230 protein-coding genes, 1 tRNA gene, 7 pseudogenes and 1 riboswitch (2 of these 239 cut by a window edge) are annotated in these 230,686 nt (G+C 38.5%); of the genes and pseudogenes, 53 read left to right on the forward strand and 185 right to left on the reverse strand.

The features are described 5' to 3' along the window. The 3 genes in view from FS608_RS04465 to FS608_RS04475 are tightly spaced (at most 52 nt apart) and all read left to right on the forward strand, a layout consistent with a single transcriptional unit that may run on beyond the window. Positions 1-9: the end of an AAA family ATPase gene (locus FS608_RS04465; RefSeq protein WP_260871571.1), read on the forward strand. 2,328 nt of this gene lie to the left of the window's left edge; the window shows 9 of its 2,337 coding nt (coding positions 2,329-2,337); its start codon lies off the left edge, out of view; its stop codon occupies positions 7-9. A 28-nt stretch (positions 10-37) separates the two neighbouring features. Continuing rightward, positions 38-466 (forward strand): acyl-CoA thioesterase, encoded by a 429-nt coding sequence (locus tag FS608_RS04470; RefSeq protein ID WP_144548075.1) that lies wholly within the window; start codon positions 38-40, stop codon positions 464-466. A gap of 52 nt (positions 467-518) precedes the next feature. Then, the gene (locus FS608_RS04475) at positions 519-836 is read left to right on the forward strand and encodes a hypothetical protein (protein WP_144548076.1); all 318 of its coding nucleotides are present in this window, start codon (positions 519-521) and stop codon (positions 834-836) included. 22 nt (positions 837-858) lie between these two features. On the opposite strand, the gene FS608_RS04480 is transcribed toward FS608_RS04475, so the two are convergent. The 3 genes from FS608_RS04480 to plsY all read right to left on the reverse strand — a co-directional run bounded on the left by FS608_RS04480 (position 859) and on the right by plsY (position 3,582). Beyond that, positions 859-1,662 (reverse strand): CPBP family intramembrane glutamic endopeptidase, encoded by an 804-nt coding sequence (locus FS608_RS04480; protein WP_186328603.1) that lies wholly within the window; start codon positions 1,660-1,662, stop codon positions 859-861. A 44-nt stretch (positions 1,663-1,706) separates the two neighbouring features. Further along, positions 1,707-2,858 (reverse strand): CapA family protein, encoded by a 1,152-nt coding sequence (locus tag FS608_RS04485; RefSeq protein ID WP_144548078.1) that lies wholly within the window; start codon positions 2,856-2,858, stop codon positions 1,707-1,709. 124 nt (positions 2,859-2,982) lie between these two features. Next, complete coding sequence (gene plsY / locus FS608_RS04490; RefSeq protein ID WP_144548079.1) at positions 2,983-3,582, reverse strand: glycerol-3-phosphate 1-O-acyltransferase PlsY; 600 nt, start codon at positions 3,580-3,582, stop codon at positions 2,983-2,985. A 306-nt stretch (positions 3,583-3,888) separates the two neighbouring features. On the opposite strand from plsY, the gene FS608_RS04495 reads away from it, so the two are divergent. The 7 genes from FS608_RS04495 (at position 3,889) to FS608_RS04525 (ending at position 14,724) form a co-directional block, all read left to right on the forward strand. Further along, complete coding sequence (locus tag FS608_RS04495) at positions 3,889-4,827, forward strand: sensor domain-containing diguanylate cyclase (RefSeq protein WP_144548080.1); 939 nt, start codon at positions 3,889-3,891, stop codon at positions 4,825-4,827. 89 nt (positions 4,828-4,916) lie between these two features. Then, positions 4,917-5,333 carry a CoA-binding protein gene (locus FS608_RS04500; RefSeq protein WP_144548081.1) on the forward strand — a complete coding sequence of 139 codons (417 nt, stop codon included), beginning with the start codon at positions 4,917-4,919 and terminating at the stop codon, positions 5,331-5,333. A gap of 290 nt (positions 5,334-5,623) precedes the next feature. Continuing rightward, positions 5,624-7,603, forward strand: a complete 1,980-nt coding sequence (gene parE, locus FS608_RS04505; RefSeq protein ID WP_144548082.1) for a DNA topoisomerase IV subunit B — start codon at positions 5,624-5,626, stop codon at positions 7,601-7,603. Continuing rightward, complete coding sequence (gene parC, locus FS608_RS04510; RefSeq protein WP_144548083.1) at positions 7,600-10,038, forward strand: DNA topoisomerase IV subunit A; 2,439 nt, start codon at positions 7,600-7,602, stop codon at positions 10,036-10,038. The genes parE and parC overlap by 4 nt, the downstream gene beginning before the upstream one ends. 97 nt (positions 10,039-10,135) lie before the next feature. After that, on the forward strand, positions 10,136-10,894 hold the full coding sequence (locus FS608_RS04515; protein ID WP_144548084.1) for a hypothetical protein: 759 nt from the start codon (positions 10,136-10,138) through the stop codon (positions 10,892-10,894). A gap of 201 nt (positions 10,895-11,095) precedes the next feature. Continuing rightward, complete coding sequence (locus tag FS608_RS04520) at positions 11,096-12,823, forward strand: ABC transporter ATP-binding protein (RefSeq protein ID WP_144548085.1); 1,728 nt, start codon at positions 11,096-11,098, stop codon at positions 12,821-12,823. Further along, positions 12,820-14,724, forward strand: a complete 1,905-nt coding sequence (locus FS608_RS04525; RefSeq protein WP_144548086.1) for an ABC transporter ATP-binding protein — start codon at positions 12,820-12,822, stop codon at positions 14,722-14,724. Before FS608_RS04520 ends, FS608_RS04525 begins: the two co-directional genes overlap by 4 nt. A gap of 205 nt (positions 14,725-14,929) precedes the next feature. Here FS608_RS04525 and xerS read toward each other — a convergent pair whose 3' ends face one another. From xerS to pdxS, 3 genes are all read right to left on the reverse strand, one after another. After that, positions 14,930-16,018: a tyrosine recombinase XerS gene (gene xerS / locus FS608_RS04530; protein WP_144548087.1), complete on the reverse strand. Its 1,089-nt coding sequence runs from the start codon at positions 16,016-16,018 to the stop codon at positions 14,930-14,932. A 149-nt stretch (positions 16,019-16,167) separates the two neighbouring features. Continuing rightward, positions 16,168-16,758 carry a pyridoxal 5'-phosphate synthase glutaminase subunit PdxT gene (gene pdxT / locus FS608_RS04535; protein ID WP_144548088.1) on the reverse strand — a complete coding sequence of 197 codons (591 nt, stop codon included), beginning with the start codon at positions 16,756-16,758 and terminating at the stop codon, positions 16,168-16,170. Position 16,759: 1 nt separating this feature from the next. Next, positions 16,760-17,644: a pyridoxal 5'-phosphate synthase lyase subunit PdxS gene (gene pdxS / locus FS608_RS04540; RefSeq protein ID WP_144548089.1), complete on the reverse strand. Its 885-nt coding sequence runs from the start codon at positions 17,642-17,644 to the stop codon at positions 16,760-16,762. Positions 17,645-17,749: 105 nt separating this feature from the next. On the opposite strand from pdxS, the gene pdxR reads away from it, so the two are divergent. Both pdxR and FS608_RS04550 read left to right on the forward strand, forming a co-directional pair. Beyond that, the gene (pdxR, locus tag FS608_RS04545) at positions 17,750-19,162 is read left to right on the forward strand and encodes a MocR-like pyridoxine biosynthesis transcription factor PdxR (protein WP_144548090.1); all 1,413 of its coding nucleotides are present in this window, start codon (positions 17,750-17,752) and stop codon (positions 19,160-19,162) included. A 232-nt stretch (positions 19,163-19,394) separates the two neighbouring features. Further along, positions 19,395-20,837, forward strand: a complete 1,443-nt coding sequence (locus FS608_RS04550) for a L,D-transpeptidase family protein (RefSeq protein WP_144548091.1) — start codon at positions 19,395-19,397, stop codon at positions 20,835-20,837. 98 nt (positions 20,838-20,935) lie between these two features. Here FS608_RS04550 and FS608_RS04555 read toward each other — a convergent pair whose 3' ends face one another. From FS608_RS04555 to FS608_RS04590, 8 genes are all read right to left on the reverse strand, one after another. Then, positions 20,936-21,712, reverse strand: coding sequence for a sulfite exporter TauE/SafE family protein (locus FS608_RS04555; protein WP_144548092.1), 777 nt, complete (start codon positions 21,710-21,712; stop codon positions 20,936-20,938). A 70-nt stretch (positions 21,713-21,782) separates the two neighbouring features. Next, positions 21,783-22,910, reverse strand: a complete 1,128-nt coding sequence (locus FS608_RS04560; protein ID WP_144548093.1) for an MBL fold metallo-hydrolase — start codon at positions 22,908-22,910, stop codon at positions 21,783-21,785. Positions 22,911-22,990: 80 nt separating this feature from the next. Beyond that, entirely contained in the window at positions 22,991-23,566 is a 576-nt protein-coding gene (locus FS608_RS04565) for a sulfurtransferase TusA family protein (RefSeq protein ID WP_144548094.1), read from the reverse strand. A 49-nt stretch (positions 23,567-23,615) separates the two neighbouring features. Then, positions 23,616-23,912, reverse strand: coding sequence for a rhodanese-like domain-containing protein (locus FS608_RS04570; protein WP_144548095.1), 297 nt, complete (start codon positions 23,910-23,912; stop codon positions 23,616-23,618). A 23-nt stretch (positions 23,913-23,935) separates the two neighbouring features. Then, positions 23,936-24,298, reverse strand: coding sequence for a rhodanese-like domain-containing protein (locus FS608_RS04575; RefSeq protein WP_144548096.1), 363 nt, complete (start codon positions 24,296-24,298; stop codon positions 23,936-23,938). A gap of 41 nt (positions 24,299-24,339) precedes the next feature. Beyond that, positions 24,340-24,819, reverse strand: a complete 480-nt coding sequence (locus FS608_RS04580) for a DsrE/DsrF/DrsH-like family protein (protein ID WP_144548097.1) — start codon at positions 24,817-24,819, stop codon at positions 24,340-24,342. A 54-nt stretch (positions 24,820-24,873) separates the two neighbouring features. Beyond that, positions 24,874-25,101 carry a sulfurtransferase TusA family protein gene (locus FS608_RS04585; protein WP_144548098.1) on the reverse strand — a complete coding sequence of 76 codons (228 nt, stop codon included), beginning with the start codon at positions 25,099-25,101 and terminating at the stop codon, positions 24,874-24,876. 68 nt (positions 25,102-25,169) lie between these two features. Next, positions 25,170-25,433, reverse strand: a complete 264-nt coding sequence (locus tag FS608_RS04590; protein WP_144548099.1) for a metal-sensitive transcriptional regulator — start codon at positions 25,431-25,433, stop codon at positions 25,170-25,172. Between the two features lie 403 nt (positions 25,434-25,836). Between FS608_RS04590 and FS608_RS30075 the strand changes: the two genes are divergently transcribed. Next, positions 25,837-26,013, forward strand: a complete 177-nt coding sequence (locus tag FS608_RS30075) for a hypothetical protein (RefSeq protein ID WP_186328604.1) — start codon at positions 25,837-25,839, stop codon at positions 26,011-26,013. Between the two features lie 377 nt (positions 26,014-26,390). On the opposite strand, the pseudogene FS608_RS31890 reads toward FS608_RS30075, so the two are convergent. Beyond that, positions 26,391-26,567: pseudogene (locus tag FS608_RS31890) on the reverse strand (rhodanese-like domain-containing protein); the annotation flags it as partial. A gap of 345 nt (positions 26,568-26,912) precedes the next feature. Between FS608_RS31890 and FS608_RS04605 the strand changes: the two are divergent. Next, positions 26,913-27,224 carry a winged helix-turn-helix transcriptional regulator gene (locus tag FS608_RS04605; RefSeq protein ID WP_144548101.1) on the forward strand — a complete coding sequence of 104 codons (312 nt, stop codon included), beginning with the start codon at positions 26,913-26,915 and terminating at the stop codon, positions 27,222-27,224. Positions 27,225-27,283: 59 nt separating this feature from the next. On the opposite strand, the gene FS608_RS04610 is transcribed toward FS608_RS04605, so the two are convergent. Next, complete coding sequence (locus tag FS608_RS04610) at positions 27,284-27,937, reverse strand: carboxymuconolactone decarboxylase family protein (RefSeq protein ID WP_144548102.1); 654 nt, start codon at positions 27,935-27,937, stop codon at positions 27,284-27,286. 242 nt (positions 27,938-28,179) lie between these two features. Beyond that, positions 28,180-28,353 carry a hypothetical protein gene (locus tag FS608_RS30080; protein ID WP_186328605.1) on the reverse strand — a complete coding sequence of 58 codons (174 nt, stop codon included), beginning with the start codon at positions 28,351-28,353 and terminating at the stop codon, positions 28,180-28,182. Between the two features lie 470 nt (positions 28,354-28,823). On the opposite strand from FS608_RS30080, the gene FS608_RS04620 reads away from it, so the two are divergent. Beyond that, positions 28,824-31,037 (forward strand): glycoside hydrolase family 3 protein, encoded by a 2,214-nt coding sequence (locus FS608_RS04620; RefSeq protein WP_144548103.1) that lies wholly within the window; start codon positions 28,824-28,826, stop codon positions 31,035-31,037. A 273-nt stretch (positions 31,038-31,310) separates the two neighbouring features. On the opposite strand, the gene FS608_RS04625 is transcribed toward FS608_RS04620, so the two are convergent. The 7 genes and pseudogenes from FS608_RS04625 to cdaS all read right to left on the reverse strand — a co-directional run bounded on the left by FS608_RS04625 (position 31,311) and on the right by cdaS (position 35,506). Next, positions 31,311-31,730: a DoxX family protein gene (locus FS608_RS04625; protein ID WP_144548104.1), complete on the reverse strand. Its 420-nt coding sequence runs from the start codon at positions 31,728-31,730 to the stop codon at positions 31,311-31,313. 25 nt (positions 31,731-31,755) lie between these two features. Then, positions 31,756-32,370: an alpha/beta hydrolase gene (locus FS608_RS04630; protein ID WP_144548105.1), complete on the reverse strand. Its 615-nt coding sequence runs from the start codon at positions 32,368-32,370 to the stop codon at positions 31,756-31,758. Then, positions 32,370-33,314 carry a ring-cleaving dioxygenase gene (locus FS608_RS04635; RefSeq protein ID WP_144548106.1) on the reverse strand — a complete coding sequence of 315 codons (945 nt, stop codon included), beginning with the start codon at positions 33,312-33,314 and terminating at the stop codon, positions 32,370-32,372. Before FS608_RS04635 ends, FS608_RS04630 begins: the two co-directional genes overlap by 1 nt. 55 nt (positions 33,315-33,369) lie before the next feature. Further along, a pseudogene (locus FS608_RS31105) lies at positions 33,370-33,507 on the reverse strand (flavin reductase family protein); the annotation flags it as partial. 234 nt (positions 33,508-33,741) lie between these two features. Then, complete coding sequence (locus FS608_RS04645) at positions 33,742-34,164, reverse strand: MarR family winged helix-turn-helix transcriptional regulator (RefSeq protein WP_144548107.1); 423 nt, start codon at positions 34,162-34,164, stop codon at positions 33,742-33,744. A 95-nt stretch (positions 34,165-34,259) separates the two neighbouring features. Further along, the gene (spxA, locus tag FS608_RS04650; RefSeq protein ID WP_144548108.1) at positions 34,260-34,664 is read right to left on the reverse strand and encodes a transcriptional regulator SpxA; all 405 of its coding nucleotides are present in this window, start codon (positions 34,662-34,664) and stop codon (positions 34,260-34,262) included. Positions 34,665-34,876: 212 nt separating this feature from the next. Further along, positions 34,877-35,506: pseudogene (cdaS, locus tag FS608_RS04655) on the reverse strand (sporulation-specific diadenylate cyclase CdaS). A 236-nt stretch (positions 35,507-35,742) separates the two neighbouring features. Between cdaS and FS608_RS04660 the strand changes: the two are divergent. Next, a complete protein-coding gene (locus FS608_RS04660) occupies positions 35,743-36,237 on the forward strand; it encodes a hypothetical protein (RefSeq protein WP_144548109.1) in 495 nt (164 codons plus the stop codon). A gap of 241 nt (positions 36,238-36,478) precedes the next feature. Beyond that, on the forward strand, positions 36,479-36,685 hold the full coding sequence (locus FS608_RS30700; RefSeq protein WP_144548110.1) for a hypothetical protein: 207 nt from the start codon (positions 36,479-36,481) through the stop codon (positions 36,683-36,685). 143 nt (positions 36,686-36,828) lie between these two features. On the opposite strand, the pseudogene FS608_RS04670 reads toward FS608_RS30700, so the two are convergent. The 15 genes and pseudogenes from FS608_RS04670 to FS608_RS04740 form a co-directional block, all read right to left on the reverse strand. Then, positions 36,829-37,131 (reverse strand): annotated as a pseudogene (locus tag FS608_RS04670) (glucose-6-phosphate isomerase); the annotation flags it as partial. Between the two features lie 89 nt (positions 37,132-37,220). Continuing rightward, positions 37,221-37,880 (reverse strand): fructose-6-phosphate aldolase, encoded by a 660-nt coding sequence (fsa, locus tag FS608_RS04675; protein WP_144548111.1) that lies wholly within the window; start codon positions 37,878-37,880, stop codon positions 37,221-37,223. Between the two features lie 32 nt (positions 37,881-37,912). Next, positions 37,913-38,809, reverse strand: coding sequence for a phosphogluconate dehydrogenase (NAD(+)-dependent, decarboxylating) (gene gnd / locus FS608_RS04680; RefSeq protein ID WP_144548112.1), 897 nt, complete (start codon positions 38,807-38,809; stop codon positions 37,913-37,915). A gap of 181 nt (positions 38,810-38,990) precedes the next feature. Beyond that, on the reverse strand, positions 38,991-40,493 hold the full coding sequence (gene zwf / locus FS608_RS04685) for a glucose-6-phosphate dehydrogenase (RefSeq protein ID WP_144548113.1): 1,503 nt from the start codon (positions 40,491-40,493) through the stop codon (positions 38,991-38,993). A 41-nt stretch (positions 40,494-40,534) separates the two neighbouring features. Next, on the reverse strand, positions 40,535-41,203 hold the full coding sequence (rpiA, locus tag FS608_RS04690; RefSeq protein WP_144548602.1) for a ribose-5-phosphate isomerase RpiA: 669 nt from the start codon (positions 41,201-41,203) through the stop codon (positions 40,535-40,537). Between the two features lie 250 nt (positions 41,204-41,453). Next, positions 41,454-42,422 (reverse strand): ring-cleaving dioxygenase, encoded by a 969-nt coding sequence (locus FS608_RS04695; protein WP_144548114.1) that lies wholly within the window; start codon positions 42,420-42,422, stop codon positions 41,454-41,456. 70 nt (positions 42,423-42,492) lie between these two features. Beyond that, a complete protein-coding gene (locus FS608_RS04700; RefSeq protein WP_144548115.1) occupies positions 42,493-42,891 on the reverse strand; it encodes a DoxX family protein in 399 nt (132 codons plus the stop codon). 322 nt (positions 42,892-43,213) lie between these two features. Then, the gene (locus FS608_RS04705; RefSeq protein ID WP_144548603.1) at positions 43,214-43,822 is read right to left on the reverse strand and encodes a flavin reductase family protein; all 609 of its coding nucleotides are present in this window, start codon (positions 43,820-43,822) and stop codon (positions 43,214-43,216) included. A 23-nt stretch (positions 43,823-43,845) separates the two neighbouring features. Next, the gene (locus FS608_RS04710; protein ID WP_144548116.1) at positions 43,846-44,784 is read right to left on the reverse strand and encodes a ring-cleaving dioxygenase; all 939 of its coding nucleotides are present in this window, start codon (positions 44,782-44,784) and stop codon (positions 43,846-43,848) included. A 129-nt stretch (positions 44,785-44,913) separates the two neighbouring features. Next, on the reverse strand, positions 44,914-45,312 hold the full coding sequence (locus FS608_RS04715; protein ID WP_144548117.1) for a DoxX family protein: 399 nt from the start codon (positions 45,310-45,312) through the stop codon (positions 44,914-44,916). Positions 45,313-45,603: 291 nt separating this feature from the next. Then, positions 45,604-46,020 (reverse strand): MFS transporter, encoded by a 417-nt coding sequence (locus FS608_RS31110; protein ID WP_260871572.1) that lies wholly within the window; start codon positions 46,018-46,020, stop codon positions 45,604-45,606. 28 nt (positions 46,021-46,048) lie between these two features. After that, complete coding sequence (locus tag FS608_RS31115; RefSeq protein ID WP_260871573.1) at positions 46,049-46,825, reverse strand: MFS transporter; 777 nt, start codon at positions 46,823-46,825, stop codon at positions 46,049-46,051. A 61-nt stretch (positions 46,826-46,886) separates the two neighbouring features. Next, positions 46,887-47,188: pseudogene (locus FS608_RS31735) on the reverse strand (HAD hydrolase family protein). A gap of 8 nt (positions 47,189-47,196) precedes the next feature. Then, positions 47,197-47,742, reverse strand: a complete 546-nt coding sequence (locus FS608_RS04735; protein ID WP_186328608.1) for an HAD family hydrolase — start codon at positions 47,740-47,742, stop codon at positions 47,197-47,199. 340 nt (positions 47,743-48,082) lie between these two features. Beyond that, entirely contained in the window at positions 48,083-49,000 is a 918-nt protein-coding gene (locus FS608_RS04740) for a cation diffusion facilitator family transporter (protein WP_144548120.1), read from the reverse strand. A gap of 266 nt (positions 49,001-49,266) precedes the next feature. Here FS608_RS04740 and FS608_RS04745 point away from each other — a divergent pair, with 266 nt between their 5' ends. Beyond that, complete coding sequence (locus FS608_RS04745) at positions 49,267-49,521, forward strand: DUF2533 family protein (RefSeq protein WP_144548121.1); 255 nt, start codon at positions 49,267-49,269, stop codon at positions 49,519-49,521. 47 nt (positions 49,522-49,568) lie between these two features. Here FS608_RS04745 and FS608_RS04750 read toward each other — a convergent pair whose 3' ends face one another. The 4 genes from FS608_RS04750 to FS608_RS04765 form a co-directional block, all read right to left on the reverse strand. Continuing rightward, positions 49,569-50,063, reverse strand: coding sequence for an endolytic transglycosylase MltG (locus FS608_RS04750; protein ID WP_144548122.1), 495 nt, complete (start codon positions 50,061-50,063; stop codon positions 49,569-49,571). Next, positions 50,053-50,436, reverse strand: coding sequence for a hypothetical protein (locus FS608_RS04755; RefSeq protein WP_260871574.1), 384 nt, complete (start codon positions 50,434-50,436; stop codon positions 50,053-50,055). The genes FS608_RS04750 and FS608_RS04755 overlap by 11 nt, the downstream gene beginning before the upstream one ends. 234 nt (positions 50,437-50,670) lie before the next feature. Next, positions 50,671-51,531 carry a YbhB/YbcL family Raf kinase inhibitor-like protein gene (locus tag FS608_RS04760; protein WP_144548123.1) on the reverse strand — a complete coding sequence of 287 codons (861 nt, stop codon included), beginning with the start codon at positions 51,529-51,531 and terminating at the stop codon, positions 50,671-50,673. A gap of 68 nt (positions 51,532-51,599) precedes the next feature. Further along, positions 51,600-52,403 carry an RDD family protein gene (locus tag FS608_RS04765; RefSeq protein ID WP_144548124.1) on the reverse strand — a complete coding sequence of 268 codons (804 nt, stop codon included), beginning with the start codon at positions 52,401-52,403 and terminating at the stop codon, positions 51,600-51,602. 109 nt (positions 52,404-52,512) lie between these two features. Between FS608_RS04765 and FS608_RS04770 the strand changes: the two genes are divergently transcribed. After that, positions 52,513-53,487 (forward strand): stage II sporulation protein M, encoded by a 975-nt coding sequence (locus FS608_RS04770; protein ID WP_144548125.1) that lies wholly within the window; start codon positions 52,513-52,515, stop codon positions 53,485-53,487. Here the strand turns inward: FS608_RS04770 and FS608_RS04775 are convergent. From FS608_RS04775 to FS608_RS04795, 5 genes are read right to left on the reverse strand one after another with little or no spacing between them, the layout of a single operon-like run. After that, entirely contained in the window at positions 53,465-54,823 is a 1,359-nt protein-coding gene (locus FS608_RS04775) for a DUF58 domain-containing protein (RefSeq protein WP_260871575.1), read from the reverse strand. The two genes, FS608_RS04770 and FS608_RS04775, sit on opposite strands and share 23 nt — an antisense overlap. Next, on the reverse strand, positions 54,774-55,703 hold the full coding sequence (locus tag FS608_RS04780; protein ID WP_144548126.1) for an AAA family ATPase: 930 nt from the start codon (positions 55,701-55,703) through the stop codon (positions 54,774-54,776). Before FS608_RS04780 ends, FS608_RS04775 begins: the two co-directional genes overlap by 50 nt. Then, positions 55,700-56,821 carry a DUF4350 domain-containing protein gene (locus FS608_RS04785; protein ID WP_186328646.1) on the reverse strand — a complete coding sequence of 374 codons (1,122 nt, stop codon included), beginning with the start codon at positions 56,819-56,821 and terminating at the stop codon, positions 55,700-55,702. Before FS608_RS04785 ends, FS608_RS04780 begins: the two co-directional genes overlap by 4 nt. Beyond that, positions 56,821-57,456 carry a DUF4129 domain-containing protein gene (locus FS608_RS04790; RefSeq protein ID WP_144548128.1) on the reverse strand — a complete coding sequence of 212 codons (636 nt, stop codon included), beginning with the start codon at positions 57,454-57,456 and terminating at the stop codon, positions 56,821-56,823. Before FS608_RS04790 ends, FS608_RS04785 begins: the two co-directional genes overlap by 1 nt. 27 nt (positions 57,457-57,483) lie before the next feature. After that, positions 57,484-58,398, reverse strand: coding sequence for a hypothetical protein (locus FS608_RS04795; protein WP_144548129.1), 915 nt, complete (start codon positions 58,396-58,398; stop codon positions 57,484-57,486). A gap of 232 nt (positions 58,399-58,630) precedes the next feature. Here FS608_RS04795 and FS608_RS04800 point away from each other — a divergent pair, with 232 nt between their 5' ends. Then, positions 58,631-60,151 carry a glycosyltransferase family 2 protein gene (locus FS608_RS04800; protein ID WP_144548130.1) on the forward strand — a complete coding sequence of 507 codons (1,521 nt, stop codon included), beginning with the start codon at positions 58,631-58,633 and terminating at the stop codon, positions 60,149-60,151. A 35-nt stretch (positions 60,152-60,186) separates the two neighbouring features. On the opposite strand, the gene FS608_RS04805 is transcribed toward FS608_RS04800, so the two are convergent. The 5 genes and pseudogenes from FS608_RS04805 to trhO form a co-directional block, all read right to left on the reverse strand. After that, on the reverse strand, positions 60,187-61,389 hold the full coding sequence (locus FS608_RS04805; protein WP_144548131.1) for a CapA family protein: 1,203 nt from the start codon (positions 61,387-61,389) through the stop codon (positions 60,187-60,189). 126 nt (positions 61,390-61,515) lie between these two features. Beyond that, positions 61,516-63,303: an oligoendopeptidase F gene (gene pepF / locus FS608_RS04810; RefSeq protein WP_144548132.1), complete on the reverse strand. Its 1,788-nt coding sequence runs from the start codon at positions 63,301-63,303 to the stop codon at positions 61,516-61,518. A gap of 241 nt (positions 63,304-63,544) precedes the next feature. Next, a pseudogene (locus tag FS608_RS31120) lies at positions 63,545-63,692 on the reverse strand (helix-turn-helix domain-containing protein). Between the two features lie 17 nt (positions 63,693-63,709). Then, complete coding sequence (locus tag FS608_RS04815; protein ID WP_144548133.1) at positions 63,710-64,192, reverse strand: DUF2975 domain-containing protein; 483 nt, start codon at positions 64,190-64,192, stop codon at positions 63,710-63,712. Positions 64,193-64,733: 541 nt separating this feature from the next. Continuing rightward, positions 64,734-65,699, reverse strand: a complete 966-nt coding sequence (trhO, locus tag FS608_RS04820) for an oxygen-dependent tRNA uridine(34) hydroxylase TrhO (RefSeq protein ID WP_144548134.1) — start codon at positions 65,697-65,699, stop codon at positions 64,734-64,736. Between the two features lie 205 nt (positions 65,700-65,904). Between trhO and FS608_RS04825 the strand changes: the two genes are divergently transcribed. After that, complete coding sequence (locus tag FS608_RS04825; protein WP_144548135.1) at positions 65,905-67,077, forward strand: glycoside hydrolase family 18 protein; 1,173 nt, start codon at positions 65,905-65,907, stop codon at positions 67,075-67,077. A gap of 57 nt (positions 67,078-67,134) precedes the next feature. Here FS608_RS04825 and FS608_RS04830 read toward each other — a convergent pair whose 3' ends face one another. From FS608_RS04830 to FS608_RS04845, 4 genes are all read right to left on the reverse strand, one after another. Next, positions 67,135-67,464 (reverse strand): antibiotic biosynthesis monooxygenase family protein, encoded by a 330-nt coding sequence (locus tag FS608_RS04830; protein WP_144548136.1) that lies wholly within the window; start codon positions 67,462-67,464, stop codon positions 67,135-67,137. Positions 67,465-67,488: 24 nt separating this feature from the next. Beyond that, positions 67,489-67,851, reverse strand: a complete 363-nt coding sequence (locus FS608_RS04835) for a hypothetical protein (RefSeq protein WP_144548137.1) — start codon at positions 67,849-67,851, stop codon at positions 67,489-67,491. A gap of 231 nt (positions 67,852-68,082) precedes the next feature. Further along, positions 68,083-69,084 carry an LLM class flavin-dependent oxidoreductase gene (locus tag FS608_RS04840; protein WP_144548138.1) on the reverse strand — a complete coding sequence of 334 codons (1,002 nt, stop codon included), beginning with the start codon at positions 69,082-69,084 and terminating at the stop codon, positions 68,083-68,085. Between the two features lie 104 nt (positions 69,085-69,188). Next, positions 69,189-70,658, reverse strand: coding sequence for a TcaA 3rd/4th domain-containing protein (locus tag FS608_RS04845; protein ID WP_144548139.1), 1,470 nt, complete (start codon positions 70,656-70,658; stop codon positions 69,189-69,191). Between the two features lie 295 nt (positions 70,659-70,953). Here FS608_RS04845 and FS608_RS04850 point away from each other — a divergent pair, with 295 nt between their 5' ends. Then, positions 70,954-71,310 carry a hypothetical protein gene (locus FS608_RS04850; RefSeq protein WP_144548140.1) on the forward strand — a complete coding sequence of 119 codons (357 nt, stop codon included), beginning with the start codon at positions 70,954-70,956 and terminating at the stop codon, positions 71,308-71,310. 57 nt (positions 71,311-71,367) lie between these two features. Here FS608_RS04850 and FS608_RS04855 read toward each other — a convergent pair whose 3' ends face one another. The 6 genes from FS608_RS04855 to FS608_RS04880 all read right to left on the reverse strand — a co-directional run bounded on the left by FS608_RS04855 (position 71,368) and on the right by FS608_RS04880 (position 75,018). Continuing rightward, complete coding sequence (locus FS608_RS04855; protein ID WP_144548141.1) at positions 71,368-72,144, reverse strand: dioxygenase family protein; 777 nt, start codon at positions 72,142-72,144, stop codon at positions 71,368-71,370. A 16-nt stretch (positions 72,145-72,160) separates the two neighbouring features. Further along, positions 72,161-72,601, reverse strand: coding sequence for a DoxX family protein (locus tag FS608_RS04860; RefSeq protein WP_144548142.1), 441 nt, complete (start codon positions 72,599-72,601; stop codon positions 72,161-72,163). Positions 72,602-72,625: 24 nt separating this feature from the next. Continuing rightward, positions 72,626-73,270 carry an alpha/beta hydrolase gene (locus FS608_RS04865; protein WP_186328609.1) on the reverse strand — a complete coding sequence of 215 codons (645 nt, stop codon included), beginning with the start codon at positions 73,268-73,270 and terminating at the stop codon, positions 72,626-72,628. Positions 73,271-73,564: 294 nt separating this feature from the next. After that, positions 73,565-74,350 (reverse strand): alpha/beta fold hydrolase, encoded by a 786-nt coding sequence (locus tag FS608_RS04870; RefSeq protein WP_144548144.1) that lies wholly within the window; start codon positions 74,348-74,350, stop codon positions 73,565-73,567. 21 nt (positions 74,351-74,371) lie between these two features. Further along, complete coding sequence (locus FS608_RS04875; protein WP_144548145.1) at positions 74,372-74,620, reverse strand: hypothetical protein; 249 nt, start codon at positions 74,618-74,620, stop codon at positions 74,372-74,374. A gap of 116 nt (positions 74,621-74,736) precedes the next feature. Then, positions 74,737-75,018: a DUF1292 domain-containing protein gene (locus FS608_RS04880; protein ID WP_144548146.1), complete on the reverse strand. Its 282-nt coding sequence runs from the start codon at positions 75,016-75,018 to the stop codon at positions 74,737-74,739. Positions 75,019-75,162: 144 nt separating this feature from the next. Here FS608_RS04880 and FS608_RS04885 point away from each other — a divergent pair, with 144 nt between their 5' ends. Then, a complete protein-coding gene (locus tag FS608_RS04885) occupies positions 75,163-75,462 on the forward strand; it encodes a hypothetical protein (protein ID WP_144548147.1) in 300 nt (99 codons plus the stop codon). A gap of 162 nt (positions 75,463-75,624) precedes the next feature. On the opposite strand, the gene FS608_RS04890 is transcribed toward FS608_RS04885, so the two are convergent. Beyond that, positions 75,625-76,536: an LCP family protein gene (locus FS608_RS04890; RefSeq protein ID WP_144548148.1), complete on the reverse strand. Its 912-nt coding sequence runs from the start codon at positions 76,534-76,536 to the stop codon at positions 75,625-75,627. 203 nt (positions 76,537-76,739) lie between these two features. Between FS608_RS04890 and FS608_RS04895 the strand changes: the two genes are divergently transcribed. The 4 genes from FS608_RS04895 to FS608_RS04910 all read left to right on the forward strand — a co-directional run bounded on the left by FS608_RS04895 (position 76,740) and on the right by FS608_RS04910 (position 80,553). Next, positions 76,740-78,236, forward strand: coding sequence for a spore germination protein (locus tag FS608_RS04895; protein WP_144548149.1), 1,497 nt, complete (start codon positions 76,740-76,742; stop codon positions 78,234-78,236). A 25-nt stretch (positions 78,237-78,261) separates the two neighbouring features. Further along, on the forward strand, positions 78,262-79,341 hold the full coding sequence (locus tag FS608_RS04900) for a GerAB/ArcD/ProY family transporter (RefSeq protein WP_260871609.1): 1,080 nt from the start codon (positions 78,262-78,264) through the stop codon (positions 79,339-79,341). Beyond that, the gene (locus FS608_RS04905; RefSeq protein WP_144548151.1) at positions 79,334-80,419 is read left to right on the forward strand and encodes a Ger(x)C family spore germination protein; all 1,086 of its coding nucleotides are present in this window, start codon (positions 79,334-79,336) and stop codon (positions 80,417-80,419) included. Before FS608_RS04900 ends, FS608_RS04905 begins: the two co-directional genes overlap by 8 nt. Positions 80,420-80,467: 48 nt before the next feature. Then, positions 80,468-80,553 (forward strand) — tRNA-OTHER (locus tag FS608_RS04910). Between the two features lie 70 nt (positions 80,554-80,623). On the opposite strand, the gene FS608_RS04915 is transcribed toward FS608_RS04910, so the two are convergent. The 10 genes from FS608_RS04915 to FS608_RS04960 all read right to left on the reverse strand — a co-directional run bounded on the left by FS608_RS04915 (position 80,624) and on the right by FS608_RS04960 (position 93,295). Further along, complete coding sequence (locus FS608_RS04915) at positions 80,624-81,997, reverse strand: nucleoside recognition domain-containing protein (RefSeq protein WP_144548152.1); 1,374 nt, start codon at positions 81,995-81,997, stop codon at positions 80,624-80,626. After that, a complete protein-coding gene (locus tag FS608_RS04920; protein WP_144548153.1) occupies positions 81,972-82,691 on the reverse strand; it encodes a FeoB small GTPase domain-containing protein in 720 nt (239 codons plus the stop codon). Before FS608_RS04920 ends, FS608_RS04915 begins: the two co-directional genes overlap by 26 nt. Continuing rightward, positions 82,684-82,935 (reverse strand): FeoA family protein, encoded by a 252-nt coding sequence (locus tag FS608_RS04925; RefSeq protein WP_144548154.1) that lies wholly within the window; start codon positions 82,933-82,935, stop codon positions 82,684-82,686. The genes FS608_RS04920 and FS608_RS04925 overlap by 8 nt, the downstream gene beginning before the upstream one ends. Positions 82,936-83,183: 248 nt before the next feature. After that, entirely contained in the window at positions 83,184-85,466 is a 2,283-nt protein-coding gene (locus FS608_RS04930; RefSeq protein WP_144548155.1) for an ATP-dependent DNA helicase, read from the reverse strand. A 142-nt stretch (positions 85,467-85,608) separates the two neighbouring features. After that, on the reverse strand, positions 85,609-86,850 hold the full coding sequence (locus FS608_RS04935; protein ID WP_144548156.1) for a glutamate-5-semialdehyde dehydrogenase: 1,242 nt from the start codon (positions 86,848-86,850) through the stop codon (positions 85,609-85,611). A 6-nt stretch (positions 86,851-86,856) separates the two neighbouring features. Beyond that, positions 86,857-87,969: a glutamate 5-kinase gene (gene proB, locus FS608_RS04940; RefSeq protein WP_144548157.1), complete on the reverse strand. Its 1,113-nt coding sequence runs from the start codon at positions 87,967-87,969 to the stop codon at positions 86,857-86,859. A gap of 460 nt (positions 87,970-88,429) precedes the next feature. Further along, positions 88,430-89,038 (reverse strand): alpha/beta hydrolase, encoded by a 609-nt coding sequence (locus tag FS608_RS04945; RefSeq protein WP_144548158.1) that lies wholly within the window; start codon positions 89,036-89,038, stop codon positions 88,430-88,432. A gap of 211 nt (positions 89,039-89,249) precedes the next feature. Beyond that, entirely contained in the window at positions 89,250-90,098 is an 849-nt protein-coding gene (locus FS608_RS04950) for a DUF3307 domain-containing protein (RefSeq protein WP_144548159.1), read from the reverse strand. A gap of 28 nt (positions 90,099-90,126) precedes the next feature. After that, positions 90,127-90,924 (reverse strand): sigma-70 RNA polymerase sigma factor region 4 domain-containing protein, encoded by a 798-nt coding sequence (locus FS608_RS04955; RefSeq protein WP_144548160.1) that lies wholly within the window; start codon positions 90,922-90,924, stop codon positions 90,127-90,129. Positions 90,925-91,051: 127 nt separating this feature from the next. Continuing rightward, positions 91,052-93,295 (reverse strand): AAA domain-containing protein, encoded by a 2,244-nt coding sequence (locus FS608_RS04960; RefSeq protein ID WP_144548161.1) that lies wholly within the window; start codon positions 93,293-93,295, stop codon positions 91,052-91,054. Positions 93,296-93,583: 288 nt separating this feature from the next. Here FS608_RS04960 and FS608_RS04965 point away from each other — a divergent pair, with 288 nt between their 5' ends. Further along, positions 93,584-94,519: a hypothetical protein gene (locus FS608_RS04965; protein ID WP_144548162.1), complete on the forward strand. Its 936-nt coding sequence runs from the start codon at positions 93,584-93,586 to the stop codon at positions 94,517-94,519. A gap of 72 nt (positions 94,520-94,591) precedes the next feature. On the opposite strand, the gene FS608_RS04970 is transcribed toward FS608_RS04965, so the two are convergent. The 23 genes from FS608_RS04970 to FS608_RS05080 all read right to left on the reverse strand — a co-directional run bounded on the left by FS608_RS04970 (position 94,592) and on the right by FS608_RS05080 (position 114,410). Continuing rightward, positions 94,592-94,792, reverse strand: coding sequence for a helix-turn-helix domain-containing protein (locus FS608_RS04970; protein ID WP_186328611.1), 201 nt, complete (start codon positions 94,790-94,792; stop codon positions 94,592-94,594). A 176-nt stretch (positions 94,793-94,968) separates the two neighbouring features. Next, positions 94,969-95,616, reverse strand: a complete 648-nt coding sequence (deoC, locus tag FS608_RS04975; protein WP_260871610.1) for a deoxyribose-phosphate aldolase — start codon at positions 95,614-95,616, stop codon at positions 94,969-94,971. A 177-nt stretch (positions 95,617-95,793) separates the two neighbouring features. Then, positions 95,794-96,054, reverse strand: coding sequence for a EutN/CcmL family microcompartment protein (locus FS608_RS04980; RefSeq protein ID WP_144548164.1), 261 nt, complete (start codon positions 96,052-96,054; stop codon positions 95,794-95,796). After that, on the reverse strand, positions 96,054-96,329 hold the full coding sequence (locus FS608_RS04985; RefSeq protein ID WP_026567441.1) for a BMC domain-containing protein: 276 nt from the start codon (positions 96,327-96,329) through the stop codon (positions 96,054-96,056). Before FS608_RS04985 ends, FS608_RS04980 begins: the two co-directional genes overlap by 1 nt. Next, positions 96,329-96,616 (reverse strand): EutN/CcmL family microcompartment protein, encoded by a 288-nt coding sequence (locus FS608_RS04990; RefSeq protein WP_144548165.1) that lies wholly within the window; start codon positions 96,614-96,616, stop codon positions 96,329-96,331. The genes FS608_RS04985 and FS608_RS04990 overlap by 1 nt, the downstream gene beginning before the upstream one ends. Before the next feature lie 89 nt (positions 96,617-96,705). Next, entirely contained in the window at positions 96,706-97,164 is a 459-nt protein-coding gene (gene rpiB / locus FS608_RS04995) for a ribose 5-phosphate isomerase B (protein ID WP_144548166.1), read from the reverse strand. Then, positions 97,161-98,000 carry a triose-phosphate isomerase gene (tpiA, locus tag FS608_RS05000; protein WP_144548167.1) on the reverse strand — a complete coding sequence of 280 codons (840 nt, stop codon included), beginning with the start codon at positions 97,998-98,000 and terminating at the stop codon, positions 97,161-97,163. The genes rpiB and tpiA overlap by 4 nt, the downstream gene beginning before the upstream one ends. Positions 98,001-98,011: 11 nt before the next feature. After that, the gene (locus FS608_RS05005; RefSeq protein ID WP_144548608.1) at positions 98,012-98,290 is read right to left on the reverse strand and encodes a BMC domain-containing protein; all 279 of its coding nucleotides are present in this window, start codon (positions 98,288-98,290) and stop codon (positions 98,012-98,014) included. A gap of 113 nt (positions 98,291-98,403) precedes the next feature. Then, entirely contained in the window at positions 98,404-99,837 is a 1,434-nt protein-coding gene (locus tag FS608_RS05010; RefSeq protein ID WP_144548168.1) for an aldehyde dehydrogenase family protein, read from the reverse strand. 2 nt (positions 99,838-99,839) lie between these two features. Next, positions 99,840-100,139, reverse strand: a complete 300-nt coding sequence (locus FS608_RS05015) for a EutN/CcmL family microcompartment protein (protein WP_144548169.1) — start codon at positions 100,137-100,139, stop codon at positions 99,840-99,842. Next, positions 100,136-100,882, reverse strand: coding sequence for a hypothetical protein (locus FS608_RS05020; RefSeq protein ID WP_144548170.1), 747 nt, complete (start codon positions 100,880-100,882; stop codon positions 100,136-100,138). The genes FS608_RS05015 and FS608_RS05020 overlap by 4 nt, the downstream gene beginning before the upstream one ends. Before the next feature lie 5 nt (positions 100,883-100,887). Next, positions 100,888-101,547: a phosphate propanoyltransferase gene (pduL, locus tag FS608_RS05025; protein ID WP_144548171.1), complete on the reverse strand. Its 660-nt coding sequence runs from the start codon at positions 101,545-101,547 to the stop codon at positions 100,888-100,890. After that, on the reverse strand, positions 101,540-102,502 hold the full coding sequence (locus tag FS608_RS05030; protein WP_144548172.1) for a DNA-binding transcriptional repressor DeoR: 963 nt from the start codon (positions 102,500-102,502) through the stop codon (positions 101,540-101,542). The genes pduL and FS608_RS05030 overlap by 8 nt, the downstream gene beginning before the upstream one ends. A gap of 310 nt (positions 102,503-102,812) precedes the next feature. Continuing rightward, complete coding sequence (locus FS608_RS05035; RefSeq protein WP_144548173.1) at positions 102,813-104,168, reverse strand: aspartate aminotransferase family protein; 1,356 nt, start codon at positions 104,166-104,168, stop codon at positions 102,813-102,815. A 111-nt stretch (positions 104,169-104,279) separates the two neighbouring features. Then, positions 104,280-105,743 carry a CoA-acylating methylmalonate-semialdehyde dehydrogenase gene (locus FS608_RS05040; RefSeq protein WP_144548174.1) on the reverse strand — a complete coding sequence of 488 codons (1,464 nt, stop codon included), beginning with the start codon at positions 105,741-105,743 and terminating at the stop codon, positions 104,280-104,282. A 154-nt stretch (positions 105,744-105,897) separates the two neighbouring features. Beyond that, complete coding sequence (locus FS608_RS05045) at positions 105,898-107,529, reverse strand: PucR family transcriptional regulator (RefSeq protein ID WP_144548175.1); 1,632 nt, start codon at positions 107,527-107,529, stop codon at positions 105,898-105,900. Positions 107,530-107,606: 77 nt separating this feature from the next. Next, positions 107,607-107,840, reverse strand: coding sequence for a hypothetical protein (locus FS608_RS05050; RefSeq protein ID WP_144548176.1), 234 nt, complete (start codon positions 107,838-107,840; stop codon positions 107,607-107,609). 35 nt (positions 107,841-107,875) lie between these two features. Next, positions 107,876-108,091, reverse strand: coding sequence for a hypothetical protein (locus FS608_RS05055; protein ID WP_144548177.1), 216 nt, complete (start codon positions 108,089-108,091; stop codon positions 107,876-107,878). A 40-nt stretch (positions 108,092-108,131) separates the two neighbouring features. After that, positions 108,132-109,550 carry a dihydropyrimidinase gene (gene hydA, locus FS608_RS05060; protein WP_144548178.1) on the reverse strand — a complete coding sequence of 473 codons (1,419 nt, stop codon included), beginning with the start codon at positions 109,548-109,550 and terminating at the stop codon, positions 108,132-108,134. Positions 109,551-109,572: 22 nt separating this feature from the next. Then, positions 109,573-110,859: an NAD-dependent dihydropyrimidine dehydrogenase subunit PreA gene (gene preA, locus FS608_RS05065; protein WP_144548179.1), complete on the reverse strand. Its 1,287-nt coding sequence runs from the start codon at positions 110,857-110,859 to the stop codon at positions 109,573-109,575. A 33-nt stretch (positions 110,860-110,892) separates the two neighbouring features. Next, positions 110,893-112,248, reverse strand: a complete 1,356-nt coding sequence (locus tag FS608_RS05070) for an NAD(P)-dependent oxidoreductase (protein WP_144548609.1) — start codon at positions 112,246-112,248, stop codon at positions 110,893-110,895. A 651-nt stretch (positions 112,249-112,899) separates the two neighbouring features. Then, the gene (locus FS608_RS05075; RefSeq protein ID WP_144548180.1) at positions 112,900-113,706 is read right to left on the reverse strand and encodes a uroporphyrinogen-III synthase; all 807 of its coding nucleotides are present in this window, start codon (positions 113,704-113,706) and stop codon (positions 112,900-112,902) included. Positions 113,707-113,723: 17 nt separating this feature from the next. Next, the gene (locus FS608_RS05080; protein ID WP_144548181.1) at positions 113,724-114,410 is read right to left on the reverse strand and encodes an oxidoreductase; all 687 of its coding nucleotides are present in this window, start codon (positions 114,408-114,410) and stop codon (positions 113,724-113,726) included. Between the two features lie 218 nt (positions 114,411-114,628). On the opposite strand from FS608_RS05080, the gene FS608_RS05085 reads away from it, so the two are divergent. Next, positions 114,629-114,928 (forward strand): hypothetical protein, encoded by a 300-nt coding sequence (locus FS608_RS05085; RefSeq protein WP_144548182.1) that lies wholly within the window; start codon positions 114,629-114,631, stop codon positions 114,926-114,928. Positions 114,929-115,333: 405 nt separating this feature from the next. On the opposite strand, the gene FS608_RS05090 is transcribed toward FS608_RS05085, so the two are convergent. The 3 genes from FS608_RS05090 to FS608_RS05100 form a co-directional block, all read right to left on the reverse strand. Then, positions 115,334-116,107 (reverse strand): cobalamin-binding protein, encoded by a 774-nt coding sequence (locus FS608_RS05090; protein ID WP_144548610.1) that lies wholly within the window; start codon positions 116,105-116,107, stop codon positions 115,334-115,336. A gap of 83 nt (positions 116,108-116,190) precedes the next feature. Next, positions 116,191-116,793: a branched-chain amino acid aminotransferase gene (locus FS608_RS05095; protein ID WP_144548611.1), complete on the reverse strand. Its 603-nt coding sequence runs from the start codon at positions 116,791-116,793 to the stop codon at positions 116,191-116,193. Positions 116,794-116,903: 110 nt separating this feature from the next. After that, a complete protein-coding gene (locus FS608_RS05100; RefSeq protein WP_144548183.1) occupies positions 116,904-118,445 on the reverse strand; it encodes a DHA2 family efflux MFS transporter permease subunit in 1,542 nt (513 codons plus the stop codon). A gap of 184 nt (positions 118,446-118,629) precedes the next feature. Between FS608_RS05100 and FS608_RS05105 the strand changes: the two genes are divergently transcribed. Beyond that, complete coding sequence (locus tag FS608_RS05105; protein ID WP_144548184.1) at positions 118,630-119,550, forward strand: TetR/AcrR family transcriptional regulator; 921 nt, start codon at positions 118,630-118,632, stop codon at positions 119,548-119,550. 8 nt (positions 119,551-119,558) lie between these two features. On the opposite strand, the gene FS608_RS05110 is transcribed toward FS608_RS05105, so the two are convergent. From FS608_RS05110 to FS608_RS05125, 4 genes are all read right to left on the reverse strand, one after another. Next, complete coding sequence (locus tag FS608_RS05110) at positions 119,559-119,972, reverse strand: hypothetical protein (RefSeq protein ID WP_144548185.1); 414 nt, start codon at positions 119,970-119,972, stop codon at positions 119,559-119,561. A gap of 143 nt (positions 119,973-120,115) precedes the next feature. After that, entirely contained in the window at positions 120,116-120,808 is a 693-nt protein-coding gene (locus tag FS608_RS05115; RefSeq protein WP_144548186.1) for an LrgB family protein, read from the reverse strand. Continuing rightward, entirely contained in the window at positions 120,789-121,169 is a 381-nt protein-coding gene (locus FS608_RS05120; RefSeq protein WP_144548187.1) for a CidA/LrgA family protein, read from the reverse strand. Before FS608_RS05120 ends, FS608_RS05115 begins: the two co-directional genes overlap by 20 nt. A 252-nt stretch (positions 121,170-121,421) precedes the next feature. Continuing rightward, complete coding sequence (locus FS608_RS05125) at positions 121,422-121,901, reverse strand: PaaI family thioesterase (RefSeq protein WP_144548188.1); 480 nt, start codon at positions 121,899-121,901, stop codon at positions 121,422-121,424. A 198-nt stretch (positions 121,902-122,099) separates the two neighbouring features. Here FS608_RS05125 and pepF (FS608_RS05130) point away from each other — a divergent pair, with 198 nt between their 5' ends. Then, complete coding sequence (pepF, locus tag FS608_RS05130) at positions 122,100-123,914, forward strand: oligoendopeptidase F (RefSeq protein ID WP_144548189.1); 1,815 nt, start codon at positions 122,100-122,102, stop codon at positions 123,912-123,914. 74 nt (positions 123,915-123,988) lie between these two features. Here pepF (FS608_RS05130) and FS608_RS05135 read toward each other — a convergent pair whose 3' ends face one another. The 3 genes from FS608_RS05135 to FS608_RS05145 are packed head-to-tail and all read right to left on the reverse strand — an operon-like array spanning position 123,989 to position 127,808. Next, on the reverse strand, positions 123,989-124,441 hold the full coding sequence (locus FS608_RS05135) for a flavodoxin domain-containing protein (RefSeq protein ID WP_144548190.1): 453 nt from the start codon (positions 124,439-124,441) through the stop codon (positions 123,989-123,991). Continuing rightward, positions 124,438-125,484, reverse strand: a complete 1,047-nt coding sequence (locus FS608_RS05140; protein WP_144548191.1) for a ribonucleotide-diphosphate reductase subunit beta — start codon at positions 125,482-125,484, stop codon at positions 124,438-124,440. Before FS608_RS05140 ends, FS608_RS05135 begins: the two co-directional genes overlap by 4 nt. A gap of 35 nt (positions 125,485-125,519) precedes the next feature. Further along, entirely contained in the window at positions 125,520-127,808 is a 2,289-nt protein-coding gene (locus tag FS608_RS05145; RefSeq protein WP_144548612.1) for a ribonucleoside-diphosphate reductase subunit alpha, read from the reverse strand. Between the two features lie 139 nt (positions 127,809-127,947). After that, a riboswitch (cobalamin riboswitch) is annotated at positions 127,948-128,147 on the reverse strand. 165 nt (positions 128,148-128,312) lie between these two features. Between FS608_RS05145 and FS608_RS05150 the strand changes: the two genes are divergently transcribed. Further along, a complete protein-coding gene (locus FS608_RS05150; RefSeq protein WP_144548192.1) occupies positions 128,313-129,995 on the forward strand; it encodes a hypothetical protein in 1,683 nt (560 codons plus the stop codon). Between the two features lie 54 nt (positions 129,996-130,049). Here FS608_RS05150 and FS608_RS05155 read toward each other — a convergent pair whose 3' ends face one another. From FS608_RS05155 to FS608_RS05170, 4 genes are all read right to left on the reverse strand, one after another. After that, positions 130,050-131,807, reverse strand: coding sequence for a bifunctional metallophosphatase/5'-nucleotidase (locus FS608_RS05155; RefSeq protein ID WP_260871576.1), 1,758 nt, complete (start codon positions 131,805-131,807; stop codon positions 130,050-130,052). Positions 131,808-131,969: 162 nt separating this feature from the next. Then, on the reverse strand, positions 131,970-133,007 hold the full coding sequence (locus FS608_RS05160; protein WP_144548193.1) for an alpha/beta fold hydrolase: 1,038 nt from the start codon (positions 133,005-133,007) through the stop codon (positions 131,970-131,972). Between the two features lie 56 nt (positions 133,008-133,063). Continuing rightward, complete coding sequence (locus FS608_RS05165) at positions 133,064-134,062, reverse strand: VanW family protein (RefSeq protein WP_144548194.1); 999 nt, start codon at positions 134,060-134,062, stop codon at positions 133,064-133,066. Between the two features lie 183 nt (positions 134,063-134,245). Further along, positions 134,246-135,070, reverse strand: coding sequence for a formate/nitrite transporter family protein (locus tag FS608_RS05170; RefSeq protein ID WP_144548195.1), 825 nt, complete (start codon positions 135,068-135,070; stop codon positions 134,246-134,248). A gap of 215 nt (positions 135,071-135,285) precedes the next feature. Between FS608_RS05170 and FS608_RS05175 the strand changes: the two genes are divergently transcribed. After that, positions 135,286-135,807, forward strand: a complete 522-nt coding sequence (locus FS608_RS05175) for a methylated-DNA--[protein]-cysteine S-methyltransferase (RefSeq protein WP_144548196.1) — start codon at positions 135,286-135,288, stop codon at positions 135,805-135,807. Positions 135,808-135,871: 64 nt separating this feature from the next. On the opposite strand, the gene FS608_RS05180 is transcribed toward FS608_RS05175, so the two are convergent. Both FS608_RS05180 and FS608_RS05185 read right to left on the reverse strand, forming a co-directional pair. Further along, positions 135,872-138,121, reverse strand: coding sequence for a SpoIID/LytB domain-containing protein (locus FS608_RS05180; protein ID WP_186328613.1), 2,250 nt, complete (start codon positions 138,119-138,121; stop codon positions 135,872-135,874). 145 nt (positions 138,122-138,266) lie between these two features. Then, positions 138,267-139,427, reverse strand: coding sequence for a M15 family metallopeptidase domain-containing protein (locus FS608_RS05185; protein WP_144548198.1), 1,161 nt, complete (start codon positions 139,425-139,427; stop codon positions 138,267-138,269). Positions 139,428-139,666: 239 nt separating this feature from the next. Here FS608_RS05185 and FS608_RS05190 point away from each other — a divergent pair, with 239 nt between their 5' ends. Further along, positions 139,667-140,092, forward strand: coding sequence for a hypothetical protein (locus FS608_RS05190; RefSeq protein WP_144548199.1), 426 nt, complete (start codon positions 139,667-139,669; stop codon positions 140,090-140,092). Positions 140,093-140,249: 157 nt separating this feature from the next. On the opposite strand, the gene FS608_RS05195 is transcribed toward FS608_RS05190, so the two are convergent. The 3 genes and pseudogenes from FS608_RS05195 to FS608_RS05205 form a co-directional block, all read right to left on the reverse strand. Beyond that, positions 140,250-141,233, reverse strand: coding sequence for a proline dehydrogenase family protein (locus FS608_RS05195; protein ID WP_144548200.1), 984 nt, complete (start codon positions 141,231-141,233; stop codon positions 140,250-140,252). Positions 141,234-141,337: 104 nt separating this feature from the next. Then, positions 141,338-142,355 (reverse strand): annotated as a pseudogene (locus FS608_RS31895) (molybdopterin-dependent oxidoreductase); the annotation flags it as partial. Then, positions 142,318-142,638, reverse strand: a complete 321-nt coding sequence (locus FS608_RS05205; protein ID WP_186328614.1) for a hypothetical protein — start codon at positions 142,636-142,638, stop codon at positions 142,318-142,320. The pseudogene FS608_RS31895 and the gene FS608_RS05205, both read right to left, overlap by 38 nt. A gap of 207 nt (positions 142,639-142,845) precedes the next feature. On the opposite strand from FS608_RS05205, the gene FS608_RS05210 reads away from it, so the two are divergent. Further along, positions 142,846-143,295, forward strand: coding sequence for a S1 domain-containing RNA-binding protein (locus FS608_RS05210; RefSeq protein ID WP_026567489.1), 450 nt, complete (start codon positions 142,846-142,848; stop codon positions 143,293-143,295). A 132-nt stretch (positions 143,296-143,427) separates the two neighbouring features. Here FS608_RS05210 and cysI read toward each other — a convergent pair whose 3' ends face one another. The 15 genes from cysI to FS608_RS05280 form a co-directional block, all read right to left on the reverse strand. Further along, positions 143,428-145,146, reverse strand: a complete 1,719-nt coding sequence (gene cysI / locus FS608_RS05215; protein ID WP_144548201.1) for an assimilatory sulfite reductase (NADPH) hemoprotein subunit — start codon at positions 145,144-145,146, stop codon at positions 143,428-143,430. Positions 145,147-145,170: 24 nt separating this feature from the next. After that, positions 145,171-146,991, reverse strand: coding sequence for an assimilatory sulfite reductase (NADPH) flavoprotein subunit (locus tag FS608_RS05220; protein WP_144548202.1), 1,821 nt, complete (start codon positions 146,989-146,991; stop codon positions 145,171-145,173). A gap of 325 nt (positions 146,992-147,316) precedes the next feature. Beyond that, a complete protein-coding gene (gene ftsZ / locus FS608_RS05225) occupies positions 147,317-148,465 on the reverse strand; it encodes a cell division protein FtsZ (protein WP_144548203.1) in 1,149 nt (382 codons plus the stop codon). Positions 148,466-148,925: 460 nt separating this feature from the next. Beyond that, complete coding sequence (locus tag FS608_RS05230) at positions 148,926-149,429, reverse strand: DinB family protein (protein ID WP_144548204.1); 504 nt, start codon at positions 149,427-149,429, stop codon at positions 148,926-148,928. A 90-nt stretch (positions 149,430-149,519) separates the two neighbouring features. Further along, entirely contained in the window at positions 149,520-150,023 is a 504-nt protein-coding gene (hpt, locus tag FS608_RS05235; RefSeq protein ID WP_395947624.1) for a hypoxanthine phosphoribosyltransferase, read from the reverse strand. 39 nt (positions 150,024-150,062) lie between these two features. Beyond that, positions 150,063-150,245, reverse strand: a complete 183-nt coding sequence (locus FS608_RS30705; protein ID WP_222127322.1) for a hypothetical protein — start codon at positions 150,243-150,245, stop codon at positions 150,063-150,065. Positions 150,246-150,376: 131 nt separating this feature from the next. Continuing rightward, a complete protein-coding gene (gene adhE, locus FS608_RS05240; RefSeq protein WP_144548206.1) occupies positions 150,377-152,980 on the reverse strand; it encodes a bifunctional acetaldehyde-CoA/alcohol dehydrogenase in 2,604 nt (867 codons plus the stop codon). A 154-nt stretch (positions 152,981-153,134) separates the two neighbouring features. After that, entirely contained in the window at positions 153,135-153,362 is a 228-nt protein-coding gene (locus FS608_RS05245; RefSeq protein ID WP_144548207.1) for a hypothetical protein, read from the reverse strand. A gap of 349 nt (positions 153,363-153,711) precedes the next feature. Then, positions 153,712-154,419: a chitin disaccharide deacetylase gene (gene chbG, locus FS608_RS05250; protein ID WP_144548208.1), complete on the reverse strand. Its 708-nt coding sequence runs from the start codon at positions 154,417-154,419 to the stop codon at positions 153,712-153,714. 56 nt (positions 154,420-154,475) lie between these two features. Next, complete coding sequence (locus FS608_RS05255; protein ID WP_144548209.1) at positions 154,476-155,795, reverse strand: 6-phospho-beta-glucosidase; 1,320 nt, start codon at positions 155,793-155,795, stop codon at positions 154,476-154,478. Positions 155,796-155,814: 19 nt separating this feature from the next. Beyond that, a complete protein-coding gene (locus tag FS608_RS05260) occupies positions 155,815-156,135 on the reverse strand; it encodes a PTS sugar transporter subunit IIA (protein ID WP_144548210.1) in 321 nt (106 codons plus the stop codon). 64 nt (positions 156,136-156,199) lie between these two features. Further along, complete coding sequence (celB, locus tag FS608_RS05265; RefSeq protein ID WP_144548211.1) at positions 156,200-157,516, reverse strand: PTS cellobiose transporter subunit IIC; 1,317 nt, start codon at positions 157,514-157,516, stop codon at positions 156,200-156,202. A gap of 22 nt (positions 157,517-157,538) precedes the next feature. Continuing rightward, positions 157,539-157,844: a PTS sugar transporter subunit IIB gene (locus tag FS608_RS05270; protein WP_144548212.1), complete on the reverse strand. Its 306-nt coding sequence runs from the start codon at positions 157,842-157,844 to the stop codon at positions 157,539-157,541. 315 nt (positions 157,845-158,159) lie between these two features. Continuing rightward, complete coding sequence (locus tag FS608_RS05275; protein WP_144548213.1) at positions 158,160-159,350, reverse strand: MalY/PatB family protein; 1,191 nt, start codon at positions 159,348-159,350, stop codon at positions 158,160-158,162. Positions 159,351-159,541: 191 nt separating this feature from the next. Further along, on the reverse strand, positions 159,542-159,853 hold the full coding sequence (locus tag FS608_RS05280) for a MerR family transcriptional regulator (protein WP_026567504.1): 312 nt from the start codon (positions 159,851-159,853) through the stop codon (positions 159,542-159,544). Positions 159,854-160,093: 240 nt separating this feature from the next. Here FS608_RS05280 and FS608_RS05285 point away from each other — a divergent pair, with 240 nt between their 5' ends. Both FS608_RS05285 and FS608_RS05290 read left to right on the forward strand, forming a co-directional pair. Further along, entirely contained in the window at positions 160,094-161,092 is a 999-nt protein-coding gene (locus FS608_RS05285) for a 2-hydroxyacid dehydrogenase (RefSeq protein WP_144548214.1), read from the forward strand. After that, a complete protein-coding gene (locus FS608_RS05290) occupies positions 161,089-161,766 on the forward strand; it encodes a YdeI/OmpD-associated family protein (protein WP_144548215.1) in 678 nt (225 codons plus the stop codon). The genes FS608_RS05285 and FS608_RS05290 overlap by 4 nt, the downstream gene beginning before the upstream one ends. A 180-nt stretch (positions 161,767-161,946) precedes the next feature. On the opposite strand, the gene FS608_RS05295 is transcribed toward FS608_RS05290, so the two are convergent. The 10 genes from FS608_RS05295 to FS608_RS05340 form a co-directional block, all read right to left on the reverse strand. Then, the gene (locus FS608_RS05295) at positions 161,947-162,621 is read right to left on the reverse strand and encodes a DUF1028 domain-containing protein (protein WP_260871577.1); all 675 of its coding nucleotides are present in this window, start codon (positions 162,619-162,621) and stop codon (positions 161,947-161,949) included. Between the two features lie 59 nt (positions 162,622-162,680). Further along, positions 162,681-163,133, reverse strand: coding sequence for a RidA family protein (locus FS608_RS05300; protein ID WP_144548217.1), 453 nt, complete (start codon positions 163,131-163,133; stop codon positions 162,681-162,683). Positions 163,134-163,236: 103 nt separating this feature from the next. Next, complete coding sequence (locus FS608_RS05305) at positions 163,237-163,935, reverse strand: ABC transporter ATP-binding protein (protein ID WP_144548218.1); 699 nt, start codon at positions 163,933-163,935, stop codon at positions 163,237-163,239. Beyond that, on the reverse strand, positions 163,928-164,722 hold the full coding sequence (locus FS608_RS05310; RefSeq protein WP_144548219.1) for an ABC transporter ATP-binding protein: 795 nt from the start codon (positions 164,720-164,722) through the stop codon (positions 163,928-163,930). The genes FS608_RS05305 and FS608_RS05310 overlap by 8 nt, the downstream gene beginning before the upstream one ends. After that, the gene (locus tag FS608_RS05315) at positions 164,712-165,737 is read right to left on the reverse strand and encodes a branched-chain amino acid ABC transporter permease (RefSeq protein WP_144548220.1); all 1,026 of its coding nucleotides are present in this window, start codon (positions 165,735-165,737) and stop codon (positions 164,712-164,714) included. Before FS608_RS05315 ends, FS608_RS05310 begins: the two co-directional genes overlap by 11 nt. Before the next feature lie 13 nt (positions 165,738-165,750). After that, a complete protein-coding gene (locus FS608_RS05320; protein WP_144548221.1) occupies positions 165,751-166,617 on the reverse strand; it encodes a branched-chain amino acid ABC transporter permease in 867 nt (288 codons plus the stop codon). A gap of 11 nt (positions 166,618-166,628) precedes the next feature. Further along, positions 166,629-167,798 (reverse strand): ABC transporter substrate-binding protein, encoded by a 1,170-nt coding sequence (locus FS608_RS05325; RefSeq protein WP_260871578.1) that lies wholly within the window; start codon positions 167,796-167,798, stop codon positions 166,629-166,631. Positions 167,799-168,232: 434 nt separating this feature from the next. Next, positions 168,233-169,477: a Zn-dependent hydrolase gene (locus FS608_RS05330; protein ID WP_144548223.1), complete on the reverse strand. Its 1,245-nt coding sequence runs from the start codon at positions 169,475-169,477 to the stop codon at positions 168,233-168,235. Between the two features lie 141 nt (positions 169,478-169,618). After that, entirely contained in the window at positions 169,619-171,082 is a 1,464-nt protein-coding gene (locus tag FS608_RS05335; protein WP_144548224.1) for a 4-hydroxyphenylacetate 3-hydroxylase family protein, read from the reverse strand. 46 nt (positions 171,083-171,128) lie between these two features. Further along, a complete protein-coding gene (locus FS608_RS05340; RefSeq protein WP_144548225.1) occupies positions 171,129-171,641 on the reverse strand; it encodes a flavin reductase family protein in 513 nt (170 codons plus the stop codon). Between the two features lie 220 nt (positions 171,642-171,861). Between FS608_RS05340 and FS608_RS05345 the strand changes: the two genes are divergently transcribed. Further along, positions 171,862-173,181, forward strand: coding sequence for a helix-turn-helix domain-containing protein (locus FS608_RS05345; protein ID WP_144548226.1), 1,320 nt, complete (start codon positions 171,862-171,864; stop codon positions 173,179-173,181). Between the two features lie 205 nt (positions 173,182-173,386). Beyond that, entirely contained in the window at positions 173,387-174,523 is a 1,137-nt protein-coding gene (locus tag FS608_RS05350) for a CAP domain-containing protein (RefSeq protein WP_144548227.1), read from the forward strand. A gap of 55 nt (positions 174,524-174,578) precedes the next feature. On the opposite strand, the gene FS608_RS05355 is transcribed toward FS608_RS05350, so the two are convergent. From FS608_RS05355 to FS608_RS05405, 11 genes are all read right to left on the reverse strand, one after another. Further along, the gene (locus tag FS608_RS05355) at positions 174,579-175,217 is read right to left on the reverse strand and encodes a hypothetical protein (protein ID WP_260871579.1); all 639 of its coding nucleotides are present in this window, start codon (positions 175,215-175,217) and stop codon (positions 174,579-174,581) included. 34 nt (positions 175,218-175,251) lie between these two features. Beyond that, complete coding sequence (locus tag FS608_RS05360; RefSeq protein ID WP_144548229.1) at positions 175,252-176,025, reverse strand: NAD-dependent protein deacylase; 774 nt, start codon at positions 176,023-176,025, stop codon at positions 175,252-175,254. A gap of 385 nt (positions 176,026-176,410) precedes the next feature. Then, positions 176,411-176,758: a 2Fe-2S iron-sulfur cluster-binding protein gene (locus FS608_RS05365; protein ID WP_144548230.1), complete on the reverse strand. Its 348-nt coding sequence runs from the start codon at positions 176,756-176,758 to the stop codon at positions 176,411-176,413. A gap of 183 nt (positions 176,759-176,941) precedes the next feature. Further along, the gene (locus FS608_RS05370) at positions 176,942-177,643 is read right to left on the reverse strand and encodes a GntR family transcriptional regulator (RefSeq protein WP_144548231.1); all 702 of its coding nucleotides are present in this window, start codon (positions 177,641-177,643) and stop codon (positions 176,942-176,944) included. Between the two features lie 41 nt (positions 177,644-177,684). Further along, positions 177,685-178,215, reverse strand: a complete 531-nt coding sequence (locus FS608_RS05375) for a chromate transporter (RefSeq protein ID WP_144548232.1) — start codon at positions 178,213-178,215, stop codon at positions 177,685-177,687. Next, a complete protein-coding gene (locus FS608_RS05380; protein ID WP_260871580.1) occupies positions 178,212-178,886 on the reverse strand; it encodes a chromate transporter in 675 nt (224 codons plus the stop codon). Before FS608_RS05380 ends, FS608_RS05375 begins: the two co-directional genes overlap by 4 nt. 37 nt (positions 178,887-178,923) lie before the next feature. Further along, on the reverse strand, positions 178,924-179,403 hold the full coding sequence (locus FS608_RS05385; RefSeq protein WP_144548233.1) for a GlcG/HbpS family heme-binding protein: 480 nt from the start codon (positions 179,401-179,403) through the stop codon (positions 178,924-178,926). A 30-nt stretch (positions 179,404-179,433) separates the two neighbouring features. Then, positions 179,434-180,897 (reverse strand): aldehyde dehydrogenase family protein, encoded by a 1,464-nt coding sequence (locus tag FS608_RS05390; protein ID WP_222127303.1) that lies wholly within the window; start codon positions 180,895-180,897, stop codon positions 179,434-179,436. A gap of 133 nt (positions 180,898-181,030) precedes the next feature. Beyond that, positions 181,031-181,762 (reverse strand): iron-containing redox enzyme family protein, encoded by a 732-nt coding sequence (locus FS608_RS05395; RefSeq protein WP_026567517.1) that lies wholly within the window; start codon positions 181,760-181,762, stop codon positions 181,031-181,033. 238 nt (positions 181,763-182,000) lie between these two features. Next, positions 182,001-182,771, reverse strand: coding sequence for a creatininase family protein (locus tag FS608_RS05400; RefSeq protein ID WP_144548235.1), 771 nt, complete (start codon positions 182,769-182,771; stop codon positions 182,001-182,003). 66 nt (positions 182,772-182,837) lie between these two features. Beyond that, positions 182,838-183,167, reverse strand: a complete 330-nt coding sequence (locus FS608_RS05405; RefSeq protein WP_144548236.1) for a 2Fe-2S iron-sulfur cluster-binding protein — start codon at positions 183,165-183,167, stop codon at positions 182,838-182,840. Between the two features lie 349 nt (positions 183,168-183,516). On the opposite strand from FS608_RS05405, the gene FS608_RS05410 reads away from it, so the two are divergent. Both FS608_RS05410 and FS608_RS05415 read left to right on the forward strand, forming a co-directional pair. After that, complete coding sequence (locus FS608_RS05410) at positions 183,517-183,852, forward strand: hypothetical protein (RefSeq protein WP_144548237.1); 336 nt, start codon at positions 183,517-183,519, stop codon at positions 183,850-183,852. A 410-nt stretch (positions 183,853-184,262) separates the two neighbouring features. Beyond that, entirely contained in the window at positions 184,263-185,636 is a 1,374-nt protein-coding gene (locus tag FS608_RS05415; protein ID WP_260871581.1) for a hypothetical protein, read from the forward strand. A gap of 52 nt (positions 185,637-185,688) precedes the next feature. Here FS608_RS05415 and FS608_RS05420 read toward each other — a convergent pair whose 3' ends face one another. After that, positions 185,689-186,402: an NAD(P)-binding domain-containing protein gene (locus FS608_RS05420; RefSeq protein WP_144548239.1), complete on the reverse strand. Its 714-nt coding sequence runs from the start codon at positions 186,400-186,402 to the stop codon at positions 185,689-185,691. A gap of 188 nt (positions 186,403-186,590) precedes the next feature. Beyond that, a complete protein-coding gene (locus FS608_RS05425; protein ID WP_144548240.1) occupies positions 186,591-188,030 on the reverse strand; it encodes a hypothetical protein in 1,440 nt (479 codons plus the stop codon). A gap of 657 nt (positions 188,031-188,687) precedes the next feature. Between FS608_RS05425 and nadX the strand changes: the two genes are divergently transcribed. Then, a complete protein-coding gene (nadX, locus tag FS608_RS05430; RefSeq protein ID WP_144548241.1) occupies positions 188,688-189,494 on the forward strand; it encodes an aspartate dehydrogenase in 807 nt (268 codons plus the stop codon). A 53-nt stretch (positions 189,495-189,547) separates the two neighbouring features. On the opposite strand, the gene FS608_RS05435 is transcribed toward nadX, so the two are convergent. The 7 genes from FS608_RS05435 to FS608_RS05460 form a co-directional block, all read right to left on the reverse strand. Continuing rightward, on the reverse strand, positions 189,548-190,225 hold the full coding sequence (locus tag FS608_RS05435) for a GntR family transcriptional regulator (RefSeq protein WP_144548242.1): 678 nt from the start codon (positions 190,223-190,225) through the stop codon (positions 189,548-189,550). Between the two features lie 113 nt (positions 190,226-190,338). Next, positions 190,339-191,013 carry a spore protease YyaC gene (gene yyaC / locus FS608_RS05440; RefSeq protein ID WP_260871582.1) on the reverse strand — a complete coding sequence of 225 codons (675 nt, stop codon included), beginning with the start codon at positions 191,011-191,013 and terminating at the stop codon, positions 190,339-190,341. A gap of 168 nt (positions 191,014-191,181) precedes the next feature. After that, complete coding sequence (locus FS608_RS05445; protein ID WP_144548616.1) at positions 191,182-192,102, reverse strand: ketopantoate reductase family protein; 921 nt, start codon at positions 192,100-192,102, stop codon at positions 191,182-191,184. 198 nt (positions 192,103-192,300) lie between these two features. Then, positions 192,301-192,447, reverse strand: a complete 147-nt coding sequence (locus FS608_RS30710; protein ID WP_222127304.1) for a hypothetical protein — start codon at positions 192,445-192,447, stop codon at positions 192,301-192,303. Between the two features lie 103 nt (positions 192,448-192,550). After that, entirely contained in the window at positions 192,551-193,633 is a 1,083-nt protein-coding gene (locus FS608_RS05450) for a sulfate permease (RefSeq protein ID WP_144548243.1), read from the reverse strand. 261 nt (positions 193,634-193,894) lie between these two features. Continuing rightward, positions 193,895-195,541 carry a flavin-containing monooxygenase gene (locus FS608_RS05455; RefSeq protein WP_313958693.1) on the reverse strand — a complete coding sequence of 549 codons (1,647 nt, stop codon included), beginning with the start codon at positions 195,539-195,541 and terminating at the stop codon, positions 193,895-193,897. A 31-nt stretch (positions 195,542-195,572) separates the two neighbouring features. Continuing rightward, entirely contained in the window at positions 195,573-196,520 is a 948-nt protein-coding gene (locus tag FS608_RS05460; RefSeq protein ID WP_260871583.1) for an alpha/beta hydrolase, read from the reverse strand. Between the two features lie 145 nt (positions 196,521-196,665). Here FS608_RS05460 and FS608_RS05465 point away from each other — a divergent pair, with 145 nt between their 5' ends. Continuing rightward, complete coding sequence (locus tag FS608_RS05465; protein WP_144548245.1) at positions 196,666-197,361, forward strand: response regulator transcription factor; 696 nt, start codon at positions 196,666-196,668, stop codon at positions 197,359-197,361. A gap of 80 nt (positions 197,362-197,441) precedes the next feature. Here the strand turns inward: FS608_RS05465 and FS608_RS05470 are convergent, their stop codons facing one another. Beyond that, positions 197,442-198,566, reverse strand: coding sequence for an NAD(P)/FAD-dependent oxidoreductase (locus tag FS608_RS05470; RefSeq protein WP_144548246.1), 1,125 nt, complete (start codon positions 198,564-198,566; stop codon positions 197,442-197,444). Between the two features lie 358 nt (positions 198,567-198,924). On the opposite strand from FS608_RS05470, the gene FS608_RS05475 reads away from it, so the two are divergent. Together FS608_RS05475 and FS608_RS05480 are read left to right on the forward strand one after the other, a co-directional pair. Next, a complete protein-coding gene (locus FS608_RS05475; protein ID WP_026567533.1) occupies positions 198,925-199,119 on the forward strand; it encodes an alpha/beta-type small acid-soluble spore protein in 195 nt (64 codons plus the stop codon). A 118-nt stretch (positions 199,120-199,237) separates the two neighbouring features. After that, a complete protein-coding gene (locus FS608_RS05480; protein ID WP_144548247.1) occupies positions 199,238-200,074 on the forward strand; it encodes an SDR family oxidoreductase in 837 nt (278 codons plus the stop codon). Here FS608_RS05480 and FS608_RS05485 read toward each other — a convergent pair. The 3 genes from FS608_RS05485 to FS608_RS05495 form a co-directional block, all read right to left on the reverse strand. Beyond that, positions 200,071-200,649, reverse strand: a complete 579-nt coding sequence (locus FS608_RS05485) for a DUF2062 domain-containing protein (RefSeq protein WP_395947516.1) — start codon at positions 200,647-200,649, stop codon at positions 200,071-200,073. The genes FS608_RS05480 and FS608_RS05485 overlap by 4 nt on opposite strands. A gap of 257 nt (positions 200,650-200,906) precedes the next feature. Further along, on the reverse strand, positions 200,907-201,842 hold the full coding sequence (locus FS608_RS05490) for an aldo/keto reductase (protein WP_144548249.1): 936 nt from the start codon (positions 201,840-201,842) through the stop codon (positions 200,907-200,909). Positions 201,843-201,960: 118 nt separating this feature from the next. Continuing rightward, entirely contained in the window at positions 201,961-202,413 is a 453-nt protein-coding gene (locus tag FS608_RS05495) for a C40 family peptidase (RefSeq protein WP_144548250.1), read from the reverse strand. Positions 202,414-202,773: 360 nt separating this feature from the next. Between FS608_RS05495 and FS608_RS05500 the strand changes: the two genes are divergently transcribed. Continuing rightward, positions 202,774-204,363, forward strand: a complete 1,590-nt coding sequence (locus FS608_RS05500; RefSeq protein ID WP_144548251.1) for an acetolactate synthase large subunit — start codon at positions 202,774-202,776, stop codon at positions 204,361-204,363. Between the two features lie 169 nt (positions 204,364-204,532). Here FS608_RS05500 and FS608_RS05505 read toward each other — a convergent pair whose 3' ends face one another. The 5 genes from FS608_RS05505 to FS608_RS30090 all read right to left on the reverse strand — a co-directional run bounded on the left by FS608_RS05505 (position 204,533) and on the right by FS608_RS30090 (position 211,250). Further along, positions 204,533-205,591 (reverse strand): tartrate dehydrogenase, encoded by a 1,059-nt coding sequence (locus tag FS608_RS05505; RefSeq protein WP_144548252.1) that lies wholly within the window; start codon positions 205,589-205,591, stop codon positions 204,533-204,535. 209 nt (positions 205,592-205,800) lie between these two features. After that, a complete protein-coding gene (locus FS608_RS05510) occupies positions 205,801-207,753 on the reverse strand; it encodes an FUSC family protein (protein ID WP_144548253.1) in 1,953 nt (650 codons plus the stop codon). Positions 207,754-207,793: 40 nt separating this feature from the next. Further along, complete coding sequence (gene deoD, locus FS608_RS05515) at positions 207,794-208,516, reverse strand: purine-nucleoside phosphorylase (RefSeq protein WP_144548254.1); 723 nt, start codon at positions 208,514-208,516, stop codon at positions 207,794-207,796. A 129-nt stretch (positions 208,517-208,645) separates the two neighbouring features. Beyond that, on the reverse strand, positions 208,646-210,808 hold the full coding sequence (locus tag FS608_RS05520; protein WP_144548255.1) for a malate synthase G: 2,163 nt from the start codon (positions 210,806-210,808) through the stop codon (positions 208,646-208,648). A 268-nt stretch (positions 210,809-211,076) separates the two neighbouring features. Continuing rightward, positions 211,077-211,250 carry a hypothetical protein gene (locus FS608_RS30090; RefSeq protein ID WP_186328615.1) on the reverse strand — a complete coding sequence of 58 codons (174 nt, stop codon included), beginning with the start codon at positions 211,248-211,250 and terminating at the stop codon, positions 211,077-211,079. Positions 211,251-211,462: 212 nt separating this feature from the next. On the opposite strand from FS608_RS30090, the gene FS608_RS05525 reads away from it, so the two are divergent. Next, positions 211,463-211,951, forward strand: a complete 489-nt coding sequence (locus tag FS608_RS05525; RefSeq protein WP_144548256.1) for a DUF2243 domain-containing protein — start codon at positions 211,463-211,465, stop codon at positions 211,949-211,951. Beyond that, the gene (locus FS608_RS05530) at positions 211,938-212,747 is read left to right on the forward strand and encodes a cytochrome c oxidase assembly protein (RefSeq protein ID WP_144548257.1); all 810 of its coding nucleotides are present in this window, start codon (positions 211,938-211,940) and stop codon (positions 212,745-212,747) included. Before FS608_RS05525 ends, FS608_RS05530 begins: the two co-directional genes overlap by 14 nt. A 43-nt stretch (positions 212,748-212,790) precedes the next feature. Here FS608_RS05530 and FS608_RS05535 read toward each other — a convergent pair whose 3' ends face one another. Beyond that, positions 212,791-213,513 carry a DUF2161 domain-containing phosphodiesterase gene (locus tag FS608_RS05535; protein WP_144548258.1) on the reverse strand — a complete coding sequence of 241 codons (723 nt, stop codon included), beginning with the start codon at positions 213,511-213,513 and terminating at the stop codon, positions 212,791-212,793. Between the two features lie 144 nt (positions 213,514-213,657). On the opposite strand from FS608_RS05535, the gene FS608_RS05540 reads away from it, so the two are divergent. Beyond that, positions 213,658-214,170, forward strand: coding sequence for a CBO0543 family protein (locus tag FS608_RS05540; RefSeq protein ID WP_144548259.1), 513 nt, complete (start codon positions 213,658-213,660; stop codon positions 214,168-214,170). A 49-nt stretch (positions 214,171-214,219) separates the two neighbouring features. On the opposite strand, the gene FS608_RS05545 is transcribed toward FS608_RS05540, so the two are convergent. Continuing rightward, entirely contained in the window at positions 214,220-214,723 is a 504-nt protein-coding gene (locus FS608_RS05545; RefSeq protein WP_144548260.1) for a hypothetical protein, read from the reverse strand. Between the two features lie 175 nt (positions 214,724-214,898). Between FS608_RS05545 and FS608_RS05550 the strand changes: the two genes are divergently transcribed. Beyond that, positions 214,899-215,192, forward strand: coding sequence for a hypothetical protein (locus FS608_RS05550; protein WP_144548261.1), 294 nt, complete (start codon positions 214,899-214,901; stop codon positions 215,190-215,192). 85 nt (positions 215,193-215,277) lie between these two features. Here FS608_RS05550 and FS608_RS05555 read toward each other — a convergent pair whose 3' ends face one another. Together FS608_RS05555 and FS608_RS05560 are read right to left on the reverse strand one after the other, a co-directional pair. Continuing rightward, on the reverse strand, positions 215,278-215,871 hold the full coding sequence (locus FS608_RS05555) for a class I SAM-dependent methyltransferase (RefSeq protein WP_144548262.1): 594 nt from the start codon (positions 215,869-215,871) through the stop codon (positions 215,278-215,280). A gap of 69 nt (positions 215,872-215,940) precedes the next feature. Continuing rightward, positions 215,941-216,504, reverse strand: coding sequence for a class I SAM-dependent methyltransferase (locus tag FS608_RS05560; RefSeq protein WP_144548263.1), 564 nt, complete (start codon positions 216,502-216,504; stop codon positions 215,941-215,943). A 178-nt stretch (positions 216,505-216,682) separates the two neighbouring features. On the opposite strand from FS608_RS05560, the gene FS608_RS05565 reads away from it, so the two are divergent. Further along, the gene (locus tag FS608_RS05565) at positions 216,683-217,507 is read left to right on the forward strand and encodes a hypothetical protein (RefSeq protein ID WP_144548264.1); all 825 of its coding nucleotides are present in this window, start codon (positions 216,683-216,685) and stop codon (positions 217,505-217,507) included. Here FS608_RS05565 and FS608_RS30095 read toward each other — a convergent pair. The 7 genes from FS608_RS30095 to FS608_RS05595 all read right to left on the reverse strand — a co-directional run bounded on the left by FS608_RS30095 (position 217,504) and on the right by FS608_RS05595 (position 224,729). Next, the gene (locus FS608_RS30095) at positions 217,504-217,686 is read right to left on the reverse strand and encodes a hypothetical protein (RefSeq protein WP_186328616.1); all 183 of its coding nucleotides are present in this window, start codon (positions 217,684-217,686) and stop codon (positions 217,504-217,506) included. The two genes, FS608_RS05565 and FS608_RS30095, sit on opposite strands and share 4 nt — an antisense overlap. 55 nt (positions 217,687-217,741) lie before the next feature. Beyond that, positions 217,742-219,064: an aspartate aminotransferase family protein gene (locus tag FS608_RS05570; RefSeq protein ID WP_144548265.1), complete on the reverse strand. Its 1,323-nt coding sequence runs from the start codon at positions 219,062-219,064 to the stop codon at positions 217,742-217,744. 45 nt (positions 219,065-219,109) lie between these two features. After that, positions 219,110-219,967, reverse strand: coding sequence for an ABC transporter ATP-binding protein (locus FS608_RS05575; RefSeq protein WP_144548266.1), 858 nt, complete (start codon positions 219,965-219,967; stop codon positions 219,110-219,112). Next, a complete protein-coding gene (locus FS608_RS05580; protein ID WP_313958694.1) occupies positions 219,967-220,773 on the reverse strand; it encodes an ABC transporter permease in 807 nt (268 codons plus the stop codon). The genes FS608_RS05575 and FS608_RS05580 overlap by 1 nt, the downstream gene beginning before the upstream one ends. 111 nt (positions 220,774-220,884) lie before the next feature. Next, complete coding sequence (locus tag FS608_RS05585) at positions 220,885-221,874, reverse strand: ABC transporter substrate-binding protein (protein ID WP_144548267.1); 990 nt, start codon at positions 221,872-221,874, stop codon at positions 220,885-220,887. Positions 221,875-221,936: 62 nt separating this feature from the next. Next, a complete protein-coding gene (locus FS608_RS05590; protein WP_144548268.1) occupies positions 221,937-223,043 on the reverse strand; it encodes an iron-containing alcohol dehydrogenase family protein in 1,107 nt (368 codons plus the stop codon). 306 nt (positions 223,044-223,349) lie between these two features. Next, entirely contained in the window at positions 223,350-224,729 is a 1,380-nt protein-coding gene (locus FS608_RS05595) for a sigma-54 interaction domain-containing protein (protein ID WP_260871584.1), read from the reverse strand. Positions 224,730-225,238: 509 nt separating this feature from the next. On the opposite strand from FS608_RS05595, the gene FS608_RS05600 reads away from it, so the two are divergent. Then, a complete protein-coding gene (locus FS608_RS05600; protein WP_144548270.1) occupies positions 225,239-225,916 on the forward strand; it encodes a Dph6-related ATP pyrophosphatase in 678 nt (225 codons plus the stop codon). Between the two features lie 61 nt (positions 225,917-225,977). On the opposite strand, the gene FS608_RS05605 is transcribed toward FS608_RS05600, so the two are convergent. Continuing rightward, entirely contained in the window at positions 225,978-227,546 is a 1,569-nt protein-coding gene (locus tag FS608_RS05605) for a catalase (protein ID WP_144548271.1), read from the reverse strand. Positions 227,547-227,749: 203 nt separating this feature from the next. Here FS608_RS05605 and guaD point away from each other — a divergent pair, with 203 nt between their 5' ends. Continuing rightward, entirely contained in the window at positions 227,750-229,114 is a 1,365-nt protein-coding gene (gene guaD / locus FS608_RS05610) for a guanine deaminase (RefSeq protein ID WP_144548272.1), read from the forward strand. A 118-nt stretch (positions 229,115-229,232) separates the two neighbouring features. On the opposite strand, the gene FS608_RS05615 is transcribed toward guaD, so the two are convergent. From FS608_RS05615 to folE, 3 genes are all read right to left on the reverse strand, one after another. Continuing rightward, the gene (locus FS608_RS05615) at positions 229,233-229,655 is read right to left on the reverse strand and encodes an SRPBCC family protein (RefSeq protein WP_144548273.1); all 423 of its coding nucleotides are present in this window, start codon (positions 229,653-229,655) and stop codon (positions 229,233-229,235) included. Positions 229,656-229,848: 193 nt separating this feature from the next. Further along, positions 229,849-230,049, reverse strand: coding sequence for a CDGSH iron-sulfur domain-containing protein (locus tag FS608_RS05620; RefSeq protein ID WP_144548274.1), 201 nt, complete (start codon positions 230,047-230,049; stop codon positions 229,849-229,851). A 15-nt stretch (positions 230,050-230,064) separates the two neighbouring features. Further along, positions 230,065-230,686 carry the 3' portion of a GTP cyclohydrolase I FolE gene (gene folE, locus FS608_RS05625; protein WP_144548275.1) on the reverse strand. The gene runs 17 nt beyond the window's last position, so 622 of the gene's 639 nt are visible here — the last part of the coding sequence; its start codon lies off the right edge, out of view; its stop codon occupies positions 230,065-230,067.

A 230,686-nucleotide genomic window follows, 5' to 3' on the forward strand; every position in this document is an offset into this window, starting at 1 on the left:
AAAATGTAAAAATCGATTGTAGAAAGGGTGGGGGCCCGTGGAAAATTATTTTATTTCGACTCGAGAAATTCAACTTTATTATGCGGACACGGATATGATGGGAGTCATTTACCACGCTAATTATCTTAAATTCTTTGAACTTGGCAGAACTGGGTTTATTGAGGACCTGGGCTATAGTTATCTCGCAATGGAGGAGTCAGGTTATTTTGCACCTGTCTATGACGTCCAAGCGACCTATAAAAAACCGTTACGATATGGTGATCGAGGTTTTGTAAAAACGTGGGTTGAATTAAATGACGGCATCAAAACGGTATATGGTTATAAGGTTGTAAATGGCGATGATGAGATATGTGTGGAGGGGAAGACCACACACATTATTGTTAAAAAGGATAACTTTAGACCGACTTCTTTCAAAAAAGCCTTCCCTGAGTGGTTCCTAAAATATGAAGAAATTAAGATAAAATAATCAATTTATAACACTTGTGCGGGCAAAATTCATTACGAATGGGGTGACCTAGGTGGCTTTTGGAATCAAACGGGAGGAAGTCATCGAGTGGAAGAGAAAAATTGATAATGGAGAATTAGCTTTTTTAACCCATTATTGGTTAGATGACCGCTTTCCAGGATGTAATACAGTAACCAAGGTTGGTTGTAATAACCTTGAGCAATTGGCAGCTTGGGGACAAAAACATGGATTAAAAAAAGAGTGGATTCATGTTCGTAAGGATGGTTATTCCCATTTTGATTTACTCGGTGAGCGCCAACGAGACATTTTACATAAAGAAGGATTGTCAGAACATATTTGGAAAAAGGATCAGAGCACACTTGAAGAGTAACCATCTTTAAGTGTGCTTTTTGTTATGAACCATAATATACAGGGATGGTCATTAGCCCGTTTATTAAAAAGAGGGTGGTGACCAAAGTATGAGTAATCATCGCAGGAAATACACTTCTTGTTTTGACCGTTAAACACCCTAACACAAATCCTAGAAAAATATAAATCATACATATAATTGGTGAAAAACCAAACATGGTGGTGTTAATACCGTAAGCAATGCTCGTTACAATTATCCCAATTAGTTGATTGGTGATGCAGATCAGCTTTGGCAGGAGTATGCCCCGCCATAATACCTCTTCAAGTAATGCATTCATCGATGCGAATAACAAAATCAATGAAAATGAACGCCAATGCATCTTTTCTACTTGAAATAGAAATGTGATACCTATAGAAACCACAGCTAAAAGTCCAAAAATAAGAACAAATCTCTTAAAGGAAAAATCAATTTTAAAAGGAAGTTGAATTTCTCGTGTAAAAATTGGCCGGTGAAAGAAAGACGTTATTTCTTGTTTAAACTGCTTAACCACATAACTTATCATTAAAATGGGAATCAACAGTAATAATTGACTTAACATGATAAGCGAAAAGGGAGAGAAATGAAAACCTTCAATAAAATTATCCATGTAGCCCAGCAAGAGATTTCCAAGAAAAAATGAAATAATCATCCAACCAAAAAGGCGATTTTCTTCTTTTAAAAAAACAATTATTAAAAATAAACCAATTAATAGCACAAAAAAAGGGTTGTAAAATCCTCTAGTAAAAAGAAACATCATGAGTAAAAAATACCCAGAAAGCCAGAGCCCTTTTTGCTTTATCTGTACCATCTGATCTTCTCCTGTCATCAATCTAAGAATAAAAAGGCTCCGTTTTAACGGAGCCACTGCATCATGTGATCTTGGATTTCCATATACTTTCCCTTGGCATTACGAAGACCAAATGGTCGAGCATTTTCTAAAGGGATTACGCGGAAATTATGATTTTTTTTACTAGCGACATAGGTTGGATAAAACTTCGGGTTCGACAATTCAATCGAGTTACCATTACCTGATATACGTTTTGTAATGCCAATCGTAGCTAATCCACCAATATCTTTATAATCATTACGTTGTGATGAGATAAAATTTCCTAATGAATAGACAACCAATGCTTTTCTTCCATCCTCTGTTTTGATCCATTCCATAGGTTGAAGAACATGCGGATGGGAGCCAAAAATGATATCCACCCCTTCATTTGCCAGAAATCGAGCCAAATCCTTCTGTTCTTTGTTAGGCATACGGTGGTATTCATCTCCCCAATGGATACTCATAACAATGACATCAGCGTCCTTTTTAGCTCGATGGACCTCATCACGCATCGTTTCGCGGTTGATCAGATTGACTAGGAAATCCTTTCCGTCTGGAACCGGGATTCCGTTTGTTCCGTATGTATAGGAGAGAAATGCAATCTTTATCCCATTTTTATTTAAAATCCTCAATTTTTGGCGGTCCCTTTCATCAAGGAAGCTTCCAACATGAAGTAAACCAATACTTTCTAAATAGTCAGCCTCTGATTTAATCCCTTTTTCACCTTTATCCAAGGTATGATTATTGGCTGTGGATACAATATCTACTCCTGTGTGGACAAGAGCATCCGCCACCTCGTATGGACTATTAAACCGTGGATAACCGGCAAGACCTAATGTTTTTCCACCTATCGTACTTTCTTGATTGGCAGTTAACACGTCTGGTTTTTCTAATAAAGTTTTTACGTTCTCAAACATCGGGTCAAATTCATATGTAGCACCATTAAAGGCATCTTGATAAACATTATCGTGTATAAGGATATCTCCGATGGCTCCAATGGTTATTTTTTCGGTCATCTCTCGGTTGATCATCAATGAAGAACGGGTTTGAAGATTTTTCGTCGGAAAAACCTTTTGGTCGTCATCATTAGTATTTTGCCATTGTTGAATAAAAAGGAATGATGCTAAAGCAATACAAACAAAAATAATTATAACTGAAGGTATGGCATGCCTTTTCATAATTACTCCTTATCTTTTATCTGATAATTATACTATATTATATTGTTGTATAATTTTAAAACTATTCTTTGCTTGAAAAGGAGTTTTAACAAAAAAAAGAACCGGAAAATCGGTTCTTTTTTTGCTAAAGCCATTTAATCTTGGGCTCAGTTTTATTCATAATTCGTTTTATATTTGCTCTGTGACGATAGATGACAAACGACGCAAGGAACAGGACGACAATGAGAAGAGGGATGTCCCATTCATCCACAACCCCCGAAACAATGGCAAACATCACTGCTGTAACTCCTGCAACCATCGAAGATAAGGAAACATATTTTGATATGTATAAACTAATAAAAAAGAAAATTAATACGGTAATAAACATATACGGTGCATAAAACAATACTACACCACCTGAGGTAGCAACTGCTTTTCCTCCACGAAACCCAGCGAAGATTGGATAGGTGTGCCCGACAACTGCAAAAATACCTGCTAATAACGGACTCATATCCACTTGGAAGAGATGCGGCAAGGCGGCAGCTAAAGTCCCTTTCAAGATGTCAGCAAGTGTAACGACTAATCCCGCTTTCACACCCAATGTTCGAAAGGTATTGGTCCCTCCTAAATTTCCACTCCCGTGTTCGCGAATATCCGTTTTATAAAAAACCTTTCCGATAATTAAACCAGAGGGGATTGAACCAAGTAAATATGCCAGAATGACTACTAAAATAATTTGAACCATTAACAAATTCTCCTTCTACAAAAAGTTCCAGTCCTTCTATTTTACCATGGAATTTGGAAAAAACACTATCAATCCTTTCATATGTGTTTGCTTTTTTGAATCTGGTCAAAAGTAAGAACAAATAGAGTCAATTTTATTACAAAAATAAGGAGAATTTTCAAACCATTTGTTAATCCATTGAAAGCCATGCTGGGAGTCAATATAATTTAGATAAAATCATAGAAATACATACCAAACCGACCCAAGTATCGTAATCAATGGTCGGTTTTATCATATAATCCTGAATGAAAGAAAGAGGTGCTTAAAGTGGCGGCTACTATTCATCCATACTTAAATTACCGATACAAAGATGTGAAACAGCTTGAAAAAGAAATTTCCAAACAAAAGAAATTAACGAAAGCTTTATTAAACTTTCAAGACCACCTTATCTTTGTTACTGATCACGAGGATATTATCGAATTCAATCAAGCCTTTTGTAACTTTACTGGAATTAGTAAGGCTCAGACCCAGCTGCCTAAATTGAAATACCTTTCTAGTTTTTTTGTAGAAGATGCAAATTATTTTTATCCAATCGACAAAAGAAGATGGTTCGAAGAAATCATAGAAACGGGGAAAAACTCTGTAAACATGCACTGGATCAACATCAATAATGAAGAGATTTTCTTTAATTTCGAATATGAGTCCATACCGGGTTCGAACCAATACTTATGTGTCTGTAAGGATATTACAAATTTAGAGAATGAAAAAAGAGAGAACAGACATTTATTCCTGATGGATTCTCTAACATACAGTATAAACCAATTGGAAATGAATGCCATCTTAGAAGTGGAAATGAGACGTGCCGAACGATTAAACCAGCCTTTTTCGATGATTATCATGGATATTGATTTCTTTAAACATGTAAATGAACGGTTTGGGCAACAAGCAGGCGATAAAGTTCTCTCTACTATTTCCATCATCGTTCAGCAACGTATTCGTGAATCAGATATTTTTGCCCGTTGGGGAGGAGAGGAATTCATTTTACTCACTCCTGGAACCGACGGAAACGGGGCAAAGGAACTATCAGAATCTATCCGGTCGATTATCGGAGAATTTCATTTTGAGAATATCGATAAGATCACTTGCAGCTTTGGAATCTCCGTGTTTTCTAAAGGGAAACCGAAAGAGGATTTAATACTAGAGGCGAATCAAGCACTCTCTTATTCAAAAGACAAAGGGAGAAACTGTGTAACTCTTTACAACTAACTTGTAAGATGGCGGCACTTTAAGCTTTTTATTATGTTTTTTTTGAAAATATAGGTAAAATAAAGAAAAATACCCTAGGAGTGAGATTGATGACTATTGAAAATCCAAGTCGCAATGAAATTGGAGCGATCTTAAAAAAGGCAAAAAGAATTGCGGTAGTTGGTTTGAGTGATAATCCTGAACGAACTTCCTATCAAGTGTCTGAAGCAATGCAAAAAGCTGGCTATGACATTATTCCGGTGAATCCTACGATTGAATCGGCATTAGGGGTGAAAGCTGTTGCATCCCTTAAAGATATCGAAGGACACGTGGATATTGTTAATGTTTTTCGCAGGTCAGAACAACTGTTCGATGTCGCGAAAGAGTTTGTTGAGATCGATGCAGATATCTACTGGGCCCAGCTTGGTCTTGAAAACGAAGAAGCCTATGAATTCTTAAAAAGTAAGGGCTATACGGTGATAATGAATCGTTGCATTAAAGTAGAACATGCGATTTCTAAAGCTTAAATATTCAACCCTAAAACTGCTAATATTTAGCAGTTTTTTTATTTTTAACACGCATTAACCGATGATTTTAATATTACAAAATTATGTTGTTTAAAATTACGTATTTGCTAAATCGAAATAAATCGCTACAATAAAGCATAGACGCCGCAAGATTTATGTTAAAATAAGAAGCGGCAAACATTGGTTCTATATTAATTTTATAAAAAGATAATATAAAGAATGACTAATCAATTAGTTCATGAGCAATTAGAAGGATACTTCTTTTTGTAGGGAATGAAAGGGGTATTTTAGTGGCAAGAAATCAGCAAGTTTTTGATTATAATGATGATGCCATACAGGTACTTGAAGGTCTTGAGGCGGTTAGGAAACGTCCAGGAATGTACATTGGCAGCACTGATTCACGCGGTCTACACCATCTAGTTTATGAGATAGTCGACAATTCTGTCGATGAAGCGCTTGGTGGATTCGGTGATCAAATCATTGTAAAAATACACAAAGATAATTCTATTAGTGTTAATGACCGCGGACGCGGAATGCCTACTGGTATGCACAAAATGGGGAAACCAACACCAGAGGTTATATTAACAGTGCTTCATGCCGGCGGTAAATTCGGCCAAGGCGGTTATAAAACAAGCGGCGGTTTGCACGGTGTTGGTGCATCTGTTGTTAATGCCTTATCAGAATGGCTAACTGTCACCATTAAAAGGGACGGTTTCGTATATGAACAGCGCTTTGAAAATGGGGGAAAACCGGTAACAACCCTCGAAAAAATCGGCAAAACCAATCAAACCGGCACAACGATTCATTTCAAGCCAGATCCAACAATATTTTCAACCACCACTTTTAATTTCGAAACGTTATGTGAGAGGTTAAGAGAGTCAGCCTTTTTGTTAAAAGGTTTGAAAATCGAAATTATCGATGACCGAAACGATTTCCATGAAATCTTCCATTATGAAAATGGGATTGAAGCGTTTGTTGCTTATTTAAACGAAGAGAAGGATGTTCTCCATCCAGTGGTTAGTTTAGAAGGCTCTCAGCATGGAATTGAAGTGGATTTTGCCTTTCAATTTAATGATGGCTACTCTGAAAATGTCCTCTCCTTTGTAAATAATGTCCGCACAAGAGATGGCGGAACCCATGAGGCCGGGGCAAAAACAGCAATGACAAGGGTATTTAATGATTATGCTCGGAAGGTTTCATTCTTAAAAGACAAAGACAAAAACCTTGATGGTGCAGATATCCGTGAAGGATTATCGGCAATTATCTCCGTTCGAATCCCGGAAGAATTGCTCCAGTTTGAAGGACAAACAAAAGGGAAATTAGGAACAAGTGAAGCACGGTCAGCGGTTGATTCAGTTGTTTCTGAGCACCTCTCCTATTTTCTAGAAGAGAATCCTGATATTAGCTCCCTTCTTATCAAAAAATCGATCAAAGCCTATCAAGCTAGAGAGGCGGCCAGAAAAGCACGTGAGGATGCAAGAAGCGGTAAAAAACGCAAGCGTTCCGATGCTGTCTTGTCTGGGAAACTAACACCAGCACAATCACGTAATCCGCAAAGAAACGAACTGTACCTTGTTGAGGGTGATTCCGCGGGAGGCTCAGCGAAACAGGGACGTGACCGACGTTTTCAAGCAGTCCTTCCACTCAGAGGTAAAGTCATTAATACCGAAAAAGCTAAACTCGCTGATATTTTTAAGAATGAAGAAATCAATACGATTATTCATGCCATCGGCGGCGGAGTTGGTTCCGATTTCAGTGTGGAAGACATCAATTATGACAAAATTGTCATTATGACCGATGCCGATACAGATGGAGCACATATTCAAGTTCTACTGCTTACTTTCTTTTATCGCTATATGAAGCCGTTGTTAGAAGCAGGCAAAGTGTTCATTGCCCTGCCTCCGCTTTATAAAGTAAGCAAGGGAACAGGTAAGAAGGAAATTATTGAATATGCATGGAATGATGATGAACTTCAAGGAGCCATCAAAAAAGTGGGCAGAGGCTATATCATCCAGCGCTATAAAGGACTTGGTGAAATGAACGCCGATCAGCTCTGGGAAACAACGATGGATCCTGAAACACGGACGTTGATCCGAGTGAAAATCGATGATGCGGCAAGAGCAGAACGACGAGTTACCACCCTAATGGGAGACAAAGTTGAGCCGCGCCGTAAGTGGATTGAAACGAATGTCGCCTTTGGGTTAGAAGAAGATGACACGATCTTAGAAAATGAAAATATTACGGTCTCCGAGGAGGGTTCTGAAGGATGAGTGCAACTGAAAAATTCCGAGACTTGCCTCTAGAAGATGTCATTGGTGATCGTTTTGGCAGATATAGTAAGTATATTATCCAAGAACGTGCCCTTCCGGATGCACGTGATGGCCTAAAGCCAGTACAACGAAGAATTCTCTATGCGATGCATGTAGAAGGAAATACACACGATAAAGGCTTTCGAAAATCAGCAAAAACAGTTGGTAATGTAATTGGTAACTATCATCCACACGGTGATTCCTCTGTTTACGAGGCCATGGTGCGGATGAGTCAGGACTGGAAGGTACGAAATGTCCTCGTGCAAATGCACGGAAACAACGGCAGTGTTGATGGTGACCCGCCAGCCGCGATGCGTTATACAGAAGCAAGGCTTTCCGCCATTGCGGCTGAATTAATGCGAGATATCGAAAAAGATACAGTTGAATTTATTCCTAACTTTGATGATACTTCCAAAGAGCCAACAGTTTTGCCTGCGATGTTCCCAAACCTGCTTGTTAATGGTTCGACAGGAATTTCTGCGGGGTATGCAACAGATATTCCTCCGCATCATCTTGGTGAAGTCATTGACGGAGTTATCAAGAGAATGGACCACCCTGATTGTTCCGTAGAGGAACTTATGACGATTGTCAAAGGTCCAGATTTCCCAACGGGCGGCATCATTCAAGGAATTGATGGAATTAAAAAAGCCTATGAAACTGGTAAAGGAAAAATTATCGTTCGCAGCAAAGCTGACATTGAAGAGGTTCGCGGCGGTAAGCAGCAAATCGTTATTACGGAAATTCCCTATGAGGTGAATAAAGCCAATCTCGTCAAAAAAATGGATGAGTTCCGTCTCGACCGTAAAGTGGAAGGAATCTCAGAAATCCGCGATGAAACAGACCGGACCGGCCTCAGAATTGTCATTGAACTGAAGAAAGATGCCGATTCAGCAGGTGTTTTGAACTATTTATATAAAAATAGTGATCTTCAAGTAACCTATAATTTTAATATGGTTGCGATTCATAAGAAACGTCCCAAATTAATGGGACTTAGAGAATTATTAGATGCTTACATCGAGCACCAAAAAGAAGTTGTCACCAGAAGGTCGCAATATGATCTTAATAAAGCCAGAGAACGACAGCATATCGTTGAAGGTCTGATGAAGGCTTTATCAATCCTCGATGAAGTGATTGCTACTATCCGTGCATCCAAGGATAAACGCGACGCAAAGGACAATTTAATTGCAAAGTTTGCCTTTACGGAGCCGCAATCAGAAGCGATCGTTTCCTTACAGCTATACCGCTTAACAAACACCGATATTACTGCACTTAGACAGGAAGCGGAAGAGTTAGCAAAGAAAATCGAAGAACTTACAAGCATTTTAGCAAGTGAGAAAACTCTTTTCTCTGTGATCAAAAAAGAATTAAAAGACGTCAAAAAACGTTTTGCAGATGAACGTCGTTCAAAGATTGAAGCAGAAATTGAAGAATTGAAAATCAATCTGGAAGTAACTGTCCCAAGTGAAGATGTTATTGTAACGATTACGAAACAAGGATACGTTAAACGGACAAGTACTCGTTCCTATGCGGCCTCCAATGGTCAGGATTTAGCAATGAAGGATTCAGACCGTTTATTAGCGCAACTCGAAATGAATACGAAGGATGTACTTCTCCTCTTCACAAATAAAGGAAACTACTTATTCTGCCCTGTTCATGAGCTGCCAGATATCCGCTGGAAAGACCTTGGACAACACGTGGCTAATATTATTCCAATTGACCGTGATGAAGAAATCATCCAAGCGATTCCAGTCAAAGACTTTGAGGCTGACCTTTTCCTTGTCTTTATCACGAAAAATGGCATGGCCAAGAAAACGGAGCTAAAACAATACAAAGCACAACGATACTCGAAACCACTTGTTGGTATTAATCTAAAAGATGATGATCAAGTGATCGATGTTCATTTAACCGATGGAACCAAAGAATTATTCTTAATAACACACTTAGGTTATTCCCTATGGTTCCATGAAGAAGAAATTAGTATTGTTGGTGCTCGTGCTGCAGGTGTGAAAGGGATCAATTTAAAAGATGATGATTTCGTGATCGGCGGTAAACTCATTCTTCCTGACAGCAACGAAACGATTGTTATCGCTACACAGCGTGGAGCGGTAAAGAGAATGAAAATGAAAGAATTTGAAAAAGCTACTCGTGCCAAACGCGGCGTAGTTATTTTAAGAGAACTTAAATCAAATCCACACCGAATTGCAGGATTTGAAATTGCCAATGAGCAAGATGTGATTTTTATCCAAACGGAGAAAGGGCATCTAGAGACACTTCATACAATCGATATTCACTACAGTGACCGTTATTCAAATGGTTCATTTATTCTTGATGAAGAAGACAACGGAAAGGTAACTACTGTTTGGAAAGTATCTGCACCAGATAAACCTAGTGAATAAATTTTTACAGGACACTCTAAAAAATAGAGTGTCCTTTTTCATCTTTTTTCCAGAACTGGTCATACTAACAAGTAACAGAGTTTGGGGGGGTTGATGGATGAAAAAAGAGATACTTTTGGTCATTGTTTCATTTTTTCTCATGTCACTTACTGCCATTACAGGGGTATATGCGATTGAAGAAACGACAAAAATAATCACTATTTCAAATGAAAGTGCAGATATTACCGGTGACGGAAAAGAGGAAGAAATCATTTTAAAAGGGGTTCCTTATCAGAATGAGGATGCATTTTTAGAGAAAATCTATATTGAAATTAGTGCTTCAAACGGAAAGAAATACACCCTTCCTCTAGAAAGTGGTGCTAAGGCGGCATTAGAACTTGTCGATTTAAACAATGATGGTGTGAAGGATCTATTTGTAAGTGTGTTGAAAGGGGGGAATGAGCGAACTGTTCAGAATTACTCCTATTCTATTCGGAACTTTGAACAGAAGGAACTTAATCTGCCAGAACCTCTTGAAATGGATAGCCATTTTCTTCATGGATATAAAGCAGAGATCAAACTCGCAAAAACAGGAAAGTCTTATCTGTTTGATTTAAAGGACCGTCAGAAGTATTATAAAAAACTTGGATTATATTATCATGGCAAGCTAAATGAGCCGACAGAGCTAACTGTCAATCCATTTAGCAGTCTCCAGCCCATACCTGTAGAGAATAATCAAGTAGGGTTACTAGGGGAACAGCGAATTACCGGGATTGCCAATGCTGACGTAATTGCCTCTGTTGAATCAACGTGGGTTTATGATCATGGTCAGTGGAAATTAGTTCGGACAGTTGTTCATAAAGAACGTAATAAATAGCTGTATTTTATTAACACAGGAGCTCCTGTGTTTTTATTTTTTCAAAAATTTGACGGGATTTTTCGGACGGGAATATACTTATCTTGCCAAATTATCAAGGGAGTTGGATAAAATAACTAATTTCATATAATTGTTCATATTTAGTTCATAAAAATAGGCTAAAGTTATTCTTAATCAATTAAAAAACGGAGTTGAAGGATATTGATTAAATTAACCAAATTTCTAAAACCATTTCAATTAGCGATTTATCTGGTTTTAGGCCTCGTCCTCTTACAATCATTATCAGAATTATATTTGCCAACGTTAATGTCCGATATCGTTGATAAAGGGGTAGTTAAAGGAGATACGGACTACATATGGAAAATTGGCGGTTTTATGCTGCTTGTGGCGGCAGGGGGGATGATTTGTTCGATTGCTGCTAGTTTCTACTCAGCAAAAGCAGCATCAGGCTTTGGAAAGTTATTACGAAGCAAAATTTTCTCGCACGTTGGAAACTTTTCACTGCATGAGTTTGATCAGCTAGGAACAGCCTCGCTGATTACTAGAACAACCAACGATATAACTCAGATCCAGCAAGTTTTAGTGATGATGCTGAGAATGATGGCGATGGCACCGATGATGTGTATTGGCGGGATCATCATGGCGTATTCAAAAGATGCGAAGCTTACCTTAGTTCTTGCTGTTGCTCTGCCTGTTCTCGTGCTTGCGATCGTGATCATTGCAAGAAAAGGGATACCACTATTTAAAGCGATGCAAATAAAGTTAGATAATCTCAATCGGGTTTTACGCGAAAACTTAACTGGCATTCGTGTTATTCGCTCCTTTAATCGTGTGGAGCATGAGAAGAAGCGTTTTGATGAAGCGAACTGGGATTTAACTGAAACAGCCATTAAGGTCAATAAAATTATGGCCGCGATGATGCCGATTATGATGGTGGTTCTTAACCTTTCCTCAGTCGCGATTGTCTGGTTTGGCGGACTTCGGATTAGCAATGGTCATATGCAGGTCGGAGATATGATGGCGTTTATCCAATATGCGATGCAAATTATGTTTTCATTCATTATGCTGTCGATGATGTTTGTCATGATCCCAAGGGCATCGGTTTCTGCTGTTCGAATCAATGAAGTTCTTGAGACGGTTGCAGATATTAAAGATCCGTCATCGTCAAAAGTAGATGAAGGAAAAAAAGGCTTTGTTGAGTTTCAAGACGTAACATTCAGTTATCCAGGAGCGGAAATGCCAGCGATTTCAAATATCTCTTTTTCGACAAAACCTGGTGAAGTAACAGCCATTATTGGCGGAACCGGTTCAGGAAAATCAACACTCATTAACTTGATTCCGCGTTTTTATGATGTCGATAGCGGTAAAGTCCTTGTCGATGGAATAGATGTCAGGGATATGGCACAAGAAAAACTTCGTGAAAAGATAGGGTTTGTCCCACAGCAATCCGTACTTTTCACCGGCACAATTGCAGATAACATTCGCTATGGAAAAGAAGATGCAACAGCAGAAGAGGTTGATCATGCTGCTGAAGTGGCCCAAGCGAAAGAATTTATTTCTAACATGCCAGAAGGCTTTGATGCGGTAATCTCCCAAGGGGGAACAAATGTTTCCGGCGGACAAAAACAGCGATTGTCGATCGCACGAGCCCTTGTACGAAAGCCGGAAATCTATATATTTGATGATAGTTTCTCCGCTTTGGATTTTAAAACTGACGCCAAGTTACGTGCTGCCCTTAAAAACGAAACAGGGAATTCAACGGTACTAATTGTAGCTCAGCGTGTAAGCACCATTATAGATGCAGATCAGATTATCGTTCTCGATAACGGTGAAATATCTGGAATTGGCAAACACAAGGAATTAATGGAATCATGTGCGGTTTATCGCGAGATTGTCATGTCACAGTTATCAGAGGAGGAAATCGCATGAGTAAGGATTCCAATCAAAACCACACCCAAGAGACGGGAGCTAGAAAACCGGGCCCTGGACCAGGCGGCGGATTTGGTCCGATGGGAATGGGCATGCCTGTCCAAAAAGCAAAGAACTTTAAAGGGACCCTAAATAGACTTATAAGCTATTTGAAGCCATATAAATTACAGCTTTTAGCCGTTTTAATTACAGCCATTATCAGTACCATTTTTGCGATTGTCAGCCCTAAAATATTGGGGAAGGCGACAACTAAGTTATTTGAAGGCTTGATGATGAAGTTTAGAGGAATTCCTGGAGCTAAAATCGATTTTGATTATATCGGTCAAATTATTATTTTACTCATTGGCCTATATATTCTAAGTGCAATTTTTGCCTATATTCAACAATATATTATGGCAGGTGTCGCGCAAAAGACGGTTTACCATCTTCGTAAAGAGGTAGAGGAGAAACTGAACCGGCTTCCGCTAAAATACTTTGATTCACGTACCCATGGTGAAATTCTCAGCCGTGCGGTTAATGATGTCGATAATATTAGTACGACCTTACAGCAAAGCTTAACACAGCTGATTACCTCCGTTGTTACCATTATCGGTGTAATTATCATGATGCTGTCGATTAGTCCATTAATGACGCTGATCGTTATTTTGACACTGCCGCTTAGCGGTGTAGCAATTGCAAAGATCGCAAAAAAGTCGCAGCAGTATTTTAAAGGGCAGCAAAAGTCATTAGGCCAGTTAAATGGTCATGTTGAAGAAATGTATACCGGTCATAAAGTCGTCAAAGTTTTTGGCCACGAACAGAAATCAATTGAAACCTTCGAGGGAATCAATGAAACTCTCTACCAATCTGCATGGAGGGCACAATTTGTATCCGGGCTAATCATGCCGTTGATGGGGTTTATCAATAATATCGGCTATGTTCTCGTATCAGTCGTTGGTGGAATCTTGGTAACGAAAAAAGCGATTGAAATAGGTGATATTCAGGCCTTTATCCAGTATGCACGTCAATTTTCCCAACCGATTGCTCAAACCGCATCAATCGCAAACGTCATTCAATCAACGATTGCCAGCGCCGAACGTGTCTTTGAAATTTTAGATGAAGGGGAAGAGGTGCCAGAAGCAGTTGCTCCGCAGGTGATCACTAGTCCAAGAGGAGAAGTAACCTTTGACCATGTTAGTTTCGGTTATGAAGAAAATGAACTTTTAATCAAAGATATGGAAATTGAAGTGAAACCTGGTCAAACAGTAGCAATTGTCGGCCCAACAGGAGCGGGTAAAACCACACTAATTAATTTGCTGATGCGTTTCTATGAAATTAATTCTGGCAGCATATTAATTGATGGAGTAGATACGAGAGAGTTAAAAAGGGAGCACCTAAGGAGTTTGTTTGGAATGGTGCTGCAGGATACATGGTTATTTAATAGTACGATTTTTGATAATATTGCTTACGGAAAAGAGGGAGCAAGCAAAGAAGAAGTGATGGCAGCGGCTCGTGCAGCCAACGCTGATCACTTTATTCGAACGCTGCCAGATGGGTATGATACGATTTTGAATGAAGAAGCGTCCAATATTTCTCAGGGGCAAAAGCAGCTGTTAACGATAGCTAGGGCGATTCTAGCTAATCCGGCGATCCTTATTCTGGACGAAGCGACCAGCAGTGTTGATACGCGAACAGAGGTTCAAATTCAAAAAGCGATGAACCACTTGATGAAAGGGAGGACCAGCTTTGTAATTGCCCACAGATTGTCGACGATTCGAGACGCTGATTTAATCCTAGTTATGAATAACGGAAGTGTCATTGAAAAAGGAACACACATGGAATTACTAGACCAAGGCGGTTTTTATGCAGACCTGTATAATAGTCAGTTTACAGGGAGTAATTCAATAAAAAATGTAGGTTGAAGGGATTGCGTTTAGGGAGCTTAGAAGCTTTCTGAACGCTTTTTTTATTTTAAAACAAGTGTTAAATCATAAAAAAATTCATTCTGTCTCACTATCTTAAGTATACTTAGGAAATGAGATATTTTGCATTTTTGTTACCATAATAATATTATGTAAACTGATAAAAATTTCAAACAAAGACTGCCACGAAAATGACAGTCTTTGTTTATTCTATTTGTTCTTTCGGCATATCCATTTTATCCACAGCAATTTTTAAGTCATCATTCTTAATATGTGTGTAAATCATCGTTGTTTGGATCGATGAATGGCCTAATTGCCGTCTTAATTTCGGTACATCATTGATTTCAGCATGGTATCTAGTCGCGAATGAATGACGCAGCTTATGTACGGATAATGATGGTTTCCCAAATGCCGTAGCATATTTTTCAATTAGATTTTCAACGGCTCTAACTTTTAATCTTCGTGATTTTACTTTAGGACCCGTTGGTCCACTAACAAATAATGCCTTTTCATTTTTATCAACATTGTATTTGGCAGTTCTGACTGCTAAATATTCTTGGAGGTCAGCCATTGCTACTTGACTAAAATAAACGAATTGTTCTTTATTTCCTTTGCGGATTACTTTCACACAATACTTACTATAATCAATATCGTCTAATTCAATTCCAACTAATTCCGAAAGACGCAGCCCGGATCCTAAGATTAACGAGACAATGGCCGTATCACGTTCCTTATTTAATTGATAAAAGTTATAGAGTCTTTTGTTATCTTTATATATATCACCATAATCATTCGCAACAAATAAGCGGAATTTTTCATATTCATCGCCGAGAAGGATTTTACCTTCCATTTTAGTTGCCTTGGTTTCCATGCTGTCTTTTACTTCATTAAATTCAATTTTAGCCATGACATTACGGTTCATATAAGGCTTTAAGTCTGATGTTTCAGCAATGTTTTGTAAGTAATTAAACAGTGATTTTAACGCTGATAATTTCCTGTTAACAGTGAGTTCTTTATTATTTAATTGATAATGCAAATAGTTTAAAAAACCTTCAACCTCTAAGACCGTCAATTGCTCTAAACGTTCTATAGGAATATCTTTGATGGTGCCTGACACCAATTGCTCGCTGATCATCCAGTTAAAGAAGATTTTATAATCATGACAATAATTAAATAAGGAAGCCGTTGAAAGCTTACGTAATTTATGATTAATATATTCGTCAACATACCAAGGAAGTTCTTTAAGCAGCGTTTGTAATTTTTGAAATTGCTGCTGCTTTATCTGATTTACCATAAAATCACCCCACTTCTATATTTTACTAAATTAACTTAACTGCGTCAAATTTATATTTTACGCAGTTTATATATTTTAGAATTTCCAATCACTATATCCCAAAAAAACGCCGACTGGTCTTTAAAACCAATCGACGTCCCCTGCTGCCCCTAATGAGCTAAAACATTTGTAATCTCTCGCACCATTTCAATAAAATACTTCATAATTCTAATATCCTCTGTTAATTCCGGATGAAAGGAACATCCTAAGAATTGGCCATCCCGCGCTAAAACAATACGTTCTTCATGTTTTGCTAGAATTTCAACATTCTCACCTGCAGCCACGATATGCGGTGCTCGGATGAAAACAGCGGGAATATCCTCTCCTACTCCTCTGATGGACATCTCGACTTCAAAACTATCAACTTGGCGACCAAATGAATTCCGTTCGACCACGATGTCCATCACGCCCAGATGTGGCGTATCATAGCCAACGATTTCTTTCGCCAGTAAAATCAGGCCTGCACATGTTCCAAACATCGGAACTCCCTCAGCAGCTAAAGCACGAATGGGTTCAAGCAACTCGTATCGGTCCAGTAGTTTCCGCATTGTTGTACTTTCACCGCCAGGCAGTACAAGACCATTCAATTCTTTTAGATCTTCAGCCGATTTTACTGAAATGGCCATACAGCCAAGCTCTTCAATTTGTCTTATATGCTCTCTGACTGCACCTTGTAATGCAAGTACCCCAATTTTCAGCATATTACCAACCACGTTCCTGCATACGGTCTTTTACATCTAGCGAGGAAATTTCAATACCTTTCATCGGTGTCCCCAGCTCTTTTGAAATTTCGGCAATTAGTTTATAATCTCGGTAGTTTGTTGTTGCTTCTACAATGGCACGTGCGAATTTTTCTGGATTATCGGATTTGAAAATACCTGATCCGACAAATACACCATCAGCTCCAAGTTCCATCATTAAAGCGGCATCAGCAGGTGTCGCCACCCCGCCGGCAGCAAAATTGACAACAGGCAGCCTTCCCAATTTTTTAATTTCTAGCAATAATTCAAATGGTGCTCCTAAATTTTTTGCTTCCGTCATTAATTCGTCCGTATTCATACCGACAACGCGTCTTACTTGGGCATTCACTTTGCGAATATGACGAACCGCTTCGACAATATTTCCGGTACCAGGTTCCCCTTTTGTCCGTAACATAGATGCTCCTTCGCCAATGCGACGTGCAGCTTCCCCTAAATCGCGGCACCCGCAAACAAAAGGAACGGTATAGTCGCTTTTTAATAAATGGTATTCCTCATCCGCAGGCGTTAATACTTCACTTTCATCTATGTAATCTACCCCCATTGCTTCTAATACACGTGCTTCGACAATGTGGCCAATACGTGCTTTTGCCATTACTGGAATGGTTACAGCGTTCATTACTTCTTCCATAATCCGAGGATCTGCCATCCGGGCTACCCCACCAGCTGCCCGGATATCAGATGGTACCCGCTCCAACGCCATAACAGCAACCGCACCTGCAGCCTCAGCTATTTTTGCCTGCTCGGCATTAATGACATCCATAATAACGCCGCCTTTTTGCATTTCAGCCATTCCACGTTTTACTCTTTCAGTTCCTACTAGTTTCATAAAAAAACCTCCATTCGTTTGATAATTACTAGTATAATAGATATTGACTACATGAAAAGGTTCAGTTTTATGAAATATAACGTGGTCAGTTGGAGGGAATTGCGAATGGATATGCTAATGTTTAAGTTGGATAATGGAACAGAAAGACCATTGTATGAACAGCTTTATAATGGGATCAAAGATGCCATTATCCAAAAACAAATTGAAGTGGGAACCAAATTGCCATCGAAGAAAAAGTTAGCAGGATTTTTAAATATCAGCCAAACTACCATTGAAATTGCCTATGCCCAGCTCATGGCAGAAGGCTATGTGGCATCCAAACCCCGCATCGGTTTTTTCGTGGAAGAGATCGACGAATTACCCTATATTGAAAAAGAACTCCTAAACATGCCTGTAGGAAAGGTCGAGAAGGAAATAGTTCAATTTGACTTCCATCCCGGAAAAATTGATGCAGACTCCTTCCCTTTTTCACTTTGGCGAAAATATGCAAAAAATATATATGATAGCAGTTCAAAAGAGTTGTTGGAAATTGGAGACCCGCAAGGCGAATTCGCATTAAGAGTGGAAATTGCCAAATATCTTTATCAATCGAGGGGGATTGTCTGCAGCCCCGAACAGATTGTCATTGGTTCGGGAACGGAACAACTGCTCCCAATGATTCTAAGGTTACTTGGAGATGATTTAAAATTTGCACTTGAAAATCCTGGCTATTCGGCTATACCTAAAATACAAATGCAAAATAGAGCCATCCCTATTCCGGTGGATGAAAATGGTTTAATCGTGGATGAACTGGAAAAAACAAAGGCCAATATTGTTTACATTACCCCTTCCCACCAGTTCCCTACGGGCGCAGTCCTATCCGCAACAAGAAGAACACAACTATTAAACTGGGCAGCAAAGGATAAAAGCCGCTACATCATTGAAGACGATTATGATAGCGAGTTTCGTTATATCGGAAAACCTATTCCTGCCTTACAAGGGTTAGACCAAAACGGAAAAGTTATTTATTTGAGCACGTTTACCAAATCATTAATGCCTTCTTTACGCGTTGCTTATTTTGTCTTACCTTCAACCTTACTGCAAAAATATAAAGAGACATTCAGTTTTTACTCATCAACCGTACCGAGATTCGATCAGCATATTTTAGCTGCCTTTATGAGAGATGGCTATTTTTCCAAACACTTAAACAGGATGCGGAAAATTTATCGCAAAAAACATGAAAAATTAACCCAGATATTAGAAACGAATTATCCGGATGTCACGATCACAGGAGACCTGGCTGGAATGCACATCTTAATTTCCGTCCCCCTGTCAAAAGGGGAAGATCAGTTAAAACAAATAGCCGCTAAGGCCCATATTGCCATCTATCCTGTAAGCGATTATCTGTTAAGTCCTATTGACTATCAATATCCAACTTTTTTATTAGGCTTCGGCGGCATTCCTTTGGAGCAAATTGAAAAAGGCATACACCAATTAATGGAATGTTGGAACCACGAGATTCCGGGGGGACGGTACTAATGGCTTTTTATGCCACTAGAACCATCCCCCTCTTTTTTTACTAAATAGTCATAGAAAAATATAAATAAATTTAAGCATACACAAAAACCGACAATGTTCGACGATGACATTTGTTAGAATAGCTGTATAAATTTACATTTTGTAATCAAACTGTAATCTATGACATAAATACATAATTTAAGAAAATGAAATATTAATAACTTGCATATCATCAGGTTTAGGAGGAATCTTTATGGAAAGCACAGCAGTGACTAAAGAAAGGTTAAAAAAACGTGGAAATTCAGTAAAGCGGTTCGCTAACTGGAGGTTTATTACTGGAAGTCTCCTCTTCTTTATCATCCTCTTGATTGCAGCAGTCTGGTACTATCAAGCAAACCATTTTAATTCACAAATCAAGATTAATGGGATAAAAGTCGGTGGATTGACCGCTGAAAAGGCACTAAAGAAATTAAAAACAACTACATTGAAAAATGCCGTTTATGTCGGAGATCAACAAGTTTTCGATGGCAAAGATACTCTGATGGGTTTTTTGGAAAAAGATCTGTCTCAAGTCAAAAAAATATTAAAGGGTCAGTATACGTTTTTTCCTTCTTCAAAAGCTAATAGTTATTCCTTAATGCCCGGTAAACAGGATTATTTTCGAAGCCAGACGTTAAAAAAGCAGGTGGAAGAAAAACTGTTAGCCATGAATCACAGTTTAAAAGTGCCAAAAGATGCGGTGGTTCGTTTGGAACAAGGCAAAATTATAGTCACTAACAGCGTTAGCGGAGAGCAATATGATGTCCCCAGTCTTTTAATGGACTACGACAAACACGGATATAATAGTGAAATCCATCTCGATCCAGTATACATACAGCCCATTAAAGAAGACAGTGAGTTTGTAAAAAATCAACAAAAAAAGCTGGAAGAATTCCTTGTTCAGACCGTCAATTATAAGGTACAAGATAAGGTTTTTACTTTAAAAGCGGGAGAATTAATTAAAGATGCATCTATTTCAAAAGATTTGCAGATTAAGATTAAGGATGAGGGTAAAATTAAGACAAAGATTGCTGAAATAAACAATTCTCAATCCACACTAAACAAGGATTTCTCATTCAAGACCCATTCAGGTTCGGTCAGAACTGTTAAAGCTAAAGGTTATGGCTGGGCCATAAATGTTGATAAAGAAATACCCCGTATTATGAAAGCGTTTGAAAGTGGGAAGAAATCGGTTTCCGCCTCTAATATTTACGGAAATGGCTGGAAAGGTGAAGGCTACGGATATGACACTGTCAAGAACAATGGAATTGGAAATACGTATGCGGAAGTCTCCATAGCAGATCAGCGAATTTGGATTTACAAAAATGGGAAGTTAGTCGTCACAACGAATGTGGTTACAGGTAATCAAAGTACCCAACATGATACAACACCAGGAGTGTGGTATATCCTATATAAGCAAACACCTGCTGTCCTAACGGGCAGAGAAAACGGAAAAATTACGTATCAGACACCGGTTCAATATTGGGTCCCTTTTACGAATGACGGACAGGGACTCCACGATGCCAACTGGAGGTCAAATTGGGGTGGTAATATCTATAAAAGCAATGGATCGCATGGCTGTGTCAACACTCCGCCTAGCGTCATGAAATCGGTGTATGACAATCTCAGCACCTATGACCCCGTTGTCGTTTATTGAAGCATTGGTAGACTGTTAGGGCAGCCCTTGCACTTGAAATCCTATATTTAAAGGAGAAGGAGAAACATTCAACGTGTTTCTCCTCTATTCTTTTTAAATTAAATAATTTCCAACCATGTTTTGACTGCCGTAGCAAAAATTAGAATCCCCATAATGATTTGCAATACTTTGGTATTCACTTTTTTCCCAATATTGGCTCCTATTGGAGAAACGATTAAACTAGCCACAACCATAATAATCGAGGGTAGAATTTCCACTTGCCCTGTTGAAATTTTTCCGGTAACCGCTCCGATAGATGAAATAAGTGTAATAGCTAAGGATGAGGCAATTGTCATTCTTGTAGGTATCTTTAACACCGTAAGCATAATTGGCACCAATAGGAATGCACCTCCAGCACCAACGATACCCGCTCCAATCCCGACTATGAAAGCAAATAGCGCGGCTAGCCACTTGTTAAATTTGACTTGTTCCAAAGGGATATCATCTATTCCTCTTTTCGGAACAAATATCATAATAACAGCAATCAAGGCTAAAATACCATAAACCATATTTATTCCACTTTCCGGCATATGAGTGGAGCCAATTCCTCCAATAATGCTTCCAATCAAAATACTGATTCCCATGTAGGCAATCAGTGTTTTATTTAAGAATCCACCTTTACGGTAAACCATAACACCACCAATTGTCGAAAAGAAAACTTGGATAGCAGTAATCCCTGAAACTTCATGTGCCGTAAAATGACCTACCCCTAGTATTACTGGAATGTACAATAACATTGGAAAATTGATGATCGCACCACCAATACCTAACATCCCTGAAATAAAAGAGCCAACAAATCCAATTAGGAAGATCGTTATGATAAAGCTAATATCCATGGTGTCCTCCTTTTAAAAAAAAGGGAACCTATACTGGTTCCCTATATTTTTTACTTTTTCTATCCAAGATTTATCGAACTGCACAGCGGTTAGGTCCAATTTCCATTTCTCGTTGTTGATCAATGTCTGGATTGATTTTTCCCATATTGGTTTGACGAATTTCTTGATACGCATTTGGCTGTGGTGGTAAGTTTTCAGTTACCATTTTTCTGAATTCACTTTCGTCGTTGATATTTAGACCATGATTTTTCTCGAAAAGTGTTCCCAAATTTTCAGCCACACTGCCATCCTCATTTAACTCATCAATAATCATAAAATGTGCTGGAAGAACGATAAACTTTTCAGACAATTCTCTGTAACGTTTATAAAGAGTTTCTCTTAAATCTCCAACCCAGTCTTCTGCCATACCTGCAAGGTCCGGTCTTCCGATAGAATAAATGAATAAAATATCGCCTGATAGCAAGAACTTTTCATCAACTACAAAGGAAGTGGAACCAATCGTGTGACCTGGAGAATACAATGCATGGATATTAATAACAGTATCCCCGATTGTTACGTTATTGCCATCTTCTAATGGTTGGTAATCAAAGATTACTTCTGTTGCATCTTTAGGCGGAAGCCAATAAGTTGCACCCGTTTTTACAGCGATTGTACGTCCACCAGATATATGGTCCGCATGAAGGTGCGTATCAAATACGTTTGTAATTTTTGCACCAATGTTCGCGGCAAAATCAAGATAGATATCGGCCATACGTGTTGCATCGATCAGTGCTGCCTCACCATTTGAAACCACCATGTAAGATAAACATCCTTTACCGATTCGAACAAATTGAAAAATTTCACCGCCATCATTTAGGTCCCCCACTTTAACCGGTTCTAAATGCTCACTCCACGCTTTCATTCCGCCTTTAAGGTAAGCGACGGTTAATCCAGCTTCAGAAAGCATTTCAGCTACCATAACGGAAGAACCCTCTTTTGCACAAACCACAAGAACCTGTTTATCAGGTGGGATTTTTCCAATGATTTCTTCTACACCATCAAGCAATTCAAAATAGGGAACATTTAAATAATCAAAGTTTTCTCCTTCGATTTTCCAATCGTTAAAATCACTTTCATTTCGAACATCTAGAATAAATAATTCCTCTTTATTAAATACTTTTTTTGTTACTTCTTTTGAAGTCATTTCATTTACAGCCATTCTTTAATTACCCCCTATGGTATTAAAAATGTTAAAAAAATATGCTGATTAAAAAGTTAAGGTAACAGTATATTTCCACTTTATTTATGGATTCCTGTTGTTTTTCCAGTCCACCCGCTCATACCTGGTACAACATTAATGACGTTAGCAAACCCATTAAACGATAATTTTTGTGCAGCTAGATCGCTTCGGTTTCCTGTACGACAAACCACGATAATTTCATCTTGTTTATTTAATTCATTTATTCTCTTTTCCAATTCACCTAATGGAATGGAGAGTGCGTTCGGAATATGGTTAAAAGCATATTCTGCAGCCTCTCTAACATCGATAATGACGATATTCTCATTTGCTACAAGTTTTTTCTCAAGATCTTCATTATTGATAACATATAAATGTTTCTTTTCAGTGACATCGACGTTAGAAGATTTGCGAAGATAATGTTTCAATACGTCGCCTTCTTCGATCGTTCCTAAATATTGATGACCAGCACTTTCAGCCCATGCTTTCATGTCTGCTTTGGATCCTTTGTCTGTTGCTTGAACTTCTAACACTTGTCCTGCCTCAAGGGCATTCATTGCTTTTTTTGTTTTAACAATCGGCATCGGACATGCTAATCCTTTGGCATCTAATATCACGTTTGATTTCAAGTTTTCCAATTTATATTCCTCCTTAATACCTAAAAGGGTATTGTTTTTCTTTAAAAATTTATTCCACTTTACCTTCCCAAGCAAGCATTCCTCCATCTATGTTGATCACATTAAATCCATATCTTTCAAGAAATTGCGTGGCACGTCCACTTCTGCCTCCTGAACGGCAAACCATGAAATACTCTTTTGATTTATCTAATTCATGCATGCGAAACTCAACTAATCCTAATGGAATATTTACGGCTCCTGGGATTTTGCCAGCTGCAACTTCATCCACTTCACGTACATCTATGATATTTAATTTCTTTCCTTCGTTTAATAATGTTTCAACTTCTTTTGCTGTTGTTCTTTTCATTTTATAGTCCTCCTTCTAGTTGTTTAAAACCAATCGCTCATGCCGCCCTTGACATTTGTTACTTTTGAAAATCCCAATTTTTTAAGAATCTTACTAGCCTGCCCACTTCTCATTCCACTTTGACAAATAACAAAAACTTCCTTATCCTTTGAAAGTTCTTTTTCTGCTTTTTGAGCAATTACTTGAAGTGGGATATTTTTAAAACCTCTAATATGGTTTCCTCTAAACTCTCCAGGTGTGCGAACATCAACAAATTGTTTAGTCTTGTCATTCAATTCTGCTTTCAATTCTATTGTCGAAATATTGTTAACACCTTTAGTTGGCAAAAAGCGTTTAATCATAAAGAAAAGAATTGCAGTGATCAAAAGATAATTTACATATTCCATCTGCTAACCTCCTCGAATGTAGGGGGAACTCCCCTATTGTATTAAATAAACAGATTGACATTACCTTCCTCTGCATCTCCTAAATACGCAGCAACTCCTGCATATTCAATTGATTCTAATAACTCCTCCTGTTTAAGACCTAACAAATCCATTGTCATTGTACATGCTACTAGTTTTACATCCTGTTCCTGCGCCATTTCGATTAATTGAGGCAGTGGCATAGCGTTATGTTTTTTCATAATATCCTTAATCATTTTTGGACCGAAACCGGCAAAATTCATTTTGGAAAGCCCCATTTTATCTGCGCCTCTAGGCATCATTTTTCCAAACATTTTCTCCATAAATCCTTTTTTAACTGGGACATTTTCATTTTTACGAAGGGCATTTAATCCCCAAAACGTATGAAAAATTGTTACTTCATGATCATAAGCAGCTGCACCATTGGCAATGATATAGGCTGCCATTGCTTTATCGTAATCTCCACTAAATAATACGATCGTTGTTTTTTTCTTTTCTGTTATGCTATAACCTCCTGATGTTTTATACCCAACAGGGTATTATACTAGTCAAAAAAATTATCCTTTTTTAATCCAAAACTTTAATATATTATTTTCTTCTTCATGTTTCAACAATTCATGACCACCTGATTTAGCCCAGGCTGCAAGGTCATTCTTAGCACCTTTATCCGTTGTATGAATTTCTAAAACTTGACCTGATTCAAGTTCATTCATCGCTTTCTTTGTTTTAACAATTGGCATTGGGCAAGCTAAACCTTTTGCATCTACTACTTTTGTAATATTCATTGTTTTATCCTCCATAATTACCCCTACGGGTATATATTAGTGAAAATAAAAGAGGGTGTCAACCCTTTTTATCGACTTTTTACTAGCAATTTAACAGCTTCTTGGACTAATTCTTCCATACTTTTTTCACCTTGTTCATTTGCTTTTTGAACGCAATCCACTAAATTGGAACTAACAATAACTCCAATAGTACGGTCGATTGCACTTCTAGTTGCAGATAACTGGGTGATAACCTCTTTACAGTCCTTATTCTCTTCCATCATTTTTAAAATTCCTCGTAGCTGTCCTTCAATCCGTTTTACTCTATTTTTCATTTGATCATTGTATTCCATTGTTTTTGCCTCCTTTAGCAATTACCTTTATTTTATCCAAATCAAGGCCCTTCAAATTGATACAATGAACACCAATCACCGGGAAATATCTTTTATATAAAATAAAGGTTAAAATGATACCTGTTATTATTAAAAAATCATGTAAACCTTCTTCAATGAGACAATTGTCATTGACAAGCTCTATAATATACCCCTGCAGGTATAATGTCAATGAATTAATTTAAAAAATTACTTTTTGAAGAAAAAGACAGTATTAAAATGGCGGTCAAAGAAGGATATGAACATAAAAAACAACTCATATTATTATCTTCCTTCCGTTGAATTAATATTGATTAATAACAAATATACACTTATAATTCACAGTATATATATAGGAATTAAAGGTATTAAGGAGGAGTTAGTTATGAAATTATTCAAGCGACCGTTTATTGATACATGTCCGACCTGTAATAAGGTTTTAGATACAAATAAATCTGATTTTTTAAAAGCAATTGTCGTAAAAACTTGTCCAGATAATCACTATCGAAAAGAATTTCATCCATCTTTAGAAACCTACATCGAAAGTTACAAGGTATCTTAAAACATCATGACTGAAGAAGAGTGGGGCAGTGACGTTTTAAAATCTCCCACATTGCAATCAATCTTATTCAATGCTGCTATAACTCCCAGTTCCCAATCCAAGTAATAAGACTAGGGTAAAAGCACTTGTTAGTACACAAAGATTGTGTAGCTACTATGGAAAGAGAAACAGGTATGGATTGCATGATTAATAATTAAAATAACTAAACATTCTAAGTGCCTTAAGGTGCTTAGAATGTTAATTCTATTATAAAAAGACATGCTTCCTATAAATTGGAGAATGCCCTTTATGGATAAATTATTCAAATCAAAAAATAAATGATAACTATCATTCGAACTTTCCCTTTATTTCTTTGTTACTTTCTTCTTCTGTTCTGCTCAGGTCATTTGATTCAATTTCAACGATATGATTCCGTATACAGTGGAATAGGTTTTCCAGCCGCCATCAACATTTTTAACCTTGAACTCGTTATTACTTAAAATACGGCTAGCTAAATATCCTCTTAATCCAACTTGACAGCTGACATAAATTGTATGTTCCTTTGGAAGTTCTGCAATTCGATTCTTTCTGTATTTAATCCTGTTAGATTCACTTTAACAGAAAAGACATAGTTTCATCTTTTACTCTCATCGCTAACCCTCCACAATATATCTGTAAGAAGTTATTTTCACAATGAGTTTATTTATTCTAAAAAATTCTTTTTTCCTGGTAAAACTTTCTATTACACAGAAATCTAATTAGCTATCAAATTATATGTGTATAATTCGTGAACAAATAAGAACAAATTCTAACCATTTGGTAATTTTGTTCCAGTAAATCCTTTAATTTAACAACTGATTTTGTTATTATTAACATATAGTTATTAAAAATAACCAAGGTACTATTAGGGGTGTTGATAGATGGTTACAGAAAATAAATTATGTAATAAAGTTGAAGAGTGCTACCATATTATGGGGAAGAAATGGATTGGCCTCATTATTCATACATTAATGGAGGAACCAAAAAGATTCAGTGAAATTCATGCCTTCATTCCCGACTTAAGTAAAAGAGTTTTAAATGAACGGATGAAAGAGCTCGAGGAAAATGGAATTGTGCTAAGAAATGTCATTGCAGACCGTCCGGTACGGACTGAGTATTCGTTAACCAAAAAAGGGACAGAACTTGGACGATCGCTCAAAGCTTTAGAAGAATGGGCAGATAAATGGTTGTAAATTAAAAAAACCTCTCTAATTAATGGAGAGGTTTTTCACTGTATTTTAATAACTTTTCGTTAATCACCATAGCTTTGAATCAAATTAGCAAGATGCACATATGCTCCTCCTGCAATTATAGCTGAAGTAACCATTATTGCTTCTGCAAGCTCTTCATTTGTAGATTCAAGCTTTATTGCATTTTTCGTATGCACATCAATACAATATGGACATTGAGTAGCATGAGCAACCCCCACAGCAATGATCTCTTTAAACTTCCCACTCAATTTTCCGTCCTTCAACGCTGTTCTACTAAACGCGGAGTAGTTTCTAAATCCTTCAGGTGCAAATTTATTTAATTTTACAAGTTTTTTAAGATTAGAGCGTCGATAAAGGGAGTCATCTGCTTCTGGGTCCATCGCATTATGTAAATGTGTACTATGTGTTACAACTCCACCAGCTTCTACGCCTGCTACGACAAAGACTGCTTCCACTAACTCTTCTAGTGAAGCTCCTTCTGCTTTTGCACGACGTGTATGTGTATCAATACAATAAGGGCATTCCGTTACATGGGCGATTGCAACGGCTATAATTTCTTTTTCTTTTTTACTAAGTGTTCCTTCTTTCATTACCGCGGTATTAAATTCCGAGAAAGCTTGCAACTGTTCTGGTGCTAATTCTTTAAGTTTACTAAGATTTTTTATAATTCCTTTCTCATATAAATTGTTGGTCATTGTAGACATCCTTTCTATCTAATAAAAATAAGGAACATAATACGAGCGGGTTCCGTTTCCTATTGCAAAACGTAAATTTACAACGAAAAAAGTAGAGTGAAATGTATATTAAATAGGCATCACAATCTGCGGTGGTTTTGCTTGCAAAATAGAAGTCTGTTACATTTTATGTTTTTTTATTACACTATCACTTATTTCCAATAAAAAGCGAAGAGGCAATCTCTTCGTTCTTTTTACGCCCATTACCGAGAAGTAAAACCTGCGTCTACATGAATTGTTGTGCCTGTCACATAAGAGGATGCGTCAGACGCTGAAATGTTAATAATAGAGCCACCATTTCCTTGTTTTTGCACTTCTTCAGATTTTGAAATATCTACTTTAATGGCTACTTTTCCTTCTAAAACTGGGAAAGTCATATGAATGCCACCTTAAATCTACGATATATATTTTAAACTTTACAATATGAAGCAAAAACATCTTCAACCATCAGTATGTGTTGAAGCGTTCGATACCATTCAAATTGAATAAATATATCTTGGATATCAGTCACCAAGATATATAGTATTTCCGTCAAAAAAACACTCATGGTAGACATTTCCTGATTTGGTTTGCTACTTTAACATTGAGTTAAATTCTCGTTTACTTGGCTAAATATAAGCTTGATTTCATATGTACGTAAAGAGTCAATAGAAAAAAAACTAAGAATATTATTGAATTGCTTATCAATGTAGGACTATTCGATTATTTAATCAAAATATAAAATAAACACAATAAAACCTAAAAAAACCCTATATTCGATGGAATATTTGTAATTATACAATAATTATATGAAAGCGCTATCCTATGCGTTTTTTACACAATTTTATTAAAAAGGGGGAAGAAAAAAATGGCTTCAATATCTTCAAAAATCAGAAAAAGGTCTTCAAAACTAAGAAAAACAGTATTAACAAGTGCTATTGCTTTATCTTTGTTAGCTCCAGTCATGGTGCCACAGGCTAACGCAAACGGAAATGAAGATTTAGGGTATGTAGATCCATCTACAACTATTAATCCTGGCAACTCAGGATCAAACACAAAGACTTATCGTGTACAAGCTGATCCTGTTAATGCGCAACCGGAAATTGAAGCAGCAAAGAAAGGTGTAATTAAAATTGATGGCAAGCAGTTTAGGGATTTGGATGGGGACAGAGGCTTAGATACATACGAGGACTGGAGACTACCTGTTGATCAGCGGGTGGCCGATTTAGTGTCCAAGATGACACTTGATGAAAAAGCTGGATTGATGCTGATTAACACACACACTCCAATCGCGAATCCAGCAGATGGAAGATATGTAAAGGCTGATGATTCGATGATTGTCGGGAAAAACATGCGCTACGTTATCTTCCGTCAAACACCGACTGTAGATGTAATCGCAAAATATACAAATCAACTACAAGAACTAGGTGAAGCCTCCAGATTAGGGATCCCGGTTGTTGTTACATCGAACCCACGGAACCATGCCTCCACAGATTACACGAATATTGCTGCGAGTGAAGGACAACATTCTTTTTGGCCGGGACCATTAGGTTTTGCGGCTGCAGGTGACACAGAAGCTGTAAAGAAATTCTCTGAAATCGCTGCTAAGGAATGGAGAGCAGCCGGAATTCGTAAGGTCTATGGATATACGGCGGATATCGCAACAGACCCATTATGGGCAAGAATTGAAGATACATTCGGTGAGGATCCAAAAGTTGCCTCAGATATGATTTATAACGTTATCAAAGGATTTCAAGGTGATAAGCTTGGTAAAGACAGTGTTGCCATAACCGTAAAGCATTTCCCTGGTGGCGGAGCACGTGATAATGGTTTAGATCCTCACTTTGTGGAAGGTAAATTCAACCCATATCCTACTGAAGGAAGTCTGCTTAAGTATCACATTCCTCCTTTCAAGTCAGCTATCGCTGCAGATGTATCTTCTATCATGCCTTATTACGCCTATCCAAGTAATGATAGTGCCGATCAAGGATTACCATGGTACAATAAGGACCAGCAATTTGAAGAAGTTGGCTTTGCATTAAATAAAGCAATATTAACAGATTTCTTACGTGGACAGCTTGGTTTCAAAGGATATGTTAACTCCGATACAGGTGCTGTTGGAAATAATGCTTGGGGCGCCGAAGCTTTATCACCGGTAGAAAAAATGGCGAAAGCCATAAAAGCAGGAACAGATATTATATCTGGATCATCTGATCCTACTCTTATAACCACTGCCGTTGAACAAGGCATTCTTACAGAGGATGAAATTAACAAATCCGTTACCCTATTGCTAACAGAAATGATGAATTTAGGCCTGTTTGAAGACCCATATGTAGATCCACAAAATGCCCTTGATGTGGTAGATAATCCAGAAGTACAGCAACTAGCAGATGAAGCACATCATAAGTCAATTGTTCTTTTACGCAATGATAAAAATCTATTGCCTTTAAAAGATGCAAAGCTTAAAGACGTAAAACTTTACGTCGAAATGTTCCCTGGTGGAACTGATGGAGCGAGCACCAAGGGGCTAATCGAGACGATTAAAAAGCACGATCCTTCTATTACCATTACGAATAATCTTGAAGAGGCTACACACGCTTATGTTTATGTTAAGCCAGTTCAGTCAAACTGGGATAATAATCCTAGAATCACTGTAGGTCCTGAAACAGGAATCACAAATGTTGATAGAATTATCGATATTCAAAAAATGGTTCCGACTATCACTGCTGTAAACATGACCAATCCATGGGTACTTGACGAAATTGAACCAAATGCAGCAGCATTAATCGGCACATTTGGAACAAAGGCTGAGGCTATTGTTGATGTTATTCGGGGAGAATTTAATCCGATTGGAAAACTTCCATTCGCGCTTCCTGCTAGTATGGCAGCAGTAGACAACGAAGTCGGAGATGTTCCTAGTTTCGCACCAGAAGAAGATCCTGCCTATGCTTATGTGAATAAATCTGGTTACACATATAAGTATGGTTTTGGTCTCTCCTACAATCAAGGTAAAGCGATAGGAAAACCTGATCATGGCGGAGAAACAGGAAAACCTGATCATGCCGAAAAATCATCAAAATAATAAAAAAGGCTATATAACAAAAATACAATAACACACGGACAAGTCAAATATATGAGTGCAGGTACAGGTGTGTATCAAATAGTTTAATCAAAAAAGTCTGATGAAATAACCCATCAGACTTTTTTTCATTTAATACTCGGGTTAATCATTGAATTGGATAGACCGTTTTATGATCAGCAAGGATTAAAAAGAGTTTTTCTTTGGGTCTAAAGTCTATTTCTTCATCCGAAGAATAATACCAAGTCTCAAACCAGATATTTCTAGCCTCCAAAATTAAATTGCTTTTGAGTTCATTGAATCCCTGTGAAATTTTGCATTACTTAATGAGAGTAGCTTGCTTCCATTAATGACAAGATATACCGCAATAGCTAAGAATGCTAAGTCTAATTCATAACCAGCCATTTGACCATTTCCTAATAAACCAATTGCTAGTTTTACTTTTAATGTTGCCCCAATCATTAATAATGCAAACAATGCTGCTACTAGTCTTGTAGCCAATCCAACGATTAATAGGATTCCTCCGATAATCTCGAGTAAAGCAACTCCATATGCTGTCACTCCTGGTAAGCCAAGGCTTTCAAACCAGCCAGCCGTGTTCTCAATTCCACCTTGAAACTTTACAACTCCATGAATAAAAAATATTGCTCCTAATGTAACGCGTAAAATAAGTGCTCCAATTTCATTTTTTAACATTTTCGTATTTCCCCTTAAATTAATATTATTTAGTATTAAAATGCTTTTGATACCAAGTTGCAGCGGCCTCTACTTCATCTCTGGTTAATTGATGACCTCTATTCTCCCACTGAAGTTCTACCTTGGCATTTGCCTTTTCTAGTAAAGACTGAAGCTCGGTAGATTCCATTGGGGAACAAATGGGGTCATTTGTCCCAGCTGCAATAAATACTGATTTCCCTGTTAAATCTGGAAGATTCATTCCTTTTCGCGGCACCATAGGATGATGAAGAATCGCACCCTTTAATGCATGTTTATAGTGAAATAATAAACTCGCAGCAATATTTGCTCCATTTGAATAGCCGATTGCAAGAATATTATCGCGGTCAAACTCATACTTTTCGGCGGCTTCATCTAGAAACTCGTTTAATTCCTTTGTTCGAAAAATCAGATCTTCCTCATCAAAGACACCTTCAGCTAATCTGCGAAAAAAACGAGGCATACCATTTTCTAATACATTCCCACGAACGCTTAATACATTTGCCTCATCATCAATCATTCCTGCAAGTGGTAACAAGTCTAATTCATTGCCGCCTGTTCCATGCAGCATTAAAAAAGTTGGCTTTGATGGATTTTTTCCTTTATTGAATATATGTTTCATTATTGATCTCCCTCCAGAACTTTAACCACTACAGGTGGTAAGCTCTCTTCTAATTCATCTCTTTTTGACTCTAGCCAAGATGGTAGCATAAGTTTTTTACCAAGTTCTGCGACCGGTTCATCCACAGAAAAGCCTGGTGGGTCGGTCGCTATTTCGAAGAGGATGCCCCCTTCTTCATGAAAATACACTGCTTCAAAATAATTTCTATCTCGAATTTTTGTTGGATAGTATCCTTTGTCTTGAAGAAGTGTTCTCCATCTGATTAAATCCTCTTTATCCTTAGCTCTCCAAGCAATATGGTGAACAGTGCCTGCCCCCATTAAACCGCGGACAGATGGATTCAGCTGAATATCAATAGTGTTTCCAAGATGTCCTTCTGTCTTAAATCTTAGATAATCACCTTCTTGGCCGATACATTCTAATCCCAACACATTTTCTAATACATCAGTCGTTTTATGCGGTTGAGCAGTGTAAAGAATTGCACCTCCAAACCCTTTAATGGCTTTTTCTGCTTGAACACCTCCAAAGCTCCAAGGATTTATAGGACCTTCATCCCTTTCCACAAGTTCTAGCAGCAAGCCATCTGGGTCGTGAAATTTAAGATACTTTTCACCAAAGCGAATAGATAATGCAGTTTCAATGTTGAATTTCTTCAATCGATTCTCCCAAAATGGAAGACTACCCTTTGGGATGATGTAACTCGTTACACCTACTTGCCCTTTTCCAATTCGGCCTTTAAGCTGTTTTTCCCAAGGAAAGAAGGTAATGACCGTTCCCGGCTCGCCCATTTCATTTCCAAAATAGAGGTGATACACCTCCGGACGATCGAAGTTGATTGTCTTTTTAATGAGCCTTAATCCAAGCACTCCAGCATAAAAGTCGATATTTCTTTGAGCATCATTGACCATCGCCGTGATATGATGGATACCTGCTGTCTTCTGCATTTATTTCTCTCCCTTTCATGTGATTAAATAACACACCAAAGTGGCCACATAGAGATTAATTAGGTCGTTCGATTTCAAAAATATCACCGATTTTGGCGTAATTATTCCCAGCCAATCGACTAACTGCTGCTAACCCCCTAGGATCAATTCATCCTTTTTCAAAAATTTCACTTTCAATATGAAACTGAACTACCCATTGTTTTCTTACTCATTTTGTAAATACTCCTTTTATATTTTTAATCTCTATTAATTGTCTAAATTATTAATATATTTAAATTATGAATATCTAATTCGAGATATTTTAGAATAAAAAAGCATCCAATACATTTATCCATGTCCTATTAAAGCAGGACCAAACCAATAATTAGCTTTTATTTTCCTTCTATTTATTTATCTCGATTTCGAGATTTTAATCAAAAAATAATAATTACACTCTGTTATTAACTTTTTTTAAAAGATTTGCCATTAAGTCGTGTTCATCATCAGTTAAATCTCCAAAAGTGGAATCAATCATGTCTTGATACTTCGGCATGATGTTTTCCATCATTGCCATACCTTCAGCCGTTAAGGTTATATGAATAACCCGCCTGTCTTCTCTACAGTCATTTCTTTTTATGATACCTTTTTGTTCAAGTTTATCGATAACATAAGTCATCGAACCGCTGGAGATCAAGATTCTATTTCCAATTTGTTGAATAGTTTGTTTTCCTTGGTGGAAAAGCACCTCTAAAACAGAAAACTCGGTAATACTAAGATTTTTTTTAGACATTTCATCTCTTATTCGTTCCTGAATGGCTTTTGAGGTTTGCATTAGCAGCAAAAAAGCCTGATTTGTACATTCCCTTTCCATAATTTAGACCTCCTGTTTTAATACCCTTAATTAATATATCTTTAATTGAAGATATTATCAAACAGGTTAACTAATTATCTAATATCTTTTTTCTTCTATTTAGCTTCTTCAAAAAAGCTATAATCTTTAGCAAGTTGGAATACACGCATTTTACGCGGCAAAAAGCTCCGTATCTCTTCTTCATTAAAGCCTACTTGTAATCTTTTTTCATCAAGGATTAAAGGTTTTCTTATTAGCCCAGGATTCTCTTTAATAAGTGTATACAATTCACGAAGTGAAATAGTATCGATATTTACATTTAACTTTTGGAATATTTTTGACTTTGTAGAGATAATTTCATCGGTGCCATCTTCTGTAAAACGAAGGATATCCTTTATCTCATCAACTGAGAGCTTTTCAGAAAGAATGTTTCTTTCTTTGTAAGGAATATGATGTTCATCAAACCAAGCCTTTGCTCTTCGGCATGATGTACAACTTGGTGATAGATATAAAGTTACCATTATGTTTACTCCCCCCTATTATGTTTTGGGTCAGTTCGCATTCTTTCAATTCGCTTTCCTCTTATATCTTAGATCAACGTATCTTGAATTTTATTATCTCGAATTAAGGATAATTTTATTATATAAGAACTGCTCCAATTGTCAACAGCAAATTAATAAAAACCCCTTTATTAAATTTTCCATAATGGAGAGCAGGTTCACTACACATTAAATCATGCATTAAACAAGATAGGGTTTCTAGTGTTTATTGGATATAACTTCCCCTCTAACGCGAATGAAATTTTACCCGTTTCTTCAGAAACAACAATAGCAAGTGCATCGCTTTTTTCGGATATTCCTAGGGCTGCACGGTGACGTGTTCCAACTTTCTTATCTCCAGTTAATAAAGTTGTCAGCGGAAGTACATTTGCTGCTTAGACGACAGTATTTCCCCGTATTAAAACTGCTCCATCATGTAAAGGATTTCCAGGATAAAAAATGGCTTCCAATAATTTTGGTGTCACCATAGCTCCTATTGTTGTTCCTTTTTGGATAATGGTGTCAACAGAATCACTACGTTCAACTATAATAAGTGCACCATGATTTTGTTTCGATAGGATTTGAGCAGCGATAGATAAGTCATTATATGTATCAGTAAAGGATGATAAATAGCAATTTAAATAAAAGGAAGCCGCCATGGATTCAATTTTTAGTAGATGTTCTTTTACATCCTCTAAACTCCCTAATACACAGTGGTTTTCTTTACTTAGGACATCTAAATTGGCTTCGAGTAAATTAATTATATGTTTAATACCATCCTCCAAATTTTGCTTTAACGGTGAAAAATCACAATTACTCTCCATGTAGATATTCCACCAACTATTAGCTAAAAGCCTTTAATTCCACTTTTCTTTTGTTAACGATACTTGTTTGAAATAGTATTAGTTCGGCGATTAAAAATTATTTATGAGCATACTATCATAATCTTAAGTAAGTATAGTTGATTTATTATCTCATGTTTACTATAATGAATTAAGGTTACTAAAAGTATACATGTTACTTTTTATATATATATTTTTATAGAAGCGAGGTAAGGAAAATGACTATGTTAGAATCAAAAGTAATTCAAACTAGATTTGAAAAAGAAATCTTTATAGAAGAAAAATCAAACATTGAAATTAACATGTTTCGTACCCTTGATAAGAACAATCCTTTTTATGAATTTATGGTTGGACTTGATCTAATTCGAATTAGGGATAATGAGTTTTATGGAAATAAAACAAGTTACGTTACCATAAGAATTTCAGATGATTTACAAACTCTTTTTGTAATAGAGCCTGATGTTCAAAGCATTTTTGCCATCAAAAACAAACAAGAAAAAGAAGCAGCAATAGAATTAATGCATTATTTATTGATTGATTCACAAACTTTCAAAGAGGTTATCTCAGAAATGATACGTAACCTAAAGAGTGATAATGTTGTTAATGTATATGAAGTCAAGGAAGCAACCACCAAGCTGGCTGTGCTAGAAAGATTGTTAAACATTCGTAATGAAGATATAAAATTCATGATTAGAATGGAAAATATTGCTTAGTTTTTTTAAAAAGGAGAAAAGCCCGAATTAACAGGCTTTTCTCCTTTTTTTATAAGAAATGTTCCTTTTTCAAAAAGAAGCATACTATCGTGGTTGTTAATTTTCAGGAATATATTTCAAAAATCCGCTATCTCCAGGTCTTGTAGATTTTACTTATATAATGGGTCCGTTTTTTGTAGCAACACTTTGGATATTTAAATTTACCTATGGCAAATTTTCAAAATACTTACTAACAAATATGGTGTTAAATGTTATTAATGCTTACCCTCATGCTGAAATGTGGGAAAAAGCAGGGGTATTCAAACTAAAAAAGTTGACTCATACTCGTTGGTATTTGATATGCGTTGGTTTCGCAATCGTCATTTACGGATATCAGCACATGATAGAAAAATCGATTAGGAAAGGTTTTAATCCTATCGCTGAAAGTGGAAAAATCAATTTTAAATAATCGTCATGTATGGTAAAAACGAGGAAGCTCGTTAAAATATGAAAGACGATAATTCCTTTCCTTTCCTTGTACACCTGGAAAAGGAATCATCGTCTTTTTTTATGTTAATTTTCCTGATCACCTTCCATTTAAATGTCAGCCTATTATTTAGATATGCGTTTTTGTAATTCTTCTCTTTCTGCTTCGTATCCTAGTTTTCCTAGGAGTGCAATCATATTCTTCTTATACGCTTCTACACCTGGCTGGTCAAAAGGATTTACTCCCATGAGCAAGCCGCTGATTCCACATGCTTTTTCGAAAAAATAAACCATTTCACCGAAGGTATATTCATTTAATTAATCCAGCTCCACAGACAGGTTAGGAACTTCTCCATCCACATGAGCTAGAACCGTACCCTGTGCTGCATTCTTATTCACAAAGTCCATAGTCTTGCCAGCTAAATAATTCTCCTCTATCCTTGATTGACAATGTGTAACGGCATTACTTCCTAACCTAGCCAGTATAGGTGATAACGTCCTTCAGTTTTCAATAATCTTTAGACAGTTTTCCAGTCAGCTGCAAATTTTTCAAGACCTTGATCCGTTAAAGGATGTTTTGATAATTGCTCAATAACCTTGAATGGAATGGTTGCAATATGAGCTCCAGCCATTGCCACACGGGTTACATGGTCAGGGTGGCGGACAGATGCGGCAATGATCTGCGCATCCAAGTTTTGAACGCGAAACATCTCGGCAATTTTTGCTACCAGTTCTACACCATCTTCATTAATATCATCTAAACGTCCTAAGAACGGTGAAACATACGTAGCTCCTGCACGTGCCGCCAACAATGCCTGGTTCACACTAAAAATCAGGGTAACGTTGGTTTTAACACCTTTTTTAGTTAAATAGCGGCAAGCCTCTAGTCCATCAAGTGTCATTGGAAGTTTGATGGTAATATTCTTATCGCCGCCTTTAATTTTAATAAGCTCATCTGCTTCTGCCATCATTTGATCAGCAGATAACGCATTAGGTGTTACCTCAGCTGAAACTGACTCCACTTCTGGAACGGCATTTAAGATTTCTGCAATACGATCTTCGAATTTTACGCCTTCTTTAGCAACTAATGAAGGGTTAGTTGTAACACCTGATAACACACCAATTTTATAAGCCTTTTTGATTTCTTCTAGGTTTGCAGTATCGATAAAAAATTTCATAATCGTTTTCCTCCAATTTTTTTATAAAGTATTTATTTGTTCTTTTCGACTGTATGTCCGCCAAATTCATTTCTCAGTGCTGCTACCACTTTTCCAGTAAAGGTATCATCTTCTAAAGAGCGATAACGCATTAATAATGACATAGCAATGACCGGGGTTGCTGTTTTGAGGTCTAATGCTGCCTCTACAGTCCATTTTCCTTCACCTGAGGAATGCATAATCCCTTTAATTTCATCCAAATTTGGATATTTTGAGAAAGCATTTTCTGTTAATTCCATCAGCCATGAACGAATAACGGATCCATTATTCCAAACACGTGCGACCTTTTCGTAATCAAAATCAAATTCGCTTTTCTCAAGCACTTCAAAACCTTCTCCAATGGCAGCCATCATCGCATACTCAATTCCATTATGAACCATTTTTAAGAAGTGCCCGCTTCCAGCTTTGCCGGCATATAAGAAACCATTTTCCACAGCTGTATCCTTGAAAAGGGGTTCCACCACTTCCCATGCTTCTGGATCACCGCCAATCATATAACAAGCTCCATTTCGAGCACCTTCCATACCGCCTGAAGTACCCGCATCCATGAATCTCACGCCAATTTCCTTTAATTCGTTATAGCGTTGAATCGATTCTTTATAGTGGGAATTACCTGCTTCAACGACAATATCGCCTTTTTCCAAATAAGGTAAGATTGCACCTATAACAGAATCAACCACTGCATGAGGGACCATGATCCAGACAATTCTTGGATGTTCCAAGGACTGGAGAAGTTCTTTATAACTTGATACACCAGTTGCTCCATATTGTTTCAAATTTGCAACTGCACTTGGATTTACATCAAATGCAACCACTTCGTGATGGTGATCCATTAAATTTTGCCCTAAGTTTAATCCCATTTTCCCTAAACCAATAAGTCCTACCTTCATTATGTTCTCCTCCAATGTTGTAAAATAATTTTTTTGTTCCTATAATAATCTACCTAGGAATGTGTAAGACACTTTTCGCAATATTTACTACATCAAACTGCTTCAGGACTGCTGTTCCATTACCTGAAACACCAATTGTCTCAATTGAGTTTTGAGACATTGTTTTTCCCTCCAGATTATCTTAGATGTGTAGTACAGTGTCCTTTTTTTCTTGAAACTTTTCATCAAGCCACCATTTAAAGCCATTTTCCAATAGCAAGGAATCAGAAGCTTCAGGACCATACGAACCTGATTGATATTTATGGAGCGGTACAATATTCCCCTCAAATGCATTAAGAATTGGCTGTACCCATTCCCATGACAACTCAACTTCTTTCCAATGAGCAAAGAAGGTAGAATCCCCGTTAACAGCATCATAGATTAGTCTTTCATACGCTTCAGGTACTCCCAATCCTATTTGATCATTTGAAAAATCAATTCTAATAGGAGTAACCTTTCCATCTTTTAATGGGTTTTTGCTGTTTAATTGGAAAGAGATATTTTCATTGGGATTAATTTCAATAATTAATAAATTAGGATCGATTTGATTCTTTTTGTATGGTTGGTTTTCCTTATTTTTAAATTCAATGACAATCCGCGTTGATTTTTCCTTCATTCTTTTTCCTGTACGAATGTAAAAGGGAACTCCAGCCCATAATGGATGGTCAATCCACAAACGGGCAGCGACAAATGTATCAGTCGTGGAAAAAGGATTTACTCCAGGCTCTTCTCTATAACTTGGAACTTTTTGATTATTTACCTCACCTGAAATGTATTGGCCGCGAACAATATCGTATGGGATATCATTTACTTTTACGGGGCGAAGAGACTCCATGACCCTCCGCTTCTGAATTCTAATTTCCGCTGCGTTAATTTTTTTAGGCTTATCCATGGCTGTCATCATCAAAATTTGCAGCATATGGTTTTGAACCATATCACGGATTGCTCCTGCTTGGTCGTAATAACCCGCCCTCTTCTCAACCCCTACGGTTTCACTCGCAGTTATTTGGACATTTGCAATATGGTCATTATTCCAAACCGACTGTAGTATGGGGTTTGCAAAAGCCAAGGCTTCCAGGTTCTGAACCATTGGTTTGCCTAAGTAATGGTCGATTCGGTAAATTTCTTCTTCCTCAAATGCACGGCTGAGTTTTTTATTGAGTTCACGTGCAGATTGGAGGTCATGACCAAAAGGCTTTTCAATGATTAATCTTTTCCAGCCAGTTGTCTGACCAAGGCCGCTATTTTTTATGTTAAAGGCAATCGTGTCAAAAAATTCTGGTGCCACTGAAAGATAAAACATCCGATTTTCTTCTATATCAAGATCTTCTTCCCGCTGCTTCACTAATTGAAGTAGTTGTTGATAATCTTCTTTACGTGTTACATCTAATTTACCGTAGCGGAAGTATTCTAAAAATCCCCCCAGATTTGCTGCCTCATGTTCTAAGCGCCGTGAAAAGTCTAATATAGAGTCTTTCACTTTTTCTTGAAAATTTGAATGGGAAAGATCCCCTCTACCGAGCCCAATAATAGATATGGACTGCGGTAACTTTTGATCAACATACAAGTTGTATAAAGCTGGGAAGATCTTTCTTTTTGCTAAATCCCCAGTTGCTCCAAATAAGACAAAGGTCATTGACTCCATTATTAATCCCCCCAAGTTCGTATTCTGATTTCTCCCATTTTCTACCTTCGGACTATCGTTGCAAGCTTTTTCTCTTTAATAGTAATAACAATATCTGCCATTCCTACAAATAATCCGTTATCAACTACACCTGGTATGTGGTTCAGGTTTTTCTCTAATTCTCCTGGATGTGAAATTTCTTGAAAACTGCTGTCTATAATATAGTTACCGTTATCTGTTAGATAAGGGGTCCCCTCTTTTTGTCTCAGCTTCGGACTGCCTCCAAGTTCCCTGATATGTTTTACTGTCATTTCATAACCAAATGGAACCACTTCTATCGGCAGTGGAAAAGTTCCTAATGTATCTACATTTTTATCAGAGTCGGCAACGACAATGAAAGTTTTAGCTGCATTCGCGATAATTTTCTCTCTTAAAAGAGCACCTCCGCCGCCTTTAATGAGATTTAACTCAGGATCTACCTCATCTGCTCCGTCAATCGTGACATCAATTTGCTCAATCTCATTGAACGACACAAGTGGTATGCCAAGTTTTATCGCTAATTGTTTCGTTTGTTCAGAAGTAGGAACTCCTTTAATTGAAAATCCCTGCTTGACTAACTGTCCAAGCTTAGTGATGGAGTAAAATACAGTGGAACCTGTACCGAGACCAACTACCATGCCGTCTTTCACATATTCAAGAGCTTTTTCTCCAACTTCTTTCTTTTCATTCAAGGCTTTTTCTCCCTTCATCTAAAGTTGGGAATTCTCCATTATGATTCCCGCTCCAATTAAAATAACAAATCTCCATAATATGCTAAACGTTTATACCGGCGCCACAAAAAATAGGTAAAAAAGCCAATCGATCATTGTCGATTGGCTAAATTTGTTATCATTGATTCGCTTTTTATCTAAGACCTGCTTCATTTATACTGGCATATTAACAAATCGAGTTAGAACACTGAAAACAATCGCAACTGCCGATTTAATTTAAGTTCAATGGTCGTAATTTTTCTTCGATCTCTTCTCGTTTTGGTTCCAAAAATGGTGGAAGTGCTAGTTTTTCTCCCATGGTTTCCATTGGTTCATCTGTCGCAAATCCTGGTGTATCCGTTGATAATTCGAATAATATCCCATTGGGTTCCCTGAAATATAATGCCTTGAAATAATACCGTTCCACTTTCCCTGAATTCGGTAACCTGTTTTCTTTCAAACGCTTGGCCCATTGATTATATTCTTCTTCATTCGGAACACGGAAAGCAACATGGTGAACACCTCCACGACCTAAGCGGACTCTTGGCAATTCGGGCCTTGTTTCAATATGAACCTCCGCACCACTGCCGCCTTCACCAGTTGCATAAACCGATATATCAGGATAATCACCTTCAGGTGACGGATAGGACCCGACAAATCGAAAACCCATAACCTCTGTTAACACACCGATCGTTGGTTCTGCAATTGCGACTGTAAGGGTTACAGGTCCTAAACCAATAATGGCATGTTCTAGTGGAATGTCATTCCTTTGCCATGGAATCCCAGCTCTCACACCTTTTTCACTGTTATCGGCTACCAGGATTAAGCGAGTCCCCTCGAAATCTCTGAAAGCTAATGTATCACGATTTGCTCTATTTTGAATATCATCATGTTCAACCTCAAATTGTTTAAAACGTTCTTTCCAAAATATCAATGCATCAGAATTTCTAACCCTTAATGACACAGTAGAAATATCTGAAGTCCCCCTGTATGTTTTCCCAAGGTTAGGAATGTCAAAAAACGTAACCTCCGTTCCAGGAGTTCCTTCCGCGTCAGCATAGAAAAGATGATAGGATTCTGTATTATCTTGGTTAACAGTTTTCTTTACCAATCTCATTCCTAGAATTTTTGTATAAAATTCATAATTTTTTTCCGCTTTTCCTGTTAATATTGATACATGATGTAGTCCTAAGAGTTCCATCTCTTAATCACTCCTTCGATAATTAAGCTCGCATGTAATAGTAAAATCGTTTCAAAAAAGACCAGATATTTTAGAATATAAATGCATCTAAAGCATATTGACCGGGACCGATTAGAGCTACACCAATAGCAACTGCAAGTAAAGTTAGGTTATATTCATATCCATTGGCTGTTGACCATAATCCGTTTGGAGCATGCACTTTTACGATAGCCATTACCATAGTTCCTGCAATTATTATTCCTGCAAGTGGTGTTAATAGTCCTAAAGCAAACAAAAGTCCCCCAATAAGTTCTGCCAATCCTGCGAATAAAGCCATGGTTACCCCAGGTTTCATGCCAATGGATTCAAACCAGCCACCGGTTCCTTTCAACCCATAGCCGCCGAACCAACCAAACAATTTTTGAACTCCGTGACCCACAAATAGTAAACCAATTACCAAACGAATGATTAATAAACCGATATTTATCATCTCTAAATCCTCCCAAATGTTATTTATCTCGAATTCGAGATAATATAATAAAAAAAATGAATGTTTAAACTTTATTCCTTACTTCCTCTATTCGATCATGAATTGCTTTTGATGTTTGTTTTAAAATTAGAAAGAGCAAATTATTGCATTTCCTCTCCATTTTCCCTCCTTAAAAATCTTGGATTAAATTATCTTGAATCTGAGATAATAATATTACATATAAAGTTTTTTGTCAATAACCTTTTATTGAATTAAACTGCGTAGTGGGTGGAACAAGAATAGTGAGCTGCCGCAGCAGCTCGTTATTAAATTTTTAGAGAATTCATTTAGGTCTTTCTATTTCAAAAATCTCACCGATTTTCGCATAGTTATTACCAGCCAATCTGCTTACAGCTGCTAAGCCCCTTGGATCTATCCTTCCATTTTCATAAATATCATTTTCAATATGAAATTGAACAACTTTTCCTATAATAAAATCACAACCTGGTGTATCCGAGCCTCCCAATTCTAAGGAATGCTCTAATGAACATTCCATTCGAATTTTCGCTTCCTTAACACCAGGAACAGAAATCTTAACACTGTCTACGGGAGTTAAGTTAGCTAACTCTATCTCACTTTGATCAGGTGGAAGGCTTGCAGCTGTTTTATTAATTTTTTCAACATTATGTTCGTCAACAATATGAATGACAAATTCCTTAGACTCGATAATATTTCTCGCTGAATCCTTTAGTCTCCCCGCTGAGCGCTGAATAGATAAAGAAATCATCGGGGGATTAGCTGAGATGATATTAAAATAACTAAATGGAGCTCCATTTAAAACGCCGTCTTTTGAAATCGTTGTGACGAAAGCAATCGGCCTAGGTATAATACTACCTATTAAAAATTTATAATTTTCTCTTTCAGACATGGAAGCTGGATCAATCGGAAGCAAAGAAATCATTCCCTTTCGTAAAATCAGTCTAGTACTTTTACATCAAATGGAAGCAAGCCCTGTTCAATTTGTGCTCTATGTGCTTCATATTGTTCAGGTAACATCAACTTTTTACCCATTGTCTCTTGTGATTCATCATGTGCGAATCCTGGAGGATCAGTTGCAATTTCAAATAAAATTTCCCCATGCTCTCTGAAGTAAATAGCATTAAAATAATTTCTGTCCTTTACAGGAGTGACACCATATCCATTCGCTGAAACATGTTTTTTCCAATCCAGTTGATCTTCGTCATCAATAGCACGCCATGCAATGTGGTGGACTGTACCTACACCCATTTGTCCGCGCCCAATCGGAGTTAATTTAAGGTCAATAACGTTTCCAATATCAGCAGTGGAATGATATCGAGCGAAATCTTCTTCCTTACCCACTAATTCAAGTCCCATTACATTTTCTAACAAGTCACCGGTTTTGTTAGGTTGGGTTGATAATAGGGTAGCTCCACCAAACCCTTTGATGGCAACCTCAGGTGTTACCTCTCCAAAAGTCCATGAATTAACTTCTCCTTCTTCTCTTTCAACAATTTCCAAGTGAAGTCCATGTGGGTCATCAAATTCTAAATATTGCTCTCCAAAGCGTTCCATTTTAGTAAAAGGAATCTTGAACTTTTCTAGTCTTTGTTCCCAAAATACAAAAGCCCCTTTTGGAACAACATAGGATGTGACACCTACTTGACCGTCACCAATAATTCCTTGATGAGCTCCTGCCCATGGAAAGAAGGTAATAATTGTTCCTGGCTTCCCACCTTCATTCCCAAAATAAAGGTGATAAGTACCTGGATCATCAAAATTGACAGTTTGCTTGACTAAACGCAAACCCAACACTCCTGCATAGAAATCTACGTTCTCTTGCGGATGACCGACAATTGCAGTGATATGGTGAATACCCATAATCTTTTTGCTCATTTTTCAACTCTCCCTCTTCATATTAAATATAGTTAAATAAAGGACATTGATTCCTTATTTTGTTCTTCCTTATGATTTTAAAGTCTCATAAAATTTATTTTAATTTAAGAATCTCTATTTCGAGATATTTTAGAATAAAAATGCATCCAGTGCATATTGACCCGGACCGATTAAAGCTAAACCAATAGCAACTGCAAGTAGAGTTAGGTTATATTCATATCCATTAGCTGTTGACCATAATCCGTTTGGAGCATGCACTTTAACGATCGCCATTACCATGGTCCCTGCAATCATAATTCCTGCAAGTGGAGTAAGAAGTCCTAATGTAAACAAAATTCCTCCAATAAGCTCTGTTAAACCTGCGAAAAGAGCCATTGTAACCCCAGGTTTCATACCAATGGAATCAAACCAGCCTCCTGTACCTTTTAAACCATAACCACCAAACCAACCAAACAATTTTTGAGCACCGTGACCAATGAATAATACACCAATTACCAAACGAATGATTAATAAACCAATATTTATCATCTTAATTTCCTCCTTATTGTTTTTATCTCGAATTCGAGATATTGTTTTAAAAAAAGTTGACTGGAGGTCATCTGGACAGACTTTTCGTCTATATAACTCGTTTCACCTCCTAATAAATCTTGAAATTAAATATCTTGAATATGAGATAATTTTAATGCTTATAAATATTTTTGTCAATACCCCTTTTTTAGTGTTTTAATTATTAATAGGTATTTACATTATACAAAAATCCCCTCGAAAGGGGATTTTTTGCTTGGATTCTTTTGGCTAATATTAAATAAATGATTGCTCCTACACGGACTGAGAATGTCCTGCGGTCACTTCCATTTCCTGTTGTGTTCTTATTCTCCATAGAATTAAAAACGCGAAAATCACTAGTACCAGACATACCCAATTAACATGACGAAAACCTGCAAACTGGGCGATGATACCGCCACCCAGATTACCCACTATCCTTCCAATCGTGGATCCATTGGAATATATAGTTGCGGACATTCCCGGTGAATCAGGCAGTAAATCCGTGAAATAGCTAAGTCCATTACCCATGACAATAGCCACAAACGCTTCCTGCAGAAGTTGAGCTGCGATAATCTGCCATGAATGGGTCGACACACTTAAGATCGTGAAATAGATAACAGCAATAAAACAGCCAATCATCATCAGAGATTGGTTTGAAATTTTTCTACTCAGAGCGCCCAGATCAAGCATAATGGGAATTTCCAAACCAGCACAAATACTAAACTACCAACCAAACCTCAGTATGTGTACCATGGAGTTCATTCACAATAAATAACGGCGTGTTTATAAAGTTTATCGCATTAACTGCAAACAGAAGGATAAAAGCGAGAAAAGAATGCCTGATTAGCTTACTTTTGATTGTGGAAGTTCCTGTACTTTTCCTCTTTGCAGTATTGCTTAGAACCACTTTTCGTTTTTGCAAAAATAGGAAAACAAGTGATGCAATAATAATAAAGATGGCAGTTGTCCCTAGAAAGAGTCCATTGTATCCATAGAAACTTAAAATGAATGTCCCTCCCAATGGACCGATTAAAAATCCAAGGGATACAAGTGAACGTAATGTAGACATAGCAAACGTCTTGTCATCGGATTTACTTTCATTTGCGGATTCCTGTGCACTAGCGTAGATTTGCGGCATGGCAGCAGCCCCTAATCCATTAAAAAAAGTGACAGCAATCAACAGAAAAAAGAAGTTATCAAGCACTAAGTACGAAGCATAGCCCAAAGCAGATGAGAGCATGGCTAAAATAATAATCCATCTTCGGTCTAGCCCGTTATCCGAACGTTTAGCGATCTGCGAGTTTACCACCACGCCGCTTAAAGAACTTACTGCCATAAAAACACCGAAGGCTCCCGTACTCATCCCAAACTCTTCTGTAGAATACAAGGATAAATACGGCATTGTAATAAAAATTCCGATACCGACCAGCAGCATAAAAATGACGAATAAACTATATCCTTGGATCGCAAAAAGGTTTTTTAACCGTAAATACAACTGAAAGTCCTCCTTTGACCTCACAAATCATGCTCCTGAACAACAGATCATTTTATTCTAGTTAACTTTTAAAAATATATTTTTCAATCGCGTAAGCCACGCCATGTTCATCATTGGTTAATGTAACAATGTCACTATGTTTTTTGACTTCTTCAGCTGCATTTCCCATTGCAATAGACAAGCTGGCTGCCTTAACATCGGAATATCATTGTTTTCATCTCCAATAGCCACTGTGTCTTCTATTGGTATTTGGAAATAACGAGCCATTACTTTAAGACCGTTTCCTTTATTTCCATTAATGTGCATGACTTCAAGATTAAAGGGGGATGAGGATGTAACATAGGTTTTTTCGATAGATTCCAATACCGTCTTCAGACGTGTTTCTGTTCAGGATCCAGTCCTAATATTAAGAATTTTTGTATCGTGATTTCTTTATCATTGATTATATCTTCAAAATTTTCAAATAAGATATGTCCGTATTCCCAAGGAGGTGTCGTGAACATTTTATGGTGTTTATTCTCGAAGTATTCTTCTGGTATGCGTCCTGAAGATAAAACTTTTTCATATCGTTCGTTCCAATTTTTAAGTCCAAACGTTCCTTTATTAGTAGAGAAATTATAGGGCATAAATTCCTTCTCGATTTCAAAGACAATTTTTTTGCTTTGAGCTTGAGCCAAAGATGTTAACTCAATTAATTCCCCATCAGCAAACAAAGCTGTTCCGTTATTCCCTCCAACGGGACAGTCTAAGTCGTATTTAGCCAATTCTGCATGAATCGATTTCAGTGGTCGTCCAGATAATGCCATAACGATATGTCCTTGTTGTTGAGCTGATTTAATAGCACGGATGTTTTCTTTACTAATTTCTTTTTTTGAATTTAGTGTTGTACCGTCCAAATCAAGTGCAATTAGTTTCATGAGCAATTCCTCTCCTCTGCAAAAAATTAACATGACTATCTATACGGTAAAAAAAGAAAAACCTAAACCACTAAAATTTTAAGACGTGAAAAAGTCAAATTTTAGCGATTTAGGTTTTGCCTGAATAAACAGTAACAATCCATTTTAGGTTTTGCCTGTATACCAGTAACAATCCTGTATCATAATTCATTATTTCTATTCTACTTATAATTATATATAGAAATTAGATGCTTACAATTGTTAAATGTCCTCGATTTGTTCATTATTAAACAAATTAACGAATTTTGTTTATTATCTTTATAATTTTTGGTAGCCTTGTTAAATTTTTTGCATCACTTTATCAAATGTCTTTCGCTACAAAATGATTACAACGATTATGTTCATATTGGTCCAAATCGGCATTAACACTTTCCACTTGAATGGTTGCATGTTCCAAATTAAAAGTATCATGTAATTCTCTTAATGCATTCTTTAAAATCGAGTCATGATTATGTTCTGATATCACCAAATGACAACTAATCGAGGGGAAATTTGATGTGATGCTCCATACATGAAAATCATGCATACTTACCACACCTGGAATTTGAAGTAATGTTTCTCGCACTTTTTCAACATCTAAGTTCGCTGGTCTACCTTCCATCAGCATGTGAATGGCATCGTTGGTTATCCCAATCCCACTTTTTAAAATTAATAAGGAAACAATTAAACTAGTGATTGGATCGGCTAAGGTCCAGCCAAAATACATGATCAGTAAGGAAGCAATAATTGCACTAACAGAACCAAGTAAATCTCCAATTACATGTAAAAAGGCAGCTCTCATATTAATGTTTTCACTAGTTTCGGATTGATGCATAATCCAAGCAACAAATATGTTAACCATCGCGCCTATACTAGATATCAAAAGCATACCCGAACCAGAAATTACTTGAGGTTCACTAAAACGGTGAAACGATTCCCACATGATTAAAATAGAAATAACAATTAACAGAACCCCATTAAATAAAGCTGATAAAATTTCCAAGCGCTGATAACCAAAAGTCTTACTCTCGCTCACTGCCCTTCTTCCTAGAATAAGAGCTAGTAATCCCACTCCCAAGGAAATGGAATCACTTAACATATGCCCAGCATCAGAAAGTAGAGCTAGACTATTGGTCAATGTCCCTCCAATGTACTCTAAAACCATAAAAACGGTAATAATGAGAAAAGCGATCATTAATGCTTTTTTATTTTGATTGTGATGAGTGTGATTGTGCCCCATAGTACCTCCTTTGCCATGGATAAAATATAATTTATAAAGTTTGTTTGGATAAAATTTTTACTCTAATCTATCATTCAATCTAATAAGAAAATATATTCGACTGAATCTAGTATTATACTTATAAATTTCTAGATTATTTGTGTTTAAAAACTGCCATTCGTATATTACAGCTGCAGGGCATTTCTATCTATTATAATTAATACATCCATCTCTTCCACATTTAATTATGGTATGATTGTATAAGTATATATTTAGGGAGTGATATCATGAGTGTACATAAAGATTTAATTAAACATGCGGCAAATCAGCATGAAACCTATCAACAATTCTTAGAGCTCGATCAACAACGTGAGCAATATATTGAAGAGGCGATTGAGTTATGTAAAAAAGGCCTGCCTTTTTCAACTGATAAAATAAATGCAGTAACAAATAGTATAAATAAAATAAACCTGCGCTTTATCCCGACACGAGAACTCGTTACGGGAGAAATGGTTCAAGAATTTGTGAAAAAAAGCAAATAATATAAAAAGACGGACAGTATCTAGTCATACTGTCCGTCTTTGTTTAATTAATTTTTAAAAATGGTTGCGATAATTTGATCGTAAGTCATTTCTGTATCAACCACGAAAGTACCTGGGCGTAAGTTTTTTTCGACACCCTTCTTCTCGACATCTTTTGAGAATTTAAAGTCATCAGGTACGATTTTGGCTTTTTCAAGCATTTTGCCGACATCGATGCTCGTCATCCCTTGTGTAACGGTAATAACTGATCTGTAGGCAATTTTTTGGGAACCATTAGTGGCGGTGGAAGCGGTGGAAGCGGCTTTTTTTGCTGCTTCAAGCGTCTTATCATATTCTGCCTGTGGTTGAACAACATACCCAGCAGCTAGAAGTTTGTCTTTCATTTCAGTTTCTGTTGGTTGAGCAACTGTTTTTTGCTCGGTTTTGGTTGGTTTGGCAGCTGCTTTTGTGACTACAGGGTCTTCAGTAAAGTAAACAGCACCACAAATGGACGAAGCTAGAAGAATTCCGGCCGCAAAGCTGCTCACTACATTAAATCTCATGGGCTAATTTGCTCCTTTCATCCTTTGCTGCCAGATACGGAGCAAGAAATTGTTGAATTTCACTCTCTGAAACTTGTTTTTTCTGTGCAATGGTCTCAATTGAATATTTTCTTTTATATAAATCTAGTACTTCACGTTTGAAAATAATTTCTTCTGGAGTCATTTGAAGGCCTGCTTCCTTTGTGACCACTTCAATATCTAGTTCAAGATTTCGAATTTGCTCCTGTACGTTATTGATATCTTTCATTACAGCAACATGAACCAAGTCAATTTCTTTTTGTTTTTGTTTTTCTGCTTTACGATTCGATGCCATTGAAGCGATTAGCAACACAGCAGATATTGCAATCAACAGAATTATTATCCATTCCATCATATTAGTTTCCTCCTTATTAACACACAGCAATCCACAATTACCTATTATACATCGTAAAGTTAAATTTTTCGACTAAAACCGACTAAATGAGACGCAAGTCGGATGGATTTTACAAATCGAACCTTTAATTCTATATAATTACTAATGGGGCCCTGGTATTAATAGAGACATTTATGAAAAAATAATAAAAAAGCAATGCTTATACAAATGCATTGCTTTTCCTTACGAATATTTTTAACTTCGAAAAAAACTTACGAATGTCCCACTAGCAATCGTGTGTAACTCCAATAAAGGCGCTATGTCCTCATGAAAAACCACTTGATGTGGAATTTCAATCGTTTCAATATCTAGTGCATAGACGGTAACTTGGTAAGCATGATCTCCTGTCAATTCAGCTGGTTGCATCCCATAATATGGTTTTATCTGCTGATGATCTGATAAACTAGCCGATGCATTTTCTGCTAATTCTGATGACTCAACATTAATATTAATTACTGCCCAATGGACCCAGTATTCAGGCCGAACATGAGCATCATAAATGATAACAGCAAATGATTTAGTGTTAGCTGGGGCACCTGTCCAGTTAATTGGCATGCTGATATTTTTACCGCCCACACTATGCTGGACAAATTTATGAGGAATATTTCCCCAATCTTCAAACGCAGGTGAAGTAACTTTAAAATCATTTTCAGGCAAGGTCTCAATGGTCACAATCCCAGCCTCTGCCTCCCTGCCCAATTTAGCTTTTAATACGGTTAATACGAAACGAACACTAACAAAGATTTCTTTGTTTTCAAAAATAATCTCATGGTCTAAAGGAAGAACGGTAGAATCATGGTCATTGAATGCCACTTGAGTTTCTCCAACTGCCACTTCGAATGAAAAATCTTGGGACCGAACAGTTGCTACTGTGTTCGCATCATTAATTTTTACCATTGCCCCGCAGCTTTCAAACACTTCTTTTAATGGAACCAATAACTTTGTGTTTATATTGATTGCCTTTGTCGTCATGTTTTTCCCATTCACTTTTAATGAAACAGGGGGCATCCTCTTTAAGTCATCTCCAGCAGTATGTTCAATTGCCTCTTCTCTCATTTCAAACACCTCATCAATTTACGTTCCATCCTGTTATGATTCCATTTCCATTCTTTTACTATTCGTACTCACAGTTCAAACTCCCAATCATCAAGAAGGACTAAATAAAGCACAAGAAGATTGTTTTCCAACTCCTCAGTCGTTTTCCCTGAGGGGTCCAGTCCGATTTTCGGAAATAATATCACAGCGATTTGTTCCGTTAGTTGATTTCTTTCGTCTAATGGGATTTGCAGAAAACGACCTGCATATGTTTTGACAAGTTTCCAATCCTTCATTCCTAATGATTTCAGTGTCCATTCATCAAGAATAAGATCATCCCTTGAAAGTCCTCTGTTGTCGAGTTCATTTTCTAAAGGTGACAGTTTCTTTTTCGGTTTTGCCTTGCGCTCATGGACGACAATCGTTCCAGCCACAAGGTCTCCAAGCCGTTTATGTTTCGAATGAAAAAAAATCATGATAATACCGAGAAAGTAAGCTGTTGGCAAGGAATCTATGATACGGATCAAATTCCGAATAAAGCTAGATAGCAATGTGATGCTGTGACCATTCTCTTGAATGACCCGGATGCCCATTAACTTTTTCCCAAGCGTTCTTCCGCCCGAGAAAAACTCATACGCAAAAAAGTAACCCCCATTTACGATAAACAGTGCAATAATTGTTATCGCAATAGGCAGTGAATTCCCGATGAAAATAAATTCCATTTTAGACAAGCCATCTAAAACGAAAAAAAGGACAATCAAAGACAAAATATTAAACGCCGTTAAAAGCAACTGGTCGATGATAAAGGCAGCCGACCTGCTGCCTAAACCAGCAATCTGAAACTGAATGGAAACAAATTCAGGTGTTTTTATATCTAAATGATCTTCATTCATAAGTTTCCTCCATCACAAGATGATAATTTCTATTTCTATTTTTCTACAATATTACTATAATAAGGAGAATAAAGACTTATTTTCCTAGCCTCCAAAAGTAGGTGTCAGAATGAATGTTAAACAATTTGTTAAAATGCATCGAGAAGAATGGAAACAGCTAGAACAGTTAGTGACAACCATGAGTAAGCGCAGACTTGCCATTACTGGAGAACATATTACACAATACCATCGACTCTATCAAAAAGCAGCCCAGAATCTCTCTTACAGTCAAACCTATTTTCCTCATGATGAAGTCACCAATTATTTGAACGGACTTGTGGCGAAATCACATAATCTTTTGTACAAAGACCAAGTCTCTAGCTTCAAGCAAATTCGTTATTTTTTTAGTCAAAAATTTATTGGTCTATTACTTGAACAATGGAAGTTTGTCATAGCTGCGATGATTTTATTTCTCATCGGCAGTTTTGGGAGCTTTGTATCCGTCATGAATGATCCATTACATATCTATTCGATTCTCCCCGCGGAAATTGCCAAAGGTGTTGACCCGGACCAACTCGGGAAGGGCCATGAAGCGGTAGACTCCTCCCTCATGTCGGCAAGCATCATGACAAATAATATTAAAGTCGCCATCTTTGCTTTTGCAGGGGGGATCACCTTTGGGCTCGTTACAACTTACTTAATGGTCTACAATGGCATCATTATAGGTGCACTTGCTGCATTGTTTTGGCATCACGGAAAATCGTATGATTTTTGGGCGTACATCGTTCCCCATGGAATGATCGAACTTACAGCCATTTTTATTGCTGGCGGGGCTGGACTTTTGATGGGCTATAAGCTGTTTGTGCCAGGACAATATTCTCGAAGTTTCCAATTAAAGCAGCATGCAAAAAGATCCGTTCAACTATTGCTCGGTACAATTCCTTTGTTTATCATAGCGGGGATCATAGAAGGCTTCATTACCCCAGCTGCAATTTCATTAGAAGCAAAATACATTGTTGCTTTCCTAACCGTGATTGGACTCATCCTTTATGTAGTTATAGGCAAGCTACAACTCAGCAAAGCTATAAAAGATTCTGATTCATAATATCGATATACTGAGAAACGGCAGTAATCGCTAATTTCTCTTCACGGGCCTCGATCATAACGAGGCCTTGCTTTTCCCATTTTTTCTTTTCCCTTTTCTTAAACAAAAATTGCTGCTGCGCAATACTTTTTTGCATCGCCGCTTGGACCGTATTCGGCTCCTCTTTCACTCTTTTTAAAAGTGTCTGATCTTCAATTCCAATCATTAAAAATAAATGTCGTTGTCGAAGTCGTTTTAAGAGGATTAGACCACTTTCCTCGTGGAGGAAGGTCCGTACATCACTAAATAATAACAGCAGACTCCGTTTCTTTTGCACCGTTTCTAGGTACTGCAACACAGTTCCATAATTTGACTCAGCTGCATCTACGTCTACTGAGTAGATTGCTTGGAGAATGGTCTGCAGGTGCGCCATTCCCTTGGCAGGCGGTACAAAGACTTTTATATCCTTTGAAAAGGCGAGGACCGACACATAATCCCCCTTTTGGAGGGCTGCAGCTGTCACAGTCAAAGCGGCTTCTAACGCTTTTTCTAATCGATTTCCCTGCGACAATTCTGCCCCCATCATTCTTCCACAATCAATTAAAATGGTAATATACTTTCCATGCTCTGGTTCATACTCATTCGTCATCACTTCGCGGAGTTTAGCGGTTTGACGCCAGTTGATTTTCCGTGGATCATCTCCCACCACATAACTTCTAATCTTGGAAAAATCACCAACCCCGCTCCGCTGCCTCCGGATCTTTAACCCTTCGTACACCAAATATTTCTGAGCATTTTCTAAATACTGTTTAGTTTCAGTTAAATCCGGAATAACTTTAACTTCATCCTGTAATTTAACGGTCAGTTGCTTTTCCCACAATCCCAGCAAACTCGTAAAACGAAAATAAAACTTATTCAACTCGTACTTTCCTCTCACCATCGCAGTGGTATCATAGGAAATCCTCACTACAGTTTCCTTTGGAATCGAGCCCATGATTGGAAATGGCCTTTTAAAGGTCTTTGGCAAGTCATCCACCAGTCGGTATGAGAAAGGATAGGTAGAAGCATTCTGAACCTCAATCGTTACTGGATAAGTCAGTCCTCTTTCAAATTCCGCAGAAATGGTCCGTTTAAAGGAAAGATGTTTTTTAGAAGGGGACAAAAACAGGTCCAACAAACTGGCCATAAATAATATAAGATTGGCGGCAATGACCGTGCTCCATGATATTCCCCAAATAGTACTAATCCCTAAAAAAATTGAAAGTATGAGGTACCCCATTAATAATCGTTTAGTTGGTAAAACTCCTCTATCTTGGAACAGGAACCGAGCCCACCAGCTCTTCAATAATTTGGTCAACGGTTGCTCCCTCCAATTCTACATGCGGCGATAACTGAATACGATGGCGTAAGGCTGGCTTGGCGACCATTTTGATATCGTCGGGAGTGACGTAATCCCTGCCTGAAAGATAAGCCCACGCTTGCGCTGCCTTGCCAATCGATATGCCAGCTCTCGTACTGGCCCCGAATCGGATCGCATCTGCTTCACGCGTTTTCCTGACAATCTTCATCATGTAATCTAAAACATTCTCGCTCACCGTGACTTTTTCAATGACTCTTCTAATACTTAAAAACTTGTCCATATCCAACATCACTGACATAGGCTTTTCGTCAAAACTGTTTTCGATTACTTGTTTGAGGATATTTTTCTCTTCCTCGAAGCTTGGAAATTCAATTCTAAGCTTGAAGAGGAAACGATCCTGCTGCGCTTCTGGAAGTGGGTAGGTCCCTTCAAATTCAATTGGGTTTTGGGTGGCGACCACAAAAAACATCTCGGGTAATGGATATGTTTCACCTTGAATTGTCACCTGCTTCTCTTCCATGGCTTCGAGCAGGGCAGCCTGTGTCTTTGCAGGGGTCCGGTTAATTTCATCGGCTAACAGGATATTGGTAAAAATCGGCCCCTTCAGCGTTTGAAAGGTGCTCTCCTTCATATTGTAAATCGTGCTTCCGGTGATATCACTTGGCAGTAAGTCTGGGGTGAACTGGATTCGGTTAAAGGTGCCCCCTAATAGATTGGCAAGTGTACGCACCATTTGTGTTTTTCCAGTGCCAGGCACCCCTTCTAATAGGACATGGCCACCAGCTAAAATAGCTGATAGTAATAGTTTAAGATTTAGACTTTGTCCTAAAATCCGCTCTTCATATTTATTTAAAAAGGATGTTAATTCTGTCTTCATTCTTCAACCTCTCTCCTTAATTGCTCGAGCCTTTTCGACCAAAATAAGTATTCCTGTTTTGTGATTGTTTCTTTTTCAAGAATGTGAACCAAACCTGTTAAAAAGGAATTGATTTCATTAGCAGACATTCGAGTCCATTTTTTCTCCATAAAACTCGACAAATCCTGCCATTCTCTATGATACGGAATCTGCCATCGTTCTTGGAGAAGAAGCTTGACATAATCTGCTTGGATGATGATTGATTCATGGTACCGTTTACCGCGGAGGTACCAGGCAGCTAATGCGTTCAATCCTTCATCACTAAATCGAACCGACTCTTCCCTTGGGACGAAAATGGGTCCGAATCGCTTTCCTTTCATCCAAAGCCATAAAATCATTAAAAGAATCATCTGGATAACAAGAACTAAAAACCACATCGGATATACATTCCAAACTGTAGGTGCATTCTCACCGCTATGAATGTATTCGTCAAACAGAATGGTGTTTGATTTTGATTCATTTAGTAGATACAGAAGCAGGGATAAATGATCTCTCTTTAATAGATTCCCATTCTTTATCCACTCTGGGGTAATACCAACAATTAATTGTCCTTTTCCAAAAGATCGTTTAACTGAAATCGGACCGGTCTGGTCAGAAAGCAGCACCTGATCTCCTTTTTTCGTCTGCAAACGGATAGTGGAATTAAATTGAGCACGATAGAATGTTCGGTCTTTCGTAAAAACCTTCTGCGATTCACTTGAATTTGTTCCACTCGTTTTGATATCAAACATCCCTTGTGGATTGGTTTGCAACAATAAAATGGTATTTCCGGCTTTCATATAATTAATGTACGCCTTCATCTCTTCCGTTTCAAAGCTAATAAATGGCTCGACCATAATAAGCAATTGGCGGTCTGATGTAGCAGACAGTAAATTTGGCGAATGTCTCCATATCTTTCCTTCATTTTCGTTCTTAACATATGTATAAAATGCTTTCACTCCACTTGGAGCAGGTGACTCAGTCACGTAATCTGGATAATACTTCGGCTTCGGTGTAGAACTGAAATAACTAAAGAGCAAAAATAAACCAAGCAGAATGACCAGGCCCATCCAGGTACGCAGGTTGGAAAGAGATTTCATCAACTATTCTCCTCCCTCAAATCGCCAAGTACCTTCCGTATCTCATGATGGAACTGTATATATTCCTCTTTCCCCACGGTGCGTTCTCCGTAGGTCACTTCTTCAAAAAGTTGTGCAAACTGAAAGAATTGTTCTGTCTTGAACTGATCTACTTTCCTAAGTTCATCATAATAGTCCCAATTGGTTTTCCAAATTCTAGCCTCAAGCAATCCTTTTTCATGAAAGGAAAGAAGCAATGCTAAAAACAAATGACGGGCGGAAGATGTATATTCTTCCAAACTCTCAAGCTTATCTGCTTCTTCAAGATGTCTTTGCGACGTCCAATTCATTTCTTTCCTCGATTGGAGCGGTTTTTGTTTGCGGAGGATTCGATTGCGTCTCGTATTTCTAATCACAAAAAAAGCAGCTAAAACAAGTAAGAAAACAATTAGTACTATGATCGCAATAAGAATGGTGCCTGACACCTTGCTCGCGGAATCGATGGCTGGAAACAATTTTTCCAGTTGCGTGGCAATCCATTCTTTTGCTTTATCCCACCATGTGGCAATTAATCCTTTTGATTCGTAATAAACTCGATATTCTTTTCCTTTTAATATTTCTTCAAGGTCACCACGTGCCTTGTCTGCATTAAACATATTCATCACCTAACATAATAGGTTTTTTTAAACCGTTTTGAATTCTTCTAGCATCTCTTTTAAATCGTCTGCATCATGTCGAGTTTTGGTATCCAGATACATAACCCCATAGCCTACAGAGAAAATCATTGTCGTGACTAAGGTGATGAGGTTTGTAATCAGTGTTAACAACACACTATTGCCCAAAACGATGCCAAAAGTCATTTGAACGCCAAAAGTAATACAAGATATAATTAAATAAAAGACGATATAAAGTCCCAGCAATACCCATGTACGCTTTCTCGTTAATCTCCAACTTCTTCCTAACCCAGGGGAAACTTTATCAAGGACAACAGATCCAAAATAAAAGCTCCAGCGAGTTAATAAAAGTCCTACAAGAATAGCAAAGCCGAGAAACAGGACGATTCCTAAAAGAATCCCTCCAATCGGATTTACGGTGGTCGCAACAACCACACCTGTGAATGCAATAATTGCGACGGGAAGAATGATAATCCCCAAACAAATCAATCCAAATAAAATACTGCTTCCGATGATTGGCCAAAATCGTGAAAAGGCTTCTTTAATCACCGAACCCACCGTATAATCTTCATTTCGACGTACATGATTGATGGTGAACAGAATGGCTGCCTCAGCAATAGGTGCCAAGATTGCACTTAGTATACCTATAATAATCAGACCAATGTCAGCACCCAAGCTGCTGGAATCGAATGTGCCTGACTCTTCAAAACTAGTAAGAATTTGCTCAAACCATTCCCCATCACTACCAACCTCTCTAAAAAAGCTTGTTCCAGAACTTAGTTGCAAGATCGCTTGGACCAAGTAAACAGGACCCATAAAGATCAGTAAAATCATAAAAAAGTCCTTAAAGCGATTTTTAGATAGTTGAAAGGTGTGGTCGAGTATTTCGCCAAATCCTTTTGGGGTAGAAAACTTATTTTCCAACGTTTAAATCCTCCTAGATAAAATTATGAATATGACCTATTTTATCATTATACAGATATTTGTAGTGTAAAAAGTTGTCAATGAACGTAAAATTTGGATAACTAACATTGGATGTGAATTATTTTTCGAATAAGATTCGATATTTTGTCCCAAAATAAATAATGGTTTGGAGTTTTTTACATAGTTATGAATGGAAGCACTAGAATAGACAGAAACCAAGAGGTGAAAAAACATGGGTTGGATATGGAATAAAAACGCAAAAGGATACTATATCGTTGATCAAAAATTAACCACAGAACAGAATCCTACCATGGTTTCTGTCGTTACCCCTGTTTATAATGCAGAAAAATCGCTAAGAAAAACCATCGATTCTGTGATTAATCAAACACTCGGTATGGATCAAATCGAATATATATTAATTGATGATTGTTCCACAGACTCCTCAAGAGAAATCCTATTAGAATACTCTGCAAAATACGCGAACATCATTGTTGTTTTCCTGAAAAAAAATTCTGGCACACCAGGCCATCCCCGTAATATCGGTATACAATTGGCACGATCTAATTATATTACTTTCCTAGATGCTGATGATTGGCTTGAACCCAACGGCTTGGAAGTATTATCGTCCATTTTGTCAGAAAGCGGTGATGATTATGCAGTTGGGAAAACTATACAGGTCACATCAAAAGGGATGTCCATAGTTGGTGAACATGAATCTTGTAAAGAAAGACGAAGTGAATCACCCTATTTGATTCCGCATATTTTCCATCATTTAGGACCACGAGCACGCATGATCAAAACAAACGTCATAAAAGACAATCAAATTTTATTTCCTGAAATGAAATTTGCGGAAGACAAGCAATTTTTTATAGATGTGTTAACCCACTGCCGGACAATTTCGACGACAGCACAACCTATTTATTATTTAAATCGGATGGATAACCAGGATTCGCGTCTAACCAATCAAACCAATATTATCCAAAAAACCAATTGTAATCTCCAAGTGATAAACCATATAATTAAGAAAGATTTAGATATTGAAAAACAGAAAATGGTTTTAAACCGTCTCTATGAATTTGATTCGATTACAAGATTCTTTCATACACCACATTTTCAAAAAACGAGGCTGAAACGCGTTTATTACTATAAGTTCAACCAAGTATTAAAAACAACAAAGAAATTAAATTATGAGTTTTCCGAGGAATTTTTCCAACCGATGAATAAGGTGGTTTATTACTTATTTCGCGATAGGAAATATAAAGACCTTGAGACTCTCTTTGCCTGGGAAAAACAGGAGAAAATAAAAGATGTCATTATCAAAGACAATCTCCCCTATGTGGTTGTTCCCTTCTTAGAGGACAAATATAAATATATCCGCATACCAATGCATTCCATACTTGATGAGGAATATATCGATAAGAATAAATATACCCTAAAATTTAAGGTGTTTGGCGATCATCTCAATACTCTCTCACATGGGCTAGTCCGGGATTCAAAAAACGCCCTGTTTGAATCTTCCCTTCCGGTAAGCGTAGATGATAGCGGTAATGGCATATTAGAATTGGATTTAGAGATATTAAGCCAACTGCCTGCTGCGAACTACTCCATTTTTTTACGTTTTAATGATTATTTGAAAATTAACATCCGCAAACCCACACCAGGCAAAAGCAACTATCACTATAAAAACCGACAGTTTACATTTTACGATACCATCTACTCAAACATCGGCTTAAAAATTTCATCTATAAAATAAAGGGACAGTGCGAACTGTCCCTTTCTAATGAATATTCAATTTTCCGATTTCACTACCTGAGCATTATTTTCATAAACTAGCCACTCAGAGCCTTTGATTTTGTTAGAGCCATCAATAATTTTTTGTTTAACTCTATTCTTTTCAGAACCGGTCAATAATGTCGGTTGATAATCATTTCTTGAAGAAACTGAAGAAATTGAAAATGGAACGACATTGATCTCTTTCATATCAGATAGAACTCCATTTTTCAAATGAAAGGTTTGCTGAAAAACAAAGGTATCCTTGTCACTTGGGTTTCTATTCCCTCCAAACATAAAGTTGCCGAGACTATATACAATAAATTTCCCTTTATATTCTTCGATCCCTTGAACCACATGTGGATGGTGACCAAGTATAAGGTCAGCACCACTGTCGATGGTAAATCGGGCCAACGACTGCTGCGAGCTGTCTGGGACATAATGGCGTTCACTGCCCCAATGATAATGAACGAGAATGATCTGAGCTCCTTGTGCTCGTAGCTCTTTAATATCATTCTCCACTTGACTGCGTATTTCTTGCGTATCCGACCAACCCTCATATCCTAGAGCGCCGATTTTTGTATATTTTACAGTTGTAATATATTTATGATCATACCCAAAGTAACCGATGTTCTGCTTTTCCAGTGATGCTATTGTATCCTGATAGCCTTTATCTAGGTAATCATGGATATGATTGTTGGCTAAATTAACAGCCTCAATCCCACCCAATTCTAGAATTTTCGCATAGGACGGATCCCCTTTAAAACGAAAAGTCTTCGCCGCTTTTTGAGTCGCATTTGTTAATGTTGTTTCTAGATTGACCGTTGTAAAATCATCATGAATAAAAATATTATCCAAGCCTTTGACAAAATACGGCAACCCATTGTCATCAGCTGCCTTGATAAACGAACTACTATAGTTAAACGATTCATCTGACCCAAGTGTAAAATCCCCGGCTGCGCTAATTTTAATCGTTGTTTCTTTCACAGGTTCAAGTTTTGTTTCTGGAATAACTTCTTGTTTTGTCTCTTGCTTTGGCTCCTCTATTTTTACCTTCTCATCCGCTTTTTCCTTCAGGTTGGAGATTTTCGAATCAGCATTCTCTTCCTTTATACTGCTATTCAAATAATAACCACCCGCAATCAGCAACAAGACAACAAGAATGAGGAATGGGAGAAACGATTTCTTCCTTCCTCGATATTTATCTCTTCTACTATTCATAATCCAAATGACCCCTTTTATATACTTAACTTTCCTTATTTTACAATAAGTTCATCTAATACTCTATTAAAAAACCCATGGACTCTTTCCGGAAGGAAGAAAGTCATGGGTCTAAGGAGGTTATTATTATAAACGTGAGAACTCCTCTACTAGTTCACCAAATCGTTTTAATGAGTTTTCAATTGGGGAGGATGTCGTAAGATCGACGCCCGTCTTCTTTAACAATTCAAGCGGATAGTCTGAACTGCCGCTCTTTAAGAATTCTAAATAGGAAGTTAATGTTTCTTGGTCCCCTTCAAGAATCTTGGTGGCCAAGTGAATGGCTGACGCAAATCCCGTTGCATACTTATAAACATAGAATGGGCGGTAAAAATGTGGGATTCTTGACCAGCCAAATTTTACTTCCTCATCGAAGACTACCCCATCACCATTATATTCCCGGAATAATTGCTCATAGGTTTGGTTAAATACTTCGACAGTAAGCGGCATTCCTTTTTCAGCCATTTCATGGGTTTTCATTTCAAACTCAGCAAACATCACTTGTGTGAAAAACGTCCCCTTAAATTGATCGATGAAATGGTTCACTAAATGTTTCCGAACATCAGGGTTTTTCTCATTATTTAATAAGTAGTTAATTAACAATACTTCATTGACTGTTGATGCCACTTCTGCCACAAAAATGCTGTACCTGGCAGTGATTTGTGGTTGATACTGGGAACTTAATCGGCTGTGGACGCCATGTCCGCATTCATGGACCAACGTGAATAAACTATCCAAATCATCTTGATGATTGAGAAGGATATAGGGATGGACGCCGTATACTCCCAGATTGTAGGCACCTGACCTCTTCCCAGGTGTTTCTCTGACATCAAGATAACGCGCTTCTTTAAACTCCCTCAGGATATTGACATAGTCCTCACCCAGTGGCGCTAACGCCTTGCACATTGTGTCATAAGCTTCCTCATACGGAATGACTTGCTTCACACCACTAACCAGCGGAACACTCATATCATATTGACGAAGTTCATCCAGATTCAATTTTTCCTTTCGAATCCGTGAATATCGATGAAGTGGCTGAATATTTTGTTTCGTTGTTTTAATTAAATTCTCATAGACCTCTTTTGGTACGTTATCCCCAAACAGGGCTTTTTCCAACGCGGAAGGATATTGACGTATTTTAGCCGTAGTCACATTATTTTTGATGGCAGCTGAAAGTGTAGCTGCTATGGAATTTTTTAATTGCAGGTAAGGCTGATAATATGCCTTATAGGCTTCTCTTCGTTTTTCACGGTCCGTATCTTCGATTAATTTAGAGTACATGCCCCTCGTTAATTCCACACGTTCCCCGTTGTCACTGGTTATTTCCCCGAATTTAATATCTGCGTTATTCATCATGCCAAAAATGTTCCCTGGAGCCGAGAGGGCTTCCCCTAAATGGGAAAGGACGGCTTCCTGTTCTTTAGATAAAACATGTTGTTTATAACGAAACGACTCCCATAAATCCTCTGCAAAGTAATCTAGCTTCTTTTCATATTTTATGTATCCAGATAATGTTTCTTCGTCTAGGCTTAATAAATAAGGCATAAAGAAGGAGGTCGACGCACTTACTTTTACACTTAGTTGTTTTGCTCGATCTAAATGGGATTGGGCCTGGGTATCCCGTGTATTTTGATCCACATTCAACATCGCATAGGCATAAACCTTATTGAATAAGAAAGATAACTCTTCTCTTTGATTAAGGTATTGATACAATGAGTGGCCATCTTTAATCGTTCCATCATATTGCTTCAGGTTTTTTGCCATTTCTTCTATCTTAAGTAAATCCTCTTCCCATTTACTCATATCGGAATAAATATCGTCTAAATTCCACTTCTCATGGACGGGGACTTCATTTCTATTAGTATAGGTCACCATTCATTCATCCGCTCCTCTCTATATAAACCATATTTATGTTCTTATCATAAACAATATATTCCAAAATTCCTATTGGCAAACCTCAAAACATAAGAAAAACTGGCCACCGTAATTGAAGTACAAAATGTCAATTAACAAGCAGAAGGGATAGCTTAATGGCTATCCCTTAAATTCTCTATCGACTCCGGTTAGTTAAATAAATTTGTTGTCAGTTTTAATAAGTGTCTTCGTCGCTTTTGTACTACAAAATATTACCTGGTTGACAATTCATAGTCTTACATATCGCTTCTAATATTGAAAAAACGAAACACTTTTTCTCTCCCATTTTTCATAATGGAGAAATTAGTCATAGTAATTCCAACCCTCTCCGAAAGCGGCACTTCGTTAATTAAATTTTATCAAAACATTAATCTTTTTTTGGATTTAATTCAAGGACGTTTTTTAATAGCTTTTGAAGTACATCTACAATGGCTGCAATGATACTTGTTGCTAAAATACCCATTAGACTTAGTGATATAGGACCTGCTGAGTCGTCTCCTGTGATTTTAGAAATCACCTTTAAGCTTATTATCATTAATACAATGAAGAAAATGGCTATAAAAGCACATTTTTTTATAACCTTCAAAGATTTAAGAGATAACTCGGAGAAAGCGTTGTTCCTTTCGATATAGGTTAATAGTTTATATACTTGATACAGCGTAAAAGAAAATGTAATACAGATTCCATACGCACATACTAAAAGGGGATATAGCGAGTAATCCCCTGGATGTGCTTTTACATCTCTAATGGTTAACACAGGCATCCAATAAATACACAAAGTAAGCACTGCAATTCCAGCTAGAAAAATAATTACCTTTAAGAAAGTAGATGAACCTCGTTTAACATTCATTTAAAGCACCTCACTTATTTAATGACAACATGATTTTATCATATCATTTATCGCTTAACAATAAATTAGTGTTGTTAATTATTATATTATTATTGTTATCTAAATATCCTTTTAATTTCAACAAAAATAAAAAGCAGGAACATATCAACCACTTCGCTCTCACTGTATTCTGTATATTCCGCATATATTTTTACGATAGCTCGTACCCTTTCCGATACAAGTCTACATTGCCAGCATTGTTGTTTTTCGGCTTAATAAACTTCAATAATCATCGTCCCCCGCAATCTAAAAATTACCGCTCAATTAACACACCTTTTTAGCACACCTTTTCGAGGTTGTCTGCCGTCCAGAAGATACTTGCTAATTAGGATACTAATTTGTATGTTAATTTGATTGTTAGAACTGCAATAACCCATTTATATCAAAAAAAAAAAGCAGTACCAATTCTGATGAGAATTGTACCGCTAATTGTTTTGTTTTTTTAAGTTTTGTACTTCAAAACCGAACCCGTTACGAAATGACCTGCTTTTTTTTAAAATAATTATTTGGTTAACTCTTTCTCTTTCTCAATGACAGCCAATCTTTCCGCTACCTCTTCTTCACTTAACCCGTGCTGTGCCACGTAACGGTTGCGTGGATGAACACGGCATTCGTGTGAACAGCTTCGTAAGTGCTTATGTTCGTTCTCCTCAGAGCAAAGGATTTTACGATTACATTCTGGGTTGGCACAATTCACATAACGTTCACATGGTTCCCCACTGTAAAAATCCTTCCCGACAACGACATGCTCTTTTCGGTTAACAGGAACACTTATACGCTCATCAAACACATAGAGTTGACCATCCCATAAGTCTCCCTGAACTTCAGGATCTTTACCATAGGTGACAATTCCGCCCTCAAGCTGTGATACATCTTCAAAACCTTCTTGTAGCAGCCAGCCGGAGAATTTTTCACAGCGGATCCCACCAGTACAATAAGTAAGAATCTTCTTGCCCTCAAACTCCTGCTTATTTTCTCGGATCCATTGTGGCAGATCACGGAAGTTAAGAATATCCGGGCGGACAGCTCCGCGAAAATGACCTAGATCAAACTCATAATCATTACGGGCATCAATGACAACCGTATCTTCATCTTGCATTGCCTTAAAAAATTCCTTAGGTTTCAAATGCTTGCCTGTTTGCACATTCGGATCGACATCATCTTCCAAACGCAAAGTAACTAACTCTGGTCTGACCCGTACTTTCATCTTTTTGAAGGCATGCTCAGACGCTTCATCAATTTTAAAAATAGTACCCGCGAACAACGGATGTTCGTTCATATATTTCATATAGGCGTCAGTTTGTTCTATGGTGCCTGACACCGTACCATTAATTCCTTCAGCAGCAATGATAATTCGGCCCTTTAAGCCAAGTTCATTACAGAAATGAAGATGTTCCTGGGTCACTTCTTCAGGATTCTCTATGGTTACATATTTATAGTACAATAACACTCGATATTCTTGATTCATGGTTACCACCTTACACATTTTATATATAAAAAACACTAGTTTTTAACATTAACCTTATGATTATAGCAAAAATCAACAGTTGATTTCAAATTATTTCACTTTCCAAAGGCGGCAGATCCTGTATAGGTGGATATTACCAACCATTCTTCCCTCCTTTTTCTGTTACAATTTTTTTAGTGAGCAATAATAAGGAGGGCCTAAAATTATGAAGAAACGTCATCTCCTCCTTGGCTTGGTAATTGCGGTTACCTTCATCGGAGGAATTCTAACTGGAGTTATTTTTACCAAAAATAATGAAAACCAAGAGCGTCCTAGTACGCTAATTATAGAAGATGCACCGAAATCGGCAATAAAACCCAATGCAAAAGAGTTACCACCAATAAAAAAAGTACCTTCAAAGGTACTCATCGGTTATGTTCAGGATTATCGTGATCCGAACATTGTAGAATATTCAAAATTAACACATGTCATTTTCTCTTTTGTCCATCCCACCAAGGATGGCAAGGTTTTATTTAATGGCGACCAAGCTTTAAATAACTTACGAACAGTTGTTAAAAAAGCTGACAGCCATAACACTAAGGTAATCCTGGCAATCGGCGGATGGTACCATATCAAGGGTGGAGAATCCTATAATTATTTTCAACCAGCAATCTCTCATTCTAAATCTAGAACAAAGCTAGTGAAAGAGCTAACTAATCTTGCAGTCCGCGAGAAACTGGATGGAATTGATATCGATTTTGAACACCCACGCACTGCAGCGGATGCAAAAAATCTCGCTTCCTTTGCGAAGGAATTAAGTGCCCAGCTTCACCCGAAAAAGAAAGAACTGTCTATCGCTGTTCATTCAAAAATTCATGCGGTTACGTTAACCGAAGCTGGCTTTATTCAGTATGAACCAACCATGTTCCAATATGCCGACCATGTTAATATCATGGCCTATGATGGTCAGTGGGACGGCGGATACAATGCCGCTAATCTATCGCCCTATCCGTTTACTGAGAAAATTGTAAACTATTGGACAAATCTCTTTGATACTCATAAACTTTCAAAAGAGAAATTAGTATTGGGTGTCCCTTCGTATGCCCAACCAGAAGATCCGAAAATCAAACAAGTCTCATTTGCGGCGATTATTAACAAAAATCCAGCGAATGCTGTTAAGGACACCGTGAAAATGAATGGTACAACCTACCATTACAACGGCGGTGCGACAATGAAGAAGAAAACCAGACTCGCGCTTGATCACGGTTTTGGCGGGATGATGATGTGGGAAGTGGGCTTAGATGCTCAAGGGTCACATAGTTTGACAGGGACAATCTTTTCCGAACTAAAAGCTTCAAGCAAAGAACCAATAAAATACTATACAGCAAAAGGCTATTAGGCGCTAAAAAATCACCAAACAACGCTCTTAGAACTAATCGCTCTGAGCGTTGTTTTATTATAATAACTGTTTGGCTGCAGTTTTAACCGCTTTTACTTGGTATAATCCACCTTCGGAACTAACTAAATATTGAGGCTTCGGCTTACCTAGGTTTGCTTTATGGTTCGCTATGTGGGCTTCACTCTTTTCCCACTGCTTCCAGTATTCCTCTGACTCCCACCGGATCATAACGATGACTTCTTCATCCCCTCGCCTAACTTTTTTTACCATAACAGTTGAATCAATGAATCCTTCCTGCTTTTCAATTAACCCTTCCCCGCTAAATCGTTTTACGACTTGCTCTGCATTTCCCTCTGTTACTGTCATTTTTCTTAACTGAACGAACATTTAAACATCTCCAATCTTTTTTTGTCAATCCATTTCCTTCTCATCATTAGTAGCTAATAGCGAATTTTCCTCTTCATCAGTCTTTTTAAAATCTGAATCCATAGCATCAAATTCGTGAAGTTCAAATAATTGAGTATATTCATTGATAATCATATCCATTGCTTTTAATTCACCGACTAAGACTTGATTAATTGATTGAAACTCAGGTGCTTCTAATTGTTTCATAATGGTCGAACGTTTAACATTCATCATTTCTAAAAAGGCAAGTGCTCTACCTCTGCGGAATGTTTTTGCACCACGGTGGTGAGAATCCTTGTCTTTTCGTTTATAACCTTCACCACGGTGACGTCTCCCTTTTTCATGATCCCTATATTCTTCGTTATTCATTTTATAACTCCTTTCTGCGTATACAAATGTATACACGATTGATTATATTTATAATGTATACAAATGTATACATAAAGTCAATGAATTTTCTAAAAACTTATCTGATGTTCCCAGAGTTGATCTTATAAGAGCAATAAAAAGACCAAGTCGTTTTCGATTTGGCCAGCTACTTTTGAATTTTTTTGCTGTGGATCCCCTCAAAAACTGAACTAATTCTCAATAGGAAGGTTTTCAGCTTAACAGGTTAGCTGATTCTGAAATTAGTTGATAAGAGCGGATCCGATCATCCGGAGAATGGGTAATGGTGGCAATCATGATTTCATCAGCGTTATATTTAACCTGAAGGTCCTTCAGTTTATGGTAAACCTTTTGTGGGTTCCCAATTATCATCTTCTGTTTCATTTTTTCTAATGATTCCTTTTCAAGGTCAGTTAGTGGATATTGCCTAGCTTCCTCGATGGATGGAACTCCACCGCCTTCGCCTTTTCTCCTTTGCAATGCCCATAAAAGTGTACTTAATGCGACTTCTTCCGCCCGCTCATCCGTGTCGGCACAAATGATGGAAACCGCCACAATTACTTCTGGTCCTAGGCTCTGTTTCCGTGGCTTAAAAGTCTGTAAATATTGTTCAATAATTTCTGTCCCGTCCTTTTCACTCATGAATTGACCAAAGGCATAGGGAAGCCCTTTTTCAGCTGCTAGCAAGGCGCTTTTTTTACTAGTCCCCAACAGCCAAGGAATAGGTGAAAACTCTGGGATTGGTGCAGCCGATACTTTAGCAAACTCATGATCACTTGGAAATTTATTTTCTAAAAAGTAAAGAAGCGTTTCCACTGAAGCAGGCATGTTCCATATCTGCTGAAGAAAATTATCTGATAAGGCATTTGTTGCTTCTGCGGAGCCGCCTGGTGCGCGGCCTATTCCAAGATCTATTCTTCCTGGAAATAGAGTGGCTAACATATTGTATACTTCTGCCACTTTATATGGTTTATAGTGTGGTAATAAGACGGCCCCAGACCCGATCCGAATTTTGCTAGTGTTTGCTCCGATATAAGTTAACATCACCTCCGGTGCAGAACAAGCTAATCCTACTAAATCATGATGTTCAGCTATCCAATAACGCGTATAACCAAATGTTTCAGCAGCTTGGGCTAACTTCATCGATTCAATCAATGCTTCATGTGCCGTTTGATTTGAAGAAATTGGAGCTTGGTCTAAGATACTTATCTTCATCCTACCTTCCTCCTTTTTATAAATTCTTTTCTAATGTACGGTCTATAATAAAAAAATACCAAAATGGGTTCAATACTACGGAACCCATTCAGGTACTTGTGGAATTAATCGATTGAACTAAGAATTTGATTCACCCAGAAATTTTCCCATTCCCAATATTCCTGATTCACTTTACCGCTATTTATATCGATTGTTCTTTTATCTGAATCAATCCAGCGGATCATTTGATTATCTTTAAAGTAGTAGCGGTTTTCTAAAGGCTTAGCAGAGGTGGTGAAAATAAAGAAAAGTGATCCGTCATCCCAAAAATAATATTCAGTCGTTACCCCATTGTCTTTTTTAACGATTTTCTTAATAATTCCATTTTCGTTAATGTACTGCGTAAAACTTGCACCTAACTTATTAACGTTATAGTTCTTTTGCACCTTATTTATTCTATTATACTCGACCCTTATTACTTTTACCTCATCCTCAACGTTTAGAGAAGTAAGATCTTCTTTTGTTGTTACAACTTCACTTGATTCATGATCATCCCCAGCTGACACAACTACGCTTTTCGACGAATTATCTTCTTGATAATCAAATATTAATCCAACATTAGTGAAGTCTTTGTCAACCAAGGTAGTCTCATTGCTCTTTATTACATTTCCGTTTATTTCAGTTTCAGCATGGATAGTAATCGATCCATCAAATACAACCGGTCCAAACTGATCAATTTCTCCGACCCTTTGATTCGTATTCTTGCCGTTTACAAATAGGAAGGCTTCATCTTCATTGGAATATAAAGATAGATAATTTTCGGGGAGGGTAACTTTAACTTCGATTTCCTTACTGTTAATATTCTTAGGGTCAATTACTTCTTCCTTATCAAGTGCTGCATACTTCCCCTTATAGAGAGCCTTTAGTTTGTATTCACCAATTAGGTATGGACCAAATGTTTTTCCCTCGCCACGATTAATCTTGCCAACCTTTTTTTTATTAATATAAATTTCTGTCCCGTCATAATTTGTTGAAATAACCGGATAAAACGACTTAATATTAATTTTATAGTTATCGAACATGAGCCACTTTTTCCCTGCTAGATGGATGTTCACAAAACCTGCTTTTTCTAATGCAGAAAATGTAAAGTTCTCCGAATTTTCTTCTATGTACGATATAAAAGGGAATACATTTTCCTCTGAAATCTTAATATTGGGATCTGTCGAATCAACAATTCCTACAAGCATACTCGCATCTTTTTCCTTTAATGCTTCGTCAAATTTTTGAATCACTTTTTGCTTACTTGTTAGCGTGGACCCGAGATAATATCCACCTAGTATAAGTGCTGCAAGAATGCTCCCTATCGTAAGAGTTAATTTCTTGCTGCGAGACGCTTGTTTTTTTGACCTTGCATTATTTACTATAGGTTCCTTTATTTCTTGAAAATTAGGAGAAGATGTACCTCCTGTAGCATCGTCTACCTGTCTCTGATCATAGCTATCTTGAACATTAGCAAACTGCTTTCCACAATTTGAACAGACCCGATAATGCCCTGGAACCTTCGTTCCACACTCCGTACAGAACTTAAAATCCATTAACCTATTACCCCCTTAAACAATCTAATATGTATTTAATTAAGTAAAATTACGTATATATTTCATTTTATTGCTCGAGATTGGGTCCAATGACTTAATTAACCCCTTAATTTCCATTTACTATAATCAGAACCTATTTATGGAAAAATCACAACACTTTGGTGCGTGACACCTAGTTTGACACGAAATTGTAATAAAAAATGGCATTTGTCGAATATATTTCCAAGTTTTTTGAAGGAGAATGTCGAAAAACAGAGAATGAAGTTAAGGAGGTTATAAAAAGGAGGAGAAATACTTGAAGAAATTAATAACAGTATTATGTGGAATCATTATTGGATTATCGTTGTTTGTGAGTATTGGGAATACGGCGAAGGCAGCAGAGTGCGAATGCGACGTTACACCTGTTTTAGGAGCTGAGAAGAATAAAATTGTTGCTAATTTATTAAATAGTCAAGAGTTTAAGAACGTAAAACATTCACTTAAGAGTGATGGATATAGCTATAGAGGAGCAAAAAACATAGAAGTACTTATAAATCATACATATGGAAATATAGTCATGGTCGGAGTACCTTTTTATAATGCGGATGGTATGTTAGAAATGGCAGCATTTTTTAATGGAATATATATGGATCCGGATCTCATTGAAAATTAATATAATTAAATAACAAAATCCTTTCCGTCGCGGAAAGGATTTGTTATTTAATCTAGTTCACCCAAACTGCCAAACACTATGACTCAAGTTTCCATATCGAAAGCTGCGATGCAGTAACTTCGCTTTTTGACTATCATCGGCAGCTCCCATTGCATAGAAAATTGGGATGAAGTGTTCATTTCCATAACGTGGTACAGCATATTCAGCATTAGGTGCAAGGGAATCATATTTAAATAATGACGCTAGGTCCCAATTATTTAAGTGCTGAGCCAACCAGTCATCAAATTCAAGAGCCCATTGATCAATTTCGTTATCTGCCCATTTCACTGCTCTGAGGTTATGCACTGTTCCTCCACTTGCAATGATTAATAAATCATTCGCTCTTAAAGATGCTAAGCTTTTCCCAATCTTATATTGTTCTTCAGGTTTAAGGTTCGGATTAACAGACATCGAAATGACAGGGATTTCTGCATCCGGATACAACATTCGAAGTACTACCCATGCTCCATGATCAAGGCCGCGTTTCGCTTCTACTTCAAATGGTATACCGTTTTTCGCGAACAAGTCTTTAATTTCTTGTGAAACCTGCTGGTCCCCTTTAGCTGGATATTTAATCGTGTATAATTCCGGGTCGAAACCGCCAAAATCATAAATGGTGTCATATGTGTCGACTTCACTTACTTTTTGCATCGATGATTCCCAGTGTGCTGAAAACAATATAATTGCCTTTGGCCGAGGAATGTTTTTTCCTAGCTGGCTTAGAAACTGAGTATACTCATTATTCTCAATAGCTAATAATGGTGCTCCATGCGCAATAAAAAAAGATGGCATCATATATTACGTCCCCCTTTTAATTATTATAGCTTTTAGATAAAGAAGTAGTTTCTTCCTTCTGACCTTTAAAAATGAGTTGGTCAAGTGCAAACATTTTACTGCCATTAATCGCAATAAAAATAGCCATTGCAAGAAAAGCCAAATCTAATTCGTAACCAGCCATTTGTCCGTTTCCTAAAAATCCAACAGCTAGTTTTACTTTAACGATTGCACCAATCATTAGTAACGATAATAGAGCTGAGACAATTTGACTGCCTAGACCTAGAACTAATGCAGCTCCACCAATCATTTCTACTGTAGCGACTCCATAGGCTAAGAATCCGGGTAACCCAATACTGTCAAACCAGCCAACGATATTTTCAATTCCACCTTGAAATTTAACTAACCCATGTACAAAGAATGTAATACCTAAAACGACTCTTATCAATAATGTACTAACTTCGAATTTTTTTAACATGATTATTTTCCCCTTTTATTATCATTATTTTTCTACTTTTTCCATTAACCAATTCATGAAATCACGATGGTTATCCATTGAAACGGTGTGTCCTTCTTTGTAGGTTTTAAAGGTGACATCCGCCCCTAAACCACTAAAATACTCATTATTTGCCAATCCCCAATCAAATGGAAGAACCTGATCCATCTTACCATGGGAAATAAACAAGGACAGATTATCAACTGGCTGGATCACGTACTCTTCTTTTACAAAAGCAGGGATGTATCCACTTAGTGCAACAATCCCCTTTATTCGGCTGCCCAATGTTAATCCCAGCGTCATCGACAATATTGCTCCCTGACTAAATCCAAGTAAGAACAACTGGCTCTGATCCAATGGATATTCCCCGCAGGCATAATCAATAAAACTTGTCAGTTTACGGATTCCCTCATCGAACACTTCCCGGTGCGGTTTTCCATATCCTTGAATCGTAAAAAACGCATAGCCTGGTGGCAGTGGAAGATGACCACGGATACTAAAAATGTAAAAACGGTCTTCTAAGCCATTTACCAGTGACAGCATATTTTGTTCATTACTGCCAATCCCATGCATTAAAAACAACGCAGGATAAGTTTTTCCAGGTTCAGTTTGTGCCGGACGACGAAGCTCATAAATCATGGGTGAATTCATCCTATCATCCCTTCTTTTAAACAAACATTCCTAATATTATTAGGATGGCTGTATTATGATTACTTAACCTTAGTTTAAATTAAGTAATTTAAATCTAAATAAATAAAAAAGATTCATATTAAGAAACTAGAAGATAAAAAAGATATTCACATCAAGAGTTTCTCGATGTGAATCTTTGTTGTTTATAGAATAACAATAGAATCGTTATATTGTCAATAATTTTTTTCTAATATATAAACTTGTTCTATATTAGAATACAAAAAATAGGAATCAAGTTGATTCCTATCATCCGCTCTATAGATGAGCTAAAAACTCTTGTATCTCGGAAACAAGTTCCATGGGATTTTCAAACATACTCATATGGCCCGAATCTTTAATTATTGATTGCCTTATATTCGCTTTACTGACAGAAAATGTTTTTTCTGCTGGAATAATTTGATCCCGTTCACCTGCAACTAAAAGAATCGGCAATGTCGAGGATTCCAATACTCGATTCCGGTCTGGCCGGTCCTTCATCGCATTAAGTGCATCTATCGCACCTTCTGCTGAAGTAGTATAGCCAATTTCCATTGCAATACCAACATAATTCTCATCCTGATTTTCAGGTGAGAATAATTTTGGGACCAAGCCGTCGATAAGCAAGTAAATTCCTGACTTGTTTACCTTTTCAATATTTGCACTCCTGGCTTTTTTCGCTTCTTCCGAATCTGGAAAGGCTGTTGAATGAATAAGCGAATATCCGCTTAATTGACCACCGTACTTTTCTGCAAAAGCTAGCGTGATATATCCGCCTAACGAATGACCAAACATCGTGACTTCAGGTAAATTTAATGCATCTAAAAGATTTTTCACTTGATCAGCTAGATTTTCAATCGTACTGCTGCCTTGAAGAGGATCTGACTGACCATGTCCAGGAAGATCCAGTGCAATCACCCGGTAATCAGCTGACAATGTTGGGATCACAAACTCCCAATAGCTAGAACTCCCACAAAAACCATGCAGAAGCACGATTGGCTTCCCTTCTCCACTATCTATGTACGCCATCGATGAATCATTTGCTTTGAGTTTCTTAATTTCCATAGGCTTCACCCCAGAGTTTATTCAGCTAATTTGCTCTTCATTATGTTCATTACTTAATAATACTCTTTTATTAGGGATTAATGTTAAATTTGATTTTTTCAATAGATATTCTAGATGATCAATTGGCATAGAACCATGACCTTTACTATCTGCAAGTGTAAATTGAACAGTGACGCCATTATAACTCTTAACGGTAAAAGATTCAGCTGAATTGAAAAAACCTTTAATGCCTTGAGATATTTGATATTTTGTACCTTCTTCAATTAACATTACATTACTCCTTTAATGATGTTCTTCATAAGTAGTATGCCTAGAAAGGGTTTATACATACATATTTTTTCCAATTGAAATTTAGGTAACAAAAAAGAGAGAGACTGAACTCTCTCTTACTCATCCATTCCCTCTTCTTCATCCATCATGGCATCAAACGCCTCAGAAACCTTATCAAATTCTTCATCACTCTCGATGGCGGCTAAATCACCTTCATCATCGACTTTCATAAAAAAGATATCAATATCTTCATCAGACTCCTGCCTAATTTCGTCTGCAAATCCGACAGCAACATAGTCTGTACCTTCAATAGTCATGACCCCAAGGACTTCAACTTCTTGTTCATCCCCGTTTTCATCTGTAATGGTAAAAATCTCTTGAACTTCAACTTTACTCATAATACGTTCCCCTTCTATTAAAAAGTATTTTCTTACCACAGTATCCCTTAAAAGATGGAGTTTCATTCGAAAACATGTATTTCCATTATATATTCGACAAAAATCTTATATAATTAGTACATAACACTTGCTAAGGAGAGTCCAATGAATCCAAAACAATTAGAAGAAAAGATAATCGAAAACTATCGTGGCGAAGAGAAAATGATGATTCTCGTTTTTGCTCAATGGTGTGTGAATCATGACCTTGATCCAGAAGAATTATATTTACGAGCCTATCCGAATCAGGGTGCTAATCCTTCTTTAAGAGAGGCAATTGAGTTAACTGTACCCAAAGAAGAAGCTGGAGAAGTCAGTAATCAAACGTTGCTTGGTGTGTTAGCACTGTTTGGTAACGATGACCTTGCGTTTGTAGTTACAGAAGAGATCAACAAACTAAGGAAATAACGTTTTGTGCAATTTTTGAGTGGTTATGTGCGGATTTCGGGTCATTTTGTACGAATTTATGAAGTTAAGGACAAATAACGATCAGTTTTGTACAATTAGGCGTTTTCTTCCAATTTTTCTAATAAAGCAGACATAGTTCACGAACTATGTCTGCTTTAATATTTAATAATGATAGTCCCTATTCACCGGTGATGGCTTCATTAAGAAATCCTTCAATGCCTCTCTATTTTCCTCCAAATTGATTTCTAGAACAGCACCTGCATGAGGATAGGTTTTGTTGACATAGCTATTTTGGACTGGAATACGTAAACTGTCGATATTTTTGATTGGATAAAAAACTAGTTTGGATAGTACTGCCAAAATCTCTCCTTTATCCATATCTGATTCCACATGATTTAAACTTTCCTCAACAAAATCCGGCAGAGCGGCTAACGACTCGATATGACTAAATTTATTTTTTAGCTGTTCCTTTACCTTGACGATGACTTCCTGTTGTCGTTTAACGCGGCCAAAATCACTTTCATCATCATGCCTAAATCGAACATATTTTAACAATTCTTTTCCTTTAAGCGCATTTTCTCCGGGCTTCACCTTCATATTGAAATCATCAATCATCTTTTGACTAACGTTCACAGTAATACCCTCTGGAGCAATCAAGTCAATAAAATTCGCAAACCCATCAAAATCTATAGAAATGGAATGATCCACTTTCATACCGAAATTTTGATAAATCGTCTTTTTTAATAATTCATTTCCACCGATAAAATAGGCCATATTGAGCTTGCCGTAGCCTTTTTTATGCCCGGGAATCTTGACATAACTATCTCTCATCAAGGAGATTAACTTGATATTACCTTCTTTAGGAACATATTGCGCAATAATGATGGCATCTGAAAAAGATTGGGGTTCACCTCTTGAATCACTACCTATTAAAAGAAAATTCATCATTCCTTTTTTATCTTTATGATTAGTATTGTCTTCATTTTGGGATGGTGAAGAGGGTTGAACTTGATCTTGATCACTTAAATTTCCAGCTGAACAGCCTCCTAATAAAATAGAAAATAAAATTATCATGAATATTCTCAAGCTTTTCACCAACTTTCAAAAATATTCGTTTCAAGATAAAAGTTGCTACCCTGTTAATTTCTCATCTTTTGCTTTTGTTTATTCTTCCTTGCCATTATCTTTCCTTCCATAATCCTTATAATCACAGGATGATTTACATAAAATTCCCTTTTCTACACATAATAAGAAAAAAATTATTTTGAGGGTGTATCATGAAACCAAATGCAGATCTTCCTTACAAGGAAGCAAACCCACAAAACGATAACGAAGAAGATTGGCTCCAACGTTTATCAAAATCAAATGACTTTATTCATGAGCATACTTCCATAAAAGAAGATCATCCCTTTTGGCTTTCGTATTATCGCACAATGATTTCATCTGACATCCTTCATCAGGATGTTTTACCCTTTTTGCAGGAGCAGTTTTCATTAGTGGAATTAAAAAGCATAATCCCTGTACAAGAGATCATTTTTACAAAAGACTCTAAGGAAATAATCGAAAGCCTCATGCGGGGATTCCTGGCACTTCAAAAGCATGAACAAGATGAAGAATGTTTATTAATTAATATTGCTAATAGTAAATTTCGAGATGTTAGTGTAGCAATGATGGAATCCTCGGCTGTTGGACCACAAGTGGGTTTTATCGAAGAATTAGACACCAATCTTAATCTTATTCGAAAACGATTACCTGTCCCTGAACTGCTTGTAATCGAAATGAAAGTCGGCGAACTTTCAAAAACAAATGTTGCCGTTATTTATATGGATGGGATTGCCGATCCGGAAAATGTGAACACGGTGGTTCAAAGAATAAAGGATGTTCAATATGATCATATCCAGGACAGTGCTTATCTCTCTTCAATGATTGAGGACAATTCGAATTCATTATTTCCTCAATCCATTTCAACTGAACGAGTTGATCGGGTTGCTGCTGGTTTAACCGAAGGCAAAATTATCATTGCAGTAGATGGGTCCCCAAATCTAGTCCTTGTTCCTGTTACCGTAATTGAATCGTTTATAGCGATGGAAGATTATAGTTATTCCTGGATTATTGGAAATTTCTTCCGATTGCTAAGGTTTGTTGCTTTTTACATTTCTGGGCTTGCTAGTCCAATGTATGTAGCGATCATGACCTATCATTATGAATTGATTCCTGCCCCATTGCTTGAAACTTTAGTTGGTTCTAGGATAACTGTACCCTTTCCACCTTTTTTAGAGGCTTTATTGTTAGAAATCATGATTGAAATGGTTAAAGAGGCAGGGATTCGTTTACCATTTAAAATCGGGCAATCTCTTGGGGTTGTTGGTGGGATTGTTATCGGACAGGCAGTGGTTGAAGCGGGGTTAACTAGTAATGTATTGCTTATTTTAGTAGGACTTGGTACCTTAGCTTCCTATACATCGCCGGTTTACAAATTTAGCAACACTGTTCGGTTTATTAAGTTTCCATTAATTATTCTTTCCCAATGGTTTGGATTGTTTGGGGTGTTTTTGGGAGTCCAATTTATAGTCCTGCATTTATTACGGTTAACTTCTCTCGGGCGTCCTTATTTAAGCCTTTACCCATTTCGCTCCACATCAGTTCAAGATCTTTGGATTAGACTTCCTTATTCCAAGCAGCTCGAAAACCCAACCTCCCTTCGACCACAAAAGAAAAGAAAAGCAACTGGGAATCGAGAAAATCCAGAACCAGTGAACGATTTTTATGAATAAATCGTAAAGGGGTATTCCATTGCAGGTGAATAAAAGACATCAAGTTTCTCCCTATTTAGTGTTCTTTATTGTCTACAGTTCTCAGGTTGGGATTGGGATTTTAGGATTCCAAAGAACCATTGCTGCGAAAGCAGGATATGATGCGTGGATGGGTGTACTTTTGGCAGGGTGTTTAGTTCAACTATTCATATGGATGATGTTTAAACTGCTCGAAAAAGCCGACGGAGATATCGTTGATGTCCATTCAAAAGTGTTTGGGAATATTCTTGGTAAGTTTTTTAGTTTTATTATTATGATTTATTACTGGATGGCCAGTCTCTCGGTCTTACTTGGATTTATTGAGATTATTCAAGTATGGATGTTCCCTACTTTACCTTCATGGATTCTAAGTTCATTAATACTTGTATCCGTTTATTATTGTGTGTCTGGAGGATTTCGGGTGGTTGTTGGTGTTTCTTTAATGTCATTTATATTTCCACAAATCACCTTAATCGCCCTTTATATTTTTCCATTGAAAGTTGCTCATTTTACAAATTTACTGCCAATCATGAATCATTCTTTTTTGGATATGCTGGATGCAGTCAAAAGTTCTATGTATACGTTAGCAGGAACAGAAACGTTACTCATGTTCTATCCATTTATAAGGGATCCTAAATCGTCAAAAAAGTTCGCTCATATAGCAGTTTTGTTTACTACCTTACTGTATACGCTTTCTGCAATTGTATCATTAACGTTTTATAGTGAGAGACAATTAAAAGAAACGATTTGGCCAGAATTAACTTTAATAAAAATTATCCGGCTATCTTATTTAGAACGCTTTGAATACATTTATATATCCATGTATTTAATTATTGTTACTGCATTGATCGCTCTTCTATTATGGTGTTCGACACGTGGTTTAAAGAGAATTTTTAAAAAGAAACAAAAGAACTTTTTAATCATTTTAAGCCTCCTTAGTGTGGTTATATCTCAAACAATAAACGAACAATTGTATGAAACACTGGGTAAATACGTAACCCAAATGAATTTATGGATCTTTTACGGCTACATCCCAATCCTCCTAATAATGTTCATAATACTAAGAAGGAGAAAACAAAATGGCTAATCGAACCTTAATAGGAATAGGGGTTACTATTTTCCTATTATCCGGTTGTTCTCTGATACCCACCAACATTGTCAATCAAATACAAATGACGCAGGGGGTAGGATATGATTGGGCTGGAAAGAAAATGATAAAAGGATCCATTACCTATCCCATTTATAAGAAGGATCAGTCCTCTACTACTGAAGTCAAAATAACATTTGGTGAAACGAGTAAAGAAATTCGGAGCAACATTAATAATGAGTCACGGTATCCATTAGTCAGCGGGCAATTACGGGTTGCACTTTTTGGAAAATCACTAGCCAAAAAAGGGATTACTGATGTGGTTGACACCTTAAACCGTGACCCTTCCATCGGCAGTATTATTCAAATGGCTGTGGTCGATGGGGATGCCAGTGAGCTACTTAAAATAGAGAAATTCAAAAAAGAAAATGTTTCGTTGTTTGTACAAGGAATGCTGGAGCAATCCATGAAATCAGATAATCTTCCTGAATCCAATTTACAAACATATTCCTTTCAATTTAACCAAATTGGACAGGATCCCTACTTGCCATTAATCAAACAGATAGAAGATAATATTAAAATTATTGGCCTGGCGATATTAAAAGATGATCGATATGTCTTTCCTATTTTTATGGAAGATGCATTCACATTTAAATGTTTAGTGGATAAATATATACAAGGCTTACAGCGGTTCACTTTAGAAAATGGTGAAAGGGCCGTTCTAGACAATCTTCATTCAAAGGCACACTATCAAGTAAAAATAAAAAAAGGCCGACCGGAATTTACGATTAATCTTAAGTTGAAAACAAGGCTTCAAGAATTCACATCTCCAAAGAAAAAAAGGGTAGCATTGGATAAAAAAAAGCTCCAAAAAGAAATTGCCGAGCAATTAGAAGAGCACTCATTAAAACTCATCAAAAAGTTTCAAAAACATGGCGTGGACCCTTTAGGTCTAGGTGCAAAATATAGAGAACAAGATCGCGATTTTAATGAAAAAAAATGGAAGAGTTTCTATCCAACGGCAAAAGTTCATGTACATGTAAAGGTAAATATCAAACAAACTGGGACTGTAGATTAATTCTTTAAAAACCGCATAATTTCAAGGAACATGGTCAAAATATAATCAGGGCTTGTAGCTCAAGGGGTAGAGCAACCTGTAGTCCTTCACGCTGACTATAGTGTGTCTTGTGGGTTCAAATCCCACCAAGCCCTTAAATAAATTTCTTCATAGTAAAAGGGACTGACAAAAGTCAGCCCCTTTTAACATTTATAATGTCAAGTTTTATAATAACCCAAAATATCTCACAGTTTGAGTAATAATTAGCGGAACAAGAATCGCGATAACCGTCGGAATCAAGAAAGCAAGGAAGGTCCATTTCTTACTCTTCGTTTCTTTATAGATATTCAGCAAGGTTGTGCCGCACGGGTAATGAAGTAATGAAAATAACATCATATTCAGTGCTGTAAGCCACGTCCAGCCATGATCTAGGAAGATTTTCTTCAAATCTACTAAGTTATCGACTTCTGTCAATGACCCGGTTGATAAATAGCCCATCAAAAGGATTGGAAGAACAATTTCGTTGGCAGGTAATCCTAGAATGAACGCCATCATGATATATCCATCAAGTCCAAGCAGTTTACCAAATGGATCCAAAAACTCGACAGCATACATAAGAATACTCGTGTCACCAATATAAATATTTGCGAACACCCACGTTAAAATCGCTGCTGGAGCAGCAACTTTAACAGCGCGAACTAACACAGACCAGGACTTTGTTAAAGATGAACGAATCACAGTATCAAATATCTTCGGTTTACGGTATGGCGGCAGTTCTAACGTATAGTGAGTTGGAACTCCTTTAAGGGCCGTTTTCGACAGAACCCATGAAACAAAAAAGGTAACCACTATACCAAATAAAACAATACCGACAACGACCCCTGTGGTCACAAGTGATGCTAGCCCCCCTGTGAAATTGGCAGCCATGAATAACGAAGCTAAAACAATTAAAGTTCCCCATCGTCCATTACATGGAACAAAGTTGTTTGTAAGAATGGCCAGCATCCGCTCTCTGGGAGATTCTATAATCCTTGTTGAAATAACGGCTGCAGCATTACATCCAAACCCCATGGCCATTGTTAACGACTGCTTACCATGGGCCCCAACCCTTTTAAACAGTCGATCCATATTAAACGCAACGCGAGGTAGATAACCATAATTTTCAAGAAGTGCAAAGGTTGGAAAAAAGATGGCCATCGGCGGCAGCATTACACTGATAACCCAAGTCGTTCCCCGATATAATCCAAGGACAAGAATTCCATGCAGCCAATCAGGAGCATGTAGAATGCCAAAAAATGATGTTATATATCCTTCTAAGAAACCAAAAAACTCCGCTATCATGGAGGATGGGATATTTGCTCCTGCGATTGTTAAATAAAATAGGACTCCTAACATGGTAATCATAATGGGAAAACCAAAAATAGGGGAAGTAAAAATCGCATCCAGCTTTTCCGTCCTTGTGTCCCTTTTCGATTTTGTATAAGAAATTCCTTCATGACATAATTTATGACTGCGATCGTAAAGGTTTTGAACAATATCATCTCTCAGCTTTGGTGTCGACAGCTCCTGAGCTTCAGCATAAAGCTTTTGAATACTCATTCTCTATACCACCTCCTGCAACCAATCGGTTACTAATTTCATTCAGTAATGTTTCGTCTCCATCTAGCAATCTCAAAGAAACCCAACGAGCGGATAATTGATCTCCAACAAATTCACGTACTTTAGGTTCAATTATTTTAATCTTGGCTTCGATCTCAGGAGGATAGGACACCTGAACAGGGTTGCATTCAATCACCCCAGTCACAATGCGATCAATGGTATCTAAGAGCATAGGGAATCCCTTTTTGTTCCTGGCAGAAATCTTGATAACAGGAACTCCCAATCGATTGGTCAACAATCGTTCATTAATCTGAATTCCTTGTTCTTCCGCAACATCAATTAAATTGATACAAATAACAACATTTGTTGTCATCTCTAATACCTGCAGCGCTAGATTCAAATTCCGCTCTAATGAAGTCGCATCAAGTACCACAACCGTTACATCTGGTTTTTCAAAAACGATATAATTTCGCGCTACTTCTTCATCCGTTGAATTCGAGAAAAGCGAATATGTTCCAGGCAGATCAATTAGTTGAAAGGTATTATCTTTAAATTGAACGCTACCTTGTGCAAGGGAAACGGTTTTACCAGCCCAATTTCCGGTATGCTGTCTGAGGCCCGTTAAGGCATTAAACAAGGTGCTTTTACCCGTATTCGGATTTCCTGCTAAGGCAATTCGATATTCTTTACCCATGAGACACCAGCTCCCCTTCTATTTTTGAACTTTCCTCTTTCCGAAGAGCGATCGTTGTTTGACTGACACGAAAAGCAATCGGATCGCCCAATGGACTTTTCCGTATCACCTCTACAAGCGCTCCAGTCACAAAACCTAAATCTAATAATCTTCTTCTCATTACACCGTCCAGATTTAAAGAAGTAATTTTAATTAAATTGCCTTTTTCACCATTTACCAGTTTGATAATGTTAGGGTTATCCATCTCTCTTTCCCCTCCTTCAAAGTTTTTACCTTGTGCAACTTTTTATTAATTATATGAATAATTTTCAAAATTGTCACCTACTTTGTAAAAATAATTATTATTTGTGTGTTGGAAACTGGACCTTAATCTAAAAAAAGGAAAAAGAACCATTTTTATTCAAGGAAGTATCTGGAACGTTTTTCATTTAAAACCACAACAACCCTTATGGACAAGATTCCATAAGGGTTTATTCTTGAAAATTTTTGTATTTAAGGAGACCCAACTGTAAACTGCTGCCATTCCGGCGGCAGGAGTTGTTGATATTGACGTTGTAAGAATCGATCATCCATCAACACGATCGTTCCAAGGTCCTCTTCTGAACGAATTAACCTTCCCCCAGCTTGTAGTACCTTGTTCATGCCAGGATACACATAGGCATAGTCATAACCATTTTTGTTTTGTTGATTAAAATGATCTCTAATGAGATTCCGTTCAAAACATAGTTGCGGCAAACCTACACCGATAACCACAACCCCATTTAAGCGATCGCCAATCAAATCAACACCCTCCGAAAAAATCCCTCCAAGGACAGCGAATCCTAGTAATGTTTCCGGTTGATTCGGTTTAAAGGCATCCAAAAAGGCTTCTCTTTCCGGTTCAGTCATCCCAGCTGCTTGAATGATTGTTTTCGTTTCTTCATCCTGTAGCTTGAATTGCTCATAAACAGCTAATAAATACTGATAGGACGGGAAAAAGATAAAATAATTCCCAGGACGCTTTTTTATCAATGATTGAATTCCTGCTACGATTAATTCCTTCGTCTGTTCTCGATCACGGTAGCGAGTGGACAATGGATGAATATAGACATCGACCTGATCACTTGAAAATGGTGATGGGATGGATAGCACATAATCATTCTCCTGCCCTCCAAGCAGATCATGATAAAAGTTTAAAGGCGAAAGTGTTGCTGAAAAGAAGATCTTCGATCGATATCCCTTCCCCATTTTATGAAGAAGCTTAGAAGGATCAATGCAAAAAAGCTTAACAATGAGATCATTTTTTACTTTTTCTACGTAAATGACATAATGTTCATCAAGAAACTCATTGATTTTCAAAAAATTATTGACAATAAAGTACGCTTCCAAAAGAGTTGGTGAAGTTTCTGTAGAGATCACTTGTTCGGTAGTTTCTACAAATTGTACCAGGTAATCAAGCAATTCCTCCTCCAAATGATCAAGCGTGAACTCATGTTTATCTGGATTTTCTTTTTTGAGTGCTAGAAACCAGGCATTTAGCTTACTGGCAGCGTCAAACAGGGATTTATTTACACCTTTAAATTCCTTTTTCAATTGTAGAAAAACCTCTTTGTTTAGGAAGGATGAAAACATCTCCCGACCGCGGTCGACAAGATTGTGGGCCTCGTCAACCAATAGGGCAGTAGACTTCTTTTGCTCTTCCAACAAACGCTTTAAGAAGACGCGTGGGTCAAATACATAATTGTAATCGCAGATGATGCTATCGACAACATAGGCAAGGTCAAGCGAAAATTCAAAGGGGCAGACTGTGTGTTTTTTGGCGTAAATTTCGCTTATTTCTCGAGTCATGCCCGTTTCATTAGATAAGATATCCAGTATCGCATCATTGATTCGGTCATAATAACCATTAGCAAATTCACAATAATCCTTTTGACAATTGGTCTCTTCCTTAAAACAAACTTTATCTTTAGCTGTTATCGTTACAGTGCTCATACAAAGACCGCAAGATCGCATCTTCTTAAAAGCCTCTTCGGCAGCTGTACGGGTAATCGTTTTAGCCGTAAGATAGAAAACTTTGTCCAAATGCCCTTCTCCTATGGCTTTTACGGCTGGAAAAAGTGTCGAGATTGTTTTTCCTATGCCGGTTGGCGCTTTCGCAAACAGATTTTTCTTATCAAAAATCGACTTATAGACCGCCCCAGCTAATTTCCGCTGACCCTCACGGTAGGATTCAAATGGGAAGGAAAGCTCTTTACAGCTCAGATTTCGCTGTCTCCGATGGTTGGATAGAAGGTTTGCATACGGGGAATAGTCCTCCATTACATTTTCTAGAAAGACCTCAAGTTCTGTGATATAGTATCTTTTTTGGTAAAATATCTTCTCCAGTGTATCAACGTGGACATAAGTAAGCTGAACAGTGATTTCCTGTAAATCATTGTCCTTTGCATACATAAAAGCATACAGTTTCGCTTGTGCCCAGTGCACGGGATAGCCGCCTTGCTGAATCTGCTCCGAGACTTGCGAAAAGGATTTAATTTCATCGATTACCACACCATCATCTCGAAACAACAATCCATCACACCTGCCATCTATTGTGAAGGAAAGTCCTCCTGCCTTTACATCTGCACGGAGATATACCTCTTTCTGATCGAATTCTCCATACGTTTTCTGGATCATTTGATGTATCCTTGTTCCATCTTGCAGTGTGGATAATGATCGGAAACGTGAATCAATACTTCCACTCCTATAAACATGTTCCACGAGCGTTCTTACGGATATTTGAATAGCGTCTGCCATTAATTCACCAACTTATCTAAAATAAGAATATATGTTCGCCTTTATTATATCAGTTTTTCCTCTTCTTTGGATAGTTTCCATCCATCAATAAAAAAACAGGTAAAGGCGAATCAACATCCTTACCTGTTTTCTATTAGAATCATTAGGATCGAATTTGTCCCGTTCCACGAACAATCGCTTTCGTTGTTGTTAACGCACGGAGTCCCATTGGTCCGCGGGCATGAAGCTTTTGCGTACTAATGCCAATTTCTGCCCCATAACCAAACTGCTCGCCATCGGTAAATCGAGTGGATGCATTATGATATAATACCGCTGCATCAACTGCCTGGAAGAACAAACGAACATTGTCAACATTTTCACTGATGATGGCCTCGGAATGTTTCGTTCCATACAAATCAATATGATTAATCGCTGCCTTTACATCATTCACCAGTTTTACCGCCAAAATCGGTGCTAAAAATTCATTTTTCCAATCTTCTTCCGTGGCCTGCTTTACAAAGGGATAGGCAGCTGTTAAAACTTCATCCCCACGCAGTTCCACTCCCCGGTCATGAAGTGAATATAATAATTTTTCTGCATATGGCCATTTTTCGTTAATTAGCACGGTTTCCGCTGCATTACATACGGATGGCCGGTGTAATTTTGCATTGATCGCGATGTCGATGGCCATATTTTCTTTAGCGGTTTCATCAATGAACACATGACAATTACCTACACCTGTCTCCAAAACTGGAACTGTCGCATTTTGAACAACCGATTGAATTAACCCTGCTCCACCGCGAGGAATAAGAACATCGAGGTATTCATTCAATTTAAACATTTCAGCGGCTGTTTCCCTGCTCGTGTCCTCCAAGAGCTGAACAGCATCAGCAGGAATGGCCGTTTCTGCAAGTGCCTTCTGCATTGCATAAACAAGCGCTTTATTGGAATGGATTGCCGAAGTGCTTCCTCTTAAAAGAACGGCGTTTCCAGCTTTTAAGCACAGACTACCTGCATCAACGGTAACATTAGGGCGCGCTTCATACACCATTCCAATGACCCCAAGCGGAACTCGAATCGTTTCGATTTGTAACCCATTCGGACGCTCCCATGATTCAATCGTTTCGCCAATTGGATCCTTCAAATCTACCAACTGTCGTACTCCATCGACAATCTGTTCAATTCTTTCATCCGTTAAAAGCAGCCGATCCAAAAGTGATTCTGAGAATCCATTTTCTTTTCCTGCTTTAATATCCTTAGCGTTTTCGGCGATTAGCCACTCTTTCTCTGTCAATAAATGATCCGCCATCTTTAATAACGCTGCATTTTTGTCATCAGTTGACAACATGCCCAATTGTTTAGTGGCATTTTTTAATTTGCTGGCTTTTACTAATAATTCACTCATTCATTTTCACTCCTTTGGCATTGTAACCCAATTATCACGATGAATCACTTCTGCTTTTTTATTAATCGAATAATCTTTGGATTGTTCACTTGGCAAGCCTTTTACTTTTTGTAGATTCTTAGAAGAATAGTAGCTTTGTCCTTTCCCGACGATTCTCCCTTTTTGATTGCGGACCACGACCACATCTAAGGCATTAAAGTCTCCTATTACATTCGTCACTCCAACAGGCAGTAGACTTTTACCTTGAAACAACACTGCATTCACTGCCCCATCATCAATCTCGATGACCCCGCCGACCTGTGAATGGTAGGCGATCCACTGCTTTCTCATTTGCATTTGCGTTTGGAAAGGGCCGCCAATGTACGTCCCATCTCCTTTACCAGCTAAAATATCAACCAGTTTTTCCTTTCCCTTACCTGTTCCAACAAAGACACTGACACCAAGGGAAAGAGCTTTTTTTGAAGCTAGTAATTTTGACTTCATTCCGCCCGTTCCTACTGAAGAGCCGGCTTCTCCGGCAACTCCAAGGAGGTTTTCAGATATTTCAGGAATAAAATGATATTTCTTAGCTTCCTTAGACGTTTTTGGATTGCCATCATATAAACCATTCACATCAGTTAAGATCATCAGTGCATTGGCATGTAAAAAGCCACTTACGAGAGCAGACAACATATCATTGTCACCGAAAGTTAATTCTTCAATTGCCACCGAGTCATTTTCATTAATAATCGGAATCACTCCTTTTTGGAGTAACTCCTGAATCGTATTAAAGAGGTTATGAAAACGGACCTGGCTATAAAAGTCTTCACGTGTTAATAGGATTTGGGCCGGTACGATACTAAACTCGTTAAACAACTGAATATATTGTTGCATCAGAAGCCCTTGACCAACAGCTGCCGCTGCTTGTTTCCCAGAAACAGTTTTGGGACGGGTGGGATAACCAAGAGAACCGAATCCCGCTGCTACAGCTCCAGATGATATAAGTAGAACATCATGGCCCTGTTCTTTTAAAAAAGCAAGTGCCTCAACATGGTCACGTATTTTTTTTTCAGAAATTGTTCCTGAGGCATTCGTAAGTGAACTGCTCCCAATTTTTACAACCACCAACTGTTTTTTCATTTCCCTCTAACCCTTCTTTTAAAATAGACTGTGTAAAACTTGTCTGTTGATTTCCGTTCCAGGCACTTCAATCAACAGAGTGCCAAAATAAAGATTAACATTTAACACAGCCTTAAAATAAAAAAAACGACTCTTCTGTCCTTATAAAAAGGACGGAAAGTCGTTTCCGCGGTACCACCTTTATTGATGCCATGCACCCACTTTGGACCCGTAACGAGGGTGACGGCTTATGTTTGCATAAGCAGTGTATGTGAGGGCAGGTTCAAACTTTTTTCCGTGAGAAACCTTTCAGCCGGTGGGTTTCACTCTCTAACACGTTCCAAAGATTTACTAATCCCAAACTGTTTTTCGATTTATAATTTCTTTGATTATCCTCAGAAAATGCTAAAAAGTCAATAGAATAGTTCAAATTTTAAAAAAAAGCTAACCGAACATTATCCGGATAGCTCAAATGACAATCTTATTTATTGATTTGTTTATACCAGGTTGCTGCCGCGTCGACTTCACTATAGCTCAATTGGTGTCCATTATGCTCCCAGTGAAGATGGACTTTGGCATTTGCATTTTCCAACATCTTTTCTAGGTCTCCAGATTCCAGAGGCGAACAAATCGGATCATTGGTTCCTGCACCAATAAAGACGTTTACCCCTGATAAATCAGGCAATTCAATCCCTCTTAAAGGCACCATTGGATGATGGAGAATAGCTCCTTTTATGGCATCTTGGTAATGGAACAACAAACTCGCGGCGATATTCGCACCATTGGAATATCCAATTGCAATCACATTCTTTTGATCAAATTCATAAGTTTGTGAGGCTTCGTCTAGGAATTCATACAATTCTTTTGTACGAAATATAAGATCCTCCTCATCAAAAATACCTTCAGCTAATCTTCGGAAAAAACGCGGCATCCCATTTTCAAGAACATTTCCACGTACACTTAAAAAAGAAGCATCCTCATCAATTTTACCTGCAAGTGGAATTAAATCTAATTCAGTTCCGCCCGTCCCATGCAGCAATAAAAATGTTGGTTTGGCTGCGTCTTTCCCTTTTTGAAAAATATGCTTCATTATGTTTGTCCCCTTTCTTCAAACAAAAAAGTCCCTTATAGTATTGTTAGAAACTTGGTCATTTCCTAATCGTAAAAGTTTATTTAATCTCTTTATTTCAATTATCTCGAATATGAGATAATGGTAATATTAAATAAATGCCCCGTCAATTTTTTTGAATTATAGTATAAAAAACAAAAGCACCCATCGGATGCTTTACTTTCTAAAACCCCTATGTTAGGACGATTTTCAACAAAATCCCAAAAGTAATTCCAAGAAACATAGAAGTTAGTGTTCCCAATAAAAAATATTCTGCCCAGTCCCTGTCATCCATTTGTTTAAAGCGGGCAATCGATTTGGCGGCGACAATAAATCCAATCGCTGGATAGGCACTATAAAATGTTAACAATAATACTAGTAATCTCTCAATATAGCCAATTAGTTTTCCTCGTGAAAGATCATGCTTACTGAAAACTGTATAATGGTATTCTTCTGTTAATCCTTTTTTACCCCTACGGATAAATTCAGCTTCATTTCGTTCATTTTTAAATGAATATTTCCCCTCGAAGGTCAATAATTGATTGGGCAGGGAACCGAGGAGAATCTTGATCATATGTCCGCTTACCGTTGTTGTTAGGATAACAATGATAATAAAAAACAGAACAGAATCAAGAAAACTTAATCCTCCTTTCTGTTGAACGATCCGTTCAATGTCAAACTGAAAGCAAAACATACATGTGAAAAGAATCACACCTAGGTGCAAGACCTGATCTAAAACAAAGTAACCGAGCCGTTTCATGTTTTCTTCGTTCGTCATTTTCAATTTATCAAGCAAAATAATCTTTAACCAATCCACAATTAGGTGTGATGCCACAATACCAATCAAAGGGATGAACAGGTATTTAAGGATATTCTCAAAATTATAGGAGAGAATCCAGAATCCAATTAAAACAAAACCAGTCGTGAAAAGATGGTGGCTTACATGTTTCCTTAAATTTTTTCTTTTTTTAATGACCATGTCATCTGTTTGTAAATAAAAATCAGCAATAAAGTGGGCAAGGACTAGACTGAAAAATAACATGGTTTCTCCTCTCTCTATAGGCTGTAACTTAAGTATCAATAAGTGTGTTTAAGATCGTCTGCAAATGTGTCCGGATGCTTGTTGTAAGGTTTTCATTTGAAATTGCTGGATAAACAGCACTTTCCGGATAAGCTTTTTCTTGTAATGAATGTAGTATACTAATTACTTTGGAAAATGTATCTAAGATTTCTTCACTATTTCCCTTCTTAAAATGGCTTGAGATCGTCGGGGCCGTTCTGCCAAGAATCTTTGCAATCGCTTTTTGCTGTTTTAATATAAGGAAGAGGGTACATACGATTTCCTGAATATTCGTTTGATTCTGAATGAATTTCAACTGCAAATGTAATAATGCATTAATCAGTGTCTCAAATTCATTTCTGAACTGGTGGTACGGTAATGAATCATTTGCTTCGTTTGGATAGAACTGATCCAATTCGAACTTAAAAAGCATTCTGTTTTTTTCTTGTTTAATTAAATCATTTGCATACCTTGCTTGTTTGACCAATGGATGGATCCATTTTTCCAGATCCACTTCCTTCACTTCTTTGTCAATATCCCCAAAGGCCAAGCCGAAATAAGGCATATGTTCCTTGTATTTCCACACCCTGCTTACAAAAAAAGCAATCGTATACGCTGTTGAATATCCAGGGCCAACAAAAATAATTTCATCTCCCGCACGATGCTTTATTTGGATTGGACCAAAATTCTTTGTCCAACAAGTAATCCAGTCCACCACTTCATCCAAATAAACAGTAAGTTTCTCCCCCATATTTTGGGTGGAAGAATTACTTACATCAAGAATAAAAATCGATATCGGAACATTCATTCATTATCCCCTTTAAATAAAATAATTAGATTATATAATCTAATTTTAATTAAGTTAGATTATATTGTCAAACTACTTTATGATTAGATCATTTAGCAAAACTTTACCTTGCTTTCTCACGATGCAATTACTCCAGTGTTTGGAACTGTCCTAATAAATACTCACTTACTTTCTCCGAATGCAGCCTAACCGCAATATAAGGGGGACGGACTCCTCTTGCAGCCTCTAATGGCAAACCCAGCCATAACAACTGAGCATCGACGATGATGAATGGAAACGGCAAGCTAATATTCATTAACTGATTGGGTTGCAGTTCTTCCCACGATTCCCTCGCGAAAACCCTTAATTTTACAGTCTGGCTCCTTTTTTGCAGTTGTTCCTTCCATTGTTCAGAAAGGACTGTTTGGTCTGGTAAAGAAAGAATGATTGACTTTTTTGCTGATTGGAGGTCCCTGAATACTTTCTCTAAATTACGTGCATGCATCCACTGTAATCTTGGTTGCTGATTTTTTATCCATTTACCAATATCCTTGGTTCCGATTGTTTGCTGCTTACGCCCTTGATGTTCCACTAGCTGTCTTAGTGTTTTACCATTATACACATGTTTTCGAATAAACGATTGGTCGCTGACATGTATGAACTTTCCTTTTGTTCGGGTAATGGCCACATTGATCAATCGTTCACTATCCTTACCTGTGAGAAGCATACCTGCCCGTGTCTGCGGTTCACTTTCCACCGTGTCAAAGATCATGACATCACGTTCACTGCCTTGAAATCTGTGAACGGTCGCAGCAATAATATCGGCGGTTGATCGTTCCTTTTCATATAAGTCTGCAAGCAGTATCTCCATTAAATTTGCTTGCGCCCGGTATGGTGTTACATAACCAATTGAACGAGCCCCAGCCACGTACGACTCATGAATTAATTGAAAGGACAATAATACATGCCATATATTCATGCGTGAATTCGATGCCTTTTCTGTCATGCCATATACCCCTGAGTGACTTGTATCAAGAAGAACAGAGGCCTTTCCTTTAAAGGGTGTAAGATCGACGATTGGTTTTCTACTATTTATAACACTTTCATGATCGCCGACAAGCGAGTGGTAAATATACTGATTCGTGAAGGAGGAGATATCCGGATGCATTCTCCGTTGCTCTTTTAATAAAAAAAGGTGGGGATGCAGCATTCCATCGCGAACCCAATCGACCACACCAGCGCGATGGAAGATATCTTCTTTTAACCACAAGTTGACTAGTGGATCCCGAGAGGAGGCGATCGGCGGTAACTGTTTAAAATCACCACAAATAATCACTCGCTTTCCGAGCGTCGCAGCAAAAGCAGCTTGAGGGACATATGCCATACTGGCTTCATCCAGGATGACAAGGTCAAATTCTTTTTCATAAATTGCTGCATCACCCGCCGCTTTGGCAAGTGTTGACCCCACGATGTACGCATCCTTAATAAATTCAAGCTCTTTTTGGCGGATTTTTTCAAGAACTCTGGCAATTTTACTTTCTAGTTCAAGTAACTGATTCGTGTCTCTTTTGCTAAAAGAATGGGCGATATCTTGCTTTAAGTTCCGTCTTTCCGCTAATAACATTTCCTTCTCTTCTGCTAGCCGAGGATCTTCTTTCTGAAGGAGTTGACTAGTGGTAACTGCTTCATGATCGGCAAGCTGTTCGCCTGTATTGAACCCATAGCGGAGCACATCCCCCTCACGAAAACGGCCTTTTTTTTGAATGAAGGCTGATATCTCATGAATGAGGACATCAACCGCTTGATTACTATGTGATAAAATTAACACTTTCTTTTCCTGGAAATACTTATTTGCAGCTACTCGGGCCAAAGTATAGGTTTTCCCTGTTCCAGGAGGGCCCCAAACGAAGGTAACAGGATTGTATTTGGAACGTAAAACAAGTTCATGAACATTGCTTTTACTTTTTTCAACTGGATGCTTAGCAGGCATGGAGGGGTCCATCAATCTTTTCACTCGGATTCGTTTTTGCTTATTTTTTTTCATTTCGTCCAGACGTTCAATGAGCTGTTCGAGTAATTCCCATGGATCATGAAAAAGCTGTGCTTCGTGAATTAAATCACCAAATGATTGTTCCATGGCAAGCATAACTCCCTTCCCTTCAGAAGAAAGTACTCGACCGCTCTGTTTCATGCTTCCCCACTCTAGGCGAACCTGAGAACCAATGGGAATTCGGATAGATATTGCCGTATCAAAATAATAAGTATAGGAACCTTCGGTGGATAGCAGCCTTCCATTGGAAACAAGAAATTTATTGCTGCCATATTTTTTTAAATGGAGGATTTCATTCTGTAACGATTTCTGCCATTCTTTAATAAAATTTATAACCTTCATTAGAATAATCCCTTCTAGATGCATATCCTTAATAAAAAGGCTGTTTTATAGGTTAATGTTGATTTTAGCACTCTGTTGACCTTCGTTCCAGGCACGAAGACTCCTGCGGAAGTAGAGGACAGGGGAGACCTCGCAGGAGCACAGCGACGAGGAGGCACCCCGGTACGCCCGCGAACCGCTCGTACCTGGAATGGAAATCAACAGACAAGATTAATACAGCCAATAAAAAGGAAAATTTGTGCTGATTCCAAATATTATACATTAATTAGATATGGAGGGATATTTCTAATGAGTAATTTAGATTTCTTAGAAATAAGCCGGAATTTTAAGAGTTATTATCAAGCCTTACGGGATGCCCATTATTATTTAAGGCATGATCCTGATTTAAGCCAGGAAGAATTACAGGCAGTTACAAAGGTATTGAGCAAATTAATTTATGGATTTATTCGGATTAAAGGGGTTTCTTTCCGAGAAATGGACCGCGAGCAATTCAAACAAGAATTTAATCTATTTCACCAGGATTTTCTAAATGTCATTCAAAACAGCGGAGAAAATAATGTAGAATTCGAGCAATTCGCTGATCTAATTGATGAAATAATTGGTATTGCAGTAAAACGAACAATTGCTCTTGGAAAAATAGAGAAAGTAAAACAACAATCTTTATTTGAAAATGTTGAAATTGATGAAGTAACTGATGATATAGAATTAGATGAAATAAATGATGGGATAGAATTAGATGAAATAAATGATGATGTTGTAATGAATTTAAGTAGTGAAGATGAAAATAATGATGCTGTTGAGGAAATGGTTGATGATATGATTGAAGAAATTGAAGTAATTGATGAAACACAAGAGACAGTAGCTGAAGTTCGACCAATAAATACTACTTTGAGAACTTTTAGCACTGATTTCGGGGCTCTAAAAAATGAATTTCAAGATGAAACTATTACTAATGAAGGTAGAACTTTTAGTACTGATGCAGAAACTCTAAGTAATGAAGTTGAAGTTATCTTATATGAAATTGTAAATGCTGAGGAAGATCAACCAGAACCGATTAATGAAATGATAGTTGCAGATGCGGTAAATGAGGCTGAGGAAGCCATTGAGGCCCCTAAAAAAGTGAAATATAGATATATTGATGCTGCTCCAGTTATGAATAATTATCAGGAATATGAAAGTAGTGACAATTTCCGTTTTAGACCTCGGAGGAGAAGAAATAGATAACCCCCTAAAAAAGACCAAATTGGTCTTTTTTTATTAATTAAAAAATCGCCAAAAGGCGATTTTGAATTGGTATTAGATTGAAACGTTACCAATGGAGAAGGAGCAATTCAAGACATCAGAAATTTTCGCTAACGTGGAAACCTGAACATCGAGTTCGCCTTCTTCTATCGCTGCAATCGTTCCGGCAGATAATCCTGAAAGCAAAGCTAATTTTTCTATTTCAATTTCACGATTTAATCTCATTTTCTTAAGTTGATGTCCAATATGGTTCATAGTAAGCCTCCTCATTATGTAAGCGATTTCATTTTGCTGATTTTATTATATTAAACTACTTAAATATTTTCAACACTTTTAATAGTAGAAGAAAAAAGAAATCAGAGTATTCCAAGTAACAATTATAGCAACTTGAAATACTCAAATTTCAACATAGCCACTGGATAAATATCCTTTTAATAACCAGTACCTTGGCCGCCCGTAATAATCGCAATACTTGAACTTGCACCAATTCTTGTTGCGCCGGCTTGGATTAGCTTTCTTGCAGTATCTAAATCTCTCACGCAGGCAGATGCTTTAACACCCAAGTCTGGACCAACGGCTTCACGCATAAGCTTAATGTCTTCAGCTGTTGCACAGCCAGGACCAAATCCTGTTGATGTTTTCACGAAGGCAGCTCCAGCCATTTTTGCGAGAATACAAGCTTTTTTCTTTTCTTCAATTTCAAGAAGGCTCGTTTCTATAATGACTTTTACTGGTGCATGACCATTCGCCGCTAACACAACACCTTCAATGTCTTTTTTCACTGTCTCGAAGTCGCCAGATTTTAGGGCGCCAATATTTATAACCATGTCGATTTCAGTGGCGCCATTTGCGATCGCGTCACGCGTTTCTGCACTCTTAACAAATGTGCTAGTTGCTCCAAGTGGAAATCCGACAACGGTGGTAATTCCAACTCCAGATCCTTTTAACTCTTTGGCAGCTGTTGCAACCCAGTAAGGATTCACACAAACAGTGGCAAATTTATGTTCTTTTGCTTCCTCACAGAGCTTTACAATTTGGTCTTTGGATGCTTCAGGCTTTAAAAGTGTATGATCAATCATCCGAGCCACTGATGGGCCTGTAATAATATTTGAAGATGATCCTTCTTTGTAAGTCACGTTTCCAGAAGCAGCAGGCTTAACTTCTTTCAACGCTTCTTTATTGGTTAATTGCTGCATAATTTGATTCGTAATTTGTTCTACCAATGCTTCAATTTGCATCGTTCTCACCTCACATTATTATAATCGATCAACAATTCCGGCAATGACGGCATCAAAAGAACCGTTTGGGTCTTCTAAGATGTCTCTTGCCGATCCACCTTCTTCAAGGATCAGGACATAATCACCAACCCCTGCTGAAAAACGATCGAAGGCAATCATCGCATCCCCAAATTCCTTGCCAGATGCGTCCACAGGGATAACAACCATGAGCTTTTTATTTTGATGACTCGGTGTTTTAACCGTTGATACGACATTTCCAACCACTTTTGCTAATTTCATTATTTTGCAACAGGAAGAATTTTCTCGATGTCTGAATGTGGTCTTGGAATCACGTGAACAGATAAGAATTCTCCGACACGCTGTGCTGCATCCGCACCTGCTTCAGTTGCTGCCTTAACCGCACCAACGTCACCGCGAACCATGACACAAACTAAACCGCCGCCAACATTTACTTTACCAAGTAAAGTAACATTTGCTGCTTTTGTCATGGCGTCTGCTGCTTCAATTGCTCCTACTAAACCTTTAGTTTCGATCATTCCTAATGCGTTGCTCATTATATTTCCTCCATTCGATTAGTCACATTATAGTAGTCGATGATTCCTAAGATTCCAGCATCTGATGGAACCAAATCTTTTTTAAGTGGTAAGGATGATTCCCTGCTTTTTGCTAAGTAAACAAGATCTCCTTCTCCTGATTGTCCAATCGTATCTATAGCCACAAGTGGTTTACCTTTATCTTTTAATTGATCATCTACTGGTTGGACAATCAGGAGCTTTAAACCTACTAAATTCTCATTTTTATGTGTACAGACCATATTTCCAATCACTTTGGCTACAAACATTTGACAAACCTGCCTTCTTTTATATAAATCTCTGAGTTAGACTCTCCTATTTTCTATCTAAACTGTTTAAGCGTACCTAAATCGCAGTCCTAATTCCGCCCTAAGTACCGACTTTCGATTTCCATAATTTTTGTCACTCGGCGATCATGTCGGCCACCGGCAAACTCCGTTTCCAACCAAGTCTTTACTAGTTGCTTGGCAAGGCCTTCACCAATAAATTGACCGCCGATTGATAAAACATTCGCATTATTATGCTCCTTACTGTTAATCACAGAGGATAAGTCCCAGCAAACGGCACCGCGTACTCCTGGTATTTTATTCAATACCATCCCACTCCCAATACCAACGCCATCAATCATAATGCCTACGTAGTTATCATTCGTAGCAACCGTCTCGCCTACAAGAAAGGCGATATCAGGATAATCTACGGATTCATTTGCTTTACAGCCATAATCTAAATATTCGTAACCTAATTCCGTTAAATAGGCTTTTAGCTTTTCTTTAAGTTCGTATCCACCATGGTCGCAACCGATCGCAACTTTTTTCATGAATTTTGATCTCCTTTGGCAAATACATTGATAATCGTATCAAAAACGTGAGCGTTTAAGCTCGCACCACCAACCAGTACACCATCAATATCTGGCATCGCACTATAATCTGCAGCGTTGCTATCATTCGCGGACCCGCCATATAAAATCGAAATACTCTCCGCTTTTTGCCCCAGTATTTGTTTTAAAACAGAACGAATGTATGCGTGTATTTCTTGAGCTAATTGAGCAGTAGCTGACTGCCCTGTTCCAATCGCCCAGACCGGTTCATAAGCAAGAATAAATTGGCTTGAATCAATACCCTTCAACGCACCGAAAAGCTGCTTGGATAAAACCTGTTCGGTTTGCATGGAGTTCTTTTGTCCTAATGTTTCACCAATACAGATGATTGGGGTAAGTCCAGACTTGATGGCATGCAAAGCTTTTTTGTTCACTAACTCATCATCTTCAAAGGAATATTGTCTTCTTTCTGAGTGGCCAATTATGACATATTCGCAGCCCACATCCATCAGCATTTTGCATGATATTTCACCTGTGTAAGCCCCTTTATCTGCCCAGTGAACATTTTGCCCGCCCAATCCAATCGGTTTTTCAGATTGTTTGATTAATAAATGAGCTGGGTATAGCAGCTGGGTTGGTGGACATATAACCACTGATACGTCATGACTACTGTTTATTTTTTGAAAAAATTCAGCGGTTTCAATTAGGCTTTTGTTCATCTTCCAATTAGCAATCACATAGGTTTGCCGATCACTATGGAGCTGCAAGCCGCCTAGATTTTGACCAATAACATCTCTGACAAGATTTTTAATATAGCTTTCAATGGATTGTTCCATTTAGATTCACCTTATTCTGCTTTCGGTAAAATACCTTCTACATCACCGTTAGGACGTGGAATCACGTGTACTGATAGAAGAGTTCCTACACGCTGTGCAGCTTCCGCCCCTGCTTCAGTGGCCGCTTTTACTGCGCCTACATCCCCACGGACCATCACAGTCACGATGCCTGCACCTACTAATTCTCTGCCAACCAATGCAACGTTTGCTGCTTTAACCATCGCATCTGCTGCTTCTATGGCACCTACTAAACCTTTTGTTTCAATCATACCTAAAGCTTCTTGACCCATTTTATTTCCTCCTCTAGTAATCTCTAATTTTGGTTTTTCTTGATTTTTCAGTTGCTCTTCTTGTGAAGTGACTGTTTTATCTTCTTTTGCCTTCGCCATACCCTAACACCTCACTATATGATTCTTAATCCATCTACTAAAACGCAGCGGCGCTGACGAGTAAATGTTTTTGCACTAGTTAATCCTTCCCCAGTTGGTCCGGCAATGGTTAGTGTGGTAAAGCCTTCACTTTCAAAGCCTAAACCGGAAACAGATGGTCCATTTTTCACAAAAATCGTTGCTTGAATTTCTTGTGCCATCTTGGTTAGATTCGTAATATTTTGCGAGTGCATAATCGCTGTGTGCCGGTTGCCTTTCTCTGCAATAACAGCAAGCTCTATCGCTCGATCCACATCGGGCACTCTGACGATTGGTAAGATCGGCATTAACATTTCAGTCATTACCAATGGGTGATCCTTAGTGGTTTCAGCGATAATTAACTTCACATTAGGACTTGCCTGAATGCCGGCAGCTTGTAAAATCACCGATGCGTCTTTACCAATGAAGTCTCGGTTTGGATAAAACTTATCATTCTTTTTCACAAGTACTTTCTCAAGCAGTTTTTCAAATTGAAAGCCTTTAAGTTCAATTGCTCCATTTTTGAACATTTCTGCTTTTAGTGCATTGGCTGCCTTATCAACAACGAACACCTCTTTTTCAGCAGTGCATAATACGTTGTTATCGAAACTGGCACCTTTAACAATATCAGCAGCGGCCTTGGAAATAATAGCGGTCTCATCAACGACTACCGGTGGATTTCCTGGACCAGCGGCAATGACCTTTTTGCCCACCGCCATCGCAGCTTTAACAACAGGTCCTCCTCCAGTCACCACGAGCGCATTCACCTGCGGATGATTCATGACTTGTGCCGAGGTTTCAAGATTAGGTGCCGCCACAGATGTGAGCGTGTTTTCAGGTCCACCCGCAGCGACAATTGCTTGGTTTAAAAGCTGAAGTGTTTGAATCGAAACACGTTTCGCACTAGGATGTGGATTATAAACAACCGTATTTCCAGCGGCTATTAACGAAATCGAATTATTAATGACCGTCGCTGCTGGATTGGTTGAAGGTGTGATGGATCCAAATACGCCAATTGGCGCATACTCGACAAGTGTCAAACCATCATCACCAGAGTAAGCAGTGCTGACTAAATCTTCAATTCCAGGCGTTTTATTCGTCGCCAAGAGAATTTTCGCAATCTTATCTTCCACTCTACCTAAGCCTGTTTCTTCGACAGCAAGATGTGCTAACTCTTCGGCATGCTCACGGCTGACGACTCGCATGTTCTCAATCATTTTTTCTCTGATCGATACTGGAAGTTTGCGAAGCTTTTCCCAGGCCAATCGAGCTGCAGCTGCTGCTTCATCAACCGTTTCAAACACGCCATTGCCAAACTTAATATCATTTTGTGATGTGTTGGTTTCAGCGGTGATTGCTGATTGATTCTGACTTAGTTGACTGAGGACCTGTTCAACCATTTTTTTGATATCAGTTTCATTTATTTGCAAGGTCAATTCCCTCCTTTATTAAAGGTTAAGGTCCCTTGAATTTCAATTTGATCAACAATCCCTACGATTGCTGCGTCAACGGGGACACCGTTTGTTATTTCTGTTTGTCTTGCCGAACTTCCGCTGACAAGTAAAACCACTTCGCCTACACCTGAGCCAACTGTATCAATGGCAACAATCGGCTTTCCGTCCTCTTCGATGCTCTTCATATCCAGCGGCTGAACAATCATCAGTTTTTTCCCTTTTAATTTTTCGGCTTTTGTGGTTGAAACAATCGAACCTACCACTTTACAAATGATCATAGTGTCCCTCCTTTCGAGGAATCGATCGTTTTAATTTGAATCTTTAGTTCTCTTGCCAGATCTTTTGCTGATGGTGTAACCCGGCTTTTTTCAGGAACTTCAATTTCATTAAATCCTTCCTGAAAAGCCCTTTCTATATGTTTTGCTAGAATGAGAGATTTCTTATCAAGGTAGGCTGCATATTGCTCATCGACAGTTTTAACCAATTTACTGAGCGGTACCCACTTGACCTGATCCGTTTGAATCCTCCTAATGTAGGATTGGATCCGTTCCTGGACAGTATGCGGGGCATGGATTTGTTGATACACATTCGGTTCAACACCGTTATTGGCGACGACAATCGGTTTCCCTAGTAATTGATATTGGATAGCCACCCACGCTGCTGTCTCATCATCCACCGTTAGGGCTAAGTTTGAAAGCAATCCGTACGATGCTTGAGGAATGACGAGAATAGATGATTGATCGATCAGAGCAGCCATTTCTTGTCTTGACAAGTCTTCTAGTAACTTGTAGGAAAGCCCTTTCATTTCTCCATGTAAAGGGAGCCATTCTTTTGTTATTATCCACGTTACGCTATATGTATCCATCAGCGGAGTAACCGCTTCCAAAACAGTCATTGGATTAGAAGAATGATAGCCTAATAGGATCGCAATCGGAGCATCCTTTTTAGGGTCCATTTTCTCTTTTAAGTAGGCTTCCACCACCTGCTGGACAAGCAGTTTAACCTGCGTTTTAACATCCACCAGCATTACTCCACACCCACTTGATTCTGACTTAGGGCAGCAACAATTTCACCCAATTGTCCATTTTTGATTCCAGCCGCATTGGCTTCATCCAGGTCAATATGCATTTCAAGCTTGTATTTAGGAGAAATGCGAATTAAAACATTGGAAAAAATAATCCCACGGACTCCATCCACTTTTACTTGGACAAGGTCCCCGTCATTGACGCCAAATAATTCCGCATCACTTGTGTGCATATGTATATGGCGGGCGGCACAGATCAAGCCTTCACGAATGGTAATTTGTCCCCGTGGTCCTTGTATAGTAATTGATTCTGACCCTTTAATATCCCCAGAATTACGGATCGGCGGCTTGACTCCAAGGGTAAAACCGTCAAATAATGATACTTCTACCTGTGTACTGCCTCTAGCAGGTCCTAGGACACGTACTCTTTGAATTCTTCCTTTCGGACCGATAAGTGTGACCGTTTCCTTTGCTGCAAATTGGTTGGGCTGTGACAACTCTTTTAACTTTGTTAATTCGTAGCCGCGTCCAAACAATCGTTCAACATGTTCAGGGGATAAATGTATATGGCGGTTAGATGCTGCAATAGGAACCATCTTATCTTTCTTGAGAGAATTTTTAACAATTTCTTCGACGATTTCCCTAATTTTATCTTTATTCATTAAGGTGCTCACCCCCAAAATCGAGTAATGCCTTAGCAGTATACTGATCGGTAATGAGGACATTGGCATGACGCCCTTTTAACGCTCCGTAGATGCCTTCGACTTTTGAATTACCGCCTGCAATGAGGATGCCGTATTCTTTTTCCGCTAAATGTGAGAGTTCGATTCCAATTGTCCGATCGTTTAATGTTTGATGACTTATCTGCCCATTGATATCAATAAATCTAGAACAGATATCACCGACCGTATGATTTGCCCTTAATATTTCAATGTCACTTTCTAAAAAATATCCGGCATGCATGAGTGTTGATTGTTCTCCAGGATCCCCAACAGTAAAAATTGCAATATTAGCTTGTTTGCCTAGTTCCAATATTCTTTTTACATGTCGGTCTGCTATGATAGCCTGCTTGACAACAATATGGTCTACGACCGCAGGTACCTGCAGGAAATGTGGGATAGTCTGAAATGCATGCGCTAGACCGTTAATGATTTCTGATGCATAAGTATTTGATTCTGAGTAACTCACCCCACCATTTAGCTGGACAATTGTTACATCCTTTACATTCTTAGGTTGAATTTGTTTCACAAGTTGATATAAAGTTGTCCCCCAGGTAATCCCAATCGTATCGCCGCTTTGGACTATCTTATATAAATAATCTGCGGAAACTTCCCCCAGCTTCACCTTGATCAGCTCATCCTTATATTCAGGAATCGATGCGACAATGCAATCCTTTAATTGAAACATATCCTTTATCTGCAAAGCCAATTCCTGAACATCTTCGGCGGGATCGCATATTTTTATATGGACTACTCCTTCTTCCACGGCTTGGACTAGGAGCCTAGAGACGGTGGGGCGGGAAATACCTAACTTTTTCGCGATTTCCTGTTGGCTGTAGTCTAATTGATAATACATTTTAGCCACTTCCACGAGGCGCGAAATCCTTTCATCCGCCATCTTTTATTCACCCTAATTTTCAAAGTTAGTAAACTCTTTTTCACAAAAAGTAAACGGTTACAACAATTTGTAAAAATAAAAGTTTGCATTTGTTCAAACGGTTTATCCATATCGTGAAATTTTGTAAAATCGAATTGAACATTTGCTAATTTAATTATAACTGACGTAAATCATCTGTCAATCATTCTATCAAAAGATTTCGACATTTATTTACTAGATTTTCAGCACTATAAAAATCGTCTCATTTTTCCACATAAAAAAGAACCCATGTCTTTTACAATTGTAAATACATGGGTTCTCAATTTTTTAGTTAAAGTATCTTTTGGAGGGATTCGGTAAGTGTTTTTATAAGGAAAGTTAAATCCACCTGTTTGATTGTTAAGGGCGGGGCCAGTGTTAACACATTATTATATCCAGCTACGGTAGCCCCGTTTTTTCCAATGAGAATCCCTTCCTGTTTACAGTTGGCGATGACTTGATTGACAAGATCATTTGCAAGTGGTTCCTTGATACGCTTATCCTTTACTAATTCAATTCCTATTAATAATCCTTTTCCCCGAACATCGCCAACATATGGGTGATCTTGCAGTAGATTCTTCAAATCATTTAAAAGCTGTGCACCTAAATCACGGGAGCGGTCAAATAAATTTTCGGTTTCCATAATCTCGAGATTTTTTAAAGCGAGCGCACAAGCGGCTGGATTCCCGCCAAATGTATTAACATGACGGAAGTAATCATATTCTTCTGAGCCTTTAAATGCTTCGTATATGTCTTTGCGAACAGCCGTTGCGGAAAGCGGCAGATAGGCACTGGTAATTCCTTTTGCCATGGTAATGATGTCGGGTTTCACGCCATAGTTCATATAACCGAACGGCTTACCGGTACGGCCAAAACCGCAAATGACCTCATCAACAATGAGCAGTGCCCCGTGTTTTTCACATACCTCTTTTGCGGCTTTCATATAGCCATCTGGCGGAATGAGGACACCGCCGCCCGTAATAATCGGTTCCATAATCATTGCGGCAATGGTTTCACTTAACTCCCATGTCATCGTCCGATCGATTTCTTTAACCGAGGATAGTTCCTTGGGATCGTTGACATTTATATCATCCCGGTAGGAATCAGGTGGTGAAACATGAATAAAACCTGGTGCAAGCGGTTCGTACTTGTACTTTCGCTGTGCCTGGCCGGTCGCGGCGAGTGCCCCCATCGAATTACCATGATAGGCACGATAGCGGGAGACGATTTTGTAACGATTATTTTCACCCTTTTGCTGGTGGTATTGCCTAACGATTTTAAAGGCGGTTTCATTGGCCTCAGAACCGCTGTTAGAGAAAAAAATTACATACTCATCACCAATCATTTTGTTCAACTTTTCCGCGAGTTTGATGGCTGGAACATGGCTTTGTGATAGTGGAAAATAGGCCATTTCCTTCAACTGTTCATAGGCTGCTTCAGCTAATTCAGTTCTTCCATAACCAATATTCACACACCAAAGGCCGGCCATCGCATCTAAATACCGTTTTCCATCAGCATCTGTTACCCAAGAACCCTCTGCTTTTGCAGCAACTAAAGTCCCGTTTGGATTATATGGCTTCATCGAGTGCCATACATACCTATCATCCTGTTCTAACAAAGTTTCCTGCGATCGACTTGTTTTAACCATCATCTTCCCCCCATTTCTTATACTTATTAGTGCATCTACCTAATTAGATTAACTATCTAGCTCCAGCACCCAGCGGCTAGTGGACTCGCTATACGGGTGCTTTCGCTTTTATTAGTCAAACCGTGATGTAATCATTTTCTTTCGTGTATAGAAATTTACGCCATCTTTTCCGTTTACATGCATATCACCATAGAAGGAATCCTTCCAGCCCGAGAAGGGGAAGAATGCCATTGTTGCTGGCACGCCAACATTAATACCGAGCATACCTGCTTCTGCTTCTTCGCGGAATTGACGGATGGCTTTAGCATTGTTGGTATAAATGGTTGCACCATTGCCAAACTTTGATTTTCGGATATATTCCAATCCTTCATCCAAATCATTGGCACGAAGCAGGCTTAATACCGGAGCAAAGAGTTCCTCTTTCGCGATCGTCATTTCTGGGGTAACGTGATCAAAAATTGTCGGTCCTAAGAAATTCCCTTCAGGCAATTCATCCATCTCCCTGCGGCCATCCCTAATTAAGTCCGCACCTTCTTCAAGCCCTTTCTCAATATATCCAAGAACTTTTTCACGATGTTCCTTGCGGATAATTGGTGTTAACAGCACCTCTTCATCCATACCGTTTCCTATGATTAATTCATCCGCTTTTTTCTTTAGCGCAGCTACGAATGGTTCGTTTTCACCGACAACTACGACCGCACTACAAGCCATACAGCGTTGCCCCGCACTTCCAAACGTGGAACTGATAATATGCTGGACGGCCTTATCCATATCGGCGTCTGGCATTACAATATGATGATTTTTTGCACCAGATAGTGCTTGAACCCTCTTACCTTCCGCTGCGGCTCGTTGATAAACATACTTGGCAACCGGCTGTGAGCCTACAAATGAAATCGCCGCAATATCCTTATGATCAAGTAAACCATTGACGACATCATGGGCACCGTGGACCACATTTAACACGCCCTTAGGAACTCCGGCTTCTGCAAACAACTCTGCTAAACGATTGGCTAATATTGGCGTACGTTCTGATGGTTTGAGTACAAATGTGTTGCCACAGGCAATCGCAAGTGGGAACATCCAAAGCGGGACCATCATTGGGAAGTTGAACGGTGTGATCCCGCCGACAACTCCTACAGGATAACGGAACATTTCAGAATCAATATCCTCGGCAATTCCTGATAACGATTCCCCCATCATTAAGGTTGGCGCACCAGAAGCAAATTCAACACACTCAATTCCGCGCTGAACTTCCCCGTACGCTTCTTTGTATGCCTTACCATTTTCTAAAACAATTAATCTTGCCAATTCTTCATGGTTTTCCGTTAACAGATGATGATACTTAAAAAGAATTCTTGCTCTTTTTGGGACAGGCACGTTTTTCCACTCTTTTAACGCCGCTTTCGCTGCTGAAACTGCAAGATTTACATCCTCTTTCGTTGACACAGGAACCTTGGTTAACAGCTCATTCGTTGCCGGGTTTGGGACGTCCAAGGTTTGAAGGGTATTTGAGTTCACCCATTCACCATTAATAAAATTCTTTAATACCGTCGTATCCTTTCTTGTTACAGTCATATATATTAACCTCCTAATTTTTATCTATTTTTTAAATTTTTCTAATAATACACACCTTATAAACTCATTATCTCGTATCTAATGCACTCTATCATTAGACAATCTATATAATGAGGCGGGGTATTTCTTTGACGGTATGAGCAACTATCAACCCTTATTCCAGTTTTCGATATTTATTAATGCTTAAAGCAAATTGGGATGATGCTAAATAATCTTGTACTAGCAGCATAAATTCGATGGCCACTCGTTTTTCATGTTCCATAAAGTCTTCACCCAGAATGCTTTCAAGCTTTTGCAAGCGATGATACAACGTTTGCCTAACGATATATAGCTTGCTCGCTGCCTCTTGTTTTGAACCATTGCATTCTAAATAAACCTTTAACGTCTCCAACAACTTGCCATTATATTTCTGATCATAATGAATCACTGGCTGTAAATACTCTGCAGCAAACTCTTGCAGATTGATATGTTTACTCATTTGTGAGATCAGCCGATATAAATGCAAATCTTCATAAAAATAATAGTCAGTTTTATTGGACATCTTTTGCTGGATTCGCTGAGTTTCTTTTGCAGTTTGATAACTTTTATGTACTTCATATATATTCCCGCTAATACTTCCTGCAGCAATCAATATTTTCACTGAACATTGTTTTCTAATAAACTCTGAATCAAGTATGGATTCGATTGCTGTTTTCATTCGTTCCTTTACATTCTTTTTTGCTCGGTTATTTACAAGAATGAACGTTATTTCATTTCTTTTTTCTACAGAAAACACCGTGAAGCCATTCTGTTCAAGAATCGAACGAAATAGTAGTTTTAAATACGTTACATCTTGTGTGATTTTCTCTTTGAGGGGAATAAGCTTCGTGATTAAGACTGCGACTTCATTGGTTTTGGGTTTGACCCGGTTCTGCGTAAAATATTCACTAATACTTTCGGGGGAATGTTCACCTTCAAGCCAGCCATACAACCACTCAAACTCCTCGACACGCTTTTTTTCTTCGACATACATATCCCGTAGTAAATGCTGGGCTAGCGCAGTAGCAGTCCGATCTAAAATCAATACATCGTATTCACGGATTGGAAGATTTTTAGAATAGATGAATAATTCCGCGCATTCTTGCCCAAATAAGAAAATAGGTTGGGAGGCAATATTTTCACAAGGGCTTATTTTAAATTCTTCGAGCTGGTGAATGATTGTTTTTTGTTCAAGTAGATGGATATGTGGAACAAACTCATAACTCTGGTTTTTCAAACGAAAAATAATTTGTAAATCCAGAGAAGAAAACATACATTTTAGTATATCTTCATAACTTTCAATCGTTAATAGACGTTTATTCAGGCTTTGGGAGTAATTTTCTAAATCAGATATCATCTGGTATTGCTGGTTGATAATCATCGAGTGAATATCTTGAGTGATTTGTACAAACGGAACTTCTTTCGAAAAAACGATGATGGGGAATTGATGTTCGTTAGCAACTTCTATGACTTCCACAGGAATCTCAGTTAAGTATGTTCCCATTTCAATACATAAGCCTGCTGCCTGGTTATCAAGAAATTCTTTTACCATCGAAACAAATAATTCCGTATTCCCCTTCCATGCAACCCCTGTTGAAAGAATAAGCTCATTTCCGTTAAGAAGATTACGAATACTCGTGACCTCGACAACATGAACCCATTTGACAAATCGTTGAATACCTTTTTCTCCTGCAATAACGTGTGCGTGTTCAAAGTTCTTTCGCTTTAAGATATCTGCCACTGTTAAATGTAAATGGTCTTTGATCATTTGGCTCTCCTTGAAAAAAAATGAACAGAAGCATTAATTGAAAGGATTGGCCTTTCAACCAATCCTTTCATTTATTTCTAATGGATGATCGGGAAGTATACCTTTATTTTATTTAGCATGGACTCAAATTCCTCACGATCAAGAAAATCTTCAGATTGCCAATTTTCGATAATCCAAACCACTAATTCTTTTGCAGAGTTAAAGTACTCTCCACTCGAATCTGATTTTCGGATCGTATAACGGCCATTATCTTCATCAATTGTGACTTCACAAGGATAGGCATTGTCTTTGGATCTTAAATAAAATTCCATCCTTCCCACCCCTTTTTACTTTTTCCTAACATGGTCTAGCTGGTGTGTTTTTGCTTTAATAATAGACTAGTAAAATACTTACGGGCATTGGCTGTTCCTATCTTCAGTATTTCGGTTACATTTCCGCTTGGATGGACAAATTCAACAGTTGCTCCGTTTAGATGTTCATTTACACCGTTGATCTGATACCCCTTTTGGATAAGAAAATCAATTTTGTCTCTTTCATCTAAAAATTGCTGATAATCTGACATCTAAGTTCCCCCTTTAAATCAGAAATATCTTTAATAATTATTAGATTGATAGTGTTTCGTTTTGGTTTACAAGCGCATTTTTATTATATTTTGCACGCTTTAAATATTGGCCGGAACCTGGTTTACCAACAAACTGCTTGTCACGGACAACAAATTCCCCACGTGACAACACGGATACTGGCTCTCCGGTGATCTTCATTCCTTCAAATGCGTTATAATCCACAGCCATATGGTGGGTCTCAGCAGAAATGACTCGTTCAATATTCGGATCAAAAATCACAAGGTCTGCATCTGCACCAACAGCGATTGTCCCTTTTTTCGGGAATAGACCAAATAGCTTTGCGCTCCTTGTTGAGGTAACATCGACAAATTGATTTAAACTAATACGGCCTTTTTTCACCCCTTCAGAGAATAGAACCGAAAAACGATCCTCAATAATTGGGCCTCCATTCGGAATTTTAGTAAAATCATCCCTTCCTAAATCCTTCTGCCCTTTAAAATCAAAGGAGCATTGATCGGAGCCGATAGTTTGCAGTTGACCGCTCTTCAAAGCATTCCATAAAACATCTTGATTCCACTTTTCTCGAAGCGGCGGTGACCATACATATTTTGCCCCTTCGAAATTCGGTTTCTCTAAGTAGCTTTGATCAAGGACTAAATATTGCGGGCACGTTTCCCCCCAAACATCAAAGCCCTTACTGCGTGCTTTAGCAATTTGTTCTACTGCATCCGCACAGGAGACATGGACCACATATAACTGTGAATTAGCAAGCCCTGTGAAATTCGCCGCACGTCCAGTCGCTTCTCCCTCTAATTCAGGAGGTCTTGTTAATGCATGGTAAATAGGAGCTGTATTTCCTTCGTCGAGGGCTTTCTTTGTTAAGTAATCAATAACATCGCCGTTTTCTGCATGGACCATTACCAATGCACCATGTTCTTTTGCGGAAATTAAGGTCTTAAACAATGTTTCATCATCCGCTTGAAATACATTTTTGTATGCCATAAATACTTTAAAAGAGGTAATACCTTCTTCATTTATAACCTGTGGAAGTTCACCCAGGACATCTTCATTGATTTCTGAGATCATTAAATGGAACCCATAATCAATGACCGCTTTCTCTTTCGATTTATCATGCCAGGTTTGAATAGAATTTTTCAGGGGCTCACCCTTGTTGGTTAAGCAAAAATCAATAACCGTTGTCGTACCCCCGAAGGCAGCAGCAATCGTGCCTGATTCAAAATCATCCTTTGTTACCGTTCCTCCAAAAGGCATGTCGAGGTGAGTATGTGGATCAATCCCTCCTGGAAAAACAAAACAGCCTTTTGCGTCGATGACTTCCGCTCCGATCGCTGTTAAATTTGAGCCTATTTGTGTGATCTTACCATCCTCAATTAATATTTCTCCTTGATACGTGTCAGCGGCAGTAACAATCGTGCCATTTTTGATTATTTTTTTCATTAAATTTCCTCCTCGGTATCATTTACTTCGTAATATCTGCTTTACATTCAACCACGCCGCTTAAGGCTGCTTGGCGTTCATTCCAGGTCATTGGTTCTAATTCCCTCGTGGCTTCCACCATGTCAATGGCTCCATCGACTGGACAAACAATCGAACATAAATTACAGCCGACACAATCTTCTTCACGCACCTTGAGGTAACTCTTCCCATTTACGTCCGTCAACATATCGATACATTGATGCGAAGTATCCTCGCAAGCAATATGGCACTTGTTGCAATTAATACAAACATCCGTATTAATTTTTGCAACGATATTGTAATTTAAATCCAAATTACCCCAATCTGAGTATCTAGGAACAGATTTCCCGAAAATTTCAGATACCGAAGCAATTCCTTTGCTATCGAGGTAATTGCTAAGACCTTCAATCATGTCCTCGACAATGCGGAAACCATGGTGCATAGCAGCTGTACAAACTTGAATACCTGTTGCACCCATCAACATAAATTCAACGGCATCCTTCCAGTTGGAAATCCCGCCTATCCCTGAAATTGGGACGTTAATACGTGGATGTCTTGCGCATTCTGCAACCATATTTAAGGCAATCGGCTTTACTGCAGGTCCACAATATCCGCCGTGTGCTCCTTTTCCGGCTACATGGGGAATGGTATTCCATGAATCAAGATCGACCCCCATCAAGCTATTAATCGTATTGATCATGGAAATCGCATCAGCACCACCATTGCAGGCAGCTTCGGCCGTCGCCGTAATATCGGTAATGTTTGGTGTTAATTTTACAATAACAGGTGTTTTAGCTACTTCCTTCGCCCAATAGGTCTGCCGTTCAACCAGGGCTGGTACCTGACCGGAAGCAGAACCCATGCCACGCTCAGCCATCCCGTGGGGACACCCGAAATTCAACTCAAGTCCATCCACACCGACATCCTCAACACGTTTAACAATTTCATGCCACTTTTCTTGCTTCGGTTCCACCATGAGCGAAGCAATGATGGCATGGTTTGGAAAACGCTTCTTAGTTTCATAGATTTCTTTTAAATTAACATCTAATGGTCTGTCAGTTATAAGTTCAATATTATTGAAACCCGCCACTCTTTGTCCGTTAAAACTTACAGCGGCAAATCTTGATGATACATTCAGAATCGGATCGCCCAGTGTTTTCCAAACGGCCCCACCCCATCCTGCTTCAAAGGCTCTCTGTACTTGATAGCCAGAGTTGGTCGGCGGTGCTGACGCCAGCCAAAATGGGTTAGGAGATTTAATCCCTGCAAGATCGATACGTAAATCAGCCATCTATTTTTCTCCCCTCTATTTTCATTTGAGATATTAGTTTGCCGTCCCGACGAAGGAAGATTGCTTATGAATCGCATAAGCCACATCTTTCCCTTGTTGCGCAGCTGTAACAACCATGGCGTCTCCATTTCCTTTTCCAAACACAACATCCCCGCAGGCAAATACTTTTGGGTTGGAAGTTTGTAAGGTCTCAGTGTTGACCTTCACAACCCCTCCATTATGCTCTATGCCGAACTCTTCAATCACTTTGAGGTGTCGGGTCTGACCAATCGCTTTCACCACGGCATCGACCGGAAGGACATGCTCTGATCCTTCAATAACTGTTGGACGTCGTCGACCATCTTTTTCAGGCTCGCCAAGTTCCATTTTGATACACTCAATGCCAGTCACCTTACCAGTTTCATCACCAATAATCCGTTTTGGAGCTGTCAGCCATCGGAATTCTACACCGTCCTGTTTGGCAAATTCATATTCAAAATCATAGGCGGTCATTTCTTCTTCCGTTCTTCGATATAAGATTTTGACGTTTTCTGCTCCTAAGCGGACAGAACAGGTCGCCCCATCAATCGCAGTATTTCCGGCCCCAATGACAACAACGCGCTTTCCAACAAAATCTTGAGATAACTGACCGCTTTTGGTTGCTTTAACAAATTCAATCGCATCATAAACACCCGCAAGGTTTTCACCTTCCACACCAAGGTTTGGTACATGTGCCATACCTACTGCCAGGATGATATAATCGAAATTTTCAGTGATTTCTTCTACAGATATATCCTTACCGACCAACGTGTTAGTTCTAATATCGACATTCAATTTCTCAACCTGTTCAACTTCCCAGAAAGAAATTCTTTGCGGTAACCGGAAAGAAACTATTCCGTACGTATTTAAACCGCCCGCTTTCTCGGAACCTTCAAAGATCGTAACCTCGTATCCTAACCTTGCCAGCTCTCTTGCTGCGGATAGACCAGCCGGCCCCCCGCCGATGACAGCCACTGTCCTTCCGTTAGATTGACATGGTTGAAAAAGTGTCTGATTATTTACCATTGCCCAATCAGTAGCATATCTTTGTAAATTACCAATCATAATTGGTTTAGTAGAGTGATTTAGGACACATGCCCCTTCACATAATTCTTCAGTAGGACATACCCGCGAACAACTTGCACCGACAGGATTGGATGACATGATTGTTCTGGCAGATCCTAATAAGTTTCCTGAAGCAATTTTTTTAATAAAAGTAGGAATATCAATACCTGTTGGACATGCTTTAATACACGGGGCATCATAGCAATAGAGGCAGCGATTAGATTCTTCAACAGCCTCTCGGTTTGTCAGCCCACTTTCCACTTCTAGAAAGTTCTTTTCAAGATTAGATAGGGAAATACGCTGCATTTTATCATTCGCCAATAGAGAAACCTCCTTCATTTTTATATCGATTTTTCAAAACTTTTGAAGGCAGAAAGTTGTCCTGTTTTTTACTGGAACCAAAATGTAAGCGCTTTAATAATTGGATACTACCAAAAAGGGACCAACTCCTTTTGTGCATATATGTATTTTGCAGAAAATTCTGCATCTTATTTTAATTTTACAGACTGCTAATAGGCATTTCACCTGACAATCTGTAAAATGATGCATGCAATAAATTGACCATTATGTAAAAAGTAAGATGTCTTTTAAGAATGTAGAATCAGAGAGGGAGCATTGATGTATGTTAGCATTAAAAGGGAATAATAGATAAAGTATTATCAGAGGGCAAGCTTTTTTTGGATTCTTTCCTGAATACTTTTTCAATTTAACATAATGATACCAAAAAAATTGTAATAATCTATCGAATTGTCAATTTTTCTTACATACTTTATTTGGTGGCTCTGGAGGGTTTTATCACCTGAATTTTACTTGTTTAATTAGACTTCTTTTCACTTGAAAAAACAAAATCCTAAATACAGCACGTGTAAAAATTTCTCGACATTTTCTACTATTTTTGCATTTCAGGTCTCCCCAAAAAAAGTGTACCCACCGTAATGGAGGTACACTTAAAACTATCTAAATCAGAAAATATTTAGCTAACTCGACCACCATTGCCCCCATTCTTTCCTTTTCAGGAACCACAATTCTTTCAATTCCCTCATCTTTTAAAGCTGCTTCGGTTACTTTTCCAACTGCTCCAGCAACGACCTTTTTATTGAAAGCGGTCACGATATCTGCATAGGTGTTATTTTCTCTTGCATATTCAAAAAGCGAGTGCACCTGTGTAGCAGTGGTAAAACAAACCGCGTGACATTTATCGAACTGCAGCTCATGTATTAACCGATCTACTATCTCAGTATCAGGTGCAATATGCTGATATGGAAGGATTTTTTTTACAGTTGCCCCACGCTCTTCTAAGAATGTTGTTAATGCAGGTGCTGTTTCACCATGGAGTTGAACCATAACTCTCGTTCCAGAGAAATCAACATTTTCGAGTGCAAGTGCTAATCCTTTCGTTGTTCCATCCACATCAACCACATGTGGTTTCAGATCACATTTTTTCAAAGCAGACAGTGTTTTGTATCCTCTCGAGGCGATCTTGGCTCCACGAATATTCTTTAAAAATAAATCACTTAATCCAAGTTTTGCTGCTAAATCCATAAGTGACTCAAAGCCGATCCCAGTGGTGAAAATGACCCAATCAGCCCCATTTTCTACGAATTCAAGTATATCTGGTTCTACTTCTTTCTCGGCTAAAAACACTGTCCCTTGAAGGGGTCGAATGAGAGGAACGCCTCCCTGTTTTTCAATTAGTGTACTTATTTCTTCTATCTTTCGCGAACCACAGATAACGACTTGTTTTCCAGTCAAACCCTTTTCCATCTTACTTACCTCTCAGACTAAATAATAATATTTTTTTCTTTTGCGATTTGTTCGATCTTATGCGAAGGATAAATATTCATCCCACTTTTACCAAATTTCCCTACTACAGCCATTGCCATTGCAACGTTTTTAGCTTCAATGGCTTTATAAGGTCGTAATGGACCAACCATGAGTACATTGATAATAGCACTTGTTTTTGCGGCAATTTTTTCCCCGAAGCGAAATTCTTTTCTGTCCCCTAATAAAAGTGATGGCCTAAAAATATGTACAGATGGTAAACTTAAATTATCTAAAGATTCTTCCACTTCACCCTTTACTCGATTATAAAAAATACTTGATTTAGCATTTGATCCCATTGCGGTAATAATTAGAAATTTCTCTACCTCACTTCTTTTCGCTATTTTAGCTGCCTCGACTGGATATTCATAATCTACTTTTCGAAAAGCTTCCTTGCTTTTTGCTTTTTTAATTGTCGTTCCTAAACAGCAAAAAACGTCCGTAACCTGAAATAATTCTATGTATGTATCAAGTTTCTCAAAATCAACAACATGCACTTCACATGAGGGATCATGACGTGCAATTGGTCTTCGTACTAACAAATGGATTTTTTCATAATTTTGTTGTTGGATGAGGATTTTTACCAATTCATTACCTACTAGTCCCGTAGCACCTAGTATTAGAGCTGTTTTTCTATTATTTTCCATATTTTTTCTCCTTTTGATCCAACCAACTTCTTTATTAAGATTATTACACAATCTTTAAGAATAATGAAGAATATTAATCCTCATAAGTAAATTTATGGGTGCTTATTAAGTGTAGAAAACTGATATTCATTTTTTGAAATAATAGATGGTTTTTTGTTCAATTATTTTCAGATTGGACATACTTATGAATGTGAATTTTTAATAAAGGAGGAACATTTATGACAAACGATTTTCAATTTAGTAATTTTATTAATGAGGTTTCACTGCAAACAAAAATGGAAAATGTGTGGAGTAATACATGTGGGTCATGGCAGAATTGCAATGAAGACACCATCCAATCTTTCTTAGCTCAGTGCCTTGATTATAATATTGATCCACAATACTGCATGAGTTGGGTCGAGCAGCATAAGGATATAATACCCGATTGGACAAATGTATCGGAAACCTCGTTAGGATGGATAAACGCACATACTTCAACAGGTTCGGCAATCTCAATTTCAGAGGAGGATTTTAGTTGAATTTTTTGGGAGGGCTACAAATCCCTCCCTTTTCATTTTAGACGTTAAAATCATCTTTTGTAATCTTTTCATTTACCGTAAAGAGGATAATTACACTCCTTTGGGTAATGAAAGACCTTTTTATTTACCGTATAGAGATATTTATCTCCCCATGGACAATGAAAGACCTTTTCATTTACCGTATAGTGAATTGTTATCTCCTCACGGCAATGAAAAACCTTTTCATTTACCGTATAGTGAATTGTTTACTCCCCACGGGCAATGAACGACCTTTTCATTTACCGTATTGTGAATTTTTTACTCCCCATGGGCAATGAAAGACCTTTTCATTTACCGTATTGTGAATTGTTATCTCCTTACGGGCAATGAAAGACCTTTTCATTTACCCTAAGCATTACAATTTACTCATTCCATTCTATGGATTAACTCTACTAATCTTTCTAAACCAACAATGAGTCTTGGCGAGGGTCTGCAGTAGAGCTCTTCTTCAAGAATTAGAATTCGATCATCACTTTCATATCCTAGTTTTTCAAATCCATCCCGCTTCTTAACAAGGCTTTTGTGGATTTTTTCTTTTCTCACTCCTACCCAAGCAAGACAAATGAAATCGGGTTTACGGCTTAATACATCCTCCCATTCCGTTTGAACGCTTGCTAAATCCACATCCTGAAAGATATTCACTGCCCCAGCAGCCTCAGAAATCTCCGTAAGCCAGTTTATTTTTCCTGGTGTAAAAATTGGCTTTGGCCACCATTCCCAGTACAAATTTGGCTTGTAATAGTGATTTGCACCTTTCTGTCTAACTTTTTCAAGGCGAAAACGAAATTGCTTGACCGCCTCTACTCCACGTTTATGCTCTCCGAGTGCTTCAGCCGTTATTATTAAATCATTTTCAATGTCTGTTAGTGATTGCGGATTTAACACAAGGTGTGGAATTCCTCGTACCTGTAAAGCTTCCACATTTTTCTCCATCCCGGGAACACTTAAAGATGCAAGGACCAAATCTGGCTGTAATTCTTCAACCAAATCCATATTAATTGACAAATCGGGACCTAATTTAGGCAGACTCTTAATTGAAGCTGGCCAATCGGAAAAGTCGTCGACTCCTACCAATAAGTGTGTTAAACCGAGATATTCAATAATTTCCGTATTACTCGGGCATAAGGAAATGACTCGCATCTTATAACCTCTCTCCTCCCTATTTAGCGATAAATCATAAAACGCATGGATATCAATTCCTATCCATACGTCTTTGACCAAATTTATTTCCGTTCCCCTTCGACCGCTTCCACCAACTGAAATAAAAAGCGATATATGAGTTGAAACGCCTCACCTATGGTTAACTCTTCCTTGTATCCTTCGACATAATTTAAGGCGAAATTCAAATTCCATAAGCCATCATCTTGACTAAACATTAAATCAAATTTGGCTTCATCCCCGTTTAGGAGGCTATTCAAATTTTCCTTTAATGTTTTTTCAAACTTCTTTTGCAGCTTTAAACCTAACATGACATCATAGGTCCCAAACACATCATCTGCTTCTAAAGAAACAGCTTCGACACTAATTAAATCAAACCAATTTGATTCAACATAAATAAACTCATTTTTATGCTTTTTTAAGTAATTAAGAGGCTCATTTAAGAATGCTGATGATTCATTCTTCAGCATGTTTTCAGTTTCTTTATCACATCGCTCTATGTAGGCATCAGCGAACCGAATACTCGCATCCTGCTCGGAAAATTGTAGATCACCAGCTAGTTGGTTTTTTTCAGCATACTCCTTTTCTTCTTTGAAAAGTGTGATCACCCCTGTCTTTTGATTGGATTGCTTTTCATCTATGTATTGTTGGATATGGTCTTTTATCATCAAAAATGCTCCTCCTTATTTTCACAGTTGCTTGTATTCCTTATTCTACTATAAAACGAAAGGAAACAAAAAAATAGAGGTGACTTTATAGTCACCCCCATCATTTAAGTTTAATTCTCCGCTAATTTCGCATTCACCTTATGTGTAGAAGGCTTTACATCTCCTGGATCTTCCGCTTGCTTCGCCCGTTTAATAAATAACGCAAGCACCAAGGCAAGACCGGCGATAAAGACGGTTACATAGAATGCATCATTAATACCTTCTAACATGGCTTTCATTTGAATATCATGCTGCATTTTTAATTGCATCGCTTCCGTTATTTTTACTGACGGATTTGCTGGTACAGCCTTTTTAGCAGCTGCAATCAATTCAGTTGCATGTGTTTTCGCGCGGTTTGTCATCACTGTGACCAACAATGCCGTACCAATCGCACCTGATACCTGCGACATCGTATTGTTCATTGCTGTACCGTGTGGATAAAAGCGTGCAGGTAATTGGTTCAAGCCGTTAGTCGTAACAGGCATATTCACCATGGACATCCCGAACATTCGTATTGTATATAAAATAATTAAATGAGTATAAGTTGTTTCAAGTGTCAATTTACTAAACATATAACTAGTAACCACTGTAATCCCTAAACCAATAATGGCTAATGTACGTCCGCCAAATTTATCGAATAATTTCCCTGTGATTGGCATCATAATTGCCATTGAAATGGCACCTGGCAGTAACAATAAGCCAGCATCTAAAGGAGAAATCCCTCGAATCGTTTGGACATAAATTGGCAAGAGGATCATACCTGAGAACATCGCCATCGTAACAATCATAGAAATAGCAGATGATAAAGCAAACATTGGGTATTTGTAAATCCGGAAGTTAAGCAGTGGTCGTTCTTGACTTAATTGTCGAAGGATAAATATTACTAAACAAATAACCCCGATTGCGAGGGTACCGTAGACCTCAGGACTATCCCATCCTTTTGTACCTGCTTTACTAAAACCATAAAGGATTCCACCGAATCCAACACTTGATAACACCACAGATAGGAAATCCAAGCGGATATCGACTTTCTCCTTCTTATCTTTAAGTAAGAAAACGCCAAGTAAAACAACGATAATCGCAATTGGTGTGACAAAATGGAAAAGCATTCTCCAGTCATAGTGTTCAATAATCCAGCCCGATAAAGTCGGTCCAATCGCTGGGGCAAACATTAACACTAAACCAAAAACCCCCATCGCCATTCCACGTTTTTCAACTGGAAAACTGGTTAACATAACGTTCATTAACAATGGCATCATAATCGCAGAACCTGAGGCTTGAACCATCCGGCCCGTTAATAACAATGGAAAGGCATGTGCAAATCCTGCTAAAATGGTTCCTATCGTAAACAAAATCATTGCAGCTAAGAATAACTGCCGAACAGAAAACTTTTGTATTAAATACGCTGATAAAGGAATAAGAATTCCGTTCACTAACATAAATCCAGTTGTCAGCCATTGGACTGTAGCTGCTTCAATCTCTAAATCCTTCATGATTGACGGCAATGCTATATTAAGTAATGTGTTATTTAAGAAAGCAATAAAAGCTCCAACCATTAAGACGGCAAGGATTCCGTATGGTGGTTTGCTAGTCTTTTTTATCGTTTCACCCATTAAATTTCCCCCTATAATAATTGTTCAAATTTTTATACCCCTGTTTCACACTTACATAATAATATACGCTCAGTTCAACTTTTGCAATTAAAAAAACCTGAAAAATTATGGGTTTGTAATCATGCATTAAATAATGTACTATATTTTTATACTAATAGTACAAATTGAAATAAGTGGTGATTTTATGAATGACCGAAAACTGCATGTAGTAAATATGGCTCATCAATTATTCATCGAAAAAGGATTTCAAGCAACGTCTATCCAGGATATTTTAGACTATAGCGGGATTTCTAAAGGAACATTTTATAATTATTTTTCATCTAAAAGTGAATTATTAATCGCAATATATAAAACAATTTATAAGAAACTAGAAAAGGACCGAAACGACTTATTAATCGGTCAAAACCCTTCTAGTATTGAGATTTTCATTAAGCAAGTGGAATTACAAATGATTTCTAATAGGAAAAATAAATTACTTGCCCTATACGAGGAAGTATTAGCATCTAATGACGCAGATCTCAAACAGTATATCCAACGGGCCCGTTTAAATTCGCTTCGTTGGTATTACAATCGATTTGTCGACATCTTCGGTGAAGACAAAAAACCATTCCTCTTGGACTGTGCGATTATGTTTCAAGGGATAATACAATATAATATTCAATACAATCGAATGGCCCATGAATCGGGTGAAAAAGTAAGCAGTGTGGTCCGCTACTGTGTAGCGCGAATGGTAAAAATGGTTGATGAAGTTGCTGAATCAGGGGAGCAATTAATCGAACCTAAAACTCTAGAAAAATGGGTCCCCGACTGTCCAAAAAACAATCATGAGATTTTAACCCAGTTGGTAAAATTAGCCTTAATATTGAGGGCGTCAATAGCGAAGAGTATTAAAGATTTAAATGAACAAAACAAATACCATGAACTGTTAGATTTTATACAAGAAGAAATCATCCATACAAGATCCCCAAGAAAGTTTCTTATTCAAAGTGCCCTTTTATCTTTAAAGCAAAATCCTGCTTCACTTTGGAAAAAGGAACTAGGGCAGCTTGATGAACTAATTGAAGCTTTTTATAGTTCTATGGAGTCGGAAGACGCAAACCCCTAATCTAAGGATTAGGGGTTTGTGTATGTATAGCTTTTATCATTTGAAAAGCGTTGTTGAATTTCCCAAATAAAATAATTCCTTGAATATTGCTTTACCACTACGATTGCATCTTCACCATTTTTTGTAAATATAAGTCCTGAACCCATCTTTTCTTGAAACTTCCAACCTTTTAATTTCATGTATTTTTTTACAACATTATAATTGCTATTTCCATTACTTTGCGATAAATATTTGCTTCGTTTCTCTGTTTTTGAGAAAAGTTCAAATTCAGAATCAGAAAAGTGAAGCTTTATTGCAGAAATCATTAATGGTATGGGATTCCCTTCCTGAAAAATCGCAGAACCAAAACTGCTGACAACTAGACCACATCCTATGACCGAAACGATCACTAAGGTAACGGCTATTTTTCTAATCCGCTCCACCCGTTCGCCTCCTTATATATCTCCTTATATAATTTGACGAAGGATGGGTAATTTTGGTTTCGGATAGAAATATTACATTTTCATTAAAATGGTTTTTGGAAAGGACAGCTTTTAATAAAATTCCCGATAAATAAAGTACTTTTTTAAAGGGAAAGGTGTATGAATAAGGGTATCATAACAGACATAATCAACGCGGAGGTAATCATCGCAATGCTCCCCATGACCCCTTCTAATTCTCCCCATTCAAATGCACGATTAGCGCCAATTGCTTGAGCAGATGTTCCTAATGCTAACCCCTTTGCAATTCTACTTCTAATCCGAGTTAAATTTAAAAGAAATGGACCAATCATTAATGAAAAAACCGCAGATATACAGACAAATAAAATTGTCAGAGACGGAATCCCTCCTAATGACTGGGATACAGACAGAGCAATTGGAGCTGTGACCGATTTTGGAATAAGCGACAACATAATTTCTCTATTCATGTGCAAATACTTCGTCAACAAGATAATTGATATTACACCTGTTAATGTGCCTGGCATGACCGCCCAGAAAATAATCAGGAAATTTTTCTTAATAATTCTCACATGCTTATATAAGGGAACAGCGAGTGACACGGTGGCAGTTCCTAATAAAAGTGAGAATAATCCTGTTCCAGATGAATATTGAGTCACTTGGACATGAGAAAGCGTCAATAAACACATGATGAACACTGTTACCGTATATAACGGATTTAACCATGACTTTTTATAAGTTTTAAATACCTTATTCCCTGCTGCATAACTTATAACAGTAATGCCGGTACATAACAATATATTAGAGATCATTGTTCCCATTTTGTTTCCTCCATTTCCTTTTCGTTTCTAAATAATCAGCTATAAAAGCTGTCACAAGAAGAACAACCAGGCTGCTTGCTGCTAGGATGATGGCTAATTTGATCCCTTCTACTCTAAAAATTCCTGCAAAATGCCAAACACCGACTATAAATGGAATAAATAAAAGAGTTATATGTTTAATATGCAAATGGGCAGCTGCTTCGACCCATTTGAGCTTACAAACACCTGACAGTAATGCGATAAATAAGAGAACCATGCCAACAATACTTCCTGGGACAGGAAGATCCAACCAAGTAACGAGCCTCGTTCCAATTAAATAAATCACTAAAATTGTGAGAAACTGAGCAATATTACGAACCATTCGGCTCACCCCCCGGTTTTAAATCTAATCACCCATTTTTTTATAAATGGGGTCATAATAAATTTCTCTAACGTCAGTATTGCACACCATTTTGAGTTTTTCTGTATATGTGGAATGTTTTCTAACATAAATTCTATAAAAGCGATTTAATAAATGTTAGAAAAACTCACTTTTTTTTCGTGTTAACTATGATAAATCAAAAAAACCGATTCCCCGTAGTAGGAATCGGCTAAAAACTACATATTTGAATACCTATTTAAGAAACGATTTAGGCATGACAACAGCGACAACCTCTCCACGAGCACAGAGAATATCGTTCGCATAAACTTCTGTCTCAACCTTAAACTTTTTAGGGTGTATTTCATGTACGCTGCCAATTGCTTTTAGAGGTATACCATGTGGAGTGGGCTTGAGAAAGTTCACATTTAATGAAGCCGTTACGAACCTTGGGGGCTCCGTACCATCACCAGCTTCATGTCCATTTTTTCGATGAAGCGCCAATGAAGCAGATCCTGTTCCATGACAATCTATTAATGAGGCAACAATGCCGCCATAAACAAAACCTGGAAGTGCCAGATGCTCTGCTTCTGGTGTGAAAATTGTTACTGTCCGCTCACCCTGCCAGCCAGTCCGAAAATGATGTCCCCCTTCGTTCAATCGACCACAGCCATAACACCAGGCAAAATCATCTGCATACTCGTCTTGTATTGCATTTACTACCTCATCTTCCATTAAACTTCTCCCCCTTAACCGAAAACGCTTTCATTAACATAATATCACTGAAAAAATTCTCAGGTCAATCAATTAACTAAATATTTGAAATATGAACTTTTTTCACATGGTGCCTGACACCAACATTCATTTGACATAATTTTCAAATATTATAAGATTATATTCAGTATCATGAAAGACTTAAGGAGGCGATTATTGATGGGAAAAACGGTTGAAAGACGGTTGACTCGTGCAGAAGTCCCAGAGGATTTAACTTGGAATCTAGATGATTTATTTGCTTCAGAAGAAGCTTGGGAAACTGAATTGATAGAGATAGAAAATCAGATTGCACAGTTTCATAGATTTAAAGGTACATTACATATTAGTTCTAAAGCTTTATTAGATTGCCTTTGTGCACAAGAACAATTATCGATGAGGATTGTTAAAGCGTGGACGTTTGCCAGTTTAAAGCAATCGGCGGATGGATCTGATCCCATAAATCAAGCCAATATGGCGAAGTTTTCTTCATTACGTACAAAAAGTACTGCTGCTTTATCTTTTATTAACTCTGAAATTCTTGCGTTTGAAGAAGGAACTGTTGAACAATACCTCAAAGAAGAACCAATGCTAGCAGCATTTAAGAAAAACTTATTCGACCTTCTTCAAACAAAAAAGCATACGTTATCACCAGAAACAGAAGAAGCATTGGCAGCATTAGGAGAACTACAGGGCTCCCCATACCAAATCTATCAAATGACGAAGTTAGCGGATATGCAGTTCGCACCAATTAAAGACGGCGAGGGAAACGAATTACCTGTATCGTTTGCTTTGTTTGAAAGTCGTTATGAATTCTCACCTGATACAGATGTGCGAAGGACAGCCTATCAATCTTTCGTTTCAACGCTAAAACAATATACCAATACCATGGCAGCAACCTATGCCACAGAGGTTACTAAACAAGTTACCCTCGCACGTTTACGAAAGTATGAATCTGTGACCCATATGCTCCTTGAACCGCACCAGGTAACACCTGAAATGTACAACAATCAGATCGATATCATCTATAAAGAACTAGCCCCTCATATGCGTAAATTCGCACAGTTAAAGAAGCAGATTTTAGGTCTGGATCAGATGTTATTTTGTGACTTAAAGGCACCATTGGATCCTGAGTTTAATCCGGAAACAACCTATGAAGAAGCAAGCAAAATCATTATGGATTCTCTAAAAGTCATGGGACCTGAGTATACTAGCATCATTGAAAAAGGCTTTAAAGAGCGCTGGGTTGACCTAGCTGATAATGTAGGAAAATCAACGGGCGCCTTCTGTTCAAGCCCTTATGGTTCACACCCCTACATTCTTATCACCTGGCAGAATAATATGCGTGGCTGTTTCACTTTAGCTCACGAATTTGGCCATGCAGGACATTTCTTTTTGGCAAATAAAAATCAACGGATCATGAATGTGCGCCCTTCGATGTATTTTATCGAAGCCCCGTCTACCATGAATGAAATGTTATTAGGTCAGCATTTACTATCCACAACGGAGGATGAACAAATGCGCCGCTGGGTTGTCCTGCAGCTGCTCGGTACCTATTATCATAACTTTGTCACACACTTGCTGGAAGCAGAATATCAACGCAGAATCTACACCCTTGCCGAAAGTGGGGCGGCGTTAACTGCCAAAACCTTAACAGAAGTAACGGGTGCAGTTCTATCCGAATTCTGGGGAGACACTGTTGAAATCGATGAAGGGGCAAGATTGACGTGGATGCGTCAGCCACACTATTACATGGGCTTATATCCATATACCTATTCGGCAGGATTGACGGCATCGACTGCGATTGCGCAGTTAATTCAGGAGGAAGGTCAGCCCGCGGTTGACCGATGGCTCGAGGTTCTTCGTAGCGGTGGAACAATGAAACCACTTGAGTTATTGAAACATGCGGGCATTGATATGTCAAAGCCCGACCCAATCCGGAAAGCTGTTAAGTATGTAGGAACATTAATTGAAGAATTAGAACAGTCTTATCATTAAATATTTATAGAAAAAACCCTTGTGCTGCAAGGGTTTTTTAAACTCACTTAAAACTATTCAAACAACTTAAAAGACTACCCTATGGTTTGCTTCTGGTTTAACTGATCCCTAAAAATACTAACAAACTTTCGACAGCGATCAATGTCATACACTTGTAAGCTAACCTCAATCTTAAGTGTGACAATTAATGTAGTGTGAACGTACAGCATATCTCTAAATTCATCTACAGCGCCGCAAAACTTCGGATAGCCACTATCTCCTGTGCCTACTATTCCCGTCAAGATGCTCTTTACATCCATTTTTTCAAATGCATGATATAATTCCATCATTTCGTGAGGAATTTCCCCATTTCCCCAAGTATAGGTTCCAATCACAACAGCCTCGTAATTGATTATGTCCCTGATTTGTAATTCTTCTATCCGATAAAGAGTGACATCAATCTTTTCTTTTAAAAATAACTTCTGAATCAAATGAACAGCTTCTTCTGTATTTCCAGTTTTAGAAGAATATACGATTGCAACATTCATAATTCATCGAAACCGTTGGATTGTGTTACCTTAGCATAGGTCCTCGACTTCTGCTCAAAGAAATCGGATTTTGTTTCATTCATCATTTCATCACTGAAAACATGAATCCACGGCATTGGGTTTTCTCTCTCTTTAAATAAGTTCTGTAATCCAAGCTGGCGCAGCCGCTTATTGGCAAGATATTCTGTGTATTCCTCGTACTCGTTTAAGTTAATACCTTCAATATCCTTCAAAATCACATGGGCCCATTCCTTTTCAAGCTGGACTGCTTGTCCTACCGTTTTATACACATAATCCATATTCTCTTCAGAATACAATTCCGGATTTTCTGTTAAGAGAATCCGTAGAAACTGTGCCATAAAATAGGCATGCTGCATTTCATCTCGTTGGATATAACTAATCATCGTACTGGTCTTAAGCATTTTTTGCTGGCGGGCAAGATGATAGAAAAAAGCAAAACCAGCATAAAAATATATACCCTCAAGATTTATAGAGTTCACACCAAGTTGAAATAAATTTTGAGGTGTTGGATTCTTTCTGAAACTCTCATATGCATCTAAGATCAGGTCATTTCTTTTTCGGACGAGGGGATCATTTTTTGCTTGATTGAACCTTTCTTTTTGTTCATGGATTGGTACGAGAGAACTTAAGATGTAGGAATAGGATTCATTATGCACCGCTTCCTGCTGAGCAATCACCGCAAATATTGCTTTAAAACTAGAATCTGTCACATAGTCCATCACTTGAAACATGGTAGGTGTTTGCAGGCTATCTAATGAAGCAAGTTGAGTATTAATTCGTAAGAAAACATCTTGTTCTGTTGCACTGAGAAGATCCCACTGCTTAATATCATCTTGCATATTAATTTCTTGTGCTTTCCAAAAATTTGATAACAAAGTTTGATATAAATCGTAGATCTGCGGGTAGGCAATATCATTCCAGTTAAGCAATCCAGATGATTGTCCGTTAATAATTCCAGTGGATTTATTAGGAAAATCAGGGTTAAGCAATTTAATTCTAGGCAGTGGAAAGTGAATATCCATATAAATATTTCCTCCGATCGATTTTTAAAAAGTTGTTAGCTGTGGCATGCCTCACATTCGTCAATTTCAGTTTGCGAAGTGCTTCTGACATAATAAGTGGTCTTTAAACCTTGCTTCCAAGCTTCCATATGAAGGTTTAGCAAGTCTTTTGCCTTTATATCGTGCCTAACATAGAGGTTAAAGCTAATCCCCTGGTCAATATGTCGCCCTCGTGCGGCATTCTGTTTAATGCTCCAAATTTGATCTAATTCATGTCTCGAACGACGATAATATTCGTATGTTCTATGATTTAAATCAGGTGCGGTCACTTTAAATTTAAAGTTCTTCTTTTCCTCTGCATATTCAACCGAATAGATGGGATCGATTCCATCTGTGGAACCTCCAATCTTCGCCGTTGAGGAGTTGGGTGCAATCGCCATTAACCAACCATTACGGATCCCATGATTTGATACATCCCTCTTCAGCTGATTCCACCTTTTTGATTGGTAACCTTTCCGTTCAAAATACTCCCCAGTATGCCATTCAGAACCACTAAACTGGCTATAAGGCCCCTTCTCCATAGCCAGCTCCATTGACGAACAAATAGTATGGAACGCAATTTCCTCATATAAACTATCTGCATACTTAACAGCTGTTTCGGATTCCCAATACATTCCATTTAGTGCTAATAAGTGGTGCCACCCAAACGTACCAAGCCCAACGGCTCTGTACTTTTTATTTGTAACCTGCGCCTGTCCAACCGATATGGTATTTAAATCAATCACGTTATCGAGCATTCTTACTTGTATACGAATGAGACGTTCTAAGACATTCGCCGGTACTGCTTTTGCCAGATTAATAGAAGATAAATTGCAAACTACGAAATCACCTGGTTTCCGAACTATCACGATATGGCCATCATCATTCCGGTATTCGTTCACAACCGTCGTTGCGGACATATTTTGAGCAATTTCTGTACAAAGATTACTGCAAAAAATAGATGTACGGCCTCTACCCATTACATGCTTATTTGGATTTTGTCTATTTACTTCATCACGATAGAACATATATGGAGTTCCTGTTTCTAATTGAGCAACCATGACCCGTGTCATGATATCCATGGCACGGTAGGTTTTGCGAGGTAGAAGTGGGTTACCTGCGGCCTCTTCATATTTTTCGGTAAAATATTTAACATCTGTTTCATCATAAAAGTCCTCAAGTCCAAGCAGGTTCCCCTGTTCATCCTTCCAGCCCATCATTTGTTTTACTTGATGGGGACAGAATGTATGCCATTGTCCTATACTTCTACCGTGTTCATCTTTCTCTTCCAACTTTTTCATAAAGAGGTCTGGTATGGAAACACCTGTGAAAATATCATGGGCTTTACGGCGTTCATCCCCATTATTTGTTTTCAAATCAAGAAACCCGTTCATAATATCTTTATGGAACAAATCAAGATACACAGCAATGGCCCCTTGACGTTGACCTAACTGATCAACACTGACAGCTGTATCATTTACTAATTTTATCCATGGAACCACACCAGATGAGTTTCCTTTAAATCTCTTAATATCGGAACCGAGGGCTCGAACTTTACCATAATAGATTCCAATTCCTCCGCCATCTTTACTTAACCGGGCAATATCCCAATTGTTTAAATAGATGCTGTCAAGTGAGTCGTCGACCGTATCAATAAAGCAAGAAGAAAGTTGCCCAAAGCTTTTCCCCGCATTCGCTAGAGTCGGTGTGGCAACAGTCATATATAAATGACTTAATGCCCAATATGCTTCCTTCACCAGGTGGATGCGTTTTGACTGCTTTTCATCCTTCATAATAGTCATTGCAATAATCATGAACCGTTCCTGCGGGAGTTCATAAACATTTCGATTATAATCTTGAGCAAGATAGCGATCCGCCAGTAAAAATAACCCTATGTAATTAAATAATAAATCTTGTTCTGGTCTTATCTCTTTTGCAAGCTGGTCGATTTCATCCTTACTATATACGTTTAAAAGATCACTAGAATAGATTCCTATATCTGTTAATTCTTTTATTAAGTTATAAAAGTCTCCATATTTTAGAGAACGTTCATATCCGCGACTTTTAGCAGCCTTTCCATAAAGTTCATTCAAATATAAACGGGCTGCAACGAATGTCCATTCCGGCTGGTCCATTGCAATTTGATTCACTGCATAAATTAAAGCTTGTTGGTTTGCTTCTAGCTCTGTTACATCAAGTTGGCCTAGACGTTCTCTAAGTTCCATTGTATTAATCTGATATTTTCCTGAAACTTGTTCAATAGATTCTAAAACGTAATTTAGTTCTGATTGCAGTTCCTCAATCATCATTTCATTTCCCCCTATAATAAAAAAATCCGCTCAACGGTAATTGAGCGGATGAAACGATAACATTACAAAAGGAAAAAAGAATAAACTCCAATGCCTCCTGTCGCCACCGTTCATCTTCTCAATCCCCGAAGAAGTTGAAACATCTTAAGAAAGACAGGTCTCCTGACTCATGCTTCTACCTACTTTGAACCCTTCCCATATAAGTACCTAATAGATTAGACAATCTTATACAGTGGTTTGTTCATTTCGTCAGCATTTACAGTTGCGGGGGCAGCTCTGGATTTACACCAGATTCCCTATTAAGCCACAATGGGCATCTTCTCTTAAGGCTAACACAATATATAGTTTGATTTTTAAAAATAAAAACAATATGTAGTGAATCAATGGTATTAATAATAGTATAGTCTCAATTATATTTCAAGTCTATTATTTTTTAAAATGAAACTAATTTGATTGAGTATCCGTATATGAAGAAAGACCAAATTGAAAAGAGGCATTTTTATGGGGAACATTTCTTTATTTACATTGATTATTGGGATAGCTGCTGCGCTTGTTCTAATCCCTATTTTTAAACATGACCAGGAAAGTAAAAAAGAGGGAAAAAAACTCAAAATCGGCGTGTTCATTGCACTTGTTTTGATTCTCATGATAACAGTGTTTGTATTCTATTATTTTACTAATTTTGATAGAAATTTCACTTCGGTATGGCCGTTAGCTATCATAATAACCGCTGCTGGCACCGTTCTTGCCAAAGGCACGGAAAGAATAGTCAAAGGAATTCTCTTCCTTGCAAGTCTCGGTCTTGGAATTTATTTCTTATCCGCTTTTATATTTAATGCTGATCAAAAATATGAAGTTGCCAAGATGGATGAAAAGGTAGAAATTCAAACTTTTGATGAGAAAGAAACACCTGCCAGTGTCCCACCGCAGTTTGCACGCAATAAAATGAAAAAAGCGTTTGGACAAGTGCCGAACACAAGCTACTATGAGCTTGGGAACCTGCAAATTCAAAAGCTGAACGATGACTATGTGTATATTGCCCCTGTCGAGTTTTCCGGGATTTTTAAATGGTGGAAAGGAAACAGTACACCTGGTTACTTTACCTTAAGTGCAACAGATTCTAGTGCTAATCCTAAATTCATCAAGTCAGAAATGATATTTACCCCTTCCTCTTTTTTTAATAGAAATATTGAGCGGCATATTCGCATGAAATATCCGAAGAAAATTTTCTTTGGCGATGTTCAATTAGAAATTGACGAGAATGGAAAACCCTTTTACATCCGTACTTATGGGGAGTTTATTTCCGCACGAAATGGGTTTACAGCTAAGGGTCTAGTCGTAGTCGATTCTAAGAATGGAGCAATGAAAGATTATCCACTAGCAGATGTCCCGGAATTTATCGATGGCGCAGTTTCGCCTGAAGCTGTTAGTTTGCAAAACAGCTATTACGGGAACCTTGTTCATGGATTTTGGAATAGTGTCTTCGGTAAATCTGACGTGAAACTCCCATCGGATGAAGGCACTGAGTCAAATGTTAGCCCTATCTTTGATGAAAATGGACAGATGTACTATTTTACAGATTTCACAAGTCCTAAAGAAGGCGTCGATTCCATGCTCGGGTACTCGCTGACCAACTCAAGGACAGGAAAAGCAACATTCTATACCGGAAATCCAGAGCAACCTTATATGGATTCACAAGGGGCCTTGCAGATCATTGAAAAGAAATTTATTGAAAAGAAATGGCTCGGCCAAATGCCGATTCTTTACAATTTTTATGGTGAAGCCAGTTGGTTAACACCTGTTTTAGACTCAAATGGTTTTCTGCAAAATTACTTCATCGTTTCTGCAGCGAACCCAGAGATTTCAGTATACGCCAGCACCCCAAATGAGGCCCTTAAGCAATATAAAACCGCCTTACAAAGGGGCAAAGGTACGGTAGACGGAATCTCAAAAGCACAAGAAAAACAAATTGGCGGTACAGTGATGAGAGTCTATAAGGAGAAAAACGGAGATTTCACCATTGTCTCATTCTTATTAAACAACCGCCAAAACTTTATCATTTCTTCGGAAAAAGCTCCACTCGCTATCTACCTAAAAGAAGGAGATAAAGTAAACATCATCTACTTCGACACCGGCGAAGACTTCCTTCCTGCCAAAGAGTTAGCAATCGAAGCCCTACAATAGGGAAACAAAAATAGGGTGTCAGGCACCAATTAGAGCCTGACACCCTATTTCTCTTTACTGAACCTTTTGAATACGATTCTGAATGCGATAAGTGAATGGTTTAGGCTGGGCTGAGATAAAGTTTACTAACGCATCCAGGTCATTAGGACCGATTTCTTTATTTTGGGCTTGAATGAATACGGTAAATCCGTCACCGCCGCCAGAAAGGAAAATATTCGCTGTCACTGAATAAGATTTATTTGCATCGATCTCTGTGCCATCTGGCAATTTAATACTCACAATCCTTTGTCCGATTGGTTTACTCGCATCCCAAGAATACGTTAACCCAGAGATTTGCAGCATGTTCGTCTTAGTTGCAGTCCATTGCTGGTTAAGCAAGTCACGAATCTGCTGTCCTGTCATCGTCATTTTGACAAGGTCATTATTAAAAGGCTGTACGGTGTAAATTTCTCCCCAAGTAATCTCACCTGGATCAATGTCAGCTCGAATTCCGCCAGGATTCATAAACGAGAATTCCGTTTTTAGGGCATTTCTTTGTGCATCGGCAATAAAACTCCCAAGAACGGACTCTCCATTTTCATTTTGTTTAGCGGTCAAACTTTCAGCTGTAGAGCCGACCACACGATTGACGATGGGTTCCACTTTTGCTTCGTAGCCCTCAATCATTTGTTTAATCTCTGGATCTGGTTTCATCCCTTCTTGGAAGGTAGTTACAATCTCTGCCGTTTTTGAGACGATTTCCTTTGTTTTTGGATCAATCTCAATATCCACATCTGAAAAAGCAGTGCCATAAGAATAGGATTGAACCACTAACTTATTATCGATCGTTGCGTTCATATGAGCGTGATTATGGCCGCCAAAAATGATATCCACTTCATCGTCGACACGATTAGCAATATCAACCAGCTGTCCTGTTGGATTTTCTCCATTTGGACCTGATGTACCTGGGTTATGGGCTAAAACAACGATCGACCTTACCCCTTGTTTTTTCAATTCTGCTACATTCTTGTTAATGGCTTCTACCTCATCGGTGAATTTTAATCCGGCTACCCCACTTGGGACAACTACCGTCGGCGTCTCGGTTGTCACAACACCGATAAAGCCAATCGGCATTCCATTTACTTTGATAATTTGGTAAGGAGGCAGGATCGTTTTTCCTGTTTTTTCATCTATTACATTCGCTACAATCCATGGAAAATTTGAACCTGCAAAATTGCCAGTTTTCGGGTGTGTCCCACCCTTAATCAGGCGGAGCAGTTCATTAACCCCTTCATCAAATTCATGATTACCAACAGTTCCGATATCAAATCCAAGTTTGTTCAAGATTTCAATCGTCGGTTCATCCTGTAATAGGGCAGAAACTGGCGGGCTGGCTCCAACCATGTCTCCATTTTGAATCAACAGTGTATTTTTGTTTTCTGCTTCACGCTGTTTTAAATAAGCGGCTAGATAATCTACCCGGCCCGCTGGTTTTCCATTAACATTCCGGGTAACATTTAACTGCCCGTGCAGGTCATTAATTCCTAATAATTGAATCGGAATGAAACGATTATTCGTTGCAGGAGCTTTTTTCTTTTTAGGATTTTTCGTTTCCGGACGATTAGATTTGTGACCATGATAGCTTTCCGATAAGCCTTGACCTTTTGCTTCCGTTGGCTTTTGTCTGCTTGCCTCTACAGACTGGGTTTGACGCATCGTTTGATCTGGGTGTTCTGACTCTTTAAGGCCTATAGCTGCAACACTTAGATTTTCAAACCCTCCGAATAATATAACGAGAGTTAATGATATAAATGCTTTCTTAAACCAATCCATGCAAATCCTCCTACTAATTTATAAATGAACCATGGTATTTTTTGTTTTCAATGGAAGCAATATACATATCTCTAGATCATAAATAGAAAAAGCCCGCTATTTTGTCTTCAACTTCACCGTTGAAGACAAAATAGCGGGCTTTTTAAAACATACTTTTAATCGTTAAACCACCAATATTTCTGATAGTTTTTTTGCGTAGTCGATGACAAATTTTTCAATTTTCTTTGTATCGTCTGGGTGAAACATATGCCCAGAATTCTCATACCAAACCAATTCTTTTCCATGCGGGGCATCGAGTTTATTAAAATATTGCTCAACAGGTCTTCCGTCAACATGAACATCTTTTGCCCCGTGTAAAAAGGCCAGAGGGACTTCTAACCTTTTTGTTTTTTTAAAATCAACCTGTGCAAAATCCTCCACTAATTCTTGGGTATAGGTTAATTTGTAAGAACTATAAAGTGTATGGAAGATTTCTTTCATAGAGTATTCTGAGCTATTTAAGAAAAGTTTTAAACTGCCAAGCATCCCTGGATGCTTCACTGTTTCACTTTCATAAACCATCGAATTATATTTTATCAGGGGCCTGCGAAAATCGGTCCATTGTTTCAATAACAGATATGGCGGGCGGCCTAGTTTTTCTAATTTCTTAAGTGTTTTCCCATCCTTGGCTTTCTCGGCTTTAGCTCTTAGCCATTCAAAACAAATCTGATCATTTTCCTGCCAATTAATAATTTGCGATATGCCGAAATAAGCATGAAGTTTTTCTGGGTATCTGGATGCGATTGATAAACCGATTATCGTTCCCCAAGAATGACCTGCTAAATATACCTTTTCTTTCTTAAAACGACTTCTTAAGATATCGATTAAATCATGGCAATCATAAATATATTGTTCGACCCGAAAAGACTCTTTGGGTGTATTGGTAAGATAGGTTTTCCCTGCTCCCCGTTGGTCCCAAAACACTACCACAAAATGTTTAACAAGCTCCTTTGTAGAAATGGAAACAGCATAATCCTGACCTCGTGAAACAACGCCCGGAACCGGCATACAGGGGCCGCCATGAATAAATAACAACAAGGGCTTTGTTACATCATTGCCCTGGATCAGAACAGAGTGCTCTACTCCACCCAGGTTTATCTTATCAACCAAATCAATACCTTCATCAGCAATCGTAAACTCTCGCTTCGAAAACAACCCCAAAATTCAAGCCCCCCCTCTTAACTTGTAGTAAACTGCACTTGTTATCAGACACCATGTTAATGTTTCAGAATCAGAGCTTGGAAAGCTGCTGATGTCCTTACTTCAATGGTTAATGAGCCTTTTTTGTAGATGGATTTGATGAGAAATGGTGCGCCTGTTGTGTTCTGAAATTTGAAGTCTGGTCCGCCATAGGAGACGGTGGCATCTCTGCCAGCAGGGACATAACCAACTGACAAGGAATGGTGATGTTTTTCAATATAACTAACCCCCAATTGGTCCACTGAATTAAATAAAGTGGAGGAAGTCTGACAAATCCCACCGCCAATTCCGTCGACTAGTTTTTTATTCACAATTTCCTTTGCTTTTTGATATCCGTGTGCGGCATCACTTGGCCCAACTGTCGTGTTAAAGGAGAAAATATCCCCGGCGCCAACAATGACATTATCGATCGCATCTGCTGACAGTTTAATATTTTTTGATCGGCCCACTACCCCACTGTTAAATCTGGTGGTATAGGTTGCAACGACCACTTCTCCTAATCGCTTCACATCTTCTGGTTTATACCCGCTCTCGGTCACATAAAGAGGCAGTTCCACATCGCCTCCCGCTGCTGATGCAGTTAACACCTTTTCAACCAACTCGGATTCTTCTAAAATAATTCTTGGTTTCCCTTTTATGATTTGACCGTTTGTGTCGATCTTATCGAGGACCATTCGTTGGTCATAGCCAGGGTTAGTTTTCGTTCCTCTTGCCAACTCCTTTGCCCACTTCTCTATTTCCTTTTTATATGCATCGTTATTAGTTCCAAATCCCAGGTCAACTGGCAGAAAGCTTTTGATAATCGATTTCGTATTGGGGTCAATAACATTGACCGTAATGGGTTTAGGTTCTTCTTCCTTTTGAGATTCTCCTTGCGGTGTTTGGATTGGATTTTGCTTTGGTGCCGTAACTTTTTCTTCCACCGCCTTTTCTTTCACGGATGTTTCTGTACAACCGGCCAATCCTAAAAAACTACAACTGATTAAAACTGTAATGAACCACGAGCGTTTTTTCATTTCCCCAACCTCTTATCCTATATTTTCATGTATGATCTTGGACTTCCAAATGAAGTCCATTCATTCTCCGATTTTATTCGCGGCAACATGTCAATATGATTGATAAGTGTTTTTAAATGTAAAAAAGCCCCTTAATTAGGAGCTTATTAACTAAATATAATGTTTTTTCTATATATCTGCGGTTTATCTTATATTACTTTTCACTATAGGATGAATCACTTTTGGTTCAGAAAAAGTAAGTTCCTGTTTCTTATAGGCATGCCAATAGGCCATAGCAATAAATATCGATCCGCCCACCGCATTTCCAAGAAAAACAGGGATAAAATTTTCTATATAGGCTAACCAGGTAAAATGTCCTGCAAATATCGCGGCAGGAATCACAAACATATTAGCTACCACGTGTTGAAAACCAATCGCGACAAAAGCCATCGTCGGAAACCAAATACCGGTAATTTTTCCGACCATATCATTGGCACCATATGAAAGCCATACAGCCGCAGCAACGAGCCAATTACAGCCTATCCCCGAAATGAAGGCTTGGAGAAAATTGGCTTCTAATTTATGGTCAGCGATACTAATGGTTTTTTCCAAAAATGGTCCTGTTTCCGTGAGTCCAACCAAATGTCCAAAAAAGTAAGCCACAAAAATGGCCCCGACAAAGTTACTAACCGTAACTAGGAACCAATTATAAATAACCTGCCTGGTGCTAATCTTGTTTGCCATCCTAGCTATTGGAACTGCCATCATATTTCCTGTTAAAAGTTCTCCACCTGCTAGTAAAGTAAGGACAAGACCAATTGGAAAGACAGAGGCACCAATCAAGCTGCTTAACCCTTCTATATTTCCTGTGAGAGTTGCTGTCACACGGATGAAAAGTAAATAACCTAACGCAATGAAGGCACCTGCTTCAAAACCCAATATCAAAGTTTGTACTAGAGGGTAATTTGACTTTTTCACTCCATTCTCAATGGTAATTTCCATAATTTTTTCGGGTTTACTGTATCCCATCAAAAGGACTCCTTTTTAAATAAACTAGACTCTTTGATATTGTGAAATATTTAACATAATTTATTTTATAACAAATTCTTCTAAAATCCTGTGAATATTTCTTTAACTATTTTATAGCGCTTACATACTCTTCTTTTTTATTCAAATTTACTTACTTCCAACATTTAAAGATGTATACTGATACCAAAGAATGAATTAAGAATGGAGATTTTACAATGGATAAGAAAATCATTTATTGGAGTCTGTTTGTTCAGGGTCCATGGGAAATGTACCTTGCAGCTACATCAGAAGGGCTTTGTTATGTTGGGTCAGACCATAAGGGCATTGAGGAGTTAATGGACTGGGTGCAGAAAAAATTCCCTCAGCACCAATTGGAACAAAATGATCATCAGATGAAAGTATATGCTGCACAATTCGCTGAATATTTTCAAGGAAACAGGACGAAGTTTACTTTTCCAACCGATTTTTATGGAACTCCTTTTCAACAATCTGTTTGGAACGCATTAAATGAAATTCCTTACGGGTCTACACATACGTACTCGGAAATTGCTGAAATCCTCCAAAAACCAAAATCGGTTCGTGCTGTAGCCTCTGCAATTGGGGCCAATCCAATTTTAATCACTGTTCCATGTCATCGTGTGATTGGAAAGAATGGTAAGCTCACTGGTTTTCGGGGTGGTTTGGAGATGAAAGAAAAGCTGTTGGATTTGGAAAAATTGCCTTCCTACACAAAATGATAAAAAAGATTGGCTCGAAGTAATCTTCGAGCCATTCTTTTCAAATAGTATTTTGTTCATATTGCTATTTTATATAAGATTTTGATACATACCCTGTCGTTTTACCATATTTGATTTTATACCATGACCGGGTTGTAGAAACAATTTTTACTGTTTGATTTTTCTTTAACGACCCAATCACTCTGCCTTTGGTTGAAGCTGAAGTACGGACATTCAGCCGAGACACAGTCACTTTACCCGTTTTCGTTTTGACAACTTTATTAACTACAAAACTAGTTGTCACGGTCGAACGGTTTTTACTTGTGTCCGTCGCGGACATTACGACCGAATATTTCCCATTACCTAGTGAATTGGTATTGTAATCCTGATTAATGGTTCCTGCTTTTGTTTGGATATCTTTTTTCAAATAACTTAGGATTTTACCAGAGCTGTTTTTAATATAAACTGTCACCTTAGCGGTTTCGTTAGTTTTAAAAGTAATGTGGGCTTTATTTTTTTTGTTATCAATGCTTGCCTTGACACTGCTGAATTTAGGTGCAGTCTTGTCTTTTTTTACTTCAAAAGATGGCAACGTTGACGATCTGTTATTACTTAAATCGACGGTAATAATTCCTGCATAATATTTTCCGTTAGCTAAAGAATAACTGTTATATTCTTTGGAAATTGATCCTGCTTCAGTAAGGGCATCTTTTAATAAGTAGGTGAAAATCTTGCCTTTACTGTCCTTCAGATAAACCGTTACCTTAGCTTTTTCGTTCGTCTTAAATCTGATTAGTGTTTTATTTTTTGTATAATCAACATTTACTTTGACCTCACTAATCGTGGGAGCTGTTTGATCTTTGATTGGTGTCAATGGAGTTTCGACTGTCGGTTCTACTGCTGCTTGTTCTTCAGTTCCACCTGTAGTAGATTGTTCCGATGAATCTGATTCTGGTTGCACATCTTCAATTCCACCAGTAGTTGTTTGCTCCGTTGAATCTGGTTGCACTTGTTCATTTGTACTTGGCGTTGTTTGTTCTGTTTGTTCAACTGGAACTTCAATGACAGGCACTGGTCTGTCACCATATTCTTTTACAAGTGCTGCACCAACATAATAAAAGCCAAGAATCTCATTGTATTTTTGCCCAGCATTAGCTCGGTTCTGTGCACCCCATTGACTTAGACCAACGCCATGACCATCACCAAGTCCTGACACTGTAATTGTTTCTGCAGTTTCTGCAATGGTTGAAACAAGATAACTCAACATCATCCGATTGCCGACCATTGCACGAATTTGTGATGCAGCGACATTTTTGTATTCTAATTTTTGAGGAATATATGCGCCATTTTCGTCAATTCTATCTTTTGTTAAAAATTCAACCGATATATTCCCTTTGGAAACACGACCGCCTGATGTTGGAGTGTGTAAGCTTAAAACTGGAATAGCCGTTATCTTTATTTCTTTTCCAGCATAACCATGAGTGGACATCCATGCTTTTATTGTATCGATAATGGTTGTATCTTTTTCCTTCATTTGACTCCATGTCAAACCAGTAGGATTAAATTGTTGTTTACTAACAGAAAATTTCCAAGCAGTTTTTGCATCAAACTGATCCTCTTTAATGGGTAAATATGAGAGAGGTGAGGAGCCCCAGACATTGGCGTTTGATTCTGTTTTCCCACCATTACTTGCAGAGAAAACAGCACTAATGAGCCGGCCGTTTACCTTTAGGACTTCCCCTTTTGTCTCATCCACTGCAGCAGTACTATTGGGATTCCAAGTATAACCACCATATACTTGATAATTAATCGTATCATCAATCGTCACCGATTTATAGGAGAGTGCATAGGTTCTAGCAGCCACCGCTTGCGTTTTTAGGGCTTCACGGTTCCAACTTGCATACATTTCTGAAGGGACAACACCTTTTAAATAATCTTCCATATAAATCTCGTTAATTGGACGAACATACTTTGAATTTTCAGGGACAAATTGAAATGAACCTAAATAATTCCGATTATTGATAGATAAATAATCGGTTTCGCTTGATGGCAATAAATTTACATTTTCTGCGCTATATAAAGTTATGGTTCCGTCAATTAATGTTATTTTATTATTATCATATTTTACGAGATACGACTTTCCTGAGGTTAATCTGACAGTTGAATCCTCAATGAAATAAGCACCTGCTGGTTTTATTGTAATCTCTGATTTATTCCCGAGATAATTAACCAATTTCACTTTAATCTTTGGTTCTATACTTTCGGCTGACATATTTATATTCAGTAAGTTAAATAATAATAAAAAAGCTAGAAAACCTGCAATCAATCTTATCACTAACATTCTCCATTCATATGATGATGATCACTATTTATCATAATCATACTTTATGAATCTATTAATCAACAACATGATAATACTGGTAAGTATTAAGTCCTATTAATAGAAAAATAATAGAAAAAAACTCACCTAAATGGTGAGTTTAGCGAACAGTAATTTGAATCCATTTAGCACCAGAACTGGTTGAAATTTGATACCACCCATCCCCTCGGTCAACGAATACCTTCACTTTTCGAGGAGTGATTTTTCCACTCGTCTTGGCGGAAGCAGACGGCTTGCTATATAGTTTTGCCACCTTAGGTACTTGCAGATATTTCAATGGTTTGGGATTAATATAAACCCATTTCGCCCCCAATGTGGTATTAATGAGGTACCATCCATTTTCGCTTTTTTTCATAACCTTTACTGTTTGCGGAACAATTGATCTGGTTTGCTTCAATGAAATGGTTGGCTGGTCATACAAATTAACATCATAATTAATCTTTAGACTTGATATGATCGGCATATAAGGAAGCAGAGTGAGGTTTTTAGTTCCTCTCTTTATCCACCCATATCCTTTTCCATATTTTATTTTATACCAATCACCCGATTTTGCGGCGATTTCAACATTTTCCTTTAAAAGTACTTTTCCTATTTTAGGTGCCGCATTATATGGGAAGTTTTTTACATCAAGTCCAGTTTTGTAAGTAATCTTTCCTTTTACTAGATATGTAGTTTGTACAGGCGACGGAACCTTAGCAGTAACTTTTGGAACGGTGGTAGTGATTAGTTCATGATGTACGCCGTCCCTGCTTGTACTAATAAATTTTAGCCCAGCTTGCTTTGCTACTTTTAAGAGAGAAGCACTTACGTAGTGTAATCCATTTAACGGCTTTCCGTTTTTATCTGTGATAATGGCATCAAATGCGATACCTCTTGTATGAGGGGCTTTTTTACTAGGCTTTGCAACCAATGGTCCCAATTCATGCTTGCTTCTTTCAGAGCGTTTACACTTTGACGAAACTCCTGTAACAATTTCATAAAAGTGCCTTTGATATTGATAGGGACGATAGGCGGAATTATATTTAATCTTCCAGCCCTTCGCTTTCAGCAATTTTTCATATTTTATTTTTGCTGAAAGTAGATTGGGATGAACATTCTCCCAAATCACCATTTCACCTTGATCCATTCTAAGTGCAACTGGATCTGTAATGGGGGTTATGCCTTTACATGTTGCAGCGAGGACTTTTTCACTTGGAATAATCAATGGGAAAATTAGTGCTAATACCATAACATGAATAAAAATTTTGACAAAAAATCTCATTTCTCCTCCTCATAAATTATAATCTAGTTAAATAGGACTATATTATTATATCAAAATTTACATAATAATCTATAATTTCACAAGGAAAAAATCCCCATTAAATAATTCTTGCGATATGTTTTACGACAAAATTCTACATACATCGAGTCTAGTCAGCAATTACGACGAAAATGTGATATAATAAATTAACATACTGGAATTTCAGATGACCGTATAGGAATAACAGAGAGGGTGTTTTCATGGAAGATTTTATCGAAACAGTTTATTTCTTAGAAAATCCTGAAAAGAATATTATTAAATTCGCAACTGGCACCCAGCTGCGCTATGAGGACGTTATTAAAGAGGTTTTTGGCGTGGCGTGTATTAATGATTTGCATATGATGCTTCAATACAATAAGAGCTTTCAGACAAGCATTTGTAACAGCCATGGGATTAGTGAAAAGAAGTTAACTCTTGATAAAATCCTTCGTGTAGCTTCAAAACTTGACATGCTTCGTCTGAAGAAGCAATTAATGGATCAAAAGTGTAACAGCATGGATGAAACTGTTCAAGATGGTGATACTCCAATTGACCGCCCATTCGATGCAACAATTAAACTTCAAGAAGGACTTTTCCAATGGGATGACAGCAATTTTTCATATAACGCAGTGAAGCCTGGTGCCTGACACCTTTGTGGTAAAAAAAATAACTAACAAAGGCTAGGTGCCTTTTTTTTCCTAGCAGACCTGTTTCCTTCAACAATTCCTATACTATAAAGACCTCCCATCTGTTTTGATGGGAGGTTTTCATTTCCTTAATGAATCCTGAATGCGCTTAAATTGATTACCGTCTTTTTTTCTTGTCAGACTTAGTCAGTCTTCCTAATAAAAATGCCCCTGCAGCAACACCAAGCACGGTATTCGTTTTTTTGTTAAAGACTTGCTTCGCGACAAGATTTAAGTTCTGAGGGCGTTCGGCAAGACGTCTCATGAAATATCCGTACCAATCATTACCGAAAGGAACGTACGTACAGAAGTTATAACCTTCACTAGCCAGCTCCAGCTGCATGTCTTTTCTGAACCCATAAAGCATTTGGAATTCAAATTTGTCATTCGGGATATCATGCTTCTTTACAAATTCCTTCACATGATTAATAATGCGATGATCATGTGTTGCAATCGAAGTGAATTTCCCATTTAACAGATGCCATTCGGCAATCTTAATAAAGTTCTCATCAATATCTTTTTTATCTTGATAAGCGATTTCTGCTGACTCTTTATAAGCACCTTTTACTAGACGAATGCGGAAATTTTGATATCTTTCAAGGTATTCTTGCGCCTTGTGGAAGTAGGATTGAATCACTGTACCGACATTATTGTATTCCAACGATAGGTCGTCCAATAAATTAAAGGTTGGTTGTAAGTGTTTGAAGTCCTCCATATCAATATTGACAAAAATATCATATTGATGTGCTTTATCAACGATTTCTCTTACATTATTTAAACAGAATTGATAATCAATATCTAAACCTACTTGCGTTGGTTTTAAGGAGATATGTGCATCCACTTTATGCTCTTGAATCGCATCGATGACGTTTAGAATTTGTTCTTTTGCTTGGGTTGCCTCTTCTTCTTTAAAAACAAATTCACCTAAGTTATCAACCGTACATGAAATTCCATGAGCATTCAGCTCTTTAATACTTTGAATTACTTCAGGTATATTGGTACCAGCTACGACACTTTGTGCCCCTAGTTTTAAGCCATATTTTTTAGCTGTACTATTTAAAAATTGATTTTGTGATAAGCCCATAAAAATGTCTTTCAACATAGCGATTACCCCTTGCTGTTATTTTTACCATCATTATAGCATACGCTTTCATTAATATTTATTTTGCGAATTTTCCAACTTAAACGTCACGGTTGAAATGAAAAATGTTTAACAAAATATTCGTGGCCCTTTCCGCTGTCACCCAGTAAATTAGAGCGCCAGGTAAAAATACAAGCGGAAAATTACGGAGGTCATTTGGATTTTCAATGGCAAAATCGAGGTTTCCTTCTTTTAACTGTTTTGCTACATCGTCAATCAAAGCCAGGTCGTTAACTGTGCGTGACCTCGCTTCCTTCATTACTTCCAATAAATTTTGCGAAAGCTGTGGAAAGCTTGGGAGCCAGCCTAAGCGTGCTGACACCGCATTAAAATCTTCCTTTCCATCTTGGTCTTTTATCCTCTTAACAGGAACTCCACGCTTGTTCGTTCCGCCCTCTACTTTTGCAAAATAAGGGAATTCGATCAGTGCAACATCATCTTTTTCATCAAAAAACTAAGCAACGGACTAATTTCCGAGCCATCTTCTGCTGTCATATCTAAACTCCACTTTTTTCCTTCATCCCAGTGAAACCCTTGGCTTCCATTTGGGATCACAAAATTTTTGAGATTTTCATCCCAAACGACGGTTTTCCACTCGGCTAATTTTTCATCTTGTGAAATATCAGAGGCCCGCAGAAAACGATCGGAGCGAAAACCGCCATCCTTTTTCGTTAACAGGACAAGATAGGGCAAATCCGTGTATTTCTTAGCATAATCGAAAAAATACGGTGTTTGCTTATCTACATAAAATTCTTTTAAAATATCATGGGTCATGGCCATGGCAAGTGCTCCATCCGTCCCCGTCTTGGCAGGTAGCCACATATCTGCAAATTTTTCATATTCTGCATAGTCCTGACTTACGCCTACTACTTTTGTCACGTTATAGCGCAATTCCACCATAAAATGGGTATCGGGAGTTCTCGTTTGTGGAATATTTGTCCCCTAGATGATGAAGTATTTCGTGTTATACCAATCACCACTTTCAGGAACATCCGTCTGGTCACCCCATACTTGAGGTGAAGCTGGAGGAAGATCGGCATACCAATCATAAAGACTTAAAATCGTCCCGCCAATTAATGATAGATCGCATGAGGTGATGATCACGAGTTAACTGGATCACTGTGGTCACCATATCTGGATTTGCTTCAATAATATCCTTATATAGCCCATCCTCTTCCGCCTCAGCATGTTTCAATGTACGGGATTCCCAATGTTCGATCGTAACTTCTATTACCTGTAATGCCTTTTCCTTGTCACCATCTTCAAGGAATTTCTGAAATAACATTCGTAACTCGATTGCTTCGTTTAGTGCGGCTTCATGAATGGACGAGTGCGCATCTTTTTTTCTTAAACTAGGACCTGACAATGTCACGTCACTCCTTTCCTATTCCATACATTAGCAGAATACTAAAAATGGAAATCATTATAATCTTTTCCATATAACCTACCTATAAACAAAAAAAGAGGGTGTAGCAAAAAAAGGTGTCTGGCACGTGATGAAAGAATTGATATTATCCCTATATATTTGTTATAATGAGGTGGTTGTAACATTATTGAGGAGGAACATTTTTTTATGTCAATCGAGGTAGGTACTAAGGTACAAGGTAAAGTAACAGGCATCACTAGTTTTGGGGCATTCGTAGAATTGCCTGGTGGCACAACAGGGTTAGTTCATATCAGTGAGGTAGCTGACAGCTATGTAAAAGACGTTAATGACCATTTAAAAGTTGGCGACCAAATTGAAGTTAAAGTAATTAGTGAGAAGGACGGAAAGACTGCCTTGTCCATCAAAAAAGCTATAGATAAGCCCGAAGGACAAACCTCATCTTATTCCCAACGTCCACCGCGCCAGGGAAGAGTAGATAACCGTTCTAAAGATTTCCGTGCAAAGAGTAATTTTAAACCAAAGGAAAATTTCGAAGATAAAATTGCGAAGTTTTTAAAGTCTAGTGAAGAAAATCTATCTACCTTAAAACGCAGCACTGAAACAAAACGGGGCGGCAGAGGCGGAAGACGCGGATAACTTTATCGTTTATTAATACATCAATATATAGTGAAAGGCAAACGTGTTAAGACATGTTTGCCTTTTTTAATTGCTTCAATCCTTAATTGAAACAAAAAAAAAGACAGGGCTCTCCTGTCTTTTTTCATTTAATTAATCGTGAAAATTAGTACCATCTGTCGTAGCTTTGATGATGCCAGCGCGAATCACATAATCACCGAAGTGCTCGCCATCTTCTCGTTCAGTCGCATAACGAGAAAGTAAAACTCGAAGCTCACTTAAAATTGCTTCTTCGCCGATGTTCTCTCTGTACATTTTGCTTAAGCGGCTGCCATCATGAGCGGCACCAAGATACATATTGTATTTACCTGGTGCTTTCCCGATAAACCCAATTTCCCCAAGTGCATGTCGGGCACAGCCATTCGGACAACCCGTCATTCGGATGGTAATTTCCTTGTCGCGGAGACCATTTTCATCGACAATGTTTTCAATTTTATTAATTAACGTTGGTAAATAGCGCTCTGCCTCTGCCATTGCTAAACCGCATGTAGGAAGAGCTACACATGCCATTGAGCTACGGCGCAATGCTGTATAATGCTCACCATCAGTTAAACCATATTGCTCAATAAGTTCGTTAATTTTTTTCTTATTCTGCGTGGAGACATTAGCGATAATTACGTTTTGATTTCCCGTTAGGTGGAAATCACCAGTATGGATTTTGGCAATTTCACGCAACCCTGTCTTAAGCTTGTAATCATTAAAGTCAGCGACACGACCATTCTCAATAAACAGAGTAAAATGCCATTTTCCCTTAACGCCCTTAACCCATCCATAACGATCTCCGTTATGGTCAAACTGGTATGGCTTTGCTTCATCTAAACTCCAACCAAGACGATGTTCCAATTCAGCTTTAACATTTTCTAGACCAAGTCGATCGACTGTGTACTTGAAACGAGCATTTTTTCGGACGGAACGGTTACCGTAGTCCCTTTGAATGGTAATTGTTTTTTCAGCAATATCGTATAATTGATCAGGTTTACAGAAACCAATAACCTTTGCAAGTTGAGGATAAGTTGCTGTGTCTCCGTGCGACATTCCCATTCCGCCGCCAATCGCCACGTTAAACCCAATTAATTTTCCATCCTCTACAATCGCAATAAAACCAAGGTCCTGTGAAAAAACATCAATATCATTACCAGGTGGCACAGCAATTCCGATTTTAAACTTCCGAGGTAAGTAAAGTGGACCATACATTGGTTCAACTTCTTCAATTTCAGGTGTTCCGGCTACTTTTTCTTCGTCCAGCCAAATTTCGTGATACGCTCTTGTGCGTGGCAGTAAATCGTTGCTCAATTTTTTCGACCATTCATATACTTCGGCATGGATCTCAGATTGGTACGGATTCGAAGAACACATAACGTTTCGGTTCACGTCACCGCAAGCCGCAATGGTGTCCATTAATGCATTATGAATTCCCTGAATCGTACTTTTCATATTCCATTTTAATATCCCATGCATTTGGAACGTTTCACGGGTAGTCAGTTTCAAAGTTCCATTACCATATTTATCAGCCAAGTCATCCATTACGAGCCATTGATTAGGTGAAGCAACCCCGCCAGGAAGTCGAACGCGAAGCATAAACTGGTACGCTGGCTCAAGTTTTTGTTTGGCACGTTCATTACGGAGGTCCCGATCATCCTGTAAGTAGCTGCCATGATGTTTCATTAAACGGTTATCATCATCAGGAATTCCGGCACTAATCCGGTCTAGCATTACTTCTTTAAGTGTCCCGCGTAAATAATTACTTCTTTCTTTAATACCTTCCACATCACTAGGAGGGCCTTCAGGCGCTTTTAATATTTGATTAACCATGGTGAAACTCCTTTCTATCCCAAATCAGTATACGTCACGCTGATAACGTTTTTGCTGCTGCATTTCGGCTACATATTCTTCCGCTTTTTCACGGCTCATGCCGCCTTCTTTTTCAATAATGTCAATTAACGTATTATGAACATCATGGGCCATATGTTTTTCATCCCCACAAATGTACAAATGAGCACCGTCTTCAAGCCATTCAAACAATTCTTTACTGTTTTCAAGCATACGGTGTTGGACATACACTTTTTCAGCTGTATCACGTGAAAAGGCTACATCCAATTTAGACAATACGCCGTCTTTCAGCCATTTTTGCCATTCTGTTTGATATAGGAAATCCGTCACAAAATGCTGATCTCCGAAAAATAACCATGATTTTCCTTCAGCGCCTATTTCTTCACGCTCTTGCATAAAGGAACGGAATGGTGCTGCACCAGTCCCTGGTCCAACCATGATGATTGGGGCATCTGGGTTATTTGGCAGCTTGAAGTTTTCATTATGTTGGATATACACTGGCACGGTATCGCCTGGCTGCAAACGTTCCGCTGTCTGGATGGAACAAACACCGTTTCGTTTCCGGCCGTGTGCCTCATAACGGACTGCACCGATAGTCAAATGGACTTCATCTGGGTTTGCCGTTAAGCTGCTCGAAATCGAATACAGTCGAGATGGCATTTTCCGAAGTATGGAGACAAAGTCTTGTGCCGATCCAATCCAAGGAGTAAAATCCTTGACTAAGTCAAGCAAGTCACGTCCATCTAAATAAGACTTTAATTTCTCTTCATTACCTGGTGAGAGCAGTTCCTGTAAATTTTCATTTGCAGTAAGGCGAGCTGCCTTCTCGATCAACGGTTTCGTTAACGTCGTAATTTCAAAGTGTGTGATAAGTGCTTCTTTAAGCGGGAGAATTTCTCCTTTTTTATTCACAGTTACCTGCTGTTCTGGGTCCCAGTTCATTTCCTCCAATAGCGAGGTAACGAGCGCGGGATCATTCTCTGGATAAATGCCAAGACTATCTCCTGGTTCAAAGGTGAGTCCAGATCCTTCAAGCGACAACTCGAGGTGGTGTGTTTCTTTTTTTGAGCCGCGTCCGTTCAGATTGATATTTTCTAGTACTTCTGCTCTAAACGGATTTGATCTTGAATACGTTGATTCTACTGCCTGAGATACCAGTTCCTGGACTGGTACTTGGCTGCCGGCGTCTGCTTCTTTTAAATTACTTAGCACACCTGCAAGCCATTCTGATGCTGGTTCATCGTAATCAAGGTCACAGTCAAAACGTGGGTAAAGCCTTGTACCGCCCAGTTCTTCCAAGCGTGCATCAAAGTCTTTTCCTGTTTGACAGAAGAATTCATACGAACTGTCACCCAGTGCCAAAACCGAGAAGCGAAGATGATCAAGTTTCGGAGCACGTTTTCCATGCAGAAACTCATGAAAGGCCATGGCATTATCTGGCGGAGTGCCTTCTCCATGGGTACTAGCGACGATCAGCAGATTTTCAACCTTTTTCAAATTGTTAGGTTTAAAATCACTCATTGATAAGACAGTCACTTGGAAACCAGCTGCCTCTAGATTCTTGCCCGCTTTCTTAGCAAGACCCTGAGCGTTACCTGACTGTGAACCAAAAAGGATCGTTACATCTTTTGAAACGACCGGAGCTGTGACTGCTCCAGGTAGTTCAGACCCTTGGACATTTCCAGAACCCGAAATCGAAGAAAATTGGGCTGCTGCCAAGAAACCGCTCAACCAGACTTTTTGTGATTCTGTCAACGTAGGCAGTATCCGGTTTAGGAGTTCTGCTTGCTCCTGATTAAAAGGACTATTCAATACTTGAAGTTGCACTAAAATCCACCTCACAAAGGATTATTAACTGATTGTGATCATTTATTTATCATGACTTGTCATAAAAATTCTTACAGTACACAATTTTCAGTCAAAAAATGATTAATATAATAATAGTTTTACTATTCCTATAAGTCAAGTCGGTTTTAATGATTTAAATCATTAAAATCTGTTAAAATTTTGGTTTTTTTTAAGTGGATGCATGTTAACTACAACATTTAAATAAATATATGGCGCAATGTAACAGCATATCGCGACACTTTTCCAATGCTTTGGCTATTTGTCACGTCACACAGTCCTCATTGCGCCAGATTTTTAGGAATTGTTATCTATTTCTTCTGTTTCGGTTACGTAAAAACGTCGGAATGTCAAGAGAATCCTCTGAATCCTGTCCATAGTTTCCATAGTCATGCGCAGGCTCTTCATGATTCACTTGTACTTGTTTCGGCTGGGATTGTACCTGACTTCTTGATGGTCCTTCCTTTTGAATAGGAGAAGAGGGCCTATTGGTTCGTGCCTGTTTATCAACAAAACCAGTAGCAATTACCGTGATCATGATTTCATTTTTAAAATTTTCGTTAATAATTGAACCAAAAATCATATTTAAATCTTTATCCGCTGCTGAAGCGACAAGGTCCGCAGCCTCTTGCACTTCATACAGACTTAAGTCTTTCCCACCAGTTATATTCATAAGAATCCCTTGTGCCCCGTCAATAGACGTTTCTAATAATGGACTAGAAATTGCCTTTTTGGCTGCCTCTACCGCGCGTCCATCACCTTTTGCAACCCCAATACCCATTAAAGCTGTCCCTTGATTACTCATAATGGTCTTAACGTCTGCAAAATCCAGATTAATCAATCCAGGAACAGCTATTAAGTCAGAAATCCCTTGAACACCTTGACGAAGAACATTATCCGCTTCTCGGAAAGCTTCAATCATCGGCGTTCTTTTATCAACAATTTGCAAAAGGCGATCATTTGGAACTATGATCAACGTATCAACTGCTTGACTCATCAACTCAATTCCACTTGCTGCATTTGAGGCACGTTTACGGCCCTCAAAGCCAAACGGACGGGTCACAACGCCAATTGTCAAAGCGCCAAGAGCGCGGGAAATTTCTGCAATCGCAGGTGCAGCACCAGTTCCGGTACCTCCACCCATCCCAGCTGTTACGAAAACCATGTCGGCTCCTTTTAATACGTCCTCCAACTGCCTTCTGCTTTCTTCAACCGCTTTTCTACCGACTTCTGGATTAGCGCCAGCTCCTAATCCTCTTGTCAATTGTGCCCCAATTTGCATTTTAATTTCTGCTTTTGATAGATTTAGAGCTTGGGCATCTGTATTGACAGCAATAAATTCGACACCTTGAACTCCGCCTTCAATCATCCGATTGACAGCATTATTTCCGCCGCCGCCAACACCAATTACTTTTATTCTAGCTACTTGATCTATATCCATGTCAAAATCCCACATATTATTCCTCCTACTTATCATCCGGTAAATTATTTGTTTCACTATTAATAAAATATAGATTTTTATAATCTAGCAAACGATTAGTTACAAATAATCTTATGTCGTATGTATTTTTTTTCTTATTCGTATTTTACCAAAATAATAGCGGATTTAATATAGTAAGCTAACACTCAATTCAGATAAATTTGTTGATTTTTGTAGAAAATACTAGCAAAATTGTAAAATTTATTAAACCATGTTGTTTAGTAGTCCTTTTGAAATACTTATATTGACTGATATTTTGCCAATACTAGGATGCATTCAACAAACACCTATCATCCTGCTAGCAAAATGATAGATTTTCGCTAGCCTCCCTCTATAAGAAAAAATACCCTTAATGAGTCAGCAAAATGGCAGCATTAAGGGTATTTTTGATGATTAGCGTCTAAACTTGTGATTTAGCGGAACGGTATGTACTTATTTATAAAACGGGTGCTTTCATTCCCATGTGAATCCATTCTTCCCTTGCTGGTCCATATACTCCAGGTACAGTTAATCCTGCTTGGCGCATAAGGACTGTCATTTGGCCGCGATGATGAATGATGTGTTTAATTAAAAGAGAAAGTGTCACTCCTTTTGGCATTTCCATACCAAACACGTTTTTCATTTCGGTTAAGGATGCATCCGTCCATTGTTGTTTTACTGCCTCAATTGTGTCAGCGGTAACTTTTCGAAAAGTGTCAGCGATTGTTTTCGCGGAGGTCAGTACCACATCTCCATTCCCCACATGTTCAACTGTGATGCCAAACTCGTTAAGCATTCCTGGTGTGCTCTCAACCACGTGCCACGCAATTCTCCCTAGTGTTCGATCTTCTGGGGAAACTTCTTGTTGCAATGATTGGTCTGTTAAAACATCTAACACCTTTTGCGTTGATGATGCTTCTTGATTCCATTCCTCGATAAATTCAGCTATAGAAGTATACATAGTTTTTGCCTCCATCTTTGATTAGTTTCACAGAAAAAGTATAACATTGTTGCCAATAATAGCGAAATTTTCCACAAAGAATTGTAATTGTTAATACTCCTCTACAGTTGAAATATATGGTAAGTTACGATACATTTGCGCGTAGTCAATCCCGTAGCCGACAATGAATTCATCTGGGATGACAAAGCCTACATAATCCACGGGCAAGTCTACCCGCCTTCTTTCAGGCTTGTCTAACAGGGTACAAATTTTAACTTGCTTCGGCTTATGCGCTTTTAAATGGCCTCTCAAGAAATGCAATGTCAGTCCGCTGTCGATAATATCCTCAACGACAAGAACATTCTGATTAGTAATATTGGCATCAAGGTCCTTCAGTAATCTTACTTTTCCTGTGGACTCTGTTTCGTTCCCATAGCTAGAAACGGAAATGAAATCGATATTAATATTCCCCTTCATTTCACGAATCAAATCCGCAGCGAAGATAAATGATCCTTTTAAGACCACGATTAGAATAATGGCCTCATTATTAAAATCTTTTTCAATTTGTTCGGCTAGCATCTTCACTCTGTCTTTTATTTCGTTTTCAGAAATCATCACTTCTTTAATTCGATAACCCACAAATTCCACCTCATTCTAAAAATTTGGCTGTGTTAGACTTGTCTGTTGATTTCCGTTCCAGGCACGAGCGGTTCGCGGGCGTGCTGGGGAGCCTCCTCGTCGCTTTGCTCCTGCGGGGTCTCCCCTGCCCCGTCCTCCCGCAGGACATTGAATTTGCTTCCTTGATTCCGCCCACGCACGAAGGAAATGCGATAGCATTTTCGAGGAGTCTTCGTGCCTTCCACTCCAATCAACAGAGTGTCAAAATAATTTATCCCTTAACATAGCCAATAATTAAAAAGCCAATACGAAAAATCATCTAGTTTGATTTTTCGCATTGGCATCGATTGTTATACCCCTTTATAAGCAAGGCGGTAAATTTCTGCTAATTCAGTTACTAATGGAAGCTTAGGATTTGCTGTGGTGCATTGGTCTTCGAAAGCCCGATCTGCTAGATAGTCAACTTTGCTTTCGAACTCAGCTTTATTAATATGATTTGCTTCAAGGCTCATTGGCACTTCCAGCTCTTGTGTCAATTTAATAATTGCCTGAACGAGGCTCTCAACACCTTCCTCGGTGGTTCTAGCAGGTAAGCCTAGAATTCTAGCGATCTCCGCATACCGAATGTCCGCTTTGAAATGATTGTACTTCGGAAAAGAAGTGAATTTCTTTGGCTTGGTGGCATTATAGCGTATAACATGAGGCATAAGAACAGCATTTGCCCGACCATGTGCAATATGGAACTCAGCTCCAAGTTTATGAGCAAGACTATGGTTAATACCTAAAAATGCGTTAGCGAACGCCATACCAGCAATAGTTGATGCATTATGGACCTTTTCGCGGGCTTCTTCATCCTGGCCGTTTTTGTAGGCTCTTGGCAGGTACTCAAATACGAGTTGGATAGCTTTAATTGCAAGGCCATCAGTAAAATCATTTGCCATACAGGACACATATGCTTCAATGGCGTGAGTCAAGACATCCAATCCGGTATCGGCCGTAATGTGTTTTGGCACCGTCATCACAAACTGCGGATCGATAATGGCTACGTCAGGTGTTAATTCATAATCAGCAAGCGGATATTTAATATTTGCTTCTTTATCAGTAATGACCGAGAATGACGTTACCTCAGAGCCTGTTCCAGAAGTGGTAGGAATGGCCACAAATTGTGCTCTTTGGCCAAGATTAGGATATTTTACAATCCGTTTTCGAATATCTAAGAATTTTTGTTTTAAGCCAAAGAATTCGGTATCTGGATGTTCATAGAACAACCACATTCCTTTGGCAGCATCCATTGCGGAACCACCGCCAAGTGCAATAATCACATCAGGCTGGAAATTAGCCATCATTTCTGCACCCTTCATCACCGTTTCAATGGACGGATCTGGTTCTACTTCTGAAAAGATTTCACAATGCACATAATCGGGACGTTTTCTTAAATAATATAGGACTTTATCAACATAACCTAATTTCACCATTCCAGGGTCTGTGACAATAAATGCTTTTGAAATTTTCGGCATTTTAGCTAAGTACTGTGTCGAGTTTTTTTCGAAATATATTTTAGAAGGTACTTTAAACCACTGCATATTTATATTCCTTTTCGCTACTTTTTTTATATTCATTAAATGAATGGTACCAACGTTTGTTGAGACAGAATTTCCGCCATAAGTTCCACAGCCAAGGGTCAATGACGGCATATAAGCATTATAAATATCACCGATCGCACCTTGTGAGGATGGAGCGTTGACAATTATACGCCCCGCTCTCATTCGCAAGCCGAACTTCTTTATCACAGATTCGTCAGTGGTATGAATAACAGCGGAGTGTCCTAAACCGCCAAACTCTAGCATTTCTTCGGCCCGTTTTAATCCTTCTTCAAGACTACTAACCTTATAACATGCAAGGACTGGACTTAATTTTTCCCTTGAAAGCGGGAATTCAGGGCCAACTCCAATTAATTCTGCGACAAGAATCTTTGTTTCGTCAGGTACCTTCACTCCAGCCATCTCAGCAATTTTAGCCGCAGCCATCCCAACAATATCCGAATTAACAGCACAAGAATGTTCATTAATTACTAATTTTTCAACCTTCGCTTTTTCTTCTTCAGTTAAAAAATAACAATTATTCGCTATCATTTCTTGTTTTACACCATCGTAAATTTCTTTATCAATAATAACCGCTTGTTCAGAGGCACAAATCATCCCATTGTCAAAGGTCTTTGATAAAATTAAGTCGTTCACTGCTTGTTGTAGATTCGCTGTTTTTTCAATATAGCAAGGAACATTTCCTGGCCCAACACCCAGTGCAGGCTTACCTGAACTGTATGCAGATTTCACCATCCCTGCTCCGCCTGTGGCAAGAATTAATGAAATTCTAGTATGATTCATCAGTGCTTGGGTCGCTTCGAGCGACGGTGCTTCAATCCATTGAATGCAATTTTCTGGCGCTCCTGCCTTAATGGCTGCATCTCTTAGGACTCTTGCCGCTTCACTGCTGCATTTTTGCGCGGATGGATGGAAAGCAAAAATAATTGGATTTCTCGTTTTTATCGAAATAAGTGCTTTAAACATCGTGGTTGATGTTGGATTGGTTACAGGAGTTACTCCTGCTATAACCCCGACCGGCTCCGCTATCTCAATCATACCTTCATGTTCATTTTCGTTTATGATTCCAACAGTTTTATCGTATTTGATATTATGATAGACATATTCGGTAGCAAACATATTTTTGATAATTTTATCTTCGTATACGCCTCGCCCAGTTTCTTCAACCGCTAATTTCGCAAGCGGCATATGCTGGTCAAGACCTGCCAAGGCCATTTCTTTGACAATTTCATTGATCATTTCTTGGTCAAAGCTGCGGAACTCAGCCAATGCTTTTAGACCCTTCTCGACCAGAACGTCCACCATCTTTGTTACATCTTGTTTTTCTTTAACTGCCTTTTCTACAACTGCCATGGTAAAACCTCCGTTTAATTAATTATTTGTGAAACTTTTCACAAATTGTATTAAAAAAATAATCTATTAAGCGGGTATTTTCTTGGGATGTTTATTTGTGAACAACTTCACATATTTGATTAAAAAAATATCTTACACTTAGTCCTGCAGCTGATTATTCACACACTGGATTCCGGGGAATCTTTTCAAATAGGATGTCCGTTAGAACCTTTGAGTATTTTTTTACAATAATGACATAATTTACGGTCCAAATATAAGCTGGGATCTCTTCATTGTCCTTAAAATACATTGCCTCAAATTCGTCTCCGACTGTTTCTTCTAATAATTCCAATGTATAGGTTTCAGAATCTGTAGAGAAGGTTTTCCATTCACAAACCATCATGTCTTATCACTCCTTGTTTGTTTATGGATTCATCATAACATAGATTCATGATAATTGTTTGTGAAATAATGAACAAAGTGTGAATTGTGGTTAATATTACTAAAAATAGCCCATTTTCCTTACTTAACGATGTTTCCAAATGATAATATAGGCATATGTTAGGTGAAAAAACCATTATTTCGCAAACGTTTACAATTAATAAATTATTTCACCATAATATCATTCGAAGCTTAGTATACTTAATTCCTAATGAAAGATGTTCGTGATCTATTAAGGGTTCCGGTCATTTAAGAGCCCTCTTTCTTACCGGAACCCTTCATAAAAAAACTCTTGGGCAATTAAAAGTCTTCTAAATCAATTTAATTCCTCTATGTAGTTTAATAGAAGTCAGAATGTCCGTCTCCCTCACACGTTCCTCTGCATAAGAGGAACCACTCAAAATCTCGTGATCCAGATAACCCGGGTGACACATTACTTCGACCGTTTGCCCGCCATGAACACGTGTGACTAGTTTCTCAAAGTAATCGCAGGTCGCTCCCTCTCCATAAAAATCATGTAAAAACACATCCGAAAATGCAGCAACTCCCTCTATTGCATCCATTGAAAAACGTCTAGCACTTAAATCATATTTTTTTGCCAGCATTTGCACCACCGGTAAAAATTCCGGAATCGTATGGACATGATGATGGCTATCAAAATGACTCGGTGTAAGCCCTGTTTCTAGAAACTTATCAATTTGCGCACTCCACTCTCTTGCCAGTTCATCAAGTGATACCTCCCGTTGCTCTTTGAATTCAGAAATTCGTTTAAAACTGCCACTCTCATTTACTAGTGACGGAACGTCTGTTAAAAGCGGCTTCCCACACGTGAGAACCAGATGAATCCCGACATGAAGTTTTGGATTAGCTTTCGCGAGCTCCACAGCATGCGACACACCAGGCATGTTCATCATTATTGTGGTGGAATTAACAATGCCATATTTATGAGCATCAATAATTCCATGATTGATCCCTCTTGAATACCCAAAATCATCTGCATTCACAATTAACTTAATCAAACTGATCAAACCTCCTTGTTAACCAGTGAAAAGGCAGCTGATTCGCTGCCATTCTGTTAATTTTTAAAGAATTGAGGTAAGTATTTTTTATGCGCTTCTAACATTTCGTCGACAATTTGTTTCGCAATGGTATCAGAAGCAACCAAAGGATTAATGGTTAACGCGAGGATTGCTAGATTATAATCTCCCGTAACCGCGGCTTCTGCTGCCACCCGTTCAAATGATTTAATTTGTTGAACAAGGCCTCGAACCGGAACTGGGAGATCACCCATCACAAGTGGCTTCGGACCCTCTTTTGTAATAATGCAGCTCACCTCAACAGCAGAATCATTAGGAATGCTTGCGATGGAACCATTATTTAACGTATTAACCGGTTGAATATCCCCTTTGTCATTATAAATAGAAGAAATCAATCGGACCGCGGCATCACTGTAATAAGCTCCCCCCCGTTTTTCGAGTTGTGGAGGTTTAATGGACAAGTGGGGATCCTTATAAAGTTCAAAGAGATCCTCCTCTAACTTTTTCACTACTTCTGCACGTGTCCCAACCGTTTCCGCATTTTTGATGTCTTTTTCCACCATTTCACGACTTTTGTAATAATAATTGTGATACGGACATGGAAGGACCCCTAAAGCTCGGATAAATTCAGGCTCCCAGCCTTGTCCTTGTATATTTTTCACAAAGCTTGAATTTTCAGGGTTTGTTAAAAATTCGATGACTTGATTCTTTACACTTACCCCATCCATGTATACATCTAAGCCGTACACCATATGGTTTAATCCGGCAAAGTCAATCCGGACACGTGAATGGTCAACTTTTAATAGTTTTGCAATTCCCATTTCCATCCCAATCGGAACATTACAGAGTCCGACAACCTGTCGATGGTCACTATAGCGGAGAACCGCTTCCGTTACCATCCCTGCTGGATTGGTAAAGTTAACGAGCCACGCATCAGGACAAAGTTCCTTCATATCTTTAACAATATCTAAAATAACTGGGATCGTACGAAGACCTTTAAAAAGCCCGCCCGGTCCGTTAGTTTCTTGGCCAAGAACCCCATACTTTAAAGGTATTCTCTCATCTTTTGCCCTGGCGTCAAGGAGACCCACCCGGAATTGTGTGGTCACAAAATCGGCATCTATTAAAGCTTCTCTACGATCGAGTGTTAAGTGCACTTCGACAGGAAGTCCCGCCTTTTGAAACATCCGTTTTGCTAGGTTTCCAACAATCTCTAATTTCTCTTTTCCTTCCTCGACGTCCACAAGCCAAAGTTCGCGTAATGGTAATTCATCGTATCGTTTGATCAATCCTTCGACAAGCTCAGGAGTATAACTCGAACCACCGCCAATGGTGGTAATTTTAATTGATTTCGTCACTTTCTATGAACCTCCCACTTTATTGAGTATTCATTTCTTGGCGAATCTCAACAATCTCTCTTGCTAAATCGATTAATGTGATAGCCGTCATTAAATGGTCCTGCGCATGGACCAGGATAATGGGAATGTCGAAATCCTTGCCCTCTGCTTCAGCTTGGATCAATTGTGTTTGAAAGCGATGGGCATTGATAATTTCTCCATCAGCTTCTGAAAGTTTTTCCAGTGCAGAAGTGAAGTTTTTTTCTTTGGCTGTAAAAATCGCTTCCATGGCTAGACTTCTGGCATTTCCACTGTGCAGAATTAATTGAAATGAGAGTTGGTACAATTCTTCCTTCGTCATCTTTGTCCCCCCGCCTAAGATACATGCCAAGAGCTTGCCAGATGGCAAGCCCTGTATTCTATTGTTAATTACTAGACCCTTTTTCAAGATTGAAGTTTTGTTTATCCCACATTCTAAAAAATGGATAGTAAATCGCAAAAGAAACGACTAAATTTATCACTTGCATTATCGCCCCTCTGATATTTCCGCCCGTTGCTAAATATCCGCCGATAATTGGAGGAGTCGTCCATGGTACGGCAACGCCAGCTGTCTTCGGAGCAAAACCAGTACTCATCCCAATATAAGTCGTAATGGTAAGAGCCAATGGTGTTAAAATAAAGGGAATAATGAGCAATGGATTCAATACAATTGGCGCTCCGAATGTAATCGGTTCATTAATATTGAATATTCCTGGTCCGATCGCCAGACGGCCTAATTGCTTGGATTGCTGACTCTTCGCCATAAATAACATCATGATAGCAAAAACAAATGTTGCACCAGAACCGCCCATATAAATGAAAATATCAAAGAATTGTTGGGAAATGATATTTGGAATTTCATCTCCTGCTTGAAGCGCCAAGCGGTTCGCGTCCGTTTGGGCTAACCAAATGGGTGCCATAACGCCGCCGACAATACTCGCGCCGTGTAATCCAGTGGACCATAAGAGTTGAACAAAGAAAACGGCAATTAGTGCACCAATCAGTGTCCCACCAAGCGCACCAAGTGGTTCTTGCAACAACTGTCCAATGACATTGTGCAAACTTTCAAATGAGGTGTTTTCAATGAGCAAACGAATGATCCAAACGCAAAGAATAACTAAAAATCCTGGGAATAAAGCGACAAATGATTTACTTACACTTGGCGGTACACCATCCGGCATTTTTATAACAATATTTTTTTGGATAATATATCGATAAATTTCAGTGGAAAACATCGCTAGAATCATAGCAACAAACAAACCTTTACTACCTAAAAGAGCCATTGGCAATACGCCGCCTACTTGCACAGCTGCTGTTGCTCCTTCTGGGGTAAACATCGTGAAATAAGGAGTGGCCAGAATAAATGCAGCGACAGATATGGCACCTGCACTCAATGGATCGACCTTGTATTGTTCAGCCAGTCGGTAGGCTATACCGAACGCTGCAATCAGCGCCATAATATCAAAGGTTGCGCTAACAGGATATAGAAGTTTAGTCAACCAGGCATCTCCGAATGTCCGGGCCATAAATTCAGGATATCCATCAATAGGTAAAAATCCCAAAATTAAAAAAATCGATCCAATGATGAGAAGCGGCATGGTTAAAATGATTCCATCACGCAATGCTTGTAAGTGTCGTTGACCCGCAATCCTGCCAGCGACTGGCATGACCTTCTCTTCTAACATTTGATTAAATTTGCTCATATCTTTTCACCCCTATGTGAAGTTATGAATCTAGTAGATTTTTGGCAAATTTTAATACTTCAGCCCCATTACACATCCCATAATGAACAGTATTAATTAAATCAACGGGTATCCCTTTTTCTAAACCTGCTTTTTTTAATTTAGGAAGCAGGTATCGAACCTGTGGACCTACTAATAACACATCAGCTTGATCAAGATGGTTATTCACTTCGTTCGCACTTACTGCCCATATTTTCGCAGAAATCCCTTCTGCTTTTGCTGCTGCTTCCATTTTCGTTACCAATAAGCTGGTCGACATGCCTGCAGCACAGCATAATAAGATGTTCATAATACAATCCCCCTTCCTTATATAATTGTAACCGCTTACAAAATAGCGAAAATTTTTTTCATACGATAAACACTGGGTTTACCCTATCTGTCCTCCATGTCAAGAATTTTGTCCCGCCCTAATATATATTTTTATCACCAAAAAAATTAGGACAAAAAGTTCTATTTCCAATGTGATAAAAACCTGCGGATTCTTAAATTGGCAAACAGATAAAAAGAAGCCCGGGATATTCCAGGCTTCCTGCTATGAAGCGTGTACCTCTCCTTCTCACTTAAGGACATCCAATAGATTTTTACTAATTCCTTTCTTACTCCATCAATTTAGTTCTTGAAACTCTCTTGCAATTCTTTCAAACGCTTCCTGTATGAGTGGTCTTGGTGACGGGATACAAATTCTTTGCCATTGCAATCCTTCCTCACCAAACATCTTCCCATCCTCAAGAAGTACATTCGCTTTATTATAAATGCGATCATGGATTTCTTCAGGTGTGAGACCATACTCGCTAAAATCCATCCACATAATATAGGTACCTTCTGGTATCCTCACCTTCACTTTCGGCATTTTCTCTGCTAAAAACGTAACAGCCCATTCCATTGTCCCGTCAATGTATTCCTTCAACTGTTCTAACCAGTCTTCTCCTTCATTGTAAACAGCAATCAAGGCTGAAACCGTAAAAGGTGATGGTAAGTGCATGCCCATAACCTTATTAAAAGTGCTCCTAAGTTCTGGATTGGAGATAATTACATTTGTACAATGAAGCCCAGCGACATTGAAAGTTTTATTGATGGCTGTAAAAGTAATAATACGGTCACGATGTTCGGTAGCCTTGGCAATTGGAATAAAGGTCTGATTTCGGCGAACTAAGTCGCCATGTATTTCATCGGCAACGATGAGGACATCATGCTCCGCACAAATATCGGCTAATTTCCTTAATTCATCCTGAGTAAACACTCTTCCAGTTGGATTATGCGGGTTGCATAAGATGAACATTTTCGTCGTTTCTTCTTTGGCTTTCGCTTCAAAATCGGCAAAATCAATTTGAAAGTACCCTTCACTATTTGCTTTAAGGGCGTTATTCACAACTTTACGGCCATTGGCTTCAATTGCCGAAGTAAACGGTGGATACACGGGCCTTTGGATAATGATGCCGTCTCCTGGGTTGGTTAAGGCTTTGACAGCTACATTTAAGGCATGGACTGTTCCAGGACTAAAACTGATTTCATCCTGCGGAATCTCCCAATCATGTCTCTTTTTAAACCAATGCTGAATGGCTTCATAATACTCTTTTGGAAAGATAGTATAGCCGAAAATTCGGTGGTCGACCGTCATATGTAAGGCATCAACTAGAGGCTGAGGGACGGGTAAATCCATATCGGCTGTAAACAAGGGGATTGTCTCTTCATCATAGCGATCAGTCAGACCGATTTGTTTAATTAAGTCCCCTCCATCCCATTTAATCGAATAGGTTCCTCGTCGGTTTACAATTTCATCAAAGTTATATTTCATTTATATCCACCCTTCTTTTTTCATTTCATCGAATATTTCATTTGTAAAAATTTTCATTGATTACTCTAATTATAGCGATTAAACGAGGTGATTAAAAATTTAGAAGGATAAATTTTTTTCAAAATGTCTGCTATGACACTAAAAAAGAGCAGGCCTCGGATAGCACTGCTCATTACTGCGAGTTACACTTGTTATTTTATAGGACCGTTGCGATTAAAATGGGAATTGATTTGACCAATGATCATCTTACGCTTTTCCTTTTTGGAGAAATCTCTGCGAATTTCCATCGTTTGGACCCCTTCTTCAATTTTCTCAGCAATTTCTATTAGTCTTTCAATATCCGCAAATGAGTATTTCCGTGTCCCATTTGGGGTCCTGTCTGGAAAAATAAGCTTTCGTGTTTCATAATAATGGATTTGTCTGCTTGTTAGACCCGTTAATTCTGTCACAATACCTATCGTGATAACCTTTTGTTCACGATAGGATTGGTTTTCATTTTCCAAAATACCACCTGCCCATTTTGTTTATTTTTAAAAATGTGAATTGTTTAACAATTCTAATGTTACATATTCTAACATAGGATGTTAAAAACTGAAACAATTTTTTCCTCACCTTCAAAAATTTCACTTTAAATTATGAAAATATTAGCTTAATTAAGTATCAATTAAAGTTGACTCTTTAAAAATTCTATGTCACCTTAGAAATATATTCTTATAGACAGAAGGAGAAGGACGTATTCCCTTATGAAAAGAAAAATACTAGCCTATAACTTTGAATTCTCTGAAACGCTAGATCGTTTAAGAGATAGATTCGATGTGGAAATTTTTGAACGGATCAATCCCAAAACAGACCCAGCGTTTTTGCATGCTCTTAAGAAGGCCGAAGGAATTGTTGGCCTCGCGCTCCCAGTCGATAAAGAATTATTGGACCGGGCTCCAAATTTAAAGATTGTTTCCAATAACTCAACAGGTTTTAATAACCTATCCCTTGATGAGATGACCAAGCGCGGTATTATGGGCACCAACACACCAGGCGTACTTGAGGACACTACGGCTGATGCGATTTTCGGCATTCTTCTAGCTGCAGCAAGACGCATCCCAGAATTAGATCAATTCGTGAAGACTGGAAAGTGGAAGCAACATCTAACTAGGAAAGAATATGCCATTGATATTCATCATAAAACATTAGGTATTATTGGGATGGGGAAAATCGGCTCATTGATTGCAAAACGCGGGCATTTGGGCTTTGATATGAATGTTCTTTACTACAACCGTACCCGGAACCTGGAAGCAGAAGAAAAATACAACGCTGCATACTCTTCATTAGATACCTTACTAAGTGAATCTGATTTTGTTTGTTTAATGACCCCGCTCACACCCGAAACTGAAAATATAATGGGAGAACGCGAGTTTAAATTGATGAAAAACTCAGCCATTTTTGTAAATGGTTCGCGCGGAAAAACAGTGGATGAAAAGGCATTAATCGAAGCGTTACGAACCAACGAAATCCATGGAGCAGCATTAGATGTATTCCAAATTGAACCAGTTAGAGCAGATCATCCTTTGCTCAAGTTTCCCAATGTGGTAACAACCCCGCATATTGGGTCATCTACCCACGAAACGGAACTAAAAATGGCCAAACTTGCCGTTGAGAATTTAGAAGCGGGACTAACGGGTAATCGACCGAATAACCTTGTTAATCCTGAAGTATTGGATTCATTTTACAAAGGAGAAAAGGCATGAACTCACCGAAAAGCATTGTTGAAAAACTAAATTTAAGTAAGTATCAGCGGAAACTTGTACTGAATAAACCCGAAGATTTAGATGAATTGAATGGTTTAGATTATGATTCATCACCTAATAAAGAAAAATATGATCTAATATTTCTTTTTGTTTTTAGTTTGAATGAATTTTCACAGCAGCTTCAGTCAGTGATTGACAATCAATTACTCGATAAAAATGGATACATATTCTTTGCCTATCCAAAAAAGAATAATCCAAAATATCAAGAATACATTGAACGAGACAGTTTATTTGAGGCAGTTGCGATGGATGAAGAGGGCTATACACTTGGAAGTGACATTAAGTTTTCTAGAATGGTTAGCTTAAATGATGTGTTTACCGTGGTTGGATTGAAATCAACTCCAAAAAAGGCGAAAAAAGCCGCCAGCAGCAAATCTAGTCAATGTGTGGACGACTACATTATACATGTCGACGATATAAAACAGTATTTAAACCGAAATGAAGAGTTACTGGCGTCCTTTAATCAATTGACATTTGGCTATCAAAAAGATTGGGCCCGCTATGTATACAGTGCAAAACGGAAAGAAACCCAAGAAAAACGGTTGCTTGAGATGGAGACAGTGCTGGGTGAAGGCTATAAAACAATGGATTTATATCGAAGGAAACAGAAATAAATGTACCCCCTTCTACCTAGAAGGGGGTTTTGATTTGTAAAAGAAGGAAAACGGGGTAACGACAGTAAATGGTGAGTATCCGCCAGTAAACACAGCGTATCCGACAGTAAATTCCCCTTATCCGCTAGTAACCACTGCCTAACCGCCAGTAAACCCAACTCATCAGCCAGTAAGCCCTATTTACTCGTCACCTTTAACACCATATGATGGAGCCAATTCAGGGACAACAGCTCTTACCTTATAGTCGTTTGCTTGTGGCTTGTATATTTCCCATAGTTTCTTTAAATCTTCCAAAGGATCTTCACTATAATCTACTCGTAAATCAACAAATGGGAATGGTTCATCTGTGAATACAAGTAGTCCAATCGAACGTTCCTGATCCAGCTCTCCACCCATTTGGAAGCCTTTTTCAATCGCCATTATTAATCTATCGGCTAATGCCAATCCCTCTGTCCTTATGAATTCACGTCCCATTGCTTCCGGGATGGTAGAATCACTTAGTAGATTTCCGATACTGGCAACATTTTTATCACAAAATTCTCCGTGTACCCCAAGTGCCCTGCTTCCAGTGAAGGCTCCCGAATTCCCTTTTGTATCCACCACTGCTATTTGTCGATACTCCGGGTAAGGTGAAGCCTCCTTCATTGAGCGGATGGCTGACTGGGCATCAAATCCATTCTCCAGTACAGAAAACCCTATCGCTGCTAATCTTGGATCGGTTACATTTTGTGTTAATACCGCCCCTACTCCCGTTTTTGCCCATGGGCATCTGGCACCAACCGATGGACTGCTAGACGTAACTATGACGCCGAAGGCACCAGTTGACGCACAGCGGCCCGCTACCGAAAATGTCAAAAAAATCCCCCCTCGCTTAAACTAACTTTATCAATATTAAAGTTACTCTACTAAATACGTTATTCGCTAATAACAGCTTCCACGTCAATCTCCATGAGCATCTCTGGCATCGCAAAGCCACTCACTAATAATCCGGTACTACATGGATATACATCCTTAAAATGCTTGCCTATTACCGGATACACCTTACTGCGATCTTCACGATTCATCAAATAGACAGTAATTTTACAAATATCCTGAATGGTGCCGCCTGCCTCTTCAATCAGCTGCTTCACGCAGGTACATGCCATTTCCGCCTGAGCTTCCACATCTCCAATCCCGTGAAAGTTTCCATCCAAATCAAAGCCTGTTTGACCTCTTAAAAAAATACGATTTCCTGCTCTCACAGCCATGCTAAACTCGTTGACAATATGATGTTCCGGTTTTCCTAAATTTTTTGGATAGAACTGTTCTGTTTTGAACTTTCGAAATCTCTGAATCTCTACTTTTTTGGCTTCACCATGAATTGACATTTGTATTCCTCCCTAGTATAAATGTTAATATTTAAGGTATATTTCTTTAATTATTCCCTATATATTATTCATAAATTTTATGAAAAATACCAATTCACCTTTGTTATCCCAGATAGGAACGCTGGACCAGTTCGCTTTCCTTTAGTTGCTCTTTCGTGCCCTGACCTGCTAAACGCCCCGCCATTAACACATAACCGCGGCTGCAAAAATCTATGGCCATTTCTGCATTCTGATCAACTAATAAAATCGTAGTACCCTGCCGATGTAATTCCGTTATTTTGTCATATACTTCAAAAACTAGCTTAGGAGACAATCCCATTGAAGGCTCATCAAGTAATAAGAGATTCGGTTTTGTCATCATTGCACGGGCAATGGCAAGCATTTGCTGTTCCCCTCCTGAAAGCAGACCTGCCAATTGATCCCTTCGGTCACGAAGGATGGGAAACGGTTCTGTGACCTCTTCCGCTCGTTGTTGGCGCTCTTTAGACGGAAGTGTATAACCGCCCAACAGCAAATTATCCCACACAGACAATAAAGGGAAGACATGACGTCCTTCTGGCACAAGTGTCATGCCACGACTGACAAGCTTAAATGTTTTTTCTTTTATAGTAGATTTACCAGCAAGCAGGATATTCCCACTCTTTGGACGGAGTTCGCCGATAATGGTTTTCAAGAGTGTGCTTTTTCCTGCACCATTGGCACCAATTACCGAAACGGCTTCCTTTTCTTCTACTATCAAACTCACATTGTCCAGAGCACAGATTTGACCGTAATAAGTACTTACATTTTCAACCTTAAGCATTTGCTTCAGCCCTCCCCATATAGGCTTCCAATACTGCTGGATGACTTTGGATTATTTCAGGAGGACCTTCAACCAACTTTTCTCCAAAATTTATCACGGTGATTTGGTTGGACAGTGTATTCACAAGATGCATGTCGTGGGCAATAATTAAAATGGTAATGCCTTGATCATTCACTTGTGAAAAGAGCTGCATTAGCTCTTTTGTCTCTTTCTGATTCATCCCTGCAGTCGGCTCATCAAGTAATAATAAATCAGGGTTTGTTGCCAAAGCCCGGGCAATTTCCACACGTCTTTGATTTCCATAGGATAACCGGGCTGCATACTCATGGCGCATGTCCCATAGTCCGACGAATTTTAAAATTTCTTCAATTCGTTCTTTTGCTTCCCGTTCCTTATTTCGGAAGCGCCTAGTACGGAATACGGCAGGCAGCAGCTTTCCGCCTGTCAGAAGATAGGTCCCGATTAATACGGTTTCAAACACGGTCATATCCGGGAATAGTCTTATATTTTGGAAGGTTCGTGAAACCCCTTGCTCCGCAATTTTATCAGGTCTTAACGATGTAATATTTTTATTTGATAACCGAATTTCTCCTTCATCAGGAGAAATGACACCAGTAATCAAGTTGAATAATGTACTTTTCCCGGCTCCATTAGGCCCAATAATCGCATGGATATCATTTTGCTGTACCGAAAAGGATAAATTATTAACCGCCTTAACGCCCCCAAAGAATTTCGAAAGGTGATTAACGGTTAATATGGCTGAATCATCAACAGGCTTATTGTTCATAACTCAACCCCTCTTTCTCGACAACTTTTTTTTCCATTTGAATATTCCTCTTTAGGAGACGCTGCTTAGAAATTTGGAACAACCCCATGATTCCCTTAGGGAAAAACATAATCATAATGACAATAAGGAAGCCATAAATTAACATTCTTAACTCTGGTGTTTCCCTTAATGCCTCAGAAGAAACAGTAAGAATCGCCGCTCCAATAACTGCACCAGCAATTGATCCTTGTCCGCCGATCATGACCATCGTTAAAATGGTGACAGACATACCAAAAGCAAAGGTTTCCGGACTGACCACATGAAGAAAATGAGCATATAGAGCACCTGCTGCACCACAGAAAGCAGACGAGATGGTAAACATAGTTACTTTTGTTTTAAAAACTGGAATCCCCATCGCTTGAGCTGCCAGTTCATCATCACGGATTGCCGTGCAAGCTCGGCCGAAGCCTGACTTGATGATTAATCTCGTGATTAAAATCCCTAGATAGACAAAGATTAAGAGTAATGGGTAGTAGTCATGGTATTGAAGAAATGGAAATTGAAAGGGACCCAATGTAATCGTTGGGGGAGCTGAAATACCCGCGATTCCCATTGGCCCTCCAGTTAAGTCCGTCCAATTTAGAAAAACAAGCCATATTATCGTACCGAAGGCAAGTGTCGCCATTACCAGGTATTCTTCGATTAATTTTAAGCCAATAAATCCAATGATGAACCCGATGATTGCCGTAATAATAATCGAAAAAGGAAGGGTTAACCAGAATGAAAAACCTAAATTTTTCGCCAGGATTGCTGCTACATAAGCTCCAATTCCAAAGAATGCTCCATGACCAACCGAAACCTGACCGGTATAACCGACAATTAAATCCAGGCCTAAAGCTAGAATGGCATAGATTAATATCAAATTGATTACATACATAAAGTACGGATTTACGATTCCAAGCGGAAGGAGAAATAATGCAATCCCCCCCAATAAAAGCACGATTTTTCTGAAAGCCGGCTTTTTGATTCGCTCCATTTTTCTCCCCCCTTTACACTTTTTGTTGGACAATTTTCCCAAATATCCCTTGCGGACGAACTAATAATATAAATAGTAAGATCACCATTGCGACCGCATCACGATAACCAGATGAGATAAATCCTGCCGCAAAGCTTTCAATGACCCCAAGTAATAACCCCGCAATCATGGCGCCTGGAATATTTCCCATTCCACCCATTACGGATGCAGTAAATCCTTTTAATCCTGCAAATACCCCCATGGTTGGATAAACTAGGAATACAGGTCCTACTAAAATACCCGCGAGCGCACCAACGGCAGATCCAATAGCAAACGTGATTGAAATAATCTTATTGGCATTAATCCCCATTAACTGTGTTGCTTTAATATTCTGGGAAGCGGCTTGAACTGCTTTTCCCATCAAGGTGCGATTAATAAATAACTCTAAAACAATCATGACAAGAATGGTCAAGATAATGATAAAGATATAATGCTGGTTAATCAGCATATCTCCAATTGCAATGTTCTTTGAAAGAAAGGGAGATGTTAGCCGCTCTGGTGTTGCCCCCCAAATATATTGAGCTAAATTTTGTAGGACAATCGATATCCCGATTGCTGCAATCAATAGATTTAATTTCGGCGCATTCCGCATCCTCATATAAACCATTTTTTCCATTAAATATCCGAGTAACGCACCTGCACATACACCGCCAATATAAGCGAGCCAAATTGGGGTATCTAATAAAAGGAGATAAAGGGACACGAATGCCCCTCCCATATAAACCTCACCATGTGCAAAGTTAATAAAGCGAAGTACATTCCACACCATGGTGTAACCTATGGCCATCAATGCATAGATACTGCCGAGGACAATTCCATTTATAAGTTGATCGATAAACACAAGTAATCACCCTATTCTGATTCTTTAATTACCTTGAAATCGCCTTTTTGAACTTGCATAATCATTGGTGTATTTGAACGGTCACCGTTTTTATCAAACTTAATCGGTCCTGTAATACCTTGATATTCGATGTTTGCTAACGCGTCACGTGATTTTTCAGAATCCGCATCCCCTTCAGTCAGTGCCTTTGCCAGTGCCATGGCCGCATCATAAGCAATAGCTGTATTTGCTTGCGCTGGAATATCATTTTCCTCTGCTAACTTTTTAAACTCTTTCATTTCTTCTGTTTCGGCATTTAAATCAATCATTGAAGCAAAGATATGATTCTCAACCGCATCTCCTCCTAAAGTGATGAGTTGCTCAGAATACATAGAATCATCAGGAGAGAAGAATTGAATATTTAAACCTGCCTGCTTGGCTTGCTGTTCAATTAAGGCCACTTCATTGTATAGACCAACAACCATTACTGCATCTGCATTAAGTGTTTTAATCTTTGATAATTGAGACGAAAAGTTTTTATCACCTGGATTATATTTTTCTGCTGCAATGAATTCTACGCCCAATTCCTTCGTTGACGTTTTGGCAGCATCATACATAGTAATGCCGTAATCCGTATTTTCAAAGAGTGCTGCGATTTTCTTTACCTTTTTCTCCTCCGCCATATATTTCATAACAGCAGGAACGTAGACGGAACCTGTTAAGATAACGCGGAATAGGTATTTGTTACCCGTTTTAGAAAGGTCTGGGCTTGCCCCCATGTTTAAATGCAGGACTTTCGCAGGTCCTGAAACATCCTGTGCAGCTAGTGTAGGCGATGAATTATATCCTCCAATAATCGCCTTAACTCCATCATTCATGATCATTTTATTAACAACGGCAACAGCCTCTGTCGGGGTAGCTTTATCGTCACCGACGATCAAGTCAAGCTTTTTCCCGTTTATGCCTCCATCACTATTAATCTTTTTAAAAGCAAGTTCCACACCATTCTTCATATCCTGTCCATACTGGGCGTTATCACCTGTCATTGGTGCTTGTAATCCTACTTTTATGGTGTTGCTGCCTTTAGAAGAAGAATTACTATTTCCCGATGAAGAATTCGTTGCCGAACACCCAACCAATAGTACAATTAGCACCAAAAACATAAACAATTTTTTTGCAATTAAGCTTTTAGAGAATACCAACTTCATTCCTCCTCTTTCTTCTTGCATTTTTATTAAATTTTAAAATTTCATTTATCCTTATGGTAGAAATAGATTCTTAGGGTGAGATTATTGGTTGATTAACGGTGAAGTGTAGACTGTTATGGGTGGTAATTTCTAGGAGTAATTTTAAAAGGATTAGAACATGATCAATAATAAGTAAGGTTCTTTCTGCCTGTCAATTATGCCACACGAGCTCCTCCCCCCAATAATGAATGAACATAATCCTTACTTTTTATTTACGGATTTTTTCTTTAAGTATTCTTTTAATTAAAAATAACAAATTCACAGTGTTAATGTCAATTTAATTTTCTAAAAATTCTTACTTTAGTAATCTTTTTATTTTTAACAAACTATATCATATTTTCAAGGTTGGCTTGTACAATTATTCACTGAAAATTAGAACTGATTAAAAATTAATATTCTGAAAGAATATGGTCTAGATTAATAATTCCGTACAATATTAAATTACCTGCTTTTTCAATATCATCAGGATGGCTGTACTCTTCAGGGCAATGACTTTTCCCGTTTATGCTTTTAACAAATACCATCGCCGACTTCGTTACACTTGCCATATGGGCTGCATCGTGAACTGCCATACTAGGGAGAATCAAGCAAGGTTCATTCATCTCCCTAGCTGTTTCGACAAGACAAGTAACGATTTCCTCATCTAATACTTCTGGTTTTTGATCAAGAAACACTTCTTGTTGAATTTCCACATCTCTACTTGTGGCTATTTCCCGCCACACCTCTTGGATATCCTTTACCGTTCGTTGGATTGTTTCCGATTTTTCAGCTCTAACCTCCAAGATGAAATCAATCTGACCTGGAATGATATTGGCTGCATTCGGACTGACCGTTAATTTTCCGACTGTGCCGACAACATTACCCTTGTCCGAACAATATCTTTCCACGGCTAGAATCATTTCAGAGGCCGCCGTCAGTGCATCTTTTCGATCCTTCATCATCGTTGTACCCGAATGATTGGGTTGACCTAGCACTCTTACCGTACTTCTGTAGGTCCCGACCACGCTGTTAATCACCGCCATTGGAATATTAGCATTCTCTAAGCGCTGTCCTTGCTCTATATGAAGCTCTATAAATGCCTTTTTCTTACTATGCATACTTTTCATCATTCCGAATTTATCTATACCGCCATTAACCTTTATTAATTCATCACTAAGACGAGCACCTTTCAAATCACGTGCCCCTTTCACCATTTCCGCGGTTAGACGGCCAACAAATGAGCGGCTCCCGAAAGTAGATAAATTAAAATCATTTGATTCCTCGGCAGTAAAGGATACTATTTCAATATCATGATCTAAGCGAATATTTGACTCTATTAAACTTTTCACAATTTCTTTTGCCATTAAAACACCTAATGGACCATCATATTTTCCTCCATTGGGAACAGAATCTAAATGGGAACCTATGACGATACTTCCCTCTTTTTTTCCTGTTCCTTTATATTTCCCCCAAATATTGGCAGCACCATCAATGGCTACTTGCAATCCCATCTCCGTTAATTCTTCAATAAATAATTGGCGAACTTTATGGTCAGCTGGAGAAAAACTAGGTCTAGTCACGCCTCCATATTCATTTTTTCCATAGGTTGCATATCTCTCTATATCCATTAATAATCGATTGATATTAATTCTCAAAATATTCCCTCGCCTTCCATACCATCCAAAACTATTTTCAATTGTCCTTAAAAATAAACTGAAGCAACAATACGGAATCAATCCAGTATTGCTGCTCCAGAATTAAGTCTATATCGCTTGTATGTTCAAACTATTCTTACATTAGTTGCTAGAAACTGGTGAAGACTGATTCAGTCCTGCTGCTTTCCGCACTAATTCGCGTTGCGGTTCCATATCAAAATTATTAAATACTGCCATTTGTTGTGCGAATGGCGGACTTTGGGCGAATAATTCAAACGTTGTTCTGTGGCCCGCATATGAGGAATTTAATAAATCTCTTGCGAAATAAAGTAATTTTCCTCTATCTTCAGGCGTCCACTCACCAACTGAATAATATTGGTCAAAATATTGCTTAATTTCTGGATCTGCCATTGTTGTCGAATCCGGAGTTACGGCTAATTGACCACCAACAAGTTCTCTTGTTAAATGGGCCATCGCAGGGAAATTGGCTAAAGCAAAGACACGTCCAGTATACAGAAGTGATGGATTAGGCATCATTAACCCGCCTGGACTCCTTTTGGCATCAGCTACGGCTGCAGTTAAATGGGCATTGATTCCCTCGCGATAATTGATTAACTCAGAGATTTTTTCTTTAACCGCTTGTAGATGTGTTAAACCTGTTTGTTCAACATTTAATAACGCTGCACCAATTAAATAATCAGCTCGGCGCAACATTCTAAGGGTGTAGTTAAAAGCAGAATAACGATGAAGTGTGGAACGGATATAGGCGGCAGATTCTAAGGAGCGATGGAAAAGGACATTTTCCCATGGAATTAAGACATGGTCAAAAATTAGTAAGGTATCAATTTCTTCAAATTTCGTGGCGATTGGATAATCTTGAGGGTTTCGATCTGTTCCTAAGGATGTACGACAAATGTGCTTCAGACCTGGTGCTCCCATATCACAAATGAATCCGCACGCAAACGGAGCCATTTTCTCAGAACCGGCATTCCAGTCTAGAATGGTTGGCTTTACAAAGGCTTGGTGCGCATAGGCGGCAGCTGTTTCAAACTTTGCCCCCTTAACCACGATACCTCGGTCATTTTCCTCAACTACGTGGAGGAGTGTTCCACCATCTTTTCCACTGAATAATTTGCTTCGATCCCCTTTTGGGTCTGTGTTCGCCGAAACATGGAACAAGTCCTCCCGTGCAACTCGGTCAATATGATACCTAATATTTTTTGCATAGGTCGGATCAATTTCATTTAATTTGTCTTGTGCGTCATATAGTGACCACATTTCACCAATGGTTTCATCTCCAACGCGATAAACCACCCCGCCGAGATCGTCAAGTACGGTTTCGACGTGTTTGCGAATAGCGCTGAGATCCTCTTTTGTTTCAGGCATTTTATAGGCACGAGAAACAACTTGACCATCCGGTAGTTTGGTTGTTAGGATATCGCGATAATTCGCTTCAAATGCCATATCATACATCCTAGCTTTAACATCAACAATTGGCTTAAAAGATGGATGTGTGGCAACATTCTTGACTTTTTCCCCATCAATATAAACCTCACGCCCATCATTTAGTGACTCCCGATATTGCTTACCTGTCATTAATGCCATTTTATTACCTCCTATTTATTTCAATTTGCAAACCAATCGATGAATGCTATTTTGCTTCCTCGAATTTGCCAAACTTCCCGCGATAGTAGACTAAAGGCTCCCCGTCAGAGGCATAGGCCTTCTGCACCTCTCCCAAAAAGACGGAATGAGTTCCTCCTGTTACCTCTTCGACAACACGGCATTCGAGCGTCGCAAGTGTATGACCTAGAACAGGATTACCTAACGCGCCGTACGTAAAGTCGGTCCCTTCAAACTTATCTGTATTTGCTCTGGCAAATTTTAACGCTAACTCCTTTTGAGTTTCACTAACGATGTTCACCGTAAAGGATTCGGCAGCTGAAATTGCATGACACGTACCCGTACTTTTATTTACGCAAACCAGCAGCATTGGCGGGTCAACCGAAACCGAGCAAACTGCACTAGCCGTGATTCCAAAATCGACATCATTATTTCTGACAGTTATAATTGTTACCCCGCTAGCAAAGTGACCAATGACCTGTTTAAATTGCTCTTGATCAACTAACGGAAATAAATTATGTTTCTCCTTCGATTTATTCATTCGCAACACTCCTAAATATTTTATTAACGGAATTATTCTTAATGTGTTCCTTAAATAAAACTATACATTTGGAAAATGTCATTGTCAACAGAATTTTCAAAAAATTCACTATAATTAACTTGAAAATGTTAATATTAAACTCTTAAAATATGAAATCTTTTTACGAAAGGTTTTATTAATGAGTATAATGAAAGAACCAAAACATATAGGAGGGGAATTTTTGAAACCAAGAGCCGGAATCATCGGACCAATTGACTCTGTCCAACTTATTTCTGAAATAGCAACTGAATTTAGTGACCGGCTGCAGCCTGTTCCATTTATTTATCAATTACCTGAAGAAGCTACAAGTATCGTCGTAAACAATCAACATGTAATTGACCTATGGATTCTTGCTGGTCCAGCCCTATTTAATCCCTTTCAAAAGAGTGCTGTCAAGCAGCCCTTTTTTATACTTCAACTAGATGGAGCCAGCCTAACTAAGACCTTAGTTGATATTGGTTATAATGATAAAGTAAGCCTAGATAGGATTAGTATCGACACACTTACGGAACGTGATGTTTATGAAACATACCGCGATCTTGGTATACCAAGTGATCAGGTATTTGTTCATGAGTATACGAATGAAACTCCACTTCAGAATCTGCTAGCCTTTCATCAAAAACTTATTCATGATCGAAAAGTTGATATCTGTATAACTAGCCTCCGTTCCATATATGATCAATTGCGCTCAAATGATATAACTACCTATTGGGTTGCCCCAACGAGAAGTAACATTCGTCAGACATTGTCATCAGCCGTCCAGCAATGGGAAACAATTCATTTTAAGCAATCACAAATTGCGGTTATCCTTGTAAAGGTGCAAGGAATGGAGAATAAAGACGATCATAATATGCTTTCCTACGATATTCATCGATTAAGTTTAGAGATACAGGCAGCCATTTTAAATTTTGCAGAATCCATCTCAGGTTCTTTCGTAACGATTGGAATTGGGGTATTTGTTATTTTTTCAACCAGAGGTTCTTTGGAGGCAACAGAGAATTCGATTTCCTCTCTTTTGGAACAATTAGCACTGCTTGCGGATTTACCATCCAATATTGGTATTGGCTATGGGGATACTGCTCTTACAGCAGAGGAAAATGCTCGTCTCGGATTAAACCATGCACAAAATTATGATTCTTTTTGCGCTTTCCTGGTGGATGATAATGGAACAATCGAAGGTCCATTAAAAGAACAAGAAGCCATCACTTTTCAGTACCGCACAGAGAACAAAGAAATAAGTGAAAAACTTAAAAATAGCGGAATAACTATTACAACCTTTAATAAAATACTATCGGTTCAAAAAAGAATGGGTAATGGATCAATTACCTCAACCCAAGTGGCAGACTGGCTCAAAATGACACCAAGAAATGCACGTCGTATCCTTACAGCTTTAGTGGAAGAAGGCATGGCAGAAATTATTGGCGATGAGGCTCCTTCCTCCAAAGGGCGCCCGCGGAAAATATATCGGGTCAGCGACCTTTCGAAAATGGTGCAAGGATAGTAATGAAAAAGATTCTTCATATTATTAAATGATCTTGCAAAAGGTCTAGGCACTATCGCTTTAGATAGTGCCTTTATGGTATCCTTAGAAGTTCAGCTTGTCGGTTTGATATTGACACACGCAGTTACCATATTCCCCTTAAGCATATTACTTATACATTTTCTTTAAATTGGCTACAATTCTAATAGAAATGGAGGAAACGAACATGGTACGATTTCTGGCAATCATCTCATTTATTCTTTTATTTAAATTTTCACTCCCTGTCATAGACGAACAATTGGAAAAAGGCGATATCGAAAAGACGGTTGATTCCATTCAGTCTGTAATAAATGTCAAAGACAACACAGAAATAGCAGAGACACTAAATAGTTTTACCGAAAAAGTTCAACAAATAGGGAAACAACTAGGCATTCAATTGAAGGATAGTCCCATTACTAAACAACAACCTCAACAGCAGAAAGAAAGAGTAGAGTTGACCATTCCTACTGAACAAGTTTTTTCAATTCATAATGTTGAAATTGGCAACTTAAAAGAAGATATAGAACATAATTTAGGAATTGCAAACCGGACATCCCTTAATGAATATGGGACAGATTGGTATAGCTATCATCAAGATTATCATGATTTCTTTATGGTCATGTACGATGAAAACAACAAAGTTGCTGGGTTATACACAAATCAAGATTTAATCTCATCAACCAATGGTATTAAACTCGGAAGTTCGAAGAAAATCGTCCGTGAAAAGCTTGGGGATCCTTTAACGAAAATTCAAAAAGGATTCACGGTTTATCAATTACAGAAAAATAGCGACAATGATTTGTTTTTAGTCGAGGGAACCTATGTAACCGTCTTTTATGATAAGCATGAAAATAATACCGTTACCGCCATTCAAATGATCAACAAGGACTTTGAAGAGGCCAAAATGGATTTTTACACAAAAGGGAATTCAGCTTTAAAAGAGGGCTTTGAATATCAGTTATTTGATTTGACTAATGCCGCGCGAGTTAATCACCAACTGCCTATCCTGACTTGGGATGAGCATGTACGAGAAACTGCCCGTAAGCATAGTACCGACATGGCAGTCCATCAGTATTTTGATCACACTAACCTTGAAGGACAATCCCCGTTTGATCGGATGAAAGAAGATGATATCACCTTTCATTTGGCAGGCGAAAACCTGGCCTATGGACAATTTAGCAGCATTTTCGCCCATGAAGGCTTAATGAATTCACTTGGGCACCGGGAAAACATCTTGCGTGAGGGTTATGAGTATTTAGGGGTGGGTGTGGCATTTAATGATGAATCACAACCCTACTATACGGAAAATTTCTTTGCAAAGTAAATGATAAACATAAAACCTTCCTAATCACTAGGAAGGTTTTATCGTTAGTAAGTTATTAAAATTCTTTGTCTGCAATAACTCTAGTTAATTCTTCATCCAAATAGAAACCTCGTATACCTGGTTTATTTTGAAGATATTGAAAGATTTCTTCGTTCGTATAGTCTGTTTTTAACCCTTTAATAATAGTGGCTAAATAATTATGGGATGGCTTCTTCATTTCTACTTCATCTTGTTCCCAAGGAGCAGTAAAAGTGAAAATTGGATACCCCTTATCCTCTCCAAGATAAATAATATTTCCGTACCAAGCATGGTGGCGAAATATTTTTGACCCTTTCTCTTTTACCTCGTTTAAATCTATTTCGAAGATGTCCCCACTATTCTCTTGTTTCACCACATCTAAAAACTGTTCAATGGTGATTAAATATTTTTTACTATAGGTGAGAGACTCCTCTCCTTGCTTTAAACTTATAAAGGCTACACCTTGCGATTGCCACCCAGCTGCCTCTCTTGCAAAGTAAAGCGGATAATTGAATTTAAAAGAAGACTCTGCAATCGGCAGTGATTGATCTTTACAGCCTGTCTCCACTCTTGTGGACCCCGCTGGACTCCCTCCCTTGATATAGCATAAGAACCGATCCTTATTAAGATTTGAACCATAACTTGCATACCACACATACTGCTTACTTTCACTCACCATTCCCACCAACCTTTTTGTAAAATCTTTTTATTCATGTACTTAGTTGTTCATCCAATAGGGACAAGGACTTCCCAATCGACTCTGGAATGACGAATGTATTCCGATCCGTGTCATATGGAGTATCACCGACATTAATTATAATCAGTGGAGTGCTTCTCCTTCTATATTGAGGAAATGTTGAAAATGGTGTGACCTTAAGACTCGTCCCTAACACCAATAAACAATCCGCCTCGTCAATCGTATGTAAAATTTTATTAAACCCTTCAACCGTAAACCATTTACCAGTATCACCAAATAAAACAACATCCGGTTTTATGAAACGATCTCTCTTCTGACGGGTATCGCAATGTTCACAAATATAAAATTCATTCATGGTCTGAAAACGATTTAGCATTTCTTCGGTGGTGTAACTTTTATTGCAATGTAAGCAAGTGGCTGTTTTCATTGTTCCATGAAATTCAATCACGCTTTTACTTCCTGCTTTTTGATGAAGTCCATCAATATTTTGGGTAATGATTTGGGAAACTTTCCCTTCTCTTTCCCACTTTGACAAGATCTCATGCCCTGCATTTGGCATAGCGTCAGGATGATAAAGGTTGTCGAGTGCAAATTGGTAGAACTCTTTTGGATTTTGATAAAAATAATCAAGCGAAAGAATATATTCAGGTGCCAATTGATAAACTCCAGTCCTTGAACGAAAATCCTTTATGCCTGATTCGGTACTTACTCCGGCTCCAGTAAGCACAACAATGTTCTTCGCATTTTTGATTAGGGTCACACATCTATCTAACTGATTATTTCCCATCAGGTCACATCTCCTTTTTTAACCGTTTCTCAAGCATGCCAATGAATCTAATATATATTATTTTACTACACAGAAAAACGATGAGTAAAAAACTCATCGCTTCTTGTTTTTGTGCCTGCCCTCTACTACCTTACGAAATTAAAGTACTGGGGGGCATGCATTATAGATGCTACGCAAGCGCTCGTAATTTTTTATTTTTTTTCAAATGTAATGGTTTATGTGTATAATAGATTTTTGCAAGTGCATGATTATCACAAAGTGAACATTTAATTTTATAGGAAGCTTTGCTAATATGGGGAGTTTCTAAGAAGGTTAGAATTTCTTTCATATGTTTATCACAGGCCCACATGATCTCACCCCGAATTCGTATTTTTTGGCTCTCTTACTAAATAGTTGTGACTTCTTTCTGAATTTTATCTGGCTTTCTTTTTTTGACGATTTCTGTAAAAGCATCATCCCAAGATATCGAAATATCACCGTTTGTAACGAAGGTTTGACACCCAAGTCGATACCCTTCATTTAACCATTCTTCCCCTAATTTTCTTCTTTCCTGCACTTTAACTTTATCTAGGAATTCAGCGCCTTCTTCTGTTTTAAAAACGCAGTTGCCGCAAATTCCTCCGCCGCATCGGTTTGGGAGTTCTCCATCGTAACGAAGGGACATCCTTAAAATATTCGAATCCTCAGGTACCTCTAATTGTTTATTGCTGTTAATGAAATTTATTTTTGGCATGCCTCGTATCCTCCCTTTAATTTATCTTCTTGGTATACAATATACCATATTTTAAATTATCAGACAATATAAATATTTTAAATCTTTCATTTTTTAAAAAAGGTAAATTTTAGACCACATCGAGGAGACGGTGTGGTCATGAACATTGATGAAAGCTCACTCTTAGATCTTATCTAGAATAGATCAAGTGGACATCAATTTTTCCTTTTTATTTAGCTTTACTTTTATATTTTCTATATAAGTGATATAAGCTTTTTTTGAGTTTTCAATATGAATCCTCATTAAATATTCAGCCATTTCCGCTTCTTTATCACGCAAGGCTTTCATAATATCGATATGTTCTTTTAATGATTCTCTTCTTCTGCCTGGTGTCTCATATCCCATATTTGCAGCCATATGTATATAGTCAATCAGTCCAGAGAGAATCTCAAATAATTTAGGGCTTTTCGATGCTTTATTAATGAGACGATTCATCTCAATATGTTCAAGATTAAAATTTTCTTCGTCTTGATCTCTTAACTCCATTAGCTCTTTAATCTTTTGATCCAAATCTAGTTGTGTTTCTTTATCCATTCGCCCCGCGGCCAATTTAACGGCAAGGACTTCTAATGAGGCAAGGATTGTAAATACCTCGATGACTTCATTCTCGGATATATTCGAGACTACGACACCTTTTCTGGGAACTGTTTTTACAAAACCTTGAGATTCCAAGCGGAACAAGGCTTCTCGAATCGGAGTCCGGCTGATGCCTAATTTCCCAGCCAGTTCTCGTTCAATTAACCGGTCGCCCGCTTTTAATTCGCCCTCAAGAATCATTTCCTTTAAATAGTTATATGCATGCTCACGAATCGATAAAAGATTGTTTTCCTCCCATCTTAAATCCATAATTTCCACCCGCTCATTTTATTTATTTTTTATTTTCCGTCTTACGAAAGAAAAACTCCACCATAAACTAAGCAGCAAACAATTAACAGGGATGGGTGCATTTTTATTTTGATTAAGGCAAAATAGCTAACCACAGCTAATAAGACTAAGTGAAAAAGACCACTTTTTTCATACGCTGTTAAAAAAAATTGATAGGCCATCACAGCAAGTAAAATGAAAATAATCGGCTGAACAGACTTTGTCATAAGCGCCACTTTTGGAGAGCCTTTAAATAGATTGATAAACTTAAAAAGTAAAATAACGGCCAGTGCAGAAGGCAGGATCGTGGCGATTAGAGCAATGATTGCACCGAGAACTCCACCCAGTTGATAACCAATATAGCCCCCCATTTTGGTGGCTATCGGTCCAGGCAAGGCATTGGCAATCGCTAAGACATCCCCAAACTCGGAGAGTGTCATCCAATGGTAATGATTGACCACTTCATTTTGGATTAATGGAATGGTTGCAGGTCCGCCGCCGTATCCCAATAAATTAGCAATTAAAAACGACCAAAAAATATGCAAATAGATCATGAACTTTTTTCCTTTCTCTGAAGAAGCATCTCAGCCGAAGCTTTTGCCGCTTTTTCCTTTCGATCGGCAATGATAAAGGCAGCGATGAGAAATACCGCAATTAGTATACCTGGATGTACTCCAAGGAACTGAACGATAATTAATGTAACGATCGAAAGAGTGAGCATGATCGGAAAACCTAAGCCTTTGCGGCCATTTTGGAAAAATCGGTAGGCCATCTCCAACAACATAAATCCAATCACCGGTGTAACCCCTTGAACCATACCGCTGACAATCGGTGATTCCTTAAAGGAATAAAGCACACCCAATAAGGCAATCATTGCGACAATCGAAGGCAGTATGTGGGTTAGAATGGCTACGGTAGCCCCTAAATACCCCTTTACCTTGTAACCGATATACGCAGCCATTTTTGTGGCAATCGGCCCTGGCAATGTATTAGCTAATGCGAGGATTTCTACAAATTCTTGTTCGTCCATCCACTTGTATTTTTTTACAGCTTCAAATTCAATCAACGGTATAGTCGAGGGTCCGCCCCCATAACCAGTCACACCGGTGCGGGCAAATCCAATAGCTAACTCAAGATATGTTTTCAGTTGTTTCTCCCCCTTTGTATACCAATATAACATTTTTACACCTTTTTTAATAGGAGCATAGATTAAGAGAGACCTCATTCTGCGAAAAACATACATGAATGAGGTCCGGTTTTTCTTATTTTTTTATATCGGCTGCCGTAATTACTTCCAGACCATCGGCTTCTAAATAGGATTGAAGTGCTTGAAGTGCTGCGGTACCCACGGCAGTATCTTGTTCGCCGTTTCCTCCACTTACACCAATCCCGCCTACCACTTCACCATTGACGACAATTGGGAACCCCCCAACAAAAATGGCGAACTTCCCTGGAAGCATTTGTTGAATTCCAAAAGCTTCATTTCCAGGAAGCGCAGGCCCATTAGGTTCCTTGTTAAACAAATGAGTAGAGCGTTTGTGACCAGCAGCTGTGTACGCTTTCGCGATCGAGATTTCTGGTCCTGTAATGCGTGCGCCATTCATGCGTTCAAGCGCAATTAAGTTTCCACCATCATCAACTATAGCGATTGTTTCAAAAACATTAATCTCTTCTGATTTTTTCTTCGCAGCTTCAATCATCAACTTTGCTTCTTCTAGTTCAATTTTTAATACAGACTTCATACTGGTTCTCCTTTATATATCGTATTGTTATTAATAGCCCATATAGACCGTTTTTAATTGTGTAAAGAACTCTAAACCAACTCTTCCAGATTCACGGAAGGTAGATGTACTTGATTTTTTCAAGCCTCCAAATGGTGCGTTCATTAAGTTACCAGTCGTGGTACGGTTAACCTTGACTGTTCCCGCTTGGATATCTTTGGTAAATTGATTAGCGATTTTGAGATTATTGGTTACAATCGAAGCAGACAAACCATATTCGACATCATTCGCAACAGCGATGGCTTCTTCATATGTATCTACTTCAATTACAGCCACCACCGGCCCAAAGATTTCTTCTTTTGCAATCCGTGAATTCGCTTTTACATTCGTAAAAATAGCTGGCTGGACATAATATCCTTTTTCGAATTCTCCAGATAATATTTGCTCACCGCCATAGACTAAATCAGCGCCATCTTCCTTACCGAATTCAATATACTTTAAGACATTTTTCAATTGTTTTTCGTTGGCAAGCGGCCCAATTTTCACACCTGCTTCAAAACCATTCCCCACTTTTAGTGCGCTAGTTTTTTCAACTAGTTTTTGAACAAATGCCTCTTTTACGTTTTTCAAGACAATAACACGACTTGTTCCTGTACAAGCCTGCCCTGTTAGTGAAAAACCCCCGTTTACCGTCAAAGTGGCAGCAAGATCGAGATCGGCATCATCCATAACAATAAGCGGATTCTTCCCGCCCAGTTCCATTTGCGTCCGGGTCGTAAAGCCTGCCTTTTTATGAATGTCTTCACCTGCTACAGTTGAGCCTGTAAATGTGACAGCCCTCACTGCTGGATGAGTGACCAATAGATCGCCGACTTCTGATGCTTTTCCCGTAACAAAGTTAATCACACCTTTAGGAATTCCCGCTTTATCTAGTGCTTCGACTAGACGAAACGCGATTAATGGAGTATCAGAGGACGGTTTGAAAACTACCGTATTCCCCGTGATTAAAGCGGGAGCGATTTTTCGGGCTGGAATAGAAAGCGGAAAGTTCCATGGAGTAATGACACTGACAACTCCAAGTGGTTCTCTTTCCGTTGAAACTTTCATGTTTGCATCATCATTTGGAAAGGTTTCCCCTGTAAAACTTTGCCCTTCTACTGCATAATAACGGAGCGTTTGCGCAGAACGTAATACTTCATTCTTGGCATCATCCACATGCTTGCCTTCTTCCCTTGTTAACTCTTCGGCCAAAGAGGCAGCATTTTGCTCGAGAATACTAGCTGCTTTATTTAAGATCGATGCACGCTTTGAAGGGGCTGTTTGGGACCAGTTAGGAAAAGCATTTTTGGCCGCTTCTATCGCTAGTTGTACATCCTGTTCATTTGAAGCTTGGAATTCACCAACAAGGTCTTCGGTATTGGCCGGGTTCACACTAAAAAATGTTTTCTTGCTAACCGATTCCTGCCATTCTCCATTGATATAATTATTGAATGTCTCTACTTTTGTAGTAATCACTACTATCACCTTTTTTCATTTATTAAGTTCCCAATAATTAGTAGAAAATATGATCCTATAAAAATGGCCGTCACTTAAACCTTAAAATACAAGATTAATATGACGGCCGGTAATAGCGCTTCCATTTTTCTATTTACTTTGTTTCAACAAGAGCACCTAAATCTTTTTCAATATACTCTTTCCAAAGTCCATCCATGTACATACGGCGCATTTTAGCTCCTGTACGAACAACTTCTAAGCAGCGTTGTTGTAATTCTGGTGTGTCAGCGTGATCAAGAACAATTTTATATCCGCGCTCACCATGAATCTCATCTGAAACGATGTGTAAGTCGAAGAATTCGATTTCTTCATCAGTAAATCCGTATTTTTCACGTAAAGCAGGAGTTTGCTTCCGGTAAATATCAGGAACTTGTGATTCTAATCCAACAACAAGAGCTGCAGTTGCTACCACAAAATTCTCACGTGCTGCTACCGCAAAACACCAGCTTTGAAGACCTAAAGTAGTAGGAGCCATATTGTTTGGATCAATAATTCTTTCTGCAGTCGTACCGCACGCTTCCGCAAATCGAATCAATAAGTCTGTGTGACGATCCGCTGCGATTTCTTCCTCATACATATTTTGTAGAGTGAAATCTTTTGCAGCTGCAAATTTTGGATCTTGTGGAGTGTTGTGGTAAATATACGCTAAGTAATCAGCGAATGGTCCTACATAATGGTAGTGATTTTCAGCCCAACTAGCAAAGTGTTTTCTTTCAAGTTTGCCCTCTGCCCAAGCTACTGTAAATGCAGCCTTCTGGCTATGGTTACCTTTAATTGCTTCCTCTAATTGTCTGCGAAATTCATCTTTAGATAATAATTCTGTCAACTGAAACTCCTCCTCTAATTTTATGTAGGTACCCAATCTTAGATTGGTATTTGATATTTTGTATACCAAGTTAGTTTAAAAATAAAAAGATTGTGGATTTTTTCCCTTTCCAGCGCTCTCTTTTTTGTAAAACTATTGATTTGGTATACCTTACGTTTATACTACCAAGATATTGTTTATTTGTAAATATAATTTTTAGAATTTTTTAAAGATTATTTTTCTTTTTTTAAAACTATAATTATTGCTGGACATTCACTTGCAAATCTAACAATTTGTAGAGTTCTTTTGATAGATTATCTAATGCTTCTTCTACGATCAGCTGGCCAATTTCCCAGCTGGCTTTTGTGCCATCGCCAATGCAGCCATTATTCGTCATTTCTTCATAATAATAAAATCCTTGAATCGCTTTACCAGGCCTGAGCTGCTTCCATCTGCCCTCTTCTTGAATATCACCTTTCTCAAGTTTTTCAAGGCGGACAAGTTCAGGTGCTAAATAAAGCGCTTCCGAAACTTCGCGCTCACAGCTATGACCAAATAAGGTAGATGTGACATTTTCCTTAATTGCCTTTTTAGCAGAGGCAGTTGTTTTGGCATAATAGATTTCTACATCTAGTTCTTTTGATAACATCATCGAGGCCACATTAAGCGTCGACTGGTTGCCGCCGTGTGAATTTAAAAATAAGAACTTTTCAATCCCGTGATGCTTCAATGAGGAAACTACATCCTTTAACACCGCAATTAATGTGGTCGGCTGCAAGGAGATGGTTCCCGGAAAATTCAAATGATGCTGAGAAACACCCATATTTACAGTTGGTGTCACCAATGCATAGGGAAACATATTTTGACCTAGTTTCCTGGCCATCCTCTCAGCTAAAACAGCATCACAGCTTTCAACCATATGTGGTCCATGCTGTTCATGGGCACCGATGGGAATTATAGCTAATTTAACCGTCTTCAATGCTTCTTCTACTTCTTTCCATGTCATACTGGTTAGATCATAACAATCCATGAGTACTCACCTACTTAAGTTTATTGTATTTTGTATACCAACTTTAAAAATAAAATACATTCCCTATTATGATTGGATCACTGATTGCTTCTTCGGAGGCTGAACTGAAATATTTTCTTGCGAAATTTCAATATCTTCTTTAATAGTCATTTGGCATGTTAACCGGTACCCCTCGTTCACCTTATCTCCAAGCATTTTTTCTTCTTTCCAATTCGGTGGTGCCAGCCCTTCAGATCCATTCACTACGATACATGTACATTTCGTACAGCGCCCCATTCCGCAGCCATACTTTAGTTTAGGAAGTTGGCGGGTACCAGCCAAAACAACTAAATTGGCATTATCTTTAACCTCTTGTTCGATTGTCGTTCCATCCACATGAAGGATTACTTTTGGCATATTGTTACCCCTTTCAGTTTTTTCTAAAAATTTTGATACTTTTCTGAAGTATACAATCTTTTGGATAGAGAATCAAACTAGAATTTTAAAAAAGATTAATTTTTTTGAAGTCAAGCTCTTATTCTAGCAACTATATAAGGAATTATTTAAATATTTAGAATATGTTCTTGAACATTTTAACTGCATACGATAAAATACACATAAGAGTTTGGTATACAATATTCCTTGGGGGTGAGTAACGAAAAAATCTTTATGTAATAGGTTTTGATACTTATAGCAACAAAAGAACCCATACTTACCTGATTATGTTTTAAATAGGACAAATAAATTACTTTAAGGAGTGTTCTAGATGGGGAAATATATTGTACTAACAAATAAGGATACCTTCCAAACGATTCTTGAAAACGATGGTTTAAAACCGGTCGAAACCTACCATTTCTATTTCTTTGATAGTTTAAAGGCGAAATACACTATTGCTGAAGTACTTGACGAAACGATTAAAATCCAATTATTCGAGAAATATGAAGGAAAGGAATATGTCAATCAGATTGCTGTTAAGTTTTTTGAGAAGTTTGAGACACTTGAAGCTGCTCGAGAGGAATTAAATGAGATCGTAAAAGCTTCTGGAAACAGTCAAGATTCTTTAAACTCCAAACTTGTTAAATCAACTGAGGTTGCGGTTTAAGATTTTTTATTATGCTTAAATGATTGCTCTAAAATAGAAAAAATCCGGAGAGACACTGCTTTCTTTCCGGATTTTATACTTTTTAAAAACAAAAAAATAACCGCCACATGGTAGTAGCGGTTGATTGTGTAAGGTTAAAATTTAAGTGTTTTTCTTAGTGAAGCTAGTTTTCTCTCAGCTTTTTCTGCTGCACTTTTAGAACTAAATAGAAACTTAAACATATATAAGCCCCCTATTGATGAGTTATTTGATACTGTAATTTTATAATGAAAAGAAAAAGAAAACAAGTATTTTGTATACCAAATACCAAATTTAATCTTTATTCATGGCTAATTTGTGACATTTTTAAGTATTAAAGATATTTTTGGTATACAATTTTAAAGAGAGAGGGTGTTGATATGCTGAGATATATGTTTTTTGTTGTTATTTTAATGTATTTATTCTCTGTACTTTTACCCGGGCTCCATCTCGGTGTACTGATTTCCTCACTAAGTCTTTTGATTGTCCTTGTCACCATATTTCAAGCGAAACGATTTGTTCAAGTATTAGGAGGTACGTTTTTACTATTTGGAGTAGTCTTACTATCGACTAGCGGTGCCTCTTGGCAGCAATACATCCTCTCTTTCGGCCCGATGCTGGACTTGCTTACCATGTTTACGCTGATCCCGATATTAGGGATTCCTATAAAATTAGGCGGGTATAGCGGCGGCATACAAAATATGATTACAAAGAGGATAAAGACCTCAGGGCAACTATATATGATCACGTCTGGCATTTCGTATTTTTTTAGTATTTTTATGAATCTGGCCACCTTGCCAATGACTTATTACTCGATTCGGCCCGCATTAGATGTCATTCCCGTTGAGAACAAGGAGCGGTTCATGAGCAGAGCAATTACACGCGGATTTGCGATGCCATTACTTTGGGCACCTGTTACCCCGATTGTCGGGATTGTGATCACAATGACAGGAGTCAGCTGGGTATCAATTCTTCCATATGTTATTCCTTTAAGCATCGTGGGAGTCGGTGTGGATTGGTATATTGGCTCACGCAGAGCAAATATTATGATCCATAACAAACAGGACCTATCCGTCCACGAAACCGCTGCTACGATAGAAATAACAGATCCAGCTAATCGTTCAAGGAGAGTCTTACAAATACTATTGGCCATCGTCATTTTTAATGTCGTTATTTCTTTAGTTGAATCACAGTTTCCTTATCCATTTTTAATATTAGTATCATTAATGGTTATCCCATTTTCGTTCACCTGGTCCCTCTTCCTAAAAAAGGGTAAAGAGTTCGGTGCTCATTTGCTCAATCATTTAAAAAGCTTCTCTGTAAGTATGAAGGATCAATTCTTCATTTACTTATCAGCAGGTTTTTTCATCTCGACTATAAACATATCACATGCAAATGTCATGCTGGATGCCTGGGTCAATAAGTTTATCAATTTTGCTGGTGTGGAGATCTTTTTGATTTTACTGCCTCTAATCCCGCTGGCATTAGCCTTTTTAGGCCTGCATCCTGCTGTATCATTAGCATTAATGACCGAAGGATTGAATCCAGAAGTAGTTGGGATTTCCCCGCACATCTTGACAGTAGCGATGTTAGCAGGCGCTGTCTCTGCTTTTCTAGTTGGTCCATACAATGCCACGTTAGGGCTTATGTCAAGTATTGTAAAGGAAAGCTCCTATAAGGTGTCGAACTGGAATCTTTCCTTTGCAAGTATATATATCGGCTGTGTTATGTTGTATTTATTTATATTACAATTGTTTTTATCTTGATAAATTGCGCAGAAGAAAAGGTGTCAATCGATGGATTGACACCTTTAGCCATTTAAGTGGCTTTGCTTTCAGTAATATCACCAGATTTTTCCGCTTTAACTTCCTTGACTATTTCTTTCGCAAAGTGGCCAAGACTCCCCTCACTATACGACCGGATCACTTCAGGTGCTAACGATGTTAATGCTCTCTTTAGGTATTCGGGTGATAATCCTCTATTCACAAATTCCGTCTCGATCGTTATCGCTGTCTTTATGGCAATATACGTCGCTAATTTATTTACTTCGGTTAGACAATTTTCACTATCGACCATTACCTCACCAAGTTCGTAAAAAAGTTCTCCAACAGTTTGCGGCAACGGTGATTCGGTAATAAATAATCCATTACCATGTTCCAATAAATCCTTTGAATGTCCCATATACTTGACCCCATGTATCTGTAAGTCGGGAAACTGGACAATTATTTGATTGGTGGGAAGGTTCGTTGCCATATTAATGATAATAGGTGTATCAGAAAAATGGCTTTCCAATTTTAACGAAGTGATAAATGGAATAACCTCGGTCGCAGGTAATGCTAAAACTAAAATATCGACATCCTTCAATTTACTTTCTGTTAAAATGTAACTACCCTGAAACGTTTTCAAAAAGTTTTCTGCTTTCGTTTGCACCGGATGATAAACTCCTATTGCAATCCGTTTTTTATCCCAATGCGTCATCATGGCTGCCCCTAATTTTCCGAGCCCTACTAAACCAATCCTTTGTTGATTCATTTTTTATCCCCTCTCCCTCTCATCCTATGTCGGCAGGCATTTTAAGATAACGATTAATTAAACGACAAATAATAAGGCTATCTTAAAAAATCAGTTTGCTGCTGACTTTTAAGATAGCCCTTTATTTATTAGCGACCCCTAATATCTATCTAGTCTAATGTAAAGATATGTTTAAGGTAATAGTTTATTTACCAGATAATAACCGCCAAGATCGTTGCAAGGAATAGTCCGGTTATAACTGGGAAGAAATTCTTTCTCGCCAGCTCTAACGGGGAAACTTGTAGGAAGCCTGCAACAGCGACCAGTGACGACCAGGCAATCAATGTACCTCCACCGCTCCACACTGCACCCATTTGTCCAATAGCTGCAAGTACGGAAGGATCGATGTTACTTCCAGGTCCAATGGCACCAGACAAAGCACCCGTTAACGGAAGTCCAGCAAATCCAGAACCATCTAATCCGGTAATGATACCAACGATTAAGATACTAAATGCTGCAATAATTGGGCTGTGAGGAATATAATTTTGACCTGCTTGGATCAAATCAAATAGAAAGCCCGGTTTAGCTACATCTTCACCTAAGGAAAGGATCTGCGCAGAAAAGTCTCCACTTCCCATAAAGAAGTAACCTGCAATTGGAATAACAGGAGCCATGGCTCTGAAAGCGAATACAAAACCTTCCGTAATATGTTCGCTGATTTTATCAAGTGCATGAATCCGGTTAAAAGCAATCGTCGCCAATACTAAGAGAATCGTAGCAACACCACCGATAAAGGCAGCACCATCGCCTCCCTCGAATCCAGCTCCACCGCCAATTTTGGATTGGACCATAAAAATCATTACACCAAGCATAGCTAAAGGTACAACAATAGCAAAGACTCTTCCCCATTTTGCTTTTACCTTGATTACATCGGCAGTTTCTTCTACCGTAGCAGCAAGTTCCTCAGTAACTTGGAAGAATGCCTTTTCATTATTGTTTTCATTAACAGATTTTTTGGTAATCGCTTTTCGATGTGTAGCATACACAATCGCAAGAGCACTAAAACCTGTAATAAGAGAAAGAATGAAGGCTTTATCTGAAACTAAGGCTTTATCAATCCCAGCAGCTTTCGCACTAAGCATTGGGGCAACTTGCATAATATAATCTGATGAAAGGGCCATACCCTGTCCAGCAATAACAATTACCATTGCTGAGGTCATGACTGGCAATCCGGCACTTACTGCAGCAGGTACTAATAATGCACAAATTAAAGGAACAGCTGGGGTTGGCCAGAAAAAGAGTGAAATCACAAACGTCGTAACCATTAATACTAAATAAGAAACGTGTCCGTTTACCATTATTTTTTGAATCGGCACGACCATCCTTTTATCTGCACCTAAATCCTTCAAGGAATTAAGAAGACCGATCATGATGGAAATGATTAGGAAAATACTAAATAGTTCCTTAGCGGCGACGAGATTTGCATTAAAAACAGCTTGAAATCCGCCAATCACGCTCCCTTTATATACGGCTGCTACAATAAAGGTTCCAACTATAAGTGGTAAAACAACACCTTTTCTAAAAAGCATGATAATAATAACGGCTACAGTGACAACTAGATAGACCCAATGGGCTGCTGTTAATTCCATATTTCCCCTCCGTTGTTTTAAAATAGTTTAAAACCGTGTCGCGAAAGATTTCCTTTAATATGGGAAAAGATCGTAGGAGAGGAGTAAACGTTATAATTGGATTTTTATCATGGTGTATATCCTCTACTTCTGGTGTTCTTTTCTTAATCCCTAAAAAGATATAAAATGGCATGATACATTGATAAAAATTTTTTGAGAGATTATATTTTGCATACTGTAGATTGTATACCATGTTTTTAAAAAAGATTTTAAACGACTGATCAATACTCAATACTACATTAAAGAAACCTTCATTGACATCCTTTTTCTACTCCCTAAAAACAATCAATCTACATCAATCTTTTGAATGCGCTTACAGATTATTTTCTGATTTCTAGTAGAATGTTATTTTAGGAATAATAAAACCAACCCCTTTTCACTATGTACACCTTATTTATTAAAGGTTGAAAATAATATACCATTATTCTTTATTCATTGCAAACTATTTTGAAAATTTAGAAGTTTATTTATATTTATTTAATTACTATTGATTTTATTGCTTTAATCGGCTAAAATTTATTAATTATCGGTATATGGTATACAAAATAATCTTTATACATAGTTTGATAGCTTTCTATTTGAATAACTGCTAATAAAATAATCACGAGGTGAACAAATATGATTAAAGTTGGAATCATTGGATATGGAACACTTGGAAAAGGGATAAGTGAATTAATTGAGTTAGGTCAAACTGGAGATGTCATTCTTCAATCCATTTTAGTTAGAACCCCGCTAGGTTCTTTGGACAAATCACCAGATCAGTGTACAGTCACTACAAATGAAGATATCTTTTTTAACCAAGATTTAGATATTATCATTGAAGCAGCCGGACACCATGCCCTTCAACTGTATGGGGAGAAGGCCATTTCCTCGGGAAGTCATTTAGTTATCCTTTCCGTAGGTGCTTTAGCAGATAAAGATTTTTATGAGTCCTTACAGAAGGCAGCTAGAAAATACAAAAAACAACTGATTATCCCCTCAGGGGCCATCGCAGGTTTGGATCGTATTGCCGCTGGGGTGTTAGGTGCAATTGATGAAATTACACTGATTACGAGGAAGCCACCAAAAAGTTGGTATGGAACAATTGCGGAGGAAAAAGTGGATTTAGAAACGATTGCAGAACCATTTTGTATCTTTGAAGGTTCCGCAAGAAATGCAGCAAAATTATTCCCTCAAAATGTAAATGTATCCGCTGCGCTAAGCCTTGCAGGTGTTGGCTTTGATGAAACGAAGGTTCAAGTGTATGTAGACCCGACCATTCAAATGAACACACATACCATTGTTGCCAAAGGCTATTTCGGGCAAATGGAAACCACTATTCAAAACAATCCATATATGGAAAATCCTAAATCGAGCCCGATCGTCGCTATGAGTGTTGCAAAAGTATTGCAAAACCTAACGACATCTGTGGTAATCGGTGTTTAATACCATTTCTACAAAAAGAGAAACTCCACCCTTTAGCGGTGGAGTTTCTCTTTTTATTTCTTCTCTTTTCCTTGATTGACTGCCTCAATATACGCTTTTCGGGAATTTTCAATATGAATTTTCGTTAAATACTCAGCCATTTCTAATTCTTGATTAATAATAGCCTCCATAATTCGTAAGTGTTCTTCCATCGATTGTACAGGCCGGCCCGGATTTTTATACCCTGTCTTAGCAAAGGCACGAATATAATCCGATAAGCCGCTTAATATCTCATAAAGCTTGGCATTTTTTGCCGAGCTGTATAAGAGATGATTCAATTCACCATGTAAATTAGAGAAATCATGATCATTTTTATGCTGTAAACAATCTTCCACCCTTTTACTGTACTCGATGAACTTACTTTTGGTTTCATCATCTAACTTCTGAACAGCTAATTTGGCGGCCAAAACTTCAAGTGAGGAAAGAATCGTAAATACTTCAATAATTTCCTTTTCAGAAATATCCGCGACAATAACACCTTTTCTTGGAACAGTTTTGACAAACCCTTGAGATTCCAATCTGAATAACGCTTCACGGATAGGTGTCCTGCTGATATTTAATCGTTCAGCTAATTCTCGTTCCACTAAGCGATCACCAGTTTTAAATTCCCCCTCTAAAATAAGGTCCTTAATATGAATAAAGACCCTTTCACGTAAGGATATTAAATCTTCCTCGGCCCAATTATTCCCCACTATTTCTCCCTCTTTCTAGGTATACATTGTACCAATTATAACTCACTCTATTTATAAACATCAAATTCTTTGGACGGAATTTCCATTAGAAAAATAGTTAGTAAGGAACTTTACTATCTACTGAGATTTTCTATTGGTTTATTACTAAATGAACCCTCCCCTAGGGCAGCCTGTGTAATAATCTTTGTCATCACCTCGGCGATCGTCATCACAGTAAATAATCTGGTATTATTCAAAGATTGTACGGGCGATAGTGGGTCTAAGTAATTAACCACTGCCTTCATATGATATTCACCCACATGTGGCAGCTTTTTATTGACAGCCATGCCAGGAATTAATGAGCCTTCTTTTAAAAAAATAAACCCAATTTGCCTTTCGTCTCCCAAACAAGCATCGATCCCCAAAATAAACGGATCTTTGTGCGTTTGATTAATTTCTTTCAGGATCTTGTTAATATTTAAGGCATGAACTGGTTTTTCTAAGGTGCCATATACAGGGAATGGAAGGTCCGTTTCTTTTAGCATCGTTCCCACTAAGGGACCTAGTGAGTCTCCTGTTGAACGGTCGGAACCCACACATAAGAAAATGACTTCTCTTGAGGTATTGTTAAGGACTTCTTTCAGTTTATTAACAAATTCCTTAAACTCATTTCCCTCTGTGGTCTCTTTTATAGAAAAATAGCATGACCTTGCTGCTTTATCCATCGTCTTTTTCTTGCTGTCAAAAGGCCACATTAGCATCAACCCTCTTCTCAAGTTGTAGTTCCGTAATTCTGTCCATTTGCCCACGTCATGACCCCTACACTTCTCTCGAGAATTTAATGCATCTACCTATATTTTATGATAGCAAGAATAAAACCTTCCATAACCAAGCTTATAAAAATCACAAAAAAATTCAGACTAGTTCACATTTCTGTAACAAATTAGTGCCTGACACCCATGATGTCAGGCACTAATTTAATTGTATTGGCTTTCTATGGTACGAATTCGGTCATACAGTTGCTGATTTATCGGTGTTGATAGACCGTATTGATGGGCTAGGTGCAGGACTGTACCGGCAAACAATTCTACTTCGCTGTGGCGTTTGGCTTCGACATCCTGTGCCATCGACGGTTTTCCGTCTGGACTTAAGGTGGCCAATACACTTAGCCAATAGTCTAAGTCAGCTTCTGATAAATTAATTCCTGCTTTTTCGGAAAGCGCGATGACCTCTCTCATCGCTCCAATCATTTTCTTTCGTGCTTCTCCATCACGCTGAATCTCTCCATAATTACTCTGATAGACAGCCACCGTTTGATTGACCCCTACATTTAACATAAACTTACCCCATTGCCGTTTTACCATATTCGTTTCGATCTCATAGGGAAGTTCCACTTTATCAAAAAATGCGGCAACACGCTTGACCTTATCAGAAATAACGCCAGGTTCCCGTTCGCCAAAACAAAGGATGCCCATATGGTCATAGGTGAGCTGATTTCCCACTTTAACGGCATCCATTCCTTGAGCAACACAATATAAAATATGTTTATCCCCGTAGGTCTCTCCAATCAAAGCCTCACTAGAAATTCCATTTAATGCAGATAATATAATCGTCTCCTCACCCACATGATGCCTTACCGATTGAATCGCATCTTTTAAACCATCAAATTTTACTGTAAAGATCAGCAAATCTGCCGGCTCGCATGATTCATCGGGTGTCAGGAAAGTGAAATCGCACCGTTCTCCATTACAGAAAACATGTTCATTTTCATATCGATGGATTCGCTCCCGATCTGCGATGATACGTATATCTGCTTTTGGCATTTTCTTCGATAAATGATGTCCATATAGTATTCCTAATGCTCCTAGGCCAATGATTGAAACCTTCTTTATCTCCATAACGAATTTCATTCCTTTCCCATAAGTCTACTGTATGTAAGAAAATGTTCTAAATGGTTTAGAACATTTATACAAACTATTTTACTACTAGTATTATAACTCATTTTATTTTTAGGCTGTGTTAAACTGGTCTGTTGATTTCCGTTCCAGGCACGAGCGGTTCGCGGGCGTGCCGGGGAGCCTGTCCAGCTGCAGCGCCTAGCCCCTCGAGGTCGCTTCGGTCCTGACGCTTGTCGGGGCTGTACAAGGCGCTTCCGCATTTCTTTCTCCTCGTCGCTTTGCTCCTGCGGGGTCTCCCCTGCCCCGTACTCCCGCAGGAGTCTTCGTGCCTTCCGCTCCAATCAACAGAGTGCTAAAATCAACATTAACCTTTAACACAGCCTATTTTTATTAAGATATAAAACCTCTGTTGAATGGATACCAACAGAGGTTTCTTAAAATCTATTATTTAAATTCCACCACCATCATCATGAATGGTGCTGTTCTCCTTGCGGATGTTGGCTGAAAGACTAAACGCTCCTACGGTTGCGATCAATGTGCTTAAAATGATAATAATATTATAAATATTAATCTCCACTAACAAATTCACAAGTATATATGTTATTACAAGCGATGCAAGTGGTGAAATAAGCCAGACTTTAAGAATTCTCTGAATAATAGATTTCTGCCAAATGCCAAACCCCTTTTGGGCAGCTCCAACACCCAAAATTCCGCAAGTCGTTACTTGTGTCAGCGGTATCGGTAGTCCAAATAAGGAGGACACAATAACCAAAGTTCCTCCTGTAAAGGAAACCGCACTTCCTTCCAGTAAAGACAGTCTGGTAATCTTCTTCCCATTCGTTTCAAGAACCCTGTTCCCTAGTAAAATAGCTCCGATTGAAACGAAGAGCCCGCCAATCCAGATTCCTTTAGTGGTGGAAATCATCCCGGCCCCAACCAATGGCCCCACAGCATTAGCGACATTATTCATCCCAGCCGAAAAAGCCTCTAAACAGCCCCCCACGACAAGTAAAACTGCCAGCCATTTTTTCCATTTGCCGTTTCCCGTTAGACCGACCCAGCGTTTCTCAGCCGCGGAAATGCTTTTTCCAAGGAAAAACGTAATGAGAAATGAAACAATCGGAACGACCACCCAAAATAAAACAATCACCAACAGGTTATTTATGTACAAACTTTTAAAAGCGACCCCAGCTCCTACAATCGAACCAACAGTAACCTCACTTGTCGATAGGGGAATTCCAATAATATTTGCAATAAATAATGTCAATGTAGCTCCAGCAAGGATTAGAACGACTAATTTAATCGTTAGGAGATGGGAAGGAATAATTCCCTCACCAATTGTTTTTACAACCTCTCCACCGCCCAGCACTGCCCCTAGGAAAGCGGACATTGCCACTAACACCATCGCTAGTCGCTTACTCTTTATGGCGTCTGCACCATAGGCTGACCCCATCGAGGCTGCCGTCCCGCTTGCTCCAATATTCATCGCAAAGAAAAAAGCAATTATAAAAGCAATAGACGTCCAAACCATGTAGAATCTCCCCTTATGTCCACAATCTATAAAACTGGTAAACTATATTCTCGTTCCAGCATCAATTCACACTATTCAGGTAGGAATAATTTAATATGTTGACTATTATACCGCTCTCCCCCCCAATAATCAATAAATTATTTCAGATGTCTTTGAATTTTCTAAAAAAGGCAGAAATAGCGTCCTTAAATCGACAGGCCGAATTTTTTGAACAAAAAAAAGAGTCCGAGGACTCTTTTTCCAAAGATAATTAGTAGCCGGCTAAGCCAGATCAACAGTCTGGGTTGAAGACAATAATGAAAAACCCTCATATCCCTTCGCTGCAATTTCATCACATTTTTGTCGGTATACGCCGACTCCACCTAAATAAATCAGGAATCCACGCGGTTTACCAGGAATATTTGCACCAGTGTACCATGAGTCAGTTTTCGTAAATAGCGTGGATTCAGCCACTTCCCGGCAATGCTTACTCCATGCTTCCTCCGCGTCAACATTCGCCTCAATTGTTTCCACACCATGCTTTTGCATATACTCAATACAATCAGCAATCCATTCGACATGCTGCTCGATCGAGACTGGCATGTTACTTAGAACCGAAGGACTTTCCGGTCCAGTAATCATGAACATATTTGGAAACCCAGCGTTGGCGATTCCAAGATAGGTCCTTGTCTGTGCTCCCCCTGCCCATTTCTCCTTCAGTGTTACTCCGTCTTTACCTCGGATATCCATTTTTAACAATGGCCCTGTCATTCCATCATATCCTGTCGCAAAAACAAGTGTGTCCAATTCATACTCCCCGTCTGTTGTCCGGAGCCCATTAGGGGTAATTTCCTCAATAGGCGCTTTCTTTACGTCTACTAATGTGACGTTATCACGGTTATATGTTTCATAATAATTCGTGTCAATAATTGGACGCTTCGTCCCATAAAAATAACTTGGCAGGAGTTTTTCGGCTACATTAGGGTCGTCAACGATTTGACAGATTTTAGTCCGAATAAATTCGGCAACAGTTTCGTTGGCTGCTTCATTAATTGTAATATCATAATACGCGCTAAACAGCCCTAATCCACCTTTCTCCCATGCCTCTTCATAGACACGCTCCCGCTCCTCAGGTGTCACTTCCAGTGCTGACTTAGTAGGGATTGGCACTGGCTGTCCCCCTTGAGATTCACGCATTTGACGTTTGATTTCGCTGAAATTTTCCTTCGTTTTCCGGATGTACTCTGGGTCATAAGGGTGATTTCGCGCAGGAGCGCAGTACTGTGGTGTCCGCTGGAACACAGTAAGGTGCTCGGCCTCTGCTGCGATGACTGGGATGGCCTGAACACCAGTCGATCCTGTTCCAATAATTCCTACCCGCTTCCCCTTGAAATCAACCTTTTCATGCGGCCAATGCCCGGTGTGGTACCAGTCGCCCTTAAAATTTTGAACTCCTTTAAAATTTGGAATATTGGCGGCTGAGAGACAACCTACACCTGTGATAAAGAACTTGGCTGATACGCTTGTCCCATCATTTAAATAGATCTCCCATCTATTCGTCTCTTCGTTATAATGTGCTGCGTTTATTCTTGTCTTAAACTGGATGTCACGACGAAGGTCAAACTTGTCTGCGACAAAGTTTAAGTAACGCAGGATCTCTGGCTGCTCAGGATATCTAGAGGTCCATGTCCATTCTTTATAGAGTTCTTCTGAAAAAGTATAGTTATAATAGATGCTTTCCGAGTCACAGCGTGCTCCGGGATAGCGGTTCCAATACCATGTACCGCCAACACCATCACCCGCCTCATAAACATGGGTAGAGAAACCTGCCTCACGTAAGCGATGAAGCGTATATAACCCCGAAAAACCTGCCCCAACAACAACAGCGTCGTAATTAGCAATATGTTTCGATTGTTTCATAGATTTCATCATACTCCTCCTCCAGCATCTATATTAATCGTTAAACCCTGCCAACCTTTTGATCAATTTCACTTAGAAACTTGGCGAATTTAGAAATCGATCCTTTAATCCGCTCTGGAAATACCGCCATATTCGTAAAATAACCATGCACTAGTCCCTCTTCAATGGTTGATTCAACCTTGACCCCTGCCTGTTTTAGGCGTTCAGCATAGGCTAAACCTTCATCCCTAAGGACATCATTTTCTGCAGTAATGACATATGCCGGCGGAAGATTGCTTAAATCCTCAGCCAATAATGGCGCGATGTATTTATTTTTTGTATCCTCTTCATTGTTAATATAGTAATTGCCAAACCATTTCATTAAATCTCGATCCAGCCCAAACCCTTGTTGAAACTCTTCATAAGATTTGGTGTCATACCCTAATGCTGTTACTGGATAAATAAGAACTTGGGCTGCTACTTCTGGACCATTTTGTTCCTTGGTGATTAACGAAACGACGGCTGATAAATTCCCACCAGCACTATCACCGCCAACCACCAGATTGGAAGCGTTTCCATTTAATGCCGCAGCATTTTCACTAACCCACTTTAATGCTGCATAAGAGTCTTCTACGGGGATAGGGAATTTATATTCAGGTGCAAGCCTATAATCCACAGAAACTACTACTCTTCCTGTTTGATTGGCAATCATTCGGCAACTAGGATCGGCCGTCTCAAGATCACCAATTACCCAGCCGCCGCCATGGTAATAGACAAACAGTGGAAAAGGTCCTTGGCCTTCCGGTGTGTAGATCCTGACTTTGATTTCCGTATCATCTGCTACAGGAATCATTCTGTCCTCTACCTTCGCAAGCTGCGCCAACTCTACCTCAACAGGAGGGGCTAAAGCAAACATTTCTCTAACGGTTTGTGCATCTAATGTCTGGATCAATGGCATCTGACTGAACATTTCTAAATAAGCTTTTGCTTGCGGATCTAAATTGGCCAAAGAACATCTTCCTTTCCTAATGAGGAATTTTTAACTTTCATAGAAAAAGATTTTCTTAAAAGTCTATCTAAAGATTACATTTTTTTGTATAATTTGAATATTCCCAATTTTAGACGTGCTATATCCCCAAAAAGGAGATGATAATTTGACATCTCAGTATACCTTTCAGCAACAAATTCAAAAATTAGAGGAAGCAACGTGCCATGAAGAAAGACTTTTTAAAATTCTTGATGTTTACATGGAGCTTTATCCCGTCAGGAATGCCTATTTATTTAGATTTTCCCCGTTAGGCTTTCTTGGAGAAGGTATTATCTTATTAACCGCTGATGGGTTGGTACATATTGGGGATATTCGGGATGATGTCCGATCCCTGCCGATTATTTACTCAGCGATTCATGAAAAGAAAGCGAAGTATTGTTCAGGAATTGAGTATTTGAAGCAAACAAGCAGTAAATACATAACATCATCGAGTATACATTCGGTTGTGGTTGTCCCTATCTGTTTTCGTTCCGTAATTATTGGCTATATTTGCACGAATGAGTTTATAAAAGGAGCTAAGATTGATGAAATTCTTCTTTCCTCCTTAACTCGTTATGGAAAAGAAGTTGGAAAGTTTCTGGAGAAATCCGACAATGTGGAGGACCCGCAATTTTTAAGTAAGAGGGAACTTGAAGTGATGCGCAGAATTGCTTGGGGAGAAAGCACAAAGGAAATGGCAGATCTAATGAAAATTAGCGAATTAACAGTCAAACAATATGTAAAAACAGCGATTAAAAAACTTGGTGTTCAGAATCGTTCCCATGCGATTGGCGAACTATTCCGTAGAGGAATTATCACGTAGTTTTTTGAAAGCGCTTTATTAACAATAGACTCATCAGGCTCGATTAAAGGTTCAGCACCCATATGGGTGCTTTTGATTTTTTATTTAGCGGGTGAAAGCGCTCCATTCACATCATAGTTTTTGGGGTCAATTTCTGTTTGTTTACCTACGACTAGTTTGGCTAGTTCTGCACCAAGGTACGGCCCACTCGTTAACCCTGAAGCCCCAAGGCCATTGGCTAAATAAATTCCTTCAAATTGTGGCAATGCCCCAATCACAGGCAAAAATCCTGGGGTGAACGGCCGAAAACCAACTCTTGTTTCAAGATACGTGGAGCCAGCCAGACCAGGCGCTGTTTCTAGCGCTTTGTTTAAAATCTCATGAATTCCACCAGCTGTTACACGCGTGTCAAATCCAGCCTCGTTTTCATGAGTCGATCCGACAACAACACGGCCATTTTCAAACGTAAGGATGTAATGATTTTGAGGCGGCATAACCACAGGCCATTGGCTTGTATCCGTCTTAGGTAATTCCAGATGAATGATTTGTGCTTTTTGAGGTTTGACTAAAAACTCTATACCTAAGGGCTGCAAAAGCTCGTTAGACCATGCACCTGCAGTCAGAACTACATGATCTGAAGAATACCTTCTTTCCGCAGTCTTAATTCCGACTACTTGATTCCCCTGCATCTCGAGAGACGCATTCCCGTGGTGAAATGTCACTCCGTGTTTTGTGGCGGCACGTATTAATGACTCACGTAATGCCCTGCCATTAACCCGTGCTCCCCCACTAACATGAACAGACCCGTATTCCTCGGATAATGGAGGGAATTGACGCTTAGTTTCAGAAGGCGATAGAATGGTAATCTCTCCAATTTCAGGAGCATCGTCGCGACGTTTTCTCGCTCGTTCCGCCATTTGTTCGAGTTTATTAAGTTCCGTATGAAGACTGATTGCCCCAACCCGTTGATAGCCAGTCTCATACTCGCCATCTGCTTCTAGTTGAGCGATTAATTCTGGATAGTAACGAGCTCCTCCTTTGGCTAACTGATACCATGCTTTGTTGCGCCGCTGAGAAAGCCAAGGGCAAACAATCCCAGCAGCGGCATCAGTTGCCTGTCCTGGGTCAGCTCGATCTACCAATGTTACCTGTGCGCCTAATTTCGCAAGATGATAGGCGGTCGATGCACCAAGAATTCCTGCTCCAATTACGATTATTTTCTGCATAACACACCTATTTCACTATTTTTAAAAAAAGGACTTGATAATTTCTTGTTCATTATTACATTCGGTACAAATATATTCTATTTCTAAAGCATCTTCGCGGACCATATGCTCAGTTTCTTTGCCGCACTTTTCACAAAAAAGATTTTTCGGAAACTCGATCATACCATTCATCACTCACTTTCTCAAATAAATGTTTACCCAATTATATAAAGGATAATATTCCCTATCATTGGGACACTATTCCTTTGCTCAGCCTCCCGAAATCCGGGTTTACTTTTAATGAAATTAATAATAATCGGTTAAATTATATACGAGCAATGACACATTGCTCAAAAAACTTCGTCGGGAGTGATGTATCATAGCTAGAAACAAACTATTGGTTCCAGGAGCAGACAATGCTTTAGATCAAATGAAAGAAGAGATTGCCAACGAGTTTGGAGTTCAACTTGGTGCTGATACGACCGCACGAGCAAACGGTTCAGTCGGCGGCGAAATGACGAAACGTCTCGTCGCTTATGCTGAACAAACCCTCAGAAATCATCAAAATCAATAACGGATGATTTCAATCGCAGGCTGTCCCACAGAATTTGGGACAGCCTTTTTCAATTTTGGGTATACAAACTCCGCCAGTTTACGTTTAAATAGAAGAAAAAGAAGTTAAGGAGAAAATCATGAAACAACGAACAGCGATTGTTACGGGATCTTCAAGCGGCTTTGGGATGCTAACTGTGATTGAATTGGCAGTAAAAGGCTTTACAGTGATTGCAACTATGAGGGATATCAATAAATCAGAGCCTCTATTAACTCTTGCTAAAGAAAATAATGTCGAGGATTTCATTTATGTTCAACCGCTTGATGTCACTTCCAGTGATTCCATTCAACATTTTCAAGATATTCTCCGTGAGTATCCTGCTGTCGACGTATTAGTAAACAATGCAGGGTTTGCCCTGGGAGGTTTTAGCGAGGAGCTTTCAATTGAAAAGTATAGGAGTCAATTCGATACAAATTTGTTCGGAGTGATTGCTGTCACTCAGGCAGTTCTGCCGTGGATGCGGGCAAGAAAGCAAGGCAGGATTATCAATATCAGCAGCATTAGTGGACGACTAGGATTCCCAGGATTATCAGCTTATGTCGCTTCCAAACACGCACTTGAAGGTTATAGCGAAAGCCTGCGCCTCGAGTTGAAGCCATTTGGGATCGACGTTTCCCTCATTGAGCCAGGTTCCTATCAAACCAATATTTGGGCGAGTGTGGACGGGATGGAAGTCAATCCTGAGTCCCCATACCTATCCTATATGGAAAGTTTACTTCATGAAATTGAAGGAGGAAAAGCCAAGCATGGCAATCCCATCGAGGTTGCTAAATTGGCAGCAAAAATTGCCTCGCAGCCGCAATCACCTGATCTTAGGTATCCGATCGGAGCTGGTGTAAAGACGATGCTTAGGCTTAAAAATTTGCTGCCGTGGAAGCATTTAGAAGCAATTATTCTCAAACGGCTAAAGCCTTAATTATTTGTCGCATCAATAATGACAAGGTTATTTTTACGAAGGGCTTGCTTGTCGCGAATTCTTATCAGTCTTTTCTTTTTTTCTTTTTCATAAAAATAATGGACCAGGAAGTATGAAATAATACCAAGGATGATACCAAAGATTGTCATGCCTATTAAGACATGGACACCTCCGTGAAGTAAGCTGACCACACTGTGTAAATCTCCTTGCATCAATTGTTCGAACGAAAAAGGGGTTTTATTCCCGATACTCCCGTTATTTGGATAAATCAGTTTACCGATAGGTTTTGCTAACGGCAGTAGTAAAACTGGTAAAAAGGATATTTTTCCAATGACATTTCCGATAATTGCCGCCGGCAAAGAACCTTTTGCCATTCGAACCAATGGTAAAAATACGATATAAACAAGGGAAGCAGTTGAAAGAACAATCATTTCTAAGCCAAAACCTATTGCAAATCCCAAAGATACTTTTTTGGCACCACCTGGAGAACGAAGCAATTTAATAAAATTCAACTTAAAAGCCCGTCCAATACGTTGAAAAACATGATGCTTTTTCTTTTTTTTGTTCATATGCATTCTTCCTTTTTACATCAGATTTTCGTGACTAGATAGCTTCGTGTTTAGGACGATATAACTAATACCATTATCATAACACTAAAAAATGAAAAATTAAGATAATTGTAAGCGAACTCATAAATTACCAAGGATAATTTTTCCTCATCCCGACTCGTTTCTTCATAAAAATGGAATGATTCTTATTATTCCTTTCTTGATAAAAATAAGCCGCGAAAGGTGATAAAATATCACTATTCACGGCTTTATTTGGTTTTCCTTTAAGATGGGAAAATCCGATCAATTTCTTGAATCTCTGCAGCTGTTAATTGTATCTGTAACGTTTTTAAATTATGAAGCACTTGGTCTGCTCGCTTGGCACCAGGAATAATCACATCGATGCATGGACGGGACAGATACCATGCAAGAATCACTTGGGCAACTTCCGCCACCTTTTCCAATGCAATAGTACGAACCTGCTCAATCTTTTCCAAGTTTTGTTCGAAAACTCCTTCTTTAAACTGCGGTCTTTTACGGTTCTTTTCATTTACTTTTGTTTCACGAGAATACTTACCAGTTAATAATCCAGATGCTAATGGGTAAAATGGAACAAAAGAAATCTGCTGTTCGGTAACGTATGGAAATAATTCCTGCTCGGCACCGCGGCTTAGTAGGTTATATTCCCCTTGATAAACATCAACATAACCATCTTTATTAGCTTCTTTTAGTTGATCAATTGGAAAATTAGACACCCCGATTGCTCTAATCTTTCCTTCATCCTTCAATTGTTTTAATGACCCAACCGCTTCGTCCTTCGGTGTATCTTGGTCTGGAAAATGGATATAAAATAAATCAATGTAATCGGTTTGAAGCTTTTTTAAACTCTCTTCGACAGCTTGTTTTAAAAAAACCGGTGAATTATCAAGAACCATTTCATTTCCAATCAGTTTGTGTGCTGCTTTGGAGGCGATGACTATTTCTGAACGATTCCCACTTTCCTTCACAATTTCGCCGATGATTTCCTCTGATCGTCCTAAACCATAGACATAGGCTGTGTCAAGGAAATTAATCCCATGAGCCAAACCAGTTCGAACTAACTCCCTTCCTGCATCTTCATCCAAGTTTGGAAAAAGATTATGGCCCCCAACGGCATTGGTACCAAGACCAATTGGATTGACAATTAAATCTGTTTTCCCAATTCGATTATGTTTAGTCATAAGCGTTCAACTCCCTTAATTTACTAATTTGATGATAACAAACGGATGGAAGAGAAAACAAAGGTAATGCTTTAATTTTTCTATGTATAAGAAAAAGACCATCAAGGAAGGATGGTCTTTAAACGCGTTTTGTTCCAACGTATCTTGAATGCCAATATGGGTTGTTTGTGCTTGTAATCATGACACCTTTTGATGAAGAAGCCATAATCATTTTACCATTCCCGATATACATCGCTACATGTGTTGGTTTACTTGCCTTAGTTGGAGCATAAAACATTAAATCACCTGGTTGTATATAAGAATAAATCCGATATCCGTTTCCATAGAACATTTGTGCTGCTGTACGATTTAGGTTTTTTCCAGCCCTTGCATAGGAATACTTAATAAGACCTGAACAATCAAATCCTCCGGGTGCCATTCCGCCCCATTGATATGGTACTCCAATATTAGACTTTGCAACCGAAATTGCTTTTGTATGATAATATGCTGCTTCCGCTTTATCACCCATGTTAGCAAACAAAGAGCCACAAGAAACGATAATGACAAACGCTACGATGAATTTCTTAAGCATAATTGTTACCTCCTAGTGTGATTTGATAGTTCAAATATACTAGAAAGGTGTAACAGTGACATCTCATCAATATTACAATATCATTACAAAATTATTTTAATATAATTTTGTGCCATCATCTATTTTTCATTAACAGAGGCAAAATATATAGGAATTTAGGTAAAAATACTATGTTTAGGAAACGTATAATGCCCGTAAAGGTTGAGAAATCGAGGCAACGGTAATCATACCTGGTGTATGTTGCCCGTGAAGGGTGAAAAATTGGGATAACGGGAATCATACGTTTTGTATGATTCCCGTGCACGTTAAATACTCGGGGTAATGGTAATCATAGCTAACTATATTGACAAGGAGGACATAATGAAGGTATCAGACGTAGTTGTCCATTGTTTAGAAAACGAAGGAGTGGAATATGTGTTTGGAATCGTCGGCACGGAGGTGCTGGACGTCGCTGATTCCCTTTCAAAATCAACTCAAATTCAATACGTTAATGTTAGGCATGAGCAAGGAGCGGCATTTATGGCCGATGTGTATGGAAGATTGTCAAACAAAGTAGGTGTATGTTTATCAACGCTTGGTCCTGGCGCCACCAATTTAATAACGGGAATGGCCAGCGCACAGCTCGACCATTCCCCTCTAGTGGCCATCATTGGCCAAGCCGGTGTGGAGCGTCACCATAGGGAATCCCATCAATACATGGATCTTGTGAAGATGTTCGAACCCGCAACAAAATGGAGCACACAAATCAATGAATCCCAAACTGTTCCAGAGAAGATTCGAAAAGCATTCAGGATGGCAAAAATGGAGAAACCGGGGTCCGTTGCAATTACTTTACCAGAAAACTTTTCAAGTCAAATGATTGCCGGTAGTCCCTTACCCGTTACATCCTTGCCTGAAAGTGTTCCGTTTCAAGAGTCAATCGAAGCTGCATGTACCCTAATCAAAAAACATACAAAACCATTTGTCATCGTCGGAAATGGGGTAAATAGGCAAGAGGCAGTTCCAGAACTACTGACTTTTGTCGAATCTCTTCAATCCCCTGTTACTCATAGTTTTATGGCAAAAGGAGTGCTCGCTAAAGAACATCCACTTAACTACTATACCCTTGGTTTTAAGGAAAATGACGAAGTGCTGACTGGATTAAAAGAGGCAGATCTCCTGATTGTCATCGGCTTTGACTTTGTCGAAAAACTGCCAAAGGACTGGAATGAGAAGAAACTTCCTGTCTTACATATCGATGCATTACCAGCTGAAATCAATGACTACTATCCTGTAGAGATTGAGCTGGTCGGAAACCTGAAGAAAACATTACAACTCCTTAATCAATCTGGTCTCTCAACGAAATCATGGTCTCCTTCAGGAGGACTGAAGGACCAAATTAAGGCAGCATATCAAATCAATCAACTGGTGTCAGGCACTCTTCATTTGACGATCGAGAATGTTCTCCACTGTGTTGAATCTCATACTACAGAAGATACAATCGTGATATCCGATGTCGGGGCACATAAGGTTTCGATAGCGCGGATATATCAGCCGAAAAAGCCGAATCGGCTAATCATTTCAAATGGGCTTGCAGCCATGGGAATAGCCATTCCAGGAGCGATTGGAGCGAAGCTTGCTTGTCCAAATGACCCAGTTATTTGCATTACCGGAGATGGTGGTGCTTTAATGAATTTTGCGGAAATAGAAACGGCCAAAAGGCTCGGACTTTCGTTCATTATTATTGTATTAAATGACTCGATGCTGAAACTTGAAGTGTCACAAATGAACAAAAAATTCGGAGATAACTACGGAGTAACGTTCCAAAACCCGGACTTTGTCCGATTGGCCGCCAGTTTCGGAATTAATGGTATGCGGGCGAGTACGCTTGATGAATTTGAAAACATCTTTAATGAGGCACTGCAATCTGTTGGGGAAATCTTCTTAATCGAAGTTGCGTTAGAAAATTGACCGCCTGCTAGCAATTAGAGCGGTTACTTCGTTTTTCCAGTAAATGATTTGAATAAATACATCAGTTCCACTTCTAGCTACTTTCGTTTTATACACAAAATATTAACGTATAATTAGTAGTGGAACTGATTCATTTACGGACTTCCAGTCTTTTTAATAACATAAGAAATTAATTTATTAATAAGTTCTTTATGATCTCTTCTATAACTTCTTCAGTTGTATGTTTACCCCCAAGATCTGGTGTTAAGATGCCAGCATTTGTGACGTTTTCAATTGATTTTAGCAATAAATTCCCAAGCTCTTCTTCACCAAAATGATCCAGCATCATTTTAGCAGTCCAGATCTGTCCAATCGGGTTTGCGATGCCCTTCCCAATAATATCAGGTGCCGATCCATGAACAGGTTCAAACATCGAAGGAAATTTTCCATTCACATTAATATTGGCGGCTGGCGCAACCCCGATACTTCCCATAATAGCAGCACCTAAATCGGTTAAAATATCGCCAAAAAGATTACTGGCCACAATCACGTCGAATTTATCGGGATGAGTGACAAAAAAGGCAGCTAACGCATCTATGTGCTGTGAATCTGAATCTACATTTGGGTAATCCTTTGATACGTCTTTGAAAACTTCATCCCAGAAAGGCATAGAATATACAATTCCATTAGACTTCGTCGCGCTCGTTACATGCTTTTTACGTTTTAATGCTAGTTCAAAAGAATATCGCATCGCACGTTCTGTTGCTTTTCTTGAAAAAATGCTGTTTTGAATCGTAATTTCATCTTCGCCTTGATAGATTCTTCCGCCAACAGAACTGTACTCCCCTTCACTATTTTCTCTCACTACAATTAAATCAAAATCCTTTGGGTTCACTAATGGCGATTTCACGCCTTTTAATACCTTAGCAGGCCTAATATTTATGACTTGTTCGAACTCTCTTCTTATCTTGATGAGAAGCCCCCAAAGCGAAACATGATCTGGAACAAGCTTAGCATTACCCACGGCACCAAGAAAAATTGCATCAAAATCACTTAATCTTTCAAGTCCATCTGTCGCCATCATTGCACCGTTTTTCAAATAGTATTCACACCCATATGGAAAATGAGTGAAATCGAACCTAATGCCGCCATGAATATTTGCTATGGTATCCATTATTCTAATTGCTGCAGGGACAACTTCATTTCCAATTCCATCGCCAGGAATAGATGCTATCTTTAAATTTTTCACTTTCCCACCACCTAGATAAAATACTCAAGACATTTGACAAAATTTTACATTGATCATAATAGGCATATGTCCTCCTACCAAAAGATTAGTTCTGCATATCCCTTTTTTAATAAATGAATATTTTAATTATTCTTGAATATCATAACACTTTTTTAAGATATAAAAAATATGGCCAATAGCAAAACAATGCTAGAAGCCATTTTTGGGGGTTATACAGAAACCATGCTTTCACTTTGAAGCACTCTTTGCAGGTGGATTATTTCACTTGTAATACTAGAAAAACCTTCGATATCAGGGATACTTTTCAAACTATGAGCACATTGCCGATCGCTGGCATTGGCCATCGTTTCAAAAGCATAAAGCATTTGGGATAGTGCTTCATCCGAAAGAAACGGCCGCCCATCAGTTTTGGAGCAATTTTCTAGTAAAAACCCCAAATGCTCAATCGCAAAAAGAACGGACCAATAATGCTCCAATGCCTTTTGATTTACCGGAATCTCCCCCGCTGCAGTATTATATAGAGTTATTAAATTAATGATATTCGTGCGCATTTTTTTCAATTCTCTACTCTTTGAAGCAATAAAACTTTCTCCTTGATTAGAAAAGAGAATAAACAAAAATTGTGCCTGACTTCGAATTGTTTTTGTGGTTAAATGCGGCAGTCGACTAGAGGCTGACCGCCTTCCCACAAAACCTATCCCGATAAGACCAATGAAAATACCAATCGCAACATCGATTATTCTAGCAGAGGCAAAGTATGCAAAGCTAAAGCTTTCTTGACTAGTGCTTTCTGCCATAAGTAATGCATTCGGTGTAAAAAATAGTGCAGCTAATCCATAATTTTTTACAATAAACAGCTCTGTAATAAACGTCAATAATAAAATAAATAAAGCAATTAGGTATCCATTAGGATGTGTAGCCAGAATAAAACTAGCTATTAAGATACCGAGGATGGTACCAACTCCCCTTTGAATCGCACGATGATACGTGGAGACAATTGTAGAGCCTGACAAAACAGCTACACAGGATAAAGGCACCCAATAGGAGCGTATAAATCCAAACTGAAAGGCAATAATTGCAGCAATAATTGTGATCACACCAAACCGTATTGCCGAAATAAAAACTATCGATTGTTTATCAAAAGCGCCCATAAAAACAGTTTTAAGTGATGGTTTGGATATTTGAATCGTTTGATTTATTTTGGATGTTGGTTCATTCATGATAGCATCGGCATCATATATTTTTGTAAATAGGTGTGCTACTTTTTCATCCATCTCAACTGGCTGAAGAATTTTTTTGGACACATGTTCACTCTTATCCTTATTACCTAATGAATGAGCTATTTCCCGGACAGTCTGCCCTAATTCAGGTGGGATGTTTGAATGGCCATTTGAAAAATTTTCAAGAACAAACAAAAATATTTTATTTGCATGATTATTTAACACGTATAAACGATTGAATAGGTCTGTTGTTCGCCAAGGGATATACCCCGCTGCTAGTGTTTCCTCTGCTTCTTTTAAAACGGACATAACGCGATGTCTTGCCTCACTAAATTTCTTTGCACCAACAGAATCTAGAAACGAAGCCAATTCCAAATAGACTCTTTGGACTACCCCTGTTTCCGGGTCATGGGGATTGTAGAACCAACCAAACATGGCAATCATCCACGATAGGGCACCTCCAAGAAAAACAAGGCCTGCTCGCAACGGGGCAAGCTCCGGTTGAATCGGCATTCCTGTTGTCATCGCAAAAACTAACACAAAAAAGATGGCAGAAGGTCCCTTTATTCGTAAAGCACCAAAAATAAAAATAGCAGTGGCTCCAATGATTCCCATTAAAATGGCGATGGCAAGTGGATAAGGAGCAGCAAATGTACCTAATACTGATACCAAGCACATGCCAAGGATGACAAAAAATATCTTTTTTGCCCGCTGGGCATATGGAATATTAAATACATAAAGATAGGTAAAGCTCCCCATACCTGCCAATAATCCATATTCAATGTGATCAAAGAGCAGTCCAATTGTAATAGGCAGAGCAGCAGCAATACCCGCACAAAATGCCTTTAGCCATGGAAACGGCTTCTTATTAACTGCCATTGCTTGCTTTACAATAGTTAAGACTTTAGAGGAAGATGCTCCTGATTTGTGGTTTTCAACCATGAAATCGCTTCTTTCCAAAAATTAATTCAGGGCTCTTGGTTCAAGCCAACCCCAGAGCAATTTCCATCATATTCGTAAAAGCTAATTGTCTTTCCTCCGGTGTCGTTTGTTCATTCCTAATAATATGGTCACTTACCGTCAAAATAGTCAACGCATTGACTCCAGCATATGCGGCATTCATATAGAGGCCAGCGGTTTCCATTTCCACACAAAGAATCCCCATTTTGCGCCATTTTTCGATCGCAGTAGGGTCAGCATTGTAAAAAATATCGCTGGTAAGTACATTGCCTACATGAACTGGAAAACCCTTTGAATCTGCACCTTGCTTTGCTTTTTCCAACAATGAGAACGAAGCAATATTGGAAAACTCGCCTGGAAGGTTGTATTGATGAACATAGCGAGAATCCGTCGATGCCCCCATTGCCAAAACAATATCATACAAATTCATCTGGTCTTGGATGGCGCCACATGTACCAATCCGAATCAAATTTTTTACACCAAAAACATGAATCAGTTCCCACGAATAAAGACTCATACTAGGCATCCCCATGCCCGTTCCCATGACGGATACTTTTTTACCTTGGTAGGACCCTGTAAATCCGAACATATTTCGGACGGAATTAAATTGAACCGGATTCTCTAAATAGGTTTCAGCAATAAATTTTGCACGTAAAGGATCCCCAGGTAAAAGTATTGTCTCAGCAATTTCTACTCCATTTGGTTTAATATGTGGAGTTTCCTTTTGTACGGTGTTATTACTCATGCGTTTCACTCCTTAAATAAGTAAGTATCAAAGGTATTTTCCCATAAGTTTACCGTTTCATTCATCAAAAAAAGCAACTACATCTGATACTTGTAGTTGCTCGTGCTTTTAATCATGGTGCCTGACACCCTATTTGGCTTTTGCTTCGATGCGGCGCTGATGTAAGATTGGCTCGGTGTAGCCGTTTGGCTGGTCGAAACCTTTAAATACTAAGTCGCAAGCTGCTTGAAAGGCGACAGATTGCTCATAATCTTGAGCCATTGGACGATACGCCGGATCTCCCGCGTTTTGCTGGTCGACCACCTTGGCCATTCTCTTTAAGGTTCCGAGTACCTGTTCCTTTGAACAAATCCCATGGTGGAGCCAGTTGGCGATATGCTGGCTCGAAATCCGGAGTGTCGCACGGTCTTCCATCAACCCAACATGATTAATATCCGGTACCTTCGAACAGCCAACCCCCATTTCGACCCAACGAACAACATATCCTAGGATTCCCTGTGCATTGTTATCAAGCTCTTGCTGAATTTCCTCGGCTGTCCAGTTAGTATTTTCAGCGACAGGAATGGCTAAAATCTGTTCTCTTAAATCCCGAATATCCGTTGCTAACTCAGCTTGCACCTTTGAAACATCTATTTGATGATAATGTAGCGCATGCAGGGTTGCTGCGGTTGGTGAAGGCACCCATGCTGTAGTCCCTCCTGCTTGAAGATGACCGATTTTTTGCTTGAGCATTTCTGCCATAAGGTCCGGCATGGCCCACATTCCTTTCCCAATCTGAGCCCGGCCCTTTAGACCAGTTGCCAGTCCGACAAACACATTGGATTTTTCATAGCTTTGCAGCCATGTTGAAAATTTCATTTCATTTTTCCGAATAACAGCCCCGATTTCCATCGACGTATGGATTTCATCTCCAGTCCGGTCCAAGAAACCCGTATTAATGAAGACAATACGATCCTTTACTGCACGTATGCAATTTTTCAAGTTCAAAGACGTTCGGCGCTCTTCGTCCATGACCCCAATCTTTAGCGTATTCCGCTCCAGTCCTAGCATATCTTCCACGCGATTAAACGTCTCGTTAGCGAAAGCGACTTCTTTAGACCCATGCATTTTTGGTTTAACAATATAAATCGATCCCTTTGCAGAGTTCTGATACGGACCATTGGCCAAAAGTGAATGCTTGGCAATTAAACTAGTAACGACAGTATCCATTAACCCTTCTGGTACCTCGTTCCCATCCTTATCCAGGATCGCAGGACTCTTCATTAAATGACCGACAATACGGACAAACATGAGAGAACGCCCTTTTAAGGCAAATTCCTCACCTGTAGGAGTGAAATAATATCGGTCAGGACTCAGCGATCGAGTAATCGTCTTATTATTTTTTGAAAAAGCAGCAGTTAAGTTGCCTTTCATTAACCCGAGCCAATTGGAATAAACAAGGACCTTATCTTCTGCATCCACTGCGGCAACGGAATCTTCACAATCCATAATTGTAGTAAGAGCTGACTCTATGAAAATATCTTTAACGCCAGCTCGGTCGGTTTTTCCAATTGGATGGCCTGGATCGATTTGGATTTCAAAATAGAGACCATTATTTTTCAGCAAAATGGCAGAAGGTTCTCCTGGATTTCCTTGGTAGCCACAGAGTTTAGCTTCATCTTGAAGTCCAACCGATGCGCCGCTTCCAAGGGAAATTACTAATCGTCCATCAACGACCGAATATTTGATCGCGTCCTTATGCGAAAACTGCTTTAGCGGAATGGCTTGATCAAGGAACTCTCTTGCAAAAGCAATAACTTTTTCTCCGCGAATCGGATTGTAAGCCCCTGCACGCTTAGCGCCATCATCTTCACTAATCGCATCCGTACCATATAAGGCGTCATAAAGACTTCCCCAACGGGCATTAGCTGCATTTAACGCATATCGTGCATTATCGACTGGAACGACAAGCTGCGGCCCAGCTTTTAAGGCTACTTCTTCATCCACATTTTCCGTGCCAATCTGAAAATCAGCCGTCTCTGGTTCTAAATAGCCAATTTCTTGCAAAAATAATTTATAATTTTCAAAATGGAAGGTTTTATTGTTCCTGTGCCAAGTATTGATTTTATGCTGGTGGTCATCTCGACGAGCAAGTAGTTGGTTGTTGATGGGTGTTAGATCAGCAAAGAGTGCTTCAAAATTAGTCCAGAACTGCTCACGGTCCAAGCCCGTTCCTGGTAATGCGTTGTCGTTTATAAAATGATAAAGTACATCCGCTACTTGAAGATTACCTATTTTTACATAGTTTGACATCTTTCCATTTCCTCCTTATGTAGCTTAAACTTTTACATCGGTTCAAAACTTATGAATCTGCGAATCTCTTTGCTGTTAAAACACCTGCTCTCCCTTCTAGTGCTGACCAAGGACGCCGTTACCTTTAATGTAAAAAAATGAAACGCTTCCTTTATTATACAATACTTAAAACGAGAAAAAACCTTACATTGAGCAAGGTTTTTTAAAATTTTATAAATTAAGCATTATGGCAGAAACAGCTGTTATTTGAAATTATCATACAGAAAAATTACTTCACTGAGAGAATTCTGATTTCATTTTCTGCCTCAACCAGCCGCCCGAATCGATAGCCTTCAATGAGAACATGCCTCTCATGATCACTTAGTCGACGCTTCCATTTCGTTTCTAAAAAATAGATGACTTCGTTATAGTACATTTCCGGGTATTCAAAAGGTTTACTCATACATATGTCTCCTTCCTTATCTTAATCATCCTCTGCTTATCAGTTTTGACAATTTGCAGAGAATTTAAAAATAAGATTTTTATCAACAAATTTAGCTATCAACTCAAAAACAACAATATCCAAGGAGAAGAATCCAACCTGCTCCTGTTTATGGTTCAATCATTTAGGGTAAATTGAAAGGCAGAAGATTTCGTTTCTTAAAGGAGAAGAAAATGGCGGAAAAGAATAATAAAAAAAATTACCCTAAAAATCTATGGTCCGGCTTACTTTTTGGCATAGGACTGGTCGCTTTTATCGATGAAGCAGTTTTTCATCAACTACTGCATTGGCATCATTTTTACGATAAATCCACGACTGGGATCGGACTTGTTTCTGATGGATTTTTTCATGCCTTTAGTTGGTTTGCTACTGTTGGATCCTTATTCATGCTTGCCGACCTTCGCCGCCGAGGCGGCTGGCTGCCTATGAGGTGGTTTGGAGGGTTATTCCTTGGTGCAGGTGGATTTCAATTATACGATGGTACCATCCAGCATAAATTAATGGGGCTGCACCAAATTCGCTACGATGTAAGTATCGTCCTTTACGACATGGTTTGGTACATAACCTCAGTTATGATAATAGTAATTGGCATTGCTCTCCTCGCTCGCTCAGGAAGGAAATCAAATAAAACAGGAGTTACAACCAACCATGCAAGTAATTAATCATCTTCAGCATAGGGCTGGGATGGAACCCCATGGACTAAGCCTCCAAATGATTTTATCAGTGCCGTTTTTCATTGCATTAGTCATTTATCTTTACGCAGCCATCCGAGCTAAGCGGAGGAAAAAACCATGGCAGTTTTACCGTATTGTCATGTGGATTGCAGGTATTTTCTGTGCATTATCGGTTATTATTGGCCCACTTGCTACTCGTTCTCATCAAGATTTCACGGCTCATATGCTCGGCCATCTCCTTCTCGGAATGCTAGCGCCCCTATTACTGGTCTTGGCATGCCCAGTGACACTGATTCTTCGAACACTTGACGTGAAGCACGCACGGACGTTATCCCATATTTTAAAAAGTAATCCCATTCGACTAATCAGTCATCCGTTGACGGCCTCTCTCCTGAATGTTGGAGGCCTTTGGGTCCTATATACGACTAGCCTTTATCAGACAATGGAACATAACGGGCTGGTTCAAATTGCGGTTCACCTGCACGTATTTCTAGCAGGCTATCTTTTCACAGGTGCCTTTATTTATGCAGATCCGCACCCACACCGGACGAGTTATCTCTATCGTTCATGTGTATTGATAATCGCCTTGGCAAGTCACGGCATCCTTTCAAAATATATTTATGCTCATCCCCCTATGGGAGTTCCGATTGAACAAGCCAAAACGGGCGGATTGGTCATGTATTATGGCGGCGATGTCATTGATTTGATTCTGATTACGATCTTTTGTTACCAATGGTTCAAAGAAACCCGCCCCAGAATGAATGAGGTTATTAGTATTAAATAAGTAAAAAGACTGTCCCAAGAAATCTTGGGGCAGCCTAATAATCTTATGTAACATTCTCATCACTTAGCTTAGTTAAATAATAATTTACTAACTCCGGATATTCTTTTATTTCTGCTATCCCCTTTTCCGTTATCACATAGGTTCCTCGTTTAATTCTTTCAAACCAACCATAATAATTCTTCGTCAAAATGGATGAGGTATTATTCCCGGTTCCTAATTGAATTAACCTCCTAGGTGACAATGGACCAAAACATTCAAGATTACAAGCAATTTGGATACAATTTTCTTTATATGCAGTCATAATCTTGGTCCGATTACTGCCACCAACATTATAGTCTGCACTGCGGCCATTAATTTCCTTTATAATAGACTCGCGCTTTAGTTTGTTTTTTCTATGCTTAAATGGGGCAGGATTAAATATTATTTCTGCTTTTCCGCGTTTCCCGGGGCTCGAAACAACGATTAATCCGAGCTCTAGCCTGCGAATTAAATGGCATTTCTCTGTCCACTTTTTGGAATTCAAACGATGTTTCGGTTTCGGGATCGCCACATAAACTTTATCTGTAATCCGCTGCCTTTTGGCTGCTTGGATTAGTAAGTCCACACTTAAAGTGAGCTTTAATTCGACAACAATTAACTCTTCATCCTTGACAGCAACAATATCACAGTCTTTCACTTCACCGTAAACCTCATAACCTTCACGGACAAAATAGGTCTGAATGGGTTTATATAAATCTATTTCTTGCAGCTTCTTTGTTTCCTTCATCCGGTATCACCATCCCAATGCAAACCTTAAGAATCATATTATCCAATGAAACGCATTCACTCCATTTTAAAAGGTATCCATTCTGGATGAGATACCTTTTTTGGGGGAAATATAGTATTTACTAAATCTTCAGGAGTGTACTTCATGATTGCCATCATTTATTCTATTTTTTGGATCATTGCGGCATTTATATTTGCAGACCGTAATTGGAAACCCTATTACCCTACAATGCTCTTTGCATCACTTGGGAACGCATTATATGAGCTTCTTTGTTATAACTACCAGCTCTGGAAACTGGAACCAAATGGAATTCAGTTTTCAATGATTCCGATTATGTTACTAACTTTGATTGGAATGCCCCTATCTTCGTGGGTATACCTTTCAAAATATCCCTTTAAAAAAAGAGCCCTTACACAAGCCATTTACATTGCTTTATTTACTATTATTTATATACTAATGGAATATTTGGCGATAAAAGGAGGATCCATCTCCTACCACCATCATTGGAACTTATTATGGTCAACCCTATTTGTGATTGTCATGTTTATGATTATGAGAATCCATTTTAAAAAGCCCATCCTAGCCCTAATCTTTTCCGCAGTTTTTGCTCTTTTTCTCTGTATGGTCTTTAATGTGACCCTGAGCAAAATGAAGTAATTCAATTTTTGGGTGTCAGGCACTCTCCGTGTGTTCACCACCCAAAAAATTAATTTGCATCTTGTTTTTCCCAATATTCATAAATTAATTTTTGAAACATTTCATTCAAACTTTTCTTTTTATGTTTTTTAATCCATTCGACCTGGTCGATTGGTAAATTTAGTTTAATACTAACGTCCTCATTGGGCATTTCGATTTTTCTTATTTCTTCTATCGTAATACCATCTTCTATATTCGGAAACCAAGAATCATTTTCGCCAACCCGAGTGAAACCTTCGTAGTCATGAATATCATCGAGTTCACAGAATAAATTTATTTGTGGTAATCCGCCTGTCAATATTTTCACGTGCATGATGGAATTGATTATTCTACCATCCTCTAATTCTATCTCGACAATGACGTTTTCGACGGTCTTATATTTTTTTACAACAATCTCACTCACAATCAGATCCAATTCTAAGGTAAAGCCGGAGCTCGATTCAAAGATATAGATTCCGTTTCTAAAAACATGGATACTTTCACCATCGATTGTAACTGATTTTACAACTACCATTAACCTATCCTCCATACATTTGTTTAAATCATTCTATACCGAAAATTCACTCTTTAAATTTACCATAGTAATGTGGTCAGTAGTATTTTTCCTATAAACTTTTACTACACAATAATTTCTATGCCAATGGGGAATATTAAAAGGGGAAATTTATTGGAAAGAGGTGCATGTGTAAATGAATCAAAATTATTCCATTGATCCTAACCAAATACCTAAATTCACTAGTCATGGGGAAGCAAGAGAGTGGTTTAAAGGGCAATTTGGGGATCAATTTTTACTGAGAATGACAGATATGAAAGATGGAAGAAGAGTTAATTTCTATCATCTCGTCAAAGATCCTGAAGTGTACAAGCCATACATGGAGAGCTTCGCAAGCGTCGTTCAGCATGAAATCACTAACATTAACACATTTAAAAGCTATACAACCATCGAAATTGATGAAAATGGTCATGTTGATATCAAGGATTAAAATAGGGTGTAAAAACCAGTGCTTTAATAGTAAACGGCTGCTCCTACAGTTAATTAACCTGTAGCAGCAGCCTTTATTTAAGTCCCTATTTCCTATTTACGGCTTCTGCATAAATAAATAAATCACGAAAATATTGTTTCATTTGAATAATAGATATCTCGTTACTCCTTAGTAACCCTACGGTATCTCTATTTAAACAACAGCCATCACAGATTTTCTTCCACGCTGGAGTTAGCCAGTTCTGAAGTGAGGATAGGAACTGATTTTGCATTTTTACATGCTCAAATAGAAGAATTTTTCCACCTGGCTTACAAACTCGTTTCATCTCTATAATGGCTTTTTCAGGATTTGGAATGGTACAAAATACTAGTGTTGCCACAACGGTATCAAAAGTATCCGCTTCAAATGGCAATTCTTCTGCACTTGCCTGTACTATTTCGATAGGGATAACTGCTTGTCTATGTTTAGATAATGAACGCTCAATCATGTACTGACTCGGTTCTATCGCAGTTACTATTACAGGTTCCTCGTATAAAGGAAAATTAATCCCAGTACCCGATCCTAATTCTAGAACGCTTCCCGTTGCCTTCGCAAGGAGTTCCTTCCGAATCCTCTTAAACTTCTTTTTCTCCAACGGCTTCATAAAAAAATCATACCAATTGGCAAATAATTGACTCAAAATTATCCACTCCAAACAAACTGCTTAAGTTTACATAATAATTTTATGGGAAACTAGAATATTTAACTATTAACACTTCCTCTGACAAAATATCGTTTGTCTGCCCTCCTGTTCATTTTCTTCAAAAAATAAGACATTCCAATCACTAAATTCGGCCAACAATTCATTGGGGAGAAGTTTATATTGACTAGATACTCCCTGATTCTCGATTCTCGGTGATTGGTTGAAGGTTTCCATAAAAAAGTAACCTCCCTCTTTAGTCACGCTCTTCACAATTGGGAAAAGTGAGCGATCGAGATAATAAGTAATAACAACTATGTCATATGTAGAATTGGTCATGATTGGATTGCTCCATTCTGTTAGATCACACACTTGTGCTTGGATTTTGAGATTATCCTGTGCGGAACGTTCCCTAATAAAGTTAATCGCCACATCCGAAATATCAATAGAATGAACTTGATAATTCATTCTTGCAAGGAACAAACTGTTTCCCCCAAGACCACACGCTAGGTCAAGCGCAGTGCCTCCATTTAAATACACAGAAAGGTTTTCTAGTCTTGGATTTGGTACAGGTTCTTTTATGTCAATCATACGATCTTTATATTTATTATTCCATTTCGTTTTACTGTCCATTTGAAAACTCCTTAACACTTGGATATAGACCTAACCTACAGCATTAAAGTAGAATTGTCCATTTAGATTCAGATCACTGAAATAAAATTTTATTTTGTTACATTCCAATATTAGTTAATTGTGTCTGATATAATAAAGGTATCTAAAGTAGACTGAAAAATCTAAAAAGGAGGGCAAAATGAGAAATTATATTATTAATCGCTTATTAAAACCAAAATATATAAAAATCATTAAGGCTGAAGGGTATCCTTTTACCATGCAGATTAAAAATATAAACTTACTTTATGAAGAAATGAATACCTATAAAGACACAAAAAGTATCCTTTGTCCTTCCAAACCGATTTCAATAGACCAGCATGCGCTCGATCGATGGAACGAAAGAGTTGGCCCGATAATCAGTCTAGATTCCTTGCAAAAATCCTTGGAAATAATTTTCCGAAATTGTTCTTATAGGATAGATCAACTCGCCCATGGCATTGGCTCTATTGATAATGATATAGTTTTTACTTATGAAAACACAGATAAGGTATTCAAAATCACCACATTTTATGGACGGAAGAACTTACATCCTACTCTAAACCAGGTCAAGAACCTTAGAAGATATAACTTGTATTGCAATGAATATGTTAATCTATCACTTACAAAAGAAGAATTAAATAGGCAGAACTTGCCGCTAATCCCCAAAGAAATGATTCATTTCCAAGGCAGGATTACTTCCTACATTCTAGAAAAGTATATAATTTCCGATAGGAAACACCCTTGTTTCCTTTGTTATAGCAAAGATAATAAAAGAAATGACTTTTATTCATTTGTGGTTGACTTAGAAAACCCAGAAGAAATGTTGATCCCCAATAATGTTTTGTACCTTATAAACAAACTTGGCTACAGTGACTTCATCTTAAAATACTTTTCATTTCACAACCCTGAAAAATTAGATAGGGCAAGAAGCAAGGCCCTCGACTATTATATGACTTCAATGCACAACGGGGTGTTTTTTAATTAGGCTGTGTTAAACTTGGCTGTTGATTTCCGTTCCAGGCACTTCGCTTTCCGCGGGCGTGCCGGGAAGCCTCCTCGTCGCTTTGCTCCTGCGGGGTCTCCCCTGCCCCGTACTCCCGCAGGAGTCTTCGTGCCTTCCACTCCAATCAACAGAGAGCCAAAATCGACATTAACTTTTAACACAGCCTTTAATTAAAACAGGTCGCCAACAAGAATTGGCGACCAAATTTACTGTTGATTATTTAACTGGCTGCATCAATGACGCTTCATACTCCGTTAATGCTTCATCAAACATACGGAGACCTTCATCAATTTGTTCCTTAGTGACGACTAATGGTGGAATCATTCGAATCACTTCCCCATGGTTTCCACAAAGGTAGAATAGTACACCCTTTTCAAGAGCAAGATCAAGAATTTTTAACAATCCTTCTCCATTTGGTCCACCTGTCACTGGATCAATGATTTCAATTCCAATCATTAAGCCCACTGCGCGGATGCTACCTATAACAGGGTGTCGTTCCTTGATCTTTTCTAGTTCCTGAACAGCATAACTCCCCATATTCCTAGTGTTTTCAAGAAGGTTTTCTTCCTTCATCACTTCCAAGGTTGCCAGTGCAACAGAACAAGCAATCGGATTACCCCCAAATGTCGTTCCGTGGCTTCCGAGAGGCCATTGTTTCATTAATTCAGCGGAAGCAACCGTTGCGCTAAGCGGCAGGCCATTAGCAATTCCTTTAGCGATGGCCATAATATCAGGGGTAACATCAAAGGTTTGAGCTGCGAACCATTGACCGGTACGGCCAAATCCGGTTTGAACTTCATCAAAAATAAGTAAAATATTATGTCGATCACAAATTTCACGAACTTTTTTTAACCAGCCCTTTGGAGGAACAACATAACCGCCTTCACCGAGTACCGGTTCTAAAATAACACAGGCCACCTCTTCCGGTGTTACCTGATGACTAAATAATGAAGCGAAATCTTTTTCTAATTTCTCAATCACATAGGTCTCAGGATCCATACCTTCTGGACACTCTTTAACATTCGCATAGGGTACTTGATAAGTAAGACCAGATGGCTGGATGAATTTCCGATATTTGCTTTTAGATGTAGTCACACTTAATGCACCTAACGAACGACCATGAAAACAACCGGTAAAGGAAATAACATACGGACGTTTCGTTGCATATTTTGCTAGTTTAAGAGCTCCCTCGATTGCTTCCGTCCCACTATTGGCAAAGAAAAAGCAATCAAGGTCTCCAGGTAAAATTTCGGCGAGTTCATCGGCCAATCGTAAAATGGACTCATACATAATTACGCCAGAAGGACCGTGCATCAATCCATCGGCTGCATCTTTAATCGCTTGGACCACCTTAGGATGACGGTGTCCGACATTTGTTACCGCAATCCCAGACGTAAAATCAAGATATTTTTTTCCATCTACCCCAAAATAATAGCAGCCTTCCTCTTTTACCACCGGTAGATTTGGATGATCCTTTGCCATACTAGGTGCCAGTCGATTTGGCATATTTTTCACCAAGTGATCCCATTTGTTATCCATACTTTGACCTCCGTATTCTAATACTTATCTCTAAAAATTGTAGTTTTACTTAATCGCTTTTAATGTTTCATCTCGAATGAGCGACAATAATTCTTCTTTATATTCGGCAAACTGGGCGGAGGCTTTCACGCTGAAATCCCTTGGCCGCTCCAATGCAATCGGGATCCTTTTCTTTAAACGCCCTGGTCTTGCAGTCATAACATATACTGAATCGGCTAAAAAGATCGACTCATCGACATCGTGAGTGATAAATAGAATTGTCTTTTTCGACTCTTCCCATGCCTTCAAGAGCACTTCCTGCATTATGTTTCGGGTTTGGGCATCCAATGCTCCAAACGGTTCATCCATTAATAGAATTTTTGGATCGTTTGCCAACGCTCGAGCAATCGCGACACGTTGCTTCATCCCGCCAGATAACTGAATCGGAAAATGATTTTCAAATCCTTCTAAACCGATTAATTGCAAGTAGTGTCTAGCAATATCGTCTCTCTCTTTTTGAGATACACCCTTTAGCTTTAAACCAAAGGTAATATTGTCTTTCACTGATAACCATGGAAATAACGTGTATGATTGAAATACCATCCCACGATCTGGTCCCGGACCATGGATTTCCTGCCCATCAAGGAGCACTTGGCCAGAAGTTGCTTCCTCTAACCCTGCGACAATCCTTAACACGGTTGACTTCCCACAGCCAGAAGGTCCTAAAATCGTGACGAATTCCCCTTCCTCAATTGAAAAGGAGGTTTTTTCCAATGCGGTCGTTTCACCTTTTTTCGTTTTAAAAACTTTTCCAACCTCTTTAATTTCTAGTTTTGGGGTTCCAGTCATATTTAAAAGAGATTCTCTTTGTTTTGGTACAACTATTTTTTCCTTTTCTTTAACATTCAATTGAGGTGTTACCATTAAAAACCATCCTTTCTCATCCAAGAAAACGAAGCCTTGTATATGGCTTTAAAGAGAATATCTGTAATCAGCCCTAGGATACCAATAATCAAGATTCCAACGATGATTTTATCTGGCTGCAGAAAACGAGAAGCCTGCATGATCATATACCCTAAACCGCTAGATGCACCAACAATTTCAGCAACCACTAAGTACGTCCAAGCCCAGCCAAACGTAATCCGGAGGGTGTCAACAATTCCAGGTAAAGAAGCTGGGAGGATAACTTTTGTAAACACTTGTGCCTTCTTTGCCCCTAATGTATAGGAAACATCGACTAAATCATTTTGGACATTCTTGGTGACGTCCATAATCATCAACGTCAGTTGAAAAAATGTTCCAAGGAAAATTACGCTCATTTTTTCTGTCTCACCGAGACCAATCCAAAGAATCAGTAAGGGAATGAAAGCAGATGCCGGCATATAACGAATGAAACCAATGATTGGTTCAAAAGCTCCCTCCATAATCCTTAGTGACCCCATTAAGATCCCAAGCGGTATGCCAATAATGGCTGCAGCAAGAAATCCAAACAGGACCCTAGTAAAACTGATCCCTATATCAGAAAGAATTTGACCATTTACGAACATATCCACCGCGGTAGACAATACTGCAGAAGGAGTAGGTAGGAACAAAGGATTGACGAACTGTCCATAACTAAGTACAGACCAAACTAATAGAAAAATAATAAATGTTATAAAGCCCGCCGACGTATAAAACACTTTGGGTATTTCCTTATTAGGAGTAAATAATTTTGCGATCAATTTTTTCACCTATTTTCTTATGCGTCTATTTTGTAAAAAAGCCTAACTGATGAGGTCAAAAAAACATCTCATAAGTCAGGCTGTTTAAAGTGAATCCTTAAACTTACTTAAATCTTATCATTATTGGAAACTTGGGTTGATAACATCTTCTGCTTTTGGCTCGGTTTTAAGAAGTTTTTGATCCTTATAGAACGAAATCGCATTTTCAGTTGATTGATAGATGGAACCTTTTGCGCTTTCTGTTCCAAATAACTTTTCATTATCCTCTTTTGAGAAGAATTTTAAACCAGTAACCGTTCCTTCAAATTCCTTGACATCAATATTTAAACCCTTAGCCATAATTTCATTGGCTTCTTTTTCATGCTCTTTCCAATATGTCATGGCTTCGCCCATCGCCTTTACAAAAGCTTTAACATCTTTCGGACGGTTCTTGATCACATCTTCTTTAAAGCTGACCGTATCGACGATAATTCCAGATAAATCTTTGGTTGTTAACAAAACCTTACCGTTTGCTTGTGCCCCTTTTGATAACCATGGCTCCCATGTAACAGCCGCATCCACTTTACCAGCGGCAAAGGCAGCACCTGCATCACCGGCAGACATTTGTACCACTTGTACATCCTTTTCAGTTAATCCGCCTTGTTTTAATGCTTGCAGTGCTAACATATGGCTAGTTGAACCAACTTCAAATGCAACTTGTTTGCCCTTTAAATCTTTCACACTATTAATTCCTTTTTTTACGAGGATCCCATCCCCGCCGTATGAATCATCCAATAACCAAACCACTTGTACTGGAATTTCAGATGCTGCTAAGGACACTTGTACATCCAGTGCCGTCGCCATCCCATCAATTTTCCCACTGGCTAATGCTTGTTTACGTTCTCCTAATCCTTCTACAATGGAAAGTTCAACATCAATCCCATTCTTTTCGAAAAAGCCTTTTTCTTTCGCTAAAAATAACGGACCATACCCTGTCCAGGTTGGCAGCGTCACTTTCAATGGCTCAGACGACTTCCCATCCTTTGCACTACTTGCTACATCCTTTTTACCACACGCTGCTAGTGCGAATAGCAACATCAGTGAACAAATAACCAATAACCACTTTTTCACTTCAAATTCCCCCTTGTTTTTAAAAATATATCGCTTTTTATCTATTACTCTATTAAACAGAGTTAAGAATGAATGACACCAGGTAACATTCCATTCCCTATTTCGTCAGCGCGGCGAACAGCATCAATTACCATTTCAGGTGAGACCTCAAATGGCATATTTGCCATATCCTCGATGGTAACAGTAATTTCCCCAAACTTCTGCCACTGACTTTCTGTTAAGTTCGTTATTCCCATTTGCTTTAAAGTAAATGGAAGTTCTACTTCCTGATAATAATTTATTAACTTTTTCAATTCGTCCTCGCTGGTATTCTCCATACACAACTGTGCAAGGATCCCAAAGGCAACAATTTCCCCATGATAGGTATGATGTACTTCAGGAAAAATCGTTAACCCAGAATAAATCGCATGGGCTCCTGCTGTTCGGCAATCATCCCCGCCATACCCACTGACACTGCCACTGACCAAAATAATGGTATCAATGACATCTTCTAACTCTTTTGTCACTGTTTGGGTTCGAACAGATGTGACAGCTTTTTTCCCAATATGAAGCAGCGTTTGATAAACCTGTCCCGCGATCGCAACAGCCGTCTGATTTAATATGTTAGGCGTCGCTTTTTTCACTGAGGATTTGGTCTCAAACCATTTTGCCAATGTATCTCCAATACCTGCGATTAAAAAGCGTACCGGTGCGTTCAGGATGATTTCCGAATCGACTAAGACTAATTCAGGTGCCTTCGACTTTCGTTCAATCCCAATAAATTCACCATCATTACTATATAGGATGGTAATAGGCGTAGCTGCTGCACAGGTTGCTGCGATGGTTGGGATGGCTATTAACGGTTTGTTAAGTTGATAGGCAACAGCTTTTACTGTATCAATGGCTTTGCCTCCACCAGTCGTAATAAGAACATCAATCTGTTTATCCTTTAAGTCGGCTACTAATCGATCGATATTCTCCTGAGATGATTCACCACCATACCAAAGCGAATGTTTTAATAAAATCTCGTGTTCTGACAAACTCTTTCTTAATGTATCTTCTACCAGTCCTCTACTAATCTGGCCTCCAATAAGAGCGGCTGTTTTTCCAAATTTTTTTATGTACCTACCCGCGTCTTCTAGTAAACCACTATTTCTAATATATTGAGCTGGTCCCACCGTTACTTTCATATTACACCCCAAATCCCTTATAAATTATTTAAAAATGAATAATATTCTATAAATATAAATACTTGTCAACTTTATGTCAATATATTTTCTTAATTTTCTATTATCAAGTAAAAATACAATTATAACTATAAAAATACATAAAATATACTATTTAGAAATATTACCTTATATTATTGTTGTATAAATATAACCAATCACCTTTCTTTTCGCCTTGAAATTACCCCCTTTTGATCAGGATTTCGATGCTTATGTGGTCGCTTTGTTTGTGTCTCACACCTAAATAATTATGCAAGTTTTATGCCAGTTTTAATCTATTCCGTATTTTCTGAGCTTTCTAAACACAGAAGGCTGACTTATCCCTAATGCTTTTGCCATGTCTATTGTTGTTTTATATTGTTTCCTAGTCTTAAGTAACACTTGCTTTTCCACACTATCAAGAATCTCATTCAATGAACGATTATTGTCATCAACAGACGTCTCAGGATGATAAGATCTTCGAAAATGAGGCGGCAGGTTTTCGATTTCAATTAGTTGTTTCGGAGAAGTAACTACCAGTCTTTCAATTAAATTGATTAATTCTCTAACATTTCCCCTCCACTCTTGTGTAAATAGCAGATGCAAAACACCTTCATCAAGGCTTCGTTCACGGTGATACTTTTTAGAAAAATACGTTAAAAAGTGTTCAATTAACGGGATGATATCGGTTGATCGCTTTCTTAATGGCGGGATGGTAATGGGTACAACATTTAAACGGAAGTAAAGGTCATGTCTAAAGATTTTTTCTTCCACTGCTTTCTCTAGGTCTCTATTTGTTGCGGCAAGAATACGAAAGTCAACGGTTCGCAGCTTCGTTCCACCAACACGGTAAAATTGCTTTTCCTGAATGAATTTGAGGATTTTCACTTGATTGGCTAACGATAACTCACCAATTTCATCTAAAAATAAGGTTCCGCCTTCTGCAAGCTCTGCTAGCCCGATCTTGCCCTTTGAATGAGCCCCAGTAAATGCCCCTGTCTCATATCCGAAAAACTCTGCCTCAAACAGCGCTTCGGGGATCGCACCGCAGTTTACCTCGATAAAAGGACCGTCTTTCCGAGAACTTTTTTTATGAATGAACTTCGCAATATGTGTTTTCCCAACACCGGTTTCGCCCAGCAGCAACACATTAACATCAATTTCAGCCACTTGCAGGGCGAGTTGAAGTACTTTTTTCATTTCCGTACTCGTTGCAATCATTCCGTCTGAATCAAATTGAAGATTTCTTAGCATTTCCAGTTCACTTTTCACTCGTTCCATTTCGTCTTCGATGTTCGTTAAGTATTTTTTCATGTTAAGTAACTCGGTAACATCATGTGAATAACTGACGATTCGTACCAAATTATTGTTATGATCAAAGACAGGTATCCCGGTTACAAGCAACTTATCCCCGTTATTAGTTGTTTGAACCAGGGTTATTTTCTTTTTTTCTTTAATAACCAACGGCGTCAAAATCGGTGTAAAAACCCCTTCTTTTTCGAGTTCATAAACGGACCGGCCGACCATTTCATTGGACTTCATATTATAGATTCCTTCGGTTGCTTCACTTACCTTCAAAATAATCCCATCTGTGTCGGTAACTAAAATATCGTCCTGTAATGAATGAAGGATGGCCTCACTTTCATTCCAAACTTTTTTTTCATCACTCACAAATTCTCCTCCCTTCTCGAACTTAGCCAAGCAATATTTTATTCATTTTTGAATAGAAAATAAGGCAAACTTCTTGATAGTACAGTTATATCAGATAATTGATAAAATTTATACTTTTTTGAATAAATTATTCGATTTTGTATAATTAAAATCTTTCATCTGAAATTGAAGAGGCAATAAGTACTGAATTAAAGGCATGTAGTGGATTCACATTCGTAGTGAAAACTTCATAAGAGACATACTATTACGCTATGATTACCGCTATGACCAATAAATTAATATAACGGGCATCATACGAACTCTTCGGTTCCCTCCAAGACCAAAAATTCGGTGTAATGGGCATCATACTCTCTCTATGATTACCGCTAAGGCCGAAAATTCGGTGTAACGGGCATCATACTCTCTCTTTGCTTTTTTGGATGAGACCGTTTGGGTTCAGTTGCCTTTTTTTATGATAAAATAGCAATATGACAAACGATGAAAATATCTTAAATGAGGGTGAATGAATCTTGAATAATAGAATTGCTTTATCGTGGAGTGGCGGGAAGGATTGTTGTATGGCCTTAGATACCCTAATTTCGCAGGGATTTGAAGTGGTTTCCTTGGTTACAACTGTGCCTAAAGAAATAGGACGGACATTTGGTCATGGTGAGCGAACAGAAATGATTAAACTACAAGGTGAAGCTCTAAACATACCGGTTCATTTTATTGAATGTACATACGAAAACTATACAAGTCAATTTGTCAACGCAGTGGAATACTTGAAAATTCAATTGAGTGTCACGGGAATCGCTTACGGAGATCTTTATTTAGACGAACATCGGGAATGGGGAGAAAAAGTCGCAGCCGCTGCAGATGTCGAGCCCCTGTATCCATTATGGATGAAAAAAGAAGAAGCCTTACAATCTTTAGGTGAGTTTGTCCAATCGGGTTATGAAGCAATTGTGATTCGAGTACGGGAGGATGTTCTAAATGACACCTGGCTTGGTAGAATTGTAGATGAGACCTTCCTGCGAGATGTACAAAAGACTACTATTTGTCCGATGGGAGAAGCAGGTGAATATCATACTTTTGTCTATGATGGACCTCTATTTTCAAGAAGAATTCAATTGGAACAAGGAGAATTAATCCAGCTGGAAGCGACAAAGAAACTTGAATTTAAGAGTTATAGCTTAATGGAGCGTTAAGACCAAGATATGGGTTAAAAATAACAAAAGGGGGGTGCCCCCTTTGTTATTTCGACCACTATTAATACGGATCGGAAGGTTCCCCCATTTCCTGAGCTTGTTTCACAGCATCTTCCATTTTTGAATCTACAGTTTTTCCAGCTTCCTTTATCCCTTCTGCAATTCTCTTTCCATAATCAGGATCACATTGTGTCAGCATATCCACCATACGGTCTTGGATTTCTTTTCGACAAGAAGCAAGTGCTCCCGATAAGTTTGAAATTAATTCATTCTTCTCCCAGTCGTTAAATCGCCGGTAGGTTTCACCAGCTTGACCAAAGTTATTCTCACGCGAGATTCGTTCTCTCACTAGGTTTCCTTCCACATGTGGCTGATGTTCTTGACCTGGGTTCTTCGCTTCTTTTAAACCACCAATAAGGGATGGTTCATAATTAACATGAGGATTTTTTAACTTACCGAAATCCTGTCTATAATCCATTTGGCCCCCGTCTTGGTTTGTCGCAACATGTGTTTTCGGTCGATTAATAGGCAGCTGTAAGTAGTTGGTTCCGACCCGATACCGCTGGGTATCAGAATAAGAGTAGGTCCGCCCCTGTAATAATTTATCATCGGAGAAATCAAGGCCATCTACGAGCACACCAGTGCCAAAAGCGACTTGTTCCACTTCGGAAAAGTAATTTTCCGGATTTTTATTTAAGACCATTTTCCCAACCTTATGCCATGGAAAATCTTCTTTATACCACAGCTTAGTCGGATCGAGTGGATCGAAATCCAGTTCCGGATGCTCTCCATCTTCCATGATTTGAACATAAAGTTCCCATTCTGGATAATCACCTTTTTCAATCGCTTCATATAAGTCTTGAGTCGCATGACTATAATTCTTGCTTTGAATTTCATCTGCTTCTTGTTGACTAAGATTTTTTATTCCTTGTTTTGGCTCCCAATGATATTTAACGAGAACCGCTTTACCCTCTTCATTCACCCACTTATACGCATGCACACCTGAGCCTTGCATTTGCCGGTAGTTTGCCGGAATCCCCCACGGAGAAAATACAAAGGTAACCATATGCATGGATTCCGGGGTTTGACATAAAAAATCAAACATCCTCTCCGGATCTGACAGGTTCGTGACCGGACTAGGCTTAAAGGAATGGACCATATCGGGGAATTTTAATGGATCTCTGATAAAAAATATCTTTAAGTTATTCCCTACTAAATCCCAGTTTCCATCCTCTGTATAAAATTTAATCGCAAATCCTCTTGGGTCGCGTAATGTTTCTGGTGAATGCCCGCCATGAACAACGGACGAAAAACGTACAAATACAGGTGTTTGTTTTTCAGTATTCGTAAACACCTTTGCCCTCGTATATTTTGAAATCGGTTCTCCATTAATCGTTCCGTAGGACTCAAAATATCCATGAGCCCCGGCACCGCGCGCATGAACGATGCGTTCTGGAATTTTTTCTCGGTCAAAATGGCTGATTTTTTCTAAAAAATCATAATTCTCTAACGTTATAGGTCCGTGGTTTCCAACAGTTCGAACATTTTGGTTATCTGTTACAGGGTGTCCTTGACGATTGGTTAATATTTCTTCAGAATTGTCATTATCTCCATTTACTTGATTAACCATTTATAAACCTCCTTTTTTTACCTTTGTAAGTATTTCCAAAAGCTGATGATCTATGTAAAAACTTCCAGTCCTCACAACAAGTTTGATATCTTTAAAATTTTAATTTAATGATGTGCTTTGATATGATAAACGGTAAGTTAAATCCTTACAATAAAAGGAGAACCTAAATTTATTTTAAAAATATGAACATAAGGGTGCCATCCATGAAAAAATATACACAAGTATTCCAGGGGACTGCTTTTACCAGCAAGTCACCAAAAGAAATCCAACTATTAAAAGATCATCTTTTCTGTATTAATGAGAATGGTATGATTGAAAAAGTCGTTTCCTCAGAAGAGGCTGACTACCTGCCTTTATTAGATGCTTATCAAGAGGAGGAAAACTTTCATCGCTTAGCTGAAGGTCGATATTTCTTACCTGGATTTGTCGATTTACATGTACATGCTCCGCAATGGGCTCAGTCTGGAACGGCATTAGATATTCCACTCTATGATTGGTTAAACACCTATACCTTCCCTCTTGAGTCGAAATTTTCGGATTTAGATTTCGCAAAAGATGTTTACGAAGATGTCGTTAGCACCCTACTCGCAAACGGAACAACTACGGCACTTTATTTCGCTACTGTACATAAAGAAGCAAGTTTATTACTAGCAGAAATTTGCGCTGAAAAAGGGCAGCGCGGACTAGTCGGAAAAGTTGTGATGGATAATCCTGAACAAAATCCAGATTATTATCGTGACATTGATACACAAACGGCCATAGCTGACACTGAGGAATTTATTTTAGCAGTAAATAAATTAGCAAAGAGCACGAAACAAGGTGTTTATCCTGTTGTAACCCCACGTTTTATACCTAGTTGCACGGATGATGCCTTAAAAGGTTTAGGAGAATTAGCTGAAAAACATGGAACGTATGTGCAATCGCACTGTAGTGAAAGTGATTGGGAGCATGGTTATGTTAAGGAGCGCTTCGGTAAGAATGATGCGTTTGCTTTACATCAATTTGGTTTATTAGGCGAAAAGTCGGTTATGGCGCATTGTAATTTCTTAGATGATGAAGACGCCGAATTATTCGCAGCCACAGGTACTGCTGTATGCCATTGTCCCATCTCTAATGCTTATTTCGCCAATAGTGTTATACCCATCGCACATTTGCTTTCCAAAGGAGTTGAAATTGGTTTAGGAACCGACCTTTCTGGAGGTTTTTCACCCAGCCTTTTTGATAATGTGAGACAAGCAGTGATTGTTTCTAGAATGTTAGAAGATGGCGTGGACAGCACTCTTTCTGCTGAGGAACGTGGTATAGCTAATTCACGCATCACAATTAATGAAGCGTTCTATTTAGCAACAGCTGGTGGCGGAGAAAGTTTAAATTTGCCGATCGGCCGCTTGGAGGAAAACTACGCTTGGGATGTACAAATCATTGATACGTCAGTTACATACGCAAAACTCCCTATTTATCATGCAAATGAAGATTTACATGATAAATTTCAAAAAATTATGTATCTAGTAACCCCTGAAAACATCCGTGAAGTTTGGGTACAAGGAGTAAAAGTTCATTCCCGTTAATGATCCTATAAAAAAAAGGGACAGGCATCAACCATTTAATGGGTTGCCTGTCACTTTTTTATTTATATTCTCTCAATTTAATTGAAGATGATATCTGAAAAAGATCTTGTCAATTAATTTATTGCTCGGTATATTTTTTAAAGTTATCTAAAATCGCTTGCCAGCCGGCTTTTTGCATTTCAATTGGATTGGTGGTTTCCGCGTCAAAAGTTTCGATTACCTCTGTCTCGTTTCCTTGACCTTTAAAAGTAACAGCTACTTTTCTTCCATCCCCCATGGTATAAGAAATAACCTCGTTTACTTTCACTTCGTCATAAATTCCACCAAAATCAAAGCCAAAACTGCCATCCTTTGCTTCCATTCTTGTTAGGAATTTTCCGCCAACCTTTAAATCATTTTCCGCAACTGGCGTATGCCAGTCATCTGAAGCATTGTTCCATTGGGTGATGTGTTTTGGCTCTGTCCAATATTCCCACACTTTTGCTACTGGCGCATGAACAGTTGATTGAACAGTGATTTTTTCATTATTGCTTGTTGTCATTTGAATTTCCGCCTTTCATCATATACTGAGTTTATTATTAGATTGAATTCCTTCATGATGTCACAAACCTGTTAATATCTTATCAACTCTCCCATGTAACCGCAATCACCAGTATTGATAAAGGAAAAACAATAAAACTATAAAGCCAGAATGGGGTTGCCCATCCTGGCTTTATCACGTGGTGCCTGACACCTTATTCAGAGGCCCGTGGACTGCTTTCAAATCCTCCCTTTTTATGGGAACCGTCACAGAACGGCTTTTTGTTGGAAAGACCGCAACGGCAGAGATACACTTTTGCCTTCTTTGGATATTCCTTGCCCTCTGCATCGAAAATCTGAAAATCACCACTTACCTGCAATGGACCATTATCATTAATCTTAATTTGATTTTCCATTCATATCACATCTCCTCAGTTTTTTATTAATGAAAAAAATTCTGATCGTAAATCCCTTTCTGTACCAAATAGCCCATGCATGCTGGAGGTTGTGGTAGAAGTGGTGGATTTTTTCGTTCCCCTGCTGCACATACACATATGCTTAGCTTCAACGACTACGATTGTTCCTTCTGGCTCCAAAACCTCTTCCATCGCAGCGGCGATTTGCGATGTAAGCCGTTCTTGCACCTGAAATCTTTTCGCATACCCATCCACCATTCGACCAATTTTTGATAAGCCAGTGATTTTCTCATTTGGGATATAACCCACATGGGCCACGCCAAAAAACGGAGCGAAATGATGTTCACACATCGAAAAGAACTCAATATCCTTTACTAAAATCAGTCCCTTATGTTCAATATCAAACGTCTTTTCGAGATGGAGTTTGGGGTCCTCATGATAACCTTCGGTGTATTCAAGGAATGCTTTAAGTACCCTAAATGGGGTATCTTGCAGTCCATCTCGATCAGGATCATCCCCACACAGTTGAATTAATTGTCTAATCGCTGAAGTAAAAAAATTTACATCCATTAAATTTCGATGGGTTTCCTGTGCATGAGGTTTAAACAAACTTGGGAACTTTTCAGTTAGTAAAAGA

The sequence above is a fragment of the Bacillus sp. X1(2014) genome (genome assembly GCF_007678255.1).

What these genes read in the sequence shown, in the direction of transcription:
- FS608_RS04765 (WP_144548124.1), bottom strand. Translation starts at nt 52,403, where the DNA reads ATGAATGAAGATCATTTAGATATAAAAACACCTGAATTTGTTTCCATT.
- FS608_RS05335 (WP_144548224.1), bottom strand. Translation starts at nt 171,082, where the DNA reads ATGGCATTAATGACAGGTAAGCAATATCGGGAGTCACTAAATGATGGG.
- FS608_RS31110 (WP_260871572.1), bottom strand. Translation starts at nt 46,020, where the DNA reads ATGCTTGATCTGGGCGCTCTGAGTAGAAAAATTTCAAACCAATCTCTG.
- FS608_RS04870 (WP_144548144.1), bottom strand. Translation starts at nt 74,350, where the DNA reads ATGGAAATTAAGAAACTCAAAGCAAATGATTCATCGATGGCGTACATA.
- FS608_RS05485 (WP_395947516.1), bottom strand. Translation starts at nt 200,649, where the DNA reads ATGCATATGAACAAAAAAAAGAAAAAGCATCATGTTTTTCAACGTATT.
- FS608_RS05535 (WP_144548258.1), bottom strand. Translation starts at nt 213,513, where the DNA reads ATGAAGGAAACAAAGAAGCTGCAAGAAATAGATTTATATAAACCCATT.
- FS608_RS04895 (WP_144548149.1), top strand. Translation starts at nt 76,740, where the DNA reads ATGAAACCAAATGCAGATCTTCCTTACAAGGAAGCAAACCCACAAAAC.
- FS608_RS04500 (WP_144548081.1), top strand. Translation starts at nt 4,917, where the DNA reads ATGACTATTGAAAATCCAAGTCGCAATGAAATTGGAGCGATCTTAAAA.
- FS608_RS05620 (WP_144548274.1), bottom strand. Translation starts at nt 230,049, where the DNA reads ATGGAAAATCAAATTAAGATTAATGATAATGGTCCATTGCAGGTAAGT.
- preA (WP_144548179.1), bottom strand. Translation starts at nt 110,859, where the DNA reads ATGGCTGATTTACGTATCGATCTTGCAGGGATTAAATCTCCTAACCCA.
- FS608_RS05310 (WP_144548219.1), bottom strand. Translation starts at nt 164,722, where the DNA reads ATGAACAATAAGCCTGTTGATGATTCAGCCATATTAACCGTTAATCAC.
- cysI (WP_144548201.1), bottom strand. Translation starts at nt 145,146, where the DNA reads ATGGTTAATCAAATATTAAAAGCGCCTGAAGGCCCTCCTAGTGATGTG.
- adhE (WP_144548206.1), bottom strand. Translation starts at nt 152,980, where the DNA reads ATGGCAGTTGTAGAAAAGGCAGTTAAAGAAAAACAAGATGTAACAAAG.
- FS608_RS05495 (WP_144548250.1), bottom strand. Translation starts at nt 202,413, where the DNA reads ATGCTTAAGAAATTCATCGTAGCGTTTGTCATTATCGTTTCTTGTGGC.
- FS608_RS05260 (WP_144548210.1), bottom strand. Translation starts at nt 156,135, where the DNA reads ATGACGAAGGAAGAATTGTACCAACTCTCATTTCAATTAATTCTGCAC.
- FS608_RS04880 (WP_144548146.1), bottom strand. Translation starts at nt 75,018, where the DNA reads ATGAGTAAAGTTGAAGTTCAAGAGATTTTTACCATTACAGATGAAAAC.
- FS608_RS05445 (WP_144548616.1), bottom strand. Translation starts at nt 192,102, where the DNA reads ATGGAGATAAAGAAGGTTTCAATCATTGGCCTAGGAGCATTAGGAATA.
- FS608_RS04700 (WP_144548115.1), bottom strand. Translation starts at nt 42,891, where the DNA reads ATGATAAATATCGGTTTATTAATCATTCGTTTGGTAATTGGTTTACTA.
- FS608_RS05340 (WP_144548225.1), bottom strand. Translation starts at nt 171,641, where the DNA reads ATGAATAAATCGAAGGAGAAACATAATTTATTTCCGTTAGTTGATCAA.
- FS608_RS04985 (WP_026567441.1), bottom strand. Translation starts at nt 96,329, where the DNA reads ATGAGCAACGCATTAGGAATGATCGAAACTAAAGGTTTAGTAGGAGCA.
- trhO (WP_144548134.1), bottom strand. Translation starts at nt 65,699, where the DNA reads ATGAATCAAGAATATCGAGTGTTATTGTACTATAAATATGTAACCATA.
- FS608_RS04865 (WP_186328609.1), bottom strand. Translation starts at nt 73,270, where the DNA reads ATGAATTCACCCATGATTTATGAGCTTCGTCGTCCGGCACAAACTGAA.
- pdxS (WP_144548089.1), bottom strand. Translation starts at nt 17,644, where the DNA reads ATGAAACTAGTAGGAACTGAAAGAGTAAAACGTGGAATGGCTGAAATG.
- FS608_RS04585 (WP_144548098.1), bottom strand. Translation starts at nt 25,101, where the DNA reads ATGAATATTACAAAAGTAGTAGATGCAAAAGGTTTAGCTTGCCCAATG.
- FS608_RS04645 (WP_144548107.1), bottom strand. Translation starts at nt 34,164, where the DNA reads ATGGAAAGGGAATGTACAAATCAGGCTTTTTTGCTGCTAATGCAAACC.
- FS608_RS30075 (WP_186328604.1), top strand. Translation starts at nt 25,837, where the DNA reads ATGAAATTATTCAAGCGACCGTTTATTGATACATGTCCGACCTGTAAT.
- FS608_RS04575 (WP_144548096.1), bottom strand. Translation starts at nt 24,298, where the DNA reads ATGGAATATGTAAATTATCTTTTGATCACTGCAATTCTTTTCTTTATG.
- FS608_RS04750 (WP_144548122.1), bottom strand. Translation starts at nt 50,063, where the DNA reads ATGAGATTTAATGTAGTGAGCAGCTTTGCGGCCGGAATTCTTCTAGCT.
- FS608_RS04785 (WP_186328646.1), bottom strand. Translation starts at nt 56,821, where the DNA reads ATGAAATCTCTTTCCAACCTGCGTACCTGGATGGGCCTGGTCATTCTG.
- FS608_RS04970 (WP_186328611.1), bottom strand. Translation starts at nt 94,792, where the DNA reads ATGAACCATATTGGACATCAACTTAAGAAAATGAGATTAAATCGTGAA.
- FS608_RS05195 (WP_144548200.1), bottom strand. Translation starts at nt 141,233, where the DNA reads ATGTTGAAAGACATTTTTATGGGCTTATCACAAAATCAATTTTTAAAT.
- FS608_RS05575 (WP_144548266.1), bottom strand. Translation starts at nt 219,967, where the DNA reads ATGGTAACACCTCAATTGAATGTTAAAGAAAAGGAAAAAATAGTTGTA.
- FS608_RS04965 (WP_144548162.1), top strand. Translation starts at nt 93,584, where the DNA reads ATGAGTAATTTAGATTTCTTAGAAATAAGCCGGAATTTTAAGAGTTAT.
- pepF (WP_144548132.1), bottom strand. Translation starts at nt 63,303, where the DNA reads ATGGTGACCTATACTAATAGAAATGAAGTCCCCGTCCATGAGAAGTGG.
- FS608_RS04550 (WP_144548091.1), top strand. Translation starts at nt 19,395, where the DNA reads ATGGAAAGCACAGCAGTGACTAAAGAAAGGTTAAAAAAACGTGGAAAT.
- FS608_RS04695 (WP_144548114.1), bottom strand. Translation starts at nt 42,422, where the DNA reads ATGGAACTCTTAGGACTACATCATGTATCAATATTAACAGGAAAAGCG.
- FS608_RS04830 (WP_144548136.1), bottom strand. Translation starts at nt 67,464, where the DNA reads ATGTTCGTTCAGTTAAGAAAAATGACAGTAACAGAGGGAAATGCAGAG.
- FS608_RS05050 (WP_144548176.1), bottom strand. Translation starts at nt 107,840, where the DNA reads ATGGAATTTTATTTAAGATCCAAAGACAATGCCTATCCTTGTGAAGTC.
- FS608_RS04955 (WP_144548160.1), bottom strand. Translation starts at nt 90,924, where the DNA reads ATGAATGTTCCGATATCGATTTTTATTCTTGATGTAAGTAATTCTTCC.
- FS608_RS05135 (WP_144548190.1), bottom strand. Translation starts at nt 124,441, where the DNA reads ATGAATGTTGCAATCGTATATTCTTCTAAAACTGGAAATACAGAAGAA.
- FS608_RS04630 (WP_144548105.1), bottom strand. Translation starts at nt 32,370, where the DNA reads ATGAAACATATATTCAATAAAGGAAAAAATCCATCAAAGCCAACTTTT.
- FS608_RS04960 (WP_144548161.1), bottom strand. Translation starts at nt 93,295, where the DNA reads ATGAAGGTTATAAATTTTATTAAAGAATGGCAGAAATCGTTACAGAAT.
- FS608_RS04825 (WP_144548135.1), top strand. Translation starts at nt 65,905, where the DNA reads ATGAAGAAACGTCATCTCCTCCTTGGCTTGGTAATTGCGGTTACCTTC.
- FS608_RS05420 (WP_144548239.1), bottom strand. Translation starts at nt 186,402, where the DNA reads ATGAATCAACAAAGGATTGGTTTAGTAGGGCTCGGAAAATTAGGGGCA.
- FS608_RS05450 (WP_144548243.1), bottom strand. Translation starts at nt 193,633, where the DNA reads ATGGTTTGGACGTCTATTGCTTTTATAATTGCTTTTTTCTTTGCGATG.
- FS608_RS05370 (WP_144548231.1), bottom strand. Translation starts at nt 177,643, where the DNA reads ATGGATTTAAGATGGGAGGAAAACAATCTTTTATCGATTCGTGAGCAT.
- FS608_RS05175 (WP_144548196.1), top strand. Translation starts at nt 135,286, where the DNA reads ATGGATAAGAAAATCATTTATTGGAGTCTGTTTGTTCAGGGTCCATGG.
- FS608_RS04480 (WP_186328603.1), bottom strand. Translation starts at nt 1,662, where the DNA reads ATGGTACAGATAAAGCAAAAAGGGCTCTGGCTTTCTGGGTATTTTTTA.
- spxA (WP_144548108.1), bottom strand. Translation starts at nt 34,664, where the DNA reads ATGGTAACTTTATATCTATCACCAAGTTGTACATCATGCCGAAGAGCA.
- FS608_RS04710 (WP_144548116.1), bottom strand. Translation starts at nt 44,784, where the DNA reads ATGAGCAAAAAGATTATGGGTATTCACCATATCACTGCAATTGTCGGT.
- FS608_RS04935 (WP_144548156.1), bottom strand. Translation starts at nt 86,850, where the DNA reads ATGAGTGAATTATTAGTAAAAGCCAGCAAATTAAAAAATGCCACTAAA.
- FS608_RS05150 (WP_144548192.1), top strand. Translation starts at nt 128,313, where the DNA reads ATGGGGAACATTTCTTTATTTACATTGATTATTGGGATAGCTGCTGCG.
- FS608_RS04525 (WP_144548086.1), top strand. Translation starts at nt 12,820, where the DNA reads ATGAGTAAGGATTCCAATCAAAACCACACCCAAGAGACGGGAGCTAGA.
- FS608_RS04905 (WP_144548151.1), top strand. Translation starts at nt 79,334, where the DNA reads ATGGCTAATCGAACCTTAATAGGAATAGGGGTTACTATTTTCCTATTA.
- pdxR (WP_144548090.1), top strand. Translation starts at nt 17,750, where the DNA reads ATGGATATGCTAATGTTTAAGTTGGATAATGGAACAGAAAGACCATTG.
- FS608_RS04925 (WP_144548154.1), bottom strand. Translation starts at nt 82,935, where the DNA reads ATGGATAACCCTAACATTATCAAACTGGTAAATGGTGAAAAAGGCAAT.
- FS608_RS05120 (WP_144548187.1), bottom strand. Translation starts at nt 121,169, where the DNA reads ATGGTTCGTAATATTGCTCAGTTTCTCACAATTTTAGTGATTTATTTA.
- deoC (WP_260871610.1), bottom strand. Translation starts at nt 95,616, where the DNA reads ATGATTGATCATACACTTTTAAAGCCTGAAGCATCCAAAGACCAAATT.
- FS608_RS05315 (WP_144548220.1), bottom strand. Translation starts at nt 165,737, where the DNA reads ATGGAGCGAATCAAAAAGCCGGCTTTCAGAAAAATCGTGCTTTTATTG.
- FS608_RS05550 (WP_144548261.1), top strand. Translation starts at nt 214,899, where the DNA reads ATGAATCAAAATTATTCCATTGATCCTAACCAAATACCTAAATTCACT.
- FS608_RS05470 (WP_144548246.1), bottom strand. Translation starts at nt 198,566, where the DNA reads ATGCAGAAAATAATCGTAATTGGAGCAGGAATTCTTGGTGCATCGACC.
- FS608_RS05525 (WP_144548256.1), top strand. Translation starts at nt 211,463, where the DNA reads ATGGCGGAAAAGAATAATAAAAAAAATTACCCTAAAAATCTATGGTCC.
- FS608_RS05095 (WP_144548611.1), bottom strand. Translation starts at nt 116,793, where the DNA reads ATGATAAAAGACCATATCCAACAATACATAGATGAAAAGCAATCCAAT.
- FS608_RS05105 (WP_144548184.1), top strand. Translation starts at nt 118,630, where the DNA reads ATGAATGACCGAAAACTGCATGTAGTAAATATGGCTCATCAATTATTC.
- FS608_RS05245 (WP_144548207.1), bottom strand. Translation starts at nt 153,362, where the DNA reads ATGATGGTTTGTGAATGGAAAACCTTCTCTACAGATTCTGAAACCTAT.
- xerS (WP_144548087.1), bottom strand. Translation starts at nt 16,018, where the DNA reads ATGGTAAATCAGATAAAGCAGCAGCAATTTCAAAAATTACAAACGCTG.
- FS608_RS05045 (WP_144548175.1), bottom strand. Translation starts at nt 107,529, where the DNA reads ATGATCAAAGACCATTTACATTTAACAGTGGCAGATATCTTAAAGCGA.
- FS608_RS05100 (WP_144548183.1), bottom strand. Translation starts at nt 118,445, where the DNA reads ATGGGTGAAACGATAAAAAAGACTAGCAAACCACCATACGGAATCCTT.
- FS608_RS05040 (WP_144548174.1), bottom strand. Translation starts at nt 105,743, where the DNA reads ATGACTGTAACAAGAAAGGATACGACGGTATTAAAGAATTTTATTAAT.
- FS608_RS05560 (WP_144548263.1), bottom strand. Translation starts at nt 216,504, where the DNA reads ATGGACAGTAAAACGAAATGGAATAATAAATATAAAGATCGTATGATT.
- FS608_RS04930 (WP_144548155.1), bottom strand. Translation starts at nt 85,466, where the DNA reads ATGGCAGACGCTATTCAAATATCCGTAAGAACGCTCGTGGAACATGTT.
- FS608_RS05185 (WP_144548198.1), bottom strand. Translation starts at nt 139,427, where the DNA reads ATGAGATTTTTTGTCAAAATTTTTATTCATGTTATGGTATTAGCACTA.
- FS608_RS05005 (WP_144548608.1), bottom strand. Translation starts at nt 98,290, where the DNA reads ATGGGTCAAGAAGCTTTAGGTATGATTGAAACAAAAGGTTTAGTAGGT.
- FS608_RS04840 (WP_144548138.1), bottom strand. Translation starts at nt 69,084, where the DNA reads ATGAAGATAAGTATCTTAGACCAAGCTCCAATTTCTTCAAATCAAACG.
- FS608_RS05230 (WP_144548204.1), bottom strand. Translation starts at nt 149,429, where the DNA reads ATGTATACTTCTATAGCTGAATTTATCGAGGAATGGAATCAAGAAGCA.
- FS608_RS05090 (WP_144548610.1), bottom strand. Translation starts at nt 116,107, where the DNA reads ATGCGAGTCATTTCCTTATGCCCGAGTAATACGGAAATTATTGAATAT.
- FS608_RS05455 (WP_313958693.1), bottom strand. Translation starts at nt 195,541, where the DNA reads ATGAAATCTATGAAACAATCGAAACATATTGCTAATTACGACGCTGTT.
- FS608_RS05085 (WP_144548182.1), top strand. Translation starts at nt 114,629, where the DNA reads ATGACAAACGATTTTCAATTTAGTAATTTTATTAATGAGGTTTCACTG.
- FS608_RS05165 (WP_144548194.1), bottom strand. Translation starts at nt 134,062, where the DNA reads ATGAAAAAACGCTCGTGGTTCATTACAGTTTTAATCAGTTGTAGTTTT.
- FS608_RS05030 (WP_144548172.1), bottom strand. Translation starts at nt 102,502, where the DNA reads ATGGCGGATGAAAGGATTTCGCGCCTCGTGGAAGTGGCTAAAATGTAT.
- FS608_RS05015 (WP_144548169.1), bottom strand. Translation starts at nt 100,139, where the DNA reads ATGATCATTTGTAAAGTGGTAGGTTCGATTGTTTCAACCACAAAAGCC.
- FS608_RS04915 (WP_144548152.1), bottom strand. Translation starts at nt 81,997, where the DNA reads ATGAGTATTCAAAAGCTTTATGCTGAAGCTCAGGAGCTGTCGACACCA.
- FS608_RS04625 (WP_144548104.1), bottom strand. Translation starts at nt 31,730, where the DNA reads ATGTTAAAAAATGAAATTGGAGCACTTATTTTACGCGTTACATTAGGA.
- FS608_RS04950 (WP_144548159.1), bottom strand. Translation starts at nt 90,098, where the DNA reads ATGTTATTTTTCAGTCTAGTCCTTGCCCACTTTATTGCTGATTTTTAT.
- FS608_RS04945 (WP_144548158.1), bottom strand. Translation starts at nt 89,038, where the DNA reads ATGAAGCATATTTTTCAAAAAGGGAAAGACGCAGCCAAACCAACATTT.
- FS608_RS05605 (WP_144548271.1), bottom strand. Translation starts at nt 227,546, where the DNA reads ATGGTTAATCAAGTAAATGGAGATAATGACAATTCTGAAGAAATATTA.
- FS608_RS05350 (WP_144548227.1), top strand. Translation starts at nt 173,387, where the DNA reads ATGGTACGATTTCTGGCAATCATCTCATTTATTCTTTTATTTAAATTT.
- FS608_RS04780 (WP_144548126.1), bottom strand. Translation starts at nt 55,703, where the DNA reads ATGAAGACAGAATTAACATCCTTTTTAAATAAATATGAAGAGCGGATT.
- FS608_RS05615 (WP_144548273.1), bottom strand. Translation starts at nt 229,655, where the DNA reads ATGACAACAAGCAATAATGAAAAAATCACTGTTCAATCAACTGTTCAT.
- FS608_RS04920 (WP_144548153.1), bottom strand. Translation starts at nt 82,691, where the DNA reads ATGGGTAAAGAATATCGAATTGCCTTAGCAGGAAATCCGAATACGGGT.
- FS608_RS05590 (WP_144548268.1), bottom strand. Translation starts at nt 223,043, where the DNA reads ATGAAAGTAACGGTGGGACCAGCTCAATATATTAGAAATAGTGGTTTA.
- tpiA (WP_144548167.1), bottom strand. Translation starts at nt 98,000, where the DNA reads ATGGAACAATCCATTGAAAGCTATATTAAAAATCTTGTCAGAGATGTT.
- FS608_RS30705 (WP_222127322.1), bottom strand. Translation starts at nt 150,245, where the DNA reads ATGCTATCGCATTTCCTTCGTGCGTGGGCGGAATCAAGGAAGCAAATT.
- pdxT (WP_144548088.1), bottom strand. Translation starts at nt 16,758, where the DNA reads ATGCTGAAAATTGGGGTACTTGCATTACAAGGTGCAGTCAGAGAGCAT.
- proB (WP_144548157.1), bottom strand. Translation starts at nt 87,969, where the DNA reads ATGAAAAAACAGTTGGTGGTTGTAAAAATTGGGAGCAGTTCACTTACG.
- guaD (WP_144548272.1), top strand. Translation starts at nt 227,750, where the DNA reads ATGAAAAAATATACACAAGTATTCCAGGGGACTGCTTTTACCAGCAAG.
- FS608_RS05285 (WP_144548214.1), top strand. Translation starts at nt 160,094, where the DNA reads ATGAAAAGAAAAATACTAGCCTATAACTTTGAATTCTCTGAAACGCTA.
- FS608_RS05080 (WP_144548181.1), bottom strand. Translation starts at nt 114,410, where the DNA reads ATGGAAAATAATAGAAAAACAGCTCTAATACTAGGTGCTACGGGACTA.
- FS608_RS05360 (WP_144548229.1), bottom strand. Translation starts at nt 176,025, where the DNA reads ATGGGAAATAATCAGTTAGATAGATGTGTGACCCTAATCAAAAATGCG.
- FS608_RS04755 (WP_260871574.1), bottom strand. Translation starts at nt 50,436, where the DNA reads ATGATGGAATGGATAATAATTCTGTTGATTGCAATATCTGCTGTGTTG.
- FS608_RS04610 (WP_144548102.1), bottom strand. Translation starts at nt 27,937, where the DNA reads ATGACCAACAATTTATATGAGAAAGGAATTATAAAAAATCTTAGTAAA.
- FS608_RS04800 (WP_144548130.1), top strand. Translation starts at nt 58,631, where the DNA reads ATGGGTTGGATATGGAATAAAAACGCAAAAGGATACTATATCGTTGAT.
- FS608_RS05170 (WP_144548195.1), bottom strand. Translation starts at nt 135,070, where the DNA reads ATGGGATACAGTAAACCCGAAAAAATTATGGAAATTACCATTGAGAAT.
- FS608_RS05270 (WP_144548212.1), bottom strand. Translation starts at nt 157,844, where the DNA reads ATGAACATCTTATTATGCTGTGCTGCAGGCATGTCGACCAGCTTATTG.
- FS608_RS04760 (WP_144548123.1), bottom strand. Translation starts at nt 51,531, where the DNA reads ATGAGAGAAGAGGCAATTGAACATACTGCTGGAGATGACTTAAAGAGG.
- FS608_RS30090 (WP_186328615.1), bottom strand. Translation starts at nt 211,250, where the DNA reads ATGAGTAAACCTTTTGAATACCCGGAAATGTACTATAACGAAGTCATC.
- FS608_RS05035 (WP_144548173.1), bottom strand. Translation starts at nt 104,168, where the DNA reads ATGGTTAAAACAAGTCGATCGCAGGAAACTTTGTTAGAACAGGATGAT.
- FS608_RS05570 (WP_144548265.1), bottom strand. Translation starts at nt 219,064, where the DNA reads ATGGATAACAAATGGGATCACTTGGTGAAAAATATGCCAAATCGACTG.
- nadX (WP_144548241.1), top strand. Translation starts at nt 188,688, where the DNA reads ATGATTAAAGTTGGAATCATTGGATATGGAACACTTGGAAAAGGGATA.
- hpt (WP_395947624.1), bottom strand. Translation starts at nt 150,023, where the DNA reads ATGATTTCTGAAAACGAAATAAAAGACAGAGTGAAGATGCTAGCCGAA.
- FS608_RS05425 (WP_144548240.1), bottom strand. Translation starts at nt 188,030, where the DNA reads ATGGAATTAACAGCAGCCCATTGGGTCTATCTAGTTGTCACTGTAGCC.
- FS608_RS04745 (WP_144548121.1), top strand. Translation starts at nt 49,267, where the DNA reads ATGAGTGTACATAAAGATTTAATTAAACATGCGGCAAATCAGCATGAA.
- FS608_RS04980 (WP_144548164.1), bottom strand. Translation starts at nt 96,054, where the DNA reads ATGAAATTAGCAAAAGTGGTTGGAAATGTCGTATCAACGGTTAAAACA.
- rpiB (WP_144548166.1), bottom strand. Translation starts at nt 97,164, where the DNA reads ATGAAAAAAGTTGCGATCGGTTGCGACCATGGTGGATACGAACTTAAA.
- FS608_RS05375 (WP_144548232.1), bottom strand. Translation starts at nt 178,215, where the DNA reads ATGATCTATTTGCATATTTTTTGGTCGTTTTTAATTGCTAATTTATTG.
- FS608_RS04805 (WP_144548131.1), bottom strand. Translation starts at nt 61,389, where the DNA reads ATGAATAGTAGAAGAGATAAATATCGAGGAAGGAAGAAATCGTTTCTC.
- FS608_RS05540 (WP_144548259.1), top strand. Translation starts at nt 213,658, where the DNA reads ATGATTGCCATCATTTATTCTATTTTTTGGATCATTGCGGCATTTATA.
- FS608_RS05490 (WP_144548249.1), bottom strand. Translation starts at nt 201,842, where the DNA reads ATGACTAAACATAATCGAATTGGGAAAACAGATTTAATTGTCAATCCA.
- hydA (WP_144548178.1), bottom strand. Translation starts at nt 109,550, where the DNA reads ATGAAAAAAATAATCAAAAATGGCACGATTGTTACTGCCGCTGACACG.
- FS608_RS05155 (WP_260871576.1), bottom strand. Translation starts at nt 131,807, where the DNA reads ATGGATTGGTTTAAGAAAGCATTTATATCATTAACTCTCGTTATATTA.
- FS608_RS04815 (WP_144548133.1), bottom strand. Translation starts at nt 64,192, where the DNA reads ATGAATGTTAAACGAGGTTCATCTACTTTCTTAAAGGTAATTATTTTT.
- FS608_RS04515 (WP_144548084.1), top strand. Translation starts at nt 10,136, where the DNA reads ATGAAAAAAGAGATACTTTTGGTCATTGTTTCATTTTTTCTCATGTCA.
- FS608_RS05115 (WP_144548186.1), bottom strand. Translation starts at nt 120,808, where the DNA reads ATGGGAACAATGATCTCTAATATATTGTTATGTACCGGCATTACTGTT.
- FS608_RS04845 (WP_144548139.1), bottom strand. Translation starts at nt 70,658, where the DNA reads ATGGATTTTAAGTTCTGTACGGAGTGTGGAACGAAGGTTCCAGGGCAT.
- FS608_RS05520 (WP_144548255.1), bottom strand. Translation starts at nt 210,808, where the DNA reads ATGTCAAACTATGTAAAAATAGGTAATCTTCAAGTAGCGGATGTACTT.
- FS608_RS04560 (WP_144548093.1), bottom strand. Translation starts at nt 22,910, where the DNA reads ATGGCTGTAAATGAAATGACTTCAAAAGAAGTAACAAAAAAAGTATTT.
- FS608_RS04485 (WP_144548078.1), bottom strand. Translation starts at nt 2,858, where the DNA reads ATGAAAAGGCATGCCATACCTTCAGTTATAATTATTTTTGTTTGTATT.
- FS608_RS05410 (WP_144548237.1), top strand. Translation starts at nt 183,517, where the DNA reads ATGGGGAAATATATTGTACTAACAAATAAGGATACCTTCCAAACGATT.
- FS608_RS05145 (WP_144548612.1), bottom strand. Translation starts at nt 127,808, where the DNA reads ATGATTGAGGAACTGCAATCAGAACTAAATTACGTTTTAGAATCTATT.
- FS608_RS04605 (WP_144548101.1), top strand. Translation starts at nt 26,913, where the DNA reads ATGGTTACAGAAAATAAATTATGTAATAAAGTTGAAGAGTGCTACCAT.
- FS608_RS05400 (WP_144548235.1), bottom strand. Translation starts at nt 182,771, where the DNA reads ATGGATTGTTATGATCTAACCAGTATGACATGGAAAGAAGTAGAAGAA.
- FS608_RS04860 (WP_144548142.1), bottom strand. Translation starts at nt 72,601, where the DNA reads ATGTTAAAAAAATTCGAAGTTAGTACATTATTGATAAGAGTCGTTTTA.
- fsa (WP_144548111.1), bottom strand. Translation starts at nt 37,880, where the DNA reads ATGAAATTTTTTATCGATACTGCAAACCTAGAAGAAATCAAAAAGGCT.
- ftsZ (WP_144548203.1), bottom strand. Translation starts at nt 148,465, where the DNA reads ATGTGGGATTTTGACATGGATATAGATCAAGTAGCTAGAATAAAAGTA.
- FS608_RS04555 (WP_144548092.1), bottom strand. Translation starts at nt 21,712, where the DNA reads ATGGATATTAGCTTTATCATAACGATCTTCCTAATTGGATTTGTTGGC.
- FS608_RS05300 (WP_144548217.1), bottom strand. Translation starts at nt 163,133, where the DNA reads ATGTCAATTCATGGTGAAGCCAAAAAAGTAGAGATTCAGAGATTTCGA.
- FS608_RS04990 (WP_144548165.1), bottom strand. Translation starts at nt 96,616, where the DNA reads ATGTTTGTAGCCAAAGTGATTGGAAATATGGTCTGTACACATAAAAAT.
- FS608_RS05075 (WP_144548180.1), bottom strand. Translation starts at nt 113,706, where the DNA reads ATGGAAAAGGGTTTGACTGGAAAACAAGTCGTTATCTGTGGTTCGCGA.
- pepF (WP_144548189.1), top strand. Translation starts at nt 122,100, where the DNA reads ATGGGAAAAACGGTTGAAAGACGGTTGACTCGTGCAGAAGTCCCAGAG.
- FS608_RS05070 (WP_144548609.1), bottom strand. Translation starts at nt 112,248, where the DNA reads ATGCAGCGTATTTCCCTATCTAATCTTGAAAAGAACTTTCTAGAAGTG.
- FS608_RS05210 (WP_026567489.1), top strand. Translation starts at nt 142,846, where the DNA reads ATGTCAATCGAGGTAGGTACTAAGGTACAAGGTAAAGTAACAGGCATC.
- FS608_RS04885 (WP_144548147.1), top strand. Translation starts at nt 75,163, where the DNA reads ATGAATCCAAAACAATTAGAAGAAAAGATAATCGAAAACTATCGTGGC.
- FS608_RS05500 (WP_144548251.1), top strand. Translation starts at nt 202,774, where the DNA reads ATGAAGGTATCAGACGTAGTTGTCCATTGTTTAGAAAACGAAGGAGTG.
- FS608_RS04660 (WP_144548109.1), top strand. Translation starts at nt 35,743, where the DNA reads ATGACTATGTTAGAATCAAAAGTAATTCAAACTAGATTTGAAAAAGAA.
- FS608_RS05275 (WP_144548213.1), bottom strand. Translation starts at nt 159,350, where the DNA reads ATGAAATATAACTTTGATGAAATTGTAAACCGACGAGGAACCTATTCG.
- FS608_RS05510 (WP_144548253.1), bottom strand. Translation starts at nt 207,753, where the DNA reads ATGGTTGAAAACCACAAATCAGGAGCATCTTCCTCTAAAGTCTTAACT.
- FS608_RS04635 (WP_144548106.1), bottom strand. Translation starts at nt 33,314, where the DNA reads ATGCAGAAGACAGCAGGTATCCATCATATCACGGCGATGGTCAATGAT.
- FS608_RS04740 (WP_144548120.1), bottom strand. Translation starts at nt 49,000, where the DNA reads ATGGGGCACAATCACACTCATCACAATCAAAATAAAAAAGCATTAATG.
- FS608_RS04735 (WP_186328608.1), bottom strand. Translation starts at nt 47,742, where the DNA reads ATGAAACTAATTGCACTTGATTTGGACGGTACAACACTAAATTCAAAA.
- FS608_RS05125 (WP_144548188.1), bottom strand. Translation starts at nt 121,901, where the DNA reads ATGGAAGATGAGGTAGTAAATGCAATACAAGACGAGTATGCAGATGAT.
- FS608_RS30080 (WP_186328605.1), bottom strand. Translation starts at nt 28,353, where the DNA reads ATGACTTTCCCAGTTTTAGAAGGAAAAGTAGCCATTAAAGTAGATATT.
- FS608_RS05380 (WP_260871580.1), bottom strand. Translation starts at nt 178,886, where the DNA reads ATGAGGTCTCTCTTAATCTATGCTCCTATTAAAAAAGGTGTAAAAATG.
- FS608_RS05190 (WP_144548199.1), top strand. Translation starts at nt 139,667, where the DNA reads ATGGAAGATTTTATCGAAACAGTTTATTTCTTAGAAAATCCTGAAAAG.
- parC (WP_144548083.1), top strand. Translation starts at nt 7,600, where the DNA reads ATGAGTGCAACTGAAAAATTCCGAGACTTGCCTCTAGAAGATGTCATT.
- FS608_RS05530 (WP_144548257.1), top strand. Translation starts at nt 211,938, where the DNA reads ATGCAAGTAATTAATCATCTTCAGCATAGGGCTGGGATGGAACCCCAT.
- FS608_RS04620 (WP_144548103.1), top strand. Translation starts at nt 28,824, where the DNA reads ATGGCTTCAATATCTTCAAAAATCAGAAAAAGGTCTTCAAAACTAAGA.
- FS608_RS05140 (WP_144548191.1), bottom strand. Translation starts at nt 125,484, where the DNA reads ATGGATATTCACTTTCCACTGCCTAGAATTAAATTGCTTAACCCTGAT.
- FS608_RS05415 (WP_260871581.1), top strand. Translation starts at nt 184,263, where the DNA reads ATGTTTTTTGTTGTTATTTTAATGTATTTATTCTCTGTACTTTTACCC.
- FS608_RS04835 (WP_144548137.1), bottom strand. Translation starts at nt 67,851, where the DNA reads ATGAATAACGAAGAATATAGGGATCATGAAAAAGGGAGACGTCACCGT.
- FS608_RS04715 (WP_144548117.1), bottom strand. Translation starts at nt 45,312, where the DNA reads ATGATAAATATTGGTTTATTAATCATTCGTTTGGTAATTGGTGTATTA.
- FS608_RS04570 (WP_144548095.1), bottom strand. Translation starts at nt 23,912, where the DNA reads ATGAAAAGAACAACAGCAAAAGAAGTTGAAACATTATTAAACGAAGGA.
- plsY (WP_144548079.1), bottom strand. Translation starts at nt 3,582, where the DNA reads ATGGTTCAAATTATTTTAGTAGTCATTCTGGCATATTTACTTGGTTCA.
- FS608_RS04790 (WP_144548128.1), bottom strand. Translation starts at nt 57,456, where the DNA reads ATGTTTAATGCAGACAAGGCACGTGGTGACCTTGAAGAAATATTAAAA.
- FS608_RS05305 (WP_144548218.1), bottom strand. Translation starts at nt 163,935, where the DNA reads ATGCTTAAGGTTGAAAATGTAAGTACTTATTACGGTCAAATCTGTGCT.
- FS608_RS04855 (WP_144548141.1), bottom strand. Translation starts at nt 72,144, where the DNA reads ATGATGCCATCTTTTTTTATTGCGCATGGAGCACCATTATTAGCTATT.
- celB (WP_144548211.1), bottom strand. Translation starts at nt 157,516, where the DNA reads ATGAGCAAATTTAATCAAATGTTAGAAGAGAAGGTCATGCCAGTCGCT.
- FS608_RS05480 (WP_144548247.1), top strand. Translation starts at nt 199,238, where the DNA reads ATGAAACAACGAACAGCGATTGTTACGGGATCTTCAAGCGGCTTTGGG.
- FS608_RS05055 (WP_144548177.1), bottom strand. Translation starts at nt 108,091, where the DNA reads ATGTCAGATTATCAGCAATTTTTAGATGAAAGAGACAAAATTGATTTT.
- FS608_RS05385 (WP_144548233.1), bottom strand. Translation starts at nt 179,403, where the DNA reads ATGAAGTCTGTATTAAAAATTGAACTAGAAGAAGCAAAGTTGATGATT.
- zwf (WP_144548113.1), bottom strand. Translation starts at nt 40,493, where the DNA reads ATGGAGTCAATGACCTTTGTCTTATTTGGAGCAACTGGGGATTTAGCA.
- FS608_RS04590 (WP_144548099.1), bottom strand. Translation starts at nt 25,433, where the DNA reads ATGGAATACAATGATCAAATGAAAAATAGAGTAAAACGGATTGAAGGA.
- FS608_RS05290 (WP_144548215.1), top strand. Translation starts at nt 161,089, where the DNA reads ATGAACTCACCGAAAAGCATTGTTGAAAAACTAAATTTAAGTAAGTAT.
- FS608_RS04770 (WP_144548125.1), top strand. Translation starts at nt 52,513, where the DNA reads ATGAATGTTAAACAATTTGTTAAAATGCATCGAGAAGAATGGAAACAG.
- FS608_RS05565 (WP_144548264.1), top strand. Translation starts at nt 216,683, where the DNA reads ATGAGAAATTATATTATTAATCGCTTATTAAAACCAAAATATATAAAA.
- deoD (WP_144548254.1), bottom strand. Translation starts at nt 208,516, where the DNA reads ATGAGTAATAACACCGTACAAAAGGAAACTCCACATATTAAACCAAAT.
- pduL (WP_144548171.1), bottom strand. Translation starts at nt 101,547, where the DNA reads ATGAATAAAGATAAAATTAGGGAAATCGTCGAAGAAATTGTTAAAAAT.
- gnd (WP_144548112.1), bottom strand. Translation starts at nt 38,809, where the DNA reads ATGAAGGTAGGACTTATTGGTTTAGGGAAAATGGGATTAAACTTAGGG.
- FS608_RS04890 (WP_144548148.1), bottom strand. Translation starts at nt 76,536, where the DNA reads ATGATAATTTTATTTTCTATTTTATTAGGAGGCTGTTCAGCTGGAAAT.
- FS608_RS04875 (WP_144548145.1), bottom strand. Translation starts at nt 74,620, where the DNA reads ATGTTAATTGAAGAAGGTACAAAATATCAAATATCTCAAGGCATTAAA.
- FS608_RS05365 (WP_144548230.1), bottom strand. Translation starts at nt 176,758, where the DNA reads ATGCCAAAAATAAATTTCATTAACAGCAATAAACAATTAGAGGTACCT.
- FS608_RS05405 (WP_144548236.1), bottom strand. Translation starts at nt 183,167, where the DNA reads ATGCCAAAAGTAATCCTTCATGTGGATGGAACGACAATCGAACAAGAG.
- FS608_RS05545 (WP_144548260.1), bottom strand. Translation starts at nt 214,723, where the DNA reads ATGGTAGTTGTAAAATCAGTTACAATCGATGGTGAAAGTATCCATGTT.